Annotated in this window: 197 protein-coding genes and 10 pseudogenes (1 of these 207 running past the window's edge); 109 read left to right on the top strand and 98 right to left on the bottom strand. The window is 70.2% G+C overall.

Annotated elements, in window-relative coordinates; genetic code table 11:
* Both ACIBLA_RS03815 and ACIBLA_RS03810 read left to right on the top strand, forming a co-directional pair.
* Positions 1-1,470, top strand: the final stretch of a protein-coding gene (locus tag ACIBLA_RS03815) for a DNRLRE domain-containing protein (RefSeq protein ID WP_363242916.1). It extends 6,138 nt beyond the left edge of the window; only the last 1,470 of its 7,608 coding nucleotides appear in the window; the start codon falls outside the window, past its left edge; the stop codon is at positions 1,468-1,470.
* Positions 1,471-1,556: 86 nt separating this feature from the next.
* A complete protein-coding gene (locus ACIBLA_RS03810) occupies positions 1,557-2,426 on the top strand; it encodes a hypothetical protein (RefSeq protein WP_363242831.1) in 870 nt (289 codons plus the stop codon).
* Between the two features lie 93 nt (positions 2,427-2,519).
* Here ACIBLA_RS03810 and ACIBLA_RS03805 read toward each other — a convergent pair.
* Positions 2,520-4,053: pseudogene (locus ACIBLA_RS03805) on the bottom strand (ISAzo13 family transposase); the annotation flags it as partial.
* Between the two features lie 268 nt (positions 4,054-4,321).
* On the opposite strand from ACIBLA_RS03805, the gene ACIBLA_RS03800 reads away from it, so the two are divergent.
* Positions 4,322-4,666 (top strand): DNA/RNA non-specific endonuclease, encoded by a 345-nt coding sequence (locus ACIBLA_RS03800; RefSeq protein WP_363242832.1) that lies wholly within the window; start codon positions 4,322-4,324, stop codon positions 4,664-4,666.
* Positions 4,667-4,707: 41 nt separating this feature from the next.
* A complete protein-coding gene (locus ACIBLA_RS03795) occupies positions 4,708-5,244 on the top strand; it encodes a hypothetical protein (RefSeq protein WP_363242833.1) in 537 nt (178 codons plus the stop codon).
* 347 nt (positions 5,245-5,591) lie between these two features.
* Here the strand turns inward: ACIBLA_RS03795 and ACIBLA_RS03790 are convergent, their stop codons facing one another.
* Positions 5,592-5,915 (bottom strand): hypothetical protein, encoded by a 324-nt coding sequence (locus ACIBLA_RS03790; protein WP_363242834.1) that lies wholly within the window; start codon positions 5,913-5,915, stop codon positions 5,592-5,594.
* 177 nt (positions 5,916-6,092) lie between these two features.
* On the opposite strand from ACIBLA_RS03790, the pseudogene ACIBLA_RS03785 reads away from it, so the two are divergent.
* The 15 genes and pseudogenes from ACIBLA_RS03785 to ACIBLA_RS03715 all read left to right on the top strand — a co-directional run.
* Positions 6,093-9,755, top strand: a pseudogene (locus ACIBLA_RS03785) (RHS repeat-associated core domain-containing protein); the annotation flags it as partial.
* A complete protein-coding gene (locus ACIBLA_RS03780) occupies positions 9,694-10,359 on the top strand; it encodes a DNA/RNA non-specific endonuclease (RefSeq protein ID WP_363242835.1) in 666 nt (221 codons plus the stop codon). The pseudogene ACIBLA_RS03785 and the gene ACIBLA_RS03780, both read left to right, overlap by 62 nt.
* A 135-nt stretch (positions 10,360-10,494) precedes the next feature.
* On the top strand, positions 10,495-11,013 hold the full coding sequence (locus tag ACIBLA_RS03775) for an SMI1/KNR4 family protein (RefSeq protein ID WP_363242836.1): 519 nt from the start codon (positions 10,495-10,497) through the stop codon (positions 11,011-11,013).
* A gap of 49 nt (positions 11,014-11,062) precedes the next feature.
* Positions 11,063-11,764: a hypothetical protein gene (locus tag ACIBLA_RS03770; protein WP_363242837.1), complete on the top strand. Its 702-nt coding sequence runs from the start codon at positions 11,063-11,065 to the stop codon at positions 11,762-11,764.
* Positions 11,765-12,512: 748 nt separating this feature from the next.
* The gene (locus ACIBLA_RS03765; protein ID WP_399197673.1) at positions 12,513-13,490 is read left to right on the top strand and encodes a phosphotransferase enzyme family protein; all 978 of its coding nucleotides are present in this window, start codon (positions 12,513-12,515) and stop codon (positions 13,488-13,490) included.
* Positions 13,491-13,540: 50 nt separating this feature from the next.
* Positions 13,541-14,869: an aspartate aminotransferase family protein gene (locus ACIBLA_RS03760; protein WP_363242840.1), complete on the top strand. Its 1,329-nt coding sequence runs from the start codon at positions 13,541-13,543 to the stop codon at positions 14,867-14,869.
* The gene (locus ACIBLA_RS03755) at positions 14,862-15,602 is read left to right on the top strand and encodes an ATP-binding cassette domain-containing protein (protein WP_363242841.1); all 741 of its coding nucleotides are present in this window, start codon (positions 14,862-14,864) and stop codon (positions 15,600-15,602) included. Before ACIBLA_RS03760 ends, ACIBLA_RS03755 begins: the two co-directional genes overlap by 8 nt.
* Positions 15,599-16,636 (top strand): ABC transporter permease, encoded by a 1,038-nt coding sequence (locus ACIBLA_RS03750; RefSeq protein ID WP_399197672.1) that lies wholly within the window; start codon positions 15,599-15,601, stop codon positions 16,634-16,636. The genes ACIBLA_RS03755 and ACIBLA_RS03750 overlap by 4 nt, the downstream gene beginning before the upstream one ends.
* Positions 16,637-16,796: 160 nt before the next feature.
* Positions 16,797-17,813, top strand: a complete 1,017-nt coding sequence (locus ACIBLA_RS03745) for a substrate-binding domain-containing protein (protein ID WP_399197671.1) — start codon at positions 16,797-16,799, stop codon at positions 17,811-17,813.
* A gap of 119 nt (positions 17,814-17,932) precedes the next feature.
* Entirely contained in the window at positions 17,933-19,918 is a 1,986-nt protein-coding gene (locus ACIBLA_RS03740) for an amidase family protein (protein WP_399197670.1), read from the top strand.
* Between the two features lie 41 nt (positions 19,919-19,959).
* Positions 19,960-21,426 carry an amidase gene (locus tag ACIBLA_RS03735; RefSeq protein ID WP_399197669.1) on the top strand — a complete coding sequence of 489 codons (1,467 nt, stop codon included), beginning with the start codon at positions 19,960-19,962 and terminating at the stop codon, positions 21,424-21,426.
* Between the two features lie 96 nt (positions 21,427-21,522).
* Positions 21,523-22,311, top strand: a complete 789-nt coding sequence (locus tag ACIBLA_RS03730; RefSeq protein WP_363242846.1) for a DeoR/GlpR family DNA-binding transcription regulator — start codon at positions 21,523-21,525, stop codon at positions 22,309-22,311.
* Positions 22,312-22,425: 114 nt separating this feature from the next.
* Complete coding sequence (atzF, locus tag ACIBLA_RS03725) at positions 22,426-24,174, top strand: allophanate hydrolase (protein WP_399197668.1); 1,749 nt, start codon at positions 22,426-22,428, stop codon at positions 24,172-24,174.
* A gap of 196 nt (positions 24,175-24,370) precedes the next feature.
* A pseudogene (locus ACIBLA_RS03720) lies at positions 24,371-25,817 on the top strand (NF041680 family putative transposase); the annotation flags it as partial.
* A gap of 495 nt (positions 25,818-26,312) precedes the next feature.
* Positions 26,313-26,838 (top strand): annotated as a pseudogene (locus tag ACIBLA_RS03715) (transposase); the annotation flags it as partial.
* A gap of 148 nt (positions 26,839-26,986) precedes the next feature.
* On the opposite strand, the gene ACIBLA_RS03710 reads toward ACIBLA_RS03715, so the two are convergent.
* Positions 26,987-27,355 carry a MerR family transcriptional regulator gene (locus ACIBLA_RS03710; RefSeq protein WP_363242848.1) on the bottom strand — a complete coding sequence of 123 codons (369 nt, stop codon included), beginning with the start codon at positions 27,353-27,355 and terminating at the stop codon, positions 26,987-26,989.
* Positions 27,356-27,498: 143 nt separating this feature from the next.
* Between ACIBLA_RS03710 and ACIBLA_RS03705 the strand changes: the two genes are divergently transcribed.
* The 3 genes from ACIBLA_RS03705 to ACIBLA_RS03695 all read left to right on the top strand — a co-directional run bounded on the left by ACIBLA_RS03705 (position 27,499) and on the right by ACIBLA_RS03695 (position 29,775).
* On the top strand, positions 27,499-27,834 hold the full coding sequence (locus ACIBLA_RS03705; RefSeq protein WP_363242850.1) for an EthD domain-containing protein: 336 nt from the start codon (positions 27,499-27,501) through the stop codon (positions 27,832-27,834).
* 549 nt (positions 27,835-28,383) lie between these two features.
* Positions 28,384-29,394, top strand: coding sequence for an aldo/keto reductase (locus ACIBLA_RS03700; RefSeq protein WP_363242851.1), 1,011 nt, complete (start codon positions 28,384-28,386; stop codon positions 29,392-29,394).
* A gap of 240 nt (positions 29,395-29,634) precedes the next feature.
* Positions 29,635-29,775 carry a hypothetical protein gene (locus ACIBLA_RS03695; RefSeq protein ID WP_363242852.1) on the top strand — a complete coding sequence of 47 codons (141 nt, stop codon included), beginning with the start codon at positions 29,635-29,637 and terminating at the stop codon, positions 29,773-29,775.
* A gap of 33 nt (positions 29,776-29,808) precedes the next feature.
* On the opposite strand, the gene ACIBLA_RS03690 is transcribed toward ACIBLA_RS03695, so the two are convergent.
* Positions 29,809-30,291, bottom strand: coding sequence for a DUF2269 family protein (locus tag ACIBLA_RS03690; protein WP_399197667.1), 483 nt, complete (start codon positions 30,289-30,291; stop codon positions 29,809-29,811).
* A gap of 85 nt (positions 30,292-30,376) precedes the next feature.
* Here ACIBLA_RS03690 and ACIBLA_RS03685 point away from each other — a divergent pair, with 85 nt between their 5' ends.
* The 3 genes from ACIBLA_RS03685 (at position 30,377) to ACIBLA_RS03675 (ending at position 32,667) form a co-directional block, all read left to right on the top strand.
* Positions 30,377-30,727 (top strand): helix-turn-helix transcriptional regulator, encoded by a 351-nt coding sequence (locus ACIBLA_RS03685; RefSeq protein ID WP_399197666.1) that lies wholly within the window; start codon positions 30,377-30,379, stop codon positions 30,725-30,727.
* A complete protein-coding gene (locus ACIBLA_RS03680; protein WP_363242855.1) occupies positions 30,724-31,410 on the top strand; it encodes a permease prefix domain 1-containing protein in 687 nt (228 codons plus the stop codon). Before ACIBLA_RS03685 ends, ACIBLA_RS03680 begins: the two co-directional genes overlap by 4 nt.
* Positions 31,411-31,638: 228 nt before the next feature.
* A complete protein-coding gene (locus ACIBLA_RS03675) occupies positions 31,639-32,667 on the top strand; it encodes a beta-propeller fold lactonase family protein (protein WP_399197665.1) in 1,029 nt (342 codons plus the stop codon).
* A 193-nt stretch (positions 32,668-32,860) separates the two neighbouring features.
* Here the strand turns inward: ACIBLA_RS03675 and ACIBLA_RS03670 are convergent, their stop codons facing one another.
* The 8 genes from ACIBLA_RS03670 to ggt all read right to left on the bottom strand — a co-directional run bounded on the left by ACIBLA_RS03670 (position 32,861) and on the right by ggt (position 42,272).
* Entirely contained in the window at positions 32,861-33,862 is a 1,002-nt protein-coding gene (locus tag ACIBLA_RS03670) for a TIGR03842 family LLM class F420-dependent oxidoreductase (RefSeq protein ID WP_363242858.1), read from the bottom strand.
* 19 nt (positions 33,863-33,881) lie between these two features.
* A complete protein-coding gene (gene hydA, locus ACIBLA_RS03665; RefSeq protein ID WP_399197664.1) occupies positions 33,882-35,285 on the bottom strand; it encodes a dihydropyrimidinase in 1,404 nt (467 codons plus the stop codon).
* A 125-nt stretch (positions 35,286-35,410) separates the two neighbouring features.
* Positions 35,411-36,682 carry an aspartate aminotransferase family protein gene (locus tag ACIBLA_RS03660; protein ID WP_363242917.1) on the bottom strand — a complete coding sequence of 424 codons (1,272 nt, stop codon included), beginning with the start codon at positions 36,680-36,682 and terminating at the stop codon, positions 35,411-35,413.
* Between the two features lie 92 nt (positions 36,683-36,774).
* Complete coding sequence (locus ACIBLA_RS03655) at positions 36,775-37,617, bottom strand: nitrilase-related carbon-nitrogen hydrolase (RefSeq protein WP_363242860.1); 843 nt, start codon at positions 37,615-37,617, stop codon at positions 36,775-36,777.
* A gap of 232 nt (positions 37,618-37,849) precedes the next feature.
* Positions 37,850-39,352 (bottom strand): hypothetical protein, encoded by a 1,503-nt coding sequence (locus tag ACIBLA_RS03650; RefSeq protein ID WP_399197663.1) that lies wholly within the window; start codon positions 39,350-39,352, stop codon positions 37,850-37,852.
* Between the two features lie 226 nt (positions 39,353-39,578).
* Positions 39,579-39,959 (bottom strand): PPOX class F420-dependent oxidoreductase, encoded by a 381-nt coding sequence (locus tag ACIBLA_RS03645; protein ID WP_363242862.1) that lies wholly within the window; start codon positions 39,957-39,959, stop codon positions 39,579-39,581.
* Between the two features lie 50 nt (positions 39,960-40,009).
* Positions 40,010-40,300 (bottom strand): helix-turn-helix transcriptional regulator, encoded by a 291-nt coding sequence (locus tag ACIBLA_RS03640; protein ID WP_363242863.1) that lies wholly within the window; start codon positions 40,298-40,300, stop codon positions 40,010-40,012.
* Between the two features lie 139 nt (positions 40,301-40,439).
* The gene (gene ggt / locus ACIBLA_RS03635; RefSeq protein WP_399197662.1) at positions 40,440-42,272 is read right to left on the bottom strand and encodes a gamma-glutamyltransferase; all 1,833 of its coding nucleotides are present in this window, start codon (positions 42,270-42,272) and stop codon (positions 40,440-40,442) included.
* A gap of 124 nt (positions 42,273-42,396) precedes the next feature.
* Between ggt and ACIBLA_RS03630 the strand changes: the two genes are divergently transcribed.
* Positions 42,397-43,140 (top strand): hypothetical protein, encoded by a 744-nt coding sequence (locus ACIBLA_RS03630; protein ID WP_399197661.1) that lies wholly within the window; start codon positions 42,397-42,399, stop codon positions 43,138-43,140.
* A gap of 672 nt (positions 43,141-43,812) precedes the next feature.
* Here ACIBLA_RS03630 and ACIBLA_RS03625 read toward each other — a convergent pair.
* From ACIBLA_RS03625 to ACIBLA_RS03575, 11 genes and pseudogenes are all read right to left on the bottom strand, one after another.
* The gene (locus ACIBLA_RS03625) at positions 43,813-44,253 is read right to left on the bottom strand and encodes a DUF6278 family protein (protein WP_363242866.1); all 441 of its coding nucleotides are present in this window, start codon (positions 44,251-44,253) and stop codon (positions 43,813-43,815) included.
* Between the two features lie 111 nt (positions 44,254-44,364).
* Positions 44,365-45,144, bottom strand: a complete 780-nt coding sequence (locus ACIBLA_RS03620) for an exodeoxyribonuclease III (protein WP_399197660.1) — start codon at positions 45,142-45,144, stop codon at positions 44,365-44,367.
* Between the two features lie 57 nt (positions 45,145-45,201).
* Complete coding sequence (locus ACIBLA_RS03615) at positions 45,202-45,834, bottom strand: MBL fold metallo-hydrolase (protein ID WP_363242868.1); 633 nt, start codon at positions 45,832-45,834, stop codon at positions 45,202-45,204.
* Between the two features lie 73 nt (positions 45,835-45,907).
* Positions 45,908-47,227 carry an alpha/beta fold hydrolase gene (locus tag ACIBLA_RS03610; protein ID WP_399197659.1) on the bottom strand — a complete coding sequence of 440 codons (1,320 nt, stop codon included), beginning with the start codon at positions 47,225-47,227 and terminating at the stop codon, positions 45,908-45,910.
* Between the two features lie 77 nt (positions 47,228-47,304).
* A complete protein-coding gene (locus tag ACIBLA_RS03605) occupies positions 47,305-47,880 on the bottom strand; it encodes a hypothetical protein (protein WP_399197658.1) in 576 nt (191 codons plus the stop codon).
* A gap of 218 nt (positions 47,881-48,098) precedes the next feature.
* Positions 48,099-49,250, bottom strand: a pseudogene (locus tag ACIBLA_RS03600) (ROK family glucokinase); the annotation flags it as partial.
* A 181-nt stretch (positions 49,251-49,431) separates the two neighbouring features.
* Positions 49,432-50,361, bottom strand: a complete 930-nt coding sequence (locus ACIBLA_RS03595) for an ATP-binding cassette domain-containing protein (RefSeq protein ID WP_363242871.1) — start codon at positions 50,359-50,361, stop codon at positions 49,432-49,434.
* Positions 50,358-51,443 carry an ABC transporter permease gene (locus ACIBLA_RS03590; protein ID WP_363242872.1) on the bottom strand — a complete coding sequence of 362 codons (1,086 nt, stop codon included), beginning with the start codon at positions 51,441-51,443 and terminating at the stop codon, positions 50,358-50,360. Before ACIBLA_RS03590 ends, ACIBLA_RS03595 begins: the two co-directional genes overlap by 4 nt.
* Entirely contained in the window at positions 51,440-52,447 is a 1,008-nt protein-coding gene (locus ACIBLA_RS03585; RefSeq protein WP_363242918.1) for a substrate-binding domain-containing protein, read from the bottom strand. The genes ACIBLA_RS03590 and ACIBLA_RS03585 overlap by 4 nt, the downstream gene beginning before the upstream one ends.
* A gap of 136 nt (positions 52,448-52,583) precedes the next feature.
* A complete protein-coding gene (locus ACIBLA_RS03580) occupies positions 52,584-53,606 on the bottom strand; it encodes a sugar ABC transporter substrate-binding protein (protein WP_399197657.1) in 1,023 nt (340 codons plus the stop codon).
* 160 nt (positions 53,607-53,766) lie between these two features.
* Positions 53,767-54,555 (bottom strand): GntR family transcriptional regulator, encoded by a 789-nt coding sequence (locus ACIBLA_RS03575; RefSeq protein WP_399197656.1) that lies wholly within the window; start codon positions 54,553-54,555, stop codon positions 53,767-53,769.
* A gap of 158 nt (positions 54,556-54,713) precedes the next feature.
* On the opposite strand from ACIBLA_RS03575, the gene ACIBLA_RS03570 reads away from it, so the two are divergent.
* Positions 54,714-55,721, top strand: a complete 1,008-nt coding sequence (locus tag ACIBLA_RS03570) for a Gfo/Idh/MocA family oxidoreductase (protein ID WP_363242874.1) — start codon at positions 54,714-54,716, stop codon at positions 55,719-55,721.
* 39 nt (positions 55,722-55,760) lie between these two features.
* Here the strand turns inward: ACIBLA_RS03570 and ACIBLA_RS03565 are convergent, their stop codons facing one another.
* The 4 genes and pseudogenes from ACIBLA_RS03565 to ACIBLA_RS03550 all read right to left on the bottom strand — a co-directional run bounded on the left by ACIBLA_RS03565 (position 55,761) and on the right by ACIBLA_RS03550 (position 59,417).
* On the bottom strand, positions 55,761-56,186 hold the full coding sequence (locus tag ACIBLA_RS03565; protein ID WP_363242876.1) for a PaaI family thioesterase: 426 nt from the start codon (positions 56,184-56,186) through the stop codon (positions 55,761-55,763).
* A gap of 46 nt (positions 56,187-56,232) precedes the next feature.
* A complete protein-coding gene (locus tag ACIBLA_RS03560; protein WP_399197655.1) occupies positions 56,233-57,444 on the bottom strand; it encodes a cytochrome P450 in 1,212 nt (403 codons plus the stop codon).
* A gap of 71 nt (positions 57,445-57,515) precedes the next feature.
* On the bottom strand, positions 57,516-58,193 hold the full coding sequence (locus ACIBLA_RS03555; protein ID WP_399197654.1) for a response regulator: 678 nt from the start codon (positions 58,191-58,193) through the stop codon (positions 57,516-57,518).
* Positions 58,190-59,417 (bottom strand): annotated as a pseudogene (locus ACIBLA_RS03550) (sensor histidine kinase). The gene ACIBLA_RS03555 and the pseudogene ACIBLA_RS03550 overlap by 4 nt, the downstream one beginning before the upstream one ends.
* Positions 59,418-59,682: 265 nt before the next feature.
* Here ACIBLA_RS03550 and ACIBLA_RS03545 point away from each other — a divergent pair.
* On the top strand, positions 59,683-60,438 hold the full coding sequence (locus ACIBLA_RS03545; protein ID WP_399197653.1) for a 3-oxoacyl-ACP reductase family protein: 756 nt from the start codon (positions 59,683-59,685) through the stop codon (positions 60,436-60,438).
* A 143-nt stretch (positions 60,439-60,581) separates the two neighbouring features.
* Here the strand turns inward: ACIBLA_RS03545 and allB are convergent, their stop codons facing one another.
* On the bottom strand, positions 60,582-61,943 hold the full coding sequence (gene allB / locus ACIBLA_RS03540) for an allantoinase AllB (RefSeq protein WP_363242881.1): 1,362 nt from the start codon (positions 61,941-61,943) through the stop codon (positions 60,582-60,584).
* Between the two features lie 268 nt (positions 61,944-62,211).
* On the opposite strand from allB, the gene ACIBLA_RS03535 reads away from it, so the two are divergent.
* A complete protein-coding gene (locus ACIBLA_RS03535; protein ID WP_363242882.1) occupies positions 62,212-63,036 on the top strand; it encodes an IclR family transcriptional regulator in 825 nt (274 codons plus the stop codon).
* Between the two features lie 66 nt (positions 63,037-63,102).
* Here ACIBLA_RS03535 and ACIBLA_RS03530 read toward each other — a convergent pair whose 3' ends face one another.
* On the bottom strand, positions 63,103-63,414 hold the full coding sequence (locus ACIBLA_RS03530; protein ID WP_363242883.1) for a DUF5955 family protein: 312 nt from the start codon (positions 63,412-63,414) through the stop codon (positions 63,103-63,105).
* Between the two features lie 267 nt (positions 63,415-63,681).
* Between ACIBLA_RS03530 and ACIBLA_RS03525 the strand changes: the two genes are divergently transcribed.
* From ACIBLA_RS03525 to ACIBLA_RS03500, 6 genes and pseudogenes are all read left to right on the top strand, one after another.
* The gene (locus tag ACIBLA_RS03525; RefSeq protein ID WP_399197652.1) at positions 63,682-64,293 is read left to right on the top strand and encodes an NTP transferase domain-containing protein; all 612 of its coding nucleotides are present in this window, start codon (positions 63,682-63,684) and stop codon (positions 64,291-64,293) included.
* Positions 64,294-64,517: 224 nt separating this feature from the next.
* Positions 64,518-66,140, top strand: a complete 1,623-nt coding sequence (gene aceB / locus ACIBLA_RS03520; RefSeq protein WP_399197651.1) for a malate synthase A — start codon at positions 64,518-64,520, stop codon at positions 66,138-66,140.
* Between the two features lie 207 nt (positions 66,141-66,347).
* Entirely contained in the window at positions 66,348-67,022 is a 675-nt protein-coding gene (locus ACIBLA_RS03515) for a DedA family protein (RefSeq protein WP_399197650.1), read from the top strand.
* A 58-nt stretch (positions 67,023-67,080) separates the two neighbouring features.
* Entirely contained in the window at positions 67,081-68,061 is a 981-nt protein-coding gene (locus ACIBLA_RS03510; RefSeq protein ID WP_399197649.1) for an NADPH:quinone reductase, read from the top strand.
* Between the two features lie 54 nt (positions 68,062-68,115).
* Positions 68,116-68,202, top strand: a pseudogene (locus ACIBLA_RS03505) (DNA-binding response regulator); the annotation flags it as partial.
* A gap of 67 nt (positions 68,203-68,269) precedes the next feature.
* Complete coding sequence (locus tag ACIBLA_RS03500) at positions 68,270-68,884, top strand: TIGR03086 family metal-binding protein (protein WP_399197648.1); 615 nt, start codon at positions 68,270-68,272, stop codon at positions 68,882-68,884.
* A 77-nt stretch (positions 68,885-68,961) separates the two neighbouring features.
* On the opposite strand, the gene ACIBLA_RS03495 is transcribed toward ACIBLA_RS03500, so the two are convergent.
* The 8 genes and pseudogenes from ACIBLA_RS03495 to ACIBLA_RS03460 form a co-directional block, all read right to left on the bottom strand.
* Positions 68,962-71,163 (bottom strand): hypothetical protein, encoded by a 2,202-nt coding sequence (locus tag ACIBLA_RS03495; protein ID WP_399197647.1) that lies wholly within the window; start codon positions 71,161-71,163, stop codon positions 68,962-68,964.
* A gap of 86 nt (positions 71,164-71,249) precedes the next feature.
* Positions 71,250-71,572: pseudogene (locus ACIBLA_RS03490) on the bottom strand (solute carrier family 23 protein); the annotation flags it as partial.
* Positions 71,573-71,771: 199 nt separating this feature from the next.
* Entirely contained in the window at positions 71,772-73,148 is a 1,377-nt protein-coding gene (locus ACIBLA_RS03485; protein ID WP_363242890.1) for an 8-oxoguanine deaminase, read from the bottom strand.
* A 44-nt stretch (positions 73,149-73,192) separates the two neighbouring features.
* The gene (gene pucL / locus ACIBLA_RS03480) at positions 73,193-74,104 is read right to left on the bottom strand and encodes a factor-independent urate hydroxylase (protein ID WP_363242891.1); all 912 of its coding nucleotides are present in this window, start codon (positions 74,102-74,104) and stop codon (positions 73,193-73,195) included.
* Between the two features lie 3 nt (positions 74,105-74,107).
* A complete protein-coding gene (gene uraH / locus ACIBLA_RS03475; RefSeq protein WP_399197646.1) occupies positions 74,108-74,536 on the bottom strand; it encodes a hydroxyisourate hydrolase in 429 nt (142 codons plus the stop codon).
* A gap of 5 nt (positions 74,537-74,541) precedes the next feature.
* Positions 74,542-75,051: a 2-oxo-4-hydroxy-4-carboxy-5-ureidoimidazoline decarboxylase gene (gene uraD / locus ACIBLA_RS03470; RefSeq protein ID WP_399197645.1), complete on the bottom strand. Its 510-nt coding sequence runs from the start codon at positions 75,049-75,051 to the stop codon at positions 74,542-74,544.
* Positions 75,052-75,159: 108 nt separating this feature from the next.
* Positions 75,160-75,471 carry a helix-turn-helix domain-containing protein gene (locus ACIBLA_RS03465; protein WP_363242921.1) on the bottom strand — a complete coding sequence of 104 codons (312 nt, stop codon included), beginning with the start codon at positions 75,469-75,471 and terminating at the stop codon, positions 75,160-75,162.
* An 83-nt stretch (positions 75,472-75,554) separates the two neighbouring features.
* Positions 75,555-75,806, bottom strand: a complete 252-nt coding sequence (locus ACIBLA_RS03460; protein WP_363242894.1) for a hypothetical protein — start codon at positions 75,804-75,806, stop codon at positions 75,555-75,557.
* Between the two features lie 137 nt (positions 75,807-75,943).
* Between ACIBLA_RS03460 and ACIBLA_RS03455 the strand changes: the two genes are divergently transcribed.
* From ACIBLA_RS03455 to ACIBLA_RS03445, 3 genes are all read left to right on the top strand, one after another.
* On the top strand, positions 75,944-76,810 hold the full coding sequence (locus ACIBLA_RS03455) for a TIM barrel protein (protein WP_363242895.1): 867 nt from the start codon (positions 75,944-75,946) through the stop codon (positions 76,808-76,810).
* A gap of 70 nt (positions 76,811-76,880) precedes the next feature.
* Positions 76,881-77,771, top strand: coding sequence for a 2-hydroxy-3-oxopropionate reductase (locus tag ACIBLA_RS03450; protein WP_363242896.1), 891 nt, complete (start codon positions 76,881-76,883; stop codon positions 77,769-77,771).
* Positions 77,772-78,229: 458 nt separating this feature from the next.
* Positions 78,230-78,577 carry a hypothetical protein gene (locus ACIBLA_RS03445; protein ID WP_363242897.1) on the top strand — a complete coding sequence of 116 codons (348 nt, stop codon included), beginning with the start codon at positions 78,230-78,232 and terminating at the stop codon, positions 78,575-78,577.
* Between the two features lie 86 nt (positions 78,578-78,663).
* Here ACIBLA_RS03445 and gcl read toward each other — a convergent pair whose 3' ends face one another.
* Positions 78,664-80,439 carry a glyoxylate carboligase gene (gene gcl, locus ACIBLA_RS03440; protein ID WP_399197644.1) on the bottom strand — a complete coding sequence of 592 codons (1,776 nt, stop codon included), beginning with the start codon at positions 80,437-80,439 and terminating at the stop codon, positions 78,664-78,666.
* 183 nt (positions 80,440-80,622) lie between these two features.
* Here gcl and ACIBLA_RS03435 point away from each other — a divergent pair, with 183 nt between their 5' ends.
* Positions 80,623-81,297: a hypothetical protein gene (locus tag ACIBLA_RS03435; protein ID WP_399197643.1), complete on the top strand. Its 675-nt coding sequence runs from the start codon at positions 80,623-80,625 to the stop codon at positions 81,295-81,297.
* A gap of 16 nt (positions 81,298-81,313) precedes the next feature.
* Here the strand turns inward: ACIBLA_RS03435 and ACIBLA_RS03430 are convergent, their stop codons facing one another.
* Complete coding sequence (locus tag ACIBLA_RS03430; protein WP_363242900.1) at positions 81,314-83,005, bottom strand: AMP-binding protein; 1,692 nt, start codon at positions 83,003-83,005, stop codon at positions 81,314-81,316.
* A gap of 126 nt (positions 83,006-83,131) precedes the next feature.
* Here ACIBLA_RS03430 and ACIBLA_RS03425 point away from each other — a divergent pair, with 126 nt between their 5' ends.
* Together ACIBLA_RS03425 and ACIBLA_RS03420 are read left to right on the top strand one after the other, a co-directional pair.
* Entirely contained in the window at positions 83,132-83,980 is an 849-nt protein-coding gene (locus ACIBLA_RS03425) for a LuxR C-terminal-related transcriptional regulator (protein ID WP_363242901.1), read from the top strand.
* Positions 83,981-84,118: 138 nt separating this feature from the next.
* Complete coding sequence (locus ACIBLA_RS03420; RefSeq protein WP_399197642.1) at positions 84,119-84,442, top strand: hypothetical protein; 324 nt, start codon at positions 84,119-84,121, stop codon at positions 84,440-84,442.
* Between the two features lie 6 nt (positions 84,443-84,448).
* On the opposite strand, the gene ACIBLA_RS03415 is transcribed toward ACIBLA_RS03420, so the two are convergent.
* Complete coding sequence (locus ACIBLA_RS03415) at positions 84,449-85,600, bottom strand: winged helix DNA-binding domain-containing protein (protein ID WP_399197641.1); 1,152 nt, start codon at positions 85,598-85,600, stop codon at positions 84,449-84,451.
* 77 nt (positions 85,601-85,677) lie between these two features.
* Positions 85,678-86,403: a VOC family protein gene (locus ACIBLA_RS03410; RefSeq protein ID WP_363242922.1), complete on the bottom strand. Its 726-nt coding sequence runs from the start codon at positions 86,401-86,403 to the stop codon at positions 85,678-85,680.
* 262 nt (positions 86,404-86,665) lie between these two features.
* On the opposite strand from ACIBLA_RS03410, the gene ACIBLA_RS03405 reads away from it, so the two are divergent.
* Positions 86,666-87,700 (top strand): LacI family DNA-binding transcriptional regulator, encoded by a 1,035-nt coding sequence (locus ACIBLA_RS03405; RefSeq protein WP_363242904.1) that lies wholly within the window; start codon positions 86,666-86,668, stop codon positions 87,698-87,700.
* Positions 87,701-87,847: 147 nt separating this feature from the next.
* Here ACIBLA_RS03405 and ACIBLA_RS03400 read toward each other — a convergent pair whose 3' ends face one another.
* Together ACIBLA_RS03400 and ACIBLA_RS03395 are read right to left on the bottom strand one after the other, a co-directional pair.
* On the bottom strand, positions 87,848-88,495 hold the full coding sequence (locus ACIBLA_RS03400; RefSeq protein ID WP_399197640.1) for a response regulator: 648 nt from the start codon (positions 88,493-88,495) through the stop codon (positions 87,848-87,850).
* On the bottom strand, positions 88,486-89,706 hold the full coding sequence (locus ACIBLA_RS03395; protein ID WP_363242906.1) for a sensor domain-containing protein: 1,221 nt from the start codon (positions 89,704-89,706) through the stop codon (positions 88,486-88,488). The genes ACIBLA_RS03400 and ACIBLA_RS03395 overlap by 10 nt, the downstream gene beginning before the upstream one ends.
* A gap of 108 nt (positions 89,707-89,814) precedes the next feature.
* Here ACIBLA_RS03395 and ACIBLA_RS03390 point away from each other — a divergent pair, with 108 nt between their 5' ends.
* On the top strand, positions 89,815-91,323 hold the full coding sequence (locus ACIBLA_RS03390) for a serine hydrolase domain-containing protein (protein WP_399197639.1): 1,509 nt from the start codon (positions 89,815-89,817) through the stop codon (positions 91,321-91,323).
* Positions 91,324-91,388: 65 nt separating this feature from the next.
* Here ACIBLA_RS03390 and ACIBLA_RS03385 read toward each other — a convergent pair whose 3' ends face one another.
* The 5 genes from ACIBLA_RS03385 to ACIBLA_RS03365 form a co-directional block, all read right to left on the bottom strand.
* Entirely contained in the window at positions 91,389-92,540 is a 1,152-nt protein-coding gene (locus ACIBLA_RS03385; RefSeq protein ID WP_363242909.1) for an XdhC/CoxI family protein, read from the bottom strand.
* Between the two features lie 78 nt (positions 92,541-92,618).
* Positions 92,619-94,079, bottom strand: a complete 1,461-nt coding sequence (locus tag ACIBLA_RS03380) for an NCS2 family permease (RefSeq protein ID WP_399197638.1) — start codon at positions 94,077-94,079, stop codon at positions 92,619-92,621.
* A gap of 150 nt (positions 94,080-94,229) precedes the next feature.
* On the bottom strand, positions 94,230-96,614 hold the full coding sequence (locus ACIBLA_RS03375; RefSeq protein ID WP_363242912.1) for a molybdopterin cofactor-binding domain-containing protein: 2,385 nt from the start codon (positions 96,612-96,614) through the stop codon (positions 94,230-94,232).
* A 2-nt stretch (positions 96,615-96,616) separates the two neighbouring features.
* Positions 96,617-97,240 (bottom strand): (2Fe-2S)-binding protein, encoded by a 624-nt coding sequence (locus ACIBLA_RS03370; protein WP_399197637.1) that lies wholly within the window; start codon positions 97,238-97,240, stop codon positions 96,617-96,619.
* 2 nt (positions 97,241-97,242) lie between these two features.
* Positions 97,243-98,133, bottom strand: coding sequence for a xanthine dehydrogenase family protein subunit M (locus ACIBLA_RS03365; protein WP_363242914.1), 891 nt, complete (start codon positions 98,131-98,133; stop codon positions 97,243-97,245).
* Between the two features lie 320 nt (positions 98,134-98,453).
* Between ACIBLA_RS03365 and ACIBLA_RS03360 the strand changes: the two genes are divergently transcribed.
* Together ACIBLA_RS03360 and ACIBLA_RS03355 are read left to right on the top strand one after the other, a co-directional pair.
* Positions 98,454-100,175 (top strand): PucR family transcriptional regulator, encoded by a 1,722-nt coding sequence (locus ACIBLA_RS03360; protein WP_399197636.1) that lies wholly within the window; start codon positions 98,454-98,456, stop codon positions 100,173-100,175.
* A 358-nt stretch (positions 100,176-100,533) separates the two neighbouring features.
* The gene (locus ACIBLA_RS03355) at positions 100,534-101,307 is read left to right on the top strand and encodes a hypothetical protein (RefSeq protein WP_363239731.1); all 774 of its coding nucleotides are present in this window, start codon (positions 100,534-100,536) and stop codon (positions 101,305-101,307) included.
* Positions 101,308-101,331: 24 nt separating this feature from the next.
* Here ACIBLA_RS03355 and ACIBLA_RS03350 read toward each other — a convergent pair whose 3' ends face one another.
* A complete protein-coding gene (locus ACIBLA_RS03350; protein ID WP_363239730.1) occupies positions 101,332-102,537 on the bottom strand; it encodes an acyltransferase in 1,206 nt (401 codons plus the stop codon).
* Between the two features lie 118 nt (positions 102,538-102,655).
* On the bottom strand, positions 102,656-103,408 hold the full coding sequence (locus tag ACIBLA_RS03345; RefSeq protein ID WP_363239729.1) for a GntR family transcriptional regulator: 753 nt from the start codon (positions 103,406-103,408) through the stop codon (positions 102,656-102,658).
* A gap of 154 nt (positions 103,409-103,562) precedes the next feature.
* On the opposite strand from ACIBLA_RS03345, the gene ACIBLA_RS03340 reads away from it, so the two are divergent.
* Positions 103,563-104,414, top strand: coding sequence for a (2Fe-2S)-binding protein (locus ACIBLA_RS03340; RefSeq protein ID WP_363239728.1), 852 nt, complete (start codon positions 103,563-103,565; stop codon positions 104,412-104,414).
* Positions 104,415-104,639: 225 nt separating this feature from the next.
* Positions 104,640-105,719 carry a DUF2637 domain-containing protein gene (locus ACIBLA_RS03335; RefSeq protein ID WP_363239727.1) on the top strand — a complete coding sequence of 360 codons (1,080 nt, stop codon included), beginning with the start codon at positions 104,640-104,642 and terminating at the stop codon, positions 105,717-105,719.
* Between the two features lie 150 nt (positions 105,720-105,869).
* On the opposite strand, the gene ACIBLA_RS03330 is transcribed toward ACIBLA_RS03335, so the two are convergent.
* Positions 105,870-106,286: an ATP-binding protein gene (locus tag ACIBLA_RS03330; protein WP_363239726.1), complete on the bottom strand. Its 417-nt coding sequence runs from the start codon at positions 106,284-106,286 to the stop codon at positions 105,870-105,872.
* A 222-nt stretch (positions 106,287-106,508) separates the two neighbouring features.
* Between ACIBLA_RS03330 and ACIBLA_RS03325 the strand changes: the two genes are divergently transcribed.
* On the top strand, positions 106,509-109,616 hold the full coding sequence (locus ACIBLA_RS03325; RefSeq protein WP_399197635.1) for an alpha-mannosidase: 3,108 nt from the start codon (positions 106,509-106,511) through the stop codon (positions 109,614-109,616).
* Positions 109,617-109,637: 21 nt separating this feature from the next.
* Here ACIBLA_RS03325 and ACIBLA_RS03320 read toward each other — a convergent pair whose 3' ends face one another.
* Both ACIBLA_RS03320 and ACIBLA_RS03315 read right to left on the bottom strand, forming a co-directional pair.
* Positions 109,638-111,386, bottom strand: coding sequence for a pyruvate dehydrogenase (locus ACIBLA_RS03320; protein WP_363239724.1), 1,749 nt, complete (start codon positions 111,384-111,386; stop codon positions 109,638-109,640).
* A 110-nt stretch (positions 111,387-111,496) separates the two neighbouring features.
* Complete coding sequence (locus tag ACIBLA_RS03315) at positions 111,497-113,062, bottom strand: protein phosphatase 2C domain-containing protein (RefSeq protein WP_399197634.1); 1,566 nt, start codon at positions 113,060-113,062, stop codon at positions 111,497-111,499.
* Positions 113,063-113,525: 463 nt separating this feature from the next.
* Here ACIBLA_RS03315 and ACIBLA_RS03310 point away from each other — a divergent pair, with 463 nt between their 5' ends.
* From ACIBLA_RS03310 to ACIBLA_RS03300, 3 genes are all read left to right on the top strand, one after another.
* Positions 113,526-114,545 (top strand): helix-turn-helix domain-containing protein, encoded by a 1,020-nt coding sequence (locus ACIBLA_RS03310; RefSeq protein WP_363239722.1) that lies wholly within the window; start codon positions 113,526-113,528, stop codon positions 114,543-114,545.
* Positions 114,546-114,604: 59 nt separating this feature from the next.
* Positions 114,605-115,087: a DUF456 domain-containing protein gene (locus ACIBLA_RS03305; RefSeq protein ID WP_363239721.1), complete on the top strand. Its 483-nt coding sequence runs from the start codon at positions 114,605-114,607 to the stop codon at positions 115,085-115,087.
* Between the two features lie 366 nt (positions 115,088-115,453).
* Positions 115,454-117,808 carry a glycosyl hydrolase family 95 catalytic domain-containing protein gene (locus ACIBLA_RS03300; protein ID WP_399197633.1) on the top strand — a complete coding sequence of 785 codons (2,355 nt, stop codon included), beginning with the start codon at positions 115,454-115,456 and terminating at the stop codon, positions 117,806-117,808.
* Between the two features lie 45 nt (positions 117,809-117,853).
* Here ACIBLA_RS03300 and ACIBLA_RS03295 read toward each other — a convergent pair whose 3' ends face one another.
* Positions 117,854-118,684: a M23 family metallopeptidase gene (locus ACIBLA_RS03295; protein ID WP_399197632.1), complete on the bottom strand. Its 831-nt coding sequence runs from the start codon at positions 118,682-118,684 to the stop codon at positions 117,854-117,856.
* Between the two features lie 360 nt (positions 118,685-119,044).
* On the opposite strand from ACIBLA_RS03295, the gene ACIBLA_RS03290 reads away from it, so the two are divergent.
* On the top strand, positions 119,045-120,442 hold the full coding sequence (locus ACIBLA_RS03290) for an N-acetylmuramoyl-L-alanine amidase (protein WP_363239719.1): 1,398 nt from the start codon (positions 119,045-119,047) through the stop codon (positions 120,440-120,442).
* Positions 120,443-120,475: 33 nt separating this feature from the next.
* On the opposite strand, the gene ACIBLA_RS03285 is transcribed toward ACIBLA_RS03290, so the two are convergent.
* From ACIBLA_RS03285 to ACIBLA_RS03240, 10 genes are all read right to left on the bottom strand, one after another.
* Positions 120,476-121,477, bottom strand: coding sequence for a helix-turn-helix domain-containing protein (locus ACIBLA_RS03285; RefSeq protein WP_363239718.1), 1,002 nt, complete (start codon positions 121,475-121,477; stop codon positions 120,476-120,478).
* A gap of 81 nt (positions 121,478-121,558) precedes the next feature.
* Complete coding sequence (locus ACIBLA_RS03280; protein ID WP_399197631.1) at positions 121,559-122,545, bottom strand: terpene synthase family protein; 987 nt, start codon at positions 122,543-122,545, stop codon at positions 121,559-121,561.
* Positions 122,542-123,888 carry a cytochrome P450 gene (locus ACIBLA_RS03275; protein ID WP_399197630.1) on the bottom strand — a complete coding sequence of 449 codons (1,347 nt, stop codon included), beginning with the start codon at positions 123,886-123,888 and terminating at the stop codon, positions 122,542-122,544. The genes ACIBLA_RS03280 and ACIBLA_RS03275 overlap by 4 nt, the downstream gene beginning before the upstream one ends.
* Before the next feature lie 21 nt (positions 123,889-123,909).
* Complete coding sequence (locus tag ACIBLA_RS03270; protein ID WP_399197629.1) at positions 123,910-125,508, bottom strand: prenyltransferase/squalene oxidase repeat-containing protein; 1,599 nt, start codon at positions 125,506-125,508, stop codon at positions 123,910-123,912.
* A gap of 74 nt (positions 125,509-125,582) precedes the next feature.
* Complete coding sequence (locus ACIBLA_RS03265) at positions 125,583-126,665, bottom strand: polyprenyl synthetase family protein (RefSeq protein ID WP_399197628.1); 1,083 nt, start codon at positions 126,663-126,665, stop codon at positions 125,583-125,585.
* Between the two features lie 147 nt (positions 126,666-126,812).
* Complete coding sequence (locus tag ACIBLA_RS03260) at positions 126,813-128,114, bottom strand: cytochrome P450 (RefSeq protein ID WP_399197627.1); 1,302 nt, start codon at positions 128,112-128,114, stop codon at positions 126,813-126,815.
* A complete protein-coding gene (locus tag ACIBLA_RS03255) occupies positions 128,111-128,692 on the bottom strand; it encodes an ATP/GTP-binding protein (RefSeq protein WP_363239711.1) in 582 nt (193 codons plus the stop codon). Before ACIBLA_RS03255 ends, ACIBLA_RS03260 begins: the two co-directional genes overlap by 4 nt.
* A gap of 10 nt (positions 128,693-128,702) precedes the next feature.
* Positions 128,703-129,083, bottom strand: a complete 381-nt coding sequence (locus ACIBLA_RS03250; protein WP_363239710.1) for a DUF742 domain-containing protein — start codon at positions 129,081-129,083, stop codon at positions 128,703-128,705.
* On the bottom strand, positions 129,080-129,493 hold the full coding sequence (locus tag ACIBLA_RS03245) for a roadblock/LC7 domain-containing protein (RefSeq protein WP_363239873.1): 414 nt from the start codon (positions 129,491-129,493) through the stop codon (positions 129,080-129,082). Before ACIBLA_RS03245 ends, ACIBLA_RS03250 begins: the two co-directional genes overlap by 4 nt.
* 2 nt (positions 129,494-129,495) lie before the next feature.
* Positions 129,496-130,902, bottom strand: a complete 1,407-nt coding sequence (locus tag ACIBLA_RS03240) for an ATP-binding protein (RefSeq protein ID WP_399197626.1) — start codon at positions 130,900-130,902, stop codon at positions 129,496-129,498.
* Positions 130,903-131,290: 388 nt separating this feature from the next.
* Between ACIBLA_RS03240 and ACIBLA_RS03235 the strand changes: the two are divergent.
* Positions 131,291-131,404, top strand: a pseudogene (locus ACIBLA_RS03235) (PPOX class F420-dependent oxidoreductase); the annotation flags it as partial.
* Here ACIBLA_RS03235 and ACIBLA_RS03230 read toward each other — a convergent pair.
* Together ACIBLA_RS03230 and rsgA are read right to left on the bottom strand one after the other, a co-directional pair.
* Positions 131,374-132,774 (bottom strand): AlkA N-terminal domain-containing protein, encoded by a 1,401-nt coding sequence (locus ACIBLA_RS03230; protein ID WP_363239872.1) that lies wholly within the window; start codon positions 132,772-132,774, stop codon positions 131,374-131,376. The pseudogene ACIBLA_RS03235 and the gene ACIBLA_RS03230 overlap by 31 nt on opposite strands.
* A 115-nt stretch (positions 132,775-132,889) precedes the next feature.
* The gene (rsgA, locus tag ACIBLA_RS03225) at positions 132,890-134,002 is read right to left on the bottom strand and encodes a ribosome small subunit-dependent GTPase A (protein WP_363239707.1); all 1,113 of its coding nucleotides are present in this window, start codon (positions 134,000-134,002) and stop codon (positions 132,890-132,892) included.
* A gap of 438 nt (positions 134,003-134,440) precedes the next feature.
* Here rsgA and ACIBLA_RS03220 point away from each other — a divergent pair, with 438 nt between their 5' ends.
* On the top strand, positions 134,441-135,625 hold the full coding sequence (locus ACIBLA_RS03220; protein WP_363239706.1) for a HEAT repeat domain-containing protein: 1,185 nt from the start codon (positions 134,441-134,443) through the stop codon (positions 135,623-135,625).
* Positions 135,626-135,710: 85 nt separating this feature from the next.
* Here ACIBLA_RS03220 and ACIBLA_RS03215 read toward each other — a convergent pair whose 3' ends face one another.
* The gene (locus ACIBLA_RS03215; RefSeq protein WP_363239705.1) at positions 135,711-136,355 is read right to left on the bottom strand and encodes a winged helix-turn-helix transcriptional regulator; all 645 of its coding nucleotides are present in this window, start codon (positions 136,353-136,355) and stop codon (positions 135,711-135,713) included.
* A 298-nt stretch (positions 136,356-136,653) separates the two neighbouring features.
* On the opposite strand from ACIBLA_RS03215, the gene ACIBLA_RS03210 reads away from it, so the two are divergent.
* The 17 genes from ACIBLA_RS03210 to ACIBLA_RS03130 all read left to right on the top strand — a co-directional run bounded on the left by ACIBLA_RS03210 (position 136,654) and on the right by ACIBLA_RS03130 (position 156,364).
* Complete coding sequence (locus tag ACIBLA_RS03210) at positions 136,654-137,088, top strand: DUF1428 family protein (protein WP_363239704.1); 435 nt, start codon at positions 136,654-136,656, stop codon at positions 137,086-137,088.
* Positions 137,085-138,353, top strand: a complete 1,269-nt coding sequence (locus ACIBLA_RS03205; protein WP_363239703.1) for an MFS transporter — start codon at positions 137,085-137,087, stop codon at positions 138,351-138,353. Before ACIBLA_RS03210 ends, ACIBLA_RS03205 begins: the two co-directional genes overlap by 4 nt.
* Before the next feature lie 117 nt (positions 138,354-138,470).
* Positions 138,471-139,001, top strand: a complete 531-nt coding sequence (locus ACIBLA_RS03200; RefSeq protein WP_363239702.1) for an SRPBCC family protein — start codon at positions 138,471-138,473, stop codon at positions 138,999-139,001.
* Positions 138,998-139,468, top strand: a complete 471-nt coding sequence (locus tag ACIBLA_RS03195) for an SRPBCC domain-containing protein (protein WP_363239701.1) — start codon at positions 138,998-139,000, stop codon at positions 139,466-139,468. Before ACIBLA_RS03200 ends, ACIBLA_RS03195 begins: the two co-directional genes overlap by 4 nt.
* Before the next feature lie 23 nt (positions 139,469-139,491).
* Positions 139,492-140,226, top strand: a complete 735-nt coding sequence (locus ACIBLA_RS03190; RefSeq protein ID WP_363239700.1) for an SDR family oxidoreductase — start codon at positions 139,492-139,494, stop codon at positions 140,224-140,226.
* Entirely contained in the window at positions 140,211-141,017 is an 807-nt protein-coding gene (locus ACIBLA_RS03185) for a methyltransferase domain-containing protein (RefSeq protein WP_363239699.1), read from the top strand. Before ACIBLA_RS03190 ends, ACIBLA_RS03185 begins: the two co-directional genes overlap by 16 nt.
* 31 nt (positions 141,018-141,048) lie before the next feature.
* Entirely contained in the window at positions 141,049-142,134 is a 1,086-nt protein-coding gene (locus ACIBLA_RS03180) for a ScyD/ScyE family protein (protein ID WP_363239698.1), read from the top strand.
* 17 nt (positions 142,135-142,151) lie between these two features.
* Entirely contained in the window at positions 142,152-143,555 is a 1,404-nt protein-coding gene (locus ACIBLA_RS03175; protein WP_363239697.1) for an AarF/UbiB family protein, read from the top strand.
* A gap of 30 nt (positions 143,556-143,585) precedes the next feature.
* Complete coding sequence (locus tag ACIBLA_RS03170) at positions 143,586-144,149, top strand: hypothetical protein (RefSeq protein WP_363239696.1); 564 nt, start codon at positions 143,586-143,588, stop codon at positions 144,147-144,149.
* A gap of 12 nt (positions 144,150-144,161) precedes the next feature.
* Entirely contained in the window at positions 144,162-144,626 is a 465-nt protein-coding gene (locus ACIBLA_RS03165; protein ID WP_363239695.1) for a hypothetical protein, read from the top strand.
* Positions 144,627-144,709: 83 nt separating this feature from the next.
* Positions 144,710-145,432, top strand: a complete 723-nt coding sequence (locus ACIBLA_RS03160) for a DUF899 domain-containing protein (RefSeq protein ID WP_363239694.1) — start codon at positions 144,710-144,712, stop codon at positions 145,430-145,432.
* 235 nt (positions 145,433-145,667) lie between these two features.
* A complete protein-coding gene (locus ACIBLA_RS03155) occupies positions 145,668-146,588 on the top strand; it encodes a DUF1702 family protein (protein ID WP_363239693.1) in 921 nt (306 codons plus the stop codon).
* Positions 146,589-146,652: 64 nt separating this feature from the next.
* Positions 146,653-148,500, top strand: a complete 1,848-nt coding sequence (locus ACIBLA_RS03150; RefSeq protein WP_363239871.1) for a CRTAC1 family protein — start codon at positions 146,653-146,655, stop codon at positions 148,498-148,500.
* Positions 148,497-149,483, top strand: a complete 987-nt coding sequence (locus ACIBLA_RS03145) for an enediyne biosynthesis protein (RefSeq protein WP_399197625.1) — start codon at positions 148,497-148,499, stop codon at positions 149,481-149,483. Before ACIBLA_RS03150 ends, ACIBLA_RS03145 begins: the two co-directional genes overlap by 4 nt.
* Positions 149,480-155,344: an SDR family NAD(P)-dependent oxidoreductase gene (locus tag ACIBLA_RS03140; RefSeq protein WP_399197624.1), complete on the top strand. Its 5,865-nt coding sequence runs from the start codon at positions 149,480-149,482 to the stop codon at positions 155,342-155,344. The genes ACIBLA_RS03145 and ACIBLA_RS03140 overlap by 4 nt, the downstream gene beginning before the upstream one ends.
* Positions 155,345-155,381: 37 nt before the next feature.
* A complete protein-coding gene (locus ACIBLA_RS03135; RefSeq protein WP_363239690.1) occupies positions 155,382-155,843 on the top strand; it encodes an acyl-CoA thioesterase in 462 nt (153 codons plus the stop codon).
* Positions 155,840-156,364, top strand: coding sequence for a flavin reductase family protein (locus tag ACIBLA_RS03130; RefSeq protein WP_399197623.1), 525 nt, complete (start codon positions 155,840-155,842; stop codon positions 156,362-156,364). The genes ACIBLA_RS03135 and ACIBLA_RS03130 overlap by 4 nt, the downstream gene beginning before the upstream one ends.
* Before the next feature lie 45 nt (positions 156,365-156,409).
* Here ACIBLA_RS03130 and ACIBLA_RS03125 read toward each other — a convergent pair whose 3' ends face one another.
* The gene (locus ACIBLA_RS03125) at positions 156,410-157,228 is read right to left on the bottom strand and encodes an AraC family transcriptional regulator (protein WP_363239688.1); all 819 of its coding nucleotides are present in this window, start codon (positions 157,226-157,228) and stop codon (positions 156,410-156,412) included.
* Between the two features lie 370 nt (positions 157,229-157,598).
* Positions 157,599-160,301 carry a tetratricopeptide repeat protein gene (locus ACIBLA_RS03120; protein WP_399197622.1) on the bottom strand — a complete coding sequence of 901 codons (2,703 nt, stop codon included), beginning with the start codon at positions 160,299-160,301 and terminating at the stop codon, positions 157,599-157,601.
* Positions 160,302-160,446: 145 nt separating this feature from the next.
* Between ACIBLA_RS03120 and ACIBLA_RS03115 the strand changes: the two genes are divergently transcribed.
* The 6 genes from ACIBLA_RS03115 (at position 160,447) to ACIBLA_RS03090 (ending at position 165,629) form a co-directional block, all read left to right on the top strand.
* Entirely contained in the window at positions 160,447-160,845 is a 399-nt protein-coding gene (locus ACIBLA_RS03115) for an AraC family transcriptional regulator (protein WP_363239686.1), read from the top strand.
* Between the two features lie 52 nt (positions 160,846-160,897).
* A complete protein-coding gene (locus ACIBLA_RS03110) occupies positions 160,898-161,308 on the top strand; it encodes a VOC family protein (protein ID WP_399197621.1) in 411 nt (136 codons plus the stop codon).
* Between the two features lie 69 nt (positions 161,309-161,377).
* Positions 161,378-162,544, top strand: coding sequence for an aminopeptidase P family protein (locus ACIBLA_RS03105; protein ID WP_363239684.1), 1,167 nt, complete (start codon positions 161,378-161,380; stop codon positions 162,542-162,544).
* Positions 162,545-162,664: 120 nt separating this feature from the next.
* A complete protein-coding gene (locus ACIBLA_RS03100) occupies positions 162,665-163,054 on the top strand; it encodes a hypothetical protein (protein ID WP_363239683.1) in 390 nt (129 codons plus the stop codon).
* 161 nt (positions 163,055-163,215) lie between these two features.
* Positions 163,216-164,331: a PLP-dependent cysteine synthase family protein gene (locus tag ACIBLA_RS03095; protein WP_363239682.1), complete on the top strand. Its 1,116-nt coding sequence runs from the start codon at positions 163,216-163,218 to the stop codon at positions 164,329-164,331.
* A 5-nt stretch (positions 164,332-164,336) separates the two neighbouring features.
* The gene (locus ACIBLA_RS03090; RefSeq protein ID WP_399197746.1) at positions 164,337-165,629 is read left to right on the top strand and encodes an MFS transporter; all 1,293 of its coding nucleotides are present in this window, start codon (positions 164,337-164,339) and stop codon (positions 165,627-165,629) included.
* Positions 165,630-165,916: 287 nt separating this feature from the next.
* On the opposite strand, the gene ACIBLA_RS03085 is transcribed toward ACIBLA_RS03090, so the two are convergent.
* Complete coding sequence (locus ACIBLA_RS03085) at positions 165,917-167,152, bottom strand: cation diffusion facilitator family transporter (protein WP_399197620.1); 1,236 nt, start codon at positions 167,150-167,152, stop codon at positions 165,917-165,919.
* Positions 167,153-167,238: 86 nt separating this feature from the next.
* On the opposite strand from ACIBLA_RS03085, the gene ACIBLA_RS03080 reads away from it, so the two are divergent.
* Complete coding sequence (locus ACIBLA_RS03080) at positions 167,239-167,598, top strand: metalloregulator ArsR/SmtB family transcription factor (protein WP_363239679.1); 360 nt, start codon at positions 167,239-167,241, stop codon at positions 167,596-167,598.
* An 83-nt stretch (positions 167,599-167,681) separates the two neighbouring features.
* A complete protein-coding gene (locus tag ACIBLA_RS03075) occupies positions 167,682-168,458 on the top strand; it encodes an N-acetylmuramoyl-L-alanine amidase (RefSeq protein ID WP_363239678.1) in 777 nt (258 codons plus the stop codon).
* A gap of 26 nt (positions 168,459-168,484) precedes the next feature.
* Here the strand turns inward: ACIBLA_RS03075 and ACIBLA_RS03070 are convergent, their stop codons facing one another.
* The 8 genes from ACIBLA_RS03070 to ACIBLA_RS03035 form a co-directional block, all read right to left on the bottom strand.
* Positions 168,485-168,973, bottom strand: a complete 489-nt coding sequence (locus ACIBLA_RS03070; protein ID WP_363239677.1) for a GNAT family N-acetyltransferase — start codon at positions 168,971-168,973, stop codon at positions 168,485-168,487.
* Between the two features lie 380 nt (positions 168,974-169,353).
* Positions 169,354-170,595: a cytochrome P450 gene (locus tag ACIBLA_RS03065; protein WP_363239676.1), complete on the bottom strand. Its 1,242-nt coding sequence runs from the start codon at positions 170,593-170,595 to the stop codon at positions 169,354-169,356.
* Complete coding sequence (locus ACIBLA_RS03060) at positions 170,592-171,251, bottom strand: ATP/GTP-binding protein (RefSeq protein ID WP_363239675.1); 660 nt, start codon at positions 171,249-171,251, stop codon at positions 170,592-170,594. Before ACIBLA_RS03060 ends, ACIBLA_RS03065 begins: the two co-directional genes overlap by 4 nt.
* Complete coding sequence (locus ACIBLA_RS03055; protein WP_399197619.1) at positions 171,226-171,585, bottom strand: DUF742 domain-containing protein; 360 nt, start codon at positions 171,583-171,585, stop codon at positions 171,226-171,228. The genes ACIBLA_RS03060 and ACIBLA_RS03055 overlap by 26 nt, the downstream gene beginning before the upstream one ends.
* On the bottom strand, positions 171,582-172,004 hold the full coding sequence (locus ACIBLA_RS03050; RefSeq protein WP_363239673.1) for a roadblock/LC7 domain-containing protein: 423 nt from the start codon (positions 172,002-172,004) through the stop codon (positions 171,582-171,584). Before ACIBLA_RS03050 ends, ACIBLA_RS03055 begins: the two co-directional genes overlap by 4 nt.
* A complete protein-coding gene (locus ACIBLA_RS03045; protein WP_399197618.1) occupies positions 172,001-173,551 on the bottom strand; it encodes an ATP-binding protein in 1,551 nt (516 codons plus the stop codon). The genes ACIBLA_RS03050 and ACIBLA_RS03045 overlap by 4 nt, the downstream gene beginning before the upstream one ends.
* Positions 173,552-173,667: 116 nt before the next feature.
* On the bottom strand, positions 173,668-174,309 hold the full coding sequence (locus ACIBLA_RS03040) for a PQQ-dependent sugar dehydrogenase (protein WP_399197617.1): 642 nt from the start codon (positions 174,307-174,309) through the stop codon (positions 173,668-173,670).
* 23 nt (positions 174,310-174,332) lie between these two features.
* Complete coding sequence (locus tag ACIBLA_RS03035) at positions 174,333-174,800, bottom strand: GNAT family N-acetyltransferase (protein WP_363239671.1); 468 nt, start codon at positions 174,798-174,800, stop codon at positions 174,333-174,335.
* Positions 174,801-174,934: 134 nt separating this feature from the next.
* Between ACIBLA_RS03035 and ACIBLA_RS03030 the strand changes: the two genes are divergently transcribed.
* On the top strand, positions 174,935-175,312 hold the full coding sequence (locus ACIBLA_RS03030) for a VOC family protein (RefSeq protein ID WP_363239670.1): 378 nt from the start codon (positions 174,935-174,937) through the stop codon (positions 175,310-175,312).
* A 594-nt stretch (positions 175,313-175,906) separates the two neighbouring features.
* A complete protein-coding gene (locus ACIBLA_RS03025) occupies positions 175,907-176,800 on the top strand; it encodes a S1 family peptidase (RefSeq protein WP_363239669.1) in 894 nt (297 codons plus the stop codon).
* A gap of 123 nt (positions 176,801-176,923) precedes the next feature.
* Here ACIBLA_RS03025 and ACIBLA_RS03020 read toward each other — a convergent pair whose 3' ends face one another.
* Positions 176,924-177,583 carry a response regulator transcription factor gene (locus ACIBLA_RS03020; protein ID WP_363239870.1) on the bottom strand — a complete coding sequence of 220 codons (660 nt, stop codon included), beginning with the start codon at positions 177,581-177,583 and terminating at the stop codon, positions 176,924-176,926.
* A gap of 157 nt (positions 177,584-177,740) precedes the next feature.
* On the opposite strand from ACIBLA_RS03020, the gene ACIBLA_RS03015 reads away from it, so the two are divergent.
* Both ACIBLA_RS03015 and ACIBLA_RS03010 read left to right on the top strand, forming a co-directional pair.
* A complete protein-coding gene (locus ACIBLA_RS03015) occupies positions 177,741-178,667 on the top strand; it encodes an ABC transporter ATP-binding protein (RefSeq protein ID WP_399197616.1) in 927 nt (308 codons plus the stop codon).
* Positions 178,664-179,443, top strand: coding sequence for an ABC transporter permease (locus ACIBLA_RS03010; RefSeq protein ID WP_399197615.1), 780 nt, complete (start codon positions 178,664-178,666; stop codon positions 179,441-179,443). Before ACIBLA_RS03015 ends, ACIBLA_RS03010 begins: the two co-directional genes overlap by 4 nt.
* Before the next feature lie 21 nt (positions 179,444-179,464).
* Here the strand turns inward: ACIBLA_RS03010 and ACIBLA_RS03005 are convergent, their stop codons facing one another.
* Positions 179,465-181,045, bottom strand: coding sequence for a sensor histidine kinase (locus ACIBLA_RS03005; protein WP_399197614.1), 1,581 nt, complete (start codon positions 181,043-181,045; stop codon positions 179,465-179,467).
* A gap of 223 nt (positions 181,046-181,268) precedes the next feature.
* On the opposite strand from ACIBLA_RS03005, the gene ACIBLA_RS03000 reads away from it, so the two are divergent.
* Positions 181,269-181,661: a VOC family protein gene (locus tag ACIBLA_RS03000; RefSeq protein ID WP_363239665.1), complete on the top strand. Its 393-nt coding sequence runs from the start codon at positions 181,269-181,271 to the stop codon at positions 181,659-181,661.
* On the opposite strand, the gene ACIBLA_RS02995 is transcribed toward ACIBLA_RS03000, so the two are convergent.
* Complete coding sequence (locus tag ACIBLA_RS02995; RefSeq protein ID WP_399197613.1) at positions 181,601-182,350, bottom strand: DUF6597 domain-containing transcriptional factor; 750 nt, start codon at positions 182,348-182,350, stop codon at positions 181,601-181,603. The genes ACIBLA_RS03000 and ACIBLA_RS02995 overlap by 61 nt on opposite strands.
* 9 nt (positions 182,351-182,359) lie before the next feature.
* Entirely contained in the window at positions 182,360-183,508 is a 1,149-nt protein-coding gene (locus ACIBLA_RS02990) for a YihY/virulence factor BrkB family protein (protein WP_363239663.1), read from the bottom strand.
* Between the two features lie 17 nt (positions 183,509-183,525).
* On the opposite strand from ACIBLA_RS02990, the gene ACIBLA_RS02985 reads away from it, so the two are divergent.
* The 14 genes from ACIBLA_RS02985 (at position 183,526) to ACIBLA_RS02920 (ending at position 196,915) form a co-directional block, all read left to right on the top strand.
* Positions 183,526-185,169, top strand: coding sequence for an acyl-CoA dehydrogenase family protein (locus tag ACIBLA_RS02985; protein ID WP_363239662.1), 1,644 nt, complete (start codon positions 183,526-183,528; stop codon positions 185,167-185,169).
* Between the two features lie 161 nt (positions 185,170-185,330).
* Positions 185,331-186,650 carry a GAF domain-containing protein gene (locus ACIBLA_RS02980; RefSeq protein ID WP_399197612.1) on the top strand — a complete coding sequence of 440 codons (1,320 nt, stop codon included), beginning with the start codon at positions 185,331-185,333 and terminating at the stop codon, positions 186,648-186,650.
* A gap of 46 nt (positions 186,651-186,696) precedes the next feature.
* Entirely contained in the window at positions 186,697-187,278 is a 582-nt protein-coding gene (locus tag ACIBLA_RS02975) for a GNAT family N-acetyltransferase (protein ID WP_363239660.1), read from the top strand.
* Positions 187,279-187,346: 68 nt separating this feature from the next.
* The gene (locus ACIBLA_RS02970; RefSeq protein ID WP_356584885.1) at positions 187,347-187,430 is read left to right on the top strand and encodes a putative leader peptide; all 84 of its coding nucleotides are present in this window, start codon (positions 187,347-187,349) and stop codon (positions 187,428-187,430) included.
* Between the two features lie 136 nt (positions 187,431-187,566).
* Positions 187,567-189,264 carry a nitrite/sulfite reductase gene (locus ACIBLA_RS02965; protein WP_399197611.1) on the top strand — a complete coding sequence of 566 codons (1,698 nt, stop codon included), beginning with the start codon at positions 187,567-187,569 and terminating at the stop codon, positions 189,262-189,264.
* Positions 189,261-189,437 (top strand): hypothetical protein, encoded by a 177-nt coding sequence (locus tag ACIBLA_RS02960; protein ID WP_363239658.1) that lies wholly within the window; start codon positions 189,261-189,263, stop codon positions 189,435-189,437. Before ACIBLA_RS02965 ends, ACIBLA_RS02960 begins: the two co-directional genes overlap by 4 nt.
* Positions 189,434-190,195: a phosphoadenylyl-sulfate reductase gene (locus tag ACIBLA_RS02955; RefSeq protein WP_363239657.1), complete on the top strand. Its 762-nt coding sequence runs from the start codon at positions 189,434-189,436 to the stop codon at positions 190,193-190,195. The genes ACIBLA_RS02960 and ACIBLA_RS02955 overlap by 4 nt, the downstream gene beginning before the upstream one ends.
* The gene (gene cysC, locus ACIBLA_RS02950) at positions 190,195-190,740 is read left to right on the top strand and encodes an adenylyl-sulfate kinase (RefSeq protein WP_363239656.1); all 546 of its coding nucleotides are present in this window, start codon (positions 190,195-190,197) and stop codon (positions 190,738-190,740) included. Before ACIBLA_RS02955 ends, cysC begins: the two co-directional genes overlap by 1 nt.
* Positions 190,740-191,657, top strand: coding sequence for a sulfate adenylyltransferase subunit CysD (cysD, locus tag ACIBLA_RS02945; protein WP_363239655.1), 918 nt, complete (start codon positions 190,740-190,742; stop codon positions 191,655-191,657). The genes cysC and cysD overlap by 1 nt, the downstream gene beginning before the upstream one ends.
* A gap of 2 nt (positions 191,658-191,659) precedes the next feature.
* A complete protein-coding gene (locus ACIBLA_RS02940) occupies positions 191,660-193,021 on the top strand; it encodes a sulfate adenylyltransferase subunit 1 (protein ID WP_399197610.1) in 1,362 nt (453 codons plus the stop codon).
* Between the two features lie 258 nt (positions 193,022-193,279).
* Positions 193,280-194,410 carry an aliphatic sulfonate ABC transporter substrate-binding protein gene (locus ACIBLA_RS02935; RefSeq protein WP_399197609.1) on the top strand — a complete coding sequence of 377 codons (1,131 nt, stop codon included), beginning with the start codon at positions 193,280-193,282 and terminating at the stop codon, positions 194,408-194,410.
* 22 nt (positions 194,411-194,432) lie between these two features.
* The gene (locus tag ACIBLA_RS02930) at positions 194,433-195,224 is read left to right on the top strand and encodes an ABC transporter ATP-binding protein (protein WP_363239652.1); all 792 of its coding nucleotides are present in this window, start codon (positions 194,433-194,435) and stop codon (positions 195,222-195,224) included.
* On the top strand, positions 195,211-196,125 hold the full coding sequence (locus ACIBLA_RS02925) for an ABC transporter permease (protein WP_363239651.1): 915 nt from the start codon (positions 195,211-195,213) through the stop codon (positions 196,123-196,125). The genes ACIBLA_RS02930 and ACIBLA_RS02925 overlap by 14 nt, the downstream gene beginning before the upstream one ends.
* Positions 196,126-196,129: 4 nt before the next feature.
* Positions 196,130-196,915 carry a sirohydrochlorin chelatase gene (locus ACIBLA_RS02920; protein ID WP_363239650.1) on the top strand — a complete coding sequence of 262 codons (786 nt, stop codon included), beginning with the start codon at positions 196,130-196,132 and terminating at the stop codon, positions 196,913-196,915.
* Between the two features lie 4 nt (positions 196,916-196,919).
* Here ACIBLA_RS02920 and ACIBLA_RS02915 read toward each other — a convergent pair.
* Both ACIBLA_RS02915 and ACIBLA_RS02910 read right to left on the bottom strand, forming a co-directional pair.
* Positions 196,920-197,125, bottom strand: a pseudogene (locus ACIBLA_RS02915) (hypothetical protein); the annotation flags it as partial.
* Positions 197,126-197,136: 11 nt separating this feature from the next.
* The gene (locus ACIBLA_RS02910; RefSeq protein ID WP_399197608.1) at positions 197,137-197,739 is read right to left on the bottom strand and encodes a TIGR03086 family metal-binding protein; all 603 of its coding nucleotides are present in this window, start codon (positions 197,737-197,739) and stop codon (positions 197,137-197,139) included.
* 102 nt (positions 197,740-197,841) lie between these two features.
* Here ACIBLA_RS02910 and ACIBLA_RS02905 point away from each other — a divergent pair, with 102 nt between their 5' ends.
* From ACIBLA_RS02905 to ACIBLA_RS02880, 6 genes are all read left to right on the top strand, one after another.
* Positions 197,842-198,351, top strand: coding sequence for a GNAT family N-acetyltransferase (locus tag ACIBLA_RS02905; protein ID WP_363239648.1), 510 nt, complete (start codon positions 197,842-197,844; stop codon positions 198,349-198,351).
* A gap of 79 nt (positions 198,352-198,430) precedes the next feature.
* Complete coding sequence (locus tag ACIBLA_RS02900; RefSeq protein WP_363239647.1) at positions 198,431-199,594, top strand: PP2C family protein-serine/threonine phosphatase; 1,164 nt, start codon at positions 198,431-198,433, stop codon at positions 199,592-199,594.
* 143 nt (positions 199,595-199,737) lie between these two features.
* Positions 199,738-200,925, top strand: a complete 1,188-nt coding sequence (locus ACIBLA_RS02895) for a sulfite oxidase (RefSeq protein ID WP_399197607.1) — start codon at positions 199,738-199,740, stop codon at positions 200,923-200,925.
* A 249-nt stretch (positions 200,926-201,174) separates the two neighbouring features.
* The gene (locus ACIBLA_RS02890; RefSeq protein ID WP_399197606.1) at positions 201,175-202,263 is read left to right on the top strand and encodes an ABC transporter substrate-binding protein; all 1,089 of its coding nucleotides are present in this window, start codon (positions 201,175-201,177) and stop codon (positions 202,261-202,263) included.
* A complete protein-coding gene (locus tag ACIBLA_RS02885; protein ID WP_399197605.1) occupies positions 202,260-203,114 on the top strand; it encodes an ABC transporter permease in 855 nt (284 codons plus the stop codon). The genes ACIBLA_RS02890 and ACIBLA_RS02885 overlap by 4 nt, the downstream gene beginning before the upstream one ends.
* Complete coding sequence (locus ACIBLA_RS02880) at positions 203,090-203,833, top strand: ABC transporter ATP-binding protein (RefSeq protein WP_399197604.1); 744 nt, start codon at positions 203,090-203,092, stop codon at positions 203,831-203,833. Before ACIBLA_RS02885 ends, ACIBLA_RS02880 begins: the two co-directional genes overlap by 25 nt.
* 71 nt (positions 203,834-203,904) lie before the next feature.
* Here the strand turns inward: ACIBLA_RS02880 and ACIBLA_RS02875 are convergent, their stop codons facing one another.
* The 3 genes from ACIBLA_RS02875 to ACIBLA_RS02865 form a co-directional block, all read right to left on the bottom strand.
* A complete protein-coding gene (locus ACIBLA_RS02875) occupies positions 203,905-204,648 on the bottom strand; it encodes a hypothetical protein (RefSeq protein WP_399197603.1) in 744 nt (247 codons plus the stop codon).
* Positions 204,649-204,818: 170 nt separating this feature from the next.
* Positions 204,819-205,373, bottom strand: a complete 555-nt coding sequence (locus ACIBLA_RS02870; protein ID WP_399197602.1) for a DUF1697 domain-containing protein — start codon at positions 205,371-205,373, stop codon at positions 204,819-204,821.
* Positions 205,374-205,475: 102 nt separating this feature from the next.
* Complete coding sequence (locus ACIBLA_RS02865) at positions 205,476-206,672, bottom strand: S8 family serine peptidase (protein ID WP_399197601.1); 1,197 nt, start codon at positions 206,670-206,672, stop codon at positions 205,476-205,478.
* Positions 206,673-206,990: 318 nt separating this feature from the next.
* On the opposite strand from ACIBLA_RS02865, the gene ACIBLA_RS02860 reads away from it, so the two are divergent.
* On the top strand, positions 206,991-209,381 hold the full coding sequence (locus ACIBLA_RS02860; RefSeq protein ID WP_399197600.1) for an MMPL family transporter: 2,391 nt from the start codon (positions 206,991-206,993) through the stop codon (positions 209,379-209,381).
* 95 nt (positions 209,382-209,476) lie between these two features.
* On the opposite strand, the gene mgt is transcribed toward ACIBLA_RS02860, so the two are convergent.
* Complete coding sequence (gene mgt, locus ACIBLA_RS02855; protein ID WP_363239639.1) at positions 209,477-210,682, bottom strand: macrolide-inactivating glycosyltransferase; 1,206 nt, start codon at positions 210,680-210,682, stop codon at positions 209,477-209,479.
* Positions 210,683-210,720: 38 nt separating this feature from the next.
* On the bottom strand, positions 210,721-211,497 hold the full coding sequence (gene erm, locus ACIBLA_RS02850) for an ErmE/ErmH/ErmO/ErmR family 23S rRNA (adenine(2058)-N(6))-methyltransferase (protein WP_399197599.1): 777 nt from the start codon (positions 211,495-211,497) through the stop codon (positions 210,721-210,723).
* Positions 211,498-211,828: 331 nt separating this feature from the next.
* On the opposite strand from erm, the gene ACIBLA_RS02845 reads away from it, so the two are divergent.
* Complete coding sequence (locus tag ACIBLA_RS02845; RefSeq protein ID WP_399197598.1) at positions 211,829-212,074, top strand: hypothetical protein; 246 nt, start codon at positions 211,829-211,831, stop codon at positions 212,072-212,074.
* Here ACIBLA_RS02845 and ACIBLA_RS02840 read toward each other — a convergent pair.
* Genes ACIBLA_RS02840 through ACIBLA_RS02830 form a run of 3 tightly spaced genes read right to left on the bottom strand, consistent with a single transcriptional unit; the run spans position 212,065 to position 215,170 of the window.
* Entirely contained in the window at positions 212,065-213,387 is a 1,323-nt protein-coding gene (locus ACIBLA_RS02840; RefSeq protein WP_399197597.1) for an ABC transporter substrate-binding protein, read from the bottom strand. The genes ACIBLA_RS02845 and ACIBLA_RS02840 overlap by 10 nt on opposite strands.
* The gene (locus ACIBLA_RS02835) at positions 213,387-214,226 is read right to left on the bottom strand and encodes a carbohydrate ABC transporter permease (protein WP_363239635.1); all 840 of its coding nucleotides are present in this window, start codon (positions 214,224-214,226) and stop codon (positions 213,387-213,389) included. The genes ACIBLA_RS02840 and ACIBLA_RS02835 overlap by 1 nt, the downstream gene beginning before the upstream one ends.
* Positions 214,223-215,170: a carbohydrate ABC transporter permease gene (locus tag ACIBLA_RS02830; protein WP_399197745.1), complete on the bottom strand. Its 948-nt coding sequence runs from the start codon at positions 215,168-215,170 to the stop codon at positions 214,223-214,225. Before ACIBLA_RS02830 ends, ACIBLA_RS02835 begins: the two co-directional genes overlap by 4 nt.
* A gap of 180 nt (positions 215,171-215,350) precedes the next feature.
* Between ACIBLA_RS02830 and ACIBLA_RS02825 the strand changes: the two genes are divergently transcribed.
* On the top strand, positions 215,351-216,214 hold the full coding sequence (locus ACIBLA_RS02825; protein ID WP_363239633.1) for an aminoglycoside phosphotransferase family protein: 864 nt from the start codon (positions 215,351-215,353) through the stop codon (positions 216,212-216,214).
* Positions 216,215-216,384: 170 nt separating this feature from the next.
* Here the strand turns inward: ACIBLA_RS02825 and ACIBLA_RS02820 are convergent, their stop codons facing one another.
* Both ACIBLA_RS02820 and ACIBLA_RS02815 read right to left on the bottom strand, forming a co-directional pair.
* Positions 216,385-217,125, bottom strand: a complete 741-nt coding sequence (locus tag ACIBLA_RS02820; protein ID WP_399197596.1) for a 3'-5' exonuclease — start codon at positions 217,123-217,125, stop codon at positions 216,385-216,387.
* Positions 217,126-217,210: 85 nt separating this feature from the next.
* Positions 217,211-218,443 (bottom strand): SAV2148 family HEPN domain-containing protein, encoded by a 1,233-nt coding sequence (locus tag ACIBLA_RS02815; RefSeq protein WP_363239631.1) that lies wholly within the window; start codon positions 218,441-218,443, stop codon positions 217,211-217,213.
* 423 nt (positions 218,444-218,866) lie between these two features.
* Between ACIBLA_RS02815 and glgX the strand changes: the two genes are divergently transcribed.
* Both glgX and treY read left to right on the top strand, forming a co-directional pair.
* On the top strand, positions 218,867-220,990 hold the full coding sequence (gene glgX / locus ACIBLA_RS02810; RefSeq protein WP_363239630.1) for a glycogen debranching protein GlgX: 2,124 nt from the start codon (positions 218,867-218,869) through the stop codon (positions 220,988-220,990).
* A gap of 184 nt (positions 220,991-221,174) precedes the next feature.
* Positions 221,175-223,520, top strand: a complete 2,346-nt coding sequence (gene treY, locus ACIBLA_RS02805; protein WP_399197595.1) for a malto-oligosyltrehalose synthase — start codon at positions 221,175-221,177, stop codon at positions 223,518-223,520.
* Between the two features lie 119 nt (positions 223,521-223,639).
* Here treY and ACIBLA_RS02800 read toward each other — a convergent pair whose 3' ends face one another.
* From ACIBLA_RS02800 to ACIBLA_RS02785, 4 genes are read right to left on the bottom strand one after another with little or no spacing between them, the layout of a single operon-like run.
* A complete protein-coding gene (locus tag ACIBLA_RS02800) occupies positions 223,640-224,680 on the bottom strand; it encodes a 4-hydroxythreonine-4-phosphate dehydrogenase PdxA (protein WP_399197594.1) in 1,041 nt (346 codons plus the stop codon).
* A 2-nt stretch (positions 224,681-224,682) separates the two neighbouring features.
* Positions 224,683-226,224 carry a tripartite tricarboxylate transporter permease gene (locus ACIBLA_RS02795; RefSeq protein ID WP_399197593.1) on the bottom strand — a complete coding sequence of 514 codons (1,542 nt, stop codon included), beginning with the start codon at positions 226,222-226,224 and terminating at the stop codon, positions 224,683-224,685.
* A complete protein-coding gene (locus tag ACIBLA_RS02790; protein WP_399197592.1) occupies positions 226,221-226,784 on the bottom strand; it encodes a tripartite tricarboxylate transporter TctB family protein in 564 nt (187 codons plus the stop codon). The genes ACIBLA_RS02795 and ACIBLA_RS02790 overlap by 4 nt, the downstream gene beginning before the upstream one ends.
* A complete protein-coding gene (locus tag ACIBLA_RS02785; protein ID WP_399197591.1) occupies positions 226,781-227,728 on the bottom strand; it encodes a tripartite tricarboxylate transporter substrate binding protein in 948 nt (315 codons plus the stop codon). Before ACIBLA_RS02785 ends, ACIBLA_RS02790 begins: the two co-directional genes overlap by 4 nt.
* Positions 227,729-228,044: the final 316 nt, after the last annotated feature.

Below are 228,044 nucleotides of genomic sequence, written 5' to 3'. Positions count from 1 at the left end.
TCCGGCGGCGTTACGACGTCCTACACCTACGACCGCAACCGGCTGCTCAGTGCCTCCGCCGGGGGCCAGTCCTCCCAGTACAACTACGATCCGTTCGGCCGGCAGGAATCCGCAACCGCAGCTGGCAAGGTCGTCGAACGCAGCGTGTACGACGGGTTCGACCACGTCGTCCAGTCCAGCAGGGCGGACAACGCGGGAGCGATGAAGACGACGACGTACACCTTCGATCCGCTGGATCGCACGGCCACCAGAACGGTGAACGGAAAGACCACCGACTTCCGCTACCTGGGCCTCTCCGATGAGGTTCTGGGAGAGGAAGAGGCCGGCAAACTCACCAAGTCCTACCAGTACAGCCCGTGGGGTGAGCGTCTCTCGCAGGTGAAGGTCAATACGGACGGTACGAGTGAGGACGCCTACTACGGATACAACGACCACACCGATGTCGAGACGCTGACAGGCAAGGACGGCGACACGAAGGCCACCTACGGCTACAGCCCCTATGGTACGGACGACGAGTCCGAGTTCACCGGCATCGACAAGCCCGCCGTGAACGACCCCACCAAGGAGACCTACAACCCCTACCGGTTCAACGCCAAGAGGTGGGATGCCCAGTCCGGTACTTACGACATGGGCTTCCGCGACTACGCCCCGGGCCTCAACCGCTTCACCACCCGGGACATGTACAACGGGGCCCTCGCCGACATGGAACTCGGCGCCGACCCGATGACCGGGAACCGATACGCGTTCGGTGGTGGAAACCCGACCACCAATATCGAGCTGGACGGCCACCTCTTCGGGGTGGACATCTGGGGCGCTGCGAAGAGTCTCTTCAAGGCAACGGCAACGCGCACCCCGATAGGGATAGCGAGTACAGCCGTCGAGCTGCTTACCGGAGTGGACCCTCTCTTCACTCCCAAGAAGATCGATGGTCATCGCATAGCGGAATCCCTCCTGCTGGAAGAAGCCAAGAACCAGATGCCCAAGCGCTTTCCCGAAAGAGGGGACTGCGTTTCCGGCAGAGCGGGAAGCTATATTACGTACGACCCACTCAGGGACGGAAAAGCTCAAGGTGCACAAGCGTGCCTCAACAACCCCCTCGGTAAGGGGAGTCCCGCAGCCAGGCTGTCAATATCCGGTTACGACGATGCGCGCAGCGACGGCTACAACGTGTCGCGCTGCCACTTGATCGGAAACAAGCTGGGTGGCGACGGGACGATCGAAGAGAATCTCTTTACTTGTGCCCAGAACCCAACCAATTCCGCGAATATGTATCATCGATTCGAGAAGGACGTCGCTGCGCATGTGAATGCCAAGGAGACGGTATACTACAACGTCACTCCGCTGTACCGGGAAGGGGCGGCGCGCCCTTACGCCGTAAGTCTTTCCTACAGCACGAGCACGGGCGCCAGTGAGAGCGCGGTATTCCTCAACTGGATACGGCGCGACGGCCGATGGAAGACCCTCGGCTGATCCAGTCATGAGCACGTGGGTGGGTCCGTTCCCGGGCAACCGGGAACGGACCCACCCAGGTATGGAAAAATTCATTTGGGAGATTGATGATGCGCACCACGAGTGCACCACCGATTGACGTCACCGCACTGGTGCCCGCGCTCGCGCAATGGGTCAGGAGCACTGTCCGTCTGCATCCGAGGCGTGGCACGCCAGGGGCATCGCAGAGCCACGTCGGCGGGCCGCTGCTGTGGGGCCCGAACGAGGACTGGCCCACGTGCGACGAGCACTCACGTGACATCGGTGAGCCCGGAGCGGGGAGGTTCGTTGTTGTCGGACAGTTCTTCTCCCGCGATCTCCCGGAGTTTTTCTTTCCGAGCGGCTTCGACATGGTTCAGATTCTGTGGTGTCCGAATGACCACTATGTCGAATATCCGTGGGGTGGCGAATACGAGGGTCCCGATGTGCGTATCTTCTGGCGCGACTCCAAATCGATCACGGATTTTGTCCCCATGATCCCGGAGCTTCCCCCACTCCTCAACGATGCGTACCGGGTGCATCCCTGCACCATCAGCCCCGAAATGGTCGCCGAGTACCCGTTCGTCGAGGAACTTCCTGATGAACTCATGCGAATCGTGGACGAGATCGACCGAGCACGAGATTTTCAGTACCAGTATGCGTTGTCGGTTGCGAAGGGATGGAAAGTGGGAGGATGGGCCAACTGGAATGTGACCGGCATCGAGCGGAATTACTGCCCGAACTGCCGGTCGGATCTGCGCCTTCTACTGAAGGTGGACAGCAGTGAATGGGACGGGGCCAGTGACAGGTGGTGGCCGCTCGAAGACAGGGCGTTGACACCGGACGGTATGAGCCGTGCCTACGAGCCGACGGGCGTCGACGTCGGGCGATTCGGTGAGCTGCGGGTATTCATCTGCCAGCAGAACGCCATGCACCGTCCCGTACTCAATATCCAGTGAGACGGGCGAGGCGGGAGAAGAGGAGGTGCCGATCTTGAGCAGGACCTTAGGGCGTGCAGATCTTTCGCTAAGGGCTTGCAGATCATTACAGTAACACGTCGTCTTGATCTTGTTGTTGGGTTCGCCGGTGAGGGTGAGGACTCGGGCTTGGAGGACTGAGAGGGTCGCGGATGGGATCGCCGCGGGTGGGATGGTGATCTTGTGGGCCTTGAGCAGTTTCCTGTTTTCCAGGAGTGTGCGGTGCATGGCCGTGCGGCTGCTGCCGAACAATACGGCCAGGGGTTCCGCGGCCATTGCGACCCGCAGGTGGAGCACGGTGGCCAGGACCTGGTCGGGGAAGGTGAGCCGGGGCGGACGGCCGCGCTGGTTGTCACCGTCAGGAGCCAACGTTGCGGTGAGTTCGTCCAGTTGGCGGTGGGTCATCCCGGTCAGGGCGGGGTCAGAGAGCAGGTTTTGGTCCCACTTCTCCGCGGGCGCCTGCGGGGCCCGCGCCACCGGGATGGCGGGGCATGGCTGGGGGTGGAGGGCAGAGTTCCAGTCACCGTGGAACGCGTGCCGGGTCAGCGGCAGGGCGGCCATCTCCGCGTCGCCGATTTTCACTCCGGTGGGGTAGCTGTTGGTGTCGAGGGCGGCCCTCACGCGCAGTCCGGTGCTGGTGGTGGTCGCCGCGATGCTGTTCACGATGACTTCGTGGCTGGTCAGCGGGCGGCCACGCCAGTTCATGGTGATGTGGGGGAACAGCCGGTGCTCGATCTTGTTCCACTTCGATGTGCCCGGAGGAAGGTGACACACGGTGATCGTGAGCCCGGTTTCGGCGGCGAGCCGGGCGAGTTCGAGTTTCCAGGCCCGGGTGCGGTAGCCGTTGGAGCCACCCGCGTCGGCGGTGATCAGCAGTCGTGTTGCCCGCGGGTAGGCGGGGCGGCCTTGGCCGTGCCACCAGCGGCGGATCGACTCCACGGCGAACGCGGCGGTGTCGTGGTCAGTGCCGACGTTGACCCAGCCGGTGTTCGCGGCCAGGTCGTAGATCCCATAGGGGACGGCTTTGCCCAGCTGCGGGTCGGCGAAGTCGTGGACGCCTACCAGTACTGGCTCACCTGTAGGGCGCCACTGGCGGCCGCTGTTCTTGAATGCTCCGAGGAGTTCCTTCTTCTTGGTGTCCACGCTGATCACCGGCTGGCTGGCATCCCGGTGTCCGCGGGCCTGCTCGTTCAGATAGCGGAACTGGGCATCGCGGTCGCCGTGTTGGCTGCCCTCGATTGTCTTGGCGTTGGCCTGCAGGCTGAAGCCTTCCTCCCGCAGGAGGTTGGCGACGGTGTCGGCGCTGACCTGGTGCCCGGCCCGTTTCAGCTCCCGGGCCAGGGTGCGGGTCGACTTCACCGTCCAGCGCAGCGGCGACATCGGATCCCCGCGCTCGTCCGGCTCGACCAGCGCAGCAGGGCCGGACGCAACCCCCGGTCGAGATCTGCGACCCGTTTACGTCCTCCGCCCGGCCGCCGCACCCGGCCCAGGGGCTCCTCGCCGGCCTCAAGCTCGAACAGCCCTTGCGGACCGTCGTCTCACTCACCGCCGCGGCCTGCGCGACGGCCCGGACGCCGCCATGCCCCAGCATCCTGGCCTCCGCGGCCATCAGCAGCCGAATTGGATTGGATGGTGAATGTCCAGAGAGAAAACACCATACTTCAAGACTTTTGTTGAGATGGCGGCATGTAGCCATTTGGAATGGAGTGCGACTGCTCTGGCCGGGCGGGCAATCACGGCCTATGCGAATTCCCAGGAATGGATGCTCAGGGTGGGGAAATTTGCTACCGATCCGCTCCGTCTCGCGGATTTTGCTGAGGGGTTCGGAGAGGCACCTATGAGGTCAGGGCTCGACGCAATTCCGTGACGGATAGCCGATGGCAACACCCGGGCGGTTCTTAGTGATCCTACGCAGTCGCTGCCGAGGGGGGAGGCGTCTCTCAGCGCACGCTCTCGCGTGTCGCCTTCTCGCCCGTCAGCTCGGAGGCAGCGGCACGGACCGGCGTAACTTGGTCCCGCTGTATCGCACTCCGAATTCCCCGGAGATGTCGACACAGGAGCAGAAGATCGCGGACTCGATCGCCGCGGGAAATACCGTCTACTACTCCTCCGTTCCGGTGTGGGGCAGCGACAGTAATCCCATTCCGCTCGGTGTTACGATGACCGCCTATACGTCCACCGGGGCCAGAATTGTCGATCAGACGATTTGGAACAGGCCCTGACCAAGGCGTAGTCAGTACGTAAATCGCGTGGAGGGGTGCACATGGAATGGGTCGAACGCCTGGTGACGGTCACGGGTTGGGATGGCGAAACGGGCGAACCCGACTGGACCGGCACGGAGGAATTCCTGGGCACCCCTCTCCCTGATGATTTCAAGGAACTGCGTCGCCGCTTCGCGCCCCGGGGAGCTTTCAGCGACCATCTCCTGATCCTGAAGGCGAACGAGGATTCGGAGTCGGTGCGCGCCAACCACGCGACACTACTCAATTCAGTGTCGGCGAACCCGGACAACCGGCGGATGTTCGACCCTGCCGGCCTTCTCGGTGCGAATGAGGGCAAGCCGGGAACGGGTCTTGTGCAGTGGGGCTTCTCCTTCATCGAGGAGGAGTACTACTGGCTGGTCGACACCGCACGGGACCCGGCCACATGGCCGGTGATTGCCCGAGTGGACCCGCTGGAGCCATTTCAGCGTTTCGACATGTCGGCCTCGGAGTTCGTCTACCGCGTTCTCACGGAGGCGGAATTCGTGCCCTTCGGTGTTGCAGCATCGATCCCCTCGCCCTTTTATAGGGCACTTTGATCCTGACCGCAGACCGGACCGTTCGGCACCACGGCCCGCCCGTTTCGTCCCGGGGCGGGCCGTGGCGCATGTGATGCCTGGTCGGCGCCCTGCCGGAAAGGAACGATCGGTCAGGTTCCCTCGGAGGACGTCGTCCGTGACGTCGAATTCCTGGGGAGCAGATTCGCCACCGATGACGAGATCCTTCAAGATCTGGTCGAGATGGACGACACGGAGGGCTACGTGCCCTTCTCCCAGCCGGGTGGCCTGATCGGCTGGGAGGAGTCCTATTCGGGGGACAGCTTCTACTGGAGGACGAGCCCCGCGGACCCGAACGCGCGGCCGGTGGCCTCAGCGCTGAGTGGAGTTCACACGTGGCAGCGCACGTTGACCAGGAGAGTGCTGGCCGGCAGGCCAGCCATATAGGCGTCGATGTGTTCTTGGCCGGACGGGAGCTCCGGCTCGTGCGGGCACTGTGCTGGGCTCTGACAAGCACCGGGGCCGCCGTCCTCGTACCACCAGCCGTCGAGGGTGAGGACGTTGCGCTGTCGCAGCGCCAGGCCCGTTTGCCGGTCGACGAACGCCTCCAGCCCCGTCTGCCCGACTTCGAGCACGGGGTCGCCGAAGGCCAGGAACCAGGAGGAGTAGGGCCGGGTCGCGAGCGTCGCCAGGTACGCGTCGAAGGTCTGCACCAGGGGCTGGCCACGGTAGCGGGCGACGAGTTCCTCGCCGGAGCAGGACTCGAACTCAGGCTCCGCGCGGTCGCGGAAGACCTCCCAGGGTCGGGCAGGAGGAAGCTCAGACGCCAGCTCGTGCCACCTGCTCCAAGCCTCGGCTGCCAGCCGTCGGGCGTCGTCGGGCTCGGCGGTGAAGAGGACAACGGCGCCAAGACCGCATACTGCTACGACCAGAAGACGGGCTACCCGCTCTGGCAGCGGGACCCGGAGAACAACAAGGCAGGCGTGCCGCCCGCGGCCGACTGCGCCCCGGGCGCATACCCGGCGAACTCGCAGCGCTACAGCTACCAGACCCGTCTGGACGGCTTCTCGGCCGACATCTACACGAAGACCTCTCCGGAGGGGCGCAAGTGGCAGTTCGGCTACGACTCGCTCGGCAACCTGAAGACAGTCACCGACCCCAAGGGCGTCGCGACCGCGACGGCGGATGACTACACCACCGCATACGAGTACGACGCCCACGGTCAGCTGACCAAGGCGACCGACGCCAACGGCAACCCGACAAACTACGGCGACTTCGGCCCGACCGGCTACCCGGAGAAGATCACCGACCCGCTGAGCAAGCCCACGTCGTTTGTCTATGACGAGCGCGGTCAGGTCCGTGAAGTCATCGACGCGCTGGGCAAGAAGACCACGCAGGACTACGACACCTTCGGGCGTCCTCTGGTCAGGACGGTGCCGAAGGATCAAGCGGCGGGCGTTTTCATTACGATGCCAGCGCCTGAATTCGATGCCAACGACAATGTCACCAAGTCGACCGCGCCCAACGGGGCGGTCTCCACGGCGGTGTACGACGCGGCCGACCAGATCACCTCGGCCACCGCTCCGAAGGACACGGCTACGTCGGACGAACGCAGGACGGTCTACACCTACGACAACGTCGGCAACATCAAGACCACGACGGAGGCGAAGGGTTCGCTGACCACGGCGGACTCGACCGACTACCTCACGACCAACGCGTACGACGAGATCTATCAGTTGACCTCGGTGATCAACGCCCAGCAGGACAAGATCTCCTACACGTACGACAACGTCGGCAACCTCACGAAGGTGGTGGATCCGAAGAAGAACGCCACCGCGGACGCCGAGGACTACACCAGCAAAACCGATTACGACCTGAACCACCGGGTCACCACGGTCACGGACGCATCCGGCAAGACCAGCAGGAAATCTTACGACAAGGACTCCCTGGTCATCTCGACCACGGATGCCGAGAGCAACACCACGACCGTCACCTATGACGAGCGGGGCACGCAGACCGAGGTGAAGGTCCCCTATGAGGGCACCACGTTCCGCACCACCAAGTGGGAGTACGACCAGGTCGGCAACAACACCAAGGTGATCACGCCGCGGGGTACAGCGACGGGCACGGCGGACGACTTCACCTCGCGTACCGAGTACGACGCGCTGAACCGTCCGGTCAAGCAGTTCCGGCCGTACGACCCTGCCGATGCCCGTTACAACAAGGCGGACGTCTACACGCAGACGGTGTACGACGCCGTGGGCCGGGTGGCGAAGACCTCGCTGCCGCCGTCGGAGGGTCAGACGGTCCGCAGCGACACGTTCGTGGAGTACTTCGACAACGGCTGGGTGAAGAAGTCCACCGACCCGTGGGACATCGCCACGACCTACGACTACACCGAGCTCGGCCAGCAGAAGGCTCGCACGCTGACCTCGGCGGGCGGCTCCTCGGACCGCACCATGGCGTGGTCGTACTACCCCGACGGCAAGCTCAAGTCGAAGTCCGACGACGGTGTGCCGGTCGGCAAGTCGGTCGTGCTGGTCGACAACTCCGACACCCAGCACACTTCCTCCACCGGTACGTGGGCGACGGGAGACCTCACCGGCCAGCAGGGCTACAACCACGGCACGCACGCGGCGGGCACCGGCACGGACGCCTTCACCTGGACGCTGAACATCCCCAAGGACGGCACGTACACGGCGTACGTGAAGTACCCGAAGGTCACGGGCGTCGCGACCACCGCCAAGTACTCACTTTCCCAGGGCACCACCACGCACCCGGCGGTCACCAAGGACCAGAACGCCGCAACCGGCACCTGGGTCTCGCTCGGCTCGTACATCCTCAAGCAGGGCAACGACGCAAAGCTAAAACTGGATCAGAACAGCGCAGGCGTCGTCGTCGCCGACGGCGTGAAGCTGGTGCGCGACACCACGGGCGAGACGGACAGCGAGAAGAAGTCCTTCGCGTATGCCTACGACGCCAATGCCAACCTGACATCGATCGATGACACATCGTCGGGCGCGAGGATCGACGCCTACACGGTGGCGTACACGGGCCTGAACCAGGTCGCGAAGGTGACCGAGGCGCTGGCCGGCGCGGAGAAGAAGGTCACGTCGTACACCTACGACGCCAACGGCCAGTCGGAGACGGTCACCCACCCCGACCAGTTCTCCAAGTACACCTACGACCTGAGGGAGCAGGTCAAGACGGTGTCGGCCGGCAAGACGGCGGCCGATGCCTCTCCGAAGGTGAGCTCGTACACATACACCGACCGCGGCCAGAAGCTCCAGGAGACCAAGGCCAACAAGAACACGGTCGACTCCACCTACTTCCTGAACGGCGCCCTGAAGTCGACGACGGAGAAGAAGGGCTCCGGCACTCTCGTCTCCTCACACACCTACGCCTACGACGCCAACGGCAACAAGGCGCAGGACGTGGCGAAGAAGATGAACGCCGACAACCACGCGGCGTACCTCCAATCCACCACGGACTACACCTATGACCCGGCCGACCGCCTCGCCAAGTCGGTCAAGACGGGGACGGGCGCGGGCACCGACACCTACGTCCACGACGACAACGCCAATGTCATCAGCCAGTCGGTCAAGGGCGTTTCCACGACCTTCGGCTACGACCGCAACCGGCTGCTGACCGCGAACTCGGCAGGCTCGACCGCCAACTACAACTACGACCCGTTCGGCCGCCAGGAGTCGGTCACCGCGGGCGGGAAGGTCATCGAGCGCAGCGTCTACGACGGATTCGACCACATCGTGGAGTCCCAGAAGGCGGACGATACGGGTGCGTTGAAGACGACGAAGTACACGTTCGACCCGCTGGACCGCACGGCGTCGAAGACGGCGGACGGCAAGACGACCGACTTCAACTACCTCGGCATGTCCGGCGAGGTGCTGGGCGAGGAAGTCGCCGGGGAACTCACCAAGTCCTACCAGTACAGCCCGTGGGGCGAGCGTCTCTCCCAGGTCAAGCACAACTCCGACGGGACCAGCGAGGACGGCTTCTACGGCTACAACTCGCACACCGACGTCGAAACCCTGACCGACAAGGACGGCGACACCAAGTCGACCTACGGCTACACCGCCTACGGCTCCGACGACAAGGACGAGTTCACCGGCATCGACAAGCCGGAAGTGGGCGACCCCACGAAGGAGGCGTACAACCCCTACCGCTACAACTCCAAACGCTGGGACGCCAACGCGGGCACGTACGACATGGGATTCCGCGACTACAACCCCGGGCTCAACCGCTTCACCACCCGGGACATGTACAACGGGGCGCTCGCCGACATGAGCCTGGGAGCCGACCCCTTCACCGGCAATCGCTACGCCTTCACCGGCGGAAACCCGTCGAGCTTCATCGAGTACGACGGACACATCTTCGGCTGCGACGTCTGCGATGACGTCCTGGGCAAGATCGGCGACGCTCTGAAGGGCGGAGGCAAGGTGGCGACGAAGGCCGCGCGGGCGCTGGGGGCTCGTGGCCGAGGTCTTCCTCAACGGTATCGGCTGGAACTCTCCCGTCGTGTCCAACGGATTTGAGTCCACGCCAGAGGGCGACACCAGCAAGGGTCTGCTCGTCACTCCCGAGGAAGAGTTCGAGTGGCAGCCGGCAAGTGCCCCGTTCCCGTTCACGCGAGACAACTGCGACGTGGGCCAGAGCATGGTGTACTACCAGCCGCTCGACCAGTACAAGAGGGCGACGGGAGTGCGCGCCTGCCTCAACGGCGGTGACTACAGCTGGCTCAACGACAAGGGAGAAACACAGGGCAAGGCCGATTCCAAGATCGCGGGAAGTCCTGTCCCGCGCCCCCAGAGGGACTATCCCGAGTTGACTCCTCCCGGTTTCAAGAGGGGGATGAACCGTGGTCATCTGCTGGCGAATCGACTGGGCGGCAGCGGTACCGAGCCTCGGAATCTGGTATCCCTGTGGGCCACACCCAACAGGTCTCAGATGAAGAAGGTGGAGAACAAGGTGGCTGCCATGGTGGAGGCCGGGCAAACGGTCTACTACGAGGTGAACGCCAACTACACGGGAAGCAACGGGGCTCCCGACAGCCTGACCATCACCTGGTTGAACATGGACACAGGAGAATTCGAGCCTGGGGCGACAATTTGGAACACGCCGACAGGACTCCAACCCTGAGTCGTGAAACTGCCGGGTCGGACAGGAGTTGGCTGAAGTAGTTAGTCCAAGATTCACATGGGTGTGGGTGAATATCGCGAATAATATTCACCCACACCCTTCCGTCTGAAAGGTTGCTATATGTGGGTGCACCGAGTGATCGAGTTGACCGGATGGGAGCCACTGGGGATTCCTGTCGACTGGGAGGCGATCGAAGGGGAGTTGCAGATCCCTCTGCCCGCGGACTACAGAGAGCTTTTCGAGGCTTTTGGTGGCGGAGTCTTCAGTGATTCTGTCTATTTCCTCGGGTATGACGAGGGTCTCGCCTTCGATTTTCTGACTCAGTGGCGAGTCGCCCTTTCGGTCGACCGGGACAGTGGGGCGGGCGATGTTTCTGCCGTTGAGCCATACTCGATTTATGCACCGGGAGGTAAGGGTCTCGTTCCATGGGGTTCCACGGAATGGGGCGATGAATACTTTTGGCTCATCGATGCCGGTCGGCCCGGCGAGTATCCCATCTTCGCGCGAGCTGAAGACGGCGAATGGCACCGGTACGACATGTCCACGTCGGAATTCCTCTACAGAGTTCTCTCGGATGCGGATTTCCAACCCTTTGGGATTGCTCGGTATGCCCTGGGTACAACGTTCGAGCCGGGCTCCGACGACGACAGCTGATGTGCCGCACGAAGGGGCCCTGGGAGAGCGGACCGGACTGTCCTGACAGGTGAGTTGGGCAGCGCGCCGCCGTTCCTGGCGTGGCTGGGGTGCGACGACCGGAACGACGGCGTCGCTGGTGCGCGCCGTGGACGGCTGCGCCGCTCTTCTGAAGCAGGACCGGCCAGCCGGCATGGTTTCCGATCTGCTGCACAAGGCTCCGGAGCCGTTCGGCCCGCCCGCGCCCACGGCGGACAGCCGGTTCCCGGCCTGGGACGACCGGGACGCCCGCCCCTACGGGCACCTGCCGTCCTCCCATCTCGCGGCGGGCACGGACGACACCGAACGCAGGGCCGTGGACGCGGAACGCACGGCGGGGGACAAGGCCCGCGAGGTGACCAGCCGCGCGGTCGAGGCAGCCGCCCGCCCGTCACGGGGCCAGCGCGCCATCGCCGAGACAGGCACCATGCTGGACCGCGCCCTGCGTCTGGCCGCCGTCGCCGAACAGGAAGCCCGCAACGCCGCCGAAGCGGCCAAGACCGCCACCCAGGCCCGCCAGTTCTGCGCCGCGATCACCAAGGCGGCCGAACGCGGCCAATCGCCGTGCGTCTGGCCGGCACCTCCCGCGCCGAACGGCAGGACCTCCTCACCCACTTCACCCGGCAGGCGGTCGAGGCCGAGACAGAAGAGCGCCGCGCCCGTACGGCAGCGCAGGCCTCGCGCCGCGACGCCTGGAAGGCGGCCAGCACCAGCCCGTACGCCGAATACCTGAGGGAGGAGGGGAGCACCGGCACCCCGCCGGCCGACCCGGCGCAGATGCGCCAACAACTCGAAACGATGCGCGAGCGGCTGCCCGCGCTCGCCGAACGCATCGACACCCAACTCGTCGACGCAGTACGCACACGCTTCTGCAACTCTGCGGATGACGAGATCTCCCCGACCTGTCCTGACACGAGCCGACCCACATCCCTCGCCCGTGCCCAGCTACGGGTCGATGACACCGGTTGTCACAGCCATGACGGGGGCCGGCTCGGAAACACAGCGAGTGCTCCGCGATCTCGAGCACGTCCCGCTCCCGCCGCTACTCCTTCACGCTGAGGCCCACGCCCTGTACGACAAGGGCGTCGGCATCGACCGTCTCTCCGACCAACTTCCCGTCGGGACGTTTGTGCAGCCAGCCGCGGCCAGTTGATTCGCTGGCGTGTGGTTCATGTGGTGAGGGCGGGGGTCCTGGGCTCGCGGGGTTCGTAGAAGGTGCCGTCGCGGAGCATGGCGAACAGGACGCTGATGCGGTGACGAGGCATAGCCGGCTCATGGCGCGGTGATTCCGAGACCGCGCGGCACCTCGCCGGCGGCGGTGCCTCTGACCCGTCCTCCTCCGCTCCCTTCCGCATCAGATGTCCGCTGTGTGCACTCAAGTTTCCTTCTGGTTAAAAAAATTGATTGAACTGGATCGAAACAAACATGAAAGATAATGTCTCGATCAGAAAAAGTGATCTCTAGGGTAAGGAGGCCGTGCCATGCTGGCCGAGACCACCGAGCGCAGCCGCCTTGGGCGGGCTGTTGCCGCGCATGGTGTGAGGCGCCTCGTCGGCGTCCGGGAGACCGGCAGCGAGAACGACCGCACCTGGATCGCCGACACGGACGAGGGCCGCACCGTTGTCATCAAGGAGTTCCCGGCCGACCCGTCCAGTGCCTCCTCCGCGCGGATGCAGGCAGCGCTCCTTGCCCATGTCGCGCGAGCCGATCCCCGCCTTCCTGTGCCCCGGCTGCTCACTCGGGAGAACGGGCGGCCCATCACCGTCGAGGAAGGAAGAAGCATCCTTGTCACCACCTTCTGCACCGGCGTCCCACTTGAGGATGTGACGCTCGATGAGGCGACGGTCGACTCGCTCGCAGAGGTGCAGGCGCGGCTCCTGTCGGCTCTTCGTAACGCCGATCCCGGGGAACTGTCCGTGCCCGCACGCAGCGAGTGGTCGCTCGACGCGATCCTCGACGTCGAGCACCTCATCCCGGTGCACGCACCGCCCGTCCTGCGTGCGACGTTGGAGGAGATCGGCAGAGGCTTCCGGGAGCACGTGATCCCGGTGCGCGACACGCTGCCGGCCCAAGTCGTCCACGCCGACTGCAACCTCTCCAACGTCCTCGTCGAAGAAGGCGCCGTGAGCGGAGTCATCGACTTCGGCGACGCAGTGCACGCCCCGCGCGTCTACGACATCGCCGTGACGGCCTGCTACCTCGGCCTGGCCCTCGGCGACCTGGAGCACACGCTGGTCGACCGCTACCTCGCCGCAATCGGCCGGGCCTGTGGACTCGACGGACGGGAGACCTCGCTCATCCGCTCCCTCGTCCTGGTACGGGTGGCCCTCGTGATCCTGCTCGGCAGAGAGAGCGCACGTCGTGCCCCCGCTCGCGCGGACTACCAGCTCCGATACGACCACTTGGCCGAGCGCGTCCTCCTCGCTCGGGCCGCACGCACCACCGAGAAGGAAGAGTGACCGTGCACAGCGCCACCCCATTGCCCCGCGCTGCTTCCGCAGAAAGCACGATGGTCAATCGATTCGATCCGGCGAGCGCCGCCTCGGTGCTCTCCGCCGCGGACCAGGGCTTGCTGGACCGACGCCGCGCCGTGCTGGGGGACATCTATCCCCTCTTCTACGACAAGCCGGTGCACGTCGTGCGCGGCCGCGGCGCCCGGCTCTGGGACGCCGACGGCAACGAGTACCTCGACGCATACAACAACGTTCCCGCCGTCGGGCACGCCAATCCGAGAGTCGCCGAAGCCGTACGCCGCCAGCTGACGCGGGTCAACACGCACACCCGTTACCTGCACGAGAGCGTCGTCGCGTACGCGGAACGCTTCCTTGGGACCCATCCAGCCGGTCTCGACCGGGTCGTCTTCACCAACTCGGGGTCCGAGGCGAACGACCTCGCCGTCAGCATGGCCCAGTGGCGTACCGGCGCCCAGGGCGTCGTCGTCACGCGGAACGCCTACCACGGCACGACCCGGCTGCTGTCCGGGCTCTCCCCGGAGAACGGGCCGCGGATGCCGCTGCACCCGTGGGTACGGGTGGTCGACGCGCCCGACACCTTCCGGCACGGTGAACAGGCCGGGACCGTCTTCGCCGAGTCGGTACGGGTGGCCGCCGAAGACCTGCGCCGCCACGGACTTGGCTTCGCCGCACTGCTCGTCGACACGATCCTCTCGACCGACGGCATCTTCCCCGGAGAGCCGGGCCTGCTCGCCGAGGCGTTCCGGGTGACGCATGCGGAGGGCGGTCTCGTCGTCGCCGACGAGGTACAGCCCGGCATGGGCCGTCTCGGCGAGACGATGTGGGGATTCCAGCGCCACAGCGACGACGTCGACATGGTCACCTGCGGCAAGCCCCTCGCCGGCGGGCTCCCCATCGGCACGCTCGTGCTGTCGGCGGACCTGTCCGACGGCTACGCCCAGGGGCACCGCTACTTCAACACCTTCGGCGGCAATCCCGTCTCCATTGCCGCGGCGGCCGCCGTGCTGGACGAGATCGAGGACCGCGCCCTCCTCGACAACGCCCGCCGCACCGGAGCACAGCTGCTCGGCCGGCTCACCGAGATCTGCGCGTCCAGCCCGATCACGGCGGACGTGCGCGGCGCGGGCCTGTTCATCGGGGTCGAGATGGCCGCCACCGACGGCGACGGCGGCGGGCGCTGGGCCCGCCGCATGGTCAGTGGACTGCGCGACCGGCATGTCCTCATCTCGGCGGTCGGCCACTCGGGCCAGGTCCTCAAGATCCGTCCTCCCCTCGTCTTCGACGCCGACGACGCGGACGAGTTCATCGATGTCTACGCGGAGGTCCTCGCGGAAGTCAGCAGCAAGGAGACAGCCCATGAGTGACATTCTCGCCGTCGAGGGAGTCGGCAAGAACTTCGGTCCGATCACCGCCCTCCGCGACGTCAACCTCCGGGTGCGCGCGGGCGAGATCGTCACCCTCGTCGGCGACAACGGCGCCGGCAAATCCACCCTGATGAAGATCATCTGCGGCGCCAACGCCTCCGACGCGGGGCGGGTCAGCGTCAACGGCGAGACACTGTCGAGCCTCCAGGACGCCAAGCGCCTCGGCGTCGGCGTCGTCTACCAGGACCTCGCCCTCACTCCGCACCTCAGCGTCGCGGAGAACCTGTTCCTCGGCAATGAACTGAAGCGCGGCAAAGGGCCGTTCGCGGTCCTCGACCGCACAGGTATGCGCAAGGAGTCGAAGCACGCGATCGAACGACTCGGCATCTCCACGCTGCGCGACGTCCGACTCCCCGTCGCCCGTCTCTCCGGCGGCCAGCGGCAGGTGCTCGCGGTCGCCCGGGCGATGAAGTGGGCCGAGAACGTCATCCTGCTCGACGAGCCGACGGCGGCCCTCGGCCCGAAACAGGTGGGTGTCGTTCTCGACACGATCCGCCGGGCCGCCTCGCACGGACTCGGGGTGATCCTCGTGTCCCACGACATACCCAACGTACTCAAACTGACGGACAGACTCGTGGTGCTGCGTCACGGCACCATCGTCGCCGACCTCCGGCCGGCCGGACTCTCGGTCTCCGACGTCATGACCGTGATGGTAGGTGAGGAGCAGACATGAGCGCCGCCACCCATTTCAAGACAGCCGACGACACCCCGGTGACCCGGGCGCTCCCGCACCGCGTCCGGGAGGCCCTGGCCAACCGGGCCGTGCAGATCATCCTGGTCGAGATCGTCGTGGTCGCCGTCTTCCAGGCGCTCTCGCCAGGCGGAGCCTTCCTCAGTGAGGCCAACGTCCTCGGCATGCTCCTGACGGCTTCCCAGGTGCTGCTGCTCACCGCGGGACAGGCCGTCCTGATGTCCGCCGGCCACATCGACGTCTCCCAGGGCGCCGTGGTCATCGTGTCGTCGGTGGTGTCCGGCAAGGTCATGATCGCCATGACCGGGGACGTGTCCACCGCACCGGTCCTGCTGGTGGGTCTGGTCGTCGCCGTCGTCACGGGCGTGGTGCTCGGGGCCGTCAACGGAATCATGACCGGGGTCGTGGGAATCAACTCCCTGGTCGCGACCCTCGGGATGCTCTCGATCGGCACCGGCGCCGCCCAGGTGATCGCTGACGGCGTGAACCTCACCGGGCTGCCTGTGGAACTGGGGAGTTCCTTCGGCAGCGTCCAGTTCGGCGCGCTGCCGCTGCCGACCCTGGTGGGCGCCGTCGTCCTCGCCGTCATCTGGATCGTGTTCCGTACGACCGCGTGGGGCACCCATGTCCTCGCGATGGGATCGAACGTCGTCGCCGCCCGCCGGGTTGGCATCAGGACGCTCCGCAGGACGGTCGGGATCTTCGTGCTCTCGTCGGCGCTCGCCGGCCTCGCGGGGTACATCGACCTCGCCCGCTACTCCACGACGAACGTCTCCGGCCACCTCAGCGACTCGATGGCCGCCATCGCGGCCGCGCTCATCGGCGGCACCGCCCTGACCGGAGGACGCATCAACTTCCTCGGCGCGATCTTCGGTGCGCTCCTCGCGATCATCCTGCAGTCCGGACTCGTGATCATCGACCTCTCGCCCTTCTACCAGACCATCGCGATCGGCGTCATGCTCCTGATCGCCGTCAGCCTCGACCGCGGAAACCGCACCAAGCTCGGCGCCGACTAGGTCCTGTCCGGCGGACCCGCCGGACCCGAAGCCCCTCCTCACCGGTTCCCACAAGCCGCCGGACGGCACCGCCCGCACACCGTCCGGACCTTCTCGACCGCACCGGCAGCGTGGCCGCCGTGGTCGCCACTCCTCCCCTTCGTCCCACCAGGAGAGACCCATGTCCCACGCTCGTTCCCGCCGCTTGATCACGGTGATAGCTGCCAGCACCGCCCTCACCACCGCCATGCTGCTCACCGGATGCTCGTCGTCCGCCGAGAGCGCCTCCTCCTCCGGCGGCGACCTCACCGTCTCCATGGTCACGCCGGAGAGCACCGGTGAGTACTACGGCGCGATGTACTGCGGTGCCCGGAAGGCCGCCGACGAGGCCGGGATCCACCTGAAGATCCAGGGCACGCCGGAGACCACCGTCGACGCCGAGATGCAGGTCCTGCAGTCCGTCCTCGCCACCGACCCCGACGGACTGCTGCTCACCGTCTGGGACAACAAGGCGTTCAACCAGACCCTCGCGTCCTACACGGCCAAGGGCAACCCGCTCATCATGCCCGACTCGTTCCTCTCCAACGACGAATACCTCCAGTCCATCCGCACCGACAGCTACCAGTCGTCCTACGATGCCGCCGTTCAAGCTCTGAAGGACTTCGGCGTCAACTCCGGCAAGGTGCTCATCGTCACCGACTCACCCGGAAACACGATCCAGTCCGATCGCGCGGACGGATTCAAGGACGCCATCGAGAAGAACAGCGACCTCGACGTCCTGAAGTACCAGTACGTCGGCGGCGATTCCGCCAAGTCCTCCCAGGCGTTCAGTTCCGCCTTCGCCGCCAACGCGGACCTCTCTCTTGTGTTCTCCACCAACATCGGCGCAGGTACCGGCGTGGCCAACGGCATCACCAGCTCCCACGCGAAAGGCGTCACCCACATCGGGTACGACACTTCCAAGGCGCAGGTCGAGTCACTGCGCGCCGGCAACTACGACGCGCTGATCGGACAGAGCCCTTACCAGATGGGCTACGAATCGATGGAGCTGGCAGGGCAGGTCCTCAGCGGGAAGAAGGACGCCGACTCGGTGAAGCAAAAGACCGTCAACACACCCTGGAAGCTCATCACCGCCAAGAACGTGGACAGCGACGACAGCGCCAAGTTCCTCTACAACGCCGACTGTTCGGCCCAGTAGTTGACACGCCCCCTGCTCCGGGAGGAAGCCGCCGCCTGGACCGGGCCTGCCCCCAGGTGCCTCCCCGCATCCTGCTCCGCAGGCTTCCTCCCCGAGCAGGTGAGACGAAGGGTAGACAGATGGTCGAGGACTCCTCGCTCCTGCACCTGCGCGACCGTCTGGAGTCGGGCGCGTTGAGCAGCCTCGCTCTCGTACGCGAGTACGTACGGCGAATCATGCTGCTCGACCGCGACGGGCCGCGCCTCAACGCCGTTCCCGTCCTCAGCCCCACCGTATTCGACGATGCGGCGGTCCTCGACACCGAGCGCGCAGCGGGCCGGGTCCGCAGCCCGCTCCACGGGATCCCTTACACGGTGAAGGACTCTTTCGCCGCGGCGGGACTGACCCTGGCGGCCGGCTCCCCGGCTTTCGCCCGGGTCGTCGCCCAGCAGGACGCCGTCGTCGTGGAACGGCTGCGCCGCGCCGGAGCCCTCCTCGTAGGCCGCACGAACATGCCGCCGATGGCGATCGGCGGCGGTCAGGCCGGGCTGTACGGGCGGACGAGGAGCCCCTACAACCCTGAGTACCTCGCCGCGGCGTGGCACTCCGGTTCTTCGATCGGATCGGGCGTCTCCGTCGCGGCGGGCCTGTGTGCCTTCGGGATCGGAGAGGAGACCGTGTCCTCGGGACGCTCCCCGGCGTCGAACAATGCCCTGGTCGCCTATACCCCGTCGTGGGGTGTGGTGCCCAGCACAGGCAACTGGCCGCTACATCCGTACCGCGATGTCGTCGTACCGCACACACGGAGCGTGGCGGACCTGCGCGAGGTCCTCGCCGTGATCGCCGGCGGTGACCCCCGGGACGTTTGGGCCCGGCAGACCGCCGTAGACATCACACTCGCCGACACCGTGGCCAAAGCCCTCCGCTCGTCAGCGCCAAGGACGTCGCTCAAGGGGCTCGTCATCGGTGTTCCCCGGCTCTACCTCGGGGAGGAACACCGAGACGTCACGGCCCCGCCACTGCGCCCATCGATCCGCCGCGTCTGGGAACGGACGGAGCGGACCCTGCACGCGGCCGGCGCCAGTGTTGTCCGCGTCGACTTCCCGCTGGTCGAAGCCTACGAGGGACGCGGCACCAGGCATCCGTCGCTGGAAGAGCTCGGCTATCTGCCGGCCGACTGGACGGCGTACGAGCTCGACGCGCTCATGACCTTCTCCTGGCAGCGCCACCTCGACGCGTTCGCCAAGGAACCGCTCTCCCTCAGCCAGGTCGCACCCGCCGCCGTGCGCCCGGACGCTCCCTGCTCGGTCGACATCGTCGAGAGCGGACTTCTGCACCCGGGACGCGACGTCTTCGACTTCGCTCGCATCCTGCGCCAGGACGCACCGGACGAGAAGGAGGTCCTGAGCCGGTCCGCCGCGGCGCTCGCCGGGCTCGACGCGGCCCGCCGGAACCTGTTCGAAGACTGGATGGCCCGAGAAGGGCTCGACGCCGTCGCGTTCCCCGCCAACTCGGACATCGGGGCCTGGGACGCGGAAACCAACCCCGCATCGGCCCGCACCGCCTGGCAGGACGGCACAGTCTTCTCCACCACCAATCATGTGCTGCGCCGGGTAGGCATTCCGAGCGTCACCGTGCCCATGGGATTGATGGACGACACCGCCATGCCGGTCGGGCTCACGGTCTGCGGGCCCGCGTACGACGACCTCCGCCTACTCGCCATCGCAGAGGAGATCGAGGGCCTCCTGCCCGCCCGCACCCCGGCCTCACTCCCCGGCGTACCCGAACTCCTCCCGGCGACCGGTACGGGCCGAAGCGGTGCCGCCCGGCATGTGCGCGCCCGCATCGACGGCGACGCGGAAATCGCCCCGGACGGCTCCGTGAAGGTCCGGGTACGAACCGAGGTGGAGTCGACCGTCAGCACACGCGTCCTGCTCGACATCGGCGGACAGACCCGTGAACTCACCCCGGGCGCCCGCGAGGAGGAGTTCCGCCTGGCAGCGGTCCGGCGATCCGTCCACGGAGAGACGAGCATCCTCGTCCTCCTCACCGTCGCCGCAACCGACGGCACCATTCTCAACTGCGCCCTCACCGAGCTTCCGTACACGCGGCCCCGCCCCACCTGACCCGTTCCCCACCCCGTACCACCCGCGAAGGACACATCACCATGACGACTACACCGAACTTGATCAGCGGGCCCGGCACCGCTTCGGCGAACACCCCGCCCTCCGGGCTGATCTGGTGGTCCGCCACACGGCTGCGCGACGCCATCGCCACCGGCGAGATCACCGCGGTCGAGCTGATGACGGCCTGCTATGACCGTATCGAGGCCACAAACGACAGCATCAACGTGATCGTGCACCGGATCCCGCGCGAGGAGGCGATCGCGCTCGCCCAGGAGGCCGACCGCCTCCGCGACGAGGGCGGACCCCTCGGCCCGCTGCACGGGATTCCCGTCGCCATCAAGGACCTGGTCGACGTCGCGGGCATGCCCACCTCGCGTGGCTCGCGGGCGTTCGCCGACCGCGGCCCGCGCGCGACCGATGTACCCCACGTCCGCAAGCTGCGCGAGGCAGGGGCTCTCATCGTGGCCAAGACCAACTCGCCGGAGTTCGGCGTTGGTACGGTCACCTGGAACGATGTCTTCGGTATCACCCGCAACCCGTACGACACGAGCCGTCACGCGGGCGGATCCACCGGAGGCGTGGCCGCCGTCGCCGCCGGCATGCTGCCCCTGGTGGACGGCTCGGACTCGGGCGGGAGCCTGCGCTACCCGGCCTCTTTCTGCAACGCAGTCGGCCTCAGGACCACCCCCGGTCTCGTGCCCGCAGCCTCAGGGCCCGGGGCCTGGGAGCCGCACTCCGTGAACGGCCCCGTCGCCCGCTCCTGCCGAGATGCCGCGCTGATGCTCTCGGCGATGACCGGGACGGACGAACTGACCCCCCTCGGCCACGGCCTCGGCGCCACCGCGGAGCTCGGCGCCCCGGGCAGTTCCCCGATCCGGCTCGCGTGGAGCGAGGACCTCGGCGACCTGCCCGTCTCCACCGAGGTACGCGAGGCCTTCCGCTCGGTTCGGCGCACCCTGGAAGCGGCCGGCGTCGAGGTGGTGGACGTCGACCTGGACTTCGCGGGCGTCGACCGCGCGTGGCAGACGATCGAGATGTTCGGCTGGTTCTCCCTGCTCGGCCGGGACCCGATCGAGCATCCCGAGAGGTACCGCGCCGACTTCGTCACCAACGTGACTGAAGCATCGGCCTATTCGACAACCGAGCTGGTTGAGGCACAGCAGCGCCGTTACGAGCTGTTCGTCCGGTTCACCGAACTGCTTCGTCACTTCGACGCGTTCGTCTGCCCAGGTGCGCCCGTCGTCGCGCCCCCTGCCGAGGTCCCGTGGGTCGCGGAGATCGAGGGCACGACATTCGACCGGTACTTTCAGTGGCAGCGGCTGGCCTGCCGTCTCGTCCCCTCGCAGCATCCGGTGCTCGCGATGCCCGCCGCGTTCGGCAGTTCGGGGCTTCCTGTCGGGATCCAGGTGGTCGGCCGCTATGGACGTGACGTGGAACTCCTCGCGCTGGGCGAGCGGCTAGAGTTGCTTCTCGGCGTGGCCGGTGTCCGTCCGGGACTCCACGGATGACCCAGGGCCCGTCCGCTGCTGTCGGGCGGCTCCCGCAGGGAAGCGCAGGATCGCATGCCGAGGGTTCCTCCTCGGGGCAGAGGGGAGAGGACGCGCATGGCCAGCCAGCGTGAAAAGCGTCTCCAGCGCATCCTGGAACTCCTCGAAGAACACGGCAAGGTCGAGACCGCCCCTCTCGCCCAGGAACTCGGTGTCACCGAGCTGACGGTGCGCCGGGACATCGACCACCTCAGTGGCCAGGGAATCGCCCGCCGGGTCTACGGCGGACTCGAACTGAACGCGGGACGCAGTTTCGAGCCGCCCTTCTCGATGCGGATCAGGAAGAACGTCGAGCGGAAGAAGGCGATGGCCCGGGCCGCCGTCGACTTGGTCAAACGCGGCGAGAACATCGCCCTCGACTTCGGCACAAAGGCATACTTCGTCGCGCTGGAGATGCGCGAACGCCATCTTCAGGCACTGGTCGGGGTCACGAGCGTCCAAGTCATGGAAGTCCTGGGCCAGGACAGCGACATCCACGTCCTGATCCCAGGTGGCGAACTCCGGCCCCAAGAGCTGAACTTCTACGGATCGACCACCCAGCGCTTCTTCCGCGAACACCGCTGGGACACGGCGATCGTCTCGGTCGCCGGCGTCAGCGTCGAATCCGATCTCGTGTCGGACTACAACGAAACCGACGCACAGCTCAAAGCCGCGATGCTTTCCAGCGCCGACCAGGTCGTGCTGCTGGTGGAGGAACGACACCTGGGAGCCGTGTCCTTCTCACCCGTCGGGTCACTGAGCCGGATCACGACCATAGTGACCGATGCTCCCCGCGCAAATCCGGTCGTCGAGAGCCTTGAGTCGCACGGTGTGACCGTGGTCCACGCCGAGCACACACCGAAGTGACCTCCGGCCCACCCGCGAGACAAACTCCCCCCGGCCCACCGCGCACCCTTGCCGGAATCCCCTACCCCACTTGCTCTCTGTCCTTCAACCCTCATCTCTTGATGGGAGGCTCAGTTGACCACCGCACGCGAAGCCGTCGAGACCTGCTACGAGCACATCCACACGGCCGAACACCCCGAAGTCTGGATCACCCTGCGCGACCGTGAACTCTCGCTCGCACTGGCCGAGTCGATCGACGTCAGAGTCCGGGACGGAGCGCAGCTCCCCCTCGCCGGGACAACCGTCGCGGTCAAGGACAACATCGACGTCGCGGGCCTGTCGACGACCGCGGGAGCCCCCGGGGTACGGCACACTCCCACCGTCAGCGCCGAGACGGTCCGCCTGCTGGAGGAGGCCGGTGCGATCGTCGTCGGGAAGACCAACATGGACCAGTTCGCGACTGGACTGGTCGGTACCCGCACGCCCTACGGGACACCGGCATCGGCAAGCGACCCGACGCTCGTCGCGGGCGGATCGAGCTCCGGTTCCGCGCTGGCCGTCGCCCTGGGGCTGGTGGATGTGGCGCTGGGAACCGACACCGCCGGATCCGGGCGGGTACCCGCCGCGTTCAACCACCTCGTCGGGGTCAAGCCGACCCTCGGCATGCTGTCCTCAGCGGGTGTCTACCCGGCCTCTCCGAGCTACGACACGGTGTCGGTGTTCGCCCGCACACTGCACACCGCCAGCACGGCGATGCAGATCATGACGGCCGGCGCCGGGTCGAGGCCCTGGGAGCGGCACGCACGCCTGTCCATGTCACGAGGGCGGGTCGGCACCGTGGACGAAGCGACGCTGGAACTCGTCGACGCGCACTGGAGAACGGCATACCTGTCCACCGTCGAAGCCCTGGCCGCTGCGGGAATCGAAACCGTCGAAGTCGACACGGCCCCCCTGCTCGCGGCCGCGAAACTCCTCTACGAGGGCGCCCTCCTCGCCGAGCGCGCCTACGCGTTCGGCGATGTCCTGGCCGAGCTGGGACCGGAGGCCGACCCAACCGTCGCCTCCATCGTGCTGCCGGCCCGGAAGTTCGCCGCCGTCGATCTCGTACGCGACCAACAGAGGCTGGTAGCCGCTCGGGCGACAGCTTCGGGAGCCCTCTCAGGGCTGGACGCGTTGCTCCTTCCGACCGCGCCCGGTCATCCGAGCATCGAGGAGGTCCGCGCCGACCCGGTCGGGGCGAACTCGCGCAACGGCATGTTCACGAACTTCGTCAACCTGCTGGACCTCAGCGCCCTCGCCGTCCCGGCGGCCGGATCGACTCCGCGACGGCCCGCCGGAGTCATGCTGGTCGGCCGGGCACACGACGACCTGGTACTGGCCGACATCGCCGCACGCGCCACTCTGGTCGATGCCCCCGCGCCGGCGCAGCTCTGGGGCGCACCGTACCGGGAGCTCATGGTGATGGGCGCCCACCGCAGCGGGCAGCCGTTGAATCACCAACTGGTCGACACCGGATCCCGCTTGCTGGGTACGGTGCGGACGGCACCCACGTACCGGATGGCGCGGCTCGGCACGACGCCCCCCAAACCCGCGGTCTGGAAGACGGGGGACGGCGGTGCGTCGATCGTCGGCGAACTGTGGGCGCTCACCCCGGACGGGCTCGCGGACTTCCTCGGGAAGCTTGCCGCACCCATGGCTCTCACCCCGGTGACACTGGAAGACGGTCGCGAGGTACTCGGCTTCACCTGCGAGCCCGGAGCCCTGGACGGAGCCGAGGACATCACGGCTCACGGCGACTGGGTCGCCTATCTCCGCGCCTCCCACCCGAGTGACTCACCGGACAGCGGCCCCGCAGTCCCCGTTGAAGACCGACTGAGGTTGTGATCGCGAGAGGGGAATCGGACTCCGGCCGGAGGGCACACAGATACGGCTGCTCAGCGGGTTTTTCAACGTCCGCTCGGGAAGGGGCAGTTGGGCGCCCGCCGGGCTGTTGAAGGCCGATGCGACAGTGGTGCGGCCTTGGTGTGATCATGTGCGTTGTCGAGACGCTGTTGATCATGCCAAGGCCGCGAGGGCGAGTCTGCTGCACGACGCTGTCCGCGTCGATTCCTTGACCGTGTTGTCCCGGTTCCGGACCGACTTCTACGACTGCCTGACCGCCCGGCGCTGATGCGCTGTTCGAGCTGACGGACGCGGTGTTGTGCACGGACGGGCCCGTGCGGTCACTGGTCGAACTGGCTCTCGCGCCGGAACACCGCCGTGGCCACGGGTCGCTCTACGGCGGGTTGAACCAGGGCCGGATCGACATTGGCCGACTGCGCCGGGCGCTGGCCGGGCTGCCGCTGCCGAAGGCAGCGGACGGCAGGCTGGTCCTGGCGGTGAACGTCTCGCCGTGGCTGCGGCCGGACGCCGCCACGGTCCCGGACCGCTCGTTCTGCCACACGTACGGCCGCGGCGAGGCCAAGCATCGGATGATGCCCGGCTGGCCGTACTCGATCGTGTCCGCGCTGGAGACCGGCCGCACCTCCTGGACCGCAATCCTGGACGCGGTCCGCCTCCAGCCCGGAGCCGACCTCGCCGCGATCACCACCACGCAGATCCGCGAGGTGGTCGAGCGCCTGATCGAGGCCGAGCAGTGGACGGAGAGCGACCCGCAGATCCTGGTCGTCCTGGACTCCGGATACGACGCCCCGCGCATTGCCCACCTCTTGGCCGGCCTGCCGGTCCAGATCCTCGGTCGGCTCCGCTCCGACCGCGTGATGCGCCGACCGACACCCACGCGGGTCTACGACCCCAAGGGTGGCCGACCGCCCAAGCACGGCGGCGAGTTCGTCTTCGGCGACCCCGTCACCTGGGGCACTGAGCAGGCAGTGACCATCACCGACACCCGCCTCTACGGGAAGGCGACCGCGCAGGCGTGGGACCGGCTCCACCCCAGGCTGACCCGGCGGGCCGCCTGGCTCGACCACGACGGGCCGCTGCCGATCATCGAGGGCACCGTGATCCGTCTGGCCGTCGAGCACCTGCCCTCCGGCGGGGTCAACAAGCCGGTCTGGCTGTGGTGGTCAGGCACTGGCGCCACCACGGCGGACGTCGACCGCTGCTGGCAGTCCTTCCTCCGCCGCTTCGACCTCGAACACACCTTCCGCATGCTGAAGCAGACTCTCGGCTGGACCCGGCCGAGGCTTCGCACCTCGGCCGCGGCGGACCGCTCGACCTGGCTGGTGATCGCCGCCCAAACCCAGCTCCGACTCGCCCGCCCGCTGGCCTCCGACCTCCGCCGCCCGTGGGAAAAACCGGCCCAGCCGGACAAGCTCACCCCCGCGCGGGTCCGACGTGGGTTCAGGAACCTCCGCACGACAGCCGGTTCTCCAGCCAGTGCACCGAAACCCACCCGCCCCGGCCCCGGTCGGCCACCCGGCTCGAAGAACCGTCACCCCGCCGCCCGCCACGACGTGGGCAGAATCCTCGCCACTGGTCAGGCATACACCCGCCCGCCCACCACAAGAAGGGCACCTAACCCCGGCGCCAAGCCTCACCAACACCCCGGCATTGAGACCTCCCTGGCAGTCGGGTTGGATAGCAATGGCGTGACAGCCGGAAGCAAGGGGAAGGGAATGTTCGCGTTCCTTGTGCTGGGCTTGGTACTGATCGCCCTGGTCATCATCTTGGGGGTCATTGGGGTGCATGCTCTGCTTCTCGGCCGTATGCCCGGCCAATGGCTCCAGCAGCGAGTACGGCGACCCAGACTCTGGGGAGCAGGGGCGATCCTGATACCGACCAGCTTGAACCTGCGCTCCCCATCTCTCCTGGTTGCCGGTGTCGTCCTCGTTGTCGGTGTCGTCCTCATCGCGCTGGGACATGCCGCGAAGCCCCCTCGATGACGCCAGCCAGCCATCAAGGTTAAACGCCAAGCTCAGAGGCTGCGCGGATAGGAGTAGTAAGGCATCCGGCCAGCAAGGCAGGCACAGGTCCTGACGATCATGGAGTTGCGACGCTCTGTGATCACCTGGGAGACCTGTGCCGTCGACGGCTCCATCACCAAGGCACCCGGCGGCGGCGAGGTTCGCCCGACGCTCACCGGTGGACCGCGGGAAACAGGGTCTGAAACGCTCGGGCATGACGGATGGCTACGGCATCCCGCTGGGCCGCGTCCTGGCCGGAGCGAACCGGCACGACTCACCCCTGCTCGCCCCGACCCTGGACCGCCTGGACGACCTGGTACCCCTGCCCGACGACGTTACCGTGCACCTGGACGCCGGCTACGACTCGGACAAGATCCGCACGCTGCTCGACGAGCGCGGACTGCACGGCCGGATCGCACACAAAGGCCAGAAGGCGCCGATCCAGGCAAGTCAGCGGTGGCACGTCGAGCGCACCCACGCCTGGCAGAACGCCCTCCACAGCCTCGCCCGCTGTTACGAACGCCGGGCCGCCGTCATAGACACCTTCTTCGACCTCGCCGACACGATCATCGCCATCCGTAGCCTGATCCGTCAGGCATGGACGACTCACCGTTGGGGCGAGCGCCCTAACCGCCGACCATGACCGCACTCCTATCCACTTGACCTCTTACAGACTCCAACCCGGCGGATGGCGGAAGATGTCAGACAGGGAACGATTTTAAGCGCGCACCGCACGGGGCGGAATATTTCACCGGAGGAAAACCAGAATGTTGATTCAGGCAGCCCGAGGCCTAGCCATCCGCCACGTTCGCCAGAAAGTTCCGATTTACGTTGATCAGGTGATCAAGTGCTGCTCTGGCGGCGGCCAGGCTGTCTATTGTGGACGAAAGGCGATTTCGCTCCTGATTCATTGCGGTCAAAGCTTCCCGGGCTCTGTCCATGTTGGGCTCCGCCATACAGGGGACCATCTGAGCGATGGTTCTGCTGGACATTCCGGCGGCCAGGAAGCTCTGAACCAACGCCACCCGCTGGACGTGATCATCGTCGTAGCACCGCTGGCCGCTGGGGGACCTTGTGCTGACCAGCAAGCCCTGCTGCTCGTAATAGCGCAGTGATCGACGGCTTGCTCCTGTCCGGGCGGACAGTTCACCGATCCGCATCTCAACCCCTCGTGTGCATTGGGTCACAGCGACTTGCCCTTGACATCGATGTGAGCGTTTAGGTTAACCCATGGCTCGCGATCCGCCGCCAGGGCATCTGGTTGCCGACCTCTCGCGTCCGCGAGCACGAAAAGGAGAAGTCCGTGATCAAGTTCGCTTTCATGATCAACCGTATCGATGGAATGACCTTCGATGAATTCGTTGAGCATCACCGAAATCGCCACGCCCCGTTGTTCACCTCCATTCCAGAAGCGCGGCAGTACGTGAAGAAGTACACCGTCTCCCACCCGGTACCCGCCGAAGGGTATCCGAGCCCCGCCTACGACGGCCTCACTGAAATCTGGTTTGAAAGCTGGGCGGATCACGACGCCTTCTTCGCGTCTAAGAATTACAAGGAGTTGGTGAACCCGGACGAGAGTAAGTTCATCGATATGAATTCAGTAGCAGTAATGGTCACTGAAGAAAGGGTTGTGGTCTAACCCTTTGGGCACTTTATGTGGCAGGCGATGCGGCGGGGCATCAACGTGATGGAGGCCCAGCGATCAGGGTTTCGGAGTGCTGGACGGGCCGTTCGTCGTCGCGGGCATGTTGGCGGTCGCGCATGATGCAGGCACAAAAATCTCTCGACGACCCGGCGGCGGGGTAGACCGACGAATCCGGAGCTGTCCTTGGGGCGGCTTTCCTTGGGCTTGTCGCGATCACGTATCCGTCGATCGTTCCCACCCTGACGGTAGCCCTGGTGGCGTGGTGGGCCTTCTCCGTACACCTGAGGCTCTGACAGCCCGGTCATGGCAGCGCAGGGCACAGGTCTCTCCGATGATCACAGAGCCTCGCAACTCCATGATCGCCAGGACCTGTGCCTGTCTTGCGGCTGGGTGCCACCATCACGCCTATCCGCGCGCCCTCTAAGAGATTCCGCGGGTAGGGGCGCGGTCGCGAGCGCTGCGATACCGCCGCCCGGACCAGCGGAACATGCCCCACGCCTCCGAATTTGCGTTAGAGCGCACTCCAACTCCTAGTTTCGGCGCATGCGATACATCAAACTCGGAACGACCGGACTGGAAGTCTCTGCCATCACCCTCGGCTGCATGAGCTTCGGCGAGCCGGACCGGGGCGGCGAGCCCTGGTCGCTGGGCGCGGACGCCAGCCGGGACATCATCAAGCAGGCCCTCGATGGCGGCGTCAACTTCCTCGACACGGCCAATGGGTACAGCGCCGGAAGCAGCGAGGAGATCGTCGGCCAGGCGGTCAAGGACTTCACCCGGCGCGAGGAGGTCGTTCTTTCCACCAAGGTCTGGATGCGGATGCGCCCCGGCCCGAACGGCGCCGGGCTGTCCCGCAAGGCGATCTTCGCCGAGCTCGACGCCTCCCTGAAGCGGCTGGGGACCGACTACATCGACCTCTACCAGATCCACCGCTGGGACTATGACACCCCGATCGAGGAAACCCTCGAGGCGCTGCACGACGCGGTCAAGTCCGGGAAGGTCCGCTACATCGGAGCCTCTTCCATGTACGCCTGGCAGTTCGCCAAGGCCCTGTACCTGGCTGACCTGAACGGCTGGACCCGGTTCGTGTCGATGCAGGACCACTACAACCTCATCCACCGAGAAGCAGAGCGGGAGATGCTCCCGCTCTGCGCCGACCAGGGCATCGGCGTGATCCCGTGGAGCCCGCTGGCGCGGGGCAGGCTGACGCGGGTCCGGGACACCGCCACGGCGCGTGCCGAGACCGATGAGGGCGGCAAGATCCTCTACCGCGACGGGGACCAGGCAGTGGCCGAGCGCGTCCACGAGATCGCGGGCAAGCGGGGTCTGTCCCCGGCCCAGGTCGCCCTGGCCTGGGTCATGCGCAACCCGGCGGTGACCTCGCCCATCGTCGGGGTCACCAAGCCGGCCCAGCTGGCCGACGCACTCGCCGCGGTGGACGTCGAACTCGACGAAGCCGAGGCTGCCTACTTGGAGGCGCCCTACCAGCCGCACGAGGTCGCCTACCTGGAGGAGTCCTTCTACAAGTCGCGCCCTGTGGCGGGCTCCCGGTAGTCCGGGCTATCGCCGGCCTTCGACGAGTCCTTGGCCTCGGCCTTCACAGCCCTGTGGTGGGCCCGGCGGTGCTTGCGGGCGGGCAGCGCGCAACTGCATGATCTGGGCACTGCCCGCCAGCGCGGTGAGCAGGATGCTTGCCACTGCGGCCAGCAGCAGGGCGACGCGCAGCGGAACGTGCCCGTGGGCACCGAGTAGCTGACGTCCACCGACTGCTCCTGAGTTTGGTCAATTGGTAAAGTGGGCACGCCCCTGAAAGTCACTGCCGTCCGCACGCCCGCGCCGCCGCTCGGCGCGGACACCGGCACAGTGCTGCGGGAGTGGGCGGACGTTCCGGCGGAAAGGCTCGGCCGGCTGCGCGCCGCCGGGGTGCTCGACTGAACGGGGCCGGACAGGAGCGGTACTGACGGTTGATCAGGCGCTGGTCGTGGAGCCGGGGCGCACGATCATCAGGACGACGACGATCGCCCAGAGCAGGTTGAAGACACCGGTGAGGCCGGCCAGTCGGGCGGCGGCGCGCTTGGTGTCGGCGCCGTCTCCGGCCGCTCCGGTTTCGTCCGCAGCCGTCGCCGCCTCGATCATGCTCTGCTGACCGGGCAGGATGGCCAGCGCCAGCAGCGCGGCGGCGATCGTCGTCAGCACGATCGACGTGATCAGCCAGGCGTCGGTGAGGACGCCGAGCTGGGCGCCCGTGGCGATCCCGAAGACCGGGACGGCGACCCCGACGACCGCGTAGCCGCTGCAGATCCGGTGGAGCAGTGCCGTGGCGCCGACGAAGCGTCCTTCCTCCCCCGCCGCCAGGCGCGCGTAGCGCGGGAACATCGACGCCGCCACGGCGATCGGCCCGACCACCAGGATCGAGGCGAGGACATGGATGGAGAGCAGCAGCTTGGTCACCGCGGGCCCCTTCGGGGAGATGGCTCGATAAGTTGGCTGCCAATAGGTACCACGCCAATGCGTTCCATAGGTAGGCTGGCTACCCATGAAGACAGACGCGGTGCGTGGGCACCTCGACGGACTGTTGCTGGCCGTGCTCGAACCCGGTCCGCTGCACGGCTACGCGATCATCGCGGCGGTCCAGCAGCGGAGCGAGGGCGCGCTCCAGCTCCGTACGGGCACGATCTATCCGGCCCTGAACAGGCTTGAGCGGCTGGGACTGCTCGGCAGCAGCTGGGAGTCCGTCGGCGAACGGCGGCGACGCTGCTACCGGCTGACCGACGCCGGGCGCGGCAGCCTGGAGAGCGAACGGACGGCATGGCGCGAGTTCACGACGGCCATCGGCTCGGTCCTGAACCCGGCCGCCGCCGCACCGCGGCCCCGGACCGCGACATGAGCGACCCGACCACCACCAGCGTCCCGGAAACCACAGCCGGCGACCCGGTCGCGGGCTACGTCGAGGCCCTGTCCGCCGCGCTGCACGGCCCCGTCCGGGCCAAGTCCCGGATGCTCCAGGAGATACGGGACGGTCTCACCGACACGGTCGATGCGTACACCCGCGACGGTGTGCCGCGCGACCGGGCCGCCGTCCTGGCGGTGCGGGAGTTCGGCACACCGGACGAGCTGGTGCCGGGCTGCCAGCGGGAGTTGACCCTGGCGCAGACCCGGCGGACCGCCCTGTCCGTCACCCTCACCGTCCCGTTCCTGATCGTCTGCTGGCATCTGATCTGGACCTCGGGCCAGAGCTGGCAGCTCCAGCAGACGGCGCAGCTGGTCGCCGTCCAACTGGCCGCCGTCGCGGCCGTCGCGACGCTCCTCACGGCCGCCGCACTCGCCGCCACCGGCGCGCTCGCGCGCAAACTGCCGACGCCTGAGCGGCTGCCGCTGGCGGTGGCCTGGGCGGGCACGACAGCGGGTGTGGCGATGGTGGTCGCCACACTCGCGCTCGCGGTGCTGTCACCGCTGGCCACGAACTGGCCGCTGGTCACGCTCGCGGCCATGGTCACCGCCCTCTCGCACGGCATGGTGGCCTCCTCCGCCCGTGCGTGCCGCCGCTGCGCGCGTCTGCCGGTGTCGTAACCAGGCCACTCCTTGGCCGAAGGTGGGATTCGGATCGCCCATACAGCCCCAGACGTGCAATCTCGGGCCATTTAAGGGGATATCCGTAAATAGCATGGCTTCAGCCATCGCCATTCGGCATCGAGTGCACTTCAGGAGGTCTTCATGTCAGATATCGCGGTACAGGGGACGCCAGAACGAAGAATCACCGGGCGACGTGACGGCGGTGAGCGCTCGCGGGGAAGGGTCGTGCGGGCCTGGCTGGGATTGGCCATGCTCGCGGGCCTGACGGTCCCACTCGCCGTGGCATCGCCCGCCGCCGCGCATGACAACCCTGCGCACCACAAGCCTTCCCACGCCTACGTCACCAACGTCGAAGACGACACCGTGTCGGTGATCAGCACCAAGACCAACACCGTCACCACCACCATCCCCGTCGGCGACCGTCCTTTCGGCGTGGCCGTCACCCCGAACGGTCGCCACGCCTACGTCACCAACAACAACAGCGACAACGTGTCGGTGATCGACACCAGGACCAACCGGGTCACCACCACCATCCCCGTCGGCGACGGACCTGTCGGCGTGGCCGTCACCCCGAACGGTCACCGTGTCTACGTCACCAACTTCGCCGGCGACAACGTGTCGGTGATCAACACCAGGACCAACACCGTCACCACCACCATCCCCGCCGGCAACGGGCCTTTCGGCGTGGCCGTCACCCCGAACGGTCACCGTGTCTACGTCAGCAACGACCTCGGCGACACCGTGTCGGTGATCGACACCAGGACCAACACCGTCACCACCACCATCCCCGTCGGCAACGGACCCGCCAACCTGGCCGTCACCCCGAACGGTCACCGTGTCTACGTCACCAACGCCAGCAGCGACAACGTGTCGGTGATCGACACCAGGACCAACACCGTCACCACCACCATCCCCGCCGGTGACCTTCCCAACGGCGTGGCCGTCACCCCGAACGGTCACCGTGTCTACGTCACCAACCTCAACAGCGGCACCGTGTCGGTGATCGACACCAGGACCAACACCGTCACGGCCACCATCCGTGTCGGCACCTGGCCCCGGGGAGTGGCCTTCACCCCGAAGGGTGACCGCGCCTACGTCGCCAACCAGCTTTCCGACACCGTGTCGGTGATCGACACCAGGACCAACACCGTCACCACCACCATCCCCGTCGGCGACGGACCCATCGGCGTCGCCATCACCGAGGCATGCCGGAGTCACGTTCGGAGCTGTGGAGAAGGGGGAGCAGGGAAGTGAGGGTGTCGTCGTCGGCGGACAGTCCGACGGCGTCCAGGAGGAGGACCAGGCCCTCCTTGCGGTCCGCGTGACCTGCGGTCACGCGAGCCGCCACGGCGAGCTGTTCCGGAGCGTCGGACAGCGGTCGGCATGACCGCGGCCCGGGCCGAGACCCGGGCCGCGGCACCCTTGGGACAAGGGTGGATCAGACCGCTCAGGAAGCCAGTGCCGGGATGATCTCGGAGCCGTACGTGTCGATGGTCGCTTCCTTCGCGTCGTGCATGTTGTAGACGGCGAACTGGTCGACGCCCAGGGCCTTCAGCGCCTTCAGCTTCTCGATGTGTGCCTCCGCCGGGCCGAGCAGGCAGAAGCGGTCCACGATGTCGTCGGGCACGAAGTCCGTTGACGGGTTCCCGGCCCGGCCGTGGTGGCTGTAGTCGTAGCCCTCGCGCTGTTTGATGTACGTGGTAAGGGCGTCGGGCACCAGGTCGGAGTGCTCGCCGTAGCGTTTGACCAGGTCGGCGACGTGGTTGCCGACCATCCCGCCGAACCAGCGGCACTGGTCGCGCGCGTGGGCGAGGTCGTCGCTCACATAGGCGGGGGCGGCGACGCAGATGGTGACGGAGTCCGGGTCGCGTCCGGCGTCGGACGCGGCCGTCCGGACGGCCTGGACCATCGTCTCGGTGAGATACGGGTCGGCGAGCTGGAGAATGAAGCCGTCGGCCTTGGCGCCGGCCATGGCCAGGGCCTTCGGCCCGTACGCGGCCATCCACACCGGCAGCTTCCCGTTCCGCACCCAGGGCAGCCTGAGCGGCTTGCCGTCCACCAACGCCTCACGCCCCTCGGCGAGTTCACGGATGACGTCGATCGACTCGCCCAGCCGCGCGAGCGTGTTGGGCGCGCGGCCCGCGACGCGCATCGCGGAGTCGCCGCGGCCGATGCCGCACACGGTGCGGTTGCCGTACATCTCGTTGAGCGTGGCGAAGGTGGACGCGGTCACCTCCCAGGTCCGGGTGCCCGGATTGGTGACCATCGGGCCGACGATCAGCTCGGTGGTGTGTTCGAGGATGCGGCTGTAGATGACGAACGGCTCCTGCCACAGCACGGCGGAGTCGAAGGTCCAGCCGTAGCGGAAGCCGTTGCGCTCGGCGCGCCGCATGAGTCCGACGACCGCCGACGCCGGCGGGTCGGTCTGCAGGACAAGTCCGAAGTCCATGGCGGGCCACTCCAAACTCTCAGGTGAGGTACTGACAGGTGGCGCGGGGGGTGTAACTGCCGTGCCCCGGGCGCCCGGTGTACTTCCGGCCGTCGATGACGACCTCTCCGCGCGACAGGACGGTCTCGACCTGTCCCGTGATCCGCTTCCCCTCGTACACCGAGTAGTCGACGTCCATGTGGTGCGTCTCGGCGGAGAGGGTCTGTTCGGCGTGCGGGTCGTAGATGACGATGTCGGCGTCGGCGCCGGGGGCGATGGTGCCCTTCTTCGGGTAGAGGCCGAACATCCTGGCCGGGGTCGCGCAGGCGATCTCGATCCAGCGGCGCCGGGTGATGTGCCCGTCGACGACAGCCTGGTGGAGCAGGTCCATCCGGTGCTCCACGCCCGGCAGCCCGTTGGGGATCTTGGAGAAGTCGCCCCGGCCCATCTCCTTCTGCCCGTTGAAGCAGAACGGACAGTGGTCGGTGGAGACGACCTGGAGGTCGTTGGTGCGCAGTCCGCGCCAGAGGGCGGCCTGGTGCTCGCGGGGCCGCAGCGGGGTCGAGCAGACGTACTTGGCGCCTTCGAAGTCCGGCTCGGCGAGATTGTCCGTGGAGAGGAAGAGGTACTGCGGGCAGGTCTCGCCGAAGACCGGAAGTCCCTTGTCGCGGGCGGCTGCCAGCTCGGCGACGGCCTCCTCGGCGGAGACGTGCACGACGTACAGGGGCGCGTCGGCGACGCGGGCGAGCTGGATGGCGCGGTGGGTCGCCTCGGCCTCCAGCAGGACCTTGCGTACTTCTCCGTGGTAGCGCGGATCGGTGCGGCCGGCGGCCAGGGCCTGTTCGACGAGGACGTCGATCGCGATGCCGTTCTCGGCGTGCATCATGATCAACCCCCCGTTGTGGGAGGCCCGTTGCATGGCGCGCAGGATCTTGCCGTCGTCGCTGTAGAAGACCCCGGGGTAGGCCATGAACAGTTTGAAGGAGGTGATGCCCTCCTGGACGAGGAGGTCCATCTCCTTGAGGGAGTCCTCGTTGACGTCGGCGAGGATCATGTGGAAGCCGTAGTCGATGGCGCAGTTGCCGTCGGCCTTCGCGTACCAGGCGTCGAGCCCTTCGCGCAGCGCCTGGCCGGGCGACTGGATGGCGAAGTCCACGATGGTCGTGGTGCCGCCCCAGGCGGCGGCGCGGGTGCCGGTCTCGAAGGTGTCGGCGGCGAACGTCCCGCCGAACGGCATCTCCATGTGCGTGTGGCCGTCGACGCCGCCCGGGATGACGTACTTGTCGGTGGCGTCGATGACCCGGTCGGCGGTCCAACCCGCCGCTACGTCGGAGCCGTTGGCGGCGAGCGCGACGATCCGGCCGTCCTCGGTCAGCACATCGGCGTGGACTTCGTCGGCGGCCGTGATGACCAGACCGCCCCGGACGAGCGTGCGTTTACTCATGACATGGCCTCCGTGACATGACTGACGTGGGGCTGGACGTGCCTGGAAGTGGCTGAGCGAGCTGATGTGGCTGTCCCCGGCCGCCGGACCGGGTGGTTTCCCGGCCCGGTCAGGCGATCGGTGAACTAGACACTGCCCAGGGCGCGTTCGAGGATCGCCGCGCCCTCTTCCGCCTCGGCGACCGTGAGGGAGAGCGGTGGGGCGATGCGCAGCACGCTGGTGTCGTGGCCGCCGCCCTTGCCGATCAGCAGGCCGCCCTCGCGTGCCGCCTCGGTCACTGCCGCCGCCGCTTCCGGGTTCGCCTCGTCGGTGCCGGGCTTCACCAGCTCGATGCCGATCATCAGGCCGCGTCCGCGCACTTCCCGTACGGCGGGGACCGAGGCCCCCACGGCGCGCAGCCGCTCGATCAGCAGGCCGCCGACCCGGCGCGCGTTGCCGGGGAGGTCCTGCTCCAGGAGGTACGCGAGGTTGGCGACGCCCGCCGCCATCGTGACCGGGCTGCCGCCGAAGGTCGAGATGGAGTTGGTGTCGAGGCAGTTCATGATCTCGGCACGGGCCACGACACCGCCGATGGACATGCCGTTGCCGATGCCCTTGGCGAAGGTGAGGATGTCCGGCGGGCCGTTGTCGGCGTGCGCCTGCCAGCCCCAGAAGTGCTCGCCGGTACGGCCCCAGCCGGTCTGCACCTCGTCGGTGATCCACAGAATGCCGTGCCGGTCGAGGACTTCGCGGAACGCGGCGTACAGACCGTCCGGCGGCGAGGTGAAGCCGCCGACGCCCTGGATCGGCTCGGCGATCAGCGCGGCGGGCGCGCGGACGTGCCCGAGCAGGTCCTCCAGGTCGGCCACGCACGCCGCGATGAACTCCGCGTCGGACAGCCGCGCGTACGGGCCGCGCGTACGGACGCCGCCGTGCACGTACAGCGTCTGGAGCGGCGAGAGGCTGGTCGGGGACCAGCCGCTGTTGCCGGTGACGGACACTGCGGAGAAGGACCGGCCGTGGTAGCTGTTGCGCATCGCCAGGATCTGGTTGGAGCGGCGGTACGCGGTGGCGAGCAGCAGTGCCGTGTCGTTGGCCTCGGTGCCGGAGGTGGTGACGAAGACCCGCGCGTCGGGGATGCCGGAGAGGTGGGCGACGCGCTCGGCGAACTCCACCATCGGGCGGTTGAGGTAGAGCGTGGACGAGTGGATGATCCGCCCGGCCTGCTCGCTGACCGCCTTGGTGACCTCGGGGAGGGCGTGGGCGGTCATGGTGGTGAGGATGCCGCCGAAGAAGTCGAGGTACCGGTTGCCTTCGGCGTCCCAGACGTGGCGGCCCTCGCCGTGGGTGAGTTCGATGGGCTTCTGGTAGTAGAGGGCCAGCCAGTCCGGCAGGACGGCGCGGTGCCGGCCGTGCAGATCGGTGGCGGGGAGCCGGACCGGGCCGTCGTGGGACGGCCCGGCGGGCGGGTTCGCGGCGGGGCCCGCCGCCGGGTTCGCGGGCGCTTCGGTCACGGCTGCACCAGGCCCTCGTACGCGTCGGGTCGGCGGTCGCGGTAGAACGCCCACTGCTGGCGCACCTCGTCGATAACGCCGAAGTCCAGGTCCCTGACGACCAGTTCCTCCGTCTTGTCGCTCGCGGTCTCGCCGACGAACTGGCCGCGCGGGTCGACGAAGTACGACGTCCCGTAGAAGTCGTTGTCGCCGTACTCCTCCTGGCCGACGCGGTTGATGGCGGCGATGAAGTACTCGTTGGCGACGGCGGCGGCGGGCTGTTCGAGCTGCCACAGATAGCTGGAGAGACCGCGCGAGGTCGCCGACGGGTTGTAGACCAGTTCGGCGCCGTTCAGGCCGAGTTGGCGCCAGCCCTCCGGGAAGTGCCGGTCGTAGCAGATGTATACGCCGACCTTGCCGACGGCGGTGTCGAAGACGGGCCAGCCCGCGTTGCCGGGCTTGAAGTAGTACTTCTCCCAGAAGCCCTTGACCTGCGGGATGTGATGCTTGCGGTACTTGCCGAGGTACGAGCCGTCGGCGTCGATCACGGCGGCGGTGTTGTAGTAGAACCCGGACTGCTCGACCTCGAAGACCGGCACGACGACGACCATTCCGGTCTCGCGCGCGAGGTCCCGCATCCGGGTCACAGTCGGCCCGTCCGGGACCGCCTCCGCCCACCGGTAGTGCTCGGGCTCCTGCACCTGGCAGAAGTAGGGGGCGTTGAACACCTCCTGGAAACCGATGACCTTGGCGCCTTGCCGGGCCGCCTCTCGGGCGTGCTCCTCATGCTTGGCGATCATGGATTCGGTGTCACCGGTCCAGGTCGCCTGGACGAGTGCGGCGCGTACGACTCTGGCCACGTGCTGCTCCTTCGGCGGAAGGTCGAGCGTTCTCCGTACGTATTTCCGAGCGTAGTTCCGAGCCTGTTTCCGAGCGCGTTCTACGCCCGTAGACACGGTGCGTAAGAGGAGAACCTAAGCCCGCCGTCCCACGGGGGCAAGACCATCGCTGTTAAGCCGCCGAGTCGATCATGATTCGCACCCGGCCGGTCCACAGAGCGCCCGCGGCCGGTCGAGACGCGGCGTAACCAGCTCAGCCGCCGCCTATCCCGGCGATTCGCAGCGCACGGGCGAGATCCCGCTCATGGGTGGTGGACACGCTCCGAGCCGCTTCGAGCAGCAGCGGGAGCAGGCGCGGCGGATCCACCGCGGCGATCCGCGCCGCGTCCTCGGGGGTCCGGGCCCTGACGAAGGCCCCGAGCAGCGCCTGGGTCTCCTGGGCCCGGCCCGCGTCGCCGAGGGCGACGGCCGCCAGGGCGATGTCCTCGGCAGGCCGCGAGACGCCCTGCCGCAGCAGCGTCCCGCAGTCCGTGTCGCGGCCGGCCATGGCGAGCGCGCCCGCCGCCGCGGCGAAGCTGTCGGGCGCCAGCGACGACACCTCCCACAGCACCGAGGCCCAGTCCGCGCCCAGTTCGGCGCGGTGCAGTTCGGCTGCGAGGAAGGGCAGTTGCTCGGCGGGGCCGGCCGCCGCCTCGTAGAGCACCACGTGCGCCTCACCGCTGCGGCCGGCCGCGCGCAGCCGTACGAGCACGGCCACCGTGTCCAGCGCGGCGCGGCGCGCCTGGGACTGCTGCCGGGTCATCCCGCTGTCGGGATCTCCGTCATGGGTCCGGTCCGGGCCCGCCGATCCGCCGAAGCGGGCGCCGCGCGGTTGTGCGGTGGCGGTGGGCGGGATGATGGGGGTGGCCCCCGGATCGGGTGCTTCGCTGAAGGCGTAGCGCGCGCCTCGCGGCTTGCGCTGCTTGCGGCGCTGGCCGGGCATTTGTGCCGCTTCCTGCGAATCGTCCGGGTGGACGGCGGGGTTGGAGCCCGTATCGGCCTCGTCACCCATGTCACCCGTGTCACCCGCGCCCCGGCCGTCCGGGCGGAACCAGTCATCGGGCGCGGTGGGCCGACCGCCGTCCGGACGGCCGAAGACCGACTGGTCGACCACCGGCTCCTCGGCCCGAAACCACCCGTCGGCGGCCATGGGTCTCGCCTCCGGCGAGCCGAACTGCGGGGCGGGCGAGGCATGCGCGGGCGCGGCGGACCGCTCGGTGGCGGCGAGACGTTCGCCCAGCTCGGCGCGGCGGGCCGTGGCGCGCGCGTAGTCGTCGCGGACCCAGGCCAGGTCGTACTCCAGCTGGTCCGCCTCGGGTGAGTCCTCGGCGACCAGCCGCAGGCGGCGCATCACCTCGTCGGCGCGGCTCTCGGCCGTGACCTGTTCGTGCTGCATCAGCCGCAGCCGCTCGCGGAGCGCGTCGAGGCCGCCGGGGAGCCGGTCGTGCGCGGCGGCGGAGGCGGCGTGCAGCCTGCTCGCGCGGGCCGTCTCACGGTCGACCGGCCGGTTCTCGTGGCTCGCGGCGAGGTCGTGGAGCAGCGACTCGACCACGTCCCAGGGCGGTACTTCGGCGCCGTCGAGGCAGGCCCTCAGCCCTTCGGGGTCGCGCTGCCTGAATACGGCATACCAGCCGCCGTCCGGGTCGAGGAGCGCCGTCATGCCACGGAAGTACCGCGCGAAAGCCCCGATCTCCGTCGGAAGTTCATGCCTTGTCATCGCTGTCCGTCCCGCCCCTGCCCTGCTGCGCACTGCCGTAAGGGAGCCGTCCGGCCCGCCGGCATGAAACCGCAACCGTGTTACGTGACGGCTACGCGGGATTGTCGCGCACGGTGCGATGCGATCACTCAAGTATGACGTCAGCAAGTGGCCGACGTCACGTTTCCCAAGCAAAAACCTAGTTACAGGTCAAGGTTGTTTAACAAGTCGGCGCGCCGACAAGGCCTCAGAAACTCACCACGATTCCGGTGTGCACGCGCTTGCCGCGCCGTACGAGCGCTGCGGGCTTCTCGACGAGCCAGAACTGCCAGGTGTACTTGCGGGCCAGCAACTTGTTGACCTGCCGGGCCTCGTCACCCTCCAGCAGCCGCGCCGTCCCTTCGGCGCTCGCCGCGCCCGGCGCGATCCGCCCGCGTACGTCGCACGCGGTCACGACGACACGGCTGTTGTTGCGGATCCGCTTGATCTTCCACGCGTCACTGCGGCTCCAGATGTACAACTCACCGCCGTCCACGGCGTGCCAGACCGGGGTGTCGACCCCGGTGCCGTCCTTGCGGTAGGTGGTGAGGCTGACGTAGCGGCTGCGTCCGAGCGCGTCGAGAGTCACGCCGACGAGCCTACGCGCTGAAGCGATTGCCGGGGTGCGCCGGAGAGCGCCTAGGCGGCGGGCCGGCCGGCGGCCGGCCGGGCAGCGGACTGTGCGGGCAACGGCGCGCAGGCCGCCGCGATCTCGTCCATCGACAGGCCCAACGCCCCGGCCAGCGCCGCGACCGTGAAGAAGGCGGGTGTCGGGGCACGCCCGGTCTCGATCTTGCGCAACGTCTCGGGGGAGAGCCCCGCGACGGCCGCGATCTCGACCATGCTGCGCGGACCGCGCGCCTCGCGAAGCAGCCGGCCGAGCCGCTCGCCGCGCTCGCGCTCTTCGGGGGTGAGGGGGGTGCGGACCATGCCGTCATTGTAATACCACTACCCACCGGTATAGTAATTGGCCGCACGAGCGGGCCCGGCGCCGCCCCTGAGAACGGGGCGGCGCCGGACGCGCGGGCTCGCGGGTCGGGGCCGCACGCGCGGGCTCGCGGGTCGGGGCCTAAGGCCGGCCGGACGGGTGGACCACCATCGCGGAGCCGCCGCCCCTGCGGTCCTTCTCCGCCGCCGCCAGCCAGCGGCCGTCCGGCAGCCGCTGGACGCCCGTGGCGGCGCCGATCTCCGGGTTCCTGGTGAACGCGTGCCCCAGTGCTTCGAGTTGGGCGCGCAGCGGGCTGTCGTAGAGACCCGGCTCCAGCTCCGTCGTCGCGGAGTTGCGCTGGCTCGCGCGCGGTGCGGCGATCGCGTCGGCCAGCGGCAGACCCCGGTCCAGATGACCGGTGAGCGTCTGGAGGACGGTGGTGATGATGGTCGCGCCGCCCGGTGAACCGAGCGCCAGGAGCGGCCGGTCGCGGTCGTCGAGCACGATCGTCGGGGAGATGGACGACCTCGGCCGCTTGCCGGGGCCGGGCAGGTTCGGGTCGTGGACGGCCGGGTTCGCCGGGGCGAACGAGAAGTCCGTCAGCTCGTTGTTGAGCAGGAAGCCCCGGCCGGGGACGGTGATGCCGCTGCCGCCCGTCGACTCGATCGTCAGCGTGTACGCGACGACGTTGCCCCACTTGTCGGCGGTCGTCAGATGGGTGGTGTTCTCCCCCTCGTACGTCGTCGGCGCCGCTGTGCCGCCCGCCGCGCACGGCACCGGGTTCGCGGGGTCACCGGGCGGCAGCGGGCTCCTCAGCGCCACGTCGTCCTTGATGAGGCATTCGCGCGAGTCGGCGAAGCGCTGCGACAGCAGGCCCTTGGTGGGGACGTCCTCGAAGGCGGGGTCGCCGAGCCAGCGCCCCCGGTCGGCGAAGGCGATCCGGCTCGCCTCGATGAAGCGGTGCAGATACTTCTCCTGCGAGGCGCCGGAGAGGTCGGTGCGCTCCAGGATGTTGAGCGCCTCGCCGACGCTCGTACCGCCGGAGGACGACGGCGCCATGCCGTACACGTCGAGCCCCCGGTAGGAGACCTTCGTCGGCGCCTGCCGCTTCGTGCGGTACGCGGCCAGGTCGCCGGTCGTCAGATCGCCCGGCCGGACCTTGCGGGTGGCGTCCGGGTCGACGGGCGGGGTGCGGACGGTGCGCACGATGTCGCGGGCCAGGTCGCCCCGGTAGAGCGCGTCGGTGCCGTGCCGGCCCAGCTCCGCGTACGTACGCGCCAGGTCGGGGTTCTTGAACACCGAACCGGTCACGGGCAGTTCGCCGCCGGGCAGGAACAGCTCGGCGGAGGCCGGGAAGTCGGCGAACCGGGCCTGGTTCGACGCGGTCTGGGAGCGGAACGTCGCGTCGACGGTGAAGCCGTCCTTCGCCAGCCGCTCGGCGGGCTTCAGCAACTCCCGCAGCGACGTGCTCCCCCAGGAGTCGAGCGCCCGCTCCCAGGTCGCCGGGGTGCCCGGCGTACCGACACCGAGTCCGCTCGTCATACCCTCCGCGAAGGGGATCGGTTTGCCGTCCTCCTGAAAGAGGGTGGCGTCGGCGGAGCGGGGTGCGGTCTCGCGGCCGTCGATGGTGTGGACGGAGCGGGACCCGGCGTCGTAGTAGACGAAGTAGCCGCCACCGCCGATGCCGGCCGAGTACGGCTCGGTGACTCCGAGTGCGGCGGCGGTCGCCACCGCCGCGTCCACGGCGTTGCCGCCGCGCCGCAGCACCTCGACGCCGGCGGCGGACGCGTCCGTGTCGACGCTCGACACCGCCCCGCCGTGGCCGACGGCGACCGGCGTTTTGGCGGGAGTTTCGGCGCTCGCTTTCGCGGGGGGAGCGGCGGCGGGGGCGGAAGGCGGCGCGGCGGCACCCACGGAGAGCAGCGCGGCGGCGAGAGCCACGATCGAGGCATTACGTACGGCGAGGCGGCGCATCTGTACCTCCGGTGGACGTTCGTCCGGGGAGCGTAACCTCGGCATTCGCGCCCCGCCAGAAGCACTTGCCCCGAAGTCCGGGCGGGATGTGCGGCGCGGCACCGTCCCGCTAAAGTGCGCGCCCATGAGTGACGACATACGAAACATCGTTCTCGGAGTACTCGCGGCGGGCATAAGTGCCTCGCTCGGCTGGATCGCCCGCAACTACCTCTGGCGCCGCAAACTCCGCAGGAAACAGGCGTTCTTCGGGCTGCCCGGCAACTCCGAATGCCTGCTGGTCGTCAACCGGGAAGCGGGCGGCGACGGGGCCGTCCACCGGCATGACGTCTTCGCGATGCTGGAGATGTCCGCGCTGATCAAGGACTGCGGCGCGCACGCGCAGATAGTCCAGCACGACACGGCGCAGCAGGGGTTCGGTGAGCGTACGGAGTTCTGTCTCGGCGGCCCGGCGTCGAACCGCAGGATGGCCGCCCATCTGTCCTCCCTGCTGCCCGGCGTCAAGATCAACACGGATCCGGATCCGGGCCCGGACCGCGGGGCCTTCCAGATCGGTTCCGAGCGCTACCGCGTCGATCCGGGCGTGGCGGAGTACGTCATCCTGGCGCGGCTGACCGCCGGCCAGGACTCCCGGCCGGTCTTTCTCTTCTGCGGACAGCGGGCCATCACCAACCAGGCGGCCTCGCGCTATCTGGCCAAGCACCACGAGAAGCTGGCGCGCAAGCACGGCCGCGACTCGTTCTGTCTGCTGCTGAAGGTGGTCAACTCACAGGCGTACGGCCCCGATGTGGTCGAGCTGGTCTCCGATGTCACCAGGGCGGCGAAGGAGCCCGCTCCCGCCGTACGCACCTCGCACCGGGCCACGAGCTGAGACGCGGAGCGGGCGAGGCGATAAGCGGGCGGGCCGGACAGTGCGGCCGGAGACAGAAAGAGAGCGGCACCCTCGTCGTACGCCGTGACGACGTGGGCCCGCTCCGTGTCGGACACGGCCCTCCCGGCGCGCAGCTGACCTTCTCCCCCGCCACGCCCGACCCATGGTGCCTGTCGGTCCCGCGGCGCGAGAAGTGATCTCCGGCTGCTGCCGGCGGGGCCTCCCACGAGAAGCGGGAGGCGGGCCATGTCCCTTGAGCTACCGCGCCTCGGGCGGCGGCGGGACCATCCCCGCGTGCGCGGAGCACGGCGGACGCGTACGGACCCCCGGAGGACGTCCGAGACCGGCGCGACATCCGTGGCCCGAGCCGGCAAGACCACCGTCACCATGGGGATGAACGGCAAATCGTAGTCCAGATCCGGCGCGATGGGTTCGCCCGCGCACCCGAACTCCCGGACCGGGGAATCCGGTCGGGGGTCCCTGGATGCGTTGTGGAATCGACTGCGGCTCCCGCTGCGGACTGCCCGTCGGACGGTGGTCGACGGCCATGCGCTGCCCTCCCCGTTCTCGGCTCTGTCGAGGTCAGCGCAAACTATCCAGCGCGCCAAGGGACTTCACACCCGACACGCATAAATCGGGCATAAGCCGTATTAACGTCGGCGCGGCCCGCGTTCAGGCCTCGGCCGCCTCCGCGTACACCTGCGACAGTTCCGGCGCGCCGCTGACGGCCCAGTCGAGACCGGCCTCCACGACCTGGATCTCCCGGCCGGAGACGAGCCGTACGACGGGGTGGCCGCCGGGCCAGATGTGCCAGGCCGCCCCTTCGACCGTACGCACGATGACCGTACCGAGATAGAGCCCCGCGTCGTTGCCCAGCCAGGGCAGCTCCTCCGGGTCGTCGCGCCAGTGCGGAGGCAGTTGGTCCAGGGCCTCCAACGAGGCGGGGGAATCGTCCAGTTCGAGACCGGACTGCCCTGCCCGGACACGCAGCAGCTCGCACTCGGAGAGCAGTTCGGCCACGCCCTCCGCGTCGCCCCCGACGACGGACGCCGACGAAGCTCCCTCGTCAGCGCCGTTCCGTTTGCGCCAGTTGTCCAAGAAAGGGATGTTCATACCACTCAGCCTGCCATTTCCCCGTACCCACGCACCTCAGGGCACGCGGGCGGTATCAGAGGCAGAATGCCCACGGTCCGACCCGCCGATGCCGGTCCGGCCTCCACAACGTCAGAGGTCGAGATCGACGACGACCGGGGCGTGGTCCGAAGCACCCTTGCCCTTGCGCTCCTCACGGTCGACATAACTGTCCTTGACGGCGGCGGTGAAGGGCCCGTTGCCGTAGACGAGGTCGATCCGCATACCCCGGTTCTTCGGGAACCGGAGCTCGCGGTAGTCCCAGAAAGTGTACGGCTGGTCGTACTTGAGCGGTCGCGGCATCACGTCCGACAGACCGCCTTCACGAAGCGCCGCCAGAGCGGCACGCTCGGCGGGGGTGACATGGGTGGCGCCCTCGAACAGGGCCGGGTCCCACACGTCCTGGTCGGTCGGCGCGACGTTGAAGTCACCGAGGACGGCGAACGGCCGGTCCCCCGCGCTGTCCTCGGCCACCGCCGCGCGCAGCGCCTCCAGCCAGCGCAGCTTGTACGCGTAGTGATCGTGCGTGACCTCGCGGCCGTTGGGCACGTAGACCGACCAGACCCGGACGCCGCCGCAGGTCGCGGAGATGGCGCGGGGCTCCTCCACGTCCTCGTACGCCGGGCCGCCGGGCAGGCCCTTGACGACGTCGTCGAGACCGACGCGGGAGATCAGCGCCACGCCGTTCCACCTGCCGGTCGCCTTGACCGCCGCCTCGTAACCCAGCTCGCGCAGGGCGTCGGAGGGGAACTGCTCCACGGTGCTCTTGGTCTCCTGGACGCACAGCACGTCCGTGCCCGTGTTCTCCAGCCAGGCCAGCAGACGCGGCAGGCGGGCGGTGATCGAATTGACGTTCCAGGTGGCGATGCGCATGGACCACAGCCTATCCGCGAGGTCTGACAGGCACGTCACGTCCCGACGGCGACGGCCTCACAGCTCGGTGTACTCGCCGGGGGCCAGCCTGGCGTGGCCCGAGCCCCCGAGGCGGCCGACATGGCCGTCGTACAGAGGCAGCGCCAGATCGTTCAGCAGGGCGTCGTGGATGTCGAAGGTGCGCCGCGGCTTGACCTCCCGTACGTAGTCGATCACTTCGGAGATCTTGTTCCACGGCGCGTGCACCGGGAGCATCAGCGTCTCGACGGGACGGCCGGGGACGGTGAACGCGTCACCGGGGTGGAACAGCGAACCGTCCACCAGATAGCCGACGTTGGTGACCCGCGGCAGATCGGGATGGATCACCGCGTGGAGTTCGCCGTACACCTGTACGTCGAAGCCCGCGGCCGTGAACGCGTCACCGTGCCCCACGGTGTGCACCCGCCCCGGAAAGGCGGCCGACAACTGCTCCGCGACGCTGCGCAGGGTCCAGATCTCGGTGGCCGGGTCCGTTTCGAGGGCGGCCCGCAGCCGGCCCTCCTCGAAGTGGTCGGGATGCTCGTGCGTGATGAGGACGGCCTCGGCGCCGAGCGCCGCGTCCTCCTCACTGAAGACACCGGGGTCGACGACGAGCGTCCGCCCGTCCTTCTCCAGCCGGACGCAGGCATGGGACTTCTTGGTGAGCTTCACCCTGGCCACCTTTCCTGAGCGGTGCTGTCTCCATGGTCGACATCCGCCACCACGACAGCAAACGGGGCGACCGCTACGGATCGGGAGTGGTCTCCTCCTGGACGACCGCGCCGACGACGCGGAACGCCGCGTTCGCCGCCGGGAAGCCGCAGTAGACGGCGGCCTGGATGAGCACTTCCTTGATCTCGGCCGGGGTCAGACCGTTGCGCAGGGCGGCTCTGGTCTCGACGGCGAGTTCGTCGAGGTGACCGCCGGCCACGAGGGCGGTCAGCGTCACGCAGCTGCGGCTGCGGCGGTCCAGGCCTCCCCTGCTCCAGACCTCGCCCCACGCGTAGCGGGTGAGGAGTTCCTGGAAGTCGTCGGCGAACCCGGCGGTGTCCGCCATGACCTCGTCGACGTGGGCGTCACCGACGACCTCCCTCCGGATCCGCATGCCCGCCTCGTAAGGATCCGGGCGTACGGCACCCACGGCCTGGGGCTGTTCGGCGGAGGCGATCGCGGCCACGGGTGAGGTCATCGGCGACAGGGTCGGCGGTCCCGCGGGCGCGCCTGGGCCCGGATAGGTGGCCCAGTCGGGCAGCACCGTGAGTCCGGTCGAGGTGTCGGAGGCGTTCTGCCAGGCGGTGGAGAAATGCCGGATGATCAGATCGGTGACGGCGGCCGGCTGCTCGACCGGCGCCAGGTGCGAGGCTCCCGGCACGAGCGCGAGCCGGGCGTCCGGTATCCCCGCGACCAGCGTGCGGGCCTCGGCGGGCCCGGTGACCTTGTCCTCGGCGCCGACCAGGACGAGCGTCGGCACACCGATCCGGCCCAGCTCCGCCCGTACGTCGAAGGCGGCCAGCGCCTCGCACGCGGCTATGTAGCACCCCGGATCGGTCGTACGGACCATCTGGACCGCCCATTCGACGATCGCGGGCTGGGCGGCGGCGAAACCGGCCGTGAACCAGCGCTCGGGCGCCGACCGGGCCATCGGTTCGAGACCGTTCGTACGGACGATGACGCCGCGCTGCCGGAACTCGTCCGCCGTACCGAACCGCGGCGACGACGCCACCAGCGCGAGCGAGGCCACCCGGTCGGGGCGGCGCAGCGCCAGCTCCGCACCGATCGCGCCGCCGATGGAGCAGCCGACGTAGCCGAAGCGCTGCACGCCGAGCCCGTCGAGCGTGGCCAGCAGCCGGTCGGCCAACTCGGGGACACCGGTGGCGGGATGGGCCGGGGCGCCGCCGTGACCGGGCAGGTCGAAGCGGAGCACCCGCCAGTGCTTGGCCAGCTCGGGCGTCTGCCTGTCCCACATGTGCCAGGTGGTGCCGAGGGAGGGGCCGATCACCAGGATCGGCGCGTCCTCCGGCCCGTCAAAGCGGTATTGCAGGGTTCTGGTCGTCGTCTCGCTCACCCGCTCACGCTCCCATATCCCTCATTTGTTCACGGGAGGGGGTGGGGACACTCGCCAGACCTCCCCAAACGCCCCGGTCATGGAGTGGTCGTGGAGACGACGTACACACGGGGCATCGCCGGGTCGCTCAGGTCGACGGTGATGTCCTGGGTGGGGCGTGGGGCCTTCTGTTTGTGCGTGGTGCCCGACCACACGCGGGTGGGGATGAAGTTCCAGCCGACGGTGCGCGAGTCGCGGGGCGCGATGGTGACGTCGCCCTCCTTGAGCGCGGCTCGGTGGGTGCCCAGCTCGGTGAGGAAGGTGTCGAGCCGCCCGGACGTCACGTTGAACTGCACATACAGCCTGCTGGACTTCCAGTTGCTCGTCTCGTAGTAGCGCACGTTCGTGGCGCGCGCCGGGATCGGCACCTCGAAGACGCGCTGCTTCATCCGGGACGGCACGGCGTCGGTGAGGCCGGTGGCCGAGGACTCCAGCTCCTTGTCGAGGCCGCTGCGCCGGCTCTGGCCGGCCGAGATCACCAGATATCCGGCGGGGACGCCGATGAGCAGCACGATCACTATCGCCGTCACCCACCGGCGACGGACCATATGACCGTGGTTCTCCGGCGGCTTCTGGGGTTCTTCGGGGGACTTCGACTGGTGGGGCACGGTCATGAGGGAGGTTCCTGGCTGTTGGGTTCTTGCCGTGCTTCGGGTGTGCCGGGTGCTTCGGGTGTTCCGGGTGCTTCCGGTGCTTCGCGGGCGGGCGTGTCCGGCTTCGGTTCTGTTTCCGTTTCGGTTTCCGGTCGCGGCTCCGCCGCCGCGGCCGACTCCTGCTGTGCCCGCACCGCCGCGGCGCGGGACTCCTCGGCCTCGCGCAGTTCCTGCTCCTCGCGCAGGTCCTGCGGCATCCGCCCGGTCCGGATCGCCTCCGCGTACAGCTCGTACTTCTCGTACCGCTCAAGCCTGCGCCGGTTCGCCCGGCGGAAGCGGCGTGCCACGAGTCTGGAGAGGTCGGCCGCGCCGACCATGCCCGCCTCGGGGCCGAGCTGCGCCTTGGCGATACGGGCCTCCGGCCGGTAGCCGCGCCCGGTGAGATGGCGGCGGAAGGCGTCCCTGGCGGGGCCGATCAGCAGATCGTCCGCGGCGCTGACGCCGCCGCCGATGACGAAGCAGGAGGGGTCGAGCGCCGCCGCCAGATTGGCGATGCCCACGCCGAGCCACTGGCCGATCTCCTGGAGCAGTTCGACGCACATGGCGTCGCCCTCGCGGGCCAGCTCGGTGATCAGGGGGCCGGTGATGTCGGGGATATGGCCCTTGACGCGTTCGATGAGGTTGTACGCCACCGGGGAGTCGGCGGCGGCCAGCTCCCTGGCCTCCCGGACGAGCGCGTTGCCCGAGCTGTACTGCTCCCAGCAGCCGCGGTTGCCGCACGGGCAGCGGTGTCCGGCGGGCACGACCTGCATATGGCCGAACTCGCCCGCCACGCCGTACTTGCCGCGCTTGACCCGGCCGTCCTCCAGTATGGCGCCGCCGATACCGGTACCGAGCGTGATCATGACGAGGTGGTCCTCGCCGCGTCCGGCACCGAAGCGCCACTCCGCCCAAGCGGCGGTGTTCGCGTCGTTGTCGACCATCACCGGCACGGCCAGCCGGGAGGAGATCGAGTCGCGGAGGGGTTCGTCGCGCCAGGCGAGGTGCGGGGCGAAGAGGACCTTGGCGCGGTCCGCGTCCACCCAGCCCGCCGCGCCGATACCGACGGCGTGCACGTCGTGCCGGTCGGAGAGGTCCAGCACCAGCTCGACGATGGTGTCCTCGACGACCTTCGGGCTCTTGGACTTGTCCGGCGTCTCGGTGCGGATCTTCTCCAGGATGTTGCCGTCCGGGTCGACGACGCCGGCCATCACCTTCGTACCGCCGATGTCGATCCCGACGGTGGGCACGCGCGGGGCGGAGGCGTGCGAGCGGCGCTCGCGGGTGCCGACGGTGCGCAGGACGGTGGCGCGAGCGGAGCCGCGGTGGGTGAAGTCCCGGTAGGTACTCATCCGACCGGCCCCCTCACACGGGCCGGTCGGACGGCGCTGCTACCTGAACGCGGCCTGGGTGCTCGCACGTGTCGTGTCGTCCCTGCGGGTCGGGGGCACGTCGCGCCGGGTGTCCGGGGCGGCGGCGGTGGACGGGCGCCCACCGCCGCCGATTCTGCCATCCGGAAGGTACGGAGGTCGGTCAGGGCTTGGCACTGCCGCCGGACGGCGTCCCGTTCCCGTCCTCTTCCGCCCGATGCCCGCTGCCGTCCACCGGGCGGCCACCGAGATGGGCCGGGGCGGGGGCGTTGGCCAGCTCGTGGCTCAGCTCCTCCAGCTCCGAGCCGCCGGCCATCTGACGCGTCAGCTCGTCCAGGGTGATCGATTCCCTGGTGTGGCTGCCGGCCATGACACCGCGCTTGAGCAGCACGAAGCGGTTGCCGACGAGATACGCGTGGTGCGGGTTGTGGGTGATCAGCACCACGCCCAGACCCGCGTCGCGCGCGGCGGCGACGTACTTCAGCACGACGCCGGACTGCTTGACGCCCAGCGCGGCGGTCGGCTCGTCCAGGACGAGGACCTTCGCACCGAAGTGGACGGCGCGGGCGATCGCCACGCACTGCCGTTCGCCGCCGGACAGCGTCCCGATGGGCTGGTCGACGTCGCGCAGGTCGATGCCCATCCGCAGCAGTTCCGCGCGGGTGGTGCGGCGCATCAGTTCGACGTCGAGGCGCTTGAAGGGGCCCTTGCCCTTCGTCGGCTCGGAGCCGAGGAAGAAGTTACGCCAGACAGGCATGAGCGGTACGACGGCGAGGTCCTGGTAGACGGTGGCGATGCCCAGGTCCAGCGCCTCGCGCGGCGAGCCGAGGGTCGTCCTCCCGCCCTCGATGAGGAAGTCGCCCGCGTCGTGCTGGTGCAGTCCCGCGATGATCTTGATGAGGGTGGACTTGCCCGCGCCGTTGTCGCCGAGGACGCAGCTGATCTCGCCGGCACGCACCTCCAGCGAGACGCCTTCGAGGGCGCGGATGTTGCCGTAGTACTTGCTGACGTCGGCCAGTTCGACCAGGGGTACGTCGCCGGTCGTGGTCGTGGTCGTGGGGGCCGTCGAGGTCGTGCCGGGCGTGCTGGTCATCGGGTTGCCTCCGCGCGCTTGCGGACCCATGCGTTGAGCAGGGTGGCCAGAAGGAGCATCGCTCCGAGGAAGAACTTGAACCAGTCCGGGTTCCACTCCGCGTACACGATGCCCTTGCTGGTCATGCCGAAGATGAAGGCACCGACCGCGGACCCGATCGCCGATCCGTAGCCGCCGGTGATCAGACAGCCGCCGATGACCGCGGCGATGATGTAGATCAGCTCGTTGCCGACGCCCTCGCCGGACTGGACGACGTCGAACGAGAAGAGCAAATGCTGGCCGGAGACCCAGGCGCAGAAGCCGACGCCCATGTAGAGGCCGATCTTCGTCAGCCGGACCGGGACACCGACGGCGCGGGCGGCGTCGGCGTTGCCGCCGACCGCGAAGATCCAGTTGCCGAAGCGGGTACGGAGCAGGATCCAGGTCGCCAGTGCGACCAGGCCCGCCCACCAGAGGATGGTGACCTTCAACTCGACGCCGCCGAGGGTCAGTTCGGAGGCGAAGACCTTACGCGCCGACTCGAAGCCCTCCATGTCGCCGACGCTCCTGGTCGAGACGGTGTCGCTGATCAGCTTGGTCAGACCGAGATTGAGACCCGTGAGCATCAGGAAAGTACCGAGAGTGATGATGAAGCTCGGCAGTTTCGTCCGCGTCAGCATGAAGCCGTTGAACACCCCGATGGCGAGGGTGACCAGCAGCGACACGAAGACGCCGACCCAGATGTTGGCGGTCATCTGGTAGCTGAACATCGAGGAGATCAGCGCCGAACTGGTCACCAGCACACCGGCGGACAGGTCGAACTCGCCGCCGATCATCAGCAGTGCCACCGGCACCGCCATGATCCCGATCGTCGACGCCGCGTACAGGACGGTGCCGAAGCTGGACGTCTTCAGGAACGAGTCGGCGACGACCGAGAAGAAGAGGAACACCGCCAAGGCACCGACGACCGCGCCCAGTTCGGGCCTGCCGAGCAGCTTGCGCAGCGCCGAATCCCCGAGCAGCCGCTCGTCCTTGGCCGGGCCGCCGCCCCGGCCGTCGCCGTCGCCCGGCCGGTCCTTCACGGGTGGTGCGGTTGTGGTCATCGGGTCCCTCGCTCCGCGTATTTCTCCAGCTCGGCGGCGTCCTGCTTGTTGATGATCTGCGGTCCGGTGAGGACCGGGAGCCCGCCGCCGAGTACATCGGCGTTGTAGCGGTAGAGCCAGAGCAGATCGACGGCCTCGTACCCCTGGAGATACGGCTGCTGGTCGACGGCGAAGCCGAGCCGGCCCGCCTTGAGCGAGCCCGCGACCGCCTCGTTGAGGTCGAACGTGTCGATCTCGGCCGTGCTGCCCGCCGTCTCCTTCGCCTTGACGGCGGTGTCGGCGAAAGGCGCGCCGAGCGTCACGACGGCGTCGAATTCGTCTTTGTCGGTGTCCTTGCCGGCCTGGAGCCTGGCCTCGATGGACGCCTGGACGTCGGGCATGTTGGTGCCGTCGACGTACAGGTTCTCCATCGTGCCGTCGAAGGTCTTCTTCGCCCCGGCGCAGCGCTGCTCGTGGCCGACGTTGCCCTGCTCGTGCAGGACGCACAGGGCCTTCTTCTTTCCCCGCTTGTCCAGTTCGTCGCCGACGGCCTCACCGGCGATGGTCTCGTCCTGGCCGATATGGGTGAGCGCGCCGAACTGCTTGGACTGCTCGGAGCCGGAGTTGACGGTGATCACCGGTATGCCGGCCTTGACGGCCTTGGCGACGACGGCCTTCATCGCGTCGGGCTTGGCGAGCGTGACGATCAGCCCGTCGACGCCCTTGTCGATGTACGACTGGACGAGTTGCGCCTGCTGCTGGCCCTCGTCGCTGTGCGCGTACAGGAAGTTGATGTTGTCCTTGGCGGCTGCCTGCTTCCCGCCCTTCTGGACGATGTCCCAGAAGGTGTCGCCGTCTCCCGAGTGCGTGACCATGGCGAAGGTCCACTTCGGCGTGCTCACCGCGGCCCGCCCCCGCGCCTGGGCCTCGGCAGCCGCCGCCCGGTCCTCGGCGCGCTTGCCGCCGGTGCTGCTGCACCCTGCCAGTGTCGCCGCCCCGAGAACCGCCGCCAGCACCGCGCCCAGCGCGCGTACCCCTGTCCGAACCCCACCGACCCTAGCCACGACGCCGTGCCCTTCCCGCTGTGCTTCCCGGTACCGCCGGGCGCGTTACGTCCCGGCCCGGCGGCCCAAGTATCGGGTATGGGTGTACGGGGCATGGTCATCGGGTGCCACGGGCGGTGAACTTCTCCAGTGCGGGGACGTCCTTCTCGGTCACGAGCGCGGGTCCGGTGAGGACGGGCTTTCCGCCGCCGATGACGTTTCCGTTGTTCTTGTTGAGCCACAGCTCGTCCACCGCGAGATAGCCCTGGAGATAGGGCTGCTGGTCCACGGCGAAGCCGATCTCCTTGGCCTTGAGCTGCTTGACCACGTCCTCGTTGAGGTCGAAGGTGTTGATCTCGGCGCTGGAACCGGCGCCCTCCTTCGCCTTGACGGAGGCGGCGGCGAACGGCGCCCCCAGCGTCACGACGGCGTCGAATTCGTCGGTGGCTTTGCCGCTCTGGAGCTTGGCCTCGATCGACGACGTCGACGCGGGCATGTTGGTGCCCTCGACGCTCAGATTCTCGACGGTGCCCTCGAAGGTCTTCTTGACACCGGCGCAGCGCTCTTCGAGCGAGACGTTGCCCTGCTCGTGGATGACGCAGAGCGCCTTCTTCTTGCCGCGCTTGTTCAGCTCCTCGCCGACGGCCTCACCGGCGATGGCCTCGTCCTGGCCGATATGGCCGAGCGCCCCGAAGGGCTCGGAGAACTCGGCGCCGGAGTTGATCGTGACAACCGGGATACCGGCGGCGGTCGCCTTGGCGAGGACGGCCTTGACCGCCTCGGGCTTGGCGAGGCTCACCACGAGCCCGTCGACGTCCTGGTCGATGTAGCTCTGGATCAGCTGGGCCTGCTCCTTGCCCTCCTTGTTGGCCGCGTAGAGGAACTGGACGTTGTCCTTCGCCGCCGCGACCTTGGCGCCGCTCTGGACGATGTCCCAGAACGTGTCGCCCTCGCCGGAGTGCGTGACCATGGCGATCTTCATACGCGGGGTCTTGGCGGCCGTACCTCCGCCGCCCCCGTCGTCGGCCTTGTCCTCGGAGTCCTTGCCGCCGGAGCCGCTGCATCCGGCGACGAGGGCGAGTGCGCATGCGGTGAGCAGCGCCGCCGCCGTGCGGCCCGCCGCCTTTCGGTTGGTACGCATGGTGGATCCGCCTTCTCTCCCGGCCGCCCCGTTGCGGCTGGGGGAGTTCTAGCGGCGGTCGCGCGGCCCCGTCAAGACTTTGTCCGAACATTCTTACGAAAGAACGGGACGTACACGGACCTTACGGAAGCGTGACTCAGGCCTGAACTGAGGACGGAACTCAGGACCGGACGAGGAGCTGGAACTCGAAGACGTAACGCGACGCCCGGTAGATGTGTGCCCCGAACTCGACGGCGCGACCCGTGTCGTCGAACGTGGTGCGCTCCATCGCGAGCAGCGGCGCGCCCGTCGCCTCACCGAGCAGCCCGGCCTCCTCGGCGTCGGCGGCACGCGCGCCGACCGACTGGCGCGCGCTGTGCAGCGTGATGCCGACCGCGCGCATCATCCGGTAGAGACCGGTGGATTCGAGCTGTGCGGTGTCGCAGTCGAGGAGTTGCAGCGGAAGGTGGTTGCGCAGCCGGGCCATCGGTTCGTCGTGGGCGTACCGGAGCCGTTCGATGAGCCGTACGTCCGCCCCTTCCGCGACCCCGAGGGCGGCGGCCACCTGTGCTGTGGCCGGTTCGACCGTGTTGCGCAGCACGCGGGTGGCGGGGCGCTGGCCGGCCGCCTCCAGGTCGTCGTAGAGGCTGCTCAGCTCCAGGGGGCGTCTGACCTGGCTGTGCAGGACCTGGGTGCCGACGCCCCGGCGGCGTACCAGCAGCCCCTTGTCGACGAGCGACTGGATGGCCTGCCGGACGGTGGGCCGGGAGAGTCCGAGCCGGCTCGCCAGCTCGATCTCGTTGCCAAGGAGGCTGCCCGGTGCGAGTCCACCCTGCTCGATGGCCGCTTCGAGCTGCTGCGACAGCTGGAAGTAGAGCGGGACCGGGCTGGTGCGGTCGACGCCGAGCTGGAGCGCGGCGGCCCGGGGGGCCGGCCCGCTCGGCTGCTCTGGTTCCGGCTGCTTGGACACGGAGGCGAGCGTAGCCCCGCGAGATGTTGACGGAAAGTCCTGTAGTTCGGTTGTCAGGACAAGCAGCGACCGTCACCGCCCGATCAAAGATCGTCAGTAGGTCTGGATGTCAGGACAAACGCTTGACACGATGACAGGGCGACGGCCACCTTGGGGCCATGCGCATCGGACTCATCGGCACGGGCCGAATCGGTACATTCCACGCGGAGGCGCTGAGCCGTCATCGTGAGGTCGGCTCCCTGGTCGTCGCCGACACGGACGCGGCTCGGGCCGCCCATGTCGCCGACCGTACGGGCTCCACCGCTGCCCCCTCCGTGGACGAGGTCTTCTCCTGGGGCGTGGACGCGATCGTCATCGCCTCCGCCACCTCGGCCCACGCCGACCTGATCAGCCGCGCCGCGCGGGCCGGGCTGCCCGCCTTCTGCGAGAAGCCGATCGCGCTGGACCTCAAGGGCACACTGAGCGCGCTGCACGAGGTCGACTCCGCGGGCACCGTCCTGCAACTGGGCTTCATGCGCCGCTTCGACGCCGGTTACGGCGCGGCCCGCGATCTCGTGCGGTCCGGTGCGCTGGGCCGGCTGCACACCGTCCGGGCCGTCACCTCCGACCCGGCGCCACCGCCGCCGGAGTATCTGCCGCTGTCCGGCGGGCTCTACCGGGACTGCCTGGTCCATGACTTCGACATCATGCGCTGGGTCACCGGGCGCGAGGTGGTGGAGGTGTACGCGACGGGCTCGGACGCCGGTCCCCCGATGTTCCGCGCCGCCGGGGACGTCGACACGGCCGCCGCCGTCCTGACGCTGGACGACGGGACGCTCGCTACGGCCACCGCCACCCGCTGCAACGGCGCGGGCTACGACGTACGGATGGAACTGGCGGGCGAGCTGGACCAGTTCGCGGTCGGGCTCGACGACCGTACGCCGATCACCTCGACCGAGCCGAAGGGTCCGCCGCCCTGCGAGAACCCGTGGCCGGGGTTCCTGGAGCGGTTCGCCCCGGCGTACGAGGCGGAGCTGGACGCCTTCCTCCGGGTCGTGGCGGGCGAGCTGGAGAACCCGTGCGACGGGCACGAGGCGCTGCACGCGCTGCGGATCGCGGAGGCGTGCGAGCTGTCACGGCTGGAGCACCGGCCGGTGCGGCTGGCGGAGATTCCGGGCGGGTCCTGAACGGGACGGGGCCGCGCGCAGCGGCCCCGTCGCGCCGCCTCAGGCGTCCGGCTTCTGCACCGGCAGCACCGTGCCCTGCGCCACCGCGCACAGCGTCCGCGTGCCGTCGTCCGCCACCGTGAACAGGTCGCAGCGCACCGTCGCCTGCCGGCGGCCCGCGTGGACGACGGAGGCACGGGCGACCAGCGTGCGGCCGGTGCCGGGACGCATGTACTGGATGGAGAAGCCTGCCGTCAGCACGGCGGGGCCGAGCACCGTGCCCGCGGCGAACGTGATGCTGTTGTCGGCGGCGTACGCCAGCACTCCCCCGTGCAGATAGCCGTTCTGCTGCTGAAGGTCCTTGCGGATGTCCAGCTCAAGCTCCGCCTCGCCGTCCCCGAAGACCATGACCCTGGTACCGAGCAGACTGCTGAAAGGCTGGCTGTCCAGCACCTTCCGCGCCAGCACAATGTCGAACTCCTGCATGGTCAGACTCCTCCGGACGTACGCGCGGCACCCCGCGTCTTCATGACTACCACCGCACCGGCAGACCCCGCACGCCACGGATCAGCATTCCGGGCAGCCAGTCCAGCGGCCCCGTGTCCGCGTCGAGGGTCAGGTCGGGGCAGCGTTCGAGGAGGGTACGGATCGCGATCCGGGCCTCCAGACGCGCGAGCGGCGCGCCGAGGCAGTGGTGGATGCCGTGCCCGAAGGCGAGATGTCCATGGTTCTGGCCCTTGGCACCGGTCGCCGTGGCCGTCGCCGTACGCCGGATGTCGAAGCGGTCCGGCTCCGGGTAACGGGCCGGGTCGCGGCCCGCGGCGCCGAGGCCGACCAGCACCGTCTCGTACGCGGGGATGACTGTGTCGCCCACGGTGACGGACTCGCCGGTGAAGCGGACGGTGCTGTTCAGGACCGGCCCCTCGTAGCGCAGCATCTCCTCTATGGCACCGTCGAGCAGCCCGAAGTCCTCGCGCAGCGCGGCCAGTTGATCGGGGTGGCTGAGCAGTGCGCGCACGCCGTTGGTGATGAGGTTGACCGTCGTCTCATGACCGGCGATCAGCAACAGATAGGCCATGGCGCGCAGTTCGGCGGCGGAGAGCCGGTCGCCGTCCTCGGCGCGGGTGCGCAGCAGCGCGGAGATCAGGTCGTCGGAGGGGCCGGCGCAGCGCTTGTCCTCGATCAACTCGGTGAAGTAGGCGCCGATTTCATGGATGGCCGAGTACTCGCCGGCGGGGCCGCCGGGTGCCACGATCTGCGTCGTCCAGGCGCGGAAGGCCTCGCGGTCCGCGGCGGGTACACCGAGCAGATCGCAGATGACGGTGATGGGCAGCGGATACGACAGCGAATCGACCAGGTCGCCCTGGCCGGCGGGGAGCATCGCGTCGATCAGCTCGTCGGTGATGTGCTGGATCCGCTCGCGCAGGCCGGCCACCCTGCGGGCGGTGAACTCACGGGCGACGAGCCCCCGCAGGCGGGTGTGGTCGGGCGGGTCGACGACCAGCAGATTCGGGCCGATGACCCGTTCGTCGAGCATGCTGCCGCCCACGGTGGCGGGGGACTTGGAGAGCCGGGGGTCGGCGAGCGCGGCGCGCGCCTCCCGGTGACCGATGATCAGCCAGAGCCGTTCGCCGTGCGGGGTACGGATCTCGTGGACCGGTCCCGACTCGCGCAGTTTCGCGTAGTACGGGTACGGATCGGCGGTGAAATCGGGCCCGTACGCGCCCAGATCGACGACAGTCATCGCCTCAGGTTACGTCGCTCCGGCGTACGCCGCGGACCTGGGAGTGTCCGCGAACGGGACGGCCGGGCGCCTCACCCGCCGTCGCCCACCAGATCGGCGTCGTGCACCAACAGGGCGATCTGCACACGGTTGTTGAGGTCCAGCTTGGCCAGGATGCGGGACACATGCGCCTTGACGGTCGGGACGCTCATGAACAGCTCCGCCGCGATCTCCGCGTTCGAGCTGCCGCGTCCGACGGCGAGCGCCACCTCCCGCTCGCGCTCGGCGAGCCGGGTCAGCCGGTCGGTCGCGGTGTTCTTGCGTACGCCCGTCGGCGCCCCCGCGACATGGAGCATCAGCTGGCGGGTGACGGCCGGGGAGAGCACCGGCTCGCCCGCCGCCACCTGCCGTACGGCCGCGACGATCTCGGCCGGGGGCGTGTCCTTCAGGACGAACCCGGCGGCTCCGGCGCGCAGCGCCCGCAGCACCTGCTCGTCGGCGTGGAACGTGGTCAGGACGAGGACTTCGGGCGCTCCGGCGCGCGCCCGCAGGAGCTCGGTCGCGGTGAGGCCGTCCATGACCGGCATCCGGATGTCCATCAGGACCACGTCGGGGGTGAGTTCCCGGACGAGCCCGTCGACCTCGGCGCCGTCGGAGGCCTCGCCCACGATCTCGATGCCGTCCGCGCCGCCCATCATGAAGGTCAGTCCGGCGCGTACGAGCGGGTCGTCGTCGGCGATGAGCAGCCGGATGGCCGTGGTGGTGGTCATGGGGACCACGGTAGCCAGGCCTTGACGGCGAATCCGCCGTCCCGCGTCGGCCCGTGCTCGAACCGGCCACCGGCCAGGGTGGCGCGTTCGGTGAGCCCGATCAGCCCCTGACCGGATCCCGGCACGTGCGGGACCGGGCCGAGGGGCGCCTCGTTGCGTACCTCGACGGTGAGTCCGTCCCCCGGACCACCGCTCACCAGGACGGTCGCGCCGGTGCCGGGCGCGTGCTTGCGCGCGTTGGTCAGGCCCTCCTGCGCGATGCGGTAGGCGGTGCGGCCGGTGGTGGACGGTACGGCCTCCGGGTCGCCGACGCCGCTGTCGAGGGTGACCTTCATGCCGGCCTCGTGGGACTCGGCGACCAGGGCGTCCAGGGTGACCAGGGTGGGCTGCGGGCGCTCGCCGTCGTCGCCGGGGGCGCGCAGCACGCCGATGATCATGCGGAGGTCCTGGAGCGCCTCGTGGGCGCTGTCGCGGATCACGCCCGCGGCCCTGGCCACCTCGGGGGGGAGGCGCGTCGGGTCTGAACTCCAGCGCGCCCGCGTGAACGCTGAGCAGGGTCAGCCGGTGCGCGAGTACGTCGTGCATCTCGCGGGCGATGGACTCGCGGGCCAGCCGCTGGGCCTGCTCGGCCCGGAGCGCGGCCTCGGTCTCGGCTCGTACGGCGCGTTCACGCAGCGCCATGACCAGTTGCCGGCGGCTGCGTACGAGCATGCCCCAGGCGAGCGCGAGCAGCACGAGGAGCGCTCCGACGATGAGCGCGACGAGATGGGAGATGGTCGGGTCGGGGCGCAGATACGCCTGGACGGTCATGGTCGCCAGGGACAGGACCGCGACGTACGCGACGGGCTTGAACGGCCGGTGGATGGCCAGGCTGAAGAGTGCCACCAGGGCGGCTCCGCTCGCCGTGGGAGACACGATCTGTACGAGGGAGAGAGCGACGGCCGGCCCCACCGGCCAGCGCCGCCGCACCCAGAGCGTGCCGCAGGCCGCCAGGCCGATCAGCAGGTCGGCCATGATGAGCGGTTCGCTGTTGCCGGCCTGGTCGGCCGTGTCCAGCGCGATCATGCCGATGAAGACGGCGAAGAAGAAGACGATCAGGTCCACGCCCCAGTCCCGCACGGTCCGCCGTGGCCGCCGCCCGCCGCCCCGTTTCCCGGCGGAGTCGGGGTCGGCGGGTTCCGCCATGGCCGAAGGCAGCAGCCAGGGGTACTCCGTACGCGTCATGCGCCCAATCTAGGCAGGCGGGGCATGGCGCGCCGCGCGGTGGGAGGCGGCAGCTACCAAAGTCGCGGGGGCATCGACTTAGGGCGTGGTGCCAACCGGTCGTGGCCGGCGGACCAGGCCGGGGTTGGTGCCGGGGTTGGTGTCGGGGTTCAAGCCGGGGTTCGTGTCGGGGTTCGTGTCCGATTGCCGCCGGTGAGCGGCGCGGCCGGGCGGTTTGATCGAAGGCGTCGGAAGCACTCACCCGCACTACCGAAGGACGCGACACATGTCAGTACAGAGTTCCGGGCCGGCAGGCAGGACCGCGCTGGTCACCGGTGGCAGCCGGGGCATCGGGGCGGCGATCGCCCTGCGGCTCGCCCGGGAGGGCGTCGATGTCGCGATCACATACGTGGCGAACGAGGCCGCCGCGCTGGAGGTCGTACGGAAGATCGAGGCGACCGGGCGGCGCGGCCTCGCGCTGCGTGCCGACTCGGCGGACCCCGCGCAGGCCGTGAACGTGGTGGAGCGGGCCGTCGCCGGTCTCGGCGGGCGGCTCGACATCCTCGTGAACAACGCCGGGATCGGGCTGCTGGGTCCGCTGGACTCCTTCCCGGTGGCCGATGTCGGCCGGCTGCTGGCGGTGAACGTCCAGGGCGTGTTCCTCACGACGCAGGCCGCGGCCGGCCGGCTTGTGCGCGGTGGGCGGATCGTCACCGTCGGCAGCTGTATGACCCAGCGGGTGCCCGGCCCCGGCGGCACGCTGTACGCGACGAGCAAGTCCGCGCTGATCGGTCTGACGAAGGCGGTGGCACGGGAGTTGGGCGAGCGCGGGATCACGGCGAACATCGTCCATCCGGGTCCGACGGACACGGACATGAACCCGGCCGACGGCCCGTTCGCGGCCGGTCAGAGCGCGATGACGGCGCTCGGGCGGTACGGGTCCGCCGACGAGGTGGCGTCGATGGTGGCGTTCCTGGCGAGTGACGAGGCGGCGTACGTCACGGGCGCCGAGTTCGCGGTGGACGGCGGGCACGCGGCGTAGGCGGGCCTGCGGCGTAGGCGGGCCTGCGGAAACCGGTCCGGTCAGCCGTCCGACTCGCGGTGGCGTACAGGGGTCGCCGCCGCCGTACGGCCCGGCGGCAGGTCGGGACGAGGGCCCGGTGGGCAAGGGGCTTGTGGCCGCGGTCAGTTGGTCCTCTCCAGCAGTCGGCCCGAGGGCTCGGCGATGGCCCCGTCCGCGACGATCCGCCGGCCGCGCAGCCAGGTCGACCTGACGACGCCGTACAGCGTCCTGCCCGCGTACGCGGTGATGCGGTTGCGGTGCTGGAGCGCGGCGGGATCGACGGTGAACGAGTCTTCCGGTGCGAGCACGGCGAAGTCGGCGTCGCGGCCCGCCTCGATGGCGCCCTTCCCGGCCAGCCCGGCGAGCGCGGCCGGCGCCGTCGACATCCAGCGCGCCACGTCGTCCAGCGAGTGACCGCGCCGCCGGGCCTCGGTCCAGATGGCCGGCAGTCCGAGCTGGAGGGAGGAGATTCCGCCCCACGCGGTCGCGAAGTCCGACGTCTTGAGGTCGGTGGTGGAGGGCGAGTGGTCGGAGACGACGCAGTCGATCGTGCCGTCGGCCAGCCCCTGCCACAGGGCGTCCTGGTTGGCGGCCTCGCGGATGGGCGGGCAGCACTTGAACTCCGTGGCGCCGTCCGGGACTTCCTCGGCGGTGAGGGTGAGGAAGTGCGGGCAGGTCTCGACGGTCAGCCGCACGCCCTCCCGCTTCGCCTCGGTGATCAGCGGCAACGCGTCGGCCGACGACAGATGCAGGACATGGACGCGCGCGTCCAGCCGGCGGGCCGCCGCGATCAGGCCCTCGATCGCGGTGTTCTCGGCGTCGCGGGGGCGGGAGGCGAGGAAGTCGGCGTACTTCGCGCCGGCGTGCGGTGGTGCCGCGGCCAGTTCGCGGGGGTCCTCGGCGTGCACGATGAGCAGCCCGCCGAAGCCGGAGATCTCGGCGAGAGACCGCTCCAGCCGCTCGGCGTCCAGCTCGGGGAACTCCTCGACACCGGACGGTGACAGGAACGCCTTGAAGCCGAACACCCCCGCGTCGTGCAGGGACTTGAGGTCACTGACGTTGTCGGGGAGCGCGCCGCCCCAGAAGCCGACGTCGATGTGCGCCTTGGGAGCGGCGACCTCCCGTTTGATCCGGAGGTGGGCCGTCGTCGTGGTCGGTGGCAGGGAGTTGAGCGGCATGTCGATCAGGGTGGTGATGCCGCCGGACGCCGCCGCGCGGGTCGCGTTCCAGAAGCCTTCCCATTCGGCGCGGCCGGGGTCGTTCACATGGACATGGGTGTCGACGAGGCCGGGGAGGACGACATCGTCGCCGACGTCCACCAGGCGGGCGCCGGACGGCAGTTCGGAGCCGTATCCCCGCTCGTGGGGGAGCACGGCCGAGATCACTCCGGCCGCGACGGCGACCGACGCGGGGCGCGTGCCCTCGGGGGTGACGACGCGCGTCGAGCGCAGCACCAGGTCCACGTTCCGGTCCGGATCGGTCACCGGCCACCCTCACTTCCGTCATGTCCGGGCAAGAATTCAACGAACTGTTGAAGGAGTCTTCATGCCGGACGGGGGCCCGTCAAGGCCCGTCCACCCAGAACGCACGCACTGCATTACACTGAAGTATTTCCACTCAGCGAAACTGAACTTTCACGAAACAGAAGGAGTACTCCACCGTCACGGCTCCACCGCCACCGTAGGGACCGATCACGGCCGGTAAGCTGCTGACTCGCCTTGCCCCTCCCGACGCCCCGAAAGGACCGTTGTTGTGCCGACGTCCAGCGCCGCACGTGCCGGCGCCACCGACGCCGCCAAGCCCGCATCCGCGAGCGGCGGGGTCCAGTCCCTTGAGCGCGCCTTCGATCTCCTGGAGCGGATGGCGGACGCGGGCGGCGAGGTCGGTCTGAGCGAGCTGTCGGCCAGCAGCGGTCTGCCCCTGCCGACCATCCACCGGCTGATGCGCACGCTCGTCGCCTGCGGTTATGTACGGCAGCAGTCGAACCGCCGGTACGCGCTCGGCCCGCGCCTCATCCGGCTCGGCGAGTCGGCGTCGCGGCTGCTCGGCACCTGGGCCCGGCCGTATCTGGCGCGGCTGGTGGAGGAGACCGGCGAGACGGCGAACATGGCGCTGCTCGACGGCGACGAGGTCGTGTACGTCGCGCAGGTGCCGTCCAAGCACTCGATGCGGATGTTCACCGAGGTCGGCCGACGGGTGCTGCCCCACTCCACGGGCGTGGGCAAGGCGCTCCTCGCACACCAGCCGGCCGACGAGGTACGGGCGCTGCTCGTACGCACGGGCATGCCGGCGGCGACGGAGAAGACGATCACGACGCCGGACGGCTTCCTCGCGGCGCTCGACGTGGTGCGCGGGGCCGGTTACGCGGTGGACGACAACGAGCAGGAGATGGGGGTCCGCTGTCTGGCGGTCCCGGTGCCCGACTCCCCCACCCTTGCGGCCATTTCGATCTCGGGTCCGGCCGGCCGGGTCACGGAGGCGGCAACCGAGAGGATCGTGCCGATACTCCAGGAAGTGGCGCGGGATCTGTCCGAGGCCCTGGCGAACACGGCCGCGGCGACGCATCAGCAGCCCTGACCCCGTCTGACGCCGGAGCGGCCGCACACCCCAATCCCCTGGGGCATACGGCCGCTCGAACCAATCTCAGTGCCCTGATCCTCCGAAGAGTTCGACCGCCTTCCTGACATCCATCAGGGTGGGCGCCAAGGCGCTCACCGAGCCGATCGAGCCGACGATCAGCAGCAGTGAGCGACGCATCCGCGGAATTTCCGGATCACCTCCCGCCACCATCGCGGCCATCGCGGCCAGTTCCTCTTCCGCGATCCCTCGGTCTCTGAACTCATTGGGATAAGCGGCCAGTTCACGTCTGAGACGGGCCACGGCGAACCGCAGCCCGGTCAGTCTTGGATCCTCGTTCTTCTCTGTCACTCGCGTATGCCCCACGCTCCGCAACAAAGTTCTCCCCCTCGCACGCCATGGTGCATGTGCCTTCGGCATAGTGCCCGCCTCTGCGGCGCCTCCGCTGGACACGCCAGGCACCGCGAGACGCGGGACAGTAAACGCCACACGAGCGGCCGTGCGCCACTGAATGGACAGGATTCAACTTGTTCAACTGACGTATCGCCAGGTGGGGCCGCGCAACGGTCTGACGCGCCATCTGACAGCGTCGGGCGGGGTGGCGCAAAAGAGTGCATGGGGGCACTGATGAGGTATGCAGGACCCATGGATGACAACGATCACGGAGAGTCGCCGGTCGCCGGGCTGCTGCTCGCCGCGGGCGGCGGGCGGCGGCTCGGCGGGCGGCCGAAGGCGCTGCTGCCTTACCGGGGGCGGCCGTTGGTGGAGCATGCCGTGCGATCACTGCGCGAGGGCGGCTGCGAGCGGGTGCACGTGGTGCTCGGCGCCGCCGCCGACGAGGTGCGGGCCCGCGCCGTACTGCCCGGCTGTGTGCTGGTCGACAGCCCGGAGTGGTCCGGCGGCATGGGCTCGTCGCTCCGGGCCGGGCTGGCCTCGCTGGCGGCGGCCCCCGGGCGGTCCGCGGCGCTGGTGATGCTGGTGGACCAGCCGGGGATCGGCCCGGCAGCGGTGGCGCGGGTCCGTGCCGCGTACCGCTCCCCCGGCACGCTCGCGGCGGCCTCCTACGGAGGCGAGCGCGGCCATCCGGTGCTGTTCGGCGCGGACCACTGGGCCGGGATCGCGAGGGAGGCGACGGGCGATCAAGGCGCACGCGGGTATCTGAGGTCACGCGCGCGCGACATCGTTCTTGTCGAGTGCGGGGATGTCGCCGAGGCGTACGACATCGACACCGAGGAGGATCTGGAGCACCTTGAGTGAGGACGGTGGCACTGAGCGCCGTTGTCTGTCGACCCGGAGAATCTCGACGTCAACAAACCATTGAACTTCCACCATGAGGAAACTATTATCCACTGGTCAGAAGCGCCTGACCCCCGGAAGGCGCCCGTGACCGCAGATCGGCGGCCCGGCACCCAGTGCCTCCCCAGTCGGCCCGGCGGTCACAAAAGGCCCCGTTGCAGGCCCCGTTGAAGGAGTGACAGCTCATGTCCGCACCAGCGCCGTCCCCGCTGGCCGTCGTCGACGCCGACACCCTGCCCCGGCAGGACGAGGTTCTCGACCACGCGGCTCTCGCCTTCGTGGCCGAGCTGCACCGGCGTTTCACGCCCCGGCGTGACGAGCTACTTGCCCTCAGGAACGAGCGCCGCGCCGAGATCGCCCGTACGTCGACGCTGGACTTCCTGCCGGAGACCGCGGCGATCCGCGAGGACGACTCCTGGCGGGTCGCGCCGTCCCCGGCCGCGCTGGACGACCGCCGGGTGGAGATCACCGGACCCACCGACCGGAAGATGACGATCAACGCGCTCAACTCCGGAGCGAAGATCTGGCTCGCGGACTTCGAGGACGCCTCGGCTCCCACCTGGGAGAACGTCATCACGGGCCAGCTCAATCTGATGGACGCCTACGCGCGGAAGGTCGACTTCACCGACCCGGCGTCCGGCAAGTCGTACGCCCTGAAGGACGCCGGCGAACTCGCGACCGTCGTCATGCGCCCGCGCGGCTGGCATCTGGACGAGCGCCATCTGCGGTTCGAGGGCCGCGCGGTCCCCGGCGCGCTGGTCGACTTCGGGCTGTACTTCTTCCACAACGCCAAGCGGCTCATCGAGCTGGGCAAGGGCCCGTACTTCTATCTGCCGAAGACCGAGTCGTACCTCGAAGCGCGGCTGTGGAACGACGTGTTCGTCTTCGCCCAGGAGTACGTGGGCATCCCGCAGGGCACCGTCCGCGCGACCGTACTGATCGAGACGATCACCGCGGCGTACGAGATGGACGAGATCCTGTACGAACTGCGCGACCACGCCTCCGGGTTGAACGCCGGGCGCTGGGACTACCTCTTCTCGATCGTCAAGAACTTCCGTGACGGCGGCCCCAAGTTCGTGCTGCCGGACCGCAACGCGGTGACGATGACGGCCCCGTTCATGCGCGCGTACACCGAACTCCTCGTCCGCACCTGCCACAAGCGCGGGGCCCACGCCATCGGCGGCATGGCGGCCTTCATCCCCTCCCGGCGCGACCCCGAGGTCAACAAGGTCGCCTTCGCCAAGGTCAAGGACGACAAGGACCGCGAGGCGACGGACGGCTTCGACGGCTCCTGGGTCGCCCACCCCGACCTCGTCCCGATCGCGATGGCCTCCTTCGACGCCGTCCTGGGCGAGCGCCCGAACCAGAAGGACCGCCTGCGCGAGGAGGTCTCGGTGACGGCGGCCGAACTGATCGCGATCGACTCCCTCGACGCCAAACCCACCTACCAGGGCCTGATCGGCGCGGTCCGGGTCGGCATCCGCTACATCGAGGCCTGGCTCCGGGGCCTCGGCGCGGTCGCCATCTTCAACCTGATGGAGGACGCGGCGACGGCGGAGATCTCCCGCTCCCAGATCTGGCAGTGGATCAACGCGGGAGTGGCCTTCGAGAACGGCGAAACGGCCACCGCCGACCTGGCCCGCAAGATCGCGGCGGAGGAACTGGCCGCGATCCGGACGGAAATCGGCGAGGAGGCGTTCGCGTCCGGCAAGTGGCAGCAGGCCCACGACCTGCTGCTGACGGTGGCCCTGGACGAGACGTACGAGGACTTCCTGACGCTCCCGGCATACGAACAACTCCGGGGCTGACACCCCTGGTTGGCCAACCCCCACGCTTCCGGCCCCGGTGCTTCGACGCACCGGGGCCGGAGCGCTCTCGTGAGAGTGCTCTCGTGACACTGCTCCGGCCCCCGTTCCCAGACCTCCACCGCGCTTTCCCGCGTCTTCATCCGTTGCTCAACATCCGTTGACGCTGCTCAGCGCCTATGGACGCCAAGGCCCCTTCGGAGGAGAAGCATGATGTACATGGCCCAGGTCACCGGCGACGTGTCAGGGGGGTTGAACGGCTGGGCCGTCGATGTGATCGACGCGCTCGGCGGGCTGGGGCTCGCGATCTTCACCGCCTTGGACAGCATGCTTTTCGGGGTCCTGCCCGTCGACGTCCTGCTGCCCCTGGTGGGGTACTCCGCCACCCGTGGCGCCATCAACATCGGCGTGGCCGTCGTCTGCGCCACCGTGGGAGCGGTCGTCGGCGGCGTCCTCCAGTACGCGCTCGGCGCGAAGCTCGGACGGGACCGCGCGCGGGCGCTGCTGATGAAGATTCCCGGCATCAAGCCGGACACCGTCGACCGCGCCGAGGACTGGTTCGCCCGGCACGGCGCCAAGGCCGTGCTGTTCGGCCGGGTGCTGCCCGTCCTGCGTCCGCTCATCTCGATCCCGGCGGGCGTGGAGCGCATGCCGCTGCCGAAATTCGTGGTGCTCACCGCGATCGGCAGCCTGATGTGGAACTCCGCCCTCCTGGGCTCCGGCTATCTGCTGGGCGAGAACTGGCGGCGGGTCACCCACTACGCGGGGACGTTCTCGTACATCGCGCTCGGTGCCCTCGCCGTGGCCGTCGTTGTCTACGCCGTCAGGCGCCGGAAGCAGGCCGCGGCCCCGGTCGGCGAGAGCGAGCGCGCCGAGGTGGGGTGAGCGCTGCCGGCCTGACATCGTTTCGGTGTTCACCTGGAACGACACCGGAGGTACTGCCATGATCGCGTCCTGGTACGACGAACAGGGTCCCGCCGCCGACGTACTGCGCGTCGGTGAGCTGCCCGATCCCCGGCCCGGCGCCGGTGAGGTCCGGGTCCGGGTGACCGTCTCCGGCGTCAACCCCGGTGACACGAAGAAGCGGCGCGGCTGGCTCGGCTCGTCGATGCCGTACCGGCGGGTGATCCCGCACAGCGACGCCGCCGGGGTCGTCGACGCCGTCGGAGACGGCGTCGGGGAACACCGGATCGGACAGCGGGTGTGGGTGTACGGCGCGCAGTCCTACCGGGCCTTCGGCACCGCCGCCCAGTACACCGTCGTACCCGACGAGTCGGCCGTCCCGCTCCCCGACCACCTCGGCGACGAGCTGGGCGCGAGCCTGGGTATTCCGGGGATCACCGCGCACCGGGCGGTGTTCGCGGACGGGCCGGTCGACGGCCGACGGGTCCTCGTGCAGGGCGTCCTCGGCGGTGTCGGCTCCCTGGCCGCGCAGCTCGCCCGCTGGGGCGGCGCCACCGTCATCGGCACCGTCCGCCGCGGCGGCGATCTGGACCATGTCGATCCGGCCGTCGTCCACGGCGCCGTCGCCCTGGACTCGGACGACCCGGCTGCGGCGATCCGCGCGTACGCCCCCGATGGTGTGCACCGCGTCATCGAGGTGTCCCTCTCGGCCAACGCCGACCTCGACAACGCCGTCGCCGCGCCGGGTGCTGTCGTCGCCGCGTACGGCACTCACACCGATCGCACCGAACTCCCTTTCTGGCCCCTGCTGTTCAACAACGTCACCCTGCGTCTGCTGGGCAGTGACGACTTCCCCGCCGAGGCCAAGCGGCAGGCCGCACGCGACCTCACCTCGGCCGCCGCCGTCGGCGCTCTCACCGTCGAGACCGGCGAGCGCTTCCTCCTGACGGACATCGCGCGGGCCCACGAGCGGGTCGACGCGGGCGGGCGCGGTCGAGTACTGGTCACCGTCCCGCGCTGAGCTGGGTCCAGTAGCCTCCCCGGCCACTCCCCGCAGCAGCAACGCCGTCTCCCCGGCCGCATCCTCGCCAAGATCGGCGCCCGCGACCGCGTACAGGCCGTGATCTTCGCGTACGACACCGGCCTCGTACGGCCGGCGTGACCGGCAGCACATGTCGGGGTCCGGGCGCCCGGCGATGAGTTTCGGTGGTCCAGGGGGTCTACCCCGTATGGATACCACTACCGATTCCCACCGCCCCGACCACGGCCCCGCCTGCCGCAGCCTCGCCGGGCTGCTCGACGGCATCGACGACAAGCAGCTCGCCGCGCCCACACCCTGCCCGGACTACACCGTGCGGGAGCTGCTCGGGCATCTCGTCGGGTTGACCGTCGCCTTCCGCGACGCCGCGACGAAGACGCTGGGGCCGACGACCGACACCCCGCCGACCGACTCCGTGCCGCAGCTGGCGGACGGCTGGCGGACCGTGCTTCCCGCCCAGTTGGACGGGCTCGCCGAGGCCTGGCGTTCGCCCGACGCCTGGCAGGGGTTCACGCGGGCCGGTGGGGTGGATCTGCCGGGCGAGGTGGCGGGGATCGTCGCGCTGAACGAGGTGGTGGTGCACGGCTGGGACCTGGCGCGCGCCACGGGCCAGGTGTACGAGATCGACCCGGCGAGCCTGGAGGCGACGCTCGCGTTCCTCGAACCGGCGGCGGCGAGCGCGGAGGCGGGCGACGGGCCGGAGGGGCTGTTCGGCCCGCCGGTCCGGCTGCCGGCCGACGCGCCGCTGCTCGACCGGGTCGTCGGACTGAGCGGACGCCGGCCGGACTGGCAGCCGGGCGCGTAGCGGGCCTCAGCCACCGGACGCGGCCGGTCTGGTCCCGGTGACCGTGTCCGGCCGGCCGGGGCGGGGCCGCCCTTCGGCTACGCGTCCCCGGCCGTGCGCAGCAGCGCCCGCGCCTTCTCCCGGAAGAGGGCGTCCGCGCGGACCGGGTCGTTCGTGAAGCCGGGTATGAAGACGTGCGCGTCACGCTCGGCCAGGTCGGCCAGTCGGCGGAGCTGATCATCCGTCAGATTCCTTGCTCCGAGGGCCCCGAGGAGGTCCAGCGCGGTGAGCGGATCCGCGTTGGTCTCGGCGGAGGTCAGGGCCGCGTCCGCCAGCCGGTTACGGTCCTGGCCGGCCGGGTCGACGGTGAGCAGCGCGAGCGCCGCTGCCGCCGCCCGGTCGCGGCGGTCCAGTTTGCGTTCCAGGAGCGGGGCGAGCGGACGGCCTTGCTCGCCGAGCGCGCGGGCAGCCTCCGCCGCGTGCACGTTCTGCCAGCGGTGCCAGTCCCCGTCGGCCTCCTCCAGCACTCCGGCGATGATCGGGAGGGCTTCGTCCGCACTGCCCGTGAGCCGCCACAGGGCGCGGGCGATCTCCGTATCGCCGTCGAGCCGGGGGTTGTCGCGCTTCTCCGCCGAGGAGCCGGACGACGGGTCGGGCGTCTTGCAGGCGGTGTCGCTCAGCGCGGCTCGCAGGTACGGCAGCAGCGTCAACGCCTCCGAACTCCCCAGCTCCGCCGCGAGTTTCGCCGCGTCGGCCACGTCCCGGCCGCGGGAGACCAGCACATCGGTCACGGCCCGCACCAGCGGTCCGGTCTCGCCCGTGAGCCGGTGCAGCGCCGAGCCGACGTCGAGCGGGCTCTGCTGGGTGAGGTCGGCGGCGTGCAGCGCCGCCGCCGCGCGGTCCCGCTCCTCAGGTGGGCAGACGGCGGGCAGGGCGCGTACGACCACGAAGGGGTACCGGTCCAGCGCGGCGAGCAGGTCCGGCACGGCCGGTGCCGCGCGTTGGCCCCAGTCGGCCAGGAGCAGGCCGAGATGGATCGACTCGTTCCACGCGATGTCGCTGTCCGCCAGCCGGGCCCGGACGGCGTCCAGCAGTTCCGGTGAGTACGGGAACGGGTCGCGGTCCCCCTCGCGGCCGGCCCCCGTCGCCCACCTTGCGGGACCAGTCTTCGCCGCCGCGTCGAGCGCTTCCGGCCGCCGCGGCAGGTCGGCGGCCAGCAGCGGGGCCGCCTGCTCCGGTGCGGCCGCGACCAGGACGGCCAGGGCGCGGTCGGCCAGCTCGCCGCCCCCGGTGGCGAGGGCCGTGAGCGCGGGGACGGCGGGTGCCGCGAGCCTGCCGAGCTGTCTGACGACCGAGAGGGCGGCGCTCGCCGACGACGGATCGCCGAGCAGCGCGGCCAACGGCCCGGCAAGGCGCGCCGGTGCGCTGCGGGAGACCTCGCAGGCGTGCTCCGCCGCCGAGACCGTCTCGCGCCGCGCGTCGGCGTCCGGATGCCGCAGCCCGGCGTCGATCAGCGTGAACGCGGCCTCTCTCGCGTCGTCCGTGGCCCGGTCCAGCAGTTCCTCGACCACGTACCGCACCGGCTCGTTCTGCTCCAGGTCGTACCGCCCCGCGACCAGTGACTCGGCGGGCAGCAGGGAGATGAGCGCGTCGTGATGGACCCCGGTCCACGGCAGTCCCGCGTCCACGCAGGCCAGCAGCGCGGCCAGCCGCACCGGAGCGGCCTCCCCGTCCTCCTTGGCGCCTCCCAGCACGGCCGTCTCGAACTCCCCCGCGCCCGCCGGATCGAGCCTGACCACCCCCGCCAGCACCTCGGCCCTGACCTGCGGGTCCAACTCGCCGTCCCAGCACCGCCGCAGCGGCCCGAGCACCTGCTCCGCCGCGCCCGTCCTGGCCGCCGCCCAGACCGCGGCCTGCCGTACGGAGGCGTCGGCCGACTCGATCAGCGGCAGTATCAGGGGCAGTTGGGCGGTGACGGCCGCCCGGCACGCGCTGGGTGTGGCACTCCGCTCGTCGTCGCTCTCGGCGATGGAGCCGAGCAGCAGAAGCATGTCGGCCGGTCTGATCCCCGCGGCGGCCAGCCGCGCGGGATACGGCACGGCGTGGGCCGTGGCCTCGTACACCGACCCCTGATGGATGATGTTGCCGTACAGCTCGTACAGCGCCTCCTCCGCCGTCTCGGCGTCGTCACTCGCCAACGCCCGCAGTTGGTCCGGGACATCCTCGGCGCTGCCGTAGGCATGCTCCCGTTCCGCCCAGGGCTGCGCGTCGAGGTCGGCGAAAATCTGTGCGAGATCCATGGACGGAATCCTGGCACGAGCCACTGACAACACGACCCGCCCACCCGCCGCCCGGTGGACAGCTCACGTCACAGGGCAGTACGGGCTCAGGCTGCCCCGGCCCCCGACGGCTCCCCGAGCCCCGAAGTTCCCTTCCGGCCCCAGTGGTTGAACGCCGGATTCAGCACGATCGCCACCACACCCCGTGCTGATCCCGGAGTCGAGCACCACCAGCAGGTCCTTCGGGAACCGAGCCGAAGAGCACGATGCCCGCGCCGCCGAGGACCGGCAGCGGGACGAGTGCGATCACCGAGGCCAGTACGGTGCGCATGCCCAGCAGTATGAGGATGCCGCCGCCCGGGGCGACGATGAAGCGGCTGCGTACCTTGGTCATGGCGACCAGCCCGATGTTCTGGGCGAACGCGCTGCAATCGCCACGATCTCGAACTGCGGTGCGCCGAAGTGGAACGGCGAAGGGAGCCCGTGTTACGTACACGAGTCACCGTTCCGGGGGGTGGCGCACCGTTGTGCGGTACGCCACCACCCGGACGCGGCTGCCAGGAACCCCGCTCGGGCCCGTGGCCGCCGGTCGAGGGCCGTCCCCCTCGACCGGACATCCGTGAGGACCGTCAGCCGGCCGCCGCGATCCGCGCGAGGCGCTGCGCCTCGGCCCGCGCGGAGCGGGCGACGGCGTCCTCGTCCACCGTGGTGAGGTGGTTGTCCTCGACGACGGTCCTGCCGCCCACGAGCGAGAGCGTGACGGGCGCGGCGGCTCCGAGGACCAGCGCGGCGACCGGGTCGGCGATGGAGGAGTGGGCCAGGGTGTCCAGCTTCCACAGCACCAGGTCGGCGAGTTTCCCGGTCTCGATCGAACCGATCTGGTCCGCGCGGCCGAGTACTTGGGCGCCACCGTAGGTGCCGAGCCGCAGTGCCTGACGGGACGTCAGGGCGGCCTGGCGGTGGGCGCCGAGGCGGTTGATGAGCAGCGCGTTGCGCAACTCGGTGTGCAGTTCGCCGGATTCGTTGGACGCGGTGCCGTCCACGCCGAGGCCGACGGGAACGCCCGCCCTCAGCATGTCGGGCACGCGGGCGATACCGGCCCCGAGACGGGCGTTGGAGGACGGGCAGTGCGCGACGCCCGTGCCGGTGCGGGCGAAGGCGGCGACGTCCGAGTCGTTCATATGGACGCAGTGGGCCATCCATACATCGGAGCCGAGCCAGCCCGTCGACTCGAAGTAGTCGGTCGGGCCCATTCCGAACAGTTCCTTGCAGAACTGCTCCTCCTCGACCGTCTCGCTGCCGTGAGTGTGCAGCCTCACGCCCTTGCGGCGCGCCAACTCGGCTCCCTGGCACATCAGTTCCGTGGAGACGGAGAACGGCGAGCAGGGCGCGACGGCGATCTGGGTCATCGCGTCGAACGAGGCGTCGTGATAGGCGTCGACGGTCGCCTCGGTGGCGGCGAGCGCGTCGTCCAGCGACTCGACGGCGAAGTCCGGCGGCAGGCCGCCGTCCGACTGGCCGCGGTCCATGGAGCCGCGGGCGAGGGTGAACCGTACGCCCGTCTCCACCGCCGCCCCGATGATGGCGCCGGACAGGTCGCCGACGCCGCGCGGATAGACATAGTGGTGGTCCGTCGCGGTGGTCACCCCGCCACGCGCCATCATCGCGAGTGAGCCCTGGGCGGCGGCGCGCGCCATCGACTCGTCGATGCGCGCCCAGGTCGGGTAGAGCGCCACCAACCAGTCGAACAGGTGGTGGTCGGTGGCAAGGCCGCGGCTGATCCACTGGTAGAAGTGGTGGTGGGTGTTGACCAGGCCGGGGGTGACGAGATGGCCGGTGCCGTCGACACGACGTACGACGTTCTCCAGTCCGGCGGGCGCGCGGCCGGCGCCCACGGATTCGATGAGGTTGTCGGCGACGACGACGTACCCCGACGCGTACTCGGTGTCGTGCGCGTCCACAGTCGCGATGGCACAGTTCTCGATGACGATGCGCGAAGCCGCCATGGCGGGTCCTCGTTCTTCCCGTTGGGTGGACGGATCCGGGGTGGCTACAGGTTGGTCATGTCGAGCGGGATCCGCGGTTCGGCACCGTCGCGCAGCACGGTGGCCTCGATGAGGCCGTACGGGCGGTCGGCGGCGAAGTAGACGGCTCCGTCGGGGGTTTCGTTCTTCAGGTCGAAGGGTTCGAGGTCGACCAGGAAGTGGTGGTTGTTGGGGAGCGAGAAGCGGATCTCGTCGATCTCGCCGCGGGCATCGATGATCCGCGAGCCCATTTGGTACAGCGTCTGCTGGAGCGAGAGGGAGTACGTCTCCGCGAAGGCCCGGAGCAGGTGTGTGCGCGCCTGCTCGTAGGACTCCTCCCAGTCGGGCATCGGCTGCGCGTCGTCGGTCCAGTTGTAGCGCCACCTGGCGGAGACGTCGGTGGCGAGTATGCGGTCGTACGCCTCGCGGAGCGTCGTGTACTTGTCCTTGACGTAGCCCCAGAACTCGGAGTTGGTCGAGTTCAGCACCGTCAGGTCCTTGAGGCCGGAGACGATCTCCCACTTCTCTCCGTCGTAGCTGATCTGCGCGACGCGGGTCTCCTGACCCTTGCGGACGAAGGAGTGCTTGGCATCGTCCGCGCCGGAGGTCGCGATGCGCTCCCACGCGTACTCCTCGATCCGGATGCGCGCCCGGTGGATCGGGTCCTGGCTGGTGACGAAGTGCCGGGCGAGTCGGATGCCGAACTGCTCGGCGGACTCGATGCCGTGCTCCTTGGCGAACGCGTACACCGTGTTCTTGGTGGTGTCGGTCGGCAGGACGTTGGCGTTTGAGCCGGAGTAGTGGACCTCCGCCATGTCACCGGAGAGGGCGACGGAGACGTTCAGGTCCTTGATGTGGTGGGTGTCGCCGTCCCGCACGATCCTGACGACGCGGTTCTCCGCTTTGCCGTACTGGTTCTGGCCGAGAATGGTCGGCATCTGCTAGCTCCCTCGGTATACGGAGTAGCCGAACGGGTTGAGCAGCAGCGGTACGTGATAGTGCTCGCCGGGAGCGACGGCGAAGGTGATCGCCACTTCCGGAAAGAACGCACCGCTGTCCCGTAGCGCGGGGGCGTCCTGCTGTGCCTCGGCTTGCTTCTGGCTCTGACTGTGGCTGGGGCTGGGGCTGGGGCTGTGACTGTGGAAATACGCCTCGGTCTCGAAGTCGAGACGTACATGGGTCGTTCCTTCCGGCAGCGCCGGCAGGTCTCTGCACCGCCCGTCCGCGTCGGTCGCCGACCGGCCCAGCACCACCCACCGCTCGCGCCCGCCGCTGCGGGCGCAGAGCGAGACGGCGACGGACTCGGCGGGGCGGCCGACGCTGGTGTCCAGGATGTGCGTGGACACCGACGCGGTGTTTTCCGTGCTCAAGTGGATCACTCTCCTGCGTGTACGAGGCGGGTCAGCCGGATGCGGTTGATCTTGCCCAGCTCGGTGCGGACGACGGCCCGCTCCTGTTCGGGCGAGTTGCCGATCCGTATGCGGACCGCGTCCCGCATCTGCTCACCGGTCCTGCCGGTGGCGCAGATCAGGAAGACATGGCCGAACCTGTCCTGGTAGGCGAGGTTCAAGTCGAGCAGTTCCGCCTTGAGTTCGTCGGACGCCCCGGCCATGCCCCGCTGTTCGCGGGCGGAGGTCGGGTCGCCCGGCTTCGGCCGGCCGATGGGCGGGTGCCCGGCCATCGCCTCCGCCAGAGCGGCGGCGGTCAGTCCGGCCGTCGCGGTGTCACTGGCGGCGAGGAGGGCGTCGGCGGTGGCGTACGGCCGGTGGGCGAGCAGTTCACTCCCCCAGGCCGTACTGGCGCACACCTCGTGAAGTGCGGTGAGCGCCGCGCTGTCGGAGGAAGTGTTGAACCGGGTGAGGCCCGGTGGCTGGTCGGTCGGCACGGGAGCCTCCGTGGCTGTGCTTGACGGGCTGCGGGACAGCTAACGCCTTCGCGAACATCACGTCAACACTTTGTTGAATTTTTTTGAGCGGATGCCCCGGTACCCGGATCAGCTCGTCTCCGACCGGTTCAGGTAGTTGTAGACGGTGAACCTACTGACCCCCAGCGCACCGGCGACAGTCTCGACGCCGTGCCGTACGGAGAAGGCCCCGCGGGCCTCCAGCGAGCGCACCACCGACTGCTTGACCTTGCGGTCGAGTTCCGACAGGGGCATGCCGTGCTTGCGCTCCAGCGCGACGAGGATGTGGTCGAGCGATTCGGAGAGCTGCGGGAGGCGTACGGCGACGACGGCCTCGCCCTCCCAGCTCAGCACGACGTCGTCGGGCAGGGCCAGGTCGGGGCGTACGGTCTCGGCGCCCATGGCGTCCACGAGCGGCTTCACCGCCGCGAGGAGCGGATGGTCGGGCGCGTCCGAGGGCCCGGTCGCCCGCCTCCCCGGCCCGGTCACTTCCCGTCCTCCGCGATCACGTTCACCTGGAGGGAGACTCGTGTGGCACCGGCGTCCAGGGAGCGGCGGAGCAGGGCGTCGACGGCGGCGATGACGGCGTCGGCGCCGCCCTCGGCGGTGTTGCCGAACGGTCCGACGTCCACGGCGTCCAACTCGGCCGCCTGGATGACCTCGCGGGCCACCACGGCATGCTCGGGTGCCTCGTCCAGGTCGAACGGCTCGGTCGTGAATTCCACTCTCAGTCGCACGCGCACAACCTACTGCGCGAAAGACGGACCTTCGCCCGAAATCGGGACCGCCCTCTTGACAGCCCTCCCAGATCCCAGGCAATCTTCCATTAAGCAGAAACTAACTTCCGCAATACGGAAGGAGCGCAGAACCCCTCATGGCCCCCTTCACGAACAAGCCCGGCTCCGAGCAGCGCTTCGATGTGAACCTGTCGATCCTCTTCACCGAGCTGCCGCTCCTGGAGCGCCCCGCGGCAGCCGCCGCGGCGGGCTTCACCGCGGTGGAGCTGTGGTGGCCCTGGATCGAGACTCCCACTCCGCCGCAGGCCGGGCTGGACGCCCTGAAGAAGGCCCTCGACGACGCGGGCACCCAGCTCGTGGGACTGAACTTCTACGCCGGCCGGCTGCCCGGCCCCGACCGCGGGGCGCTCTCGCTGCCCGGCGAGGAGTCGGACCGCTTCCGCGCGAACATCGACGTGGCGGCCGGCTTCGCCGCCTCGGTGGGGTGCGGGACGCTCAACGCGCTGTACGGGAACCGTGTCGAGGGCGTCGACCCGAAGGCACAGGACGAGCTGGCCCTGGAGAATCTGGTCCTCGCCGCCCGCGCCGCCGACCGGATCGGGGCGACCCTGCTGGTCGAGGCGCTCAACAGGCCGGAGTCCCCGCACTATCCGCTGGTCGGCGCCGAGGCCGCCGTCGCCGTCGTGGACCGGGTGAACACCGCCACGGGGCTCGGCAACGCCGCGTTCCTCCTCGACATCTACCACCTGTCGATGAACGGCCTGGACGCCGAGGCGCTGGCCGGGGTCATCGACACGTACGCCGAGAAGACCGGTCACGTACAGATCGCCGACAACCCCGGCCGGGGCGCGCCCGGCACCGGCACGCTGCCGCTCCAGGACCTGCTCGACCGGCTGCGCAAGGCCGGTTACGAGGGGTGGGTCGGCCTGGAGTACAAGCCCGGCGACCGCCCGAGCGCCGAGTCCTTCGACTGGCTGCCCGCCGGCGCGCGGGCCGCGCGCTGAGGCCCGACCGCCCCGACCTGGACACGACGCACACACGTAGACACACACGTATGCGAGAGAGGCACCCCCGATGAGCACTCTTCCCAAGGTGGCATGGATCGGCCTCGGCATCATGGGGTCCCCCATGGCCGAGAATCTGATCAAGGCCGGATACTCCGTCACCGGCTTCACGCTGGAGCGGGAGAAGCTGGACCGGCTGGCGGCCAACGGCGGCACGGTGGCGCCGTCGATCGCCGGGGCCGTCGAGGGCGCGGACGTCATCATCACGATGGTGCCCGCCTCTCCCCAGGTCGAGGCCATCGCCTACGGCGAGGACGGCATCCTGGCGCATGCCAAGAAGGGCGCCCTGCTGATCGACATGTCGTCCATCACCCCGCAGACGTCCATCGATCTGGCCGAGGCCGGCCGGCAGAAGGGCGTCCGCGTCCTCGACGCGCCGGTCTCCGGCGGTGAGGCGGGAGCCATAGAGGCGGTCCTCTCGATCATGGTCGGCGGCGAGCAGGCCGACTTCGACCAGGCCAGGCCGGTCTTCGACGTGCTGGGCCGGACCATCGTCCTGTGCGGTCCGCACGGCGCCGGTCAGACGGTGAAGGCGGCCAACCAGCTGATCGTCGCCGTCAACATCCAGGCGTGCGCCGAGGCCGTGGTCTTCCTGGAGAAGTCCGGCGTGGACCTGAACGCCGCGCTCGACGTCCTGAACGGGGGGCTGGCCGGCTCGACCGTCCTGACGCGCAAGAAGGACAACTTCATCAACCGCGACTTCGCGCCGGGCTTCCGGATCGACCTGCACCACAAGGACATGGGCATCGTCACCGACGCCGCCCGCAATGTCGGTGCCGCGCTCCCGGTCGGCGCGGTCGTCGCGCAGCTGGTCGCGTCGCTGCGCGCGCAGGGTGACGGCGGTCTCGACCACTCGGCCCTGCTGCGCGCCGTCGAGCGGCTGTCGGGCAACCAGGTCTGACCGGACCGACCAGGACCCGGACCAGGCCCAACGAACTCCGGGTTGCGGCGGCGCTGACACCTGTCCTGTCGCGCCCAGGCGCCGCCGCAGCCCGGGAACCACTCCGCCTCGCGTCGTGGTGGCCAACAGCCGTCCCTCCCGACGGCCCTCATGAGGGGTGGCCGGCGGGAGGGACATTCCGGGGACCGCGGCGGCGCGAGCCAGTGCGGTGGTGAGGGGAGCGGCGGCCATCTTCCTGACCAGAAGGAAGGCCGGCCGAAGCGCCCCGTCGCCGTCGCCGCGGTCCCACAGCCTCTGCTGAGGCCCCGTCAAACGCCGTCCGGCGGTGCGAAGGTCCAGTCGCGCCGGCTTCGCACCGTCGGACGGTCTCCAGGCTGCCCGCGCCGCTTGCAGCAGAGCCCGGCCGAAGAATTCGGCCGGGCTCTTGTGCGCTGTCTCCGGGGCCGCACACTGAGAGGATGCGCATTGCCGTGTTCTTCCTCGTGTCAGCGGTGTCGGTCGTCGTCGCGATCGCCGAGAAGGACTACTCCTGGCTGATCCCGCCGGTCGTGCTCCTGCTCCTGGGGCTCGGTCCGTCCTTTCCGAGGACGCCCCGCAAGAAGGTACGTCGGCCGGACACCGGAGCCGCCGCGGCGGGAACCGCTGTCGGCGCCGCCGGGACCGTGGCGGCTGCCAGTTGGTGGGCCGACGGGGCGCACACGCACGGCGGCGACACGGCGGACGCGAGCGGTGGGGACGGTGGTGGCGGCGACGGCGGGGACGGTGGCGGGTGCGGTGGCTGCGGAGGTTGCGGCTGCGGCGGCTGACGCCCCCCACGCATGGACGACGGCGGCCCCCGCCCGGAGAGTTCCGGACGGGGGCCTGCTGCCATGACGTACCGTCAACTGCCGTGTCAGACCAGCGGCCTGATCTCCGTCGGTGCGTGTCCGGGCTCGGTGGCGAGGTCTTCCCACTCGTTCACCTGGTCGATCCGCACGCCCATCGAGATGTTGGTGACCCTCTCCAGGATGGCCTCGACCACCACCGGCACGCGGTGCTCCGCCGCCAGCTTCTTCGCCTGCTCGAAGGCCGGCAGCAGCTGGTCGGGCTCGGTGACGCGGATCGCCTTGCAGCCCAGTCCCTCGACGACCTTGACATGATCGACCCCGTAGACGCCCAGCTCCGGTGAGTTGATGTTCTCGAACTCCAGATTGACCTGGAAGTTGATGTCGAGATTGCGCTGCGCCTGCCGGATCAGCCCCAAGTAGGCGTTGTTCACCAGCACATGGACATAACCGATCTTGTGCTGCGCGCCCACGGCCAGCTCTTCGAGCATGAACTGGAAGTCGTAGTCGCCGGAGAGCGCGACGACCGTCGTGTCCGGATCGGCCTTCGCGACACCGAGCGCGGCCGGGATCGTCCAGCCGAGCGGTCCGGCCTGACCGCAGTTGATCCAGTGGCGCGGCTTGTAGACGTGCAGCATCTGCGCGCCGGCGATCTGCGAGAGACCGATGGTGGTGACGTACCGGGTGTCCGGCCCGAAGGCACGGTTCATCTCCTCGTACACGCGCTGCGGTTTCATCGGCACGTTGTCGAAGTGCGTCCTGCGGTGCAGGGTGCCCTTGCGGTCGAGCACCGACGCGATCCACTCCGTGCGGTCGGGCAGCTCGCCGGCCGCCTTCAGCTCCTTCGCCACCTCCACGAAGAGCGTCAGCGCGTCCTTGGCGTCCGAGGCGATCCCGTAGTCCGGCGCGAAGATCTTGCCGATCTGGGTGGGCTCGATGTCGACGTGGACGAAGGTGCGGCCCGCCGTGTAGACGTCGAGCGCGCCGGTGTGGCGGTTGGCCCAGCGGTTGCCGATGCCGAGGACGAAGTCGGAGGCCAGGAAGGTCTCGTTGCCGTAGCGGTGCGAGGTCTGGATGCCGACCATGCCCGCGTTCAGGTCGTGGTCGTCCGCGATGGTGCCCCAGCCCATCAGCGTCGGGACGACCGGTGTGCCGGTCAACTCGGCGAACTCCACGAGCAGTTCGGACGCGTCGGCGTTGATGACACCGCCGCCGGCGACGATCAGCGGGCGCTCGGAGGCGGCCAGCATGGTCAGCGCCTTGGCGATCTGCGCGCGGGTCGCGGACGGCTTGTAGACGGGCAGCGGCTCGTACGTCTCGATGTCGAACTCGATCTCGGCCAGCTGGACATCGATCGGCAGATCGATGAGGACCGGGCCGGGCCGACCGGAGCGCATCAGATGGAAGGCCTGCTGGAAGACGCCGGGGACCTGGGCGGCCTCCAGGACGGTGGTGGCGGACTTGGCGACCGGCGCGGCGATCGACGCGATGTCGACGGCCTGGAAGTCCTCCTTGTGGATCACCGCGGTCGGGGCCTGGCCGGTGATGCACAGGATCGGGATGGAGTCACCGATCGCGGAGTACAGCCCGGTGATCATGTCGGTGCCCGCCGGGCCCGATGTGCCGATGCAGACACCGATGTTGCCGGGGTGCGTACGGGTGTAGCCCTCGGCCATGTGGGAGGCGCCCTCCACATGGCGGGCGAGCGTGTGGTCGATGCCGCCGGCCTGTTCGAGGGCCTTGTAGAAGGGGTTGATCGCCGCGCCCGGCACACCGAACGCGTCGGTGACGCCTTCGCGCTTGAGGATCTCAACTGCCGCTCGGGCAGCGGTCATACGAGGCATGGAGTGCTCCTGCTTCGGCCTGGTGGACTCGCGCTCTGTCGCGCCACCTGAGAGCGTCGATTCCGTCGATTCCTTCATTTTCACGATGCGGAAGCCTTGTTCTGCTATGTGGAATCAATCTAAAGTGCGTTACTGGCGGCGTCAAGGCGATGGCCGAAGCCCCTCCCCAACGCCCGCCCGTTGATGGACGATGGGCGGCAGAAGGGGGTGTCGACGGTGGGAGAGAGCGTTCCTGTCCGGTGTCCCGACTGCGGACACGGCCAGCAGTTCACGGCACCGGCCTATCCCTGCCCCTGCGGATCGGCCGTCGCGGCGCCACTGATCGCGGGCGCGCCCGCCGTCCGCCTGGTGCGCCGGTCCTGGGACGACGAGTGGGTGACCGTCGGCTGCTCCGGGTGCGGACGGCTGGACCAGTGGCCGAGGCCGGAGCTGGGCTGCCCGTGCGGGGCGGTGCTGCGGGTGCCGGTCAGGCCGGCGACGGTGGGCGCGGCCACCGAGACCGCGAAGGCCGACGCCCTGAACGTCGCCGCGCTCTATCTGCGCGGGGTCGGCTTCCGCGACGTCGGCGTCGTCCGGGCCGACGGGCACCCGGAGGCGGGCGTCGACCTGCGCGGCCCCGGAGTTGTGGCCCGTGTCGACCGGGGCACCCGCCCCGCCGACGCGCGCGCCGTCGAGTGCCTGTGGCTCAACGCGCTGAGCGAGTCCGCGACGAGCGCCTTCTTCTCCCTGGCCGGTTACGCGGACGAGGCGCGCGAGCGCGCCGACGCCCTCGGGGTGCCGCTCTTCGTGCTGGACCCGACGGGCGCCCCTCGACCGGCCAACGGCCCGGCGGACGGGCTGGATCGCTCACACGCCTGACCGGCTTCCGCGCCCTTCAGCGCAGGTCGCTCTCCTCGTACTCCGCGGGCGAGCCCGCCGCCGTACGCTCGCGCAGCTCGATCCGGCGGATCTTGCCCGAGACCGTCTTGGGCAGCTCGGCGAACTCGATGCGGCGCACCCGCTTGTACGGGGAGAGCACCGCGCGCGAGTGCTCGAAGAGCAGCTTCGCCGTGTCCGGACCCGGCTCCCAGCCGTCCGCCAGGACGACGTACGCCTTCGGCACGTTGAGCCGCAGCGCGTCGGGCGCCGGTACGACGGCGGCCTCGGCCACCGCCTCGTGCTCCAGCAGCGCGCTCTCCAGTTCGAACGGCGAGATCTTGTAGTCGGACGCCTTGAACACGTCGTCACTGCGGCCGATGTACGTGATGTAGCCGTCGGCGTCGCGCGAGCCGATGTCGCCGGTGCGGTAGAACCCGTCCGCCATGGACTCGGCCGTACGCTCCGGGTCGCCGTGGTAGCCGGTCATCAGCCCGACCGGGGAGTTCGCGAGGTTCAGCGAGATCTCGCCCTCGTCGGCGCCGGGCGCGCCGGTGACCGGGTGGAGCAGTTCCACCACATAGCCGGGGGTCGGGCGGCCCATCGATCCGGCCTTGAGCAGCTGTCCCGGCGAGTTGGCGACCTGGACGGCCGTCTCGGTCTGGCCGAAGCCGTCCCTGATCGTCGCGCCCCACTCCCGGCGCACGGTCTCGATGACCTCGGGGTTCAGCGGTTCACCGGCGGCCACGACCTCGCGCGGGCGGTGGCGCAGCTGGGTGAGATCGGCCTGGATGAGCATCCGCCACACCGTGGGCGGAGCACAGAAGCTGGTCACCTCGGCGCGGTCCATCTCGGCCATGAGCCGGGTGGCGTCGAAGCGGGTGTAGTTGTGGATGAAGACGGTCGCCTCGGCGTTCCACGGCGCGAAGAGATTCGACCAGGCGTGCTTGGCCCAGCCCGGTGAGGAGATGTTCAGATGCACGTCGCCGGGGCGCAGCCCGATCCAGTACATCGTGGCGAGATGGCCGATCGGGTACGAGACATGGGTGTGCTCGACGAGCTTGGGGTGGGCGGTGGTGCCGGAGGTGAAGTAGAGCATCAGGGTGTCTTCGGCGCGGGTGACCCCGTCGGGCTCGAAGTCGGCGGACGCCCGGTGGGACGCCTCGTACGCCCGCCAGCCGCCGCCGTCAACTTCGGCGCCCTCGCCACCCACCACGATCCGGGTGTACTCCCCCGGCACCTCGGCGAACTTCGCGGCGTCACCGGCCCGGACGATCACATGCCCTACCTGCCCGCGCTCGATGCGGTCCCGCAGGTCCGCCGGGCCGAGCAGCGGCGTCGCCGGGATGACGACGGCGCGGAGTTTCATCGCGGCGAGCGCCGTCTCCCACAACTCCGTCTGATTGCCGAGCATGACGAGGACGCGGTCCCCGGCCGCGACGCCCTGGGCGCGCAGCCAGTTGGCCACCTGGTCGGAGCGGGTGGCCATGGCGGCGAAGGAGGTGACGCTCTCGGTGCCGTCCTCCTCGACGATGTGCAGAGCGGGCCGGTCGTTGCCGCCGGCGATGACGTCGAACCAGTCCAGCGCCCAGTTGAACAGGGCGGGCCGGGGCCAGACGAAGCCTTCGTACGCCGTGATGTAGTCCTCACGGTGCCGCAGCAGGAAGTCCCTGGCGGCGCGGAACTGCTCGGTCGCACCGACTGTCGTCATGTGCCCTCCTCATCACTCGCCCGTTCACTAGCATCGTGTAGCCGGTGACGTACGTCTCACCACCCCCTGACGGGGGTGAATCGACCTCGTCCCGCTGGTGGAGACACCCGAGAGAAGGAAGTCGCTGTGATGGAGGCGATCGAGGCGGTCGAGATGCGCACGGCGCTGCTGACGCTGCGCCGTGCGACCGGGCTGCCGGTCGCGTTCGGCGGTCTGTCGCAGGATGCGCGCCAGGTGCGTATCGCGGAGCTGAACGGTACGGCGACGGGCGCGCTGCGGGGCCTCGCGATCTGTGTCGGGAACGGGCTGGGCGGCAAGTCGATCGCCCTCCAGCGGCCGTGCGCGGTGACCGACTACCGGCAGGCGCGCCACATCAGCCACGAGTACGACGCGGCGGTCGCCGCCGAAGGACTGCGCTCCGTGGTCGCCGTCCCGGTGATCGTGCGGCGCCGGGTCCGGGGCGTGCTGTACGGCGCGCTGCGCGACCCCCTGCCGATAGGCGAACGCGTCTTCGACGCCGCCGTCGCCGCGGCCCGCGAGGTGGAGCAGACGCTCGTCGTACGGGACGAGGTGCAGCGGCTGCTCGCGGTGACCCGTGAGCCGGTGTACGGGCGCCCCGAGGCGTGGGAGGAGGTCCGCGAGGCGCACAGCGAACTGCGGGCGCTCGCGCCGCGCATCGTCGACGCCGAGCTGCGGAACGAACTGCGCGCCGTGTGCGGCCGGTTGGAGGGCGCGGGCGACGCCGCGCGCGCTCGACGCGAGTACTGCGAGCAGCAGGCCGTGACGCTGGCACCGCGCGAGGTGGACGTGCTGTCGTGTGTGGCGGCGGGCTCCACGAACGCGGCGGCGGCCGAGTGCCTGGGCCTGCGCCCGGAGACGGTGAAGGGCTACCTGCGCGCGGCGATGCGCAAGCTGGGCGCCCACACCCGATTGGAGGCGGTGGTGGCGGCCCGCCGGGCGGGGCTGCTGCCGTAACGGGGGCGGGGGGGTGCGGCCACGGACGGCTCGGCCCTGCCCGCCTCGCGACTGCCGTCGGGACGGGCGTCGGCCGATGACTCGTTGGTACGTGTGATCGCAAGCCGGAGCACCGGGCTCGTACCCGGACGTACTCGGATGACTTCGCGAACCCTGCCACCGCAGGGGACAGGCGCCGCCTGCGGGCCAGGCGCCAACCATGCGCGGCGGGCCGCCGGAAAGGCCGGAGGGCACAGCGACGACTCCCTCGTGGAGGACACCATGGAGAGCACCACTCCGTACATCAGGCTTGCCGAGACCTGTCTGCGGGCGCTCGCGGAACCGCTCGGTGTCGTCCATGTGACGATCGACCCGCAGCTCGGGGCCTCGTCGGTCTGGCCCGCGTCCGCCGTCTCCGCGCCCGGCGAGGTACGGTCCCGTGTCCGCCGCCGGCTGCGGGCGCTGCCCGTGGCTCTGATCTGACCGGTCTCAACCGGCGAAGTCCGCGAAGCGCACCGCGTACGAGGGGGATGTGGCCGAGGAGAGGGAACCGAGCATCCGCTCGCCCTCCTCGGCCACCGCGTCGCGCTGCGCGCGCGTGAGTGCGCCGAAGGCCCGCACGGTCAGCGTCCCGCGCTCGTCGCCCTCCGCGCCGCCGTCCTCCAACCGCCAGATGCCGGCGAGGAATCCGTCGACGAGAAACGTGCGGTAGCTCTGGTTGCCGCTCCAGGTGCGCCCCCGGTACGCGAGGGGGACGACGCGGGTGCGGTCGGCGTGCGAGAGCAGCAGGTTGTCGAACTCGGGGAGGAAGCGGGGCGGTGCCGGGGTGGCCGCGTCCGGTCTCGGTGCGTCGGGGAGGTCGAACAGCTCGGCGCCGTTCTCGTCCCGGAAGGTGAGGAGCCGGTCGCGCAGCCGCTCGAAGACCGGGGCGAGCCGCGTCAGCCGGCACCACGTCTGCATGTCCTTGACGGAGGCGGGTCCGAAGGCGGCGAGGTAGCGCAGGACGGCGTCCTCCGGTGCGATGCGCGGCGCCGCGTCGTCGCTGTCCGCCCCGAACCACTTCTGCGCGGTCGTGAGCGTGACCTGACCGCTGCGGCCCCACAGTCCGCGCGGTGTGATCTGCACGAGCGGCAGCAGGCACCGCGCGGCGACAGCGAGGGACCGCGGATCGCCGTCCGGCCAGCGCTCCGCCAGGGCCGCCTTCAACTCCTTGAGCGGCAGGGGCCGTTCCTCGACCAGCTCCTTGCTGTACGCGGCGAGGCGGTCCAGGTCCACCCCGGCGAGGCCGTCGCGGAAGTTGCGCAACTCGCTCTCGACCACGGGCTGGGCGAACGGGCGCAGGGCGAGGCAGTCCTCGGCGGTGTGGGTGTGGATGGTGGAGCGGAGCGTGACCATCCGGCCGACCTCGCGGGAGGCCATCAGCCCGGACAGCTCCTCGGGGTCGAACCCGTCGAGCCTGGCGCCGAGTTGGACGTACGGCGGCTTCACGTTCTGCGCCTGGAGCCCGACCAGATGGGTCACCGCGTCCTTCGCGGACATGGCCGCGCGCCGCAGCAGGAGCTGCCGCGCGAGGGTGGCGCGGTTGAGCGCGCGGGTGGTGAGCACGGGCTGGGGGACTCGGTCCGCCGTCTTCGAAGCCATACTTCGCACCGTACTCAGGCTTGCGGACAACTTCCGTCCGCAAGCGTCCGCAAGCCGGAGCACCGCGTCGCGTCTCGTCACATCGCGGCGGTGACCGTGAACAGCGCCCCGTCCGGGTCGCGCAGCGTCGCCTCGTCCACCTCGCCGGCCCCCTCGGACCGCCGGACCAGCGAGCCGCCGGAGACCAGCGCCGCCTCGACCGCCGCCCCGACGTCCGCCACGTTGAAGTGCACGTGCCAGCGCGGCCGGATCTGCGGGTCGGCGGCGGCCTGCACGGCGCCGCCGCTGATCCGCGCCACGGGCTCGTCGCCGTCGAGGAGCACCGACTGGTCCCCCTTGTGCGCCAGGCGCAGTTTCCCCTCCCCCTCCGGCTGCCAGCCGAGGGCGAGCGAGTAGAAGCGCCCGGCCGAGGCCGCTTCCCTGGTCCGCAGCTCCAGCGAGGCCGAGCCGCTGCCGCGCCCCATCGACCAGTCGGAGCGCACGGAGCCTTCCCAGATACCGAAGACGGCACCGTCCGGGTCGACGGCGAGTGCGGCGCGGCCGGTGTGGAAGGCGAGCGGGCCGACCCCGACCGTACCGCCGCGCTCCCTGATCCGGGCCGCGGCCTCGTCCACGTCCGTGACGTTGAAGTACGGCGTCCAGGAGACGGCGACCTGGAGCGAGGAGGCGAGTGCTCCGATGCCGGCGACGGGCAGGCCGTCGATGATCGCCACGGAGAAGTCGTCACCGAGCCCCGCGCGCCGGTAGGTCCAGCCGAGGACTTTGCTGTAGAAGTCCTGGGCGCCCGGCAGTTCGCGTGCCAGCAGGCTCACCCAGCATGGCGCTCCGGCGACTCCCTGTGCTTTCGGCATCCTGCTCCGTTTCATCGGGGGATCACTGCCTTCCCGTAGGACCGCGTCGGAAGGCTGGTGCCCTTACGTGCACGACAGACACGTACGAATGTATGTGAAGGTAATGCGGCGCGGCGGCCCGAGGTTGTTCGCGATATGATCAACCACTTATCATGGGAGCGCTCCCAGTGGTTGGATGGCGATCGCCCGGCGGAGTCCCGATGGAGGTCGGACGATGGTGGCAAGGGGACGTACGAGCCGGACCGGCCAGCCCACGCTCGAAGAGGTGGCGGCGCACGCGGGCGTGGGGCGCGGCACGGTCTCCCGCGTCATCAACAACTCGCCACGGGTACGGGAGTCCACCAGGCAGCTCGTCCAGCGGGCCATCGCCGAGCTGGGCTACATACCCAACCGGGCGGCCCGCGCGCTGGCCGGGAGCCGTACCGACGCGGTGGCGCTGGTGATCCCGGAGACCGAGAAGCGGTTCTTCGCCGAGCCGTACTTCTCGGACGTGCTCCACGGCGTCGGAACGGGACTCGCCGACACCGAGATGCAGTTGCTGCTCACGCTCGTACGGACCGAGAAGGAGCGCGGGCGCTTCCTCCAGTACGCGCGGGCCGGCCGGGTCGACGGCGTACTGCTGGTGTCCGTGCACGGCGACGACCCGCTGCCGGACCAGCTCGCCGAGATGGGCCTGCCGACCGTGCTGAGCGGCCGACGCTCGGCCGACGAGCCGGTGAGTTACGTCGACTCCGACAACGTCGGCGGCGCCCGTTCCGCCGTACGGCACCTGGCCGAGACCGGGCGGCGGCGGATCGCCACGATCACCGGGCCGCTGGACATGTACGTGGCGCAGTGCCGGCTCGGCGGGTATCAGGTGGCCGTGGCGACCGCCGGGGGCGACCCGGATCCGTCGTGGACGGCGCACGGGGACTTCACCGAGGAGAGCGGGCGGCGGGCGATGACGGAGTTGCTGGCGCGCCACCCGGACCTGGATGCGGTGTTCGCCGCGTCCGACGTGATGGCGGTCGGCGCGCTGCACTCACTGCGGGCGGCGGGGCGCCGGGTGCCGGAGGACGTGGCCGTCGTCGGCTTCGACGACTCCCCCATCGCCCGGCACACCGATCCCGGACTCACCTCCGTACGGCAGCCGGTGGAGGAGATGGGGCAGGCGATGGCGCGGGTGCTGCTGGAGGGGATCAGCAACCCCGGAGCGCCCTGGCAACACGTCGTGCTGCCGACGGAGTTGGTGCGGCGCGCGTCGTCGTGAGCACGCTGGGCCCGACTCGGATCATTGCGAAGTCAGGTCCGGGGCGGTCGGCTTTACGTGGCGTTTGGTGGACGGCGGCATCGCGGAGCGGGGCATGGCGTTCTCGGCGGCGATGTCCTTGACCGGGACCGCGCGACCGGGCGTGCGTCAGGTGCGCAGGTACGCCAGGACGGCGAGGACACGGCGGTGGCCCTCGCCGTCCACCCGCAGGTCCAGCTTCTGGAGGATGGCGCTGACGTGCTTGTTGACCGCCGCCTCCGTCACATACAGATGGCGCGCAATCGCCGCGTTCGCGCGCCCCTCCGCCATCAGGGAGAGCACTTCGCGCTCCCTGGGAGTGAGCCGCTGGAGCGGATCCTGTTGCCGGTGCAGGAGTTGGCGTACGACCTCCGGGTCAACGACCGTCTCACCGGCCGCGACGCGGGTGACCGCGTCGACGAACTCCGTCACCGCGCTGACCCGGTCCTTGAGCAGATAGCCGACGCCGCCGTCGCTGCCGAGGTCCAACAGGCGGGCGGCGTAGGACTGTTCGACGTACTGGCTGAGCACCAGGACGGGCAGCGCGGGGTGTTCGCGGCGCAGGGCGACGGCGGCGCGCAGGCCGTCGTCCGTGTGGTCCGGCGGCATGCGGATGTCCGTGACGACGATGTCGGGGCGGTGGCCGCGGACCGCCGCGATCAGGCTGTCCGCGTCGCCGACCTCGGCGGCGAGCCGGTGGCCGAACCGGGTGAGGACGCCGACCAGGCCGTCGCGCATCAGCGGGGAGTCCTCGGCGAGGACGACGGTCAGCGACACGGGATCTCCACGTGCAGCAGGGTGGGCCCGCCGGCCGGGCTGGAGATCCGGAGTCTGCCGTCGGCCGCGGCGATCCGGTCGGCGAGGCCGACCAGACCGGTGCCGGCCGTCGGATCGGCGCCGCCCACGCCGTTGTCGGTGATGCTGAGGGTCAGGACGTCGGCGTGCAGCCGGGCGTGCACCTCGGCGCGGGTGGCGGCGCTGTGCTTGGTCGCGTTGGCGAGGGATTCGGCGACGACGAAGTACGCGGCGCTCTCCACGGCGGCGGGCGGGCGGTGCGGCAGCCGGATGTCGACGGCGACCGGCAGGGCCGAGCGCGCGGTGAGATTGCCGACGGCCTCGGGCAGTCCGTGGTCGGTCAGCGCCTTGGGGTGAACGCCCCGGCTCAGCTCGCGCAACTCGTTGACGGCCAGGGCGACTTGTTCCTGCGCGGTGTCGAGCTGCCGGGCCATGGGCGAGTCCGGCTCCGCGTCCAGCCGGGCCATGCCGAGCAGCACGTTGAGCGAGACGAGCCGCTGCTGGGCGCCGTCGTGCAGATCCCGCTCGATCCGGCGGCGCTCAGCGTCGAAGGAGCCGACCAGCCGGGCGCGGGAGGCCCGTACCTCGGTCAGCTGCCAGCCGAGTTCACCGTCGCGCGGCGCGAGGATCGCGCGGGTCATGGCCGCACGGGCCCCGGCCCAGACGGTCAGGGTGTACGGCGCGACCGGCACCAGGCACACCGCGACGACCACCAGCGGCCAGGCGCCCGGATCGTCGACGGGTGAGGTGGCGAGGAGTACGGGGACGGCGAGCGACAGCCCCAGTACGAGCGCGTCCATCCACCACATCGCGGCCAACGACGCGGCGGTGAAGCCCAGTTCACGCCAGGTGGCGGGCTCCCGGAGCCGGGTGGCCAGCCAGCCGCGAAGTCCGGGTTCGGCCGGCGGGCGGTGCGGGTCGGGGAGCGGGTCGGGGTCCATCAGCCGCAGCCGCCGGCGCTCGACGCGGCTGACGACGATGCCGGACAGGCTCACACCGAGGAGGAGTACGGCGCCGACGCCGACGATCAGGGAGACGACACCGGCGAGGGTCATCGCGGCCAGGACCGTCAGGACGAGCGCGCCGAAGACGCCTCCGGACAGGAGGTAGAGGAACGACCGCCAGGGCCAGGCCGAGGTGAGGAATGTCCACGGGCTCTGGGAGACGGCCCGCAGCGCTGTTGTGTGCTGCACCCATCGACCGTAGCCGCTGGTGGCGGGCCGGACAGTAGGACCAGCACTACCTTCGGACTCCCGTGCACGCCAATGTGCCGGACCCCCGGCCGGCGGTGGGATACCGGCATGTGGATCAGAACGAAGAAACAGGGTCCCTCGCCGGCGGGGCGGCTGACGGCCGCGCTCGGCCTCACCGTCGTGGCGCTGGCGGGCCTGACCCCCGCGGCGCTCGCCGACCCGGCCCCCGCGAACGCCCTCACCCCGGCGGCGATAGACCGCTTCATGGACGACTACCTGGAGGAGACCGGGCTCCCCGGCGCCGTGGTCGCAGTGACCCGTGGCGGCGACGTCGTCCACACCGCCGGATACGGGCACTCCGCCGGCGGGCGGCCCATGACCGGGCGGACCGAGGTTCCCGTGGCCTCGCTCTCCAAGTCCATGACCGCGCTCGCCGTCATGCGGCTCGTGGAGGAGGGGAAGGTAAACCTCGACCGGCCGGTGCGGAGCTATCTGCCGGAATTCACCATGGCCGACGAGCGCGCCGCGCGGATCACCGTCCGGCAGTTGCTCAACCAGAGGTCCGGCATGGCCGATTCGGCCTTCCCCGATCTCACTCTTCCGCAGGCGCACACGCTGAAGGGCTCGGTAGCCCGGATGCGCGGGGCCCGTCTCGCCGCCGAGCCGGGGACCCGGTGGAGCTACCACAACCCCAACTACTTCGTCGCGGCCCGGCTGGTGGAGGTGGTCGCCGGGGAGCCGTTCGCGGACTACCTCCGTACGCGGGTGTTCACGCCCCTCGGGATGACGGACTCGCGCTCCGTCGACTCGACCACCGACATGCCGGAGGACGCGCGGGGGTACGTGCGGGCGTACGGCCGCGTGGTGCAGCGCGGGCACCCGCGCTGGTTCACGGCGGGCGGGCACGGGGTGGTCACCACCGCCGACGACCTGGCGCGCTGGCTGATCGCACAGAACAACGGCGGCGTGGCCGCCGACGGGCGCCGCGTCGTCTCCGCGGGGAGCGTCGACGTCATGCACACCCCGCCGAAGGGCGAGCGGTACGCCATGGGCTGGTCGCTCGGCGAGGCGAACGGGGACGAGGAACCGCCGCTCCAGCACACCGGTCAGCTGCTGACCCGGAACGCCATCCAGATACTGCTGCCGGAGCGGAAGATCGGCATCGCCGTCGTCAGCAACACCGGCATGCTCTCCGGCGACGACAGCGCGGGGATCGCGGACGGCCTGCGCGACCTGGCGGAGGGCAGGTCGCCGGAGATCCGGGAGCCGTTCACCATGACCGCCGACTGGGTCCTGGCCGCGCTCACGCTGCTCGCGCTGGGTCTTGGCACGCTCGGCACCGTACGGGCGAAGCGCTGGGCACTGCGCGCGGCCGGGCGCCCGCTGTGGCGTGCGGGTGCGCGGGCGCTGCCGTACGCGGCCCTGGTCGCGCTGTTCCCGTCGCTCCCGGAGCTGATGGGCCTGCTGATGCGACGCGAGGGCACGCTCGACCAGGTGCTGTACGTGTGGCCGGCGCTGTACATCTACTGCGCGGCGGCGTCGCTGGCGGCAACCGTGGTGATCGTCGTGCGGGCCGTCCACACGGTCCGTACGGTCCGGGCCGCCAGGGCGTGTTGAGAAAGTAGCGCCGTCCGCCCGTAGGGCAGGCGGGACTTTCGCAGCACGCCCTGGGCGAGTGACCTTCAGGCGACGGAGCCGATCCGGCCCGTGGGCGGTCGGCCGGCGTCGTGGTGGATCGGGGTGTGGGCGCCGGTCAGGGAGACGCCGGTGCCGCCGCGCCGATTCGCGACGATCTCGGCGGCGATCGACAGGGCGGTCTCCTCGGGCGTACGTGCGCCGAGGTCCAGGCCGATGGGGCTGCGGAGCCTCGCCAGTTCCAGTTCGGTGACGCCGACGCCGCGCAGCCGCTCGTTGCGGTCCAGGTGGGTGCGCCGGGAGCCCATGGCGCCGACGTACGCGACCGGCAGTCTGAGGGCGAGTTCCAGCAGGGGGACGTCGAACTTGGCGTCGTGGGTCAGGACGCAGAGCACCGTACGGCTGTCGGTCTCCGTCGACTCCAGATAGCGGTGCGGCCAGTCCACGACGATCTCGTCGGCCTCCGGGAAGCGGACGCGGGTCGCGAAGACGGGGCGGGCATCACACACCGTGACGCGGTAGCCGAGGAACTTCCCCACCCTGACCAGGGCGGACGCGAAGTCGATCGCACCGAAGACGATCATGCGCGGCGGCGGCACGCTTGACTCGACGAGCAGGGTCAGCGGGCGTCCGCAGCGGGAGCCGTCCTCGCCGATCGTGACGGTGCCGGTACGGCCCGCGTCCAGCAGGGCGCGGGCCTCGTCGGCGGCTGCGCGGTCCAGCTCCGGATGGCCGCCCAGCGTCCCCTCGTACGCTCCCGCGGGGCGTACGAGGAGCGCTCGGCCGCGCAGCTCCGGGGGCCCGTCGGTGAGCCGGGCGACCGCCGCGGCCTCTCCTCGGGCGGCGATGGACAGCGCGGCCCGCAGGACCTCCCTGCCGGGAGAGTCCGCGCGCTGCGGGGTGACGAGGATGTCGATGACGCCGCCGCAGGTCAGGCCCACGGCGAAGGCGTCCTCGTCGCTGTAGCCGAAGGTCTCCAGGACGGTCTCGCCGTCGTCCAGGGACTGCCGGCACAGGTCGTAGACCGCGCCCTCCACACATCCGCCGGAGACCGAGCCGATCGCCGTGCCCTCGCTGTCGACGGCGAGTGCGGCGCCGGGCTGGCGGGGCGCGCTGCCGCCGACGGCCACGACCGTGGCGACGGCGAAGTCGCGTCCCTGCTCGACCCACCGGTTCAGTTCTTCGGCGATGTCCAGCATGTCGGCCTCCTCTGGTCTCTCAGTATCGGATGTGCGGAGGGTCGCTGCCTGTCAGGTAAACGACGTCAGCTCACGGCGTCAGCTCACGCCGAGCCAGCCCTCGATCGGGTGGAGCGCGAAGAAGACAAGGAAGATCACGGTCAGCGCCCACATGAACGCGCCGATCTCCCGGACCTTGCCCTGGGCGGTCTTGATGGCGACGTAGGAGATGACACCGGCGGCGACACCGGCGGTGATCTGGTAGGTGAACGGCATGATCACGACGGTCAGGAAGACCGGGACGGCGACGGCGCGGTCGTTCCAGTCCACGTGCTTGGCGTTCTGCATCATCATCGCGCCGATGACCACCAGGGCCGCCGCGGCGACCTCGCCGGGGACGACCTGGGTGAGCGGGCTGAAGAACAGGCACGCGGCGAAGAAGAGGCCGGTGACGACGGAGGCGAAGCCCGTACGGGCTCCCTCGCCGACCCCGGTCGCGGACTCCACGAACACGGTCTGGCCGGAGCCTCCGGCGGCCCCGCCGATGACTCCGCCCGCGCCGTCGACGAACAGCGCCTTCGACAGGCCGGGCATCCGGCCCTGGTCGTCGGTGAGCTTGGCCTCCGTACCGACACCGATGATGGTGGCCATCGCGTCGAAGAAGCCGGCGAGCACGAGCGTGAAGACGATCATGCCGACCGTCATCGCGCCGACCTCGCCCCAGCCGCCGAACTCGACGTCCCCGAAGAGGGAGAAGTCCGGCATGGAGACGGCGCTGCCGGTCAGTTCGGGCGGTCCGCTCGTCCAGGCCTTGGCGCCGACGACGCCGGTGGCGTTCAGTACGGCGGCGACAACCGTGCCGGCGACGATGCCGATCAGGATCGCGCCGGGCACGTCACGGGCCTGGAGCATGAAGATCAGCAGCAGCGTGACGGCGAAGATCAGGACGGGCCAGCCGGCCAGCTCGCCCGCCGGGCCCAGGGTGACGGGCCCGCCGCCCTGCGAGGCGTGTACGAAACCGGCCTTGACCAGGCCGATCAGCGCGACGAACGTACCGATGCCCATGGTGATCGCGTGCTTGAGCGCGAGCGGGATCGCGTTCATGATCATCTCACGCAGGCCGGTGACGACCAGAAGCATGATCACGACGCCGTACATCACGCACATGCCCATGGCCTGCGGCCACGTCATGCTGGGCGCGACCTGTGTGGAGATCACGCCGGAGACGGAGAGCCCGGCGGCGAGGGCCAGCGGGACCTTGCCGACGAAGCCCATCAGGAGGGTGGTGACGGCGGCGGCGACGACGGTGGCGGTGATCAGCGCGGGCTGGCTGAGCACGTTGCCCGCGACGTCCTTGCCGCCCAGGATCAGCGGGTTGAGCAGCAGGATGTACGCCATGGCCATGAAGGTCGTGACGCCGCCGCGTACTTCACGCGCCACGGTGGATCCCCGCTGGGATATATGGAAATAACGGTCGAGCCAGGACCTTCCGGCCGAGGGACGCGAGCCTGGGCCGGCGTCCTCGGCGGTGGTCCCGGGCCGTACGGACTGGTGGGTCATGATCCCTACTCCCAAGGTTCACAGGGGCACCCGCGAAGAGACTTCCGATGCGGGATTTGGGTGGGCTGCACGACCCGGGGGACGGCCCGAGGCGAACTGGGTTTCTCTACAAGGGTGTTGCGTGTCAGGTGCGTCGGTTCGCACTCCCGTTCAGGTGCCGGTCAGGTGCTCCGGCCGTACCGGTGTCCTGTTCAGCTCCAGACCCGTGGCGGCACGGATCGCCGCGAGCACAGCCGGAGTTGACGACAGGGTCGGTGCCTCGCCGATGCCACGCAGCCCGTACGGCGCGTGTTCGTCGGCGAGTTCGAGCACATCGACGGGGATGGTCGGCGTGTCGAGGATGGTCGGGATCAGATAGTCCGTGAAGGACGGGTTGCGCACCTTCGCGGTCTTCGGGTCGACGATGATCTCCTCCATGACCGCCACGCCCAGGCCCTGGGTGGTGCCACCCTGGATCTGGCCGAGGACGGAGAGCGGGTTGAGCGCCTTGCCGACGTCCTGTGCGACGGCCAGCTCGACCACCTTGACCAGGCCCAGCTCCGTATCGACCTCGACCACCGCGCGGTGCGCGGCGAACGAGTACTGGACATGGCCGCGGCCCTGCCCCGTACGCAGGTCGAAGGGTTCGGTGGGGCGGTGGCGCCACACCAGCTCCAGATCGACCGACTCCCCCTCCAGGACGTCCACCAGATCGGCCAGGACCTCGCCGCCGTCGGTGACGACCTTGCCGTTTTCGAGCAGCAGCTCGGCCGTGGCCCAAGCGGGGTGGTACGTACCGAACTTGACGCGGCCGATCTCCAATACCCGCTCGCGGACGTGCTCGCAGGTGTTCTTGACCGCGCCGCCCGTGACATACGTCTGACGGGACGCGGAGGTCGAACCGGCGGACCCCACACGGGTGTCGGCCGGCTGGATCGTCACCTGCGCGACGCCCAGTTCGGTGCGGGCGATCTGCGCGTGGACGGTGACGCCGCCCTGGCCGACCTCCGCCATCGCGGTGTGCACAGTGGCGACCGGCTCGCCGCCCACGACCTCCATCCGCACGCGGGCGGTGGAGAAGTCGTCGAAGCCTTCGGAGAAACCGACGTTCTTGATGCCCACCGCGTAACCCACACCGCGTACGACGCCTTCGCCGTGCGTGGTGTTGGAGAGCCCGCCGGGCAGCGCCCGTACGTCTGCCGCCTCGCCCGCCGTGAGCCACTGCCGCTCGGGCGGCAGCGGGCGCGCCTTGACGCGGCGCAGCAACTCCGCGACGGGGGCGGGCGAGTCGACGCGCTGACCGGTGGGCAGGAGGGTGCCCTGCTCCATCGCGTTGAGGCGGCGGAACTCCACCGGGTCCATGTCGAGCTCGGCGGCGAGCTTGTCCATCTGCGCCTCGTAGGCGAAGCACGCCTGTACGGCTCCGAAGCCGCGCATCGCGCCGCAGGGCGGGTTGTTGGTGTAGAGGGCCAGGGCCTCGATGTCGACGTCCTCGACGACGTACGGGCCGACGGAGAGCGAGGAGGCGTTGCCGACGACGGCCGGGGACGCGGAGGCGTACGCGCCGCCGTCCAGCACGATCCGGCACCTCAGGTGCGTGAGCTTGCCGTCCTTGGTGGCCCCGTGCTCGTACCAGAGCTTGGCCGGGTGGCGGTGGACGTGCCCGAAGAAGGACTCGAAGCGGTTGTAGACGATCTTGACGGGTTTGCCGGTGCGGAGCGCGAGCAGGCAGGCGTGGATCTGCATCGACAGGTCCTCACGGCCGCCGAAGGCGCCGCCGACGCCGGAGAGCGTCATCCGGACCTTGTCCTCGGGCAGGCCGAGGACGGGGGCGATCTGGCGGAGGTCCGAGTGCAGCCACTGCGTGGCCACGTACAGGTCGACGCCGCCGTCCTCGCCCGGCACGGCGAGGCCGGACTCCGGGCCGAGGAACGCCTGGTCCTGCATGCCGAAGACGTACTCGCCGGAGACGATCACGTCGGCGCGCCCGGCGGCCTCGTCGGCGTCGCCTCGCACGATGGGCTGGCGGTGCACGATGTTCGGGTGCGCTACGTGCTCCGCGTGGTGGTCGTCGCGGTTCTCATGGACCAGCGGCGCGCCCTCGGCCGTGGCGGAGGCCTCGTCGGTGACGAGCGGCAGGTCGGCGTAGTCGATACGGATCTTGGCGGCGGCGCGGCGCGCGGTCTCGGGGTGGTCGGCGGCAACGATCGCGACGGGCTCGCCGTGGTGGCGGACCTTGCCGTGGGCGAGGACGGGGGTGTCCTGGAACTCCAGGCCGTACCGCCGTACGTCCGTCGGCAGGTCGTCGTAGGTGAGGACCGCGTGGACGCCGGGGGTGGCCAGGGCCTCGGCGGTGTCGATGGACCGGATCTCGGCGTGCGCGACGGTGCTGCGCAGGGTGTGGCCCCAGAGCATGTCCTCGTGCCACATGTCGGAGGAGTACGCGAACTCGCCGGTGACCTTGAGGGTGCCGTCGGGGCGGAGCGTGGACTCGCCGATACCGCCCTTGGTCTGCGAGCCCTGTGTGATGTCGGTGGGTGTGCCCGTGGTCGCCATGGTCAGACCGCCTCGGACTGCCGGGCCGCCGCGAGGCGCACCGCGTCGAGGATCTTCTCGTAGCCGGTGCAGCGGCAGAGGTTGCCGGACAGCGCCTCGCGGATGTCCGCGTCGGACGGCGAGGGGTTGCGCTCCAGCATCTCGTCGGCGGTGACGAGCAGTCCGGGGGTGCAGAAGCCGCACTGGACCGCGCCCGCGTCGATGAACGCCTCCTGGATCGGAGAGAGTGTGGCACGCGGGAAAACGCCTCCACCCTCGCCGGTCTGGGAGTCGGTTCCCCCGGTGCCCCTGGCCTGCCACCGCCGGGCCTGCTGGAGGCTCGTACCGCAGCCGCCGCCGGAGGCGCACGAGTCGCCCGGATGCGTGTCGGCGCGGTGCTTCGCGTAGTCGGCCAGGCCCTCGACGGTGACCACGTCGCGGCCTTCGGCCTGACCGGCCGCGACGAGGCAGGCGCAGACGGGCACGCCGTCGAGGCGGACCGTACAGGAGCCGCATTCGCCCTGCTCGCAGGCGTTCTTGGAGCCGGGCAGGCCCATGCGCTCACGCAGGACGTAGAGAAGGGACTCGCCCTCCCAGACGTCGTCGGCCTCCTGCGGGCGGCCGTTGACGGTGAAGTTCACGCGCATCGTTATGCAGCTCCTTCAAGCGTGGTGCCGGTGGACCGGTACTGCTCCCAGGTCCAGCCGAGCGTGCGGCGGGCCATGATGCCCACCGCGTGGCGGCGGTACCTCGCGGTGCCGCGCACGTCGTCGATCGGGTTGCAGGCGCCGGACGCGAGGTCGGCGAACTGCTTGGCGACGGACGGGGTGATGACCTTGCCGCTGTCCCAGAAGCCGCCCTCCTCCAGCGCCGCGTTGAGGAAGTCCTCTGCTGCGCGGGCGCGCAGCGGGGTGGGCGCGGCGGAGCCGATGCCGGTCTTCACGGTGCGGCTGTCGGGGTGCAGCGCGATGCCGAACGCGCAGACCGCGATGACCATCGCGTTGCGCGTGCCGACCTTGGAGAACTGCTGCGGCCCGGACGCCTTCTTGATGAGGACGGACTTGATCAGCTCGTCGGGGGCCAGCGCGTTGCGCTTCACGCCCGTGTAGAACTCCTCGACGGGGATGTGGCGGATGCCGCGTACCGACTCCACCTCCACCTCGGCGCCCGCGGCGAGGAGCGCGGGGTGCGCGTCCCCGGCGGGCGAGGCCGCGCCGAGGTTGCCGCCGACGGAGCCGCGGTTGCGGATCTGGGGCGAGCCGACGGTGTGCGAGGCGAGCGCCAGTCCGGGCAGCTCGGTCCGCAGGTGTTCCATGATCCGGGTGTACGGGACGGAGGCGCCCAGCCGGACGTGCTTCTCGCCGACCGCCCACTCGCTCAGTTCGCCGATGCGGTTCAGGTCCATGAGGTACTCGGGCCGCCGGTGGTCGAAGTTGATCTCGACCATGACATCGGTGCCACCCGCGATGGGGACGGCGGTGGGGTGCTCGGCCTTGGCGGCGAGCGCCTCCTCCCAGCCGGCGGGGCGAAGGAAGTCCATACCTGGCTCTCTTCATTCGTGATCGGTCGTTCATGTGATCGGTCGTTCACTGGAGCCCGGGGACGGCCGGAGTCTCGACTGCTGGTCTTTGTCTCATGCGGATATTCACTAGCTGTTAACGCTGTGTGGCCCAAGTACACCGGACCGTGCTCCGTCCGGTGCAGTCACCGAAACCATGAAGGAGTTGCCTGGGCCGCTTCCGGGTCTTGTAGATTCAAACAAATGGCGACGCGGCGAAACGCTCGCGGACCGCCGCAGCACACCCAACGTGCTCACCTACGTGCTCACTCAGGACGACGAGACAGATCGGCGGCGACGAGATGCGGCTGCGCGCCCTGCTGGAAACCGATGCGCTGGGCCTGCGGCTGCTCGGCGGCCAGGACGAGCTGGACCGGACCATACGCGGTGTGATGACCACCGACCTACGGGACCCGAGCCGCTATCTGTCGGGCGGTGAGCTGGTCCTGACGGGCCTGGCGTGGCGGCGTACGCCCGAGGACTCCGAGCCTTTCGTGCGGCTCCTCGCGGGCGCCGGGGTCGCCGGGCTCGCGGCCGGTGAGGCCGAACTGGGCGTGGTCCCGGACGACCTGGTCGGGGCGTGTGCCCGGCACCGGCTGCCGCTCTTCGCGGTGAGCGAGTCCGTCGCGTTCGCGTCGATCACCGAGTACGTGGTGCGGCAGGTGTCCGGCGAGCGTGCCGGGGATCTGGCCGCCGTCGTCGACCGGCACCGCAGGCTGATGACATCGGGTCCGGCCGGCGGCGGGCCGGAGGTCGTGCTGGATCTGCTCGGTACGGACCTCGACATGCGGGCCTGGGTGCTCTCGCCCACGGGGCGGCGGATCGCCGGTGAGAAGCCGCTGTCCGCCGCGGCGGGCGCGGCGCTGGCGGCGGAGCACCTGACGGCTACGCGCGGGGAGCGGCGGGCGCCGTACCGGGTGGAGCTGGGCGGGACGACGTACTCACTGTTTCCGGTACGGGGTCCGGGGGGTGCGGCGGGTGCGGGGGACGTACGCGAGAGTGTCCTGTCGGACTGGCTGCTGGCCGTGGAGGCGGACGCCGGTGAGTGGGGCGCGCCCCGGCTGGATCTGCTCCAGGGCGTCACGCAGCTGATCGCGGTGGAGCGGGACCGGCGGGACGCCGCGCGTGCGGTACGGCGCCGGCTCGCCCAGGAGATCCTGGAGCTCGTCAAGTCGGCCGCCCCGCCCGCGGAGATCGCTGCCCGGCTGCGTGTGGCGGCGCCGGTGCTGCTGCCCGGCCAGGGGACGGCCCCGCACTGGCAGATCGTGGTGGCGCGGGTCGACTGGGAGGGCGAGGGCGACACGGCCGGGGCGGACGGGACCGGCGCCGTCGCCCAGTCGCTGCTTGAGGAGATCCTGGTCGATCCGGCGACGGCGGGCACGGAGCCGGGCGACCGGGTCGCGGTGGCGTACGCGGGCGGCGAGGCGATCGCGCTGGTCCCGATGCCGACGCCGGTGCCGGTGCCGTCCGGCGCCGATGAGGGGGCGGGCGCGGAGGCGAGACCGGCGGACGCGAGACCGGCGGACGCGGGCCTCCAGGCCGATGCGCTGCTGGCGGCCGTACGCGAACCGCTGACCGCCGGACTCGCGGACGACGGCCGGCTGACCCTCGGCGTCAGCGCGGCCGTGCACTCGGCGGAGGGCCTGCGCGGCGCGCTGGAGGAGGCCCGCCATGCCCGCCGGGTGGCCGCGGCCCGACCCGGCCGGGTGTGCGCGGCCGGCCACCACGAGCTGGCGTCGCACGTGCTGCTGCTGCCGTTCGTCCCGGACGACGTACGGCGCGCGTTCACGGCGCGCCTGCTCGACCCGCTGCGCGACTACGACCGCCGCCATCGCGCCGAACTGGTCCCGACACTTGAGGCGTTCCTCGCCTGCGACGGCTCCTGGACCCGCTGCGCGTCCCGGCTGCACCTGCATGTGAACACGCTGCGCTACCGGGTGGGCCGCATCGAACAGCTGACGGGCCGCGACCTGGCACGCCTGGAGGACAAGCTGGACTTCTTCCTGGCGCTCCGGATGAGCTGAGGGGGCGGCACGGCGACTGGTGACCGTCACCCCGTGCCATGTTGACCGCCGTCACCCCTGACGGTCGTGGCGAGATCCAACTGCTCGGCGCGGACCTGGCCGTGGCCGTCCCCGTGGTGAACTCCCCACCGCCCGCCGACGGGTGACTCTCGCTGGTCAGCCCAGGTGACGGCGGTCATGACAGGTCGGTCTGAGGGTGCTCACGGCGGCCTTGACGGAGCGTCCAACGGCCCGTTGTCGACCCCTTGTTGACCAAGGCATTGTGAATTTTTTCACCTGACCTATTGGCCCGGCGTGCCGATCCGTGCTGAGATGCGGGAGAACTCAACAGCACAATGGCGCGCTCGGGGAGGGCAATGTGGCGGATACCGCCATGTCTGGTTCCGGATTCACTGCCGGGGACGATCCACTCCAGACCGCGGTATGGCGGTTGCGCTCGCGCGGGTGTTGGGCCGACGCCGCCGCCCTGCTCGCATCCCGTCCGGGAGCCGCGCCCGCGCTTCAGCGGGCGTCGTTGCTGGTGGAGCGGTGCCTGTTCACGGGTGAGGGCTGGCCCGAGGCCGAGGACGCGCTGCGGGTCGCCGAGGCCACCGCGCGGGAGGACGACGAACGCGGCGGCGCCGCCAGCGAGCGGGGTCATCTCGCGTACGCGGCCACGATCCTCGGTGTGCGGGACCGCGCGGACGAGGCGCGTGCCGCGCTCGGCAGGGCCGCCGCGCTGCTCGCGCCGACGGCGCCCGGCCGGCCGCTGCTCGACTTCCGCCGGGGGCTGATCGCCGAACATCTCTCGGACTCCCCGCAGTCGGCGCTCGCCGCCTACCGGCGCGCCCACGCGGGCGCGACCGCGCACGGTCAGACGTTGCTGCTCTCCTTCACCTGGCGTCATCTGGCCGGACTCGCCCTGCGCGACGGCGAGTTGGCGGAGGCTCGGCACGGCTTCGGCGAGTCGCTGCGGATCCGGGAGGAGCTGGGCTATCTGGTCGGTACGGCTCCGGCGCTCGCCGCGCTGGCCGACGCCGAACCGGAGCCGGAGGCGGCGCGGTTGCGCGCGGAGGCTGGACGGCTGTTCCGGCTGCTGGACGGCGTACCGACATGGCTGGCCGCGCAGCTCGCACCGCGCACCGCCGCCTGAGCGGCCGGCAGGAGGCCCTGGCCCCTACTGAGTCGAACCCGACGTCGCCGCGTGGGGACCGCCGGCCACGCCCGTGCGGTCCTCGTCGTCCGACGGCGCCGGCTTGCGCGCCTGCGGGCCCGCCTTCCGCAGCAGCCGTTCCAGCGGGTGCTCCACCCACTGGTACGCCATCCCCGCGACGGCCAGGCTGATCACGATCGCCAGCAGCCAGAACCCGGCGGTCGTGACCAGGGACTCGGTACGGCCGTAGCGGGCGAGCAGCGCGCGGATGACGATCTCATGCACCAGGTACCAGGCGAACGACCAGTGCCCCAGCCGTACCGCCCACGGCCCGCCGAGCCCGGTACGGCTGCCCCGCAGGTCCGCCTGCGCCGCCGCGCACACCAGCAGGGCGAAGATCGGCGCGGAGAGCAGCTGGGACGCGCTGTACGGGCTGTACCAGAGGCTGTCGGGAACGGCGTCGCGCCACGGGACGAGCGCCAGATGCCAGAGGGCGACCAGACCGATCGCCGCCGGCAGCCCGACCGGTGAGCGCCCGCCGCGCTTGATGGCGAGACCGGCGGCCACACCGATCACGAACTGGAGCATGCGCGTCGGCGGGAAGTAGTCGAGCAGCCAGACGCGGGTGGCACCGGTCTCGATCAGCGCGCTGGCGAACCACACCCCGACAAGCGCGACGGACATCGTCACCATGACCCAGCGACGGCCCCGGCCGGACCTCAGCAGCGGCAGCATCATCAGGAGCGGGAAGATCAGATAGAACCAGGCCTCGTCGCTCAGCGACCAGGCCGCCGGGTTGGCGCCCTTCTGGATGACCGTGTCGGGGAACCAGGCGTGCACCATCAGCAGCGTCGCGAGTACGGCCTTCGTGGACACCTCCTTGCCGATGGCGATCCAGACGGCGACCGACGCCGCCGAAGTCACCGCGAGGAGCGGCCAGATGCGGGCGAAGCGCCGCCACAGGAAGACCTTGGCGGACACCCGCTGGCCGTCGTAGGTCCAGGCGAGGACGAAGCCGGAGAGCACGAAGAAGAAGGTGACGCCGCTGCGCCCGTACCACGTGGCCTCGCTCAGGCCGGGGATCTCGCCGACCTGCCGGGACAGGTGGTAGAGCACCACGATCAACGCGGCCCAGAACCGCAGGCCGGTCAGGGACGGCAGCCGGTCCCGGCCCGCGAGTCCTGACCGGTCGGCAGTGGCGGTTGGCTGACGAACACTGCTGGCGCGCATGACGTCCTGTGGTGTGGGTGACCGGAAGATGAAGAGTGAGTGACGCTACCCGTACACGCGCGCGGTGCCAAAGCCGGGGATCGCTCCCGTGTCCCGCGGCGGGATGTCAGCCGGGGTGTCAGCCCGCGCCGCCCGTGAAGTGCTCCCGGACGAGCGACCGCACGACCGGCAGATCCGCGGCGATCAGCGCGTCCAGCAGGGCGGAGTGCTCGGCGGCGTCCGCGACGAGCGCGGCCCTGATCGTCCTCGGTGCGCCGGCGAGCGGCCACTGCGCGCGGCGGTGCAGATCGTCGGCGATCATGACCAGCTGCCGGTTGCCGGAGAGGCCGAGGAGCGCGCCGTGGAAGGCGCGGTCGTGGTCGGCGTAGGCGGCGAGATCGCCGGTCGCCGCGGCCGTGACGGTGGCCTCGGCGAGCGGGCGCAGTTCCGCCCAGCGCTCGGGGGCGACGGTACGGGCCAGCCCGAGCACCACCGGGACCTCGATCAGCCCGCGCACCTCGGCCAGCTCGGCGAGATCGCCGGCGGTGCGCTCGGTGACCCGGAAACCCCGGTTGGGCACGACCTCGACGGCGCCTTCGAGTACGAGCTGCTGCATGGCCTCGCGCACGGGGGTGGCCGACACCCCGAAACGCTCGCCGAGCGCGGGGCCGGAGTAGACCTCACCGGGCACCAGCTCACCGCTGACGAGGGCGGTGCGCAGCGCGTCGAGGATCTGGCCGCGTACGGAGTGGCGGTGGACCTTGCGGCGCGCGCCCTGCGGGTGCTCGCCGTGCCTGATCTCGCCGCGCGCCTGCTCGGGGACCCGCTTCGGCGCCGGCTCCTGGCGGGGTGAGGGCACGGTCGTCTCGTCGTGTGCCCTGTCCTGCTCCATCGCGCCTCCACCTCCCACCAGCTCGTATCCACCCCGGCTCGCGCGGGCCGGGCCTCCGGAGCACCATAGGCGGACAGGGTGACAGTTACACATCTGTCGTGTCGGGTAAGGTAAGCCTCACCTTCAATCGATCGCGATTCGGTGGTCCCCAGGAATGTCTGCGCGCGCTCTGCTGCCCGGCCGGTACGTCTCGCCGGTCGCCGATGCCTACCGGCGACTGACCGAGGTGTTCCCCTCACTGGGCATCGACGAGCTGACGGACAGTGAACGGCCGGGCACGGACGACGGCTGGGTCCGCGCGACCGACCTCGCGGCGGGCGGCCCCGCCGTCGACACGTTCCTCGCCTGGGACGAGGCGCAGGTGATCCGTGACTACGGCCGGCGGGCCCGGCCGGACGTCGTCGCCACCTTCGGGCTGCACCGCTATGCCTGGCCCGCCTGCCTGCTGATCACCGTGCCGTGGTTCGTGAGCCGCCGAGTACCGCGGGTGCCGGTGGAGAACGTGTCCTTCCAGCGGACGCGGGGCCGGATGGCCGTCCGCGTCGACGAGTTCGCCTGTCTGCCCGACGACCCGGCCGCCGCCCTGCCGGGCGCCAGGGTCGTACCGGACGAGGAGGCGCTGCGCGCGGAGGTGCGGTCGGCCGTGGCCGAGCATCTCGGCCCGGTGCTCGCCGCGTTCGGGCCCCGCATGCGGCGCCGTAACCACGCGCTGTGGGGCATGGCGACGGACGAGATCGTCGAAGGGCTCTGGTACGTCGCGCATCTGCTGGGTGAGGAGGGGCGTGCGATGGCGGAGTTGGAGCTGCTGCTGCCGGGCACGACGAAGCCGTACGTCGGTACGGCGGGCTTCCGCGAACTGCGCGGCCCCGGCGGCGAATCGCTGCCGACCAGGGACCGGGCGAGCTGCTGTCTCTTCTACACGCTGCGCCCCGAGGACACCTGCGTGACCTGCCCCCGTACGTGCGACTCCGACCGGGTCCGGCGGTTGACCGCCGCCGGCAACTGACGCCTCTGCGGGGTTCGTTGAACCATGCCACCGTCCGGGTGGCATGACGGCGGGTCATATTAGAACCCAACTCGGCCCCCTCGCCGGTGCGTTCGAGCGGACCCCTCCAATGCGCGTATCCTTGCGCCTCGTTGGCGTTCTCTTGTCCCGAAACCCTCCTGCGCGCAGCCGTGGTTCGGCCAATATGGCGCCCGAGACGCCCCACTGCGATGCAAGGGACACCGCATGCGACTGACCGAATCACCGCTCAACTGGCTGCTTCCGGGCGGCGTGATGCTCATCGGCGTCCTGGTGGCGGTGGCATTGATCGTGCGCGGCAAGAACGCCGGCGCCAAGACCGCGACCGAGGACTCCTGGGAGCGCAGCGAGGAGCGCCGCAGAAGAAAAGAAGCGATTTACGGCAGCGCCTCCTATCTGCTGCTGTTCTGCTGTGCCGCGGTGGCCGCCGCGCTCTCCTTCCACGGGCTTGTCGGCTTCGGCCGGCAGAACCTCAGCCTCTCCGGCGGCTGGGAGTATCTCGTCCCGTTCGGCCTCGACGGGGCGGCGATGTTCTGCTCCGTGCTGGCCGTGCGTGAGGCCAGCCACGGCGACGCCGCACTCGGCTCCCGGCTGCTGGTGTGGACGTTCGCCGGTGCCGCCGCCTGGTTCAACTGGGTCCACGCACCGCGCGGTCTGGAGCACGCGGGAGCGCCCCAGTTCTTCGCCGGCATGTCGCTCTCGGCCGCCGTGCTGTTCGACCGGGCGCTGAAGCAGACCCGCAGGGCCGCGCTGCGCGAACAGGGCCTGGTGCCCCGTCCGTTGCCGCAGATCCGGATCGTCCGCTGGCTGCGGGCGCCCCGTGAGACGTTCGCCGCCTGGTCGCTGATGCTGCTCGAAGGCGTACGCACGCTGGACGAGGCGGTCGACGAGGTGCGCGACGACCGCAGGCAGAAGGAACAGAAGAGGCACCAGCGGCGCGAGCAGGAGAAGTTGGGCCGGGCGAGGATCAAGGCGCTCAACCGTCAGCACCGGGCCTGGGGGCGCGGCCGTGGCCGCCAGGTGGAGCTGCCGGCAGCGGCGGCCGTACCGGCCGTGGGCGCCGGAACGGGCTCACCGCCCGCCGTCGGGGCCGCCTCTCCGGAGCCCGTCATAGCCGGGCTCTACGAAACGGACCCGTCGCCCGTACGGTCCCAGCCTTCCCTCCAGCCGGTGAAAGGGTACGAGGCACGCACCGTTGACCTGACCGCCGAGGACGACACCCAGGCACTGCCCAGGCTGGACTCGCTGGAGCGCAAACTCAGGCATCTGGAGCAGCAGTTCGGCTGAGGGCCCGTGCCGAGCGAGAAGCGACACCGCAGGTGAGTGCACGACCGGCGTGACGGGAGACCGTCGCGCCGGTCCGTCGTCTGTGGCGGCGTCAGGGCCCGTGCTGCTGCGGGCATCCGAGGCTGCGTCAGCGACGGGGAGCGGCAGACCTCAGGCCGTCTCGCCGTTCAGCTCGAACCACACCATCTTGCCCAGCCCCTGCGACCGCACCCCCCAGGAGTCGGCAAGGCCCTCGACCAGGACCAGCCCCCTCCCGTGTGTCCCGTCGTCGTCGGTCGGCTCGTTCGGCGTCGGCGGCGCTCCCTCGAAGTCCCGTACTTCCACCCGGAGTCGGGAGTCGGCGACGGTGGCCTTGACGACGGCTCCGTGCTCGGTGTGCACCAGCGCGTTGGTCACCAGCTCGCTCATGAGCAGCTCCGCCACTTCCGCCGATTCACGTGCCCGCCAGTGGCTCAGCAACTCGCGCAGCGCGTGCCTCACCTCGGGCACCGCCGTGAGATCGGCGCTCTCGACTCTGCGGAGCAACTGCTTGCGCAGCAGTCGCGCCTGCTCCCCCGTGCCTCTCATGTCCCCCATCTCCCCCATGCCACTCTTGTCCGTACGAGCTTCCTCTCTTGAACGCTCTCCCCGAGATGCATGCCCCACTGGCCACCGGCCACGCATGACGATCCGGGACGGCGTGACGGCGAGTGCCCGGTGCTCCTCGTGGGAAGTGAGGGGTTGCGAGATCGGCCGGACACCTGGAGTCTGCCGTTCCGAAAGGCCGAGCCGTAGACCTGAGGAGCCTTGATGCACGACGACCGCACCTTGGTGGAGGGCCGACTGGAGCGCGCCCTGCGCCAGTTCATCCGCCCCGCCCAGTACGCGGCGAGGACGCCGCTCGCCCTTTCGGTCTGGGAGGTGCCGGGCGAGCCGGTGCCCGTGGGGCAGGCTCTGCAGAGCACGTACACGCCGTTCGAGACCGGCACGCCCTGGGGCCCGCCGTGGTCCACCAGTTGGTTCCGGCTGGAGGGAGTTGTCCCCGACGAGTACGCCGGGCGGCGCGTGGAGGTCGTGATCGATCCCGGCTTCACCGGTGAGGGACCGGGGTTCCAGGCCGAGGGGATGGTGTACGACGCGGCCGGTGTGCCCATCAAGGGAGTACATCCGCGCAACCGGCACATTCCGGTCGGCTCCCCCGCCGCGGGCGGCGAGTCGGTGCATCTACTTCTCGAAGCGGCGGCGAACCCGTCGATGCCGGGCGACTTCATGCCGTCAACGCTCGGGGACGTGACGACGGCCGGTGACCAGCCGCTCTACACCTTCGCCGCCGCCGACATCGCCGTGCTGGACGAGAACGTGTGGCATCTGGTGCTCGACATCGAGGTGTTGTCGGAGCTGATGACGGAGCTGCCCGTCGACCGCTCGCGGCGGCACGAGATCCTGCGCGCCCTGGAGTCCATGCTGGACGCGCTGGATCTGCACGATGTGGCGGGTACGGCGGTGGCGGCCCGCGCCGAGCTGGCCGGGGTGCTGGCGAGTCCCGCCGCGCCCAGCGCCCACCGCGTCTCGGCGGCCGGGCACGCGCACATCGACTCGGCGTGGCTGTGGCCGCTGCGCGAGACCGTGCGGAAGGCGTCGCGGACGTTCGCCAATGTCACCGCGCTCGCCGGTGAGTATCCGGAGCTGGTCTTCGCCTGTTCGCAGGCCCAGCAGTACGCGTGGGTCAAGGAGCACCAGCCGCTCATCTGGGAGCGCATCAAGAAGGCTGTGGCGGACGGCAATTGGTCGCCGGTGGGCTCGATGTGGGTGGAGTCGGACGCCAACATGCCGGGCGGCGAGGCGCTGGCACGGCAGCTCGTACACGGGACGCGCTTCTTCCGGGAGGAGTTGGGCGTCGAGACGGAGGAGATCTGGCTGCCGGACTCCTTCGGCTACACGGCGGCCTTCCCCCAACTGGCCAAACTGGCGGGCGTGAAGTGGTTCCTCACACAGAAGCTCTCGTGGAACCAGTCCAACAAGATGCCGCACCACACCTTCTGGTGGGAGGGCATCGACGGCACCCGCGTCTTCACGCACTTCCCGCCGGTCGACACCTACAACGCGCAGTTCCACGCCTCCGAACTGGCCCACGCCGAGCGGAACTTCGCCGACAAGGGCCGGGCGTCGCGCTCGCTGGTCCCGTTCGGCTGGGGTGACGGCGGCGGCGGTCCCACCCGCGAGATGCTGGAGAAGGCACGCCGGCTCAAGTCCCTGGAGGGCTCGCCGCGCGTGGAGATCGAGAAGCCCGCCGCGTTCTTCGCCGCCGCCGAGGAGGAGTACGGCGCGAAGGCCCCGGTCTGGTCGGGCGAGCTGTATCTGGAGCTGCACCGGGCGACGTACACGACGCAGGCGAAGACCAAGCAGGGCAACCGCCGCAGTGAACACCTGCTGCGGGAGGCGGAGTTGTGGGCGACGGCCGCCGCGCTGCGGACGCCGTCGTACGCGTATCCGTACGAGGAGCTGGACCGGCTGTGGAAGACGGTGCTGCTGCACCAGTTCCACGACATCCTGCCGGGCTCGTCCATCGCGTGGGTGCACCGGGAGGCCAGGGACACCTACGCGGCGGTGCGCGAGGAGCTGACGGAGATCACGGCGGCGGCCGTCGCGGCGCTCGGCGGCGGCGGTGCGGCGGTGCTCAACACCTCGCCGTACGAGCGGATGGAGGTCGTCGAGGCCGACACGGCCGACATCTCCGAGGGCAGTGCGGTGCAGGCGCTGAACAGCCACGGCCGCTCGGCGGTCGCCGTGCGCGTGCCCGCGCTGGGCGCCACCACGCTCACCGCCGCCGAGACGGCGGCCGGCACCACGGACGTGACGACGCGCGCCGAGGGCTCGGGCGTGATCACCCTCGACAACGGGCTGCTGCGGGTCACCGTCGACCGGGACGGTCTGCTCACCTCCGTGACGGACCTGACGGCGGGCCGTGAGGTGCTGGCGCCGGGCAGCCGGGGCAATCTGCTCCAGCTGCACCCGGACCACCCCAACCACTGGGACGCCTGGGACATCGACCGGCACTACCGCAACCGGCACACCGACCTCACGAAGGCGGAGTCCGTGCAGCTCGTCGAGCAGGGACCGCTGCGGGCGACGGTCCGGGTGGTCCGTACGTTCGGCTCGTCGTGGATCGTCCAGGAGATCCGGCTCGCGGCCGGCAGCCGCCGCGTGGACGTCGTCACGGAGGTCGACTGGCAGGAGTCGGAGAAGGTACTCAAGGCCGCGTTCCCGCTGGACGTGCACGCCGAACGGTCCACCGCCGAGATCCAGTTCGGTCATGTGCACCGCGCCACGCACACCAACACCAGTTGGGACGCGGCCCGGTTCGAGATCTGCGCGCACCGCTGGCTGCGGGTCGCCGAGCCCGGGTACGGGGTCGCGGTGGTCAACGACTCCACGTACGGCCACGACGTGACCCGCACCGCGCACGACGAGGGTCTTGGTACGACCGTACGGCTGACGCTGCTGCGGGCGCCGCACAGCCCGGACCCGGAGACGGACCTGGGCACGCACCGGTTCAGCTACGCGCTGGCGCCGGGCGCCGAGGTGACCGACGCGGTCCGGGAGGGTCTGGCGCTCAATCTGCCGCTGCGGGTCGCTGCCGCTCCCTCGTCGGCGCCGCTGGTCTCCGTCGACCACCCGGCGGTCACGGTGGAGTCGGTGAAGCTCGCCGAGGACCGGAGCGGTGATGTGGTCGTACGGCTCTACGAGTCGGCCGGGAACCGCGCGGCGGCCACGCTGCGGACCGGCTTCCCGGTCGTACAGGCCCAGGTGACGGACCTGTTGGAGCGTCCGCTGCACGAGGCCGAGACGGGGGCGGACGGTCTGCGGGTGGAGCTGCGGCCGTTCCAGATCCTGACGCTGCGGTTCACGCCCGCGTAGGAGCCCACCGGGCGGGAGGGGTCAGGGCCGGGGCAGGTTGCGCAGGTTGGAGCGCGCCATCTGCACCATGCGGCCCACCCCTCCGTCCAGCACGATCTTCCCGGCGGAGAGCGCGAAGCCCTGCACCATCTCGGCGCTGATCTTCGGCGGCATGGACAGGGCGTTCGGGTCGGTGACGACGTCGACCAGAGCTGGGCCCTTGTGTTTGAAGGCGTCCTTGAGCGCGCCCGTGAGCTGTCGGGGCTTCTCCACCCGGACTCCGAACGCCCCGGCGGCGCGGGCGACGGCGGCGAAGTCGGGGTTGCGGTTCGTGGTGCCGTACGCCGGCAGCCCGGCCACCATCATCTCCAACTCGACCATGCCGAGTGACGAGTTGTTGAACAGCACGATCTTCACCGGCAGTTCGTACTGGACGAGGGTGAGGAAGTCCCCCATCAGCATGGCGAAGCCGCCGTCGCCGGACATCGAGACGACCTGTCGACCGCGGTCGACGAACTGCGCGCCGATGGCCTGCGGCATGGCGTTGGCCATCGAGCCGTGGCTGAAGGAACCGATCACGCGGCGGCGGCCGTTGGGCGACAGATAGCGGGCGGCCCAGACATTGCACATACCGGTGTCGACGGTGAACACGGCGTCGTCGTCGGCCACTTCGTCCAGCACCGACGCGACATACTCGGGGTGGATCGGGACATGCTTGTCCACCTTGCGGGTGTAGGCCTTGACGACGCCTTCGAGCGCGTCGGCGTGCTTCTTGAGCATCCTGTCCAGGAAGCGGCGGTCGTTCTTCATCCGTACGCGGGGCGTCAGACAGCGCAGCGTCTCGCGTACGTCGCCCCAGACCGCGAGATCCAACTGCGAGCGTCGGCCGAGGTGTTCGGGCCGGACGTCGATCTGGACGATCTTGACGTCGGTGCCGTCGGGCAGGAAGGCGTTGTACGGGAAGTCCGTGCCGAGAAGGATGAGCAGGTCGCACTCGTGCGTGGCCTCGTACGCGGCGCCGTAACCGAGCAGTCCGCTCATACCGACGTCGAACTTGTTGTCGTACTGGATCCACTCCTTGCCGCGCAGGGCGTGGCCGATCGGGGACTTGATCCGCTCGGCGAACTCCATGACCTCGGCGTGCGCCCCGGCCGTGCCGCTGCCGCAGAAGAGGGTGACGCGGTCCGCGTCGTCGATCATGGAGACCAGCTTGTCGATCTCCAGGTCGCCGGGCCGCACCGACGGCCGGGAGGTGACGATGGCGTGCTCGATCGCCCTCGTCGGGGCCGGCTGGGAGGCGATGTCGCCGGGCAGGGTCACCACGCTGACGCCGCCCCGGCCGACCGCGTGCTGGATGGCCGTCTGGACCAGCCGGGGCATCTGCTGCGGGCTGGAGATCATCTCGTTGTAGTGACTGCACTCCTCGAACAGCCGCTCGGGGTGCGTCTCCTGGAAGTAGCCGAGGCCGATCTCGGCCGTCGGGATGTGCGAGGCCAGCGCCAGGACCGGGGCCATGGAGCGGTGCGCGTCGTACAGGCCGTTGATCAGATGCAGATTGCCGGGGCCGCAGGAGCCGGCGCAGGCGGCCAGCTTGCCGGTGACCTGCGCCTCGGCGCCCGCCGCGAAGGCCGCCGCCTCCTCGTGTCTGACCTGGACCCAGTCGATGGCCGCGTTGCGCCGGATGGCGTCCACGACGGGATTGAGGCTGTCGCCGACGACTCCGTACAGCCGCCGCACACCCGCGCGGGCGAGGATGCCGACGAACTGCTCCGCCACGTTCTGCCTGGCCATGGAAGCGCGCCCTTCTGCTGTCCGGGGCCGGGGCCTGTCCGGTGGCCGACTGGCCTCCGGCCCGGTGCCCCCTCCGGTACCCGCTGTCCATCAACCCACGCTCCGCGCCGTTACGCCTCCCAGACCCCCACGGCCGTACGGTCGTCGGCGTACCCCTTCGCCCGCAGCCCGACGTCCGTCAGGAACGCGGCGAGCCCTGGCGGCCCGCCGGACGCCCAGCGTGCGGCCAGTTCGCCGCCCACGGCGGGCACACCGCGCAGCGGCTCGGCGAGGCCGACGCTGGTCAGCAGGAGTGTGTCGCCCGGACGGGCCACCGAGGCGCGGAAGCGGAACGGCTCCGGCGGAGGCGGCACGGGAGTCTCCACGAGCGGGCCGGGAGGCTTGGTGATCTCCAGGTCCATCGTGAGGCGGTCGCCCTCGGGGGTCTGTTCGGCGGCGCCGACCGGTGCGGAGCCGAAGCCGACGACCGGTGCGCCCCTCATCGCGGAGGGCTCGGGGACCAGCGGCTCCAGGTCCTGCCAGGCGCCGTCCCTGAGCCGGAAGAGCCCGCCGCCGCCGACGCCGAAGAAGACCCGGGTCCGGCAGTCGGGGTCGGCGGAGAGCAGCAGGCAGCGCAGGCTCGCGGTGTAGTCCTCCGGCTCGCGTCCCAACTCGGCCGCGCGGGCACGCAGTTTGCCGTACGTACGGTCGGTGAGCCGGTGCAGTCCGGACTTCAGGTCGCCCCGGCGGCCGGCTCTTATGTCCTCGGAGAGCCGGCTGTGGCTGCGGCCGACGGCGCCCCCGATCCACCGGCAGGCGTCGGCGGCGGACAGGTGCGCGCCCTCGGTGGCGCGGGCGCCGGTGGCCACGGCGACCAGGACGAGGGCGCTGGGGCCCGCGCCGAAGCGGGCGGTGAGCAGGGCGTCTCTGCGCGGCTCGCCGCGGTAGCGCGCCGAGTCGCCGCGTATGGAGGCGGCGCGGAGCGTGTACGTGCCGTACTGGGCGCCGTCGAGGACGGTGTCGGCGACGAGCCGGTCGAGCCCTTCGGCCTCGGTGGCGGGCAGCGCGGTGGGCTCGGCGTCGTAGGTGGGCGGGCTGTCCCCGACGTAGCCGAGGCGCGCGGCGGATGGGGGCGACGGCGGGGGCGGGGAAGGCGCTGGGGTCGGGGGCGGGGGCTCGTAGGTGGCGGCGCGCGGGTCGTGGGGCGGGGGCGGCGGGTCGACGGCGCCCGGCAGCGGTCTGGCGTCGCCGGGGTCGAACGTCGCGGGCGGCGGCTCCCAGGGCGCCCGTGGCCGGGGCGTGCGGGGGGTGTCGGCCACCGGGGGCGGGGGTGTCCGTACGGGCTCGGGAGCGGGGGCGGGCTCGGGCGGCGGGATCACGGACTGGTGGCCGCCGTGCGGCTCCCACCAGGCCAGTGGCCGCGAGACGCCACCGCCGCCGGCGACTCCGACGTCCTCGTCCTCGTCACCCGCGTCGTCTTCGTCATCGTCGTCGGTCACGTCGATCGCGTCGACGGCGCGCCCGTAATCCCGAGGCGACGGCACGTCGTCCCCGCCGAGGGTGTCCGTCGCCGAGTCGAAACGGTCGTCGATCGTGTCGTCCGGCGTCCGGGCCGGACCTGTGTCGGGCGCGGACTCGTCGTACAGCCGGCCCCACCAGTCGTCGGTGGTGGCGGGCCGGTCCCCCTGCTGGCTCATGCTCCTATTGTCGACCGCACGGGCCGTCAGAAAACGGGACAGCACGAAAAACAAGAGGCATGGCGGGATGACGTCGCGGCCACGCTGCCCGAGTCCGCCGGGCGACCCCACCCCCCACGGGAAGGACGCCCGGCGGACGTTCGGATGGTCGGAGCGCAGCGGGTGCGCCGACCAGGATTCGGGGCCGGGAACCGGCCGTACGTCGACCGTACGCCGATTCGAATCGTAGTGACTCGTCGGGGTTCGACAGGAACGTCCCGGTAGTCAGTTTATCCGGCATAAGGAGCCGGACTCACACTCGTGACGCCGGGGGCATATCCCTGGGGCCTGTTGGTCCGGCAATGTCGTCACATTGGCAGAGTGCCGCGTGGTACGGGGATGATGTGCGCGGCGGGTTTACGCCGTGGCCGGTATCCGCCACGGCCCGCCGGTTTCGTAAGGGCGTCCGGGGAGGGGTGCAGGGGTGCTGGGAGCGATAGGTCTCGACGAGAGACAGGAGTCGGCGTATCGCGCGCTGGTGGCGCTCGGCGCCGCCGAGGCCGCCGATCTGGCGCATCGGCTCGCGATACCCGAGCAGGACACCGAGCGCGCGCTGCGCAGGCTGGAGCAGCAGGGACTGGCCGCGCAGTCGTCGGCCAGGACCGGACGGTGGGTCGCCGCACCGCCCGCCGTGGCGCTGGGCGCGCTGCTCACCCAGCAGCGGCACGAGCTGGAGCGGGCCGAGCTGGCGGCCGTACTGCTGGCCGAGGAGTACCGCGCCGAGTCGGCGGGTCCCGCCGTGCACGATCTGGTCGAGGTGGTGACGGGCGCGAGCGCGGTGGCGCACCGTTTCCACCAGCTCCAGCTCGGCGCTGCCGAGGAGATCCGCGCGCTGGTCACCGGCAGGCCGGTGGTGGTGACGGGGGTGGACAACGAGTCCGAGGAGCGGGTGGTGACGCGCGGCGTCCGCTACCGCGTGGTGATCGAACGCGAGGTGCTGTCGCTGCCCGACGGGATCACCGAGCTGTCGGCGGCTCTCGGCCGTGACGAACAGGTACGGGTGGTGGACCACGTACCGACGAAGCTGGTGATCGCCGATCGCGCCCTGGCGATGGTGCCGTTGACCGCGGGCGAAGCGGAGCCCGCGGCCCTGGTCGTACACGCCAGTGGGCTGCTGGAGTCGCTGTCGGGACTCTTCGAGGCGGTCTGGCGCGACGCGCTGCCCCTGCGGCTGGCGCCGGGCGGGAACGGGGCCGGCCGGGACGGGTCGGCGGTGGCCGAGGACACGGCCGACGGGCCGGACGAGACCGATCTGGAGGTGCTTTCGCTGCTCCTCGCGGGGATGACGGACGCGAGCGTCGCCAAGCAGCTGGACCTGGGGCTGCGGACCGTGCAGCGCCGGGTGAAGGGCCTGATGGAGCTGGCGGGTGTGACGACCCGGCTCCAGCTGGGGTGGCACGCGTACGAGAGGGGCTGGGTGGCACGCAGCGACCCGCGGCGGTAGGTCCCGCCCCGTCCCCCGTCCCACGTGCCGCTTCGACCGGGATCCTGCACTCTTGGCAGATGGACGTGGGGCAGCTCGTGCTGGTGGGTCTGGTCATCCTGCTGGGCGTCATCGGTGTGCTGATTCCGGGCGTGCCGGGACCCGCCATCGTCTGGGCCGCCGTGGTCTGGTGGGCGCTGAGCGACGCCTCGGGCACGGCCTGGGCTGTACTGATCGGCTCCACGGCGTTGCTGCTGCTCAGCCAGGCGCTCAGACCTCTGCTGCCGTCCCGGCGAACCCGCGTCACCGGCATCCGGCGGCGCACCCTGGCGGCCGGCGGGCTGGTGGGGATCGTGGGGTTCTTCGTGCTGCCGGTGGTGGGCGCGGTGGTGGGTTTCGTCGGGGGGATCTATGTGGTGGAGCGCGTACGGCTGGGCAGCCACCGCGACGGCTGGGCGTCGACGCGCGCGGTGATGCGGTCGGCGGGCTATCCGCTGCTGGTGGAGCTGTTCTGCTGCCTGCTGGTGGCGGGCGCGTGGCTGGGCGCGACGATCTGGGGCTGAACGCGGGGGCGCGTGCGCGAGTACGGCGTCATGGCGGGCGTGGGGCTGTCGACGCGGATCGTCCGTGACCTCGGGGAACAGAGGGCGGGCCGCCCAGGCCCTGTGCGGCGGTGATCTTCGTGGATCAGTCCGGGTGCCTGGCACGGCACCTCGCCGCGTTGGCGGCGTTGTCGAAGCGCACGCGCCGTCCGCGATCGCGCCGGTGGCGTCGGAATGTCGTCGCGGACCGGCCGCTGCCGGAATGGACCGACTACACATCGGATCTCTCCCGCCGTATTGACGCGCCTCAGCCTCACCTCTACCTTCCGTCCAGAGATAGCTCGGATGAATCAGCACAGTCAGAGCCGTCAACTGCCGGGAGGCGCCATGGCAACGACCCCGTCCCGAAGAGACGTTCTCGCCGGCGGCACGGCGATCGGCGGCGCTCTCGTCGCCGGGGGCATCGCCGCCGTCCCCGCGCAGGCCGCGGGACCGCCTCGTACGGCATCACCGGCCGCCGCCGTCGAGCCGCACGCGGCGGAGGACAGCTGGCGCCAGGTCCTCGACGCCGCCGATCCCGTCTGGCTGACGATGCCCAAGACCTGGTTCGAGGGACCGTTCGTCGGCAACGGCTTCCTCGGCTCCGGCATCTACGCCGAGCCGGGCGAGAACGCGGTCCGTTTCACTGTGCAGCACTCCGAAGTGCAGGACCACCGGCCCGAGTTCGGTTCGCTCTTCGGTCTCGCGCGGCTGCCCATCGGGCACTTCACCCTGGAGCCCGTCGGCACCATCACCGGTGTCGACTGGCGACTGCGGCTCCGGGACGCCGAGTTGACGGGCACGCTCACCACCGACAAGGGCACGCTGCGGCTGCGCGCGTTCGTCCACACCTCGACGTCCGTCATGGCGGTCGAGGTCACCCCGAGCCGGGGCGAGCGCGGCTTCCGCTGGGTCTTCCACCCGGCCGAGTCGATCAGCCCGCGCGCCGCGCACAAGCCCATCCCCCAGGGCTACGAGGCCAATCCCCCCGCCGTGACCGAGGAGCACGGCGACGCGCTCGGCCAACTGACCGCCGCCGTCCAGCCGTTGCTCGCCGGCGGCCAGTACGTCACCGCCTGGCGCGAGCGCGAGCGGCACGGCAGCCGCACGCTGTACGTGTCGGTGGCCCACTCCCACCCGCGAGACACGGCCCGCGACCAGGCGCTGCGTACGGTGCGGGCCGCCGCGCTCGCGCCGTACGACCTTCTCGTCGTGCCGCACCGCGTGCGATGGCAGAGCTTCTACCGCAAGAGCTTTCTCTCCCTGCCCGACGCACGTCTCCAGAGCTTCTACTGGATCCAGCTCTACAAGATCGCCTCGGCCGCCCGCAAGGACGCCCCGGTGATGGCGACTTGCGGGCCGTGGCTGGAGAGCACGCCCTGGCCTGCCACCTGGTGGAATCTCAACGTGCAGCTGGAGTACTGGCTGATCCACGGCTCCAACCATCTCGAACTCGACGCCGTCACCCGCGCGTTGAGCGAATTCCGGGACCAGCTCACGGCGGAGGTGCCGACGCCGTACCGCATCGATTCGGCCGCCGTCCCCCGTACCACCGACGCCCGCCTGGTCAACGGCGGCCCCACACCGCCCGACCAGGGGTTCGGCGTCGGCATCCCCGGCCAGGACCCGCCGACGCCGGAGGTCGGCAATCTCACCTGGGCGCTGCACAACGTGTGGCTCAGCTACCGCCACACGATGGACGAGTCGATCCTGCGCGACGTCCTGTTCCCGCTGCTGCGCAGGGCCGTCAACTACTATCTGCACTTCCTCGACACCGGTCCGGACGGCAGGCTGCATCTGCCGGCGACGTCGTCGCCCGAGTACGGGGTGAACTCACCCGACTGCAACTACGACCTGATGCTGCTGCGCTGGGGCTGCCGGACGCTGCTCGAATCCGCCGAACTGCTGGGCGTGCAGGACCCGTTGGCGCCGCGCTGGCAGGAGGTCCTGGCCAGGCTCGTGGCGTATCCGACGGACGAGAACGGCTTCATGATCGGAGCGCGGGTGCCGTTCGCCAAGTCGCACCGGCACTACTCGCATCTGCTGGCGGTCTATCCGCTGTACGAGATCACCGGGCGCACCCCCGAGGAGCGCGCGCTGATCGAGACGTCGCTCGCGCACTGGATCAGCTTCGAGGGCGCGCTCCAGGGCTACACGTTCACCGGTGCGGCCTCGATGTCGGCTCTGCTCGGCAAGGGCGACGACGCGCTCGGGCATCTCGGCGAGCTGATGACCCGTTTCATCCAGCCCAACACGATGTACAAGGAGTCGGGTCCGGTCATCGAGACCCCGCTGTCGGCCGCCCAGTCGGTGCACGACATGGTCTGCCAGTCGTGGGGCGGGGTGGTGCGGGTCTTCCCGGCGGTGCCCGCCGCGTGGCGTGAGCTGGTGGTGCACGACTTCCGTACGCAGGGCGCGTTCCTGCTCAGCGCGGTCCGCGAGGAGGGGCGGACGCGGTGGGTCAGGATCACCAGCGAGGCGGGCGCGCCGTGCCTGGTACGGCACGGCATCGAGGGCCCGGTCGACGTGCGCGACCGGCGGGGCAGGCCGCTGGACCACGAGGAGGTGGCCGACGGGGCGCTGCGGATCCGGCTGGGCAAGGGGGAGGCCGCGCTGATCACCGCGGCCGGTGACCGGCCGGCACTCCATGTCCGGCCGGTCGAACCGAACGCTCCGGCGGCCCGGTGGGGTCTGCCCACCTGAGCCGCCGGTCGTGCGAAGGCGTGTGCTGATCCGCAGGTGTGCCCGTCAGCAGATGGGCACACCGGGCAGTTGGGCCGCGGGATGGTCGATGTAGATGTTCGACATGAAGCCGCCCTGGTCGCGGAGCTTGCTCCACCAGTTGTTGGTGTACCCCTCGGCGTTCACGGTGTCGCCCTGCTTCTGGCAGAGCACGTGGACGTTGGTGGGTCCGGCCAGCCGGGTGATGATGGCGGCGTCGAGGCGGGCGTCGGCGCGGACGCTGACTCCGGTGCCCCAGGTCATGAAGGAGGTGCCGCCTCCGCCGCCGCAGCCGTTGTCACTGGTGAGGTAGTGCTGGTTGTAGCTGCCGGGGTAGGGGAGGCCGCCGCCGTTGATGACGATGTTCTGCCCGACACCGTTGAGCAGCTGCTCGTAGTGCAGATGGGGGCCGGAGGAGTTGCCGCTGGAGCCGGTGGTGCCGATCTGCTGGCCCTGGTTGACGAACTGTCCGCTGGCCACCGAGTAGGAGCCGAGGTGGAAGTAGTACGTCTTCCAGCCGCCACCGTGGTCGATGGAGATGTAGTTGCCGGCGCCGCTCGGCTGGCTGTGCCGCGTCGCGGTGCCGGCGGCCGACGCCAGGGCGGGGGTGCCGTTGGTGGTGCCGCCGTCGGCGCGTACGAAGTCCAGCGCGCGGCGGACCTCGGCGGAGTGGTGGCTGTAGGTCCACCGCTGGCCGCAGGGGTACGGGGCCTTGAAGTTGGGCCCCGCGGCTGCGGCGGCCGTGTCGGAGGCGCCCGCTTCGGCCGTTTCGGCTGCTCCGGCGGGTACCGTCAGCATCCCGACGAGCACGAGGAGCGCACCGGCGAATGTGGTCGATAGGCGTCTGAGACGGGTCACGAATGCTCCCGGATGTGGGGAAGGCAGCCGATCGGGCGGCGAGCCGCGACCGCTGCGAGACCCGGCAAAAGTAGCGAGGCGCGCGCCCTCTCACAACGACCGGGCAGCGCCTTTCGTCGGAGATGAAATGTCTTGCCCCTGACAAGTCTGCACACCACCATGGCGTCGGACGCCGTCCGTGCGGCAGAGTGCGTCATGCCTTGCCCCATGCACCTCGTACAACTTCACAAGTCACCTGAAGTCACTTGAATCCCAAAGGAGTTGACGGCTCCCAACCGAGCCGGCAGCCCCTCGCCCCGCCTTGCCCCCACTGTGCGCCTCGGCCCGACGCCCGCGCACCACAGAGCGGAGAGAAGATCGATGACCTTGATGACAGGCTGGAAACGCGGCCGGGCCGCGCTCCTCGGCACGGTGGTCGCCGCGTCGCTGGCCTTCACCGGCCAGCCGGCGAGCGCCGCACCGTACCCCGGTGGCGGCGGCGCCGCTGACGCCGGATCCGGCGCCATGAACACGGCGTTCGCGAAGGCCGCCGCAGAGTTCGACGTACCGCGTGATCTGCTCGTCGCCGTCGGGTACGGCGAGACGCACCTCGACGGCCACGGCGGCAGACCGAGTCAGGCGAACGGCTACGGTGTGATGCACCTGGTCAGCCAGCCGAAGCACCAGACGCTGGAGCGGGCCGCGAAGCTCACCGGCGCGTCGGTCGCGAAGCTCAAGAAGGACACGGCGGCCAACATCCGCGGCGCCGCCGCCGTCCTGCGCGCCACCGCCGACGAGCAGGGCCTGGACGCCACCGACCGCGACTCGCTCGCGCAGTGGTACCCGGTCGCCGCCGAGTACGGCGCCGCGACGAACGACCGGACGGCGCGGCTGTACGCGGACACCGCGTACGACCTGCTCAACAAGGGTCTACGCGCGCAGGCCGCCGGCAACGAGCAGATCCTCGTCAAGGGCCGCAAGGTGACGCCGGACCGCGGCAAGTACGCGAGGGTCGCCTCCGACCTCGGCGTGCTGAGTGACGACTACGGGCCGGCGCTCTGGGTCCCGGCGAGCACGTCGAACTACCAGACCGGCCGTACGGAGGCGATCAACAAGGTCGTCGTGCATGTCACCCAGGGGTCGTACGCCGGCTCCATCAGCTGGTTCCAGAACCCGTCCTCGCAGGTCAGCGCCCACTATGTGATCCGGTCCTCGGACGGACAGGTCACCCAGATGGTCCGCGACGCCAACACCGCCTGGCACGCGCGCTCGGCCAACGCCAGCTCCATCGGCATCGAGCACGAGGGCTTCGTCGCCGACCCGTCCTGGTTCACCGACTCGATGTACCGCTCGTCGGCCGCGCTGACGCGCCACCTCACCGCGAAGTACGGCATCCCGCGCACCCGCGCGAGCATCGTCGGCCACAGCGAGGTGCCGGGCAACGACCACACCGACCCCGGTGCGAACTGGAACTGGACCTACTACATGTCGCTGGTCAACGGCGGCACGGGTGACCCGGGCCCCGGCCCCGGCACCTCGTTCCCGACGTGGGGCACCGGCGTGAGCATCCGTAAGGACGCCACGACCACCTCCGCACAGGTCGCCAGCCTGGCCGGACCGACGACGGTCAAGGTCCAGTGCCAGAAGCGCGGGCAGCTGGTCAACTACCAGGGGTACAGCAACGACGCCTGGTCCTATCTGCCGGACTACGGCGGCTACATCTCGAACATCTTCATCGATGTCGCGGACGCCTGGCTGCCGGGCGTGCCCAACTGCTGAGTACCCAGGCCTAGTTGATGATGCATCACCGCCTCAGGGGGCGGGGCCGTCGAGCAGGGCCTTCCCCAGCTGGGTGCGGTGGTGCATCATCCGGTTTCCGTGCCGGTGCGAGGTGAGAAGGCCCGCCTCGCGCAGTACGGAGGCGTGCCGGCTCGCCGTCGAGGGAGCCATCCGCAGCGCCCCCGCCAGACCCGTCGTCGTCATCGGCCGGTCGAGCAGTTCAAGCAGCCGGGCGCGCGAAGTGCCGATCAGCTGGGCGACCGGCGGCGTCGCCTCACCCTGCCGGTGGCGCAGCAGCCAGCCGGGCGCCGGGGACAGCGGGTGGACCAGCACCGGGGGAAGCTCGTCGTCGACCAGGGCCAGCGGCGTACCGACACAGAAGAAGCCCGGCACCAGCGTCAACGTCTGCCCGGACAGCTGGAGTTCGCGGCTGACCGGGTACGGCGTGCGCAGGATGCCCTCCTCGCAGCGCCAGCCGGGCATCTCCTCGTAACTGGCCAGCAGCCCCTCCGCTCCCCCGGTCAGGGCCGCCTCCGCACGGCGCGACCGGTCGGCCGCGGCCTGGGCCCGGATGGCGGGCAGATACGGCACCACGGCGACCGCGTAGTAGCGCCGCAGCGTCGACCCGAGCCAGCGCAGCGCCTCCGCATCACCCTCGGCCAGCCGCCGTACGGTGGCCGGGACCGGCCCGCGTCTGCGCGCGTAGAGTCGCGCGAGATCGGCGACCAGGCGCCGACGGGGAGTGGACAGCAGCTGGTCCACCCCGATGTCGAGGTCCAGCTCGCCCCGGCCGGGGGTGAGGAAGTCGGGGAAGTACTCGGCGGAGGGGCAGAGCAGCATCAACTCCCGTACGGCCGATGCGAGTCCGGCACGTTCCAGGGCGGTGCGGACCTCGCGTCGCCAGGGCGCGAAGGCCGGTGGGACGTGTTGGTTCTGGAGCAGATGCAGGCTGAGAGCGGCCTCCCACAGAGCGTCGGCTCCGTCCGCCACGCGCAGCCTGTTCAGCTCCCGTCCACGGAGATCGACTCGCAGCACCTTGGACTCCCCCGGAAAGCCTGTGCGTTCAGAAGTCTGTGCGTTCAGGCCCGGATTGTAGCGGGGCGGGGTGGACTGCCCCTAGGTCTGATAACGGGAGTGGTCGATGTGCCAGACGTAGGAGGACGCGATGGACTTGAGGGCGTGCGCGTGATCGCGGAGGGGGCCCTCGCCGACGGCCAGTTCGGCGATACGGCCGGTGGCCACGGCCGCCTGCTGTTCGCACATACGGGAGGCCAGCCGGTACGCCTCAACGAGGTCGCACCCGTGCTGTCGCATCAGCAGTGACGGCAGGTTGAGCGTGGTCGGACCGTCGTGGGCCGTCTCCTTCGCGTACGAGGCGAGGTCGTTGATCCAGCCGGCGAGGTCCGCGACGGCGGTCTGTAGTTCCCGGACCGGCTCCAAGGACCTGTCCGCTTCGGTCAGTTCGTACCGGAGGGCGACTTCCGCCGTGGCCATGAGGGTCCGGACGAAGACGGTGTGCGGACGCATCGCGCGGTAGTCGGACATGGTGACGTGGTGGTGCCCGTCGATGTCCGCGTGGTCGGGTCCGTCCAGGTGGTGCGCCTCCCAGAGGATGCCGAAGAGATTGTCCCGCAGGTGTGCGGTGAGCCGCAGGTACTGGGTGGGAGTGGCCCGTTCCCCGAACCGGGTCAGGAGATCGCGCAGCGCGGCGCCGAAGGCGCTCGGGGTGCCCGGTGGCTCGTCGTGGCCGGCCAAGAGATGGACGCACTCACCGATCGCGCGGACGAGACGAGCCGGGTCGTCGGCCCCGGTGGCCTCCCCGTGCGCGTCGTCGAACGCGGTGAGCCACAGGAAGAGATCGGCGCAGAGGAAGAGTCCGTCCCGGTCGGCCGTCGGGAAGGTGCGGGCCATCCCCTGGCCGGTGATGTTGGCAAGGGCGCCCAGTTTGCGCGCTGAGCCGACGAGCGGGAACGTCCGAAGCCACTCGGTGGCGTGCCGCTCGATGTCGTCGGCGTACGGGCTCGCGGGGAAGGGACCGGGGAAGGAGTCCCGCAGGTCGGGCATCGGCAGGGCGGGTGCCCGCGTGCGGGTCGCGTCGTTCATCGTGCCGTCCCCGCGATGCTGTGGCGCCTGAGTTCGGGCACCATGTGCAGAGACGAGGGGTGCGTGGTGATCGCTCCGACCGGGCGTACCGTCTCGGGGGTCGGCCGCAGTCGCCAGCGGGACGCGACCAGCGCGGTGATGAGGGTCGCCTCGGTCCAGGCGAACGCGTCGCCCATGCACATGCGTTTGCCGGAACCGAACGGGATGAAGGCGCCCTTCGGTGGCTGGGGGCGCTCCGGGAGCCAGCGGTCGGGGTCGAAGCGCAGCGGATCGGGGTAGAGGTCGGGATCCCGGTGCAGCGCGTAGGCGCTCCAGATCACATCCGTGCCCGCCGGGAGGCTGAACTCACCGAGACTCACGTCCGAGATGGCCTTGCGGGTCACGAGCCACGCGGGGCTGTACAGCCGCAGGGTTTCGCTGACGAGTCTGCGGGTGTGGACGAGTTGGGGGATCCGGTCGGCGGTGAGCGGACCTGTCGCGAGCACGGAGTCGACTTCCTCGTGGAGCCGGCGCTCCAGGTCCGGGTTGCGGCCGAGTTCGTGGAAGAGCCAGGCGAGCACGACCGCGGTGGTCTCGGAGCCCGCGGCGAGCAGCCCGACGACCTCCGACAGGATCTCGTCGTCGGGCAGTGTCTCGCCGGATTCGTCCCTGGCCGTCAGCAGCAGCGAGACGATGTCGTCGTACGCGTCGGGGTGGGCGCGGTGTTCCGCGATGATGTCGGCGACCGCGGCGCGCAGCGCGGTGCCCGCGGCGTCGGCCTTCCGGTTGCGCCGGGTGGGGAGTCGTTCCAGGACGGAGACGGGCAGCAGGGCACGTTTGATGGCGGTCCTGAAGACGGTGTCGACGCTGTTGAGGATCTCGTAGGCGGGATCTCGCCGGGGCGATGCGGAGAACATGGTCGACATGACGACGCCCTGTGTCATGAGCTGCATCTCGGTCTTCAGGTCGAGTGAGGTTCCGCCGTCCCAGGCCGCGATGTACGGCTGCACGGTCTCGCGCATCGTGTTGACGTAGCCCGCGATCTGCTGGCGGTGGAAGGCCGGCTGCATGAGGCGGCGCCGACGCAGGTGCGGCTTGCCTTCCGCGACGGGCAGGGCGTCCTTGCCGAAGAGTTTGAGCTTTTCGAAGAGCAGCCCCTTGGTGAACTCGTCGGCCTGGCTGGTGAGCATCTTGTGCATCAGCTCGGGCGAGTTGACCACGGTCAGCGACTTCGGGCCGACGGTGATGCGGACGATCGGGCCGTGAGTGCGCAGGCTCTGGATGAAGGCGAGGCGGTCCTTGATCAGAGGTACGGCGTGTCCGACGAGCGGCAGTTTCCCGGGCGCGATCGGTGGAACGTTCATGCCGGTGCTCACGTGTCTGTCCTACCTTTCCCCGTCGGTGGGTGTGGTCTGTTGGCCGTTCAGGCCGTGACGTGTCCGCAGCAGCTCCCGCACGGCGAGGACTTCCGCTTCGATCATGGCGCCGGGGGCGTACAGGGTTTTGTCGTGCCAGAGCGCGGGATGGTGGCCGGCGCCCGCCGTGTCGTTCAGATAGGTCTCGGCGCGGTCCAGGGCGCGGGCGTGCCGCGGGGTCCGGTCGGCGGTGGACAGCAGGATCTTCGCGGCGTACGCGGTCTCCTCCGTGGTGCCGCCCCACACTCCCCAGGAGCCGTCGTCACGCTGGGTGTCGAGGGTCCAGGCCACCGCGGTCCCGACGGCCGCGGACGCGTGGTCCGAGCCGTGACGCGTCAGCGCGGTGACGCACCGTGCGGTGGCGTAGTAGGGGGAAGCGTGCCATTTGTCGGGCCACGGTCCTTCGGGGCGCTGCTGGTCCACGAGCCAGTCGCGCAGCTTGTCCGTCCGGGGACCGTAGAGGTGCCGTGTCTCGGGGTGGCGGCGCTGGTAGCCGGCGAGCGCTTGGAGGGCGTGGGCGTTCGCGGTGATCGATCCGGTGTCCTCGCCGATGTAGCAGTCGTAGTGACTGCCGTTGTGGAAGAGGTCAAGTGGCTCCGGGGTGTGCTCCAGACCGACCAGTGAGGACACCAGCACGGCCATGGCGGTGTCGTCGGCGTCCGTCATGAGTCCGGGTGCGCCGCGTACGCCTCGGGGGTCGTAGAGGTCGTCGGCCCAGCCGCGGACGGTGGGCACACTGGCGGCCGGCAGATGGGTGCCGGCCAGCGCGGCGGCGACCCACAGGCGTTCGAAGACGAGGATGGGAGCCGCCTCGGGGAAGCTACCCGCGTAGCGTTCCGCGACGGTTTGGAGGGCCGCGACGGTTTCCGCCGCGGGTTCCGGGGAGGCCGTCGCTGCGCGGGCGGCGGTGGCGGCGGGTGAACTGCCCAGCAGGTCAGGGCCGTTGGGTATGAGCGCCCGCGGTATGTAGCCGGCTATGCCTTCGAACGTGTGGTGGAGCTTGACGGGGAGAGTGCCCGCCGCGGCGTAGCGCTTCGCCACGTACGCGGGCACGCCTTGGTCATAGCCTCCGGGCAGCGCGGGTCCGGGGCCCGGACGCCATCCGTCGACGACCGGTGTCGTGTCGTCGGCGGTGAGTGCGATCCGCTCGTGGATCTTCGCGACCAGGCTGGGGACGAGGATCTCGGCCGCGGCGGTGTCGGGCCACGGTCCGGCCTGGGGCAGCGCGCGCAGCGCGGCGAGGCCTCGGTCCACCGCGGTGGCGAGCCGCCGTGCCGTCTCCCCGGACGTGGCGCCCCGCCGCAGGAGGGCCAGTGCGGCCTCCACGCCGCTGAGCGTCGGCAGCAGCCGGTAACGCTCCGGCCCTTCGCCCCAACTGCCGTCGGGAGCCTGCTCGTTCAGCAGATACGTGATGCGGCGCGGCTCTCCGGGAAGCCAGGGGGCCGCCGAGATGACGCGGGCGGTCTCGTACAGGGAGGGGCGGACGCTGCCCCACCTGTCCTGGTCGATCCTCGCCACCAGGTCTGCGGCCTGTTCGGAGTAGGTCGCGTTCACGACCGTGTCGCTCATGGGTTGTTCCACCTCACGGTTGCGGTGACGGGTACGGGCGGGCACTCGGTCGGTCGGCGGGGGGCGGGGGGCGGTCATGTCTGCCGGTCCGTGGCGGCCAGCGCGATCTGGCGCAGCTCGGCGGTGGTCACTTCCGGGAAGGGAGCCTCGTCCAGTGCGGTGAGGGCCGCGTCCCGGCGTTCGGTGATCATTTCTTCCACGGTCTGCCGGGCCCCGGTGGACTCCAGAATGGTCCGGACCTCAGCGGCCCGGTCGTCGTCGAGGTCACTCCGGCCGACGAGGTCGCGCAGGGTCTCGCGCTGGGCGGGAGACGCCCGTTGGAAGGCGAGGCCCATCAGTACGGTGGCCTTGCCCTCGCGCAGATCGTCCAGTATCGACTTGCCGGTCTCGGCGGGATCGCCGAAGACTCCGAGCAGGTCATCCCGTAGCTGAAACGCTTCTCCTAGCGGGATACCGAAGGCGGTGCAGGCGTCGAGCACCCGGGGGGCGGCCCCGCCCACCGCCGCCCCGATATGAAGCGGGCGTTCAACGGTGTACTTGGCGGTCTTGTAGCGGATGACATGCAGAGCCGTTTCGACATCGCCGGTCAGCCGGCCCGTGGACTGGAGGTCCAGGAGCTGGCCGTACATGAGTTCGCTGCGCATGTCCGCCACCAGGGGCATCACCTGGGCGAGCCTGCTCGGGTCGAGACCCGCCGTGTGGAGGAGTTCGTCCGACCAGACCAGTGCCAGGTCCCCAAGGAGGACGGCCGCGCCCAGCCCGTGTGCGGCGGCACGGCCTCGCGGACCGCCTCTGTCGGTGTACGCGGCGGCCAGCGCGCGGTGTGCGGACGGCTGGCCCCGGCGGACATCGCTGTCATCCATCACGTCGTCGTGCACCAGGGCGAATACCTGGAAGAGTTCGAGGCTCGCAGCCGCGCGTATCGCGGCCGCCATCTCTCCGTCCCCTCCGGCGGCCTGCCATCCGTAGACGCACAACACCGATCGCAGCCGTTTCCCGCTGGTGAGGAACCCGCGCAGGGTGCTGGTCAGATAGAGCAGTTCGGTTCCCGGCGCGGCCAGGTCCTTGGCGTCAAGGAATCCGGTGAGCACCGCACCCACCTGGTGCCGTACGGACAGGAGGCCCGGCGGACTCGTGCCGGGACGTGTGTTGGTCATGGTGGTTGATCCCCTTTCGGTCGAGAACCGTCATGGCGGTTCCGTTCGGGCAGAGGACGGGACCAGGACACTGCTTTTCGCACAGATGTCACGGTGGTGCGCGTCATTCGGCCGGCGGCACCACCGCGACACGGAATTGTGAACGGGCTACGAAGCGGTCACCGACTCGCGGTCGGCAGCCGTCGAGGACGACCCCGGCTCCTGGCCGGTGGTACTCCGGCTCCAGGGGGTGACGCCCTTGGCGTCGGGGGTCAGCGGCGTGAACCGCGCGGGAAGCGACGTGAGCGTCCGGTGGATGGGCCCGTCGCGATAGGTCAACTGGTCGGCCGGGACGGCCAGTTCGATGTCCGGCAGATAGCTGGCGAGTCGTTCGATCGCGGCGGTCGCGATCAGCAGGGCGAGATCACGGGCCGGACAGGCGTGCGGCCCGGCCGCGAACGCCAGGTGCGCCTTGGTGCCCGAGCGGTAGCCGTCGGCCGGCATCCCCGAGTGCGGGCAGGTGTTGGCGGCGGCGTACGACACCATGACCGGGGAGCCGGCCGGAATGTGCTTGCCGTAGAAGGTGACGTCCTCCTTGGGGAAGTGGAAGCTGTAGTTCGCCAGCGGGGAGTCATACCACAGCGCGTCGTCGATGGCGTGCTGGACCGGCAGACTTCCGGTGCTGAGCGTGCCGAAGTACCGCTCGTCGCTGAGCATGCGGACGCAGGTGTTCGCGATGAGGTTGGCTGTCGGCTCGTTCCCGGCGCCGAGGGTGATGATGATCTGGTTGATCGCCTCCTCCTGGCTCAGCCCGTTGGGGTGGTCGATGAACCAGGACGTCAGGTCATGGCCGCGCTGTGCGGCCTTGGTCTGATAGAGGGCCCCCAGGTAGGCGCCGAACAACTGGGCGCCGTCCGCCTTGCGTTCCGGGTCGGTGTCCATCATGGCCGCGAGAGCCCCCACGAGCCGGGGACCGTGTTCGTCGCCCATGCCGAACAGGGCGTTGAAGACCATCAGCGGCAGCTGCTGCGCGTACTGGCTGACGAGGTCGACCTTCCCGGTGTCGGCGAAGTCCTGGAGCAGCCTGTCCGCGTGACGGAACGTCAGAACCCGTACGTCGTTGGGGTCGAGGAGAGCGAAGCTGTCGGTGATCACCTTGCGCAGGTGCGTGTGCTCGTCACCGTCGGCGAAGAAGAGACTGGGCCGCCACTCCACCAGGGGTCTGATCGGGCTGTTCTCCGGCACCTGGGGCAACCAACTGCGGGTGTCCTTGGACCAGGTGGCCGTGTCCTGGAGGAGTTCGATCGCCGCCTGGTAGTCGGTGACCAGATGGACGACGACGCCGGGAGAGATCTCGGCGACGCCGACCGGCCCCTGAATACGCAGCAGTTCATAACTGTGCTGAGGATTGGCCGCGTGCGCGGCCCCGTGCAGGGGCACGGCTGTGGCGGCTGGGGGTGTGGTACTCACGAGGCTCCGACTCCGGCCGAGGATATGGAATGGGCGGTCAGTGCGATGAGTGCGCTGAGACTGCTGTTCATCTCGCGGGCATCACACGTGATGAGTGGGGTGTCTGGGGCGAGGTCGAGCTTCTTACGAACGACCTCCAGGTCGTAAGCAGGTGAGTCAGGGAAGGTATTGACGGCCACGGCGTACGGCAAACCGCGCTCCTCGATAAGATCCATCACCTCGAAGGACTCGTCCAGGCGCCGGGTGTCCACCAGGACGAGCGCACCGAGGGCCCCGAAGGCGATGCCCTCCCACAGCGGAAGGAACCGCCGCTGACCGGGAGTTCCGTACAGGTACAGGACAACTCGGTCGCCCGGCAGGGTCAGTCGGCCGAAGTCGATGGCGACCGTGGTGGTCGTCTTGTCCCGCAGACCGACCAGGCTCACGTCGTCGGCGTCGGCCGCCGCGTCCGTCATGACCTCGTCGGTGTGCAGCGTCGGGATCTGTGAAAGCGTCCTGATCGCGGTCGTCTTGCCCACGCCGAGAGGACCCGCGACAAGGATCTTGACTCTCTGGTGCTCCCCCTCGGGGAGGTACACGGGACGCGGGCTAGGCGACACGGAGGGATTGGAGTCCACTCAGCACCTCTTCCATGAGTTGCAGCGACGGCCGACCGGCGCGCGAGGGGGCGAGAGCATCAGGAATGGGCACACTTGCGTTTAACAGACCGTCACTGACGAGTTGTTCGGCGAGCATCAGACCCACACTGGCCGGCAGTGCGAGATAGGCGGCTATCTCGACGGCGGTGAGGGAACCACCCGTCACCAGCTCGACCACGCGGCGGTGCACCGCCGTGTGGTACGCGGCGAGCGGAACGCCACTGGCACGCAGAGCGGTCAGGGTGTCAAGGGTGGTGGGCAGCGGGGCCCCGCCGGCTCCGGTCGCCAGATACGCCGGAAGCAGCCGCCGCTGATGCTGACCGCGGCTCATGACGCGCCGTCGTGACTACGCGCGGAGACAGACATGTGCTGCTCCCCGAGCTTCTTCGCCTGACGCGCCATCATGTGCACGACCACGCCCATATGCATCGAGTCGTCGCCCGCCGCCGCGATCAGGGTGTTGGCACCGGCGGGCATGACCATGTAAGTGCCCTCGGCCACCTTCACGGTGACGGTCTCGATGGGGGTGTCCGCCGCGGCCCCCAGCGCCGGGATGACAGCGGCGCGCGAGGCCGCGTGCAGTGCGGAGGTCATCGCGGCCACACCGTCCGCGTCGTCGGCCGAAAGGTTCTCGGACCGGGCCTGGACCATCCCGTCGAGGGTCATGAGCAGGGCGTGGCGGACACCTGGAATCTCAGTGATCGGGGCCAAGTACCAGGTCTCGTTGTCGCCGTAGGGCATGGTCACTGTGTGTCCTCCAAATCGGTACCGGTTCGGCCGCTTTCGAGGCCGTCCTGGAACTCACTCCAGGCTTTGAGAGACCGCTCCGGGTCCGGGGCTCGGTACGCGGGAGCGGCGAGTCCGGCCGAGGCCACCGCGGGCCCACGGCGGCGACGCTGCGGCAGACCTTCCGCACTGTCCGGTGCGGGGGTGCGCGTCTTCTCGTCGCCCGCAGCGGTTTCGGTTTCGGTTTCGGTGCCCGAGGAGGGCCGCCTCTCCGCCTTCGGCGCTACGGCCGGCTGGGGAGCCATCGCGGAAGGCGGCTCGGCCTCCTCGTCGATCGTGGCCAGAAGGTTCGGGGGAATGGTCACCACAGCACGCACCCCGCCATAGGGAGACGGATTGTCGATGGAGACATGAAAGCCGTAGTCGGCGACGAGCCGGCCAATGGCGACGAAGCCCTGCGAGGGCGGGTCGCCCAGCTCGGTGAGCATGACATCTCGGCTGTCGGCCGACACCAGCCGTACACCTCGCGACGACGCTTCCGCGGTCATGCCCTTGCCCGCGTCGTCGACCGTGATGCTGACGTTGCCGTTTCCGGTCTGGATCAGGCTGACATCCACCGCGAGGTCGTCACGGGAGTGCTCCAGCGCGTTGGCCATCAGCTCCGCGCAGGCAACGGCGACGGGCTCGGCGGCACGTCCGACGATCCCGACGTTGGAGGCTATTCGCGAGTTGATCTTGATTCGGTCGAAGCCGCGGAGACGGGAAGAAGCACCCGTGACCAGCTCCGCCACGTAGGTGTCCTTGCGGACGTGCCCCGGCCACGCGCCGCACACGATGGCGGTCCGCTGGATGAGGCGCAGGTTCTGCTCGTTGAGGTGGTCGGCGGCCAGAATCCGGTGCGTCAGGTGCCGCGCCCCGGTGAACTCCCTCTGAAGGGCGTCGAGTTCGGACTGGAGCCGGTACGACAGCGCCTGCGAGTCCTGGCTCGCGCCGCGCAGGGCCGCCCTGGCGGCGGCGTCGACGCGGCGACGCTCCGTCAGGACGATCTCCGAGACCTTGGCGAGTACGGAGTCGAGGAGTTCCGCGTCCTTCGGCCCCGCCGAACTCTCGTGAAGCAGCCCGGGTACGGGGTGGTGAGAGCTGATCAGATTGAGCTTGAGGGCCGGAAGCCGGGCGGCGACGAGATGAGCCACCTCGGCGCGGAACCGCTCCTCGCGGGCCTCCGCGTCCCGCGTGCGGGATTCGGCGCCACGTGTGCGGGATTCGGAGTCGCGCGTACGCGCCTCGGCGCTCTTCAGCGCTGCGTCCATCGCCCTGCACCGTCGCACCTGTTTGCGACGGGAGAGCGCCAGCAGCAGCACAACGACGGCCAAGACCACGGTCGCGGCGCCGAGCGCAAGGGCTGGTTCTGAGGGAGAGGTCACGGAAAAAGGGTCCTAGGGATTCGAGGGTGGAACGGGCGAGTACACCGATACGGCCGGCGTTCCCCGTCCTTGAGGTGGTGTGGGTCCAGGAGCAATTCCGACACGACCGCCGAAGCGGTCGTGATTGCTCAGCTTCATCGGGACTCCATGGCCGGACGGGGGCGGCGCGGACACTTCCGCCATCAAGTGCTGTCGCATCTCGGTGAGGGACCAACGCCAAAGCGTGGTCAGTTTAGGGGAGTTGACCGCCAACTCCCAGCGCGCACGAGCAGGCCGCGATGATCATGGGGGAAGAAATAGGGCCAGGTAGGGAGCAACTGCTGCATCACGTTCCGGTTCTTCCGCCGGAGCGGACGCCCTCGGCCGGGCGGCGGGACAGGCCCTCGCGCGTGAGGCGGAACTACTCACCGGGCCGCACGAGTTGGGGCCGCACTTCAGCGAGGAGCTGATCCGGATCCATCCACAGAAGATTCACAGCTGCGGGCTGGAGGAGACCGGCTGAAGGCCGGGGGCGCCCACGCACAGATGCCGCAGGGCGTACGAACGCCACGGCCGCCACGCCGCGTGACCGGGCTCGCCGTCCGGCGCCACGTCCGGATCGCCCAGGCCCCGCATCCGGACCAGCGCCGCCGTCCGGGCACTCACACCGGGCACGGTGAGCAGTGCCCGTTCGGCCTCCTCGCGGTTCGCCCCGGTGTCGAGCCGTACGGTGCCGTCGGCGAGGGCGGTGGCGAGCGGGCCGACCAGGGGGTCGTCCACCAGGGCGGCGGGCGCGGGAAAGAGCCGGGTGAGGGAGCCGCACGGACGCTCGACCGGGTCCCCGTACGCCGCGACGAGCCGTCGCGCCCCGGCCGGACCCGCGTGCACGCGCAGCGCGTACTCCTCGGGGTCCGCGGTGCCCGGTGCCCGCAGTCCGGGGCGGGCGGCCACGAGCGGCGCGAGGAGCGGGTCGGCGCCGAGGCGTTCGTCCACGGCGTACGGATCGGCGTCGAGGTCGAGGAGGCGGCGCAGACGCTGCACGGCGGTGGTGAGGTCACGCAGGTCGGTGAGGTGGATCCGGGCCTCCAGCCAGCCCGAGCGGGTGAGGGTGGTGGGCGGTAGCGCTTCGTCCACCGAGACGACTCCGGGGCCGTGCGGCAGGCGCAGCGTACGCCGGTAGGTACGGGCGCCGGGCGTGCCCACGACCTCCTCGACGGAGGGGACGGCCTCGTCGGCGAGCAGGTCGAACATCTCGCGCGCCGCGTAGAGGCCGCGGTAGGCGAGCCGTAGCGGAATGCCGGCGCGGGAGGGCGCGGCCGGGGCCCGGCCGGCTCCGGTGTGGGACTCGGCGCGCAGGCCGCTCGGTGTGCGGGCGTAGATCTGCCGGATCGTGTCGTTGAACTGGCGGACGCTCGCGAATCCGGCGGCGAAGGCGATCTCCGTGACCGGCAGGACGGTGGTCTGGAGCAGCGTCCTGGCGGTGTGCGCGCGCTGCGCGCGGGCGAGGGCGACGGGCCCGGCCCCGAGTTCGGCGGTGAGCTGGCGCTGGACCTGCCGGGCGCTGTAGCCGAGCCGCCCGGCCAGTCCGGGTACGCCCTCGCGGTCCACGACCCCGTCGCCGATCATCCGCATGGCGCGGCCGACGACGTCGGCGCGTACGTTCCACTCCGCCGATCCGGGGACGGCGTCCGGCCGGCAGCGGCGGCAGGCGCGGAAGCCGTTGCCCTGGGCGGCTGCGGCGGTGGGGTAGAAGCGGACGTTCTTCCGCTTCGGGGTGACCGCCGGGCAGCTGGGGCGGCAGTAGATGCCCGTGGTCTCGACGGCGAAGAAGAACGCGCCGTCGAATCGCGCGTCACGGCTGGCCACCGCCTCGTACCTGGTCTCCTCGTCCATCACGCTGTTCAGTGTGCGCCGGCTCGGGCGAGGACACTGGCGGGATTCGGACACGACGGTGGGGCGGGCTCCCGTGTCGGAGCCCGCCCCTGCCGCCCGCCTGCCGCCTCGCCGGCTACCGGATACGCCCGCGCTTGGCCTCCATGGCCGCGCGGCCCTCCGCGCCCTTGAGCCGCCAGTCGCGCCGGATCTCGGCCCGCAGCCGGGCGTCGGTCTTGGCGACGATGCGCTGGTTCTCCCGCAGCAGCTTGCGGTAGCTCGCCAGCCGCCGCTCGGGCAGCGAACCGTCCTCCAGCGCGGCGAGCACGGCACACCCCGGCTCGCTGCCGTGGGCGCAGTCCTGGAACCTGCACTCCTCGGCCAGCTCCTCGATCTCCGCGAAGACCTGCCCCACGCCCTGCCCGGCGTCCCAGAGCCCGACGCCCCGCAGACCGGGGGTGTCGATGAGCACGCCACCGCCCGGCAGCACGAGGAGATTGCGGGTGGTCGTGGTGTGCCGGCCCTTGCCGTCCACGTCGCGGATGGCCTGCACCTCCATGACGTCCTCGCCGAGCAGGGCGTTGGCGAGCGTCGACTTCCCGGCGCCCGAGACGCCGAGCAGCACGCTCGTACTGCCGGAGACGACGGCGGCCAGCACGTCGACGCCGTCCCCCGTCGCGGCGCTGACGGCGAGGACCTGTACGCCGGGCGCCGTGGTCTCGACGTCCTCGACGAGATACGAGAGGCCCGTCGGGTCCGGTACGAGGTCGGCCTTGGTGAGCACGACGAGCGGCTGTGCGCCGCTCTCCCAGGCCAGTGCCAGGAAGCGCTCGATCCGCCCGAGGTCCAGCTCGACGGCGAGCGGTACGGCGATGATCGCGTGGTCGACGTTGGCCGCGAGGATCTGTCCCTCGGAGCGCTTGGACGAGGTGGAGCGTACGAAGGCGGTACGGCGCGGCAGCAGTGTCCGTACGTACTGGGGGTCGCCGGCCGGGTCGACGGCGGCCCAGTCCCCGGTGCACACGACCTTCATCGGGTCGCGCGGCACCACGAACTCGGTGTCGGCGCGCACCATGCCGCCGGGGGTGACGACATCGCACTGGCCCCGGTCGACCCGTACGACACGTCCGGGCAGCAGGCCCTGCGCGGCGTACGGGGTGAACTCCGCCTCCCATGCCTCGTCCCAGCCGTAGGGAGCGAGCGGATGCGAAGCGGAAGAAGCCTCAAGAGAGGCACGAGAGAAAGACAAGGGGAAACCCTTCACAGGGGCGGCCCCGGCACGCGCGCCGGTTGGGCGCGGAAGTAGAGATTCGTCAGCCGGAGACCACGGAGATGGGAACGATGAGCCTCTGAACCTGGGCAGCGCCCAGCGCGACGACAGTCATCAATGTCCTCACCTCCCGCTTCTTCAGCGATCTTCCTCAGCGATCCGACAGGGCCACCACGGCACCTGTGACGGCGGCCCGCCTGCGGGGCCAACCGTAGCCGGACACCGCCGACCGCCGCGAGGCATTTATTCAATGTGGCCCCACCCGCCTCACATGACAACACCTTACTTAAGTAGCCATGCTCATCGAGGAGTTAAACAGGGAGTACTCAGAGCCTACGAGACCTTGACAGGAGTCATCTTACTTAGGTTTTCTATATCTACCTCGGATGGGGTGCACAGCCTAGCTGCGGAGGAAACATGACTCAGCCGCTCGAAGCCCGGTTGCAGGAAGGCCTGGTGTCCCTGACACCGCCGCCGCCGAGCCGGTACAACGACCCCGCGGAGTACCTCGACTTCGCCCGGCCGATCACCGAGAAGTTCCTGCCGTACGACACCCGCAGCGACAGCGAGCTGCGGGAGGTCTCCGAAGGACACGCGAGCCCGCTGGAGCGCGAGCGCGCGCTCTGGGAGCTGGCCGACCGCCACCCGGAGGAGAGCCTGTCGTTCATCGCCGGCATCATCGGCACCGAGACGGACCGCCTGGTCCGCTCGGGCGCCCTGTGGCTGGCGCTGCGCTCGGCCGGCCCGCAGAGCCTGAGCGTGCTGGAGAAGTTCGCCATGGACGACGACCCCGAGGTCGCGGACTGGGCGCGGGTACTCATCGGCGACATCACCGGTGCCAAGCCGGACCGGATGTACGACGAGGCCGAGGTCGAGGAGACCGGCTACTTCGACCAGACGGTCCCGCTCATCATCGGCGGCCGTGTCGTCATCATGACGCCGGGTGTCGGCGCGGTCCGCGCGGTGCTCTCGCCGCTGTGGTTCGACTCGATCCTCGGCCGGGTGCTGGCCAGCACCAACGTGGAGACCATCCGGACCGATCTCACGATCGAGAAGGAACTGAAGGGTCTGCACGCCGACGGCTCGCCCCACTACGAGATCTTCCCGTTCCGTGGGCTGAGCGTCGAGTACGAAGCACGCAACCTGGAGCACAACTACCTCTCCGAGACGCTGCGGCCGTTCTACCCGAGCGGCTTCGTCGGCCGGGGCGAGATGGTCGAGGTTCCCGTGTCGCTCGGCCGCGTCGCACTGACGTCGCTGGCGGGCAAGGACGAGGTCACCATCCACGGTGACGGTGCTCGTGCGCAGCGCCTGCGCGACGCCGACATGCCGTTCGTGCAGAGTGTGCGCGGCCGGTACTACGGCTGGGCCGCGGTCAACCTCGACAACACGTTCGACAACGGCACCGTCGGTGCCGGCGACGTGCAGCTGTCGAACCCGACGGACCCGATCGCGGGCCCGATGACCAACGCCAAGCTGTACGGCACCTTCCGCGGCAAGTCCGGGGACCACACCGGCGCGGGCCGCTACACCCTCAACTCGATCAAGTGCCACGGCCGTCCCGACGGCCGGATCGACGTCGTCGAGAACGCGGGCGAGTGAACCAAGCGGTGCGCCCCCACGGATTCCGTGGGGGCGCACCGTGCTGTGTGCCAAGCGTGCCGTGGCAGGCGTGCCGTGACCGGCCTCAGACGAGGCCGAGCATGAGGGAGCAGCGGAGCACGGCGTCCGAGTCGCCCTTGATCCGGACGTCGCCGGTGGCGATCGCCTGGAACGGGGAAAGCATTCTGGCTCCCACTTGGACGAATGTCTTCGCGTCGCACTCGATGGTCAGCACGGGTTCCTCCACCTCACCGCGCTCGAAGGTGACTTCACCTCCGCGGACCAGAATCTGAAAGATCTGGTCACTGACCTTGAACTCGTAGACCTCGTCGACGTCCGGGATCGCGTCCTGGACAATCATCGCCTGTACGGCGAGAAAACCCCACTCGGCGCGGGTTTCGCCGTCGGTGTCCGACTTATCGAGAAACATCAGTCCCCAACGCGCCAGCCCCAGCACGGGATACCGCAGTTCCTCACCGGTTTCGGTGAGTTGATAGAGCCGGGCCCGTCCGTCGCCGGCCACGGAGGTCTGCTCGACCACACCGCGCTCCGTGAGCATCCGGAGCCGGTCGGTGAGCAGATTGGGGCCGATACCGGGCAAGTTCTGCAGCAGGCCGTTGAATCTGGCGGGGCCGATCAGCAACTCCCGTACGACCAGCAGGGTCCATCGCTCGCCGATGACGTCCAGACCGGTTGCCAGTCCGCAGAATTGTCCGTACTCACGAGCCATGCCAGCCACCTTTACTCTTATTGTGCATAGTAACATTCCGTGGCTGCCAAGCAGAGGCCCCGACCTCGGCATCGAGGGGACCGCTCATCGGACCTCACCGGGAGGACTACCTCAGCACCGGTGCCTGACGGTCCGTCACTTCCCGGACGCCCCCGCACGGCCGCCACCACCTCACTTCACGGTGGAGGCGGGCGCGCATGATCCTTGCCGAGTTACTACTCAATCGTATAGCCTCCACGTGGACAGCTTGAGTCGCCGGCCGACTTCGCGGCCCGTTCTCGCTTGGGTGGTGGATTCCGTGTATCTCATCTGGTTCCTGCACCGGGTTCCCAGATCACGTGAGGAGGATTTCCGCACCGTCGTCCATCAGGCGATCGAAGTGTTCCGACGGCACGGTGCGATCGGCGGCACCGTAATGGAGATGAGCGATCCGACGGCGAAATACGGCTGTTCGGCGATCGACGCCGGCGTCGACGTGGCACCGGACGAGGTCCTTTACGCCGAACTCGCCTATTTCCACGACCGCGCGCACTACGACGAGGTCATGCCGAAGGTCGATGCCGACCCCGAGCTTGAGGAGCTCTACGGGACGCTCGTCCGGACAGTGGACATCAGCCGCATTCTGCGCGGCGAGTTCAGCACTCTTTTCGAGTTGGTGAACACCGAGCAACGAGACCGGCACCAGCGCACCCCGCGCAGCCAATGGCAACCGGCCCATCAGGAGCAGACGTGACGGCGGAAGATCAGCAGGCCAACAAAGCGGCGGCCGAACCGGAATGGAACTTACGCGCGGTCACCTGGCTTTCCGCCACGCAGTTCTTCATGTTCGGAATTGCCATCGGCGTCATGACCGTCGCGTGGGCGGAGGTGATTCGCTCCCTGGACATGAGTGACGGCTTCTTCGGCACCGCGCATCTGCTGCTGCCGATCGTCGGCCTCCTCACCCTGCTCTCGGCCAAACGCCTGTACCGCCACTTCGACCACCGCCATATCGGCATCTACGGTCAACTCGCGCTCATCGGGCTGCTGGTGACGCTGGCCGTCAGCACACACTTCGTGGGACTGCTGCTCGCGTTCGTACTCGCGGGGCTGGGCTCCGCACTCGTCGACACCGCCGCCAACAGCGTGTTCATGGAGATCGAAGCCCGGCGCGACCGCGAAGTGATGAACGTGATGTACGCGATCAACAGCGCCGGCACGGTCATCAGCGCCCTGGGCGCGGGCGCGCTGATCAGCCTCGGTATGGACTACCGCTGGGTCGCCGTGCTGTTCGCGGCGGTCATGGCGCCCGTCCTCATCGCCTCCTTCCTGATCGCGTACCCGCCGGTCAATCGCGACGAAGCGCCCGAGGGCGACGACAGCCCCGACCCGGAGGGCGACGTCGGCATCCTGAAGCTGATGCGTAATCCGCTGTTCCGCGTCGTGTTCCTGATGACCGTGCTGGGCATCGCGGTCGAGAGCATCGTGCAGGTCTGGTCCGTCATCTACGTCGACCAACTGCTGGACGCGCCCATCTTCTACGGCGGCGCGGCGTTCGCCCTCTTCAGCCTGACGATGATGATCGGACGGCTGATCAACGCCTGGCTGGTGACGACCCTGGGCATCCGCAAGTCGTTCCTGATCTCCGCCTTCGGAACCGCGCTGTCCGGGGCACTGCTGATGGCCGCCGTCGACCTCTGGCTGTCCGTACTCGCCTTCCTGCTCATGGGCATCGCCATCGCCGGCGTGCAGCCGACGTGTCTGAGCGCGTCGGCACGGGTGGCCCCCAGCCGGGTCAACCTGGTGGCGGCGGCGATGATGGTCCCCGCGTACGGCGCCTTCATCGCGACACCGACCGCGTACGGCTGGCTCGCCGACGCGACCTCGCTCAACGGCGCCATGGTGATCGTGGTGGCCGCGGGCGTCGGTATCGGGGTACTCGCCCTCGGGCGCCCGGTCGCCGAGGCCGACCGCGTCGCCGCCGCGCCCCCCGATCTCGCGGTGTCCCCGCAGACCTAGAACCCGTGCGGACCCAGGGGGCCCTCGTACGCACGCGGGCCCCCGCACCTGTCCAGCACTCGCACCTGCTCCTCGAACTGGCCCCAGCTCGCCCTGCTCGCAGAAGCGGAGTTACTCATGAGCGGTTCACTCACTGCCCTGGGCACGGCCTCCCGTAAGGCGCGCCAGGCCAGGCTGGTCCGGACCCTGCCGGCCTCCCCCGACCAGGTCTGGACGGCCTGGACCGATCCGGCCCGGCTGCCCGCCTGGTTCGGCCCGGTGCTGAAGGGCGCGCCGGGGCCCGGCGAGGAGTTCGTACTGGAAGGACGGGGCGCGCACGGCGACACGATCGTCTGCCGCGTACTGGCCTGGGAACCGGCCTCCGTACTGAAGTTCACCTGGCGCTACACCGGGGAGACCGACTCGCTCATCGAACTGGCGCTGTCCCCCGCGGACGGCGGCGGCACCCGGCTCGTCCTGGAGCACTCCGGCTTCGGACCGGAGGCCGACCCGGTGGACTACGCGGCCGGCTGGCACATGTACACCGACAACCTCGAAGCCCATCTCGCCGGCACACCCGCTGTGCCGGACTCCGACGCGCGCTGGATGGAACTCCTCCCCGTCTACGCCGACTCCACCGAACAACCGCAAGGAGACACCGCACCATGACGCACGCAGACGAGAACGGCAGCCCGCAGGAGTCCGTTCTGGTCCCCGACATCTTGCACTCCACGCTGGTCCGCGCGGCCCCCCACGACGTGTTCGCCCTGCTCTCCAGTGGCGAGGCGTGGGACAAGTGGTTCACCGACGGCTCATCATTCGAGGCGCGCGTGGGCAGTCCGGTGCACCTGGTGTGGCGCGGCTGGAGCGACGACGGCAAGGACATCACGGACGACGGCGAAGTGAAGGAGTGCGTGCCGGACAAGCGGTTCGCCATCACCTGGGGCACACCGCCGTCGCTGGTCACGTTCACCACCGAGGAACATCCCGACGGCACCTGGCTGCAGGTCGTGGAGACCGGCCTCCCGCAGACCAGGGCCGGGCTCGACAGGTTCGGCCAGTGCGCGGCCGGCTGGGGGGAGGCACTGACCCTGGTCCGCTGCTACGCCGAGCACGGCATCCGCCTCTCCACATGAGCAGACCGAGGAGCTGACGTCCCATGACGAATCCGCACGGACAACCGCGTGTCGCGCTGGTCACCGGCGCGAGTACGGGCCTTGGCGAGACGCTTGCCGAATTCCTCGGCGGGCTCGGCTGGAGTGTGATCCTCACCGCGCGAACGGAGTCCGACCTGGCCGTCGTCGCCAAGCGGCTGACGGACCAGGGCGGGACGGTCGTCGCTCTGCCGGGTGATGTCGGCGAGGCCTCGCACCGCGAGACGCTGATCGCCGCGGCGACGTCCCTCGGCCGGCTGGACTGGCTGGTGAACAACGCCTCCCAGATGGGCGTCAGTCCGATCCGGCCGCTGCTGGACCATCCGCTGCCCGTGTTCGAGGACGTCCTCCGTACCAATGTCGTCGCACCGGTGGCGCTCGCCCAACTGGCGCTGCCGCTCCTGAAGGACACCGGTGGGCTGGTGGTCAACCTGTCCAGCGAGGCGGCCGTGGACGTCTTCCCGTGCGCGGGGATCTACGGGGCCAGCAAGGCGGCACTGGACCAGGCGTCGCGGATCATCGCGGCGGAGGTGGCGGATTCCGGCATGGGCGTGACGCTCGTCGATCCGGGCGGCATCCGTACGCGCGGCTACGAACAGGCGGAACCCGGATTCGATCTGTCGGGCGTGCCGTACCCGGACGTCACCCTGCCGTTCTTCACCTGGCTGACCGAGCGGTCGTCGTCCGAGGTCAACGGCCGGCGGTACCTGGCACAGTCCGGACCGTGGGACGCGCGGTGAGTCCGGTGCCCGCACCGGATGCCGCACCGGATGCCGCGTACGAGCTTCCGTACAGCGCGCTGGCGCGTGTCTACGACCGCTGGATGGCGGCGGACAAGATTCCGTACGACCAGTGGTTCGCGTTCACCAAGGAACGGTTCGACGAGGCCGGTCCCGACGTGCGGACGGTGCTCGACGTCTGCTGCGGGACCGGCATGACCATACGGACGCTCCAGGACGAGGGATTCCGGGTGACCGGCGTCGACGCCTCGGCGTCGATGCTGGACATCGCCCGGACCCGTACCGATCCCGGAACCGCGCTGCACCGGCTCACCCTGCCCGACGAACGGCTCGGGGAGCTGGGCCCGTTCGACGCGGCGCTGGTCTGCTTCGACGGTGCGAACTACTTCACCGGCGACGGGGCCCTCACCGCCATCCTGCGCCAACTCGCCCGCGCCCTGCGCCCCGGCGGAGTCCTCGTGTTCGACCTGAGCACCCGGCCGAACTTCGAGTCCATCGCCGGTCTCGGCGAGTTCGGTGAGGACTTCGGCGACTTCGCCTATGTGTGGAACACCCATCACATCCAGGACTCGCCGCACTACGAGTACCTGGTGTCGCTGTTCGTTCCGGAGGGCGAGCTGTTCCGACGGGTCGTCGAGCGGCACTCGCAGCGCTGGTTCTCGCACGACGAGGTCGAGCGCGCCTTGCGGGACACGGGCTTCACGGCGACAGCCGTCACCGACAACTACAGCGACCGACGCGCGACCGACGCCACACGGCGGGACACCTGGAGTGCCCGCCTCGCGACCTGATCCCTTCCACGATGATGTCCTGGGGGCTTTGATGCTTCGCCGTCTGTCCACCGCCACGCTCGCCGCCGCCCTGCTCACGGGCATGTTGACCGGCGCCTCGCCGGCGTTGTCGTCCAGTCCGCCGCTCGAAGTGGTCGCCGACAACCTGGTGACCCCCCGTGGGCTGACCTGGGACGCCGCACAGCACCGGGTCCTGGTCACCGAAGCGGGCAAGGGCGGCCCGTCGCCGTGTGCGCCCGGCGTGGGCGGCTACCCCGCCTGCTACGGCGCGACCGGCGCGATCACCGCGTACTCGCCGGGCAAGAAGAAGTCCGTACGCGTCGCCGACGGCCTTCCGTCGGTGATCAACGAGTTCAGTGTGCTCGGACTGCACGACGTCGACGCCACGCATGGCCGGATCTCCGTGGTGTTCGGCCTCGGCGGCCAGATGTCCACCCGAGACGGTCTCGGCGAGCAGGCGCGCGGGCTGGCGCAGACCGGTGTCGTCGACCGGGGCGGGCAACTGCGGCCCGTCGGCGACCTGCTCGCGTTCGAGCAGGAGCACAACCCGCATCCGGCGGACGTCAACGCCAACGCCTACGGGCTGACCAGGGTGCCGGGCGGCACCCTGGTCGCCGAGGCCGGCGGCAACGGCATCCTGCTGGTCGGCGACAACGGCTCGGTGCGGATGGTCGCCGCGCTGCCGGACCAGATCATCGACGGCAGGACCGTGGAATCCGTACCGACCTCCATCACCCGAGGCCCCGACGGGGCGTTCTACATCAGTGAGTACAGCGGCGAACCCACCCTGATCGGCGCGGCCCGGATCTGGCGGCTGGTCCCCGGCAAGTCCCCGGTGGTCGTGGCCCGCGGGTTCACCGGCGCCATCGACCTCGCCTTCGACCGGCAGGGCCGGATGCTGGTGCTGGAGCTGGCGGAGAAGGGCTTCGACTCCCCCGACAAGACCGGAAAGCTGATCCGGGTCGAGCACGGCGGCAAGCGGACCGTGCTGGCGCGGGAGGGACTGGAGCACCCCGGAGGCGTGGCGGTCGCGCCGAACGGTGACATCTACCTCACCAACCGCACCACCACGCTGGGCGAGGCCACCGGGCAACTGCTGCGGTTGCGCGCCCGATGAGGGGTCCGTCGAGCGACGTGTCCACGCCGCCGGCGGCGCCGCTGCCCCGTGTCTCGACCGGGGCAGCGGCGCTGCGGCTCGGCCAGATCCTCACAACGGCCGCCGGGGGGACCGCCCGTCAGGTGGCGCGGCGGTCCTGGCGGCGCCTGACCGGACGGCAGATCACGCGCGGCTGGCCGGAGGAGTTCGCGCGGATCATCGAACGACTCGGCCCGGCGTTCATCAAGTTCGCGCAGATCGCCAGCACCCGCGAGGACGTCATGCCGCCGCGCGTCTGCGGCGCGCTGAGACGCCTGCACGACGCCGTCGAACCGATGCGCCCCGACGACGTACGGCGCGCGCTGACGGAGCACTTCGGCCCGGACTGGGCCGACGTACTGCGCGACTTCTCCCCCGAGCCGCTCGGTTCGGGCAGTATCGCCTGCGTCTACCCGGCGCGGCTGGCCGACGGCACTCCCGTCGCGGTGAAGCTGCGGCGGCCGGACCTCACGGATGTCATGCGCCGCGACGTGGCCATCCTGTGCGGGGTCTTCGCGCTGGCCGGCCGGCTCCCCGGCCTCCGCGGTGCCCCCCTGTCCGACATGGCGCGGGCGGTGGGGGCGAGCGTGCTGCACCAGCTCGACCTCCAGGCGGAGGCGGAGAACCTGGCGCTGCTGCACGAGGACCTGTCCACCCTCGAGTTCGTCGCCGTTCCCGAGCCCGTCAAGGAGTTGTGCGGGGAGTCCTGCGTCGTCATGGGCTTCGTGCCCGGAGTCCGTGAGGTGGTCGATGTCGCGGAGCTGAACGAGGAACGGCGCAGGACGCTGGCGGACCAGACGCTGAGGTCCGTCTTCGAGATGCTGTTCTGCACCGGGCTCGTCCACTGCGACCTGCATCCGGGCAACCTGCGGCTGACCCGTACGGGCTCGGTGGTGGTGCTCGACGCCGGGTTCGTCTACCGGACGCCCGAGGTGGTCAGGGAGAACCTGGCTCTGTTCTTCCTCAACCTCGGCTTCCGCAACGGTCCGCGCTGCGCCGAAGCGGTGCTGGCCAGCGCCGAGCAGGTGGACAAGCACAGCGACATCGACGCGTTCGTCGAAGACATGACCCGTCTGGTCGACCGTTTCGGCGGCACCACCGCGCGGGACTTCGATCTGATCGAGTTCTCCACGGAGTTGTTCGCCAGTCAGCGACGCAACGGTATCTACGCCTCGTCCGAGTTCGTGTTCCCGCTGCTCGCCCTGCTGATGGTCGAGCAGACCGTCCGGCGCCTGGACCCCGACGTGGACTTCCAGGCCATCGCCCGCCCCATCGTCTTCCGGGCCGCCGCCGGACGCCCGGCCGGCGAACGCCGCCGGCGCCTCGAAACCGGCGGCGACCCACCGGGATCCGGCACTGCGCAAACGAGGAGAAGACTCCTCGACGGGGACCTGCTGAGATGAAGTCCCGTCTCCGGCCCTGGAGGTACGCGCATGTCTGCCAGTACGGATTCACCCGAGCAGGTGCACGGCAGGTTCCAGGCTCTGAACGGGAGGCTGCACCAGCCCGCGCTTCGGATCTTCCTGGTGATCGTGGTGGCCCACTGGGCGGAACATATCGTTCAGGCCATTCAGATCTATGTGATGGGCTGGCCGATCCCCGAGGCGCGCGGAGTCCTGGGGATCCCCTTCCCCTGGCTGGTGACGTCCGAGTGGATGCACTACGGGTACGCCCTGCTGATGCTCGTGTGCTTCCTGCTGCTGCGCCCCGCCTTCGCCGGTACGTCACGGGTGTGGTGGAACACGGCGCTCGGCATCCAGGTGTGGCACCACTTCGAACATCTCCTGCTGCTCGTCCAGGCCCTGTCCGGTTCCTTCCTGCTGGGCAACGCCGCACCGACCAGCGTCATCCAGCTCCTCATGCCGCGGGTGGAGCTGCATCTCTTCTACAACGCCCTGGTCACCATCCCGATGGTGGTCGCCATGGTCCTGCACAGCCGGCCCGACAAGGACCCGGCGCCGGTCGCCCGGTGCCTCTGCGCCGTTGAGTCGCGCTAGCCGGGGCAGGGCATGCTCCTCTCCCCCGGCGGAAGGCCGTCCCGTACGACCTCGGTCGCTCTCCTGGTCACCGCTTGCTTCTTCCTGTACGTCACCCTGCCGAACCTGGGCAACGTCATTCGCGCCGCGACGTCCGACGGCGTCGCCGGCCGGTTCACCGCCGAACAGCTGCGGTGCGTACGGCACTCCGCGCACGAGAGCTGCGAATGGTCCGGGACGTTCCGGGCCGACAACGGCGCGGTGGGGCGTACCGGCGTGACGCTGTACGGCAGCGGAAGCAATTCCTTCACGAACGACAAGAGCGCCACGGCGGTGGATGTCGGAAATCCCGGCCGGGTCTACCGTCCGCAGGGCTCCAACGAGTGGATCTTCACCGCCCTTCTTCTTCTGACCGGGTACGGCCTTCTCGGTCTGCTGGCCAAGCGGCACCTTTTGCCACCTCCGGCGCGCCACTCGCCGGCGCGTCAGCCGACCTGACGCGGCGCCAGTTGTGAGGTGATTCGCTCCGGTAAAGTTGCCGACTGCCGCGGTACGTGCAACGAAGGAGAGGCCGGCGAGCGATGAACCGCCCAGCGATTGTGTCCAGGGACGAATGGCTAACGGCACGGAAAGAGTTACTGGCTCAGGAAAAGGCGTTCGACAGGGAGCGGGATGCGCTCAGCGCGCGGCGGCGGGAACTCCCGATGGTCGAAATCACCGAGCCGTACGTGTTCGACGGCCCGGACGGCGACGCCACACTGCTCGACCTGTTCGGCGGGCGTCGCCAACTGATCGTCTATCACTTCATGTTGGCACCGGACTGGGACGCCGGCTGTTCCGGCTGCTCGCTGCTGGCCGACAACATCGGCCATCTGGCGCACCTGCACGCGGCCCGTACGTCCTTCACCGCCGTGTCCCGTGCACCTCTGGAGAAGATCACCAAGTTCCGTGAGCGCATGGGCTGGGACTTCCCCTGGTACTCCTCCCACGGCACGTCGTTCAACTACGACTTCCATGTCACCATGGACGAATCCGTGACGCCGATCCAGTTCAACTTCCGGAACAAGGACGAATTGCGGGAAGCCGGAATCGGCTCCTGGGCCATGAGCGGCGAACAGCACGGGCTGAGTGTCTTTCTGCGCGAGGACGACCGCGTATTCCATACGTACTCGACCTACTCACGCGGCACCGACCTGCTCAACGGCACCTTCAACTACCTCGATCTGACGCCGCTCGGGCGCCAGGAGGAGGCGGGCATCATGAACTGGGTCCGCCACCACGACACCTACGGCGACAAGGACTGACCCGCCGTCGCGGCGCCCCGCCCCGCCCCGGGCGGGGCGCCGCCCCGCGCCGCCGCGCGCCCTCGACTCCCGCAGAAGAACCAAGGTGCGCACGTTCCAAGTGGACAGGGGCGCAGATCAGCCATGTACCTTCGGGGTTGGTTTACTGCAACTGAACGAGGAAACTCGACGAGGGCGGTAGAGCAAGGTGACTGGTGGTTTGTATGCGCTCCGGCGCCGGATCATGACCCCTCCAATGTCCAGTACGAGTCTGGAAGTGAGGGGCTTCAGGAGAAAGAATCCACAGGCACAGGAACTACTGGAAACCATCGGCCGCACATTCCTCGAAGGATACGGCCACGCGGTCCAGGCTCGTTCACCGCTCGACGCCGAAGTCCAACTGGAAGCAATTCCCGCACAGTTCCGCGGATTCGCCTATGAAGGCGCCGCGATGGGGTGCGCCATTCTGGACTCGTTACCCGGCACCAAAGGGCGCCGGCTGGCCCAACTGATGGACGGGCGCGGGAGCGCGCACATCTACATGGTCTATGTGGGTATCGGCTGGGCCATGGCGCGGCTGCCGAGAGCCCTGAGGCCGAAGACCGCGGAAACGGACCCGCTGCTGCGGTGGCTCGTACTCGACGGATACGGTTTTCACCAGGCGTACTTCCACACCGACCGCTATGTCCACCAGCAGTACCGGGACACCCGGTTCTCCTGGCCCCACGGCCCGGCGTCCTACGCGCAGCGCGCCATCGACCAGGGAATCGGCCGCGCTCTGTGGTTCGTCGGCGGCACCGACGTCAACGACGTCGTCTCGCTCATCGACACCTTCGCCGAGACGCGGCGCTCCGACCTCTACAGCGGTGCGGGCCTGGCGGCCACCTACGCCGGCGGCGCCGACGAGGCCGAGCTGGAGCTGCTGCGCCAGTGCGCCGGGACCCACCGCCCCCAGCTCCTTCAGGGGTCCGCGTTCGCGGCGGAGGCCCGGCAGCGCGCCGGTCTGTCGGTGACCGGTACGCGTATCGCCACCAAGGTGCTGTGCGGCACGGATCCGCAGGAGGCGTCCCTCGTCTGCCGGGAAATGCGCCCGGAATCCGATCGGGTCGACGCGTCGTCCTACGAGCAATGGCGTCAGCGAATAGCCGATACGTTCGTTTCGCAGGGGAGGTGCTAGCCGCGTGGTATCGATACGTTCCCGGCTCCGCCGGAATCTACCCGGAATCGTCGCCCTCCTGCTCATGGTGGGCACGTACATAGTGGTGCTCCCGCCGTCTCCCTCGGCCGCCGAAAAGGTGAGCATGGCGAACTCCTACGCGTTCACGCCGAAATCCATCGACATGCCCGAGGGATTGAAGAAGCAGCACATACGCAAGGTGAACAAGGCCTATCGGGATATCAACGCATGGATATCCTCGGTGGGCGCGGGCATCGCCATGAACGATGTCGACGGTGACGAACTCGCCAATGATCTGTGCATCACGGATCCCCGGACGGACCAGGTCGTGCTGACGCCGGTGCCCGACGAACGCGGCGACCGGTACGAGCCGTTCGTGCTGGACCCGGCCCCACTCCCGATGGACGACCTCATGGCACCCATGGGCTGCGCCGCCGGTGACTTCAACGAGGACGGCCGCACCGACCTCGTTGTCTACTACTGGGGCCGGACGCCCGTGATCTTCCAGGGGCGCCCCGGCGAGTCCGCGCTGAGCGCCGGTTCCTTCGAACCCATCGAGCTGATGCCCGGTGCCGGCGGTGCGACGTACACGGGGCCCCGGTGGAACAGCAACGCCATCACGATCGCGGACTTCGACGGCGACGGTCACGAGGACATCTACATCGGCAACTACTTCCCCGACGGACCGGTGCTCGACCCGTCCAAGGACGGCGGCGTCGTGATGAACGACTCGCTGTCCAACGCCAAGAACGGCGGCGAGGACCACATCCTGCGGTGGACCAAGGACGGCTTCGAGCCGGCCGAGGACGTCCTTCCGCGTGACACGAGGACCGGCTGGACGCTCGGGGTGTCCGCGACCGACCTCGACGGCGACCACCTCCCCGAGCTGTACATCGCCCATGACTTCGGGACCTCCCGGCTGCTCCACAACAGGTCCGGGCCCGGCGACATCGGCTTCACCGAGGTCGAAGGGCCACGCGACCCGATGGTCCCCAAGTCCAAGCGGGTGGGCGGCAGTTCGTTCAAGGGCATGGGGGTCGACTTCGGTGATCTCGACCAGGACGGCCTCTTCGACATCTTCGTCAGCAACATCACCACCTCCTTCGGCCTCCAGGAGAGCAACTTCGCCTTCATGAACACGGCCGGCGGCACGCGCGACGTACGCGACAGCATGAGCAAGGGCGAAGCACCGTACGAGGACCGCAGCGCGCCCCTGGGTCTGGCCTGGTCCGGCTGGGCCTGGGACGTCAAGATGGGCGACTTCGACAACGACAGCCAGCTGGAGATCACCCAGGCCACCGGCTTCGTCAAGGGCAAGCGGAACAGATGGGCCCAGTTGCAGGAGCTGGCCACCGCCAACGACGGTCTGCTCGCCGACCCCACGTGGTGGCCACATGTCCGGCCGGGCGACGACCTCGCCGGTGATCAGACGATGCGGTTCTTCGCCAAGGGCGACGACGGCCGCTACGCCAACCTCTCCGAGGAGTTGGGTCTCGCCGTCCCCGTTCCGACCCGCGGCCAGGCCATCGGCGACGCGAACGGCGACGGCAGGCTCGACCTGGCCGTGGCCCACCAGTGGGGCGAACCGGCCTTCTACCTCAACGAGAGCCGCGACACGGGCGACTTCCTGGGGCTGAAGCTCACTCACCCCTCCGGCTCACCGGTGGTCGACGCCCAGGTGACCGTGACCCTGCCCGACGGCACCCGGCGCATCAGCCGCGTCGACGGCGGTGGCGGCCACTCCGGCAAGCGCAGCCACGACGTGCACATCGGCCTCGGTGAGCAGGGCGACGCACCCGTACAGGTACGGATCCGGTGGCGGGACCGCGCCGGAGAGACGCGCCAACAAGATCTTCGGCTGACTCCCGGCTGGCACGCTTTGCGGCTCGGGTCCGAAGTCAAGGAGAGGTGACGGACATGGCCGAGGCAACAACCGCTCCACCGAGGCACGACCCGAAGATCATCACGGCGCTGCGCCGCTTCGCCATCTCGATCACGGTCCTCAATATCTTCGGCTACGCGGTGCTCGGCTTCGAACAGGCCTGGATCTGGCCGTTCATAGCCGTCGCCGTCGCGTACACGGTCGAGACGGGGCTGGAGTTCATCGGGGCGCGGGTGGAGGGACGCAGGCCGCGCTTCCTGGGCGGCGGCGCACGCGGGGTGATGGAATTCCTCTACCCCAGCCACATCACCGCGCTCGCCGTCAACATGCTGCTCTACGTCAACGACCGGGTCTGGGTGATGGTCTTCGGAGTCGTCGTCGCGGTCGGCACCAAGTGGGTGCTGCGCGCCCCTGTCCGCGGGAAGCCGCGGCACTACATGAATCCGTCGAACTTCGGCATCTCCGTGGTCCTGCTGCTCTTCCCGTGGTCCAGCATCGCCCCGCCGTACCAGTTCACGGAGTACACCGGCGGGGCGGTCGACTGGATCATCCCCGCCGCCATCGTCGCCCTCGGCACCATGCTCAACGCCAAACTCACCGGTCGCATGTGGCTGATCGGCGGCTGGCTGAGCGTCTTCGTACTCCAGGCGGTCGTGCGCGGGATCCTCTTCGACACCGCCATCCTCTCCGCACTGGGCATGATGACCGGGGTGGCGTTCGTCCTCTTCACCAACTACATGATCACCGACCCCGGCACCACGCCGTCCCGGCCCGTCGCCCAAGTCGCCTTCGGCGGCAGCGTCGCGCTGGCGTACGGAGTCCTCACCGCCGCGGGCATCACCTACGGTCTCTTCTTCGCGACCGCCGCGGTCTGTCTCATCCGCGGGGGCTATCTGCACCTGGTGCACCTGACCGGCGAGCGCCCCGTGCCGAGCACGACACAGGTCGCCGCCCGCGGCGTCGCCGCTCCCGACCGCTCCCCGGAAGCCGGCAAGGAACCGGTGGCGGCATGAGCAGAGTCGCCATCGTCGGCATGGCCTGCCGCTTCCCCGACGCCGCCACGGTGCGTGAACTGTGGGAGAACGCGGTGGCCGGGCGCCGGGCCTTCCGCCGGATCCCCGACGTACGCATGCGGCTGGACGACTACTGGGATCCCGATCCCGCCGCGCCCGACCGTTTCTACACCCGGACCGCCGCGGTCCTGGAGGGTTTCGAGTTCGACCGGATCGCCTTCAAGGTCGCCGGCAGCACCTACCGTTCCACGGACCTCACGCACTGGCTCGCCCTGGCCACCGCCACCGGCGCGCTGGCCGACGCCGGGTTCCCGGCGGGCGGGGGACTGCCCCGTGCGCGTACCGGGGTGGTCGTCGGCAACACGCTGACGGGCGAGTTCACGCGCGCCAACACCATGCGGCTGCGGTGGCCGTACGTACGTCGGGTGCTGGCCGCGGCGCTCAAGGAGCAGAACTGGGACGACGACCGGCTGGCGGAATTCCTCGGCGGAGTCGAAGGCGCCTACAAGCAGCCGTTCCCGGCCGTCGACGAGGACTCGCTGGCCGGTGCGCTGTCGAACACCATCGCGGGGCGGATCTGCAACCACTTCGACCTGGGCGGCGGTGGCTACAGCGTCGACGGGGCCTGCTCCTCCTCCCTGCTGTCGGTCACCACGGCGAGCACCTCGCTGCTGAACGGGGACCTCGATGTCGCCGTGGCGGGCGGCGTCGACCTGTCCATCGACCCGTTCGAGATCATCGGTTTCGCCAAGACCGGTGCGCTGGCCAGGTCGGAGATGCGTGTGTACGACCGCGGCTCCAACGGGTTCTGGCCGGGCGAGGGCTGCGGCATGGTCGTCCTGATGCGCGAGGAGGACGCGCTGCGCGCGGGCAAGCGCGTCTACGCGACCATCGCGGGCTGGGGCATCGCCTCGGACGGACAGGGAAGCATCACCCGGCCCCAGGCGGGCGGCTACCGGCTGGCCCTCGCCCGCGCCTACGAGCGGGCCGGATTCGGTATCGACACGGTGCCGCTGTTCGAGGGGCACGGCACCGGCACCCCTGTCGGTGACGCCAACGAACTCGGAGCGCTGATGGCGGCCCGGGCGGAGGCCGACGCCAACGCACCGGCCGCCGCCATCAGTTCCGTCAAGGGCATGATCGGCCACACCAAGGCCGCCGCCGGAGTCGCCGGCCTGATCAAGGCCGCGATGGCGTTGGACGCGCACGTACTGCCGCCCACCATCGGCTGCGTGGACCCGCACGACCTGCTCACCGACGCGCAGGCCGGTCTGCGCGTCCTGCGCAACGCGGAACCGTGGCCGCAGGGCGCACCGCTGCGCGCCGGGGTCACAGCGATGGGCTTCGGCGGAATCAACACACACGCCGTCCTCGACAAGCCCGCGCCCCGGCGGCGTACGGCACCGAGCCGGCGCACCGCCACCCTGATCAACTCACCGCAGGACTGCGAACTGCTGCTCCTGGACGGCGAGTCACCCGCGGCGCTGCGCGACCGCCTCGCCCAAGTGGCCGACTTCGTGCCCCAGTTGTCGTACGCGCAGCTCGCGGACATGGCGAGCACCCTCCAGCGAGAACTGCGCGAACTGCCCTACCGCGCCGCCGCCGTCGTCACCTCCCCGCAGGACGCCGAGGAACGTCTGCGCCAATTGATCGAGGCGGTGGAGCGCGGCGAGAGCGCCCTGTTCGCGCCCGACGGCCGGACCTTCCTCGGCAGGGCCGACGAACCCGGCCGCATCGGTTTCCTCTTCCCCGGCCAGGGATCGGGCGGCCGCAGCGCCGACGGTGCGCTGCGCCGGCGCTTTCCCCAGGCCGCCGCCGTCCACGAGCGGGCCGGGCTGCCCGAAAGCGGCGACCCGGTGGCGACCGATGTCGCGCAGCCGCGCATCGTCACCGCGGCGACGGCCGGGCTGCGGGTGCTGGACTGGCTCGGTGTGGAGGCGGACGTCGCCGTCGGCCACAGCCTGGGCGAACTCACCGCCCTGCACTGGGCGGGCGTCATGGACGGCGACACCCTGCTGACGGCGGCCCGTGTGCGCGGTGCGGCCATGGCGGCGCACAGCTCCTCGGGCACCATGGCCTCGCTCACCGCCACCCCTGAGGCGGTCCAGGCGCTGACGGACGGTCTCGGCGTCGTCATCGCCGGCTACAACGGGCCCCGGCAGACGGTCGTCGCCGGAGCCGTCGACGCCGTGGCGGCCGTCGCGCGCAAGGCGGCGGAGGCGGGCATCGCCTGCACCCGGCTCGCCGTGTCGCACGCCTTCCACTCCCCCCTGGTGGAACCGTCCGCCAACGTCTTCGGGGGATGGCTCGACGAGATACCGTTCGCGCCCGCCCGGCGCCGGATCATCTCCACCGTCACCGGGCAGGAACTGACCGCCGACACCGATGTGTCCAAGTTGCTACGCGCGCAGATAACCGACCCGGTGCTCTTCGACCAGGCCCTTCGGACGGCGGCCCGCGACGTCGACCTGTTCGTGGAAGTGGGTCCGGGGCGGGTGCTCAGCACCCTCGCGGCCGACGCGACCGGCGTACCGGCGCTCGCGCTGGACACGGACGACCCGTCGCTGCGCGGACTGCTGCGCGTCGTCGGCGCCGCGTATGTCATCGGCGCCCCGCTGATGCACGAGCGGATGTTCTCGGACCGGCTGATACGTCCCCTGGAGATCGGCGCCGAGTTCAGCTTCCTGACAAGCCCCTGCGAGCAGGTGCCGCCGGACGGCCTGTCCTTCGCCCGTCAGGCGCCGCCCTCACCGGAGGCCTCCGCGCCCGACGGGCAAGTGCCGGGCGACGTGGGGCAGTCGGGGCAGTCGGCGCTGGAAGTCCTGCGCGCGCTCGTGGCGGAGCGGGCCGAACTCCCCCTCGCCCTGGTGAAGGACGACAGCAGCCTCCTCGACGACCTGCACATGAGCTCCATCACCGTGGGACAGATCGTCAACCAGGCCGCGACCAGTCTCAGCCTCGCGACGGCGCACACGCCGGCCAACTTCGCCACCGCGACGGTGAGCGAACTCGCCGAAGCCCTCGACTCGCTGGCCTCCACCGCCCAGTCGGGCGACACGGCTTTCCCCCTCGTACAGGGCTCCGCTCCCTGGGTGCGCGCGTTCGCCGTGGACCTGGCGGACGAGCCCCTCGCCGGTCACGTTCCCGCCACGACAACACCCGCGGACGGTGGTTGGGAGCTGTTCGCCGATGCGAGCCATCCGTTCGCCGTGGAGCTGCGACGGTCGCTGGAGAGCGCCGGTGTGGGGCCCGGTATCCTGGTCTGCCTGACCCCGCGGTGCCCACCGGAGCAGATCGCTCGGGCACTGGACGGTGCGCAGCGCGCCCTGACGGGCGACCACGGGAGCCGTTTCGTCCTGGTCCAGCACGGCAGGGGCGCGGCCGGACTGGCCAAGACCCTGTATCTGGAGTCCCCTCGGACGCGCACGACCGTCGTCGACACCCCGCTGACCGATGACGTGGTCGAGCGCGTGGTGGCCGAGGTGTCCGCGACCACACGGTTCACCGAGGTCCACTACGACGCGGCAGGGGTACGCCGGGTGCCGACCCTGCGCGCGCTGCCCCTGCGCGGCGGGCCCGCCGAGAAGGTGCTGGACGCCTCCGACGTCCTCCTGGTCACGGGCGGAGGCAAGGGCATCACGGCGGAGTGCGCGATGGCTGTCGCCCTCGACAGCGGAACCAAGCTGGCGATCGTGGGCCGCTCCGATCCCGACCGCGACGAAGACCTCGCCAAGAACCTGCGGCGGATGGCCGCCCGGGGCCTGAGCGTGCACTACGCGTGCGCCGACGTCACCGATGCCGTGGGCGTGCGCGGGGCCGTCGCCGAACTCACCGAGAAGCTCGGGCCGGTGACGGCGGTACTGCACGGCGCGGGACGCAACGAGCCCGCGGCTCTCGCCGATCTGACCGTGGCGGACTTCGAGCGGACCCTCGCGCCGAAGGTCGACGGTCTGCGGGTCGTCCTCGACGCGGTCGACGCGAGCCGCCTCAAGCTCCTCGTCACCTTCGGCAGCGTCATCGGCCGCTCGGGCCTGCGCGGCGAGGCGCACTACGCCACCGCCAACGAATGGCTGGCCGATCTGACGCAGGGCGTGGCCGACTCCCAACCGCGGTGCCGTGTGCGGTGTTTGGAGTGGTCGGTGTGGTCCGGTGCCGGCATGGGCGAGAAGCTGTCCGTCGTCGAGTCGCTGGCGCGCGAGGGCATCACGCCGATCTCCCCCGACCAGGGCGTGGAGATCCTGCTGCGCCTGATCCACGACCCCGAAGCCCCGGCGGTCACGGTCGTCAGCGGTCGGACGGGGGAGATCGACACCGTACGGCGTGAGCAACCCCCGCTTCCGTTGCTGCGGTTCACCGTCGCCCCGCTCGTCCGCTACCACGGCGTCGAGCTGGTCACCGAGGCCGAGCTGAACGTGGGCACCGATCCCTACCTCCGCGACCATCTGCTGGAGGGCGACCTGCTGCTGCCGGCCGTGATCGGCATGGAAGCCATGTGCCAGGTCGCCGCCGCGGCCACCGGATGGACCGGTGTCCCGGTGCTGGAGCAGGTGCGGTTCCTGCGCCCCCTGGTGGTGCCGCCGAACGGCAGCACCACCGTACGGATCGCGGCCACCGTCACCGCGCCCGACACCGTGGACGTGGCCATCCACGCCGAGGAGTCGGGCTTCGCGGCGGACCACTTCCGGGCGCGCCTGGTCTACCGCGACGCGGTGGTCCCGGACGGGCCGCTCGCGCGGCCAGCGCCGCCCGCGACGGCCGAATCGGGTCTGCCGACGGTGCCGCTGGACCCCGCGGCCGACCTCTACGGCAGCGTGCTGTTCCAGGGCGAGTGGTTCCAGCGGCTGCGCCGCTTCCACCGGATCTCGGCACGGCACGTGGACGCCGATGTGGCCGTGCGTGAACCGGACGGATGGTTCGCCGACTATCTGCCGGGCACGCTGCTCCTGGCCGACCCCGGCATGCGGGACGCGCTGATGCACGGCAACCAGGTGTGCGTGCCCGACTCCACCCTGCTGCCGTCGAGCATCGAACGGCTCCACCCGCTCGCCTCCGGCGCCGCGTTGCCCGAGGAGCTGCGCTACCGCGCCGTCGAGCGGGCCCGCGAGGGCAACACGTATGTGTACGACATCGCGGCACACGCCCCGGACGGCACCGTGGTCGAACGCTGGGAGGGCCTGCGGCTGACGGCGGTACGCACCGGTGCCTACGGTGGCCCCTGGGCGCCTCCGCTGCTCGGGCCGCATCTGGAACGGGTCGTGGAGGACCTGCTCGGAGCGCGGATCTCGATCGCGGTGGAACCGCACCACGCGGACGGGCCGGCCCGGGACGGAGCCCGTCGTCTGCGTACCGCACTGGCGGCGGGGCGCGCCCTCGGCCGGCGGACCACGGTCGTCCACCGTCCCGACGGGCGGCCTGAGTTGCCCGGCAACCTGTCCCTCTCCGCCTCCCACGCGGCGGGGGTCACGCTCTGCGCGGTCGCCGGTTCGACCGTGGGCTGCGACATCGAGGTGGTCTCCGCCCGGACGGCCGCCGAGTGGGACGGGCTGCTCGGTGGGCACGCCCCCCTGGCCGCCGTGATGGCGCGGGAGACGGGATGCGACCCCGACACCGCGGCCACCGCCGTATGGGCCGCACTGGAATGCCTGCAGAAGGCGGGCGCCACCACGCACGCGCCGCTCACCCTCGTACCGAGCGGGAAGGACGGCCACGCGGTCCTCGCCTCGGGCACTCTGCGCATCGCGGTGCTGGCGACCCGGCTGCGGAACGTACCGCGGCCGGTCGTGTTCGCGGTCCTGACCGAGGAAGGCGCGTTTCCCGCCGCTGCCGGCGGCGTACCGGAGGCCGGGGCGATGACCGCGTAACCCGTTCGACACCCCTCACGAAAGCAGGGAACGAACCATGGCGGACTACTTCGAATACCGGCATGTCGTCGGCTTCGAGGAAACGAATCTCGTCGGCAACGTCTATTACGTCAACTATCTGCGGTGGCAGGGGCGGTGCCGCGAAATGTTCCTCAGGACCCACGCTCCGGACGTACTCGCCGACGTACTCGCGGACCTCAAGTTGTTCACGCTGAAGGTCGACTGCGAGTTCTTCGCCGAGATCAGCGCGTTCGACGAGTTGTCGGTCAGAATGCGCCTGACCGAACTGGTGCAGACGCAGCTTGAGTTCAGCTTCGACTACGTCAGACTCGCCCCGGAGGGTACGGAGAAACTGGTCGCGCGCGGCAGACAGAGGGTCGCGTGCATGCGCGGCCCGAATAACGCCACGGTGCCGGCCCTGGTACCCGAAGCACTGGTGCAGGCGCTGGAATCGTACGCTCCGCCGGCCGCCATGAACCGAAGGGGAAGGACCGCGTGAGCACCCTTCCGGCGCCCACGCCTTACGACAAGAAGACCGAGGAATTACGTGGTGCGTTCGGGGCGTTCGCCACCGGGATCACCGTGGTGACGGTGGGTGGCCCCACTCCGCGCGGAATGACGGCGAATTCCTTCACATCTGTCTCCCTCGATCCTCCTCTGGTACTCGTCTGCGTCGCCCATGAGGCAGTCATGCGTCAATCCCTGGGCTCCGCCCGCCATTTCGGCGTCTCGGTGCTCAGCGCCACTCAGGAAGCCGTGGCCCGGCATTTCGCCGACCATTCCCGCCCCATGGGCCGGCAGCAGTTCGAGAACGTCGGCTGGACGCCCGGTGCCGCGACCGGCGCCCCGCTGATCGACGGGGCCCTCGCGCACTTCGAGTGCGAGATGTGGCGGGACCACGAAGGCGGCGATCACACGATCTTCGTGGGCGCGGTGCGTGCCTTCGAGCGGCAGGCGCCGCAGGACGCGCTGGTGTTCCTGGACGGGCGGTTCCGCCGTCTCACCCCGAGGCCGGGCTAGGGGCTGTCGTCTGGATCCGGCAGGATCCAGACGACAGCCCCTGGCTCAACTCGCCAGTTCATGACCGGCGCAGAGCCCTCCCGCAGAGGTCCCGTCAGCCCTGACGGGCCTGAGGACGCGACAGCGCACCGGCGGCGGGCCGTCCGCCGGCCGCCTCTTCGCGCCACGGTCCACCCGACGGTGGCGGAGCTGTATGACGGCGGGTTCGAGGCACCGGCCGGCGGTCACCGTGATCGGCCCGTGGACACCGACGGCAAGGGTGGGCTCGCCGCTGTACCCGTCGCCGTCCCCGTAGGAAACAGAGCGCGCCAGCATGTACCAGGTCCCCGGCGGTACATGCTCAAGGATGAATTCGCCCGGCCGGGTGAGCACCGCGCAGCGCACCGGGTGGCCCTGTGGGACACAGGTGGGGAAAAGACCGAGGAAAACGAAGTCGGCGGGCGTCGGCGACGGTGTGAGGACTTGACCGCGCAGCGGTGTCGGTGACTCCACTCCGGTGGAATCCCCCTCCGGGCCCGGCCTTTCGGCCCGTGACACGGCGAGCCGCCGATAAGTGGAAGGAGTAATACCGGTACACGATTTGAAGCACGAGCTGAACGTACCGACACTGCTGTAACCGACGGCGTGGCTGATCTCGGCGATGTTCAGTTCGGATTCCATGAGCAGCCGTTTCGCCTCTTGGAACCGTATGGCCCGGAGAAACCTTCGGGGGGAAACCCCTGTCACATTCGTGAACCCTCGTGTGAAATGAAACTTACTGAACCCGGCCGTATCGGCCATATCGTCAATCGTGAGCTCTTCGCCGAAGTTGGCGTGCATATCGGTGATGACACGGGCCACGGCTCGCGCGATTGCAGTCTCCATGAACTCTCCCTCGTCCGGCGATGCGTCGTGGCCGCGATTTCGAGCGGAAACGCGATGTGAAGTGCGCACAGAAGGGCTGAGCGGGTTTCGCCATGCAAGGGCCCGGAGCAAGATGCTTCAGGAATATATACTTGCACTAAAGGGAGGGCAAGACCGCTCCACCCTCCCCCTCGTCAGGTTCCGGCCACTGACCGGTCCGGGCCCCTTCACCGCACGACGCCCCTACGGGGCGCACTCGGGTATCGCGATGACAGGCGGCTCGATAGGTATCACTTTCTATAGTCACAGCCCACCTGGGTGACGCTCTTCCGCCCCACCGCCGCAGCCGGCGGCGAACGGTTCACCTCCCGGCCACGCGAATTGGCCGAATCTAGCCGTCGGCGTCGAGAGCGTCCCGGAGCCGGACCTGGAAGGGCAGAATCCGCTGGGCGAGCGAGGGGACCACACGGGCCAGCAGGGTCAGGTCGGTTATCCCGTCCCGGAGTTGGTGCCGCGAGGGGCGCAGCGCGAAGAACCCGGTGAGGGCGTCCTCCGCCTCCTGCCAGGAGGACAGGGCGCAGTGGACCACGACCAGGTTGCCCAGGCCGACCTGGGCACCGGGGCCGGTGGACTCCGCGTCCGCGGTGAACAGGGAGATCGCCCGCGTCAGGTCCCGCGTCCAGTCGGCTCTCCCCAGCCGGCGTCTGGCCAGCGCCCTCTCGTAGTAGATCCATCCGTCGTGATCGGGCTTCAGCTCGATGGAACGGTCGAGGTCGGCCAGCGCCTCCTCGTACCGCTCCAGCGCCGTGTGCACCTGGCCGCGCGCGGTGAAGGCCCAGCCGTAGTCGGGGTCGAGTCCGATCGCCCGGTCGAGGTCGGCGAGCGCCTCGTCGTAGCGCTCCAGCAGCCGGTACATCTCGCCCCGCCGGGCGACCACCCAGGACGAGTCGGGGTTGCCCTCGACCGCTCGGTCCATGTCGGCCAGCGCCTCGTCGTGGCGCTCCAGCAACCGGTACACCTCACCGCGCCGGGCGAACACGAACGACGACGTGACATCCCGTTCAAGTGCCCGGTCGAGGTCGGCAAGCGCCTCCTCGTAGCGGCCCAGCAACCGGTACACGTCGCCGCGCCACGCGAACGCCCACAGGGACTCGGGGTCGAGAGCGATGGCCCGGTCGAAGTCGGCCAGCGCCTCGTCGCACCGGTCCAGCGAACTGTAGGTGTCACCACGCCAGGTGAAGGCCCAGCTGTCCGTGGGGTCGAGCTCGATGGCGCGGTCGAAGTCGGCCAGCGCCTCCTCGTACCGCTCCAGCAAGGAGTGGGTCGTGCCCCGGCCGCCCACGGCGCGCCGGCTCTCCGGCGCGAGGGCGACAGCCACGTCGAAGTCGGCGAATGCCTGGTCGTAGCGGCCCGCGTAACGGAGGTCGTCGCCCCGCAGCGTATGGGCCTTGGCGCGGGCGGCGTTGTCGAGGCGGCCCTGGTCGATGAGCAAGGTCAGCGCGGCCGGACCGGGTTCCTCCGTGTCGAGTGCGGCCAGGAGCCGCGCGCCCCACTCACCCGGCCCGCGTGCGTCGGTGTCACGACCGGCCTCGGTGAGTGTCTGGGCCCAGCGTCGCAGGGTGGTCGGGCCGTGGTCGTAGGCGTCGAGCAGTTCCCGCAGGGCCTCCGGGAGGGCCGTGCGCGGATCGGCGCACAGCCGGTGGTACGTCTCCTGGAGGCGCAGGCGACGCCAGTGGTCGTCGTGCCACCAGCCGCCGTCGGGCTCCGCGCCCTGCTCCAGTGACACGCGCCGCCAGGAGAACGCGTCGGCGATCCGGGTGTGCTGCTCCCGCCAGCTCTCCGGGGACCGCTGTCGTTGCAGCCGCAGCATCATGGAGCGTACGACCTGGTGGTAACGGCACTGGCCCGCGCGGTCGGTGACGAAGGGCATCGTGCGCAGCCAGGGCAGTTGGTCCGGGATGTCGGCAGGCGCGGCGGCGCGGTAGACGCCGGTGTCGAACTGCTGCGGGAGCGCGCAGGCCAGGGCGACGGCCCTGCGGTCGGGGTCGGGCTCCCACTTGAGGAAGCGCTCCACCGCCGTGCCGCTGGGATCACCCACGTCGTCCAGGGAGGCGGGGCTGTTCTCGGCGAGGGTGGAGACCAGGACCGGCAGGCGCTCGGAGAGTTCGAGGATGAGCGCCACGACACGCTCGTCCGTGACGCCTTTCTGGGTGAGCAGACGGCGCGCCTCGTCCTCGCTGAAGATGTCCAGCGGCCAGTCGGTGACCAGGTCGAGCCAGTCGCCCCAGACGCTCGGCGCGAGCCCCGGCTGACCGGCCAGCACCGTCAGGACGTTCGGCGGGAGCGCCCCGTACCGCCCGCTGATGAGCAGATCCCGCAGCCATACGTCCAGGAGCGGGCCGGTGCGCTCGTAGGTGTCGAAGAACCACACGATCGACGGGGTGCGCCGCGCCGCCTCCGTCAGGTCCTCCATGAACACCGGGCCCAGGACCTGCAACGGCGAGAGGACGAGCTGGATGTCCTCGGGGCTGCGCCGGGACTGGAACAGCGCCTTGACCCTGTCCGCGCCCGCCGCCACCTGGAGCGGATCCACCGCGCCCGTGAAGGCCCCGACACCGGGGATCATGCCCAGCCCGACCAGGCCGACCTGCGAGGCGACGACGCTGGACGGTGAGGGGGCGGGCGCGGCCGGGGGCTCGCCGTCCGCCGCCGGCGGTGGTCCCGCCGCGGCGCCCGCCGCGGCCTCGTGCCTCAACTGCCGGTAGGCGGCGAGCCGTTTGTCGAACGTCTTCATCGCCGCGCCCTGCAAGGCCAGCTGGGCGCTGATGGCCTCCATCGCCTCGACCACGTCCGCCACCGACTCGTCCAGGTAGACGGTGAGGGCGCCGTTCTCCCTCGCGATGGTCTCCAACTGGCGTACGAGCGTGGACTTCCCGACCCCGGCGGGCCCGTGGATGTGGAACAGGAACTGCTCCGTCTCCTCGACCACCTGCCGCAGCACCTCACGGAACGCGGCGATCTCCCCCTGCCGCCCCACGAACCCGCCCTGCCGCCTGCGCCGGATCAACTCCTGCCGTGAAGGCCGCTGCCTCACCACTGAACGCCCCGTGTCCGCCGAAATCGCGCCGTCATGAACCCATCGTCCCCCGGTGCCACCGGCCCGGGGAGCGATTCGCGCGGTTTCGGTGCCGGAGCTGTCCGGCCGGCCGTTCCTCACCGCCCCGTGGTCTGATGGTGTCGTGGGCCGCGCCGTGGAAGAGACCAATCGCCGCATGCTCCGCGTACGGGACGCGATGGACCGTGACTACGCGCAGCCGCTGGACGTCCCGGCGCTGGCGCGGATCGCCCATGTGTCGCAGGCCCACTTCACGCGTACGTTCCGGGCCACGTTCGGTGAGACGCCGCACCGTTATCTGCAGCGCAGGCGGGTCGAGCGGGCGATGTTCCTGCTGCGGGAGACCGACCGCAGCGTCACCGACATCTGCTACGAGGTCGGCTTCGGCAGTCCGGCGACCTTCAGCCGCACCTTCCACGACATCGTCGGCCGGCCGCCCAGGACGTACCGCAAGGAGGCGGCGCTCATCGCCATGGCCGTACCGACGTGCTTCACGAAGGCGTGGACGCGGCCGAGCGCCTGACTGAGCAGTTCTGGACAAGTTTTCGCCGGCCGCGCGCCGTAGCGTGAGAAACATGTTCAACGCGATCACACACTCACAGATCTACGTCCTCGACCAGGACACGGCACTCGACTTCTACGTCGGCACCCTCGGTCTGGAGGTCGGCGCCGACATCGACATGGGCTTCATGCGCTGGCTGACCGTCCACGTCCCCGGCCACCCGGACCGCCAGATCCTGCTGGAGAGGCCGGGCCCTCCGGCGATGTCCGAGGAGACGGCGCGGCAGGTCCGCGAGCTGGTGACGAAGGGCGCGACGGGCGGCTCGCTCATCTTCAGCACGGACGACTGCCGCAAGACGTACGAGACGCTGCTGGCGCGCGGCGTCGAGTTCACCGAGGAGCCCACCGAGCGCCCGTACGGCATCGACTGCGGCCTGCGCGACCCGTTCGGCAACAGCATCCGGTTCACCCAGCCGAAGGCGTAGGCCCTGTCCGGCGGATCTTCGCGGGTCCGGGGGTGTCGGAGCGCCCGGCGGCGACGGCAGGATGGCCGTATGACTGGCAGCGACGCATCCACCGCACGCCCGGACGCCGGGGCTCCGGCGCACCCCGCCCCCTTCACCGCCGACGACTACCGCGCCCGGATGGACCGCGCGGTGCGGGACGCCACCGCCGCCGGGCTGGCCGGGGTTCTCGTGGCGCCCGGACCCGACATGGTCTGGCTCACCGGCTACCGGCCGCCGGCCGACACCGAGCGGCTGACCCTGCTGGTGCTCACCCCGGACGCCGGCCCCGTCCTCGTGGTGCCCAGGCTGGAGGCGCCCGACGCGGAGAAGGCTGTCGGCGCGCCCGCGCTGACCCTGCGGGACTGGACGGACGGCGTCGACCCGTACGGCGTAACCGCGCCCGTGCTCAACGCCACCGGCCGCTACGGCATCAGCGACAACACCTGGGCCCTGCATCTCATCGGGCTCCAGGAGGCGCTGCCCGGCACCTCCTACGCGCCGTTGACGAACGCGCTCCCGATGCTGCGCGCCGTCAAGGACGCGCGCGAGGTGGAGCGGCTGGCGGCGGCGGGCGCGGCGGCCGACGCCGCGTACGAGGAGATCAAGAAGGTGCCCTTCGCGGGCCGCCGGGAGACCGAGGTCGCAGCCGACCTCGCCGACCTGCTGCGCGCGTTCGGGCACTCGCAGGTCGACTTCACCGTCGTCGGCTCCGGCCCGAACGGCGCCAACCCCCACCACGAGGCCGGCGAGCGGGTCATCGGGGCCGGGGACATGGTCGTGCTCGACTTCGGCGGTCTGTGCCAGGGCTACGGCTCCGACACCTCCCGCACCGTGCACGTCGGCGAGCCCACCGAGGAGGAGCGGCGCGTCCACGATCTGGTGCGCACGGCGCAGCGGACCGCCTGCGAGGCGGTACGGCCGGGCATCACCTGCCAGGACGTGGACCGGGTGGCCCGCGCGGTGATCGCCGACGCCGGATACGGCCAGTACTTCATCCACCGCACCGGCCACGGCATCGGCGTCACCACGCACGAGCCGCCCTACCTGGTCGAGGGCGAGGAACTGCCGCTCGTACCGGGCATGTGCTTCTCCGTGGAGCCCGGCGTCTATCTGCCGGGGCGCTTCGGCGTGCGGATCGAGGACATCATGACGGTCACCGAGACCGGCGGCCGGCGGCTCAACACCACGGGGCGGGGTCTGGCCGTCGTCGGCTGACGGGTGTCATTCTCGAATTGCGCCGGGGGCGGATAAACAATTCGCACGCATAGCCTATTTCTCACCCTTGGCAATGGTGTTGATCGTGCACCACACGCAAAGTGACGCTACGATCACCGCATGGTTACGGCCTTCCGGATTTCGCGCCCATTGCGGTTGTTCCGGTTGGCCGTACTTCTTTTCGCGCTGCTCTCCACGCACGGCGTCCACAGCCACGGCCTGGCGGCCCACGAGTCCCCCCTCACCGCGGTGACGGCGACAGCCGCGACGTCCGTGGATTTCACGGACCACGACACCGCGCCCGGTCACCACAGCGGTGACGAGGCGGAACACCGCGCGGAGAGCTGCGCGTCCGGTCAGCCTCCCTACCGGGCCGACCTGCCCGTCCGTGGCACGACGCCGCTGGGCTTCGCGGAACTGACGCGACTTCACGCCCCCGCTTTCACGCTGCCGGCCAACGCCGTTCCCGCGTCCGTCACATGGAGAGACCCGGCAATTCTGCGGGTGTAGAACTCCGTTCCGAACCGGTCACTTCTTTTCGAACGCAGGACAGACCCGGCCTGGCCGCATTTCGCCGTCCGGTCCATTCGACGTGTCCTTCGACGTGCGTAATCCGTGTGCCGTCTGTACGGGCGCCCCCGCGTTTCCGTGCAGCGAACGAAAGCGAATCCATGCATCTCCAGACCCCCACTGTCTCCACGCCACCCCATGACCTCTCCGGGCTCGTCGGCAATACCCCGATCCTCCGTGTCGGTGCGCCCCTCGCCCCGGCGGAGCGCGGCTTCTGGGCCAAGCTCGAAGGCTTCAACCCCGGCGGCATCAAGGACCGCCCCGGCCTCTACATGGTCGAACGGGCCCGTGCGCGCGGCGAGTTGCTGCCCGGCGGCAGGATCATCGAATCGACCAGCGGCACCCTGGGACTGGGGCTCGCCCTCGCCGGGCTGGTCCACGGCCATCCGGTCACCCTCGTCACCGACCCCGGCCTCGAACTGTCGATGACCCGGCTGCTCACGGCGTACGGCGCCGAGGTCGACACCGTGCCGCAGCCGCACCCGACCGGCGGCTGGCAGCAGGCGCGCCGCGAGCGGGTGGCCCGGCTGCTGGAGCGGCACCCCGCCTCCTGGTGCCCGGACCAGTACAACAACCCGGACAACACCGCCGCGTACACCCCGCTCGCCCTCGAACTCGCCTCCCAGCTCGGTCACATCGACACCCTGGTGTGCAGTGTGGGCACCGGCGGGCACTCGGCCGGGATCTCTCGGGTGCTGCGGCAGCTCTACCCGCAGCTGCGGGTGGTCGGGGTGGACACCATCGGCTCGACGATCTTCGGTCAGCCGGCCCGGACCCGGCTGATGCGCGGGCTCGGATCGAGCATCTACCCGCGCAACGTCGCGTACGGGACCTTCGACGAGGTGCACTGGGTCGCGCCGTCCGAGGCGGTGTGGACCTGTCGCCGGCTTGCCACGTCCCACTACGCCACCGGCGGCTGGAGCGTCGGCGCGGTCGCCCTGGTGGCGGGCTGGCTGGCGCGGACCGGTGCCGCCGACGCCCGGATCGTCGCGGTCTTCCCGGACGGGCCCCAGCGCTACCTCGGGACGGTGTACGACGACGACTTCTGCGCCGCGTACGGACTGCTGGATGCGGCCCCGGCGGCCGAACCGGAGGTGATCGGCCGCGTCGACGAGAAGGAGGTCACCCGGTGGACCCGGTGCGCCTCGGTGGTGGACCCGCTGACGTTGACGGCGGCCACGGCTGCCGCCAACTCCCCTGAGGAGGCGATCCGGTGAGGGGAATGATCACGCAGGTGCGTTCGTACGGGCGCGGCGCCCAGTTGCTGATGGTCAATCAGTTCACCATCAATCTCGGCTTCTACATGCTGATGCCGTACCTCGCCACCCATCTGTCCGGCACCCTCGGGCTGGCCGGCTGGCTGGTCGGATTCGTCCTGGGCGTACGGAACTTCAGCCAGCAGGGCATGTTCCTGGTCGGCGGGACGCTGGCCGACCGGTTCGGGTACAAGCCCCTCATCGTCGCCGGGTGCGCGCTGCGCACGGTGGGCTTCGCGACGCTCGGCCTGGTGGACTCGCTGCCCGCGCTGCTCGCCGCGTCGGCGGCCACCGGCTTCGCCGGCGCGCTGTTCAACCCGGCGGTCCGGGCGTATCTGGCGGCGGACGCCGGGGAGCGGCGCGTGGAGGCGTTCGCGCTGTTCAACGTCTTCTACCAGGCCGGCATCCTGCTCGGCCCGCTGGTGGGCATGGTGCTGACCGGGGTCGACTTCAGAGTCACCTGCCTCGTCTCGGCCGGGATCTTCGCGCTGCTGAGCATCGTGCAGATCCGGGCGCTCCCGCCCCGTCGGGCCGGCGGCCGGGCAGCGGACGAGGACGGCGGGCGGGAGAGTGTGGCGGCGCAGTGGCGCTCGGTGCTGGCCAACCGGCCGTTCCTGCTCTTCTCGGCGGCGATGATCGGCTCGTACGTGCTGACCTTCCAGGTCTATCTGGCGCTTCCGCTGGAGGTCCGACGGGTGGGCGGCGACGGGGAGTTCACCGCAGCCGCCGTGGCGCTGCTGTTCGCGGTGTCCGGGCTGAGCACGATCCTGTTCCAGACACGGGTGACCGCCTGGTGCACGGCACGGATGGAGCCGGGGCGTGCGCTCACCTGGGGGCTGGCCGTCATGGGGCTGGCGTTCCTGCCGCTGCTCGCGGCCGGCGCGATTCCCGTACCGGGCGGCGGAATCGACCGGTGGACGCTGGCGGCCGTCCCGCCCGCGATCGCCGCGCTGCTGCTCGCGCTGGGCACGATGATCGCGTACCCCTTCGAGATGGACACCATCGTCCGGCTCTCCGGTGACCGGCTCGTCGCCACGCACTACGGGCTCTACAACACCATCTGCGGTATCGGTATCACGCTCGGAAATCTGCTCACCGGCGCGGCACTCGACGCGGCGCGGAAGGCCGGTGTCGCCGCGCTGCCGTGGTTGGCGCTGCTCGTGCTCGGGCTGGCCTGTGCCGCGGCACTCGGCGGACTGCACCGGGGCGGGCGGCTGGCGGCGCCGGCGGCTCCCGGCGCCGTCTCCGCGTCCGTCTGAGGCGTCGTACGGGGGCACCGGGACGGGCGGGTGACGCGCGTGGATCTGTCGCTGTCGGCCGCCCCGGCCGGTGCTGTGGCGACGGCCACACCGCCGCAGGCGAGCAGGGACAGGGCTGCGACGATCCGACGTCGGTGCGCGGGTCTCACTCGGTCCTTCATGCCGGGCTCCTCCGGTGGGGGATGGAACCCGGCACACTAGTAACGGTGTCACCGACAAGGGCCGCCCTTTTGGGGGATTCCCGGATCGGACAGACCGGACTGACGTACCGTCAATTCACCTCGACATCAACGGGCATGGGCGGGTGCGGGTGCACGGTGGTCCAGGATGGGTTCGTGGTGGTGGAGCGCCTCGTGCGGGTCGGACTCGTCGGGGGTGGCGGCGGGGTCGGAGTGGACCATGGCGGCCGTCAGCTTCGGTACCGCGTGCAGCAGGGCGTGCTCCGCCTCGACGGCGACGTGGTGCGCCTGACGTACGGTCAGGTCTCCGGCCACCACGACCGAGACCTCGGCGCGCAGCCGGTGCCCGATCCACCGCATCCGCAACTCGCCCACCGACCGCACACCGGGGACCTTCACCAGGGCCTGCTCGGCGGTGTCCACCAGTGCGGGGTCGACGGCGTCCATGATGCGGCGGAACACCTCGCGGGTGGCGTCGCGCAGGACAAGCACGATCGCGGCGGTGATGAGGAGGCCGATGATCGGGTCGGCGAGGTTCCAGCCGATCGCGGCGCCGCCCGCGCCCAGCAGCACGGCGAGCGAGGTGAATCCGTCGGTACGGGCATGCAGCCCGTCGGCTATCAGAGCGGCCGAGCCGATCTCGCGGCCGACACGGATGCGGTAGCGGGCCACCCACTCGTTGCCGATGAAGCCGACCACGGCCGCCACGGCGACGGCGGGCAGATAGCTGATCTCCTGCGGGTTGAACAGCCGGTCGATGGCGGTCCACGCGGCGAACACGGCCGAGGCGGCGATGGTCAGCACGATGACGATGCCCGCGATGTCCTCCGCCCGTCCGTACCCGTAGGTGAACTTGCGGGTCGCCGCGCGCCGTCCCAGGAGGAACGCGACGGCGAGCGGCAGCGCGGTGAGCGCGTCGGCCGCGTTGTGGACGGTGTCGCCCAGCAGGGCCACCGAGCCGGACAGGATCACGACCACCACCTGCGCGATCGCCGTCACCCCGAGCACGGCCAGCGAGACCCACAGCGCGCGCATGCCCTTCGCCGACGATTCGAGGGCGGGGTCGATCTTGTCGGCCGACTCGTGGGAGTGCGGCGTGACGAGATGACTGACCGAGTGCCACAGGCCGGAGAGGCCTCCGCCGTGGTCGTGGCCGTGGTCCCCGTGGTCATGGCCGTGATCGCCGTGGCCGTGGTCCCCGTGGTCGTGACCGTGGTCGCCGTGGTCGTGACCGTGATCCCCGTGGTCATGACCTCCGTGGTCGTGACCGTGATCGCCGTGACCCTCGTGGGCATGAGGTCTGACCTCATGGGTGTGGGCCTGTCCTCCGTGCGAGTCGTTCATGGCGGTGACCTTCCGATATGCGGGCGATGGGGGCGAACAGAGAGAGCGGGTGGACAGCAGCGTGTCGCGTTCGCCATTATGTGCATATGAACGCACGCATGCAACTGTCAACTGCGCATGATGCGCACCCGCCCATTCCTGGCGAGGAGCAGTTCACCCTCGCCGCCGAGGTCTTCGCCGTGCTCGCGGACCGCACACGGCTGGTCCTGCTGCACGCGCTGACCAGGGGCGAGGCGGACGTGAGCACGCTGACGGAGGTGTGCGGCGCGGCCCGCCCCGCCGTCAGCCAGCACCTCGCCAAGCTCCGGCTCGCCGGTCTGGTCGTGACACGCAAGGAAGGCCGCCGGGTCGTCTACAACCTCCGCGACGGGCATCTGCGGCGCGTGATCGACGAGGCGCTGAATCTGGCCGACCACCAGCTCGACGGCCAGCCCTCGCACGACTGAGCCCTCCGTCGGCCGGGGGAAAAGCCCCTCGGCGCGCCCCGGAGGGGAGGCGGATCCCGGTCCGCCGCCATACGCTCGTGCTCATGAGCATCGACCGGCGCGTGCTGCTTCGTGGCATGGGCTGGGCCGCCGCAGCGAGTGCGGGCCTCACCCTGGCCGCCGACGCTGCCGGGCGAGCCGGCGAGGACGGGCCTGCCTCCCGCCCGCGCCCGCAGGCACGTCCGGAGCGCCCGCTCCGCTGGGCCAGTGCCCGGCCCGCCGTCGAGCCCCGCACGTTCTGGCAGGAGCGCCCGCCGCCCCGGCGGAAGCCGGAGCGTACGGCGGACGAGGTCAGGGCCGTCTTCATTCACCACACCAGCAGCCCCAACGACTACACGCGTCCCGAGGTCCCCGGTCTCATCCGCACCTTCGCCGTCGACCACGTCGACGGGCGGCAGTGGGACGACATCGGCTACAACTTCCTCGTGGACCGGGGCGGCATCATCTACGAGGGCCGCGAGGGCGGCATCAGCAACCCGGTCGTCGGCGCGCACACCCTCGGCTTCAACGTCGCCACCGTCGGCATCGCGGCGATAGGCGACTTCAGCGACGGCGCGCCGGTGCCCGAGCCGATGGTCGAGTCGATCGCCCGGCTGATCGCGTGGAAGCTCGGCCTGTACGGGGTGGACCCACGCGGCACGACGACGCTGGTGTCGACCAACGACGGCAGCCGCTTCAAGAAGGGCACCCGGCAGATCTTCCGAACGGTGTCGGGACACCGCGACGGCTACTCGACACACTGTCCGGGCGGTGCGCTGTACGGACAGCTCCCCCGGATACGCGAACGCGCCGCCCGCCTCCAGGGCCGCCCGGACACCTGACAAGTGCCGCGTGCCGCGGCGGCCCCTCAGAGCGCGCGGTGCATGATGTGCAGCCCGACATAGCCGTGCACCGGATGGCGGAAACCCTCGGGGAGCGTGCCGAGCACCGTGAAGCCGAGTGATTCGTACAGCTTCACCGCGTGCGTGTTGCTCTCCACGACGGCGTTGAACTGCATCGCGCGGAAACCCGCCGTCCGCGCCCACTCCAGGCTGTACTCGCAGAGCGCGCGGCCCACACCCCGGCCCGTGCGCTCCGGGTCGACCATGTAGCTGGCGCTCGCGATGTGCGCGCCGTTGCCCATGTGGTTGTTGTTCATCTTGGCGGTGCCGAGGACGGTGCCCGCGTCATCGACGGCGACGACCGTACGGTTCGGTGCGGCGAGCAGCCACCAGTCCCTCGCGTCGTCCTCGGCCAGGCCGGTCGGATAGGTGAACGTCTCACCGGCGGCCACGATCCGGTGGAAGAACGGCCAGATGGCGGCCCAGTCCTCACGGGTGGCTTCCCTGATCAGCATGGGGCCAGCATGCCGGGGCGACGGCCCGAACCGCCAACCCTTTCCCTGGCCCGCGGTGGTCCGCGGTGAAGGCGGTCGAGCGTGAGGCCTACACCCCGGCGATCAGCACCGCTCCGGACACCAGCGCGGCCAGCACCGTCGCGGCCCCGACGGCCACGCCGAGGTGGCGTTCGGGGACGGCCGGGATCCAGCATGCCGACGACGGGCGCGACGATGAGGGCGAAGCCGAGGCCGCTCGCTCCCTGGACGAACGCGGCGAGCGCCACCACGGCGGTCGAGGCGCGCGAGTACGCCGCCGCCCAGTCCCTGGCTCAGCCTTCGACCACGCGACCTCCTGACGTACCGTCATCTGCCGTGCGACGACGGTACCTGGGACGTCGTTACGGAGCGGCGACGGTGGTGTCCGGCGTACGCGGTGTGAAGTGGACGGGCAGCGACCTCAGCGAGCGGACGAACGGGCCCGGCCGCCAGGTCAGTTGGTCGCGTGGTGTGACGAGCTGAAGGTCGGGCAGCCACTGGGTGATCCGCTCGATGGCCTCGGTCGCGATGAGCAGGGCGTGCTGCTTGACGGGGCACTTGTGCGCGCCCGCGCCCCAGGAGAGATGGGAGGCGTCGTGCGGGTGGTGCGGCGCGCCGGCGGCGTCCTGTTCGGAGAAGTAGCCGAGCGCTCCGTACGAGACGACGACAGGGACCGCCTCGCGCACCCATACGCCTCGGAAGCTCATCGACTCACGGGCGTAGAGGATGCCGTAGTTCGCCAACGGCGTCTCGTGGCGCAGCACTTCGAGGACCGCGTCCATGACGGGGCGGGAGCCGCTGGTGAGGGTGGAGTAGTAGGCGGGGTTGCCGAGCATCCGCGAGAGCGCGTTGGCGACGAGGTTCGCCGTGGGCTCGTGGCCCGCGCCCATCGTGAGGAAGACCTGCCAGACGACCTCGTCGTACACGAGGTCCGCCGGATGGTCGATCAGCCAACTGGTCAGGTCGTCACCGCGCTTGAGGGTCTTGGCCGTGACGAGTTCCGTGAGGTAACGGCCGTACTCCTGCTCGCCGTCGGCGGCCTCGTCGCCGCCCTCCATGAGCCGGCCGATCGAGTTGTGGAGCCGGACGCTCTCGCTGTCGGGGAGTCCGAAGAGGCTGTTGAAGATCAGCGTCATCAGCGGGCGGGCGAAGTCGTCCACGAGGTCCGCGGCGCCCGCCGGTCCGAACCGGCCGACCAGCTGGTCCACGGCGTGGTGCACACGCTCGCGCAGGTCGTGCGGCTCGACCAGGTCGAAGGCGTCGACCAGCGCGGTGCGGTAACGCCGGTGCGCGGCACCGTCGTTGAACAGCGGGTTGGGCCGCCACTTCAGCATGCTGAGGATCGGTGAGTCGGGGGCCGTGGTCGCCTCCCACCCCCTGGAGTCGCGTGACCAGTTGTCCGGATCGTGCAGGATGTCGAGCGCCGCCCGGCGGTCGGTGACGATGTACGCGGGCTCGCCGGGGGCGAGTTCGCCCCAGCCGACGGGGCCCTGCGCCTTCAGGGCTTCGTAGCGGCTGAGCGGATCGGCGGCGAAGCCCTCGTCCCAGAGCCGGACCGGCGCCGGGAGGGAGAAGGCCTTCGCGGGGGCGGGGTAGGAAGTCACCAGGTCACCGGGTTTCCGTGGTGGGGGCCGGCACCGTCGGTGTGACCCGCTATCAGATGCTGGACGAGTGCGAGCAGCGCGTCGACGGAGGAGTTGGTGTCGCGCGCGTCGCAGATGACCATGGGAGTGTCGGCTTCCAGGTCCAGCGAACGGCGTAACTGCTCCTCCGTGTAGGAGCGCGCGTCGGGAAAGGTGTTGAGCGCGACGGCGTACGGCAGCCCAGACTCCTCGACCAGTCCGAGTACGTCGAAGGAGTCGTCGATACGGCGCGTGTCGACGATGACGAGCGCGCCGAGCGCGCCGTGGGCGATGTCCGCCCACAGTGAGCGGAAGCGCTCCTGGCCGGGTGTGCCGAACAGATAGAGCACAACCCCGGCGTCCACGCTGATCCGCCCGAAGTCGATGGCGACGGTCGTGGTGGTCTTGTCCCGTACACCCGCGAGGTCGTCCACGGTCACGGACGCCTCGGTGAGGTGTTCCTCGGTGTGCAGCGGCCGGATCTCGGACACCGAGTCGATCAGCGTGGTCTTGCCCACCCCGAACGGGCCCGCCACCAGGATCTTCACCAACTCGCCCGTGGTGTCGGGCAGGTGCAGCCCCTCGGCGCCCGTGTCGCCGGTGCCGCTGGTGCTACTGCTTGAGGGCGCGGAGGCCATCGGCCACTCTCTTCAACAGGTCGGCTGCGGGCAGGGCGGCGGCGGGCACCGGCGCGCGTACGCTCACCAGCCCCTGCTCGGCCAGTTCGGCGGCGAGTACGCGTACGGCGGAGACCGGCAGCTCCAGCAGGGCGGCGGCCTCCACCAGGGTGAGCGTCCCGCCGTCGAGCACGTCGAAAAGCGCGTGCCGGGCGGCGGGCATCCCTTCGGGGGCGGGCCCGCTCCCCCCGGTCAGCAGCGAGAGCCGTTGTAGTTCGGTGTGGCCCGGCCGAGCGACCCCGCCGGTGGACAGATAGGCGGGAACGAGTGGACGGCCGCTTCTGCGGCCGGTCATGCCGGAGCGCCGCCCTCGCTCGCGCGTGGTGCGGCCGTCATCGTCTTCTCGCCGAGTCGGGCCACCTGTGAGTGCACCCGGTGGGCGAGCAGGTCGAGCCGTACCTCGGGGGCTCCGTACGCGGCCACACAGGTGCCGTGCGAGGTGGGCGCGACCAGGATGTAACCGTGGTCGGACTCGACGACGATCTGGCGGATCTCCGCGTCGTCGTGGTCGGCGAAGGCGGCGGCGGCCGTACGGCACGCGCCCTGCACGGTGCTCGTGATCGCCGCCGTGCGTTCGGCGGTGGCCTGGCTGAGCGCGTCCGTGTAACCGGAGACGAGGCCGTCCCTGGTGAGGAGGACGGCTGCCCGCACATGCGGGATTTCCAGGATCGGATCGAGCACCCACGCCGTTTCGCCGGCGTCGCGGCTTTTCATCGCGGGTCGTTCCCTTCGGGGTCGGCGGTGGATCGTGCCGCTGCGGTGCCGGTCTGGAGCGCGCCGAGCGCCGCGGCGGAGTCTTCGGGGGTACGGGAGGGTGGTGGGGCCTGCTGGGGGACGGGGCGGCCGGCCAGGGCCGCGGCTTCGGGGCCGGGGCGGGGGCGGCGACGCCTGCGCTGGGGCAGGAGGTCGTCGCCGGGCGGGACGCCGTGGTCGGGGTCGATGCCGCCGGGGGTGTTGGCGGATGTGTTGCCAGGGGTGCTGCCGGGGTGGGCGAAATCGGGGTAAGACCCTTCGGAAAGCGAGGAGTTGGCGGGCGGGGCCGTCGTGGAAGCGGTGGGCGGCGTCGCCCTGCGGGCCGCCGTCCGCAGGTTCCGCGAGGTGGCGGCCGTCCTGACCGGCAGCTTGCCGGGTGTCTCCGCCCTGGCCGGCTGTTCCGGCGTTCCGGCGGGGCGGGTGGAGCGCGGTGCGGCGGCGGCGGGCGGCCTGACGACCGGGTCGACATGGCTGAGCAGGTGGTTGTCGACCAGCAGCACCGCGCGTACGCCGCCGTACGGAGACGGGGTCGACAGGTCGACAGAGAGGTCGAACTGTCGGGTGAGCTGGCCGATCGCGGCCAGTCCCATCCGGGGCGGGTCGCCGAGGTCGGACAGCAGGATCGGCTCGCTGCTCGCCACCATCCGCTGTGCGTAAGCGCGTTCGTCGGCGGACATGCCGACCCCGGCGTCGTCGATGGTGACGGCGGCCCCGTGGTGGGCGCGTTCCAGGTGCACCGAGACGTCGGTGTCCCGTGAGGAGTGCCGCAGCGCGTTGTCGAGGAGTTCGGCGACGATGATCGCGACAGGCTCGACGGCGTGCGAGACGAGCGCGGTGCCCGGCTCCAGATGGTTGTTGACGCGTACGCGGTGGTAGCCGACGATCCGTGACTGGCCACCGGTCACGGCGTCCACCAGGTGCGACTCCTCACGGGCCAGGCCCACCCAGGCGCCGCAGACCACGGCGGCGACCTGTGCGCGCCGCAGCGACTGCTCGTTCTCGTGGTCGAGTTCGAACAGGGTCTGTGCCAACTCGGGCTCGTCGTACTGCTGTTGCAGCCCTCTGAGCACGTCCTGGAGCCGGTAGAGCCCAGCCTGGATCTCGCGGGTGGTGCCACGCATACCGGCCCGCGCCGCGGCGTCGACCCGCTTGCGCTCCTGCGTCATGACGTTCGACAGGCCGTCGATCACCCCCTCCAGAGCGGCGCCCGGTCCGGTGCGGGCGAAGTCGGAGCTGAGCGGTCCCGGCACCTGCGCCTGCGGGTGCGCGGCACGGGTCGCCACGGCGGGGATGCGCTTCTCGGCGAGATGCGCGATCTCGGCGGTGAACGCGTCGGTCACGCGCCCGGCCCTCGACCGCTCGTTGTCGAGCCGGTCCCGCAGATCGGCGATCTCCTCGCGGAGTCTGGACCGGTCGCGGCGGGAGCGGAGCAGACCGCCTGCCAGGACGAGCGCCAGAAGGGTCCCGGCGCTCAGGCCGCCTGCGGCCAGAACCGTTATCTCGATCATCGGACGGACCTCGGGAGGATCGGGGAAATGGCCGAGGACAGCGTTCACCCTCGCCTCGGTGACCGGTCACGCACGCTCCGTGTGCACCGTGGGCGTGCAGACTACCGCTCCCGGAGTCACCGATCTCCCCTTTCGTCCACCTGTGTACGGCGGGCCGGACGCCGGGCCGACTGTCCGGCGCGGAAGGGGAGTTCCGCGCCGGACAGCGGCCGTTCGCCGCGCAGTGACGCCATGTGGACGGCGCCGTCGACAACGGCGATTCCGCTGGGCGACGCCTCGGCGGTGGTCCAGGTGGCCTTCGGGTCGGTCATCCCGGCCGCGGAGCAGGTGCCTTCGCAGATGGGCCAGCCGTAGTTGTTGCCGGCCTTGACGAGGATGAGTTCGTCCCTGGCGTTCTGGCCGAGTTCCGCTCCCCACAGACGGCCCTGCGGATCGAACGCGATGCCCTGCGGGTTGCGCTGGGTGGAGGGTGTGAGAGGTGCCGGTGCGCCATGGGGCGCCGTTGGAAAGGGAGTTCTAAGGGTGACCGGCCGCGGCTCCGTGGTCTTTCGGGTAGTCCCGGTGGACGTAGGCGGGCGCCGTGGGTGCCTCCCCGGCCGGCGGGAGGGCGTCGACCAGGTCGGTGACGAGTGCGTGGTCGGGCGACAGACGACAGGCCGGGTTCGTGCGGGTGGCGTCGCCGCTGAGCGCGTGGGCCTGGCAGCGGCAGCCGCCGAAGTCCTTCGTACGAAGCTCGCGGCTACGGCAGGGGCTTGCATCCAGGACTCGCCCCGGCTCTCACCTACCCGTGCGGGTCGATGACCAGCTCCGGGCGGTCCCACATCACCGCGGGCGGGTTCGCCGCCACCGTACCGACGCGTTCAGCGCCGACGCCGAGGTAGAAGCCCTCGGCGGGCGGGTGGGACACCACCCGTACGGCGCCGGCGCCGGCGCCGCGCGCCTCCCCCTTCATATGGTCGATCAGCCGCCGCCCGACGCCGAGGCCCTGGGCGGCGTCGGCGACGAACAGCAGATCCAGCTCCGGCGGGGCGAGCAGCAGCGCGTAGAAGCCGAGCACCCTGCCGTCGGGGCCCGCGGCGAGGAAGACCCGGTGGGTCTCGATGTAGTCGGGCCCCACGCGATAGCCGGCGACCATCGGCGCGTACGGGCCTTCGTAGGCGCCGGAGGCCTGGACGAGCCTGGTCAGGCGCCTGGCGTCGCGCGCGGTGGCCCGTCGGACGGTGACCGCCTCGGTAACACATGAGGTCATGCTTCGAGTATTACGTACACGGGGGTGCCGCCCGAACGGCGGGTCCCGACGGACACCGTCGGGCTGCCGGGCCCCCGTCCCCCTTGTACGGTCGGGGAAAGGCCGGGACCCGGCCGGACGAGAGGAAAGCGGACATGCTCGGCAGCAGCAAGGCGTTCAGCGGTTTCGCGGTGGACGACATCCCGAGGGCCCGCCTCTTCTACGGGGAGACGCTGGGCCTGGACGTCACCGAGGCGAACGGCATGCTGCATCTGCGTCTCGCGGGCGGGGCGGAGGTGCTCGTCTACCCGAAGCCGGACCATGTCCCCGCCACGTACACGATCCTGAACTTCCCCGTGGACGACATCGAGGCCGCCGTCGACGAACTGGTCCGGCGGGGCGTGCGCTTCGAGAGCTACCCCGGCATGGAGACCGACGACCGCGGCATCTTCCGGCTCGGCGGCCCGTACATCGCGTGGTTCACCGACCCGGCGGGCAACACCCTCTCCGTGCTCCAGGACCGCCCGGCCTGATCAGCTCGCGTCCGTCAAGAGTGCTGACCTGGCCGAATGCGGTCAGGCAGGATGACACCAACTCGGGGCCGTAGCATATGAATTCGGCCATCGAGCCGACGAGCGCATTTGGCATGTACTACCCATTCCGCCGCGCTGGCGGAGCACCGATCCCCGGCGCGCGTCCGCGGATACGGCTGGAGCGCGGCCGTACACACCGCTCATACCGGGTGCCGAACCGCCGTGCAGACCGTGTGTGTTCGTAACGTGACCTGTCGCAGCTCCACGGTATACAGGCTCAAACCCGCTGTCTCACAGGGAGTTCACGCCCGAAGCACGCGCCGCGCCCCCGCGCCCCGTCGCTTTGCAGCAAAGCGACGGCTCGCTGAGGGCGACGTCATGGCGGCGCCCCGCCGACGGCGCCGAACCGGGGATGCCGGGGCGCGTGCGACGGGGGTCCGGAAGTCGGCCTTGTGTACGAGGCGTACCCCGTCAACGATTCCATCCGTGCGGATCGACAGGCCCGGAGCCGGCAACTACCGGCCACGGACCGGCGCACGAGCAACGGCCCACACCCCACGGGGCCGTGTTCTCCCCCCACTGATGGAGGATTTCGTGACCTTCAAGCGTTTCTCCCCCCGCGACGGCGTGTCCAGACGCGCTCGTGCCCTCGCCGTGTCCGCCGGTCTGATGGCCGCCGTCGCGCTCGCCGCACCGTCCGCGGTGGCCGCGCCGGCCCCCGAGGCGAAGGCGACGGTGGCTCAGCTCGCCGACGCCAGCTCCGCCGTACGCGGCGCGGACGTGGCCGGCACCGCCTGGTACACGGACAAGGCCACCGGCAAGATCGTCGTCACCGCGGACAGCACCGTCTCGGCGGCCGAGCTGTCCGAGGTCAAGTCGGCCCTCGCGGACTCCAGGGCCGACCTGACGATCAAGCGCACCCCCGGCACCTTCAGCAAGCTGATCGCCGGCGGCGAGGCCATCACCACCGGCGGCGCCCGCTGCTCGCTCGGCTTCAACGTGACCAACGGCAGCGCCAACTACGCGCTCACCGCCGGTCACTGCACCAACATCGGCAGCAGCTGGTCCATCGGCACGACCGCCGGCACCAGCTTCCCGGGCAACGACTACGGGATCATCCAGCACTCCGACCCGGGCGCGGCCGACGGCAGGGTCTACCTGTACAACGGCAGCTACCAGGAGATCGACGGCGCGGCCGACCCGTCCGTCGGCCAGGGTGTCACGCGCAGCGGCAGCACCACCGGTGTGCACAGCGGCTCGGTCACGGGCCTCAACGCGACCGTGAACTACGGCGCCGACGGCATCGTCTCCGGCCTCATCCAGACCAACGTCTGCGCCGAGCCCGGCGACAGCGGCGGCGCGCTCTTCTCGGGCACCACGGCGCACGGCCTGACCTCCGGCGGCAGCGGCAACTGCTCCTCCGGCGGCACCACGTTCTACCAGCCGGTCACCGAGGCCCTCAGCGTCTACGGCGTCTCGATCATCTGACCGTCCGAAGCGTCCGGGCCCCGGGGGATGACGAGCCCCTGAAGCCCTGAACAACGCAGGGACGAGTTGTCCCCGGCGGGCCGCGCCCCAGGCGCGGCCCGCCGTCGTACGCCCGGCCCGGCCTCAGGACCGGTCGTCGCGGTCCCGCCCGACCAGACCCGCCTCGTACGCGGCGATCGCAGCCTCCACCCGGTTCCGTACGCCCAACTTGGCCAGGATCGCGCTGACATGGGCCTTCACCGTGCCCTCGACCAGATGCAGGCGTCCGCCGATCTCGGCGTTGGACAGCCCCGCGCCGACCAGCTCCAGGACATCGTGCTCCCGCCCGGTCAGCCGCTCGGCCAGCGGTCTCACCGCCGCCGCGCCCGCCCCGCCGTCCCGCAGCCCCGCGACGACTCGGGCCGCGACCCTCGGTGAGAGGTACGCGCCGCCCCCGGCCACCGCGTGCACGCCCGCCAGCAGCTCCCTGGGGTCGTCCGCCTTGAGCAGGAACCCGTCGGCCCCACCGCTCAGCGCGCGGGCGATGAAGTCGTCCTCGCCGAAGGTCGTCAGCATGACCACCGCCGTACCGGGCAGCTCCCGATGGATCCGTTCCGCGGCGCGGATCCCGTCGAGCGCCGGCATCCGGATGTCCAACAGGGCGACATCCGGGCGGTGTTCGCGTACGGCGTCCACGGCCTCCCGGCCGTCCGCCGCCTCCGCGACGACCTCGATCCCCGGATCCCGCGCGAGGATCGCGCGCACTCCGGCGCGGACCAGCGCCTCGTCGTCCGCCACCAGCACTCTGACCACGGGCGGAGTGTACCGAGCAGGGTCACGGGATGGTCCCCGACGAAAGTCGGGGGTGTGATCGCTGACGAACGTCCGATGTGTGACCGCACCGGTGATTCGTACCGTCCGGTGGACAGGAACGGACGGCACCGGAAGGACGGGCACAGACGTGATCACCCTGAGAGGGCTGACCAAACGCTACGGCGACACCGTCGCCGTGGACGGTCTGACGCTGGACATCGCGGAAGGCCGGGTGACCGGTTTCCTCGGCCCGAACGGGGCCGGCAAGTCGACCACCATGCGCATGATCCTCGGGCTCGACCATCCGACCGGCGGCACGGCTCTCATCGACGGCAGGCCGTACGCGGCGCTGCGTCATCCCGTCCGCGAGGTCGGCGCGCTGCTGGACGCGAAGGCCCTGCACCCGGCGCGCTCCGCACGCGGGCATCTGACGGCGCAGGCCCGCAGCAACGGTATTCCGGTGGGCCGGGTTGACGAGGTCCTGGAGCTGGTGGGGCTCGCGTCGGTGGCCCGCAAGCGCGCCGGGGCGTTCTCGCTCGGCATGTACCAGCGGCTCGGCATCGCGGGAGCGCTGCTCGGCGACCCGCGCGTCCTCGTCTTCGACGAGCCCGTCAACGGTCTCGACCCGGACGGGGTGCGCTGGGTGCGCGAGCTGATGCGCTCGCTGGCCGCCGCGGGGCGCACGGTCTTCCTCTCCAGCCATCTCATGAGCGAGATGCAGCTGACGGCCGATCAACTCGTCGTCATCGGGAGGGGAAAACTCCTCGCGGACACGGCGATGGCGGATTTCCTGGCCGACAGCTCCCAAGCCTCCGTGCGGGTCGGTGTCCCGAGCGCCGACGACCGGCGATCGCTGGTGGACCGACTGGTCAGCAAGGGCGCGGAGGTGGCGCCGGCCGGTGACACGGAACTGATCGTGACGGGCCGCACCGCCGAGGAAGTGGGGGACGCGGCACACGGCTTGGGGGTGCGCCTGCATGAACTGCGGCCGGTATCTGCCTCGTTGGAGCAGGCGTACATGGAATTGACGGCCGAGAGCGTGGAGTACGGGGCCGGGACGGGAGCCGGGGCATGAGGGGCGAGGGCACGGCGGGCGGGAGTACGCCGGGCGGGGGCGGGTTCGCGGGGGCGGTGGCCTCCGAGTGGACCAAGGTGTGGACGGTGCGGGCCGCTTACGTGTGCCTGGTCGCGGGGGCGCTGCTGATGGGGGTGTTCACCTTCTACTACGGCGCCATCGCCCGTATCAACGACCATCCCGTCCAGCCGGTCGGCAACGCGCCGGTGGCCGCGGCGGTGCTGGTGCAGTTCGTGGTGGTCGTCCTGGCGATGGCCACGGTGACGAGCGAGTACGCGACGACCGGCGTGCGCGCGACGCTGCTGTGGGTGCCGGTCAGACACCGGGTCGAGCTGGCCAAGGCGGTGGTCGCGGCGGTGGTGGCGTTCGTGGCCGGTGTGCTGTTCGGGGTGCTGGGCACGGCCGTGGCGTGGGCGTCGTTCGAGAGCCGGGCGACGTTCGACGCCACCGAGGTGCTCGGTCAAGTGCTGCTTCTGGGCGGTTATTTGGCGCTGGTGGCAGTGCTGACGGTGGGGGTGTCGTTCGCACTGCGGGCACCGGCCGCGGTGCTGACGGTGCTCTTCCTGCTGCTCTACGGCGTGCCGACCGTGCTCGTGGGGCTGGGCGGCGAGGTGCTGCGAGCCGTCAACGACCACCTGCCGCACGGCGCGGGCACGCACGCCATGCTGGCCGACGACGCGCCGTATCCACGGGTGGTGGGCTTCCTGATCGTGGCGGGGTGGGCGGCCGTCGGCCATCTGATCGGACGTGAGGTGCTGCGGCGGCGTGACGCGTAGCCCGGTGGCGGCGCGACGTCGTCACCCCCTGCCCGAACCCGGCACGACGTCCTTGGAGACCAGCCGGGACCCGCTGTAGCAGAGGCGGTAGACGTCCACCTGGTCGAGCAGGCTACCGCTGGACCTGTAGTACGCGCAGGTGGTCCCGGCCGGGCGGGGACGGGCCTTGACGGAGTCGGAGACGTAGGGGAACTGCCGCGCCGGGAGGACGTTCGCGAACTCGGCGCGGTCCCGCCCCACTTGGAGCTGGGCGTAGTCGGCGGGCCGCAGCACGCAGGTCGCGAGCTGGAATGCGGCGTAGGCGGCGGAGCCCAGGGTGATGAGCCCGAATCCGCCGGGCACCACGAACGCGGCGGCGAAGCGCAGCCGGGCCCTTCGCCGGGCGGTGGTGAGCTGTCGTACCGACTCGGACGCCGGCTCCGACTCGGCGCCGGAATCGGTAACGGCCCCGGACTCCCGCAGTGGCCGGTCCCGGCCCACCCGGTCCGGCATTGTCGCGGCGACCTCGAACCCGGTCCCCCGCGGCGCGGCCCGCAGCGTCCCGCCGACCACCCCCACCCGCTCCCGCAGTCCCGTCAGACCGTGCCCTCCCGATACCGGGCCCGACGGTGGGAGCGACTTTCCCGCGTTCCCGGCCGAGTTGGCCACCGCTACGTCCGTCCGCCCGCCCTCGTGCGTGATCCGCACCCGTACCGCGCCCCCGGGCGCGTGCTTGGCCGCGTTGGTCAGCGACTCACGCACCACCCGGTAGACGGCGCGGTCGACGAGCGGAGAGAGGCCGGGAGGCGCCGGGGTGCCGTCGCGCCGCAGGTCCACCGTGACGCCGGAATCCCGCGCCCGGTCGACCAGCTCCTCGACGGACTCGTCCGTCGGCGCGGCGGCCCGGTCGCCCTCGTCGTCGCGCAACACTCCCACGGTGTCCCGCAGATGACCGACGGCGTCCGCCACGGCGGCCCGCAACTCGCCGAGATCCGCCCGGTCCCGGCCGGTCACCGTAGGTGAGAGTTCCAGGGCGCCGGCCCGTAGCGCGATGAGGCTCAGCTCGTGCCCGAGCGAGTCGTGCATGTCGGCGGCGATCCGGGTCCGTTCCCGCAGCCGGGCCTGTTCGGCGACGAGCCGCTGCTGGCGCTCCAGGAGTTGTGCCCGCTGCCAGCCGCCGCGTACGAAAGCGAGCTGTGCCTGCCAGTAGCGGCCGAAGAGCCAGGGCACCAGCAGCGCCAGGGGGAAGGCCGTCAGCGTGTAATACCACCACACCGCTCCCCCGCCCAGCACGGCGCAGAGCGCCAGGTCGAGCGCCAGGCAGCCGCCGAAGGCCGGCAGCGCGGAGCGGGTGGTGGTCGGTCCGGTGCCCAGGAGATAGGCCGAGACGGCCAGCGCCACGACGTACGCGTTGGCCGGCGTGACGGGGTGCGCGAGGCCGATCGCGCACAGCGCGTTGACGGCGAACACGGCGGCCACCGGCCACCGGCGGCGGGCCGGGATCGCGACGGCGAGAACAGCCAGCGGCAGCACCAGTTCCAGCGCGACGGAGGATTCGGGGTGGCCCACGAACCAGACGAGCGCGACCCCGGCCAGGGCGAGCCACAGGGCGGTGTCGCGCACGGCGGGGCCCACCACCGTCCAACCGTCCGTACCGCTGTTCCCGCCCGTATCGCTGCTCGCGCCCGTTTCGCCTGTCCGGGCCGTTTCGCTCGTCCCACCCCGCCACCGCACCGTTCGAGGCTATCGAACGGCCGCGCCGCAGACGGGGGCCGGTGGAGCGGGCGACGCCGTCCTGTCCGATTCGTTCAAGACCGTCGCGACGGTCCGCGCCTACCTTGGGCGCATGACTCCACGACTCGACATGATCGGCATCGTCGCCTCCGACATGGCCGCCTCGCTCGCCTTCTACCGCAAGCTCGGCCTGGACATCCCCGCCGACGCGGACTCCGCTCCCCATGTGGAGGTCACCCTGCCCGGCGGAATGCGGCTCGGCTGGGACTCGGAGGCGGTCATCCGGTCCTTCGACCCCGATTGGACCCCGCCGACGCCCGGAGACCGGGTCGGACTGTGCTTCCTGTGCGACAGCCCCGCCGATGTCGACGCGCTCTACGACGAACTGGTCGGCGCCGGGTACCGCGGCCACCTCAAGCCGTGGGACGCGGTGTGGGGCCAGCGTTACGCGGTGGTGCTCGACCCGGACGGCTGCGGCGTCTCGCTGTTCGCCAACGCCGCGTAGGCACCGAGCGTGAGACCGGTCAGATCGCGCGTCTCCCTGGCGAGATGCGCCTGGTCGGCGCAGCCGGCGAGGACGGCGGTCTCCGCGAACGGTACCGACGCCCGTACGAGCGCGAGCGCGCGCTGGAGGCGCAGGACGCGGGCCAGGGTCTTGGGACCGTAACCGAAGGCGTCCAGGGAGCGGCGGTGCAGCCGGCGGGTGCCCAGGCCGACGGTCTCGGCGACGGAGGCGACGGTGCGGCCCGCGTCGAGCCCGCCCACGACGGCGCGCAGCAGCGGGTCGGGCGGTCCGGCGAGGGCCATGCGCCGCAGCGCCGCCGATTCCAGGGCGGCGGCCGGGTCGGCGGCGGTGGCGACGCGCTCGGCGGTGTCACGGCCCTCGGGGCCCGGCCACAGATCGGTGAGGTCCACGCGCCGGTCGCGCAGCTCGTGCGCCGGTACGCCCAGGAGCGCGGGCGCGATGCCGGGCGCGAAGCGGACCCCCATGGCGTCGGCGACAGGGCCGCCGTCCGACAGGTCCGGTGTGAAGGCGTGCGTGTCAGGCCCGGCGACGCTCAGCCGGCCACCGATCCAGAGCAGGTCCATGCAGCCGTCGGGCAGGACGGGGTAGACGGGACCGTCGTCGTGTTCCGGCGCTGTCCGCGTCCATACGACGACGCCCTCGACCTGCGACGCCCGTTCCCTGTACACACCGCCAGACTACGACTTCTGCTCCTTGTCGCGGCCGGCGTGGAACCGGGACTTCAGGTCGTCCGGCGGGAGGAAGCGGGACCATCGCTCCGGGAACTCCGAGGGCATGTCCGGGTCGGGGCCGTACTCCGCGTCGTCCGTCTCCGTCTCCCCCGACAGCGCCTCCACCCGCGCCACCAGCTCCGCCGCCTGCGCCGCGCGCAGCCGGTCGTTGGCCGCGCGTGCCGCCGCCGTGGCGACCGACGGCCAGACCCGGTCGGTGGCGGCGTTGACCGCCGCTCCGACCAGGACGGCGAACGCCGAGATGCCGATCCACAGGAGGACCGCGATGGGGGCGGCGAGGGATCCGTAGATGGTGGGGCCCTCGACCGTACTGGTGAGATAGATCCGCAGCAGGAAGCTGCCGAAGACCCACATGGCGAGGGCGACGAGCGCGCCCGGCACGTCCTCTATCCACGGCGACCGCGCGGGCACGGACACGTGGTAGAGCGTCGTCAGGAAGGCCACGGAGAGCAGGATCACCACCGGCCAGTACAGGACGACGGCGACCTCCGTGCCCCACGGGATGATGTCGACGACCCTGTCGGGCCCCACCACCGCGAGCGGCAGCACCACGGCGCCGACGATCAGCGCCACGATGTAGAGCAGGAAGGCGAGCAGCCGGGTGGCGACGATGCCGCGCCGGCCGTCGAGCCCGTACATCACGGTGATCGTGTCGATGAAGACGTTCACCGCCATCGAGCCCGACCAGAGCGCGATCGCGAAACCGATGGAGATGAGGTCGGGGCGTCCGCCGTGCGTGACGTCCGACAGCAGCGGTTTCGCGATCTGGTCGACGCCTCTGTCCGAGAGGACCGTGCCGACCGCGGTGAGGATGTTCTCCTCGATCGAGGCGACGGTGGTGGTGTTGGTCCAGTCGTCTATGTATCCGAGCAGGCCGAGGAGACCCATCATCAGCGGCGGCAGGGAGAGCAGCGTGAAGAAGGCCGCCTCCGCCGCGAGACCGAGAATCCGGTACTCGATGCACGAGTTGACCGTGTCTTTCAGCAGCAGCCAGGCCATCTTCCGCTTGGAGACGTTGCGGTAGAGGGCTCGGACCCGGCGGAGTCGGCGGAGTCGGCCCGATGGCCGCTCGGGTGTTTCGTTTGCTGCCTGCACCTCCTTACCGTAGCGGCATGACTGCCAGCACCCACACAGTGACCAACCAGGTTCCGCCCCTGGTGGGATACGACGTCTTCAGCGGCGACCGGGCCCTCGTGGAGGGCCTGGAGCGGCACGCCGCGCCCGAACTCCTCGACGAGGCACGGTCGGAGCTGTCCGCGCTCGGTCTGACGGCCGGTTCGGCGCGGGCCCAGGAGTGGGGCGCGCAGGCCAACGAGAACCCGCCGAAGCTGCGTACCCACGACCGGTACGGCAACCGGATCGACGAGGTCGAGTTCCATCCGGCCTGGCACCAACTCCTGGACGGGGCGGTGTCGGCGGGGCTGACGGACGCGTGGGGCCGGCCGGACGGACATCTGCGCCGGGCCGCCGGGTTCTACGTGTGGACACAGGCGGAGGCCGGGAACGGCTGTCCGCTGTCCATGACGCACGCGGCGGTACCCGCGCTGCGCGCGGATCCGGAGCTGGCCGCCGAGTGGGAGCCGCTGCTGACCTCGCACCGGTACGAGCCGGGTCTGCGGCCCGCGGCTCAGAAGGCCGGCGCGCTGTTCGGGATGGGCATGACCGAGAAGCAGGGCGGCAGCGACGTACGGGCCAACACGACGGCCGCGAGGCCGCTGGACACCGACGGCGAGTATCTGCTCACCGGGCACAAGTGGTTCTGCTCCGCGCCGATGTGCGACGGGTTCCTGGTGCTGGCGCAGGCCCCGGCGGGGCTGACGTGCTTCCTGGTGCCGCGGGTGCTGCCGGACGGGACGCGCAACGTGTTCATGATCCAGCGGCTGAAGGACAAGCTGGGCAACCGGTCGAACGCGTCGAGCGAGGTCGAGTTCGCGGACACGTGGGCCCGCCGGGTCGGCGAGGAGGGGCGCGGGGTGCGCACCATCATCGAGATGGTGGCGGCGACGCGGGTGGACTGTGTGCTCGGATCGGCGGCTCTGATGCGCCAGTCGGTCGCGCAGGCGGTCCATCACACCGCGTACCGCAGGGCGTTCGGGGGCGAGTTGATCGACAAGCCGCTGATGCGCAACGTACTGGCCGATCTGGCGCTGGAGTCGGAGGCGGCGACGACGCTGGCGCTGCGGCTGGCGGCGGCGCAGGACGCGGTGCAGAGCGGCGGTTCGGAGGCGGAGCGGGCGTTTCTGCGGCTCGCGGTGCCGACGGCCAAGTACTGGGTGACGAAGCGGTGTACGCCGGTCACCGCCGAAGCGCTCGAATGTCTGGGCGGCAACGGTTACGTGGAGGAGTCCGGCATGCCGCGGCTGCTGCGTGAGTCGCCGCTCAACTCGATCTGGGAGGGTTCGGGGAACGTCCAGGCGCTCGACGTGCTGCGCGCGCTCCAGCGTGAGCCCGAGGCGCTGAACGCGTTCCTCCAGGAGGTCGGCACGGCGCGCGGCGCGGACCACCGGCTGGACGGGGCGATCAAGGACCTGCTGACCGAACTCGCCGATCTGGACGGCATCGAGGCCCGTGCCCGGCGCCTGGTGGAGCGGATGGCGCTGGTGCTCCAGGGCTCGCTGCTGGTGCGGTGGGCGCCGCCGGAGGTCGCGGACGCGTTCTGCGCGTCACGGCTGGGCGGGGACTGGGGTACGGCCTTCGGCACGCTGCCGCACACTCTGGACCTGGAGTCGGTCGTGACGCGGGCGCGGGCGGTCTGAGCGAGGTTCCGCCGGACAGGGCCAGAGCCGAGGGTGGTGCTGCGCCGACACGGCACCACCCACGACTTGATGTCACCCTCACCCATGAGGTGACTGTTCGCCAGGGTTGCAAGTGGTTGCAGAGTACGGCGGGGGACCCGATGAAGGACACATCGCTCGACATGTCACGTCTCGTGGCGATGGACGGCGGGCAGGCGACCCGGCTGCTCCAGCGGATCAGGGAGGCGTCACTGGCCGGTGACCGGCCGCCGATGGCGCCCCGCCCCGTCATCGGGGCCTCGTGGCAGCGGATGCGGCGCCTTGGCGTGGACCCCGACCGGCAGCGGACCGGGCGGCTGATCCTGGCGGCGGACGAACTCGAACACCGGCGTCGTACAACGGCACTCGGTGAGGTGATGCACAGCGTCGCCGAAGGGCTGGGCGGTATCGCCGACACGTCGCTCCAGATCCTGGTGGTCACCGACGAGCAGGGCCGGGTCCTGTGGCGCGAGGGCAACGCCAGGGTGCTGCGGCAGGCCGACGGCATCAGCCTGGCGGAGGGCGCCGCCTGGGCGGAACAGGTCAGCGGGACCAACGCCATCGGTACGGCACTGGCCGAACGCACTCCGGTGCGCGTCCACTCGGCCGAGCACTTCGTACACGTCCTGACGCGCTGGACCTGCGCGGCGGCCCCGGTGCACGACCCGCGCGACGGGCGGCTGCTGGGTGCCATCGACGTGAGCGGCCCGGCGACGGGTTTCCATCCGACGACGCTGGCCCTGGTCACCTCGGTCGCGAAGCTCGCCGAGAGCGAGCTGCGGGAGCGCCATCTGCGGGCCATCGGGCGGCTGCGCGCGGTGGCGGCGCCGATCCTGTGCCGGGTGGGCGGCCGGGCCGTGGCGGTCGACACGCACGGCTGGACGGCCGCCGTGACGGGGATGGCGCCGGTCGACCGGCTGCCGCTGCCCCGGTCCGTACGGCCGGGGCGGCTGTGGCTGCCGTCCCTCGGCATGTGCACCGTCGAGCCGCTGCCCGGCGGCTGGCTGCTGATCGTGGAGGAGGAGGCGCCGCCGGACCTGCCGAGCAGGGTCGTGCTGGATCTGAGCCGGCCCCGGCGCTGGTCCGTGACGGTCTCGGGGGCGGCGGGCAGCTGGGCGCAGGAGCTGACACCGCGCCACGCGGAGCTGTTGTACGTGCTGGCCGTGCACCGGGAGGGGCGGAGCGCGGCGGAGCTGGCAGCGGATGTGTTCGGGGACCCGACGCGCACGGTGACGGTGCGGGCCGAGATGTCGCGGGTGCGGCGTCATCTGGCGGGGGTGCTGGCCCACCGGCCGTACCGCTTCAGCGAGGAGGTCGAGGTGGAGGTCGTACGGCCGGAGCACCGGGCGGATCTGCTGCCGCACTCGACGGCGCCGGCGGTGGCGGACGGCCGGGCGGACAGCGGGACGAACAGCGGGGCGGACGGCCGGGCGGCCGGATCGAATGGCCCGTCCGGCACCTGATGGCACCGGTTTGGCGCGGGGAAAGCGGCGTGATTCCCTGACGCCCATGAGCATCACTGTGACCACCTGGTCCCTGGAACAGACCTCTCCGGCCGATCTGCGGCCGGCCGCCGAGCCCGCGGGCGACGTACGGATCGTCCGGTCCGAGGTCCCCTCGGCGGAGTTCAGCCGGTTCCTCTACACCGCCGTGGGCGGTGACATCCGCTGGACCGACCGGCTCGCGTGGTCGTACGAGGAGTGGCACGAGGCCGTCTCCCGGCCGGGCGTCGAGACCTGGGTGGCGTACGAGAAGGGCACCCCGGCCGGTTACGTGGAGCTGGAGGCGCAGGAGGACGGCACGGTCGAGATCGCGTACTTCGGGCTCATCCCGGCTTTCCGGGGGCGCCGGATCGGCGGGCATCTGCTGTCGTACGGGGTGGCGCGCGCCTGGGACCTGGCGGAGCGCCGGCCCGACCGGACACCGACGAAGCGGGTCTGGCTGCACACCTGCTCCAAGGACGGGGAGCACGCGATGGACAACTATCTGCGGCGTGGCTTCACCCTCTTCGACACGAAGGTGGCCGAGGAGCCGGATGTGGCTTCGCCGGGGCCGTGGGCCGGTGCCCGCCCGACAGCAGATCTCACATAGCGGGACACTCTCGTCCACATCGTGGATCGTGGTGGACTGGCCTCAGATCCACGTGCCAGGCTTCCCCCATGTCTACAGCTGGAATTGCCTTGGTGAGTCGGCGGCACGTCGATCTCGGCCGCATGTCCAGCGCGATCTGTCGGGCGAGCTGACCAGCACAGCTCCCGCCGTTCTCCACCCGCCTCACCCTCGCTCCCCCTGCTCGAATCCCGCTGCGCACCGCTGCGCCGTCAGCACACGTGTGCAGGTCAGAGCCGCCCTCCGCAGTCCCGAAGGACGTGTCCCGCCATGGCCGCCACCCCTGAGAAGCCCGCCGTCGCCACGCCCCGCCGCAAGGTGAGCCGTCACCGCGGCGAGGGCCAGTGGGCCGTGGGTCACTTCACCCCCCTCAACGCCAACGAGCAGGCCAAGAAGGATGACGACGGTCTCAATGTGCGGACACGCATTGAGACGATCTACTCCAAGGCCGGATTCGACTCGATCGACCCCGCCGACCTGCGGGGACGCATGCGCTGGTGGGGTCTCTACACCCAGCGCAAGCCCGGCATCGGCGGCGGCAAGACCGCGATCCTGGAGCCGGAGGAGCTGGACGACAAGTACTTCATGCTGCGGGTCCGGATCGACGGGGGCCGGCTGACCACCGAGCAGCTGCGCGTCATCGGCCAGATCTCGCACGAGTTCGGCCGCGACACGGCCGACATCACCGACCGGCAGAACATCCAGCTGCACTGGATCCGGATCGAGGACGTCCCGGAGATCTGGCGGCGGCTGGAGAATGTCGGCCTGTCCACCACCGAGGCCTGCGGTGACACGCCCCGTGTGATCCTCGGCTCCCCGGTCGCCGGAGTGGCCGAGAACGAGATCATCGACGGCACCCCGGCGATCGACGAGATCAACGCCCGGTTCGTCGGTACCAAGGAGTTCTCGAACCTTCCGCGTAAATTCAAGACGGCCATCTCAGGATCGCCGCTGCTGGATGTCGCGCACGAGATCAACGATGTCTCCTTCGTCGGTGTCGAGCACCCCGAGCACGGCCCCGGCTTCGACCTCTGGGTCGGCGGCGGCCTGTCGACCAACCCCAAGATCGGCCAGCGGCTCGGCGCCTGGGTGCCGCTGGACGAGGTGGCCGACGTATGGGCCGGCGTCATCGGGATCTTCCGCGACTACGGCTACCGCCGGCTCCGTACCCGCGCCCGGCTGAAGTTCCTCCTCGCCGACTGGGGCACGGAGAAGTTCCGCCGGATCCTTCAGGACGAGTATCTGAAGCGGACACTCGTCGACGGTCCCGCGCCCGCGCGGCCCGTGGACCAGTGGCGCGACCACGTCGGTGTGCACCGCCAGAAGGACGGCCGCTTCTACGTCGGCTTCGCGCCGCGCGTCGGCCGGGTGGACGGCCCGACGCTGAAGAAGATCGCCGACCTCGCCGAGGAGCACGGCTCGGGCCGGGTGCGGACCACCGTGGAGCAGAAGCTGATCGTGCTCGACGTCGCCGAGGACCGGGTCGACTCGCTCGTCGCGGGCCTGGAATCGCTCGACCTGCGGGTCAAGCCGTCGCCCTTCCGGCGCGGCACGATGGCCTGCACCGGTATCGAGTTCTGCAAGCTGGCGATCGTCGAGACGAAGGCGCGCGGCGCCTCGCTGATCGACGAACTGGAGCACCGTATCCCCGACTTCGACCAGCCGATCACCATCAACGTCAACGGCTGCCCCAACGCCTGCGCCCGTATCCAGGTCGCGGACATCGGTCTCAAGGGGCAGTTGGTGCTGGACGGCGACGGCAATCAGGTCGAGGGCTATCAGGTGCACCTCGGCGGTGCGCTCGGTCTGGAGCCCGCGTTCGGCCGCAAGGTCCGCGGTCTGAAGGTCACCGCCGCCGAACTCCCCGACTACGTCGAGCGGGTGCTCAGCCGCTTCCAGAAGGAGCGCGAGGCGGACGAGCGGTTCGCCACGTGGGCGGCCCGCGCGTCCGAGGAGGCGCTGTCATGAGCGAACGTGCCGCCCCGTTCCACTGCCCCTACTGCGGCGACGAGGACCTGCGCCCGAACGAGCAGGGGCACGGCGCGTGGGAATGCGCCGCCTGCAACCGGGCCTTCCAGCTGAAGTTCCTCGGACTGCTGACCCGAGGGCTGACGACGGACGACGGAGGGGAACGGATATGAGCACGCTCACGGAGACGGACGGCCCAGCGACCGACGGCCCGACGGCCGCCGAGCAGAAGCACGCCGACGAACAGAAGCACTCCGAACTCAAGGCGCTCGCCGAGCGCGCCGGCCGCGAACTCGAAGACGCCTCCGCCCCGGAGATCCTGACCTGGGCCGCCACCACCTTCGGCACCCGCTTCTGCGTCACTTCCTCCATGGAGGACGCGGTGGTCGCCCATCTCGCCTCCCGCGCCCTGCCCGGCGTCGACGTCGTCTTCCTGGACACCGGCTACCACTTCCCCGAGACGATCGGCACCCGCGACGCCGTCGCCGCCGTGATGGACGTCAACGTCATCACGCTCACCCCACGCGCGACGGTGGCCGAACAGGACGCCGAGCACGGCCCGAAGCTGCACGACCGCGACCCCGACCTGTGCTGCGCCCTGCGCAAGGTCAAGCCCCTCGAAGAGGGGCTGACGGCGTACGACGCCTGGGCGACGGGGCTGCGCCGCGACGAGTCGCCGACCCGCGCGAACACCCCGGTCGTCGGCTGGGACGAGAAGCGCCGCAAGGTCAAGATCTCGCCCATCGCCCGCTGGACGCAGGAGGACGTGGAGGCGTACGTCGCCGAGCACGGCGTCCTCACCAACCCGCTCCTTCAGGACGGTTACCCCTCCGTGGGCTGCGCGCCCTGCACCCGCCGGGTGCTGGAGGGCGAGGACGCCCGCGCCGGCCGCTGGGCGGGCAACTCCAAGACCGAATGCGGGCTGCACTGATGAGCCGTACCGAACAAGGCGCGACGATCTGGCTCACCGGGCTGCCCAGCGCCGGCAAGACCACCATCGCCGTCGCACTCGCGGACCGGCTGCGCTCCGAGGGCCACCGCGTGGAGGTCCTGGACGGCGACGAGATCCGCGAATTCCTCTCCGCGGGCCTCGGTTTCAGCCGCGAGGACCGGCACACCAACGTGCAGCGCGTCGGGTTCCTCGCCGAACTGCTCGCGTCGAACGGCGTCAAGGCGCTGGTGCCGGTGATCGCCCCGTACACCGACAGCCGCGACGCGGTGCGGGGACGCCACGAGAGCGAGGGCACCGCGTATCTGGAGGTGCATGTCGCGACTCCGGTCGAGGTGTGCTCCGTACGGGACGTGAAGGGGCTGTACGCGAAGCAGGCGGCCGGCGAGATCAGCGGTCTCACCGGCGTCGACGACCCCTACGAGGCCCCCGAGAAGCCCGATCTGCGGATCGAGTCGCACACGCAGTCCGTGCAGGAGTCCGCGGCGGCGCTCCACGCGCTGCTCACCGAGAGGGGTCTGGCCTGATGACCACCACCGTCGAGGCGCCGTACGCGCTGAGCCATCTGGACGCCCTGGAGTCGGAGGGCGTGCACATCTTCCGTGAGGTGGCGGGTGAGTTCGAGCGGCCGGTGATCCTCTTCTCCGGCGGCAAGGACTCCATCGTCATGCTGCATCTGGCGCTGAAGGCGTTCGCGCCGGCGCCGGTGCCCTTCACCCTGCTGCACGTCGACACCGGTCACAACTTCCCCGAGGTGCTGGCCTACCGCGACCGTACGGTGGCCGAGCACGGTCTGCGTCTGCATGTGGCGTCCGTGCAGGAGTACATCGACGCGGGCACGCTGCGCGAGCGCCCCGACGGCACCCGTAACCCGCTCCAGACGCTCCCGTTGACGGAGAAGATCCAGGCCGAGCGGTTCGACGCGGTCTTCGGCGGTGGGCGCCGCGACGAGGAGAAGGCGCGGGCGAAGGAGCGGGTGTTCTCGCTGCGTGACGAGTTCTCGCAGTGGGACCCGCGCCGGCAGCGCCCCGAGCTGTGGCAGCTCTACAACGGACGGCACGCGCCGGGCGAACACGTCCGGGTCTTTCCGCTGTCCAACTGGACCGAGCTGGACGTGTGGCAGTACATCGCGCGCGAGGCCATCGAACTCCCGGAGATCTACTTCGCTCACGAGCGTGAGGTCTTCAACCGCCACGGCATGTGGCTGACCGCCGGCGACTGGGGCGGCCCCAAGGACGGCGAGCCCACCGAGACCCGCCTGGTGCGCTACCGCACCGTCGGCGACATGTCCTGCACGGGCGCCGTCGACTCCGACGCCACCACGCTGGACGCCGTCATCACGGAGATCACCGCCTCCCGCCTCACCGAGCGGGGCGCCTCCCGCGCCGACGACAAGATGTCCGAAGCCGCCATGGAAGACCGCAAGCGCGAAGGGTACTTCTAACGATGACGACGACCGGGCACCCGACCTCCGACCAGTTGACCGATCAGCTGTCGGCCACCACCCTGCTGCGCTTCGCCACCGCCGGTTCCGTGGACGACGGCAAGTCCACCCTGGTGGGGCGGCTGCTGCACGACTCGAAGTCCGTGCTCACCGACCAGTTGGAGGCCGTCGAGCGCGCCTCGCTCGGGCGCGGCCAGGACGCCCCCGACCTGGCGCTGCTGACCGACGGGCTGCGCGCCGAGCGCGAGCAGGGCATCACCATCGATGTCGCCTACCGCTACTTCGCCACGCCCCGGCGCCGGTTCATCCTCGCCGACACCCCCGGACATGTGCAGTACACCCGGAACATGGTGACCGGCGCCTCCACCGCCGAGCTGGCCGTCGTGCTGGTCGACGCGCGCAACGGGGTGGTCGAGCAGACCCGCCGGCACGCGGCCGTCGCGGCCCTGCTGCGGGTCCCCCATGTGGTGCTCGCCGTCAACAAGATGGACCTCGTGGCGTACGCGGAGCCCGTGTTCGCCGCGATCGCGGAGGAGTTCACCGCGTACGCCGCCTCGCTCGGTGTCCCCGAGGTCACGGCGGTCCCGATCTCCGCGCTCGCCGGGGACAACGTGGTGGAGCCGTCGGCGAACATGGACTGGTACGGCGGGCCGACCGTCCTGGAGCATCTGGAGACCGTCGCCGTCAGCCACGACCTGGCCGGCTGCCCGGCCCGGTTCCCCGTCCAGTACGTGATCCGGCCGCAGAGCGCCGAGCACCCCGACTACCGGGGCTACGCGGGCCAGATCGCCTCCGGTGTGCTGCGCGTCGGCGAGGCCGTGACCGTACTGCCCTCGGGCCGTACGAGCACCATCGAGGCCATCGACGCACTCGGCGAGAGCGTCGACATCGCGTGGGCGCCGCAGTCGGTGACGCTCCGGCTCAGCGACGACGTGGACGTCTCGCGCGGCGATCTGATCGCGCCCAGCTCCGGTGTCCCCGCCACCACGCGGGACGTCGAGGCGACCGTCTGCCATGTCGCCGACCGGCCGCTCACCGTCGGCCAGCGGGTGCTGCTCAAGCACACCACCCGCACGGTGAAGGCGATCGTGAAGGACATCCCGTCCCGGCTCACCCTGGACGACCTGTCGCAGCACCCCGCGCCGGGCCGGCTCGTCGCCAACGACATCGGCCGGGTGGTGATCCGTACGGCCGAGCCGCTGGCGCTCGACGCGTACCGCGACTCGCGTCGTACGGGCTCCTTCCTGCTGATCGACCCGGCCGACGGCACCACGCTGGCGGCGGGGATGGCGGGCGACTCGTTCGCCGCCGAGCCGCCGGCCGCGCCGGCGGGGAGCGCCGACGACGCGGGCTGGGACTTCTGATGCGCGCCGAGTTGGTCGATGTGTTCGCGACCTTCGCGAAGGAGGGCGGCCGGGTCGGCAGCGGCGCCCTCGGCGCGGGGACCGGCGGGGTACCGCGATGTGCGCGCTGACGTACGCGCACCGCATGCGCGCCCAGACCATCCGCGATGTCGCGGTGCCATGCCCGCAGTACCCCTCACGCCGCAAACCTGCCGACCTCCCGGCCACGCCGCCTCGTCACCGAGGGACGTGAGCCGGCCGACGAGAGGAAACCCTCCCGTGCCAGCCACCCGTACCGTCCGGCGCCGCCGACGTACCCTCGCCGCCGTCGCGGCCCTGCCCCTGCTCGCCCTGGCACTCGGCGCCTGCGGTTACGGCTCCGAGAGCGAGAGCAGCGAGAAGAACGACAAGGTGGCCCCCGCCGCCAAGGGCGAGAAGATAGGGGGCCTCGGTGAGGTGAGGATCGGCTACTTCGCCAACATCACGCACGCCACCGCGCTGGTCGGTCTCCAAGAGGGCCTGATCCAGAAGGAGTTGGGCGGCACCAAGATCAAGCCGCAGGTCTTCAACGCCGGCCCCTCGGAGATCGAGGCGCTCAACGCGGGCGCGATCGACATCGGCTGGATCGGTCCCTCCCCCTCGATCAACGGCTTCACGAAGTCGAAGGGCCAGAATCTCCGGATCATCTCGGGCTCGGCCTCCGGCGGTGTCTCGCTCGTCGTCAACCCGAAGAAGATCAAGTCCCTCGACGACCTCAAGGGCAAGCGCATCGCAACGCCGCAGCTCGGCAACACGCAGGACGTGGCGCTGCTCAACTACCTGTCGGAAAAGGGTCTGAAGGTCGACACCAACACCGGTAAGGGCGACGTCACCGTCATCCGCCAGGACAACAAGCAGATCCCCGGGTCCTTCGAGTCCGGTTCGCTGGACGGCGCGTGGGTGCCCGAGCCGACCGCGTCGAAGCTGGTCGCGAGCGGCGGTTCGGTGCTGCTGGACGAGAAGAAGCTGTGGAAGGACGGCAAGTTCGTCATCACGAACGTGATCGTCTCCCAGAAGTTCCTCAAGGAGCACCCGGACGTCGTCGAGGCGGTGCTGCGCGGCTCGGTGAAGACGAACGCCTGGATCAACGAGAACCCGGACGAGGCCAAGGCCGCGGCCAACGCCAAGCTCAAGGCGGACTCGGGGGCGGCACTGCCGGCCGAGGTGATCGACCCGGCGTGGAAGAACGTCGACGTCACCGACGACCCGCTGGCCGCCACGCTGAGCCAGTCGTCCGAGCACGCGGTGAAGGCGGGCCTGCTCGAAGACCCGCTGCTCGACGGGATCTACGACCTGTCGCTGCTCAACAAGGTGCTGAAGGCGGACGGCAGGCCCGCGATCGACGACGCCGGTCTCGGCGCGAACCAGTAGCTCGCCTCAGGAGGTGTGACTCATGACCACCACGCTCGTCAAGCCGGCCACCACGGTCGGCACACAGCCGTACGCCGCCCGTCTCGACCATGTGTCCAAGTCGTTCGGCCGTCCGGGCGCCCAGCAGCTCGTACTGGACGACGTCAGCATCGATGTGGCGCCGGGCGAGTTCGTGACCCTGCTGGGGGCGTCCGGCTGCGGAAAGTCCACCCTGCTCAGCCTGGTCGCGGGGCTGGACCTGCCGTCGGCGGGGGCGATCGACGTCCCCGGCGGCCGGCCGGCCCTGATGTTCCAGGAGCACGCGCTGTTCCCGTGGCTCACCGCAGGCAAGAACATCGAACTCGCCCTGAAGATGCGGGGCATGCCCAAGGCCGAGCGGAGCGGCGAGGCGGAGCGGCTGCTGGAGCTGGTACGGCTGAAGGGCGCGTACGGCAAGCGGGTGCACGAACTGTCCGGCGGTATGCGCCAGCGGGTCGCGCTGGCCCGCGCACTGGCGCAGGACAGCCAACTGCTGCTGATGGACGAGCCGTTCGCGGCACTGGACGCCATCACGCGGGACGTGCTACACGAGGAGCTGACCCGGATCTGGGCCGAGACGAACGTGTCGGTCCTCTTCGTCACGCACAACGTCCGCGAGGCCGTCCGGCTCGCGGAGCGGGTGGTGCTGATGTCGTCCCGGCCGGGGCGGATCGCGCGGGAGTGGGCCATCGACATCCCGCAGCCGCGCCGGATCGAGGACGCCGCGGTGGCGGACCTGTCCGTGGAGATCACCGAAGAGTTGCGTGGGGAGATTCGCCGACATGGCCAGCACTGACTCCGACGCGTCGGACACGAAGGTGTCCACGTCCAAGGAGGACCTGGCGGGGCTGGCGGGCCTGGAGGCCGGCCTGGACGCGCTGGAGACCAGGACCGCCGAGCGGGTGTCGCTCGGCAGCGTCCTGCTCTCCAAGCTCGTACCGCCGCTCGTGGCGGTCGTCCTGGTGCTCACGGTCTGGCAGTTCGCCGCCGTCTCCGACCTCAAGCCGGACTACGTACTGCCGGGTCCGCTCGATGTGGGGCGCTCCATCCAGGACATGTGGCTGGAGGGCACGCTGCTCGGCTACATCTGGACCAGCGTCTCGCGGGGCGCGCTGGGCTTCGCCGTCTCCGTCGCCGTCGGTACGCCCCTGGGGCTGCTGGTCGCGCGGGTGAAGGTGGTACGGGCCGCGATCGGGCCGATCCTGTCCGGGCTCCAGTCGCTGCCGTCGGTGGCGTGGGTGCCCGCGGCGATCATCTGGTTCGGTCTGAGCGACGCCACGATCTACGCGGTGGTGCTGCTGGGCGCCGTCCCGTCCATCGCCAACGGTCTGGTGGCCGGTGTCGACCAGATCCCGCCGCTGTATCTGCGGGCCGGCCGGACCATCGGCGCGACGGGCCTCAACGGCATCCGGCACGTTCTGCTGCCGGCAGCGCTGCCGGGCTATCTGGCGGGGCTGAAGCAGGGCTGGGCGTTCTCCTGGCGTTCGCTGATGGCCGCCGAGCTGATCGCCAGCTCACCGGACCTCGGTACGGGACTGGGCCAGCTCATGGAGAACTTCCGTACCTACAGCGACATGTCCGGTGTACTCGCCACGATCATCCTCATCCTGATCGTCGGTATCGGCATCGACCTGCTGTTCTTCTCACCCCTGGAGCGCCGCGTCCTGCGCAGTCGCGGTCTCCTGGTCAGGAGCTGATCCGGTGCCCCGTACGTCCAGTCGGCCAGTACTCGTCGTCGTCGCGCACGGCAGCCGCGACCCGCGGCACGCCGCGACCGTGCACGCGCTGCTTCGCCGGGTGCGGGCGCTGCGGCCGGGGCTGCGGGTGGAGGCGGGCTTCCTGGACTTCAACACCCCCTCCGTACCAAGGGTGTTGGAACGGCTGGACGCCGAGGGCGTACGGGACGTGGTGGCGCTGCCGCTGCTGCTGACCCGAGCGTTCCACGCCAAGTCCGACATCCCGGCCGTGCTGCACGAGGCACGGGCGCGGCTGCCCAGGCTCTCCGTACGGCAGGCCGATGTGCTCGGCCCGTCGTCGCTGCTGACGGACGCGCTGGAGCGGCGGCTGTACGAGGCCGGGCTCACGCCCGGCGACAAGGGCTCGACCGGGGTCGTACTGGCCTCGGCGGGCTCCAGCGACCCGGAGGCGATCGCGGTGATCGCTCATGTCGCGCGGGAGTGGCGGCGCACCGGCTGGTGTGCCGTGCGACCCGCGTTCGCCTCCGCCTCCTTGCCGCGCACGGAGGACGCGGTGCGGGAGCTGCGGGCGGAGGGGGTACGGCGGGTGGCCGTGGCCCCGTACGTGATCGCGCCCGGCCGCCTGCCCGACCGCATCGCGCGGGGCGCGCACGAGTCGGGGGCGGACGTACTGGCCGATGTACTGGGCCCGGCACCGGAGTTGGCACGGCTGCTGGTGCGGCGGTACGAGGCGGCGCGGACGGCGAAGACCGCGAGGACCGCGAGGGTGCCGGCCGCGCTGTCCGCCTGACGGCTCAGCCGAGGTCGAGTCCGCCGGTGCGGGTGCGCTTCAGCTCGAAGAAGTCCGGGTGACCGGCGAGCACCCGGAAGCCGTCGAAGACCCGTACGCCCCCCGCTCCTGCGCGGCGGCCACGGCGACACGCGCCGGCCCGATGGACCGATCCACCAAGTCGCGGTACCAGCCGGGCAGTTCGTTGCCGAGGTTGTGCAGAGAGAGGCTCTTCGGACGGGTCAGGGTGTCCAGTGTGGGTCCCGGCCGCTCGCGGCCAGGGCGCGGGTGAAAGTGGGGGACGTCGTGGGGGTGGGGATCGGGGCGGCGAAGCCGGCGTATTGGCGGTACATCTCCGCGTACTCCTCGACCACGTCGAGGACGAGCGCGGCCGTCTCCTCCGAGAGACGGAACTCCTGGTCCGTCGCCCGCGCCAACTCCCAGCCGTGCAGGGCCATTTCGAGGGTCATGAGGGTGGCGACGGAGGCCGCCGGCATCGCGCCTTCGCCCTCGCCGATCCGGCCCTCCCAGACGGCCGGATCCGCCCAGGCGGCCACCGCGCGGTCCAGTGCTGCCCTGTAACGCTCGGGCCAGTCCGGGTCCGTCGTGAAGTCGCGCGCCGTGAGCGTCTCGGGCATCTCCGTGCGGTGGGCGCGGTGCTCAAGGCCGTGCGAGGTGTAGAGCACCAGGTGGTTGACCAGGGCCCGGACGTCCCACTCCGCGCTGGGCATGGGCGCGGCGTGGCGGTCGGCGGGGACGGCGCCCGTGATCCGGGCGGCCTCGGCGGCGCACTCACGCATCGCCGGGTAGACGGTTTCCATCGGGCTGCTTGTTTCGCTGTTCATGGTCCACACCGTAGGAACCCCGCGCCGCACCGGTCTTGAAGAAAAGCGACAGGTCAGAAGTCGGTTGCGACCCGCGCGCGGCCCCGCATAGCCTCCGGGACCGTGACCCCCGACCTGCGTACCGACCGGCTCGCCCTCTCCCCGTACGTCCGGGCCGACGAGGACGACTTCGTCGCGCTCTTCCAGGACACGCGGGTGTCCCGCTGGCTGGGCGACGGGCCGCAGAGCGAGGCCGCCGACCGGGCACTGTTCGGCCGGGTCTTCACCGACGTGTATCCCGCGGGCCGGTTCGACGTGTGGGCCGTACGGCATGACGGCGTCTATGTGGGGCACGCGGAGATCAAGCCCTCGCCGGAGCCGTGGCTGGACGGCCACGAGCTGGTCTACGCGCTCGCGCCCGCCGTCCAGGGCCGGGGGCTCGGCCGCGAGCTGGCGGACGCGCTCACCGCGTACGGGCACGACACCCTCGGCCTGGCCGAGGTCCATGCCACCGTCGACCCCGCGAACACTCCCTCGCTGTCACTACTCGCGGGACTCGGCTACACCCATGTGCGCGACGTACCCGAGGACGGCGGCGGCACCACGAGCCATCTCACTCACCGGCGTCGCTGATCCCGAACGAGCTTCCGCGCACGGACCGGCGCAAGCCGCTCCGGCGGTCGATCTCAGCAGGTCGCAGTACCGTGAAGACATGCCGTCCGTCGACGCGCGGAGACGCGAATCCAAGGCGCTGTGGCGCGGACCGCAGGCGATCGTGGGCCTGGTGGTCGTGATTCTCCTGTTGCTCCTGGCCGCCGACGCGTCCGGCGGGCCCTCGATCCGGCTGGGCGGCATGATGCTGACCCTGCCCGCTCTGGCAGCGGTATTCACCGGCCCCGGAACGGTAGGGGTGATCGCCGGGGCGATGTTGCCGGCCTACGTCGGGACCCTCGCCGAGAACGGGCGCCTGACCTGGTCCGACGCGCCGGTGGCCATCGCGACGGCGCTGGTCATCAGCGTGGCCGCGGTGGGCGCTGCGGCGGTGCGGGAGAAGCGAACCCATCAGCTGGTGCAGTCACGACAAGTGACCGCCCGGACACAGCGGACGCTGCTGCGTCCGCTGCCACCCCGGCTCGGCCCGATGGCCCTGTCGTCCACGTATCTGGCGTCCGACGCGGAGTCCACGATCGGCGGCGACCTTTACGCCTGCGCGCTGGTCGACGGGCGACCACGGGTGATCCTCGGGGACGTCCAGGGCAAGGGGCTGTCGACCCTGGAAGTGGTGCTGTTCGTGCTCACCGCCTTCCGTCAGGCGTCACGGCAACGTGTCGCCCTGCCCGATCTGCCCGCCTTTCTCGACGAAGCCGTGCGCCGCGATCTGGCCCGTGCCAGGGACGTGGCGGAGGAGAGCGGCGACGTCACGGCGGAACCTGAGATGGGGCAACGGATGGAGGAGTGCTTCATCACCGCCGTCGTGGTCGAGCTGGACGGCAAGGGCGACGGCGATGAGATACGACTGATCAACTGCGGTCACCCCGCGCCGCTCCTCCTGCACCACGGCGCCGTACGTGAGCTGCCGTCCTCGAAGCCCGCGCTGCCGCTCGGACTGCTCGGCCTCGACAGCGAGCCGGTGCACGTCGACACCCACCGCTTGGAACACGGCGACACCCTGCTGCTCTACACGGACGGCCTCGTCGAGGCCCGCAACGCGGCCGGCGAGTTCTACCCGCTCACCGAACGCGTCGGCAACTGGGCCTCCCGCCACCCGGCCGCGATGCTCGATGCCCTCCAGGCCGACCTGCAACGTCACGCCCTCCTCGACGACGACGTGGCCATGGTCACCGTCCGACGGTCAACTCCCCTGCCCGTCGAGTGAAAGCGTGAACGCCGCCGGACGCGGCGCTAGGATTCCCCGCATGGCTGTCATGTCGCGCCTTTCGCCGCGCCGCTGTTGTTGTCGCTGACGCCTTCCGGTCCCGGCTCGGTCTCTCCCCGTTCCCTCCTTCGAGGAGTCATGCGATGACCCCTGCTCGTCGTTCCGTACTGAAGTTGCTCGCTTCCGCTCCGGTGGCTCCCGTGGCCGCCCAGATCGCCACCGCCGCACCGGCCACGGCCGCCCCGAGCGCCGCGCCCGGCATCGTCAAGCCCCTCCCGCCCGAGTTGTTCACCATCCGCGGCACCAACGCCGAAGCCAACTTCGCCGCCCTGCGCGACACCGGCCTCCACACGCCCGTCGAGCGCTTCTTCGTCCGCAACCACACCTCAACACCCGTACTGGACAAGGATTCCTGGACCCTGACGGTCTGGGGCACCGGCCTGCGCGGCGGCCCGGCCCGCTTCACGTACGACCAGCTCCGCCGACTGCCCTCCGTCACCCGCGACGTCGCCGTCGAGTGCGCCGGCAACGGCCGCAGCTTCTACGCCTCCCAGCAGGGCGACGCCACCTCCGGCACCGCCTGGACGCTGGGCGCGATCGGCGTCGCCCGGTGGCGCGGCGTGCGGCTCTCCGACGTGCTGCGCCACGCCGGGATCGGCGGGCACGCGGTCGACGTGATGCCCCGCGGGCTCGACGCCGACTACGTCACCGAGGGCGTCAACCTGGGCCGGGTGCGCCGCCCGCTGCCGGTGGCGAAGGCACTGGACGACGTGATCCTCGCGTACGAGATGAACGGCGAGCCGCTGCCGTACGACCACGGGTATCCGGTCCGGGTCGTCGTCCCGTCCTGGGTGGGGATCGCCTCCATCAAGTGGCTCGGCGACATCGAGGTGAGCGCCGAGCCGCTGAGTTCGCCCTGGAACACCGACTTCTACCGGCTGTTCGGCCCGTCCTACCCGCCCGGCGGCAGCGACCCGCTGACCCGGCAGACCATCAAGTCCGGTTTCGAACTCGCGCCGGACACGGTGCTGGCCGCCGGGCGCACCCTCCGGCTGACCGGCCGCGCCTGGTCGGCCCACGCGCCCGTGCGTCACGTCGAGTTCAGTACCGACGGCGGGGCGCGCTGGCAGCGGGCGCAGTTGCGGGACACGCCCCGCCGTAACAACTGGGTTCGCTGGTACGCGCCTTGGCGCCCGGACACGGCCGGGCAGACGCACCTTCTGGCGCGCGCCACGGACATGGCGGGGAACACCCAGCCCGAGCGCTCGGTGCCGAACACTCAGGGGTACCTCTTCGACGCGGTGATCAGGGTTCCGGTCACGGTGAGCTGACCCCCTCTGTCCCGTGTTCTGTGTCGGGCGTATAGCGGCGGTACGAAGCCCTTGTTGCCGTATCGCATATTCGCACCGGGGCCCTTGCTGATGGCTCCGTACCGCCGCTAGCTTCGCGGGCATGTCCCTGTCCCAGCGGTTGAGCAAACGACGCACCGTCGATCTGATGCGCGTCGCCACCGCCCTCTGTAGCTGATCGCACCGCCCCATTCCGCGACGCCCCAGCAATTCAGAGAACCGGGAACACACATGTCCAGAGCACTCCGTGCTGCCCTGCTCGCCACCGTCCTGCTCACCCCGGCCGTGCTCACCGGCTGCGCCGACAACACCGCCACCACCACCGCGTCATCGAAGGATCTCTCCGACGTCGAGATCCCGAAGACGGTGAACCCGGACACCGAGATCACGATCGGCAGTCCCGAGATCCAGGTGGCTCTCAAGCTGTCCGGACAGATCGACAAACTCCCCTTCCGGGTGAAGTGGGCGAATCTCAGCGGCGGTCCGCAGTGCTCCGAGGCGTTTCGCGCCAAATCCCTCGACGTGTGCTCAGCAGCCGAGATCCCGTCGATCCACGCCCACTGGACCGGGCTCGACACCAAGCTGGTGGCCTCGGCGTTCCGTACGGACCCGATCAAGAACCCGATATACGAGCTGGGTATCGCGCCTGGCGCCGACATCGACAGCCTCGCGGACCTGCGGGGCAAGAAGATCGCGTACAGCCCCGGCCAGGCCCAGGGCGCGCTCGTCCTGCGCATCCTGGCCAGGGCCGGGCTCAGCAAGGACGATGTGCAACTGGTCGAACTGCCGAGCACCGGGGACGTGTATCCCACCGCGCTCGGCGGCGGGCAGGTCGACGCGGCGCCGCTCGGCGGGGTCAACATCAAGCGCTATCCGGCGAAGTACGGCAAGGACGGCGGCAAGACGATCCCGCACGGGCTGCGGGACGACCCCACTCATCTCTGGGTGCCGACGGCATCGGTGAGCGACCCTCAGAAGGCAGCCGCCATACGTGAGTTCGTGAAGTACTGGGCCAGGGCGAAGGTCTGGATCGACACGCACCCCGAGGAGTGGATCGAGGGCTACTACGTGAAGGACCAGGGGCTGTCGCGCGAGGACGGCGAGTATCTGGTCAAGACGGGCGGTCACCCGGCCATTCCGGACGACTGGACGCGAGCCGTCGCCGATCAGCAGAAGACGATCGACCTGCTGTCGAAGGAGACCGACAAGGAGCCGTTCGACGCGGAGATCCTCTTCGACCGGCGTTACGAGAAGGTCGGGGCCGACGCGATCGCGGGCACCGGAGCTGACACGGGGGCCGACACCGGAGCGGGGTCATGAGCACCGAGGCAGCCGAGGAAGTCACCCTGCACAAAGACGAGTTGACGGTACAGGCGCCGAGCACCACCCGCGCCCCCCGCCGTCTCGGGCTGGGCCGCCCCGTCCCGTACGGCTGGGCACTGGGCCCGCTGCTCCTGCTCGCCGTCTGGGCGGCGGGCTCCGCCACCGGGCTCATCGACTCCCGTAATCTCTCGGCCCCATGGACCGTGGTGACGACGGCGGGCGACCTGATCGAGAACGGCCGGCTCCAGTCCAACCTCGCCACCTCCGCCCAACGGGCCGCGCTCGGGCTGCTGTTCGGCGTCCTGGCCGGTCTGGTACTGGCTCTTGTCTCGGGCCTCAGCAGGATCGCCGAAGGGGTGATCGACGGCCCCGTGCAGATCAAGCGGGCCATCCCGTCCCTCGCGCTGATCCCGCTGCTCATCCTGTGGTTCGGCATCGGCGAGTCCATGAAGGTCATCACGATCGCCCTGGGCGTGTTCGTGCCGGTCTACATCCATACGCACAACGGGCTGCGCACCATCGACAACCGCTATGTGGAGCTGGCCGAGACGGTGCGGCTCAGCCGTACCGCGTTCCTGCGCCATGTCGTCCTGCCCGGCGCGCTGCCCGGATTCCTGCTGGGCATGCGGTTCGCCGTGACCGGTGCCTGGCTGGCCCTGGTGGTGGTCGAGCAGGTCAACGCCACCAGCGGGATCGGCTACATGATGGAGCTGGCCCGGACGTACGGGCAGACCGACGTCATCATCGTCGGCCTGGTCGTGTACGGACTCCTCGGGCTCCTCTCCGACGCGCTGGTACGTCTCGTCGAACGGAGGACGCTGTCATGGCGACGCACACTGGCGGGCTGACCGGCACCGTACGGATCCGGAATCTGGTCCGCTCCTTCGGCGACCGGAACGTCCTCGACGGGCTCGATCTCGACGTGGGCGCAGGGGAGTTCGTCGCGCTGCTGGGCCGCAGCGGCTCCGGCAAGAGCACGCTGCTGCGCGCGCTCGCGGGTCTCGACCACGATGTCACGGGCACCGGGGGACTCAGCTCGCCCGACCCGGTCTCCGTCGTGTTCCAGGACGCCCGGCTGCTGCCCTGGAAGCGCGTACTCGACAACGTCGTCCTCGGCCTCGAAGGACCCGGTCCGGTGGAGCGCGGCCGGGCCGCGCTCGCCGAAGTGGGCCTGGAGGGGCGGGAGAAGGCGTGGCCCGTCGAACTGTCCGGCGGCGAGCAGCAGCGCGTGTCGCTGGCCCGTTCGCTCGTACGCGAACCGGGACTGCTGCTCGCCGACGAGCCGTTCGGCGCGCTGGACGCGCTGACGCGCATCCGGATGCACGCACTGCTGCGCCGGCTGTGCGACAGACACCGCCCCGCGGTCCTGCTGGTGACGCACGACGTGGACGAGGCGATCGTGCTCGCCGACCGTGTCGTCGTCCTCTCCGAGGGACGCATCGGCGCCGACATCCCCGTGACCCTGCCCGCACCCCGCGCCCACGGCGGCACCGCGTACGCCGCGCTGCGCGAACGGCTGCTGGCGGAGCTGGGCGTGGGCGCGGACTTGGATGTGGACCGAACCTGAATCGCCGTATGGACCAGGGCCCATACGGCGATCGGGGAGAGGCGAGCGGAGGGCGGAGGGCGGGCCGGTCGCTAGCGCGCGGCGGCCATGTCCATGCCCGCGACGAGCGGGCGGAACTTGTCGTTGGTCTTGCAGCCCAGGTTCTCGTAGGTGTTGACCTTGGTCTGCGGGTCGGTCTTGGTCAGGTGGTACTTGCAGGCCTGCTTGATGAACTGGCCGTCGATACCGCCCGGGAAGTCGACCTCCTTGTTCCACAGGTACGGCGACTCGTAGCGGTTGAGCGCGGCCGTGGCGTTGACGTCGATGCCGCCGGGGGCGTCGATCTCGTAGACCCAGCCGGTCTTCGCGGCGCCGTACGTGGCGAACTTCTGCGCCACCCACTTCTCACACGTGGTGCTCAGGTGCGCGCTGTTCTGGCCACCGCCCTTGACGATGTACTCGGCCAGCGGAACCATCGCCTCGCCGCGGGGGGTGAAGCCCTTGTCGAACAGGTCCTCCACGTTCTCGCGGGTGTCGCCCCGCCACAGCGTGTTGGTGTCGTCGCGCCACTGCCAGCGCTCCGACGCCGCGGTCTCCCTGACGGTGTTCGCGATGAGCGGGTTGGTCGTCGTACGCCACCAGTCCCAGGAGCGGTACGAGACGACCGGGCCGCAGGGCGCCGTGTCGAGGGCGGGGGCCGCGGCGGCCGGGGCGGGGGCGGGCGCCGGGGTCGGGGTCGGGATCGGGGCGTTGGCGGACGCGGACGCGACGGTCGGGGCGAGCGCGGCGGTGGCGAGTGAGGCGGTGGCGAGGACCCGCAGAGCGGCCTTCAGCATGGTGAGTACCCATCAGTTGATCGACGTGACGGGCCCCTTTATAGCGGTGCTTGAGCCGCATATCGGGTGAGGCGGGATGGATCCCACCCGAATGGTCGGCGTGCGGTCACGGCCCGGGTGCGGTCGTTCCCGCGGTGGCGGGAACGACCGCGGGAACGGCCGTGGGCGGCTCAGTCGCGGGTCAGCTCCACCAGCTTCACGACGGTGTTCCAGTTGCGGGAGGTGGCGACGAGGCCCTTGTAAAGGCGGGGCCTGGACAGCGCCTGGGCGAGTTTGGAACGGCCGAGACCGTCGGGGACGTACAGATACAGGGCCCGGTCGCCGAGCCGGAACTCCTCGGGGTGGTACGCCTCTTGGTCGACGGCGGCGAAGCGCTCGGGGGTCACGGGCTCGGAGAAGTACGTGACATGAAGCTGTTTGCCCTGGAGGGAAGCGGCGGGGAAGGGGCAGGCGTCGGCGACGGTCTTGAGGTAGGCGGCGTCGCGCACCAGGCAGTCGACGGGGAAGCCGAACCTCTCGTGGATGGCGTCGCCGAGCGCGGTGGCGAGCGCCGACTCGTCGGCGCCGGTGGAGTCGGTGAAGACGGCGTTGCCGCTCTGGAGGTATGTCGCGACGTCGCTGTGGCCGAGTCCGGTCAGTACGTCGCGCAGCGCGGCCATAGGGACCTTCCGGCTCCCGCCGACGTTGATTCCGCGCAGCAGGGCCCCGTACCTGGTGGTCGTCATGGGGTCCACAGTAGGACTGCTCCGCCATGCGGAAGGCGGCCGCCGCGCCCCGTGGGGGAGAGCGCGACGACCGCCGGTCCCATGTCGGTTGGTCGACGACCTCTACTCGACGACCTTCAGCAGCTTGTTCGGGGTGCTCGGGTCGGCGTCGGAGATGACGTCCGGCGTGGCACCGTCCGTCAGGGCCGTGGCGACGTCGGCGGGTGCGGCGTCGGGGTGGCCGGCCAGGTACACCGCCGCCGCGCCGACGACGTGGGGGGTCGCCATCGACGTACCGGAGATGGTGTTCGTACCGGTGTCGCTGTCGTTCCACGTCGACGTGATGTCGGAGCCCGGCGCGTAGATGTCCACGATCGGGCCGTAGTTGGAGAACGACGACTGCTGGTCGTCCACGGTGGACGAGGCGACCGTGATGGCCTCCTCGACGCGCGCCGGGGAGGTCGTGCCCGCGTCGCTGGAGTCGTTGCCCGCCGCTACGCCGAAGGTGACGCCGGAGGCGATGGCCGCGCGGACGGCCTCGTCGAGGGCGGGGTCGGCGCCGCCGCCGAGGCTCATGTTGGCGACGGAGGGGCCGGTGTGGTTCGCGGTGACCCAGTCGATGCCGGCGACGACCTGCTCGGTGGTGCCGCTGCCCGAGTCGTCGAGGACCCGGACGGCGACGATCTTCGCCTTCTTGGCGACGCCGTGGGCCGCGCCCGCGACGGTGCCGGCGACGTGCGTGCCGTGGCCGTTGCCGTCGTCGGCGTTGCCGTCGTTGTCGATCGCGTCGAAGCCGGACGACGCGCGGCCCTCGAAGTCGGCGTGGCTGACGCGGACTCCGGTGTCGATGATGTACGCCGTGACGCCCTCGCCCGCGCTGTCCGGGTAGTTGTAGGCGTTGTCACCGGCGGTGGTGGGCTGGTCGATCCGGTCGAGGCCCCAGGACGGCGGGTTGTCCTGGGTGGCGTCGATCGAGAACTTCTTGTTCTGGACGACCTTGGCGACGGCCGGGTCGGCGGCGAGTCGCCCCGCTTCGGTGGCCGAAAGACCGCTGGCCGAGAAGCCGTTGATGGCGGACTTGTAGGTGCGGTTGAGCTTCCCGCCGTACTGCGCGGCGAGGTCCTTCTTGTTCGCCTTCTGATCCAGCATCACGATGTAGCTGCCCGCGACCGCGCCCTTGGCGTCGGCCCCGTACACCGTGCCGAGAGGGGTGGCCGCGCCCGCCGTGGGGGAGGCGAATGCGGTGATACCGGCCACAGCTGCCACCGCGGTTATCGCCGCGGTGAGTCTCATCCGGGCGGCACGCTTATGAGTTGTCATGAAGAGGCTTCTCCTCGTGAGCATTTGTGGGGGGACAGCTCGTCGGAGGTAGAACTTCCGGCGGGCTGGTTCGAAACCCTGGCCGATTGTTGCGCTCAGATCAAGACCTTCGGGCCGCTGTTACTGAGAAAACATCGTTTCTCAATATGAAGTCGGCCATGCGGGCGAAACTCGGACCGACCCACTCGATCCCCCTCCGCAGCACGTTAGTTGTCAGGGGCTTCACCAGGACGACAGAAGGGAAGGGCCGGAACCCGATAACTTCGCTCGAAGACTGCGGCACACGGCCGCTCTCAGGCCCGAGGGGACGAACCGGCGATGGTGACGACAGAGAAACGATGGCGACAAGGCCGGGGCCGGGGGCCGGGGGCGGCGCCCCCCTCGCACGGAATCGCGGCGCGTGCCGGAGCCTGGAGTGCGCGGCACCGGTGGACAGCGGTCATCATATGGGTGCTGTTCGTCGTACTCGCCATGGGACTTGGCACGGCGGCGGGGCAGGTCGGCGTCAAGAACAGCGAGCAGATGTCCGGCGAGGTCAGCGATGCGGCACGGATCATCGAGGACGCGGGTCTGACGGAGCCCGTGGGCGAGTCGGTCATCGTCCAGGGTGTCGCCCCGTCAACCTCCGCCACGGACAAGGAGTTCCGCGCCGGGGTCGAGGCGGTCGTGGCGGCCGTCGAGCAGACGGGCGAAGTCACCGACGTGACCTCGCCGTACGACACGAAGACCATCTCGAAGGACGGCCGCAGCGCGCTGGTGCAGTTCAACATGCGTGGCGATCCGGAGACTTCGAGCGAGCGGGTCGAGCCGGTACTCAAGGCTGTCGCGAGCGTGCAGGAGGAGCACGAGGACACGCTGCGGATCGCGGAGATCGGCGGCGCCAGCATGAAGAAGACTTTCGACGACGCGTACGGAGACGACTTCAAGCAGGCGGAGTTCACCGCCGTGCCCGTGGCGCTGGGTATTCTGCTGATCGCCTTCGGCGCGCTGGTCGCCGCTCTGCTGCCGGTCGTGCTCGCCCTCACCGCCATCATGGCGACGATGGGACTCATGGCCTTGGTCAGCCACGTCATGCCGATGAGCGACACGGCGAACTCGGTGATGCTGCTGGTGGGTCTCGCGGTCGGCGTCGACTACTGCCTGTTCTATCTGCGGCGTGAGCGCGAGGAGCGCGAGGCCGGCCGCGACGCCGGGACCGCGCTGCGGATCGCGGCGGCGACGAGCGGCAGGGCCGTCGTCGTCTCCGGTGTGACGGTGTGTGTCGCCATGGCGGGGATGCTCTTCACCGGGGTGGCCGAGTTCAAGGCGATGGGTCTGGCGTCGCTGATGGTCGTCGCGGTGGCCATGATCGGTTCGGTGACCGTGCTGCCCGCACTGCTGTCACTGCTCGGCGAGCGCGTGGAGCGGGGCCGGTTGCCCTTCCTGAACCGCCTCAAGCAGTCCAAGAAGCAGCGCACGTCGGACGGGGCGGTCGCCGGTGGCGACGGGGGCGCCGGTGAGAGTGGTACCGGCGAGAGCCGATTCTGGCGTGCCGTGCTCGGCGGCGTGCTGCGCCGGCCGAAGACCGCGCTGGTGGTCGCGGCGGGCGCGCTCGTCGCGATCGCCCTGCCGGCCGTGGGCATGCAGACGCAGAACTTCACGCTGGACCAGGAGTTCGGCGACTCGGTGCCCATCGTCCAGACGTACCAACGGGTCAACGAGGCCTTTCCCGGGGGCGCGGAGCCGGCCGAGGTCGTGGTGCGGGCGGACGACATCAACGCCGCGCCCGTACAACGGGCACTCGCCGACTTCCAGGCGCAGGCGGTGAGTTCGGGCGCCTCGGAGGGGCCCGTCGAGATCGTCACGCACGACGAGCAGAACGTCGCGGTCATCGAGGTGCCCCTGGTCGGCGGCTCGGACCAGAAGCGGGCCGAGAAGAGCCTGGGGCTGCTGCGGGACACCGTACGGCCCGACACGCTCGGCACGGTCGACGGCGTCGAGGCGCCGATCTCCGGCCAGGTCGCCGGGTCGAAGGACTTCAACGACCAGATCGTCTGGGCGGTGGCACCTGTCTTCGCCTTCGTCGTGATCTTCGCCTTCCTGCTGATGCTGCTCTGCTTCAGGTCGCTGACGATCGCGGTGACGTCGATCGTGCTGAACCTGCTGTCGGTCGGCGCCGCCTACGGCATCCTGACCATGGTCTTCCAGCACGGCTGGGGCGCGTCACTGGTCGGCGCCGAAGGCGTCGGGGCGATCGTCGCCTGGCTGCCGCTGTTCCTGTTGGTGATCCTCTTCGGACTGTCGATGGACTACCACGTCTTCGTGGTGTCCCGGATCCGCGAGGCGCGGTCGCGGGGCCGCACCACCCGTGAGGCCATCACCCACGGGGTGGTGACCACGGCGGGCGTGGTGACGAGCGCGGCAGTGATCATGGTCGCCGTGTTCGCCATTTTCGGGACGCTGTCGATGCAGTCGATGAAGCAGATGGGCGTCGGCCTGGCGGCGGCGGTACTGATCGACGCGACGATCATCCGGGGCGTACTGCTCCCGGCGATCATGGCTCTGCTGGACGAGAGCAACTGGTACTTCCCCACCTGGCTGCGGTGGCTGCCCGACCTGACGCACGACGAGTCGGCCGTCGCGGAGGCGGAGTCCGGCGCCGACGGCGGAGAGCCGGCGGTCGACCCGTACGGGAAGGCGGGCGAACAGCCCGATCCCGTACGGGTCTGACGCACCCCCGTCCCCGCACAACCGCACATCGCACAGCCAGACGCCGCACGCCCGACCGGTCTCCACCGGCCGGGCGTGTCGCGTCCTGCCGCGCGTCAGGAGTCGGGCGTCGGCAGCGTGGCCTCGATGATGTCGGCCGCCTCGCGCGTGCCGCCCTCCTTGGCCATCTTCCGCTTGATCTCCTCACCCCTGCGCGCGACTTCGGGGTCCGCCACGAGCCCGGTGACCGCTTCCCGCAGCACCTCTGCCGTCGCCTCCTCCATGGAGAGGCGCCGGGCGACGCCGAGCGAGACGAGTGTGTCGGCGTTGCCGAACTGGTCGACGAGCAGCGGTACGGCGACCATCGGCGTACCGGTCGCGAGGCCTTCCTGGCTGCCGCCGGCGCCGGCGTGGGTGATGAACGCGTCGGCCTTCTTCAGGACGGCGAGTTGCGGCACCCAGGGGTGCACCTCGATGTTGCCGGGAATCTCGCCCAGTTCGGACGGGTCGACGAACTTGCCGATCTGGAGGACGACATGCCAGCCGGGCAGATCCCCGAACGCCTCGACGCAGGCGCGGTAGAAGTCGGGCTGCTTGGTGTTCGCCGAGCCGAGGGAGACCAGCAGCACCTTGTCCGCCCCGGCCGGCCGCTCCCACTCCCCCTGGTCGGCCCGCTCCCCCTGGCACGCGCCGACGAAGGTGTAGACGGACTCGTCCACCCGGTCGGCGAAGAGCTGAAGTGCCTTCGGGATCAGCACGATCGCACGATCGGGATGGACGACGAACCGGCTCAGGGGAAGGTTCATGTCGTTCTCGTCCAGCCACGCCTGGAATCGGGCGACGTAGGCCCGGCCCCGCTCGGACTCGGCGAGCTGGGCGTCCTGAGGGGCGGCGACCTCCTCGTCGTACCCCTCCCAGGCGACCAGGTTCGGTGAGAGCTGGAGATACGGGACACCCCACCGGTGCGCCAGGATCGGCGCGGGGTACGAGGTGATGTCGCTGATGACGAGATCGGGGAGGTCGTCCTCGAACGCCTCGGCCAGTTGAGGCAGCGCCTGCATGCCGTCGGCGAGGAAGGGCTCCAGATTGTCGACCAGTTCGGTGCCCCAGGCGTCGGGGTCGTCGTCCGTCGGCAGGGTCGAGGTGTAGATGACCGGCTGCGCGCCGGTCTCGGCGATCTTCTCGGCGAAGGAGGCGGGGATCGCGTAGCTGACGCGATGCCCACGGGCGACGAGTTCCCGGATGACTTCGAGGCTCGGGTTCACGTGCCCGTGGGCGGCGATGGAGAACATGGCGATGTGGGCACGCTGTCGTGAGGTCATACCCACACCGTAGCATCGAACGAGACGAGACGTCTCGTTCAGTTCAGTCCGCCGTGCAGCGTCAGCCACGCCCCCGGCGGCACGAACGCCACGATCTCCGCCCGGTCGACACGCGCCGCGTCGAACGCCGCGTCGAGCCGTCGGCGCGGGTGGCCGGCCCGGCGCAGCGAGGCGTACAGCGACCCGCCGACCCCGGAGAAGCCCGCCTCCACCAGCCGCCGGTAGTCGGCGAGTTCGGCGGCGGGCAGCAGCGGGCGCGGGCGCCGCTGGAGGCGCAGGATGCCCGTGTCCACGCGCGGCACCGGGCGGAACGCCCGCCGTCCGATCGTGCCGAGCAGCCGCCACTCGACGCGCGGCCAGGTCTCCACCGTCCGAAGCGACCAGCGCCCGAAGTCACCGGTGCGCTTACGGGCGTATTCGAGCTGGGTGATGAGCGTGGCGTCGCTCATCGCGGGCGCGCGCAGACACCAGTCGACGATGTCGGCGGTACGCGAGAAGGGCACGTTCCCGACGACGGCGAAGCGCTCGCGCGGCGGGGTTACGGCGACGAAGTCCCGCTCGTACACCCGCACATGGGGTGCGGCGGCGAAAGTGCGGCGGAGTTCCGGGACGAGCCCGGAATCGATCTCGTACGCGCGCAGCTCGCCGCAGTGCGGTGCGAGCGCCGAGGTCAACGCGCCTTTGCCGGGGCCGACTTCGAGCAGCAGCCCGGCCGGGTCGGGCCGGGTGGCGCGTACGAGGCGGGCCGCGGTGGCGCGGTCGATGAGGAAGTTCTGCGAGAGCGTGCGGGATCGGTGCTGCCGACTGCGGGCCATGGCCTGCGTCCTGTCTCCTGAAAGGGCTTCGTGGGCAGACGAAGGCCCTGACCGGAGCAGGGTGAAGCGGCACACGGACCACGGATCATGGACGTCGGATCACGGACGTCGGATCACGGATCGGTGCGCGCGGGGGGACGCTGTGGGTCAGCGGTCGAAGATCCCGGGTCCGGTCAGGGCGCCGGGGTGTGCCGCAGCCGGGTGAAGGCGGCGACGGAGCCCCGGACGGAGCGGACGTTTACGATCGCCTGAAAATTGCAACCCATGATCCGCAGGCTAGAGGGATCGGATCGGCACGCACTACTCAATTTTTCCGCCGGAACGTGCAGACATGCAGAGAACCGGCCCGCGCGCCGGACTCGCCCTGCTCGAACCGCTCGCCGCCGAGGGGCGGTTGACGGGGCATCACCGGCAGTACGCGGTCCGGGCCCATCTGCTGGAGCGGGCCGGCGAGCGGGAGGCCGCGCTCGCCGACTACCGTACGGCGGCGCGGCTCACCACCAGCCTCCCCGAGCAGCGCTACCTCCAGGGCCGCGCGGCGCGCATCGAGGCGCGGGGCGACCCGCCTCAGCGCTGATAGCGGGCCAGCACCAGATTGCCGTCCTTCACCAGGCGTTCCTCCAGCTCCGCGCGGTCGATCGCGCCGCTGTAGTACTCCTGGAGCGCCGGGGTCGCGACCTTGTCCTTCCACTCCGGATAGCCGCGCACCGACTGCGCGGGCGCCGGCAGCAGTTCGCGGGCGAGGGCCGCACCGGTCGACCAGCCGTCCTTGGCGGTGTGCAGGGACGGGTCGGCGAGCGCCGCCGTCCCGGTGGGCAGCATCCAGTCGCCCTGGGCGAGGCGGACCATGTTCTTGGGCTGGAGGAGGAAGTCGATGAAGGCGACGGCCTCTTCCTTGTACCGGGTGTCCTCGGAGACCGACAGGGTCTGCGGGCTGACGCCCTGCGTCGCGCCGTCGGCCCCGGCGGGCGCCGGCAGCACCGTCCACTCGAAGCCCTTCGGCGCCTGCTGGATGATCTGCTGCCGGTACGAGAAGCCGAGCGGCACCATCGCGTACTTCCCGCCGAAGAAGCCGGGCAGCGTGTCCGAACCGCCCATGCCGAGCGTGGCGCCCGACGCGCTGCCGTCGCTGTTGACCTGGTCGCGGATGAGGGTGGGGACCTCGGCGTCGGCCCCCGTGTACTTGATCGTCACCTTGTCGTCCGCGCCTCGGTGGAAGAGCTGCCCGCCGGTGGAGCGGCTGAGGTTGAGCGTCGCGGAGACCGGGTCCTTGAGCGGCCAGGCCACGCCGTACTCCGCCTGTCCCGCCGCTGGCTTCCGTCCTTCTCCCGCGCTCAGTTCCTTGGTCGCCGCCCTGAACTCCGCCCAGGTCCACGGGTTGCCGACGGTCGGGATCCGGACGTCGGAGGCCTCCAGGATCTTCTTGTTGGCGATCAGCACGCGCGGCTCCTGGAGGAACGGCACGCCGTACACCCCGTCACCGAACTCCGTGGTCTGCCAGCTCTGTTCGGGGATGTCACGCTTCAGACGGTCGGGCAGCAGTTCGCCGAGATCGGCGAGGTAGCCGCCGTACGCGAAGTCGGCGAGGTCGTCGGAGGCGTCGTGGATGATGTCGGGTGCCTCACCGCCCTCGAAGGAGGTGAGCAGTTGGTCGTGGACGCTGTCCCAACTGCCCTGTACGTACTCGACGCGCACGTCTGGGTGGGCGGCGTTCCACTCCTTCACCAGTTCTTTGTTGACGGCGACGGACTCGTCCTGCCAGGCGAGGGACTGGAAGCGCAGGGTGATCCGGCCGTCCGCCGAGTCGCCGTCGCCGCCGGAACCGGAGCAGCCGGTGAGCAGCAGCGCGACCGTGGCGACAGCGGCCACCAGGCGTGTTCTCGTACGCATCAGGTCTTCACCGCCCCGGCGAGCATGCCGCCCGTGATCCGTCGTTGGATGATCGCGAAGATGACGAGCGAGGGGATCGTCGCGAGGAACGCCGCCGCCGCGAGCGGTCCCAGGTCGGCGACGCCCTCGGCGCCGAGGAAGTGGGTGAGGATCACCGGCAGCGTCTGCTTCTCCGGGCTCTTGAGCAGGACGAGCGCGAAGAAGAACTCGTTCCACGCGGTGATGAAGGCGAACATCGTGGTGGCGACGATGCCCGGCGCCAGCAGCGGAACCGTGACCGAGACGAGCGTACGGAGCCGGCCCGCGCCGTCGACGGCCGCCGCCTCCTCCAACTCGGCCGGTACGGCCCGTACATAGCCGACCAGCATCCAGAGCGCGAACGGCAGCGACCACACCACGTACACCATGATCAGCCCGAAGAGGGAGTTGATCAGGTGGAGGTTCTTCAGCACCAGGAAGAGCGGGATGATCACCAGGACGAACGGGAACGCCTGGCTGACCACGACCCACCCGGTGGCCGCCGTCGCGAGCCTGCTGCGCCGACGGGCCATCACATACGCCATCGGGGTCGCGATGACCACGGAGATCAGCGCGGCGCCGAGCGCGACGGTGAGGCTGTTGCCGGCCGCCCTGAGCAGCGGCTGCTCGTCGAACGCCTGCCGGAAGTTCTCCAGGGTCGGGCTGTCGGGGATCCAGGTGGGGTGCAGACTGCCCAGCTCACGCGCCGGTTTGAAGGCGGTGGAGATCAGCCACAGGAAGGGGAACGCGAGGAAGACGAGGTAGCAGAGGAGCGCGAGGTACTGCCCGGCGCGTGCGGGTCTGCTGGTGCGGAGACTCATTTCTCCTCCCCTGCCTTGAGACGTCCCACCAGATAGCAGGCGAGGAGGACGGAGATCACGGCGACCATGACGCAGCCCATGGCGGCGGCGTAGCCGAACTGGCCGTAGCGGAAGGCCTCTTCGTAGGCGAAGAGCATGGGCAGCCGGGTACGGCCGCCGGGGCCGCCGTTGGTCAGCACGTAGACCAGGGCGAAGGAGTTGAAGTTCCAGATGAAATTGAGCGCCGTGATGGCGAGGGCGACCGGCTTGAGGGCGGGCCAGGTGACGGTACGGAACCGGCGCCAGGCGCCCGCGCCGTCCAGCGCTGCCGCCTCGTGCAGTTCGCCGGGGGTGTTCTGGAGTCCGGCGAGCAGCGCGACGGTGGTCTGCGGCATGCCCGCCCAGATGCCGACGACGATCACGGCGGGCAGTGCGGTGGCGAGACCGGTGAGCCAGTCGCGGCCGTCACCGAGGCCGAAGTCGCGGATCGTCTCGTTGAGGATTCCGGCGTCGGCGTTGTAGACGAGGCGCCACATGATGCCGACGACCACCTCGGGCATGGCCCACGGGATGATCGCGAGGGCCCGCGCGAGCCAGCGGAGGCGAAGCCGCTGGTTGAGCAGCAGGGCGAGACCGAGCGCGAGCAGGAACTGCGGGACGGTGACGCCGACCGCCCACAGCAGGCCGATGCGGAAGGACTCCCAGAACAGCGTGTCGTGGTACAGGTCCTGGAAGTTGAGCGTGCCGATCCACTCGGTGGGCTCGGTGCGGCCGGACTGCGCGTCAGTGAAGGCGAGGGCGATGCCGTAGAGCAGGGGGCCGACGCTGAGGACGAGGATCGGTATCAGGGCGGGCAGCACCAGGAACCAGGCGCCGCGGTCGAGCACCTTCTTCCGTGGCGGTGCGCCTTCCGGTGTTCGCCTGGCTCTCTTGCTCTTGCCGGACCGCGTCTTCGCGGTCGCCAGTGTCACGGATTCGGCTCCTTCGGGCGGCTCTGTGAGGGCGTGGCCGCCCTGGCGGCCCCGTCATCGTGCTGACGAGCGGTGGGTTCGTCAAGCCAACCTGCGTGGATGCGAGACTTACCCCGGTTCGCACGACGGACGGCGGGCGCGCCGGCCGGTGGCGGGAGATTGAGGGAGAGTTCGATGGACGAGGCACGGGCGCGCGCCGTACTTGGCGCCGCAGGGCTGTCGGGCGACGCGGACCTGCTGGCGCTGGGCGAGAACGCGGTGTTCGGCGTCGGCGACCTCGTCGTCAAAGTCGGCCGGGGTCTCGCCGGGGCACCGGAGCTGCTGGAGCGCGCCGAGCGTGAACTGGCCGTCGCCGACTGGCTGGCGCGGAGCGGCGTGCCCGCCGTACGGGCGGCGGAGCCCAAGGCCCGTACGGCGGACGGCCACCCGGTGACGCTCTGGCGGCGGCTGCCCGACGCCGTACGGCCCCCGGAACCGGCCGACCTCGCGGCGCTGCTCCGGCTCGTCCACGCGCTGCCCGCCCCGCCCTTCGAGCTGCCGCGCCGGGAACTGCTCGGCGGTGTGGAGCGGTGGCTGCGGATCGCCGGCGACGCGATCGACCCGGCCGACGCCGACTACCTGCGCGAGCGCAGGGACGGCTTCGCCGCCGCCGCGGCGGCGCTCACCCCGCACTTGACCCCCGGCCCGATCCATGGCGACGCGCTCCCCCGCAATGTCCATGTAGGCCCGGACGGACCGGTCCTGGTCGACCTGGAGACCTTCTCGGCCGATCTGCGCGAGCACGACCTGGTGGTGATGGCGCTGTCGCGTGACCGCTACGGCATGGCTTCGGAGGCGTACGACACGTTCGCGGCCGGGTACGGGTGGGACGTGCGGGACTGGTCGGGCTGCGACGTGCTGCGTGGGGCCCGTGAGACGGCGAGTTGCGCGTGGGTGGCGCAGCACGCTCCGACGAACCGGCGGGCGCTCAGCGAGTTTCGCCGCCGCGTCAACTCTCTGCGTGACGGTGACCCCGAGGTGCGCTGGTACCCCTTCTGACGGGTGGGCAGGGTCTTTTCCCCTACCCGCCCCTTCCCTCAACCGGGGCTCCGCCCCGGACCCCGTACGGCCTTCGGCCGTGCCCTCAAACGCCGGGCGGGCTGGGTTTCGGGGCTCCGCCCCGGACCCGGCGCCTCAAACGTCGGGCTGGAAGTGCCCGGTCGTGAGCCTCAGACGCCGGAGGGGCTGCGACGGTCCGCCGGGATCAACTCGCGTAGCGGCCACGCCGCGTCAACCACCGTGTCCGTGTTCCCCTTGCGGCGCAGGAAGCTCTGGAAGTCGGCCGCCCACTCCGCGTACCAGGTTATCTGCCGCTCGTGCAGCGCCTGCGCCGTCAAGGTCGCGACCTCGCGGTGGCGGGCCGCTATCGCCGTCGCCACCCGCACGGCCGCCAGCGCGTCCGCGCCCGCGTCGTGCGCGGTGGCCAGCACCACTCCGTACTCCGTGCAGACCGCCTCCAGATTCCGCTTGCCCCGGCGGTACTTGTCGACAGCGCGGTCGATCGTGTACGGATCGATCACCGGGCCGATCGGTCCGCCGCCCACCCGGTCGTTCAGCGACGGCAGTCCGTACCGCGCCAACTCCGCCGTGAGCAGCGTCAGATCGAACGACGCGTTGTACGCCACGACCGGCACGCCCCGCGTCCAGTAACCCGCCAGCGTCGCGGCGATCTCGTCCGTCACCTCAGCGGCCGGCCGGCCCTCCGCCGACGCGCGCTCGCTGGTGACCCCGTGGATCGCCGACGCCTGCTCCGGGATCCGGATGCCCGGGTCCGCCAGCCAGTCCCGCCGCTCCTCCACCGCGCCGTCCCGCACCGCGATCACCGCGGCGGTCACGATGCGCGCCTCCAGCGGCTCCGTGCCCGTCGTCTCCAGATCGAATCCGACCAACCGCTCCCCGTGCCAGCCCATCCCGGTCCTCCCTCACGCTTCTCCCCGTTCGACAATCACCCTCGCACGCGGCACTGACAACGCCGGTCGAAGCCTTGACGCGGCTTCAGGAGACGGGGCGCGAGTCGGCCCACACCGACTCGAACTCCTCGCGGTAGGTCTGGAAGAGGCCGTGCTCCGTCTCCCGGCCGACGCGCACCACGTCGCGGCCCGCGCCCCGCAGCACCAGCACCGGCGCCTCCATGCCGCGCGCCCGTCTCAGGTACGACTGCACGACCGCGAGCCCGTCCGCGCCGTCCCCGTCGACCAGATACGCGGTGAAGCGCGGTGTCTCGTCGAAGACATGGATCTCGAAGGCGCCCGGATCGCGGAGCCGGGAGCGGACGCGGCGCATATGAAGGATGTTCATCTCCACGGAACGGCTCAGCTCGCCCTTCTTGAGACCCAGTTCGCGTTCGCGGCGCTTGACCGAGCTGCTGGCCGGGTTCAGGAAGAGCAGCCGTATCCGGCAGCCGGACTCGGCGAGGCGTACGAGGCGCCTGCCGGAGAAGTTCTGCACGAGGAGGTTCAGGCCTATCCCGACCGCGTCGAGGCGCCTGGCGCCGCCGAAGAGGTCTTCGGCCGGGATCTGCCGCTGGAGCCTGACCCGGTCCGGGTGGACGGAGACCACGTCCGCGTACCGGTCGCCGACCAGGTCCTCCACGGCGTCCACCCTGAGCCGTTCGGCGGACGGCACGGCCGCTCCGCTGCCCAGGATCTCCAGCAGCCGTGCCGACGCCCGCTCGGCCTGCGCGAGCACGGCCTCGGACAGCGCCCGGTTGCGGGAGACGACGTTACGGGCGACCTCCAGCTCGTCCAGGGCCAGCTCGACGTCCCTGCGGTCGTCGAAGTACGGCTGGAAGCCCGGCCAGTGCTGGACCATCAGCTCCCGCAGCTGCGGGAGCGTCAGGAAGCTCAGGACGTTGTCGTCGGCCGGGTCGAGCAGATAGCCCTTGCGGCGGGAGACCTCGCGGACGGCGACGGCGCGCTGGACCCACTCCTGGCCCGCCGGTCCGGCGGCGGCCACCACCCAGTCGTCGCCGTGCACCGGCTCGTAGATGGGCTTGAGGATCGCCGAGACGACGGCACGGAGCCGCTGTTCGACCAAATTCAGCCAGATATAGGCCCGGCCGGCCCGCTGGGCGCGCGTACGCACCTCGCTCCAGGCCTCCGGCCCCCAGTCCAGTTCCGCCCCGATCTCCATCGGCCGTGCGAGGGAGACCGCTCCGGGCGGGATGTCGCCGGAAACCCCCTCGTGACCTGGGTCACCTGGGGGTAGCTCCAGCCCTCCCGAGCTCACCCGCGCACCGCCTTCCCTCCCCTTTCAACGATCAAGGAAGGGTACTGCGCGAAGGGGAGGAGGTGCAGCCGGATGCACAGGCTCGTTTCTCAACTCCCCTGGTTCGGCACGGCGTTCTGTGTGCCGATCTCGGCCGGAGTGAGATGATTCATAGTGGTTGCGCCTGGTGACGGATGGTCGGCTCAGGCGCCGCTTATGGTTTGAATCCGGCCATATACGACTCCAGGACACGGTCCGGCAACGGGGTGGGGCTCCGGGAACGCGAAGTTGACCCGCCAGGTCGGCGGCCGGGCCGGCCCGACAGGTCGCGGGCTGCTTCCGGCCCGGCTTCCGCACCGGCCTCCTAGGAGGTTGCGCTTCTTTCGGGGAGTATCTGACCGAGGAAGCCCCAGCACCCGGATCAGAAGTGGAAGAGTCATATCTATGCAGGTCTGGCCGGGACAGACGTATCCCCTCGGCGCCACCTACGACGGCGCCGGAACCAACTTCGCGGTCTACTCAGAGGCCGCGCACCGGATCGAGTTGTGCCTCCTGCACGACGACGGTTCAGAAACGGCGGTGGAGCTGCGCGAGGCGGACGCCTTCGTCCGGCATGCCTACCTGCCGGGCATCATGCCCGGTCAGCGGTACGGCTTCCGGGTCCACGGGCCGTACGCGCCCGAGAGGGGGCAGCGCTGCAACTCGGCGAAGCTGCTCCTGGACCCGTACGCCCGCGCGATCAGCGGGAGCATCGACTGGAACGAGTCGGTGTACGGCTACCACTTCGGCAAGCCCGACTCGCGCAACGACATGGACTCGGCCCCGCACACGATGACGGCCGTCGTGATCAACCCGTACTTCGACTGGGGCGACGACCGCCGGCCGCGGACCGACTACCACCGCACCGTCATCTACGAGGCCCATGTGAAGGGCCTGACGATGCTGCACCCGGAGCTGCCGGAGGAGTTGCGCGGTACGTACGCGGGGCTCGCCCATCCGGCGGTGATCGAGCATCTGACCGAGCTGGGCGTCACCGCGCTGGAAATAATGCCGGTGCATCAGTTCGTCAACGACCACCGGCTGGTGGACGCCGGGCTGAACAACTACTGGGGCTACAACACCATCGGCTTCTTCGCCCCGCACAACTCCTACGCCTCCTGGGGAGACCGCGGCGAGCAGGTGCTGGAGTTCAAGCAGGCGGTGAAGGCGCTGCACGAGGCGGGCATCGAGGTGATCCTCGACGTGGTGTACAACCACACGGCCGAGGGCAATCATCTGGGCCCGACGCTCTCCTTCAGGGGCCTCGACAACGCGTCCTACTACCGTCTCGGCGCCGACAACCCGCGCTACTACACGGACACCACCGGCACGGGGAACTCGCTCCTGATGCGCAGTCCGCACGTGCTCCAGCTGATCATGGACTCGCTGCGGTACTGGGTGGAGGAGATGCATGTCGACGGCTTCCGCTTCGACCTGGCGGCCACGCTGGCCCGGCAGTTCCACGAGGTGGACCGGCTGTCGTCGTTCTTCGACCTGGTCCAGCAGGACCCGGTGGTCAGCCAGGTGAAGCTGATCGCCGAGCCATGGGACGTGGGCGAGGGCGGCTACCAGGTGGGCAACTTCCCGCCGCTGTGGACCGAGTGGAACGGCAAGTACCGCGACACGGTCCGCGATCTGTGGCGGGGCGAGCCGCGCACCCTGGCGGAGTTCGCGTCCCGGCTCACCGGCTCGTCCGATCTGTACCAGGACGACGGGCGGCGTCCCCTGGCGTCCATCAACTTCACCACCTGCCACGACGGTTTCACCTTGCACGACCTGGTCGCCTACAACGAGAAGCACAACGAGGCGAACGGCGAGGGCAACAGGGACGGCGAGAGCCACAACCGCTCGTGGAACTGCGGGGCGGAGGGTGCGACCGACGACCCGCAGGTGCTGGAGCTGCGCGACCGTCAGGTGCGCAACTTCATCGCGACGCTGATGCTCTCCCAGGGCGTGCCGATGCTCAGTCACGGCGACGAGTTCGGCCGTACGCAGGGCGGCAACAACAACGCGTACTGCCAGGACAACGAGGTCGCCTGGGTGCACTGGCCCGAGAAGGGCGACGAGAAGGACAAGGGACTGCTCGCCTTCACCCAGACCATGGTCTGGCTGCGGCGCGACCATCCGGTGTTCCGGCGGCGGCGGTTCTTCCACGGCCGGCCGGTGGAGGGCACGCACGACGAGCTGTCGGACATCGCCTGGTTCACCCCTGAGGGTGAAGAGATGATCCAGGGCGACTGGGACGCGACCGACGCGAGAGCCATGACGGTCTTTCTGAATGGGCAGGCCATCTCGGAGCCGGGGCCGCGTGGCGAGCGGATCACGGACGACTCGTTCCTGCTGATGTTCAACGCGAGCGGGGAGAAGCTGGAATTCACCGTGCCCGAGAACCTCGGCAGCCAGTGGCGGATCGTCGTGGACACGGCTCGTCCGGAGGGCGTGCCGCCGGGGGACGGCCCGAAAGTGGACGCGGGCGAGCGGATCATGATGGTCGGCCGCAGCATGACGGTGCTGATGCGGCAGGTGTAGGCGCGATCAGGCAGGATGGGGCGGGGGTGCGTGTCCGTACCTCCGCCCGGTCGAGCCGGTTCCTCGGGGCGTACGCGTGCTCGGGGCGTTGGCGCGCTCGGGGTTACGCGGGCTCGGGCACGCCGGGCTGCCGAATGCGTGAGCAGATGACACAGATACCGCTGAGCGGGGTACGTACGTTCGCATGACGCCCACTTCCACCTACCGACTCCAGCTCCAGCCGGACTTCCCCTTCGCCACCGCGGCCAAGGCCGTGCCGTACGTCGCCGCGCTCGGGGTCTCGCATCTGCATCTGTCACCGGTGCTGGAGGCCGTACCCGGTTCGACCCACGGATACGACGTCGTCGACCACTCGCGCGTGCGCGCCGAGCTGGGCGGCGAGGAGGGGCTGCGGCGGCTGGCCGACCGGGCCCGTGAGTACGGGCTCGGGATCGTTCTCGACATCGTGCCCAACCACATGGCGACCGCGCCCGGGTACAACCGGGCGCTGTGGGAGGTGCTGCGGGAGGGTCCGGCGTCCCCGTACGCGCGGTGGTTCGACATCGACTGGGAGGCGGGCGACGGGAAGCTGCTGCTGCCCGTGCTGCCGGGGCCGGTCGGCGGTGAACTCGCCGAACTGCGGGTCGCGGACGGCATGCTGCACCACGGCGAGCAGCGTTTCCCGCTCGCCGCCGGTACGCAGGAGCTGCCGCTGCCGGCGCTCCTGGACGCCCAGCACTACCGGCCGGCGTGGTGGCGGCTGGGCCGAACCGAACTCAACTACCGGCGTTTCTTCACCATTTCCGAGCTGATCGGGCTGCGAGTGGAGGACCCGGAGGTCTTCACCGCGACCCATGCCAAGATCCTCGAACTCGTCCGGGACGGGGTCGTCGACGGTCTGCGGATCGACCACCCGGACGGCCTGGCCGACCCGGAGGGGTATCTGCGCCGCCTCAACGAGGCGACGGGCGGCGCCTGTTGGACGGTCGTGGAGAAGATCCTCACCGGTGACGAGCCGCTGCCGGCGAGCTGGCCGGTGGCGGGCACGACGGGGTACGACGCGCTGCACCGCATCGACGGGCTGTTCACCGATCCGGTCGGCGCCGACGAACTGGCGCACCGCTTCCGGGACTTCACCGGCCCGGCGGGCGACCGGGGCGGCTACTGGGAAGCGACCGTTCGGCGCGCGATGTACAAGGTCGTCATCGATGAACTGGGCGCCGAGACCGCCGCGCTGGCCCGGATCGCGGAGCGGATCTGCGCGGCGGACGTCGCGCTGCGCGACCACGCGCCGTGGGCGCTGCGGACCGCGATCAGGGAGTTGCTGGTACGGGTGCCCGTGTACCGGCCCTACGCGGTCGCGGGCGGGCCGTGCCGGGAGTCCGACGAGGCGGCGGTGTCGGAGGAGGCGGCGCGGCAGGCCAAGGCGGCGTTCGCGGTGCCGGAGGAGGCCGCGGCGGTCGACGTCGTAAGGGAGTTGGCACTCGGCAGGCTCGGCGGCGGCCGGGACCGGACGGCGTTCTGCGCCCGTTTCGCCCAGACGTCGTCCGCGCTGCGCGCCAAGGCCGTGGAGGACACGGCCTTCTACCGCCATGTGCCGCTGCTGTCCGCGAACGAGGTCGGCGGTGATCCGGGGCGGCCTGCGGTGAGCCCGGAGCGCTTCCACGACTACTGCGCGCGCCTGGCCCGCGACTGGCCGGCCACCGGCACCGTACTGACCACGCACGACACCAAGCGCAGCGCGGACGTACGGGCCAGGATCAGCGTCCTGTCGGAGTGCCCCGACCGGTGGGACGCGCTGCTGCGCCAGTTGGCGGGGGTCGCCGCACCCGATGCCCAACTGGCCTGGCAGACCTGGCAGACGGTCTTCGGTTTCACCCCGTCGGAGGCGCCGCCGGACGGGGCCCGGATGGAGCCGGCGCTGCTGAAGTCCGTACGGGAGGCGGGCCTGCACACCAGCTGGACGGAGCCCGATCCGGTGTACGAACAGGCGGTACGGGACTTCGTTGCGGCGGGTCCGGCGGGCCGGCCGCGCGAGGCGGTGGCCCGCCTCGGCCGCGAACTCGCCCCGCACATAAGGGCGAACACGCTCGGCGCGGCGCTGGTCCATCTCACGATGCCGGGTGTGCCGGACATCTACCAGCGGACGGAGCGGGAGTATCTGGCCCTGGTCGACCCGGACAACCGCGAACGCTTCCGTACGGGCCCGCCCGACGAGAAGACGGTACTGACGGTGGCGGCGCTGCGGCTGCGCGCCGAACGCCCGCACGCGTTCGCGGAGTCGGCCACGTACACGCCGCTGATGGCGACGGGCCCGGCGGCGGACCACTGCACCGCCTTCTCCCGCTCGGGCGAGGTCATCTCGGCGGTCACGCGGCTGTCGCTGCGCCTGGCGGCGTCCGGCGGCTGGTCGGGCACGGTGCTCGAACTCCCGGCCGGCCGATGGACGGACGCGCTGTCCCCGGACCGCGAGTTCCCCGGCGGCCCGATCTCCCTGACGGAACTCCTGTCGGCGAGCCCGGTGGCGCTCCTGGCCCGCCGCCGCGACTAGGTCGGCCTGGGAAGTCGTATGAGCATCAGCCGCGAGGACCGCTGGGCCTCTGCTCCTACGTATGACCACGGAACGTACGGACGATGCGCGAGAGGGTCAAGAGTGTGAGGGGAAGGTTTTCAGGCGGCCGGCCCCGTCCGGCTCTCCAACGAACCTTCCACACGGCCGGCTTGACGGCCGGCAATGCGGACCGCGAGGTCGAAGGCGTTCTGGATGGATCCGGTGTTGGCGATGCCCTTGCCGGTGACCTCGAAGGCCGTGCCATGGGCCGGGGTGCAGATGGGCAGGGGCAGGCCGCCGGCGATCGTGACGCCGCCGTCGAAGCCCATCAGCTTCATCGCGATCTGGCCCTGGTCGTGATACATCGTCAGCACGCCGTCGAACTCACCGGCCTTCGCCCGGAGGAAGATGGTGTCCGAGGGGAAAGGTCCCTGGACGGCGATGCCTTCGGCCGCCAGTTCGGCGGTCGCCGGGCCGATGATGTCCAGCTCGTGGCGGCCGAACGCCCCGTTCTCACCGGCGTGCGGGTTCAGCGCGCAGACCGCGATACGGGGCGCGTCCAGGCCGGAGTCGCGCAGCACCCGGTCGAGAAGCCGGCCGGGCTTCTTGACGTTCTCGTGCGTGATGCCCGCGTCGACCTCGGCGATCGAGACGTGCGAGGTGACACGCGCCGTCCAGAGTCCGGGCAGGACATTCAGCTCCGAGGTGAAGCCGGTGACCCCCAACACCTCCTCGAACCAGCGCAGTTCGTCGCTCTCGGCCATCCCGGCCAGGTGCAGCGAGGTCTTGTTGAGCGGTGCGAACACGATGGCGTCCACCTCGCCGCGCCCGGCCATGTCGAGCGCGGTCCGCAGATTGCCGAGCGCCCAACGGCCGCCCGCCGCCGTGGCTTTGCGGCGCTCGAAAGGTCCGGCGGGACGGTGGGCGCTTCGGTCGTGCAGGAGCGGGAAGCCGTCGGCCGGTTCCGTACGGTAGGTGACCGGCGTCCCGGCGTCCTCGCCCGCCATTCTCAGTTCTGCCTCGTCGGAGATGAGCACGATGTCGGCGGACTGGACGGTCGCGGGCCGGGAGAGGAGCGCCGCGATCAACTCCGGGCCGATACCGGCGGGGTCGCCCAGGGTGACCGCGATCCGGGGGCGGGGCGTGGTGGTGGTACGCATGACTACCTTTCCTTGGAGGTGCCGGAAGTGGCGGAAGTGGCGGGTTCAGCGGCGTCGTCGTCCGTACGCCGCGACCCGCGCAGCGCCTTGACGGCCGCCGGGCCCGCGACCAGGGCGAGGACCAGCAGCAGGATTCCCATCGCCGTACCGCTGCCGGTGATCTGCGGAAGGACGGAGCCCTCGCCGAGCGCCGACGTCTGCACCAGCGCCTTCTCGAACAGCGGGCCTATCACCAGACCGAGCACCAGCGGGGCGACGGGCAGATTGAGCCGCTTCATCGCGTAGCCGACCAGGCCGAAGACGATGACGATCCAGACGCTGAGCATGCTGTTCTTCACCGAGTACGCGCCGATCAGGCTGGTGACGATGATCAGCGGATACATGATCGCGTAACGGACGCGCAGCAGTTGGGCGAAGACCGGGGCGAGCGGCAGATTCAGCATCAGCAGGATCACGTTGCCGATGAAGAACGACGCCAACAGGCCCCACACCAGGGTGGGTTGATTCTCGAAGAGCAGCGGTCCCGGCTGGATTCCGTAGATCAGGAACGCGCCGAGCAGTACGGCGGTGGTGGCGCCGCCCGGTACGCCGAGGACCAGCGTGGGGACGAAGTTGGCGTTCGAGGCGGCGTTGGTCGCGGCGTCGGGGGCGACGACTCCCTCGATCGCGCCGGTGCCGAGCTTCTTGCGGTGCTTGGAGAAGCGCTTCTCCGCGCCGTACGCCATGAAGGAGGCGAGCGTGGTCCCGGCGCCCGGCAGACAGCCGAGCAGGAATCCGACGACGGTGCCACGCGCGGTGGCCGGCCAGGCCCGCTTCATGTCCTCCTTGGTGAGCAGCAGATCCCGGAAGCGCGCCTTGATCGGCGCGGCCATGCCGGTGTGCAGCTGATTGAGCAGTTCACCGATGGCGAAGAGGCCGATCATGACCTCGACGTACGGGACGCCGCCGAAGAGGTCGATCTGTCCGAAGGTGTAGCGGGGGGTGCCCGAGCCGACATCGACGCCGACACAGGCGATGAGGATGCCGACGAGGCCGAGCCCCATGCCGAGCAGCAGGTTCCGGCCGGAGAACACCACGATGGTGCACAGGCCGAGGATCATCACGGCGAGCATTTCGGGCGGGCCGAAGTCCAGCGCGAGACGGGCGAAGTAGGGAGCGACGGCGGCGAGTGCGAACAGCGAGACCATCGCGGAGACGAACGCGCCGAGCGCGGAGATGGCCAGGGCCGGGCCCGCTCTGCCCTGCCGTGCCATCCGGTAGCCGTCGAGGGTGGAGACGACGGAGGACGCCTCGCCCGGTGTGGCGATGAGGATGGCGGTGATGGTGGCCCCGAACTGGGCGCCGTGGTAGATCCCGGCGAGCATGATCAGCGCGGTGAGCGGGTCGAAGGTGAGGGTGACCGGGATGAGGATGGCCACGCCGGTGGCCGAGCCGAGGCCCGGCAGAATGCCGATGACCGTGCCCAGCAGGACGCCGACGAAGCACCAGAGCAGGTTCTCGGCGCTCAGGGCGGCGCCGAAGCCGGTCGTGATGTGGTCGATCACAGGGTGCTCCAGACGGCGGGGTCGAACAGCCCGAGAGGGAGCGGCACGCGCAGGACGACGGTGAACAGGAGATACGAGACGACGAGCACACCGGCCGAGGTGGCGAGCGCCACCGGCCACCGCAGCTTCTCCACGAAGGCGGTGACGTACAGCGTCATCAGGGCGAGGGCGGGCAGCATGCCGAGGATCGGGATGAGCAACGCGGTCAGCACCATCACCGCGATGACGAGGACGAGTGTGCGCCGGATCGCGCGGGTCTCCTCGGGCGTGTGCTCGGCCTCCTCGGTGACATGTCCGTCGCCTTCGAGGATCGACCCGGTGCGGAACTCCTGGCGGATCAGGCCGAGTCCGACCAGCAGGAGCAGCAGTCCGGCGACGCGCGGCAGGGCGGCGGCGCCGACCGTGCCGTCCTCGGGGTTGGTCCAGGGGTACGCGAACGAGCCGAGGAAGAAGAGCGCGCCGATGGTGGTGAGCACCGCGTACGCGGCGAGCACCGGGCGGCGGGCGGCCCCCGGTGTGGGCGCGGCGCCCGCCGGCGGCTCGGTGTCGGTGGCGGTCACTTGAACACCTCCTGCATCTGCCGGTCGTAGGTGTCGAGATACCGGTCGAAGTCCGCGCCGCTGACGTCGGCCGGGATCAGCAGGTCCGTCTTGATGTAGTCCCGGTAGGTGCCGCTCCGCATGGACTCGCGGATCGCCTTGGTCCAGTACTCACGCTGTACGGGGGCGATGTCGCCGGGGGCCAGCACACCGCGCCAGATGGTGACTTCCGCGTCGACGCCCTGCTCCTTGGCGGTGGGTACGTCGCCGAGTACGGCATCGTCGTAACGCTCGTCGGTGAGCGTGCACAGGGCCTTGAAGTCGCCGCTCTCCAGATACGGTCTGGCGGAGGCGGCGCTCGCGGGGGCCACCTCTATCTGGCCGCCGAGCAGTCCCGTCAGGACCTCGCCGGTGGAGCCGTACGGCACCACCGCGAACGTGCCGCCGTTCTTCTCGAACTCCGCGACGACCAGGGAGTCCGCGCCGGTCTTGCCGCTGGACCCGGTCTTGACGGCCTTCTTGCCGCCGGCCTCGACGAGGTCCGCGCAGGTCCGGTACGGGGAGTCCTTGCCCGCGACGACGATGCGGGAGTCCTCGGCGAACATCACCAGGGGGGTGAAGTCGCGGTAGGTGAAGGGGACGTCGTAGACGATGGGCAGGGTGTTGAGCGCGGTCTCGGCCACCAGAAGGGCGTTTCCGTTGCCCTTCTCCGCGAGGAAGGTGGCCCAGCCGACCGCGCCGGAACCGCCTTCCTTGTTCTCGACGTTCACGTCGAAGCCCGCTTCGAGTTCGTTCAGGCCCTGGGCGACGACCCGTGCGGAGCGGTCGCTGCCGCCTCCGGGGGCGAAAGCGACCAGGGCCGAGACGGAGCCGCGCGGGGTCCAGTCGTCGGGCACCGGGGGGCTCGCGTTGAGCAACGAGCACCCCGTGACCAGCGTGAGGGCGCTCGTGACGGCCAGCGTCATGCGCAGGGGTGACTTAATCGTCAGCCTTCTTGCGTCCGGGGGTGGATGCTCCGAGTCACCATCCCTGTGACATCAGAGATCCTATTGGATATTCGGTGGAGATGCGGGTGACGCTAAGGGCGCGCAAGTGCGGTTGGCAAGAGGACGGACCAAAGTCCCTGGCGTGGGGCGGCACATGGAAAGGCTGCGGGGGGGGGGGGCGGGGGGGGGGCCCCCCCCCCCGGGGGGGGGGGGCCCGGGCCCGCCGCCCCCCGCCGGCACCCCCCCGGCCCCCCCCCGCCACAGGTGGCCCAAGCCGCCCACCCCGAGCCCCGGG

Source organism: Streptomyces sp. NPDC050433 (genome assembly GCF_044458565.1).
Lineage (GTDB): Bacteria > Actinomycetota > Actinomycetes > Streptomycetales > Streptomycetaceae > Streptomyces.
Note: the sequence above shows the minus strand (reverse complement) of the source record. Positions and strands in the feature narration are given on the sequence as shown.

What these genes read in the sequence shown, in the direction of transcription:
- ACIBLA_RS03810 (WP_363242831.1), top strand. Translation starts at nt 1,557, where the DNA reads ATGATGCGCACCACGAGTGCACCACCGATTGACGTCACCGCACTGGTG.
- ACIBLA_RS03800 (WP_363242832.1), top strand. Translation starts at nt 4,322, where the DNA reads ATGGCAACACCCGGGCGGTTCTTAGTGATCCTACGCAGTCGCTGCCGA.
- ACIBLA_RS03795 (WP_363242833.1), top strand. Translation starts at nt 4,708, where the DNA reads ATGGAATGGGTCGAACGCCTGGTGACGGTCACGGGTTGGGATGGCGAA.
- ACIBLA_RS03765 (WP_399197673.1), top strand. Translation starts at nt 12,513, where the DNA reads ATGCTGGCCGAGACCACCGAGCGCAGCCGCCTTGGGCGGGCTGTTGCC.
- ACIBLA_RS03760 (WP_363242840.1), top strand. Translation starts at nt 13,541, where the DNA reads ATGGTCAATCGATTCGATCCGGCGAGCGCCGCCTCGGTGCTCTCCGCC.
- ACIBLA_RS03755 (WP_363242841.1), top strand. Translation starts at nt 14,862, where the DNA reads ATGAGTGACATTCTCGCCGTCGAGGGAGTCGGCAAGAACTTCGGTCCG.
- ACIBLA_RS03750 (WP_399197672.1), top strand. Translation starts at nt 15,599, where the DNA reads ATGAGCGCCGCCACCCATTTCAAGACAGCCGACGACACCCCGGTGACC.
- ACIBLA_RS03745 (WP_399197671.1), top strand. Translation starts at nt 16,797, where the DNA reads ATGTCCCACGCTCGTTCCCGCCGCTTGATCACGGTGATAGCTGCCAGC.
- ACIBLA_RS03740 (WP_399197670.1), top strand. Translation starts at nt 17,933, where the DNA reads ATGGTCGAGGACTCCTCGCTCCTGCACCTGCGCGACCGTCTGGAGTCG.
- ACIBLA_RS03735 (WP_399197669.1), top strand. Translation starts at nt 19,960, where the DNA reads ATGACGACTACACCGAACTTGATCAGCGGGCCCGGCACCGCTTCGGCG.
- ACIBLA_RS03730 (WP_363242846.1), top strand. Translation starts at nt 21,523, where the DNA reads ATGGCCAGCCAGCGTGAAAAGCGTCTCCAGCGCATCCTGGAACTCCTC.
- ACIBLA_RS03710 (WP_363242848.1), bottom strand. Translation starts at nt 27,355, where the DNA reads ATGCGGATCGGTGAACTGTCCGCCCGGACAGGAGCAAGCCGTCGATCA.
- ACIBLA_RS03700 (WP_363242851.1), top strand. Translation starts at nt 28,384, where the DNA reads ATGCGATACATCAAACTCGGAACGACCGGACTGGAAGTCTCTGCCATC.
- ACIBLA_RS03685 (WP_399197666.1), top strand. Translation starts at nt 30,377, where the DNA reads ATGAAGACAGACGCGGTGCGTGGGCACCTCGACGGACTGTTGCTGGCC.
- ACIBLA_RS03680 (WP_363242855.1), top strand. Translation starts at nt 30,724, where the DNA reads ATGAGCGACCCGACCACCACCAGCGTCCCGGAAACCACAGCCGGCGAC.
- ACIBLA_RS03670 (WP_363242858.1), bottom strand. Translation starts at nt 33,862, where the DNA reads ATGGACTTCGGACTTGTCCTGCAGACCGACCCGCCGGCGTCGGCGGTC.
- hydA (WP_399197664.1), bottom strand. Translation starts at nt 35,285, where the DNA reads ATGAGTAAACGCACGCTCGTCCGGGGCGGTCTGGTCATCACGGCCGCC.
- ACIBLA_RS03650 (WP_399197663.1), bottom strand. Translation starts at nt 39,352, where the DNA reads ATGACAAGGCATGAACTTCCGACGGAGATCGGGGCTTTCGCGCGGTAC.
- ACIBLA_RS03640 (WP_363242863.1), bottom strand. Translation starts at nt 40,300, where the DNA reads ATGGTCCGCACCCCCCTCACCCCCGAAGAGCGCGAGCGCGGCGAGCGG.
- ggt (WP_399197662.1), bottom strand. Translation starts at nt 42,272, where the DNA reads ATGCGCCGCCTCGCCGTACGTAATGCCTCGATCGTGGCTCTCGCCGCC.
- ACIBLA_RS03630 (WP_399197661.1), top strand. Translation starts at nt 42,397, where the DNA reads ATGAGTGACGACATACGAAACATCGTTCTCGGAGTACTCGCGGCGGGC.
- ACIBLA_RS03625 (WP_363242866.1), bottom strand. Translation starts at nt 44,253, where the DNA reads ATGAACATCCCTTTCTTGGACAACTGGCGCAAACGGAACGGCGCTGAC.
- ACIBLA_RS03620 (WP_399197660.1), bottom strand. Translation starts at nt 45,144, where the DNA reads ATGCGCATCGCCACCTGGAACGTCAATTCGATCACCGCCCGCCTGCCG.
- ACIBLA_RS03605 (WP_399197658.1), bottom strand. Translation starts at nt 47,880, where the DNA reads ATGACCGTGCCCCACCAGTCGAAGTCCCCCGAAGAACCCCAGAAGCCG.
- ACIBLA_RS03595 (WP_363242871.1), bottom strand. Translation starts at nt 50,361, where the DNA reads ATGACCAGCACGCCCGGCACGACCTCGACGGCCCCCACGACCACGACC.
- ACIBLA_RS03590 (WP_363242872.1), bottom strand. Translation starts at nt 51,443, where the DNA reads ATGACCACAACCGCACCACCCGTGAAGGACCGGCCGGGCGACGGCGAC.
- ACIBLA_RS03580 (WP_399197657.1), bottom strand. Translation starts at nt 53,606, where the DNA reads ATGCGTACCAACCGAAAGGCGGCGGGCCGCACGGCGGCGGCGCTGCTC.
- ACIBLA_RS03570 (WP_363242874.1), top strand. Translation starts at nt 54,714, where the DNA reads ATGCGCATCGGACTCATCGGCACGGGCCGAATCGGTACATTCCACGCG.
- ACIBLA_RS03565 (WP_363242876.1), bottom strand. Translation starts at nt 56,186, where the DNA reads ATGCAGGAGTTCGACATTGTGCTGGCGCGGAAGGTGCTGGACAGCCAG.
- ACIBLA_RS03560 (WP_399197655.1), bottom strand. Translation starts at nt 57,444, where the DNA reads ATGACTGTCGTCGATCTGGGCGCGTACGGGCCCGATTTCACCGCCGAT.
- ACIBLA_RS03555 (WP_399197654.1), bottom strand. Translation starts at nt 58,193, where the DNA reads ATGACCACCACCACGGCCATCCGGCTGCTCATCGCCGACGACGACCCG.
- ACIBLA_RS03545 (WP_399197653.1), top strand. Translation starts at nt 59,683, where the DNA reads ATGTCAGTACAGAGTTCCGGGCCGGCAGGCAGGACCGCGCTGGTCACC.
- ACIBLA_RS03525 (WP_399197652.1), top strand. Translation starts at nt 63,682, where the DNA reads ATGGATGACAACGATCACGGAGAGTCGCCGGTCGCCGGGCTGCTGCTC.
- aceB (WP_399197651.1), top strand. Translation starts at nt 64,518, where the DNA reads ATGTCCGCACCAGCGCCGTCCCCGCTGGCCGTCGTCGACGCCGACACC.
- ACIBLA_RS03515 (WP_399197650.1), top strand. Translation starts at nt 66,348, where the DNA reads ATGATGTACATGGCCCAGGTCACCGGCGACGTGTCAGGGGGGTTGAAC.
- ACIBLA_RS03510 (WP_399197649.1), top strand. Translation starts at nt 67,081, where the DNA reads ATGATCGCGTCCTGGTACGACGAACAGGGTCCCGCCGCCGACGTACTG.
- ACIBLA_RS03500 (WP_399197648.1), top strand. Translation starts at nt 68,270, where the DNA reads ATGGATACCACTACCGATTCCCACCGCCCCGACCACGGCCCCGCCTGC.
- ACIBLA_RS03495 (WP_399197647.1), bottom strand. Translation starts at nt 71,163, where the DNA reads ATGGATCTCGCACAGATTTTCGCCGACCTCGACGCGCAGCCCTGGGCG.
- ACIBLA_RS03485 (WP_363242890.1), bottom strand. Translation starts at nt 73,148, where the DNA reads ATGGCGGCTTCGCGCATCGTCATCGAGAACTGTGCCATCGCGACTGTG.
- pucL (WP_363242891.1), bottom strand. Translation starts at nt 74,104, where the DNA reads ATGCCGACCATTCTCGGCCAGAACCAGTACGGCAAAGCGGAGAACCGC.
- ACIBLA_RS03465 (WP_363242921.1), bottom strand. Translation starts at nt 75,471, where the DNA reads ATGGGCGCCGAGACCGTACGCCCCGACCTGGCCCTGCCCGACGACGTC.
- ACIBLA_RS03455 (WP_363242895.1), top strand. Translation starts at nt 75,944, where the DNA reads ATGGCCCCCTTCACGAACAAGCCCGGCTCCGAGCAGCGCTTCGATGTG.
- ACIBLA_RS03450 (WP_363242896.1), top strand. Translation starts at nt 76,881, where the DNA reads ATGAGCACTCTTCCCAAGGTGGCATGGATCGGCCTCGGCATCATGGGG.
- ACIBLA_RS03445 (WP_363242897.1), top strand. Translation starts at nt 78,230, where the DNA reads ATGCGCATTGCCGTGTTCTTCCTCGTGTCAGCGGTGTCGGTCGTCGTC.
- gcl (WP_399197644.1), bottom strand. Translation starts at nt 80,439, where the DNA reads ATGCCTCGTATGACCGCTGCCCGAGCGGCAGTTGAGATCCTCAAGCGC.
- ACIBLA_RS03435 (WP_399197643.1), top strand. Translation starts at nt 80,623, where the DNA reads ATGGACGATGGGCGGCAGAAGGGGGTGTCGACGGTGGGAGAGAGCGTT.
- ACIBLA_RS03430 (WP_363242900.1), bottom strand. Translation starts at nt 83,005, where the DNA reads ATGACGACAGTCGGTGCGACCGAGCAGTTCCGCGCCGCCAGGGACTTC.
- ACIBLA_RS03420 (WP_399197642.1), top strand. Translation starts at nt 84,119, where the DNA reads ATGACTTCGCGAACCCTGCCACCGCAGGGGACAGGCGCCGCCTGCGGG.
- ACIBLA_RS03415 (WP_399197641.1), bottom strand. Translation starts at nt 85,600, where the DNA reads ATGGCTTCGAAGACGGCGGACCGAGTCCCCCAGCCCGTGCTCACCACC.
- ACIBLA_RS03405 (WP_363242904.1), top strand. Translation starts at nt 86,666, where the DNA reads ATGGTGGCAAGGGGACGTACGAGCCGGACCGGCCAGCCCACGCTCGAA.
- ACIBLA_RS03390 (WP_399197639.1), top strand. Translation starts at nt 89,815, where the DNA reads ATGTGGATCAGAACGAAGAAACAGGGTCCCTCGCCGGCGGGGCGGCTG.
- ACIBLA_RS03385 (WP_363242909.1), bottom strand. Translation starts at nt 92,540, where the DNA reads ATGCTGGACATCGCCGAAGAACTGAACCGGTGGGTCGAGCAGGGACGC.
- ACIBLA_RS03380 (WP_399197638.1), bottom strand. Translation starts at nt 94,079, where the DNA reads ATGACCCACCAGTCCGTACGGCCCGGGACCACCGCCGAGGACGCCGGC.
- ACIBLA_RS03375 (WP_363242912.1), bottom strand. Translation starts at nt 96,614, where the DNA reads ATGGCGACCACGGGCACACCCACCGACATCACACAGGGCTCGCAGACC.
- ACIBLA_RS03370 (WP_399197637.1), bottom strand. Translation starts at nt 97,240, where the DNA reads ATGCGCGTGAACTTCACCGTCAACGGCCGCCCGCAGGAGGCCGACGAC.
- ACIBLA_RS03365 (WP_363242914.1), bottom strand. Translation starts at nt 98,133, where the DNA reads ATGGACTTCCTTCGCCCCGCCGGCTGGGAGGAGGCGCTCGCCGCCAAG.
- ACIBLA_RS03360 (WP_399197636.1), top strand. Translation starts at nt 98,454, where the DNA reads ATGCGGCTGCGCGCCCTGCTGGAAACCGATGCGCTGGGCCTGCGGCTG.
- ACIBLA_RS03350 (WP_363239730.1), bottom strand. Translation starts at nt 102,537, where the DNA reads ATGCGCGCCAGCAGTGTTCGTCAGCCAACCGCCACTGCCGACCGGTCA.
- ACIBLA_RS03345 (WP_363239729.1), bottom strand. Translation starts at nt 103,408, where the DNA reads ATGGAGCAGGACAGGGCACACGACGAGACGACCGTGCCCTCACCCCGC.
- ACIBLA_RS03340 (WP_363239728.1), top strand. Translation starts at nt 103,563, where the DNA reads ATGTCTGCGCGCGCTCTGCTGCCCGGCCGGTACGTCTCGCCGGTCGCC.
- ACIBLA_RS03335 (WP_363239727.1), top strand. Translation starts at nt 104,640, where the DNA reads ATGCGACTGACCGAATCACCGCTCAACTGGCTGCTTCCGGGCGGCGTG.
- ACIBLA_RS03330 (WP_363239726.1), bottom strand. Translation starts at nt 106,286, where the DNA reads ATGAGAGGCACGGGGGAGCAGGCGCGACTGCTGCGCAAGCAGTTGCTC.
- ACIBLA_RS03325 (WP_399197635.1), top strand. Translation starts at nt 106,509, where the DNA reads ATGCACGACGACCGCACCTTGGTGGAGGGCCGACTGGAGCGCGCCCTG.
- ACIBLA_RS03320 (WP_363239724.1), bottom strand. Translation starts at nt 111,386, where the DNA reads ATGGCCAGGCAGAACGTGGCGGAGCAGTTCGTCGGCATCCTCGCCCGC.
- ACIBLA_RS03315 (WP_399197634.1), bottom strand. Translation starts at nt 113,062, where the DNA reads ATGAGCCAGCAGGGGGACCGGCCCGCCACCACCGACGACTGGTGGGGC.
- ACIBLA_RS03305 (WP_363239721.1), top strand. Translation starts at nt 114,605, where the DNA reads ATGGACGTGGGGCAGCTCGTGCTGGTGGGTCTGGTCATCCTGCTGGGC.
- ACIBLA_RS03300 (WP_399197633.1), top strand. Translation starts at nt 115,454, where the DNA reads ATGGCAACGACCCCGTCCCGAAGAGACGTTCTCGCCGGCGGCACGGCG.
- ACIBLA_RS03290 (WP_363239719.1), top strand. Translation starts at nt 119,045, where the DNA reads ATGACCTTGATGACAGGCTGGAAACGCGGCCGGGCCGCGCTCCTCGGC.
- ACIBLA_RS03280 (WP_399197631.1), bottom strand. Translation starts at nt 122,545, where the DNA reads ATGAACGACGCGACCCGCACGCGGGCACCCGCCCTGCCGATGCCCGAC.
- ACIBLA_RS03275 (WP_399197630.1), bottom strand. Translation starts at nt 123,888, where the DNA reads ATGAACGTTCCACCGATCGCGCCCGGGAAACTGCCGCTCGTCGGACAC.
- ACIBLA_RS03270 (WP_399197629.1), bottom strand. Translation starts at nt 125,508, where the DNA reads ATGAGCGACACGGTCGTGAACGCGACCTACTCCGAACAGGCCGCAGAC.
- ACIBLA_RS03265 (WP_399197628.1), bottom strand. Translation starts at nt 126,665, where the DNA reads ATGACCAACACACGTCCCGGCACGAGTCCGCCGGGCCTCCTGTCCGTA.
- ACIBLA_RS03250 (WP_363239710.1), bottom strand. Translation starts at nt 129,083, where the DNA reads ATGAGCCGCGGTCAGCATCAGCGGCGGCTGCTTCCGGCGTATCTGGCG.
- ACIBLA_RS03245 (WP_363239873.1), bottom strand. Translation starts at nt 129,493, where the DNA reads ATGCCCTACGGCGACAACGAGACCTGGTACTTGGCCCCGATCACTGAG.
- ACIBLA_RS03230 (WP_363239872.1), bottom strand. Translation starts at nt 132,774, where the DNA reads ATGGACGAGGAGACCAGGTACGAGGCGGTGGCCAGCCGTGACGCGCGA.
- ACIBLA_RS03220 (WP_363239706.1), top strand. Translation starts at nt 134,441, where the DNA reads ATGACTCAGCCGCTCGAAGCCCGGTTGCAGGAAGGCCTGGTGTCCCTG.
- ACIBLA_RS03215 (WP_363239705.1), bottom strand. Translation starts at nt 136,355, where the DNA reads ATGGCTCGTGAGTACGGACAATTCTGCGGACTGGCAACCGGTCTGGAC.
- ACIBLA_RS03200 (WP_363239702.1), top strand. Translation starts at nt 138,471, where the DNA reads ATGAGCGGTTCACTCACTGCCCTGGGCACGGCCTCCCGTAAGGCGCGC.
- ACIBLA_RS03195 (WP_363239701.1), top strand. Translation starts at nt 138,998, where the DNA reads ATGACGCACGCAGACGAGAACGGCAGCCCGCAGGAGTCCGTTCTGGTC.
- ACIBLA_RS03190 (WP_363239700.1), top strand. Translation starts at nt 139,492, where the DNA reads ATGACGAATCCGCACGGACAACCGCGTGTCGCGCTGGTCACCGGCGCG.
- ACIBLA_RS03180 (WP_363239698.1), top strand. Translation starts at nt 141,049, where the DNA reads ATGCTTCGCCGTCTGTCCACCGCCACGCTCGCCGCCGCCCTGCTCACG.
- ACIBLA_RS03170 (WP_363239696.1), top strand. Translation starts at nt 143,586, where the DNA reads ATGTCTGCCAGTACGGATTCACCCGAGCAGGTGCACGGCAGGTTCCAG.
- ACIBLA_RS03165 (WP_363239695.1), top strand. Translation starts at nt 144,162, where the DNA reads ATGCTCCTCTCCCCCGGCGGAAGGCCGTCCCGTACGACCTCGGTCGCT.
- ACIBLA_RS03160 (WP_363239694.1), top strand. Translation starts at nt 144,710, where the DNA reads ATGAACCGCCCAGCGATTGTGTCCAGGGACGAATGGCTAACGGCACGG.
- ACIBLA_RS03155 (WP_363239693.1), top strand. Translation starts at nt 145,668, where the DNA reads ATGTCCAGTACGAGTCTGGAAGTGAGGGGCTTCAGGAGAAAGAATCCA.
- ACIBLA_RS03150 (WP_363239871.1), top strand. Translation starts at nt 146,653, where the DNA reads ATGGTGGGCACGTACATAGTGGTGCTCCCGCCGTCTCCCTCGGCCGCC.
- ACIBLA_RS03140 (WP_399197624.1), top strand. Translation starts at nt 149,480, where the DNA reads ATGAGCAGAGTCGCCATCGTCGGCATGGCCTGCCGCTTCCCCGACGCC.
- ACIBLA_RS03135 (WP_363239690.1), top strand. Translation starts at nt 155,382, where the DNA reads ATGGCGGACTACTTCGAATACCGGCATGTCGTCGGCTTCGAGGAAACG.
- ACIBLA_RS03125 (WP_363239688.1), bottom strand. Translation starts at nt 157,228, where the DNA reads ATGGAGACTGCAATCGCGCGAGCCGTGGCCCGTGTCATCACCGATATG.
- ACIBLA_RS03110 (WP_399197621.1), top strand. Translation starts at nt 160,898, where the DNA reads ATGTTCAACGCGATCACACACTCACAGATCTACGTCCTCGACCAGGAC.
- ACIBLA_RS03105 (WP_363239684.1), top strand. Translation starts at nt 161,378, where the DNA reads ATGACTGGCAGCGACGCATCCACCGCACGCCCGGACGCCGGGGCTCCG.
- ACIBLA_RS03100 (WP_363239683.1), top strand. Translation starts at nt 162,665, where the DNA reads ATGGTTACGGCCTTCCGGATTTCGCGCCCATTGCGGTTGTTCCGGTTG.
- ACIBLA_RS03095 (WP_363239682.1), top strand. Translation starts at nt 163,216, where the DNA reads ATGCATCTCCAGACCCCCACTGTCTCCACGCCACCCCATGACCTCTCC.
- ACIBLA_RS03090 (WP_399197746.1), top strand. Translation starts at nt 164,337, where the DNA reads ATGATCACGCAGGTGCGTTCGTACGGGCGCGGCGCCCAGTTGCTGATG.
- ACIBLA_RS03085 (WP_399197620.1), bottom strand. Translation starts at nt 167,152, where the DNA reads ATGAACGACTCGCACGGAGGACAGGCCCACACCCATGAGGTCAGACCT.
- ACIBLA_RS03080 (WP_363239679.1), top strand. Translation starts at nt 167,239, where the DNA reads ATGAACGCACGCATGCAACTGTCAACTGCGCATGATGCGCACCCGCCC.
- ACIBLA_RS03075 (WP_363239678.1), top strand. Translation starts at nt 167,682, where the DNA reads ATGAGCATCGACCGGCGCGTGCTGCTTCGTGGCATGGGCTGGGCCGCC.
- ACIBLA_RS03070 (WP_363239677.1), bottom strand. Translation starts at nt 168,973, where the DNA reads ATGCTGATCAGGGAAGCCACCCGTGAGGACTGGGCCGCCATCTGGCCG.
- ACIBLA_RS03060 (WP_363239675.1), bottom strand. Translation starts at nt 171,251, where the DNA reads ATGGCCTCCGCGCCCTCAAGCAGTAGCACCAGCGGCACCGGCGACACG.
- ACIBLA_RS03055 (WP_399197619.1), bottom strand. Translation starts at nt 171,585, where the DNA reads ATGACCGGCCGCAGAAGCGGCCGTCCACTCGTTCCCGCCTATCTGTCC.
- ACIBLA_RS03050 (WP_363239673.1), bottom strand. Translation starts at nt 172,004, where the DNA reads ATGAAAAGCCGCGACGCCGGCGAAACGGCGTGGGTGCTCGATCCGATC.
- ACIBLA_RS03045 (WP_399197618.1), bottom strand. Translation starts at nt 173,551, where the DNA reads ATGATCGAGATAACGGTTCTGGCCGCAGGCGGCCTGAGCGCCGGGACC.
- ACIBLA_RS03040 (WP_399197617.1), bottom strand. Translation starts at nt 174,309, where the DNA reads ATGCAAGCCCCTGCCGTAGCCGCGAGCTTCGTACGAAGGACTTCGGCG.
- ACIBLA_RS03035 (WP_363239671.1), bottom strand. Translation starts at nt 174,800, where the DNA reads ATGACCTCATGTGTTACCGAGGCGGTCACCGTCCGACGGGCCACCGCG.
- ACIBLA_RS03030 (WP_363239670.1), top strand. Translation starts at nt 174,935, where the DNA reads ATGCTCGGCAGCAGCAAGGCGTTCAGCGGTTTCGCGGTGGACGACATC.
- ACIBLA_RS03010 (WP_399197615.1), top strand. Translation starts at nt 178,664, where the DNA reads ATGAGGGGCGAGGGCACGGCGGGCGGGAGTACGCCGGGCGGGGGCGGG.
- ACIBLA_RS03000 (WP_363239665.1), top strand. Translation starts at nt 181,269, where the DNA reads ATGACTCCACGACTCGACATGATCGGCATCGTCGCCTCCGACATGGCC.
- ACIBLA_RS02985 (WP_363239662.1), top strand. Translation starts at nt 183,526, where the DNA reads ATGACTGCCAGCACCCACACAGTGACCAACCAGGTTCCGCCCCTGGTG.
- ACIBLA_RS02980 (WP_399197612.1), top strand. Translation starts at nt 185,331, where the DNA reads ATGTCACGTCTCGTGGCGATGGACGGCGGGCAGGCGACCCGGCTGCTC.
- ACIBLA_RS02975 (WP_363239660.1), top strand. Translation starts at nt 186,697, where the DNA reads ATGAGCATCACTGTGACCACCTGGTCCCTGGAACAGACCTCTCCGGCC.
- ACIBLA_RS02970 (WP_356584885.1), top strand. Translation starts at nt 187,347, where the DNA reads ATGTCTACAGCTGGAATTGCCTTGGTGAGTCGGCGGCACGTCGATCTC.
- ACIBLA_RS02965 (WP_399197611.1), top strand. Translation starts at nt 187,567, where the DNA reads ATGGCCGCCACCCCTGAGAAGCCCGCCGTCGCCACGCCCCGCCGCAAG.
- ACIBLA_RS02960 (WP_363239658.1), top strand. Translation starts at nt 189,261, where the DNA reads ATGAGCGAACGTGCCGCCCCGTTCCACTGCCCCTACTGCGGCGACGAG.
- ACIBLA_RS02955 (WP_363239657.1), top strand. Translation starts at nt 189,434, where the DNA reads ATGAGCACGCTCACGGAGACGGACGGCCCAGCGACCGACGGCCCGACG.
- cysC (WP_363239656.1), top strand. Translation starts at nt 190,195, where the DNA reads ATGAGCCGTACCGAACAAGGCGCGACGATCTGGCTCACCGGGCTGCCC.
- cysD (WP_363239655.1), top strand. Translation starts at nt 190,740, where the DNA reads ATGACCACCACCGTCGAGGCGCCGTACGCGCTGAGCCATCTGGACGCC.
- ACIBLA_RS02940 (WP_399197610.1), top strand. Translation starts at nt 191,660, where the DNA reads ATGACGACGACCGGGCACCCGACCTCCGACCAGTTGACCGATCAGCTG.
- ACIBLA_RS02930 (WP_363239652.1), top strand. Translation starts at nt 194,433, where the DNA reads ATGACCACCACGCTCGTCAAGCCGGCCACCACGGTCGGCACACAGCCG.
- ACIBLA_RS02925 (WP_363239651.1), top strand. Translation starts at nt 195,211, where the DNA reads ATGGCCAGCACTGACTCCGACGCGTCGGACACGAAGGTGTCCACGTCC.
- ACIBLA_RS02910 (WP_399197608.1), bottom strand. Translation starts at nt 197,739, where the DNA reads ATGAACAGCGAAACAAGCAGCCCGATGGAAACCGTCTACCCGGCGATG.
- ACIBLA_RS02900 (WP_363239647.1), top strand. Translation starts at nt 198,431, where the DNA reads ATGCCGTCCGTCGACGCGCGGAGACGCGAATCCAAGGCGCTGTGGCGC.
- ACIBLA_RS02895 (WP_399197607.1), top strand. Translation starts at nt 199,738, where the DNA reads ATGACCCCTGCTCGTCGTTCCGTACTGAAGTTGCTCGCTTCCGCTCCG.
- ACIBLA_RS02890 (WP_399197606.1), top strand. Translation starts at nt 201,175, where the DNA reads ATGTCCAGAGCACTCCGTGCTGCCCTGCTCGCCACCGTCCTGCTCACC.
- ACIBLA_RS02885 (WP_399197605.1), top strand. Translation starts at nt 202,260, where the DNA reads ATGAGCACCGAGGCAGCCGAGGAAGTCACCCTGCACAAAGACGAGTTG.
- ACIBLA_RS02880 (WP_399197604.1), top strand. Translation starts at nt 203,090, where the DNA reads ATGGCGACGCACACTGGCGGGCTGACCGGCACCGTACGGATCCGGAAT.
- ACIBLA_RS02875 (WP_399197603.1), bottom strand. Translation starts at nt 204,648, where the DNA reads ATGCTGAAGGCCGCTCTGCGGGTCCTCGCCACCGCCTCACTCGCCACC.
- ACIBLA_RS02870 (WP_399197602.1), bottom strand. Translation starts at nt 205,373, where the DNA reads ATGACGACCACCAGGTACGGGGCCCTGCTGCGCGGAATCAACGTCGGC.
- ACIBLA_RS02865 (WP_399197601.1), bottom strand. Translation starts at nt 206,672, where the DNA reads ATGACAACTCATAAGCGTGCCGCCCGGATGAGACTCACCGCGGCGATA.
- ACIBLA_RS02860 (WP_399197600.1), top strand. Translation starts at nt 206,991, where the DNA reads ATGGTGACGACAGAGAAACGATGGCGACAAGGCCGGGGCCGGGGGCCG.
- mgt (WP_363239639.1), bottom strand. Translation starts at nt 210,682, where the DNA reads ATGACCTCACGACAGCGTGCCCACATCGCCATGTTCTCCATCGCCGCC.
- erm (WP_399197599.1), bottom strand. Translation starts at nt 211,497, where the DNA reads ATGGCCCGCAGTCGGCAGCACCGATCCCGCACGCTCTCGCAGAACTTC.
- ACIBLA_RS02845 (WP_399197598.1), top strand. Translation starts at nt 211,829, where the DNA reads ATGCAGAGAACCGGCCCGCGCGCCGGACTCGCCCTGCTCGAACCGCTC.
- ACIBLA_RS02840 (WP_399197597.1), bottom strand. Translation starts at nt 213,387, where the DNA reads ATGCGTACGAGAACACGCCTGGTGGCCGCTGTCGCCACGGTCGCGCTG.
- ACIBLA_RS02835 (WP_363239635.1), bottom strand. Translation starts at nt 214,226, where the DNA reads ATGAGTCTCCGCACCAGCAGACCCGCACGCGCCGGGCAGTACCTCGCG.
- ACIBLA_RS02825 (WP_363239633.1), top strand. Translation starts at nt 215,351, where the DNA reads ATGGACGAGGCACGGGCGCGCGCCGTACTTGGCGCCGCAGGGCTGTCG.
- ACIBLA_RS02820 (WP_399197596.1), bottom strand. Translation starts at nt 217,125, where the DNA reads ATGGGCTGGCACGGGGAGCGGTTGGTCGGATTCGATCTGGAGACGACG.
- glgX (WP_363239630.1), top strand. Translation starts at nt 218,867, where the DNA reads ATGCAGGTCTGGCCGGGACAGACGTATCCCCTCGGCGCCACCTACGAC.
- treY (WP_399197595.1), top strand. Translation starts at nt 221,175, where the DNA reads ATGACGCCCACTTCCACCTACCGACTCCAGCTCCAGCCGGACTTCCCC.
- ACIBLA_RS02800 (WP_399197594.1), bottom strand. Translation starts at nt 224,680, where the DNA reads ATGCGTACCACCACCACGCCCCGCCCCCGGATCGCGGTCACCCTGGGC.
- ACIBLA_RS02785 (WP_399197591.1), bottom strand. Translation starts at nt 227,728, where the DNA reads ATGACGCTGGCCGTCACGAGCGCCCTCACGCTGGTCACGGGGTGCTCG.